This window comes from Microbulbifer maximicatervae (SeqCode) (assembly GCF_052467505.1).
Genome location: NZ_CP174313.1, coordinates 901,978 through 1,132,663, shown reverse-complemented (window position 1 = coordinate 1,132,663; position 230,686 = coordinate 901,978). Strand labels below are relative to the sequence as shown.

The window sequence follows — 230,686 nt, the reverse complement described above, 5'->3', positions numbered from 1 at the left end:
GTAACTCCCGGCTACACCGTCGGCATTTGGGTAGGCCGACCGGATGGCACTCCCCTACCCGGTTACTATGGCTCCATTAGCGCCACACCTCTGTTGAACGCAGTTATCGCCGCATTACCAGACAACAAACAACAGCACCTGAAAAAGCCCGACTTAGTAACTCAAGAGACTATTTGTTGGCCGCTTGGGGGCCAGAAGACGCTCACACAAACCAGCCACTGCCATCTGCAACACAACGCCTGGTTAATCCAAGGGCGCACACCCAGAACACTATCGCCGCATGGTGATCCCCTACGGGCAGCGCAAACGTTCAGTTTCTTTGCCAACCGACAGGGGCAGCAGGTGAAACCCAGCTGCATGGACTCTACTGCTGAAAAACAAAAGCTAGCCCTTTGGCCAAAAGAACTGGAATCCTGGCTACCCGCCAACCAAACCCGAGCTCAGCAAATTCCTCCGACGGCTCCCGAGTGTTACACCCCGACTGCAACAACAGGGACTCCACTAAAGATTATCGGGGCTGGAGATGGTAACCAGTATCGAGCTACCGGCAAAAATGCCCCACTTCCGCGTTTAACTCTGAGCGCGATTGGCGGACAGGGAAAGCGCTATTGGTTCCTGAATGGACAACCCCGGGGTGAAACCTTAGGAAATCAAAATCTGGAACTGCTCCCGAAAATTGGCAAACACCAAATTGCCGTGCTGGATACTAGTGGGAATGTGGATCGGATTGAGGTATTTGTGGGGACAGGATATTGATTACCTCTAACTTACCTAATCCAACATGAGCTGTTAGCGTTAACTGCACAGGTTGAATCATCAAGGGTCTACGCAAGCCCCATTTGAAGTATCAAACATATTGCCTACCCAAGTATTCAGGCAAGGTGCAGAGTTCAGGTCTTGCAGATCATAATCAAGGTTATTCTCCGCTAGATTCCCTACGATTGTGTTACCTGATTGACCTAAAGCAGGCATATCAATACCTGCTCCCCCGGGGCCATTATGTTCTATAAAATTTTGTGCAATTAAGTTGTCTGATGAATTAACTACTATGCCTGAGAATGAACTGGAATAAATATGGTTTAGCAAAACCACAGAGCCATTAGCTATGCCCTCCAAACGAATTCCTTCAGATTCATTTTGCCCGATTTCATTAGATGAGATCGTATTGTTACTGCCTATTACAACGACACCCACGTTCGCATTACTCATAATAACTGAATGAAGCAAGCTATTGTTGTCTCCAGGGATTACGAGCCCCAGGTTCATATTATCTGTAATATTCACACCGAAAATACTATGGAATTCCCCGAGTACAACCATACCCGCACCACAGTTAGTGATCACACCATCCTGTAAGGCTCCGCCTGTCACGCTTGCAGCTATACCCTCAATCCTGATGCCTACGCCACTTCCACCGCAACTTACTGAAAAGCCGTTCATATCCAGACTGCCTGGCCCTACTATTGTTACAGCAGGGTTTGTTGCACAGTTGAGATTCTGATCCAGCACCTCAGCCAAGGTGACTGTGTCGCCGCAATCGACAGCTTTAGTAGCAATGGGTGCAACTGCAATAATGGCAGTTAATAAAATGGCAATTCCATCGTTTAGCCACTGCCCTAGTATTTTCATATCCAAAATCCCCTCCCCTTTAAAGCCATAATTAGGCCATGTACTCAGATCTGTCTAAGCTTGGGCCAGGCTTCAAAAAGCACCATGAGAAATTATTCCTAATTGGCCAAAAAGAAAAAACTAATAATTAAATATACCAACAGTTAAACACCAAGGATCGCGATTTAATCTCAACGGGAAGTAGTCCAGCAGGGGCACACAATATATAACTTCAACAAATCAATATGTTTAGCTAGGTTAATCCAGCTAAACAATCATCGTAATTGCACTTATTTACATTAGTCATTGGCCAATTTTGAATTATTCGTATACTAATCCAGCCTATTAATCGTTTCCTAAAAAGCTATTTTCAAACAAGACCTCATTTATCGACAGCTGTCCACCACGCCCATTCGCAACTTTTGCCGCTTTTCCAATCACTATCATCATCCCGATCAAATAACCTTCGGGCAAATTGATTAGCTCAGCGACTCTCTCTGGGTCAAACCCAACCATTGCACCTGTGTCATATCCCATCGACTTTGCCGCTAACATCATGGTTTGTGCTGCCAATCCGCAGCTTCGAATAGCCTCGTCCCGCTGTAGTTGCTGCTTACCCTTGTAGAACTCAGTTAGCATTGGCACTAACACATCCCTAGCCTCTTTCGGCGCTTCGGCCCAGTACCGCTCCGGCCGGTCGCTCCAGGCATTAATATCTGCACAAAGTATGATCAACTCAGAAGCATCTTCTACTTGCTGTTGCCCCCAGGCTGCATCTTTAAGCTGGCTACGGAGGGAAATGTCAGTGATGCGCAGGAAACGCCAGTGCTGAATATTGTAAGAAGTCGGCGACAACATAGTCGCCTGGACCAGACGGGTGAAGTCCTCGGCAGGCATCTCTGCAGTGACATCGAAATGCTTAACCGAGCGGCGGGATTCAACAGCTTTAAACAATTCCATAAGTTTCTCTCTGACTATCGTTCGTTGATTGAATGTCGATGAGAAGAAGCTTATTGGGTTTCCCTATCGCTGATAATGGGGTTCGACGGAGACTTACTGTTGACGAAAGGTTAACAATTTACTGATCCCAGTAAGGTGTATCGCCGCCAAAGTACTCTATTGCAAAGTCTATAAAGGCGCGGACTTTGGCTGGCATAAACTGCCGCTCAGGGAAAACCGCGTAGATAGACTTGGCAGGCATCTGGTACTCCTCAAATAGAGGAATTAGCTTTCCAGCCTCAATGTCTGGTCCTGCCACGAAGGTGGGTAAGCGGCCTATCCCTACACCCTGAAGAAGAGCTTCCCTCAGTGCCTCGCTATTATTTACTTGATAGTTACCCTTCACTTCGATGGTATGTAAGTGATTGTCTTTGATAAAACCCCACTCTTTCACATCCCTGGAATAAGTAAAAATCAGGCAATTATGGGCACTCAACTGTTCCAGTTCTGTGGGCTCTCCAAATTCCTTCAAGTAGGCTGGTGACGCACAAAGTACACTTTTCAGGGGTGCAAGTTTGCGGGCAATCAGGCTGGTATCGGGAAGGTCACCTCCGCGAATAGCGATATCAAAGCCCTCCCCCACTAAATCGACAACTTTATCGTCCAGTACCATGTCGATACTAATCTCGGGGTAACGCTTCATAAATACGGGAATTAAGGGAGCCAGATGCAATCTACCAAAGGACATAGGAGCATTGATCCGCAAGCGCCCCCGAGGCTCCCCCTGTAGCTGCATAACTGCGTCTTGTGCATCTTTGGCCGATTTATAAGCAACGCGTGCGTGCTCATAAAAATGCTCCCCAGCCTCCGTCAGGCTCAACTTTCGCGTAGTTCTGTGCAAAAGCTTCACCCCAAGCTGCAGCTCCAACTGGGTAACCCGCTTGCTTACCGCTGATTTTGAGATGCCAAGTAACTTTGCCGCCGGGGAAAAGCCACCGGTTTCTGCCACAGTCACAAATATTGGAATCGCTGCAATTGTCTCCATAAGCGACTGTTTCCTTCTCCTCAACAGTGAGTGTCTATAATGCTGGATTATCAGTTTACCAGAAACGACTTACACTTATCTCTCGCTAATAGAGGGAAGAAGCATGAGTGAGCTTACCAGGGGCATAACCCCATCAACTACAAGCGCCAACACCTCGCTCTGGTGGGTTCACTGCCTGATGATACTTTGTACACTACTGGTTGCAGGATCATTTCCTATTGGGGAGTTAATCGCCGATTCACTCCCGGCGGATTCCATGATGTTGATTCGATTCTTAATTGCGGCGGGACTATTTGCACCCTTCATATTTTTAAAGCACGGGATTCAGCTTCCAGAACCCAAAAAACTGCTGGGATATGCTCTGCTCAGCATCCCACTAGTTATCTTTTTCTGGTGTATGTTTGAAGCACTCAAATACACCACCGCAGTGAATACCGGCGCTCTTTTTACAACCGTCCCGGCGATGACTGCCATCTTTACTTTGATCATCAATGGCGAGCGAAGCAGCACCCGCAAAGTTGTCGGCCTAACCCTTGGGACCCTGGGTGCAGCCTGGATTGTATTCAAGGGGAGTATCACAACAGCGATAACGCTAGACCTAAATAAAGGGGATTGGATATTCACCTTTGGTGCTATATCGCTCAGTTTATATAACCCACTTATCAAGAAGGTTCACTCAGGGGAGCCTACAGAGGTTATGACGTTCTGGGTTATTCTATTTGGCGCGCTCTGGTTACTATTGCTCTCTTTTCCAAACTTGAACCAGATAGAATGGCGAAATATACCCACCGAGACTTACGGCGGACTATTCTATTTAGCCTTATTCTCAACTTTAATTAGTTTTTTTCTGCTGCAATTCAGTACATTAAGGATCGGGGCAACTAAGGTTGCAGCATATAGTTTCTTGAATCCGATATTTGTACTAATAGTGACCATAGTATTGGAAATGGCAAACTTTAATATCAGCTTTATACCTGGAATAGTGTTGGTCTTTGCAGCCATGCTATTTATCCAGGCGGAAAAACCTAAGGAACAACATCTCTGAACAGCTTATAAGAGATAGAATCGTACTGCTATCAACAAGTGCAATATTTCTAGTCTACAGGCTTTTCTATCTCATAAATTGCATCAGAAATATCCTCCAACTTAGAGGACACTATTACCTGAGCATCATGTAAGCCCTGATTATAAAATCCGGCCCCCATCTCCTTTGCAAGGAAATCAATAAAGAACTCCGCTTCAAAACTGCCAATTTCCAGCTCAAATTCTTTAGACAAATAACCCCTAACCTTTTCGATTAGCTCTAATTTCCGTCTTTCTTCCAGCTCTATTGTAGACATTTTCTATTTTCCACCAATACACAGATTTAGAACAAACACCCAGGCTCGTAGAAGAATAACACAAATCTTGAGTCCCCTTAATGAAACCAAGTGAGCAGCATTTACACCGACACCAACCTTTATCAGTAAACCGAACGATGCTAGATTCAAGTCTTTTCGGGTCAACTAAAATCAAACAGGATCCAAATGAGACTCTTTAACTACCTACTTGCCCTTCTTATATTGGGCAGTAACTACGGTTGTTCAGAATCAGGCAGCGAAAGTTCAGTAACCTCATATAACAATGCTCGCGCCTCCAGTAAAGTAGTTGCAGATATCCGGTTCCCGGAAACTATTTCAGGGGGCAATCAAGGTGGGCGAAGTCAATATATTGCTTACGAACACTTCCTGACAACTGAGCTACCTGCTGAAGAGGTTGAACCTGTATTCCACAAGCTCCAATTACTCTGCCAACAAGAGATGGAGAAAGAATGCACTATATTGCATTCTAGTCTCAGTAATGATGAAAAGCCCTACGGAAGGATTCACTTTAGAACTCACCCCAGTAGGGTCGACAAAATTATTGATCTGGCATCAGAGCAAGGAGGAGTGATACAGCGAGAAACCAAAGCAGAAGATTTACAAGATGTCATTATCGACAACCAAAAGCGTCTTGAAATGTTACTCCAGTATCAGTTGAGGCTTGTAGAGCTGGAACAAAAATCTGCCAGTGACATCGATACTCTAATCAAGGTTGCTGAAAAGTTAGCATCGGTACAATCTGATATTGAGTATTCACAGGGGAAAAAAGCTAAACTGTTCAAGCGAACTCAGATGGATGTGGTTCAAATTGAGTTACACTCAAAATCCTACACTTCTTTCAGGGCTCCCATATCAGACTCCCTATCTCATTTTGGTGAAAACTTGTCTGACGGGTTATCTGAAGCAATCACTGCAATCGCATACCTTTTACCTTGGACTCTTATCGCCCTATTTTTATTTTATATGATTCGCATAATTTGGCGTAAAACCAGAGCCTAGCTACTTACATAACCTCAAGATACTTGTATGTCTTAACAAGGCTATAGAACTCGTAAGAAGCTTTGATACCACACGCGAGAGATAAAAAAGCCAGACCATTTAAAATGGTCCGGCTTTTTTATTATGGAGTAGCAATAACTACTCAGAAGTTGTAGTTGAAACGTACACCATAGTTAGCTGGGGTAGAGAATGGTCCAGACACCAGTGCATCGCTACCTTCCGCGTAGTACGGAATAACTTCATCGGTCAGGTTATAACCATAAGCTTCAACATTCCACTGATCGTCGGGGCTTACGTACTTAATGGAAGCATTAATCATCCAGAACGGATCACGGCTATCATCAAATGCAGAGGTATCACCAACCGGGAAGTCATGCTTGTCAACATTCCAGAAGGTCAGGTATGACTTATCTTCCCAGTGAACACTGATGAACGGAATAATTGCGCCACCGTGAGCCAGCTCAAAGGTATGGTCGTAGTTAATAGTGAAACTGTACTGAGGCGATACCGGCAGTTCGTTACCCTTCAGGTTACGGTAGAGCTCAGGGTTGCTGTCATCATGAGCCGCAGCCCAATCAGTAATCTCAAACAGTGATGGGTTGTTATAGTTCCAGCGGTTTACGAAATCGGACGTGATCTCTGTTCGCATCCAAGTTGCAAAACCACTGATATGGCCATTTGGATACGGAGCCCAGTCAAATTCAAACTCAAATCCTTTAATTTCTGAATGCGCAGCATTCTTGGTTCGATAAATTACCGCGGGTTCTGAAGTGATTTCCCCTGTAAGTTCGCCTGCATCATCAACCTCTCTCACCAAAAACGTATAGGCAACATCTGGAGCGGCCAGCTGCATATCTTTATATTTTGAGAAAAAGAATGTACCGGCAAGATTCAAGCGACCATCGAGGAAACTACCTTTGGCCCCAAACTCCCAGGTGTCAACCGTTTCTTCATCATAGTTGGTTTTAAAAGTTTGCTCTACAACACGATTGCCATCTGCATCGAGAATATCTTCGGCAGTCTCAGGGTCCTGCGCGTATTTGTAAACAACATCACCCAAGCCACCAGACTTAAACCCGGTTGCGAAATAAGCATAGAGCATTATATCGTCAGTCAGATCGTAATCGACCCCAAGACGATAATCGACATTTTCCCAATTATCATCGACATCATTGTAAGTATCGATGGAATAAATGGAGTCATCCGCAAAGTAGTCGGAGGGTAGCTCACTGAAGGTCGGATGGTTATAAGCAGGAAAACACCCGTATTCGCCAGTTATTTCAGTATCCAGTGACCAATCACGGCGGCAACTTAGGTTATTACCCCCCTCATCACTTTTTTCATCATAAGTATAGCGAGTGCCAAATGTGAGGTGCAGAGTGTCTGTGAGGCTATAAGTCGCCTGAGCAAATGCCCCAAGTGCATCAACATTTCTCTCCGGTTGACGCCAGAAAACGGAATTATCCAGTGATGCCAAGAAATAGCCATTCAGGTCGTTAGACTCATGAAAATAGAATAGACCTGTGATCCACTCAAGGGGGCCATCATCAGTAGATTGCAGCTGTAGCTCATGAGAGTATGAGACATTTTCTGCATCAGTGATGCTCATGCTCATATCCCAACTATTGCGACCAGCATCAGCATCAATCAAGTTACTGCGATTCTGTACCGCATAACCTGTATTATATACAAACGCCATGCTGTCACTAAAATCCCAACGGAAGTTGGAACGGAATGCATCCATAGTCAGGTCAAGCTTGCCGGGAACGTTTACTGCTACTGTGTACTCGTCAGCACCAGGACCATAATAAGTTTCACAAGTTGTTTCATCTGTCCGCTTCGCGGCCTTTTCACAGTCAATGGTATTAATACCACCGGCACTTTGATCCTGATAATGTTCGACAACGGTGTACCAGGAAATATCCTCTGTTGGCTCCCACAAGGCGCCAATACGAATCGCCTGTTGATCAACATTACCGTAGAAGTCTTCAGGGTCGGCTTTTACCAGAGAAACATCCTCAGATGTCCACCAGTTATTGCTTTGAATAAATGTACGCTCAGCATCATCAGCGAGAGGGGTTGCGCCTAGACTATCCGCGCTGAAATAACGATTGTCATATTGGTTAGCATCGTAGTAACCAGTAAGGTAGGAGTCCCGTGTTTCGCTCATGGCAGATACACGAAGAGCAAAGGTGTCGGAGACGGGTATGTTGATCACCCCTCTTACCATTTCTCGATCCCAGCTACCGTATTCTACGCCGACGTTGCCTTCAAATTCGTCGATTACTGGCTTCTTGGAGAGAACGTTTATGGCACCAACGGTAGAGTTGCGTCCATATAGGGTACCCTGAGGTCCGCGCATGGCTTCAACCCGCTCGGAGTCAAACATCATTGCCATTGCAGACTGGGGGCGCGCTGAGTAAATGCCGTCAAAGTGTAACCCTACCGCCGGATCACCCAATTCACTGGTGTTTGTAGAGCGAACACCACGCATGGAAATTACTGGGGAAGACTGGGAGGCATCGTAGCCGATATCCACATTGGGGATAGTGTTGCCCAGGTCCTTAATATTTTTAATACCCTGACGGTCCAGCTCTTCCTGTGTAAATGCACTGATTGCTACGGGGGTTTCCATCAGGTTGGTTTCGCGCTTGGTTGCGGTAACCGTTACTTCTTCCAGCGCCCAATCGTCATCCTGTTGGCTATCTTCCTGAGCCCAAGCCGACACTACCGCGACATTTGCCATTGCAATTGCAAAGGTAAGTGGTTTTTTAATTCTCATTGATGTCTCTCCAATCTGCTGCAAAAGGAAAGCCACATTTATTTTTTAATGAATGGCCATCCCATAGGGCCGTCGGCAGTACGGCGGCTAGGCTAAAATCTCAAAAAGAAGGGACGTAAGAAACTCAGATACGATAGAGCGGATCGCGACTAGGACAAAGAGGACTAGTTCACAATTTGTTGCCACTAGCTGCGACCAGCAAGTCAAGTAAGTACTGAAACCGTAGGATTCATACACCAGCTTTCTACGAATATTGGGGATTTTTTAGAGTCTATCTGCTTGCTCACCCAAAGCCTCGCATCCCAACAGCAGGCCTTAAATATACGTACGCTGAGCAATAAAGGCTATATCTAAACAGACCTAGATGTGACTATTAAGGCAAGCCCTGTCTCACAATGATAAAAACACAGCCTTTTTTCTCAGATAAAAACCTACCGGAAAACACAGGAAAACCGGAAAAAAAGTTATTGTCAGGATTACTGAGATTAATATTCGCCTATTAATTTAAATATATACGGAATATTAAATTTGATTGGAGTAAAAATGTAAAACCGATTCCTAATCATTTTTACAGTAGGAAATAAAAAGGGGCCAAAAGGCCCCCTGTAAAGAAATCACCAAAGTCCTAAAAGCTATTGCCAGGTATTCGCACCCAACCTTCCATTAGGATTCGGGCGCTGCGACTCATAATGGCCTTGGTAGCAGTCCACTGACCATCGACCTCTTTGGCTTGAGCACCCACACGTAAGGTACCCGATGGGTGACCGAAGCAAACAGAGTTGCGTTCCCCCCCGCCAGCTGCAAGGTTAACCAAAGTGCCCGGGATCGCCGCAGCGGTGCCAATAGCTACTGCTGCCGTGCCCATCATGGCGTGGTGCAACTTGCCCATAGATAAGGCGCGCACGAGGAGATCAACCTCGGAAGATGCCACTGCCTTGCCACTGGATGCAGTGTAATCCTGCGGTTTAGTGACAAAAGCAACCTTGGGGGTATGATGGCGATTGGCTGCTTCTTCAATGGTAGAAACTAATCCCATCTTTACCGCACCGTGAACGCGAATGCTCTCAAACATCGCCAGTGCTTTGCTGTCACCATTAATGGCATCCTGCAATTCAGTGCCGGTGTAGCCAATATCTTCTGCATTGACGAAAATTGTCGGAATGCCAGCATTGATCATGGTGGCCTTGAGCACACCTACATCGGGCACTTCCAGATCATCGATCAGGTTACCGGTAGGAAACATGGCACCCTCACCGTCGGCAGGGTCCATAAATTCCACCTCCACTTCAGCCGCCGGAAACGTCACTCCGTCCAGCTCAAAGTCCCCGGTTTCCTGAACTTCACCATTGGTCATAGGTACATGGGCAACAATGGTCTTACCAATATTGGCCTGCCAGATGCGCACGGTGCAGATGCCATTTTCTGGCACTCTGTCGGGCTCTACAAAACCGCTATTGATGGCAAAGGCACCCACGGCGGCGGTGAGATTGCCGCAGTTACCACTCCAATCAACAAACGGCTTATCGATGGAAACCTGACCAAACAGGTAGTTCACATCGTGATCGGCTTTATCGCTGGGCGATAAAATTACCGTTTTGCTGGTGCTTGAAGTAGCGCCACCCATACCATCGGTCTGCTTACCGTAGGGATCCGGGCTGCCAATCACGCGCAGCAGCAAGTTGTCACGGGCCTGCCCCGGCACTTGTGCAACTTCGGGCAGATCTTGCAAGCGGAAGAAAACGCCCTTGCTGGTTCCCCCGCGCATATAAGTCGCGGGGATTTTTACTTGAGGAGCAAACTTCATAACTCAGACCGTCGCTTCTGCTTCGAGGAAGTCTTTGGCAAAGCGCTGCAAAACACCCCCAGCCTCATAAATGGAAACTTCTTCTGCGGTATCCAAACGACAGGTAACAGGAGCCTCAATCGTCTCACCATTGGCACGGTGGATAAGCAAGGTCAGCGTGGCATGGGGAGTGCGCTCACCGATTACGTCGAAACTCTCGGTACCGTCGATACCCAGGGTTTCACGGGTAGTGCCCGGCTTAAACTCCAGCGGCAGTACACCCATACCGATCAGGTTGGTGCGGTGAATTCGCTCGAAGCCTTCGGCCACAATCGCTTCCACACCCGCAAGGCGCACACCTTTCGCAGCCCAGTCACGGGAGGAGCCCTGCCCATAATCGGCACCCGCAATGATAATCAGCGGCTGCTTGCGATCCATATAGGTCTCGATGGCTTCCCACATACGGGTAACCTGTCCTTCCGGCTCGACACGAGCCAGGGAGCCCTGACGGACCTCGCCGTTATCATCGCGCACCATTTCGTTGAGTAGCTTCGGATTGGCGAAAGTTGCACGCTGGGCAGTGAGGTGGTCGCCGCGGTGGGTCGCGTAGGAGTTAAAGTCCTCCTCCGGCAATCCCATTTTCGCCAGGTATTCACCGGCAGCACTGCTGGCCAGAATGGCATTGGACGGAGACAAGTGGTCGGTAGTGATATTGTCACCCAGCACCGCCAGAGGGCGCATGCCCTTCAAACTGCGCTCGCCTGCCAGGGCACCTTCCCAATAAGGTGGGCGGCGGATATAGGTGCTCATCGGGCGCCAGTCGTAGAGTGCGTGGCCCTGCTCTTCTGCGGCATCCCGCTCTTCAAACATGGGAATATACACATCGCGGAACTGCTGTGGCTTCACGCTCTGACGTACGATCGCATCGATCTCTTCATCGCTGGGCCAAATATCTTTCAGGGTAATCGGGTTGCCTTCCCCATCGTATCCCAGCGCATCTTTTTCGATATCGAACCGGATGGTGCCGGCAATAGCGTAGGCAACGACTAGCGGCGGTGAAGCCAGGAAAGCCTGCTTGGCATAGGGGTGGATACGACCGTCGAAGTTGCGGTTTCCGGACAGGACTGCAGTGGCATACAGATCGCGGTCGATCACTTCCTGCTGGATTTTCGGGTCCAGGGCACCGCTCATGCCGTTACAGGTGGTGCAGGCGAAAGCCACTACGCCGAAACCCATCTGCTCCAGATCCGGTAGCAGGTCGGCCTCTTCCAGATACATTTTTACCGTTTTGGAACCCGGTGCCAGGGATGACTTGACCCAGGGCTTACGGGTCAGGCCGAGCTTGTTCGCATTGCGGGCAATCAGGCCTGCGGCAATCATATTGCGCGGGTTGCTGGTATTGGTGCAGCTGGTAATCGCAGCAATAATCACAGCACCATCGGGCATCTCACCGGCTTTCTCTTCCCAGGCTTTAGCGATTCCACGATTAGCCAGTTCTGAGGCCGGCAGCAGCGCGTGGGGGTTGGAGGGGCCAGCAAGGTTGCGACCTACTGTATCCAGGTCAAACTTCAGTACGCGCTCGTATTCGGCATCCTTCAAGGTGTCAGACCAGAGGCCCGTCTCTTTGGCAAACTTCTCTACCAAAGCTACCTGCTCATCATCGCGGCCGGTGAGTTTGAGGTAGTCGATGGTTTGCTCATCGATAGAGAACATGGCCGCAGTAGCACCATACTCTGGAGTCATATTGGAAATAGTGGCGCGATCGCCCAGGGTCAGGTTGGAAGCCCCCTCACCGTAAAACTCCAGGTAGGCGCCGACCACGCGCTCGCGGCGCAGGAATTCAGTGAGAGCCAATACCAAGTCGGTACCAGTAATACCCGGCTGCAACTTTCCGGTGAGTTCCACTCCAACAATATGCGGCAGACGCATATAAGAGGCGCGGCCAAGCATCACGCTCTCAGCTTCCAGGCCGCCAACACCCACAGAAATCACACCCAGAGCGTCTACCATCGGCGTGTGGCTATCGGTACCGACACAGGTATCCGGGAAGGCCACGCCCTCGCGCACCTGCACCACCGGAGACATTTTCTCCAGATTGATCTGGTGCATGATGCCGTTACCGGGGGGAATCACATCGACGTTTTCAAATGCGGTTTTGGTCCAATTGATAAAGTGGAAGCGATCTTCGTTACGACGCTCCTCTACCGCACGATTTTTTTCAAAAGCATCCTTCTCAAATCCGGGGTGCTCTACCGCGAGGGAGTGATCCACAATCAACTGGGTGGGAACAACTGGATTTACCTTGGCGGGATCACCGCCTTTATCGGCAATGGCATCGCGCAGACCAGCCAGGTCTACCAGCGCGGTTTGGCCGAGGATGTCGTGGCACACCACTCGGGCTGGAAACCAAGGGAAGTCCAACTCGCGCTTGCGCTCAATAATCTGTTTCAGGGAGTCGGTCAGTTTTGCCGGCTCGCAGCGACGCACCAGGTTTTCCGCCAGAATACGTGAGGTATACGGCAGTTTGGCATAGGCTCCGGGCTGGATCGCGTCAACAGCGGCTCGGGTATCGAAATAATCGAGGTCTGTACCGGGCAGTGATTTGCGGTAATCAGTATTCATAGCAGGTAAATCAGTCGAATCTTTTTTTAAAATCGTGTCTCTTCTGAGGGTGGCTCCAGGCCACTCACCAAAGGCAACCTGGAGCCGGCACACCGGGTGTGCCTCATTTCAAAAGTGAAATGAAAATTAACCGCGCTCAGCGATTGGAGTTACTGTACGGGGCTCAACACCTACGTACTCTGCACTCGGGCGAATAATGCGGTTATCAGCGCGCTGCTCGAATACATGTGCAGCCCAGCCGGTAACCCGGGACATTACAAAAATCGGGGTAAACAATTTTGTGGGAATACCCATAAAGTGATACGCGGAAGCGTGGAAGAAGTCTGCATTACAGAACAATTTTTTCTCGCGCCACATCACTTCTTCACAGCGAACAGATACCGGGTACAGCACGGTATCACCAACATCTTCAGCCAACTTTTCAGACCAGCCTTTGATAATCTCATTGCGCGGGTCGGACTCGCGGTAAATGGCGTGGCCGAAACCCATAATCTTCTCTTTGCGCTCCAGCATGCCCAGCAGTTCTTTCTCTGCTTCGTCTGGATTGGCGAAACGCTCGATCAGTTCCATTGCCGCTTCGTTGGCACCACCATGCAGAGGACCACGCAGGGTGCCGATAGCACCGGTGATGCAGCTGAACAGATCGGACAAAGTGGAAGCACAAACGCGAGCGGTAAAAGTAGACGCGTTAAATTCGTGCTCTGCATACAGAATCAGGGAAACGTTCATGACCTGCTCGTGCAGTTCATTGGGTTTCTCATCGCGCAGCATATGCAGGAAGTGGCCGCCAATGCTGTCGTCATCGGTTTCAGTTTCGATGCGTACATTGTCGTGGGTGAAACGGTACCAATAGCAGATTATGGAGGGGAATGCGGCCAGCAGGCGATTGGCTTTATCCAACTGCTGGGCGAAGGATTCTTCACCTTCCAGGTTACCCAACATGGAACAACCGGTGCGCATTACATCCATTGGATGGGCATCAGCCGGAATGCGCTCAAGCACTTCTTTTAATGCCTGCGGCAGGCCACGCTTGGCTTTCAGCAGCGCCTTGTATTCCGCCAGCTCTCCCTCAGTGGGTAATTCCCCATAGAAAATCAGGTAGGCAACTTCTTCAAACTCACAGTGCTGGGCCAGATCTTTAATATCGTAACCGCGGTAAGTCAGGCCGGAACCGGATTTACCCACTGTGGAAAGTGCAGTTTTACCTGCTACCTGGCCGCGCAGACCAGCACCGCCCAATGCTTTCTCTACCATCTTCTTATTTCCCCTGTTGTATACACATTTGCTGTATTCATCCAATTGAAAGCGCAGCGCCCGGCTTTCGCACCGGGCAGCTTGGGAGCCTCTGAATAACTCCGTAATGCCTACTTATTGAAAAGTTCGTCCAGCTTCTGCTCAAACTCGTGATAATTCAGGTAATCGTACAGCTCCTCACGGGTCTGCATGGTGTCGACAACCGCTTGCTGATCGCCATTTTGCAGGATGCTGGTATAAACGTTTTCCGCCGCGCGGTTCATCGCACGGAACGCCGACAGTGGATACAGTACGATATCTGCGCCCGCTTCGCCCAAATCTTTGGCGTTATACAGCTTGGTTTTACCAAACTCGGTAATATTCGCCAAAATCGGCACATTTAGCGCGTCTTTAAAGGCACGATAGTGCTCCAGCTCAGTAACCGCTTCCGCGAAAATGCCGTCGGCGCCAGCCTCAATACAAGCCTGGGCGCGTTCAATAGCCGCATCGAGCCCTTCCTGCGCAAAGGCATCGGTGCGGGCCATTACAAAGAAATCATCATCGGTACGGGCATCTACTGCCGCTTTGATACGGTCGACCATCTCCTGCTTGGAAACAATCTCTTTATTCGGGCGATGGCCACAGCGCTTCTGAGCTACCTGATCTTCGATGTGTACCGCAGCGGCACCAGCGCGGATCATCTCTTTAATGGTGCGGGAAATGTTGAAAGCGCCGCCCCAACCAGTATCGACATCCACTAAAAGCGGCAACTCACTGGCAGCAGTTATACGGCGCACATCCTCCAGTACATTATCGAGACTGGTCATACCCAAGTCCGGCAGACCGTAGGAGGCGTTGGCAACACCGGCGCCAGACAGGTAAATCGCCTTGTGACCAATACGTTCGGCCATAATGGCGGAATAGGCGTTGATGGTACCAACCACTTGCAGCGGTTGATTCTCGGCGAGTGCAGCGCGGAAACGCGCGCCAGCAGAAGGCTTTTGGCTCATGCTCTACCTCAGTTTCTTTTCAATGTTTATTCTCGAGGCGCGGATATGCCGGCGCATTAACAGCTCCGCCAGCTCACCATCCCCGGCCTCAATGGCCTCAATAATATGGTTGTGCTCGCGGAAAGCCCGCTGGGCCCGGGGACTGGCCATCCCCAACTGGTAGCGATACATACGAACACGGTAATAAAGTCGATTGCACAGGGTATCGATCAGAAGATCATTCTTTGATGCCTGCACGATACGGAAATGAAAATCAAAATCCCCTTCCGGCTGGAAGTACGCCTTACCGGCCTGCAGCTCTTCCTGCTGCTCATGGTGATAGAGCATTTGGCGCAGCTCGACCAGGTCTTCCTCGGTGCGCTGTTCCGCTGCCAGACGGCAAGCCATACCCTCGAGGGCTTCGCGAACTTCATAGAGTTCCAGTAAGCCGCGCTCACTTAACTCTACAACCCGGGCTCCGACATTGACCTTACGTTCCAGCAGCCCCAAAGACTCCAGGCGCATCACTGCTTCGCGCAAACTCCCGCGACTGGCATTAAAGCGGCGCGCCAGTTCCGGCTCGCTAATTTTGCTGCCAGAGGCGATTTGCCCCTCCACAATTTCAGCGCGCAAAGTCAGAAATAAGCGTTCAGCAAGGCTTTGACGCTCCTCTGAAGCTGAACCGGCAGTACCAACTACAGTCATGCAAGACCTGGATTGTCGACAATCTTAATGGGGCATGACATTAAATCACCAGCATTCTCTCGTCAACTGCAGGCATCTACGATTAAACATTAAGGATTGTTGACAATAGGGCAAAATAGGTGACTTTCAACAGAGCAGTAGTCTTGCCATGTTTAAGTGGGCATAATAGCGCCCGCGCCAGATGAGCCTGTTCGACTAACGCGAGCGCTCTATGCTTTATTTGGGGCTTAGGGAAAATCCCACAGAAAGAATATCCAGGCCTCGGAACAGCGCTTGTTTTAGGCTGCCACCACCCAGGTTACAGACAGAGTTATGCCGAAGAGTATTATCAGGCGATGGCTGCCAAGCCCCGAAGAAGTTAGAGCCAACAACGGCCTCAAATTTCTGGGGACTCTTCTCCACGACCCCAACCTTTTTCATTTGAATCGACACTCAGTCTCGGTCGCATTTGCGGTTGGCGTATTTACCAGCTTCCTCCCCTTGCCAGGGCAAATGGTTATTGCCGCCCTGCTCGCACTTTGGCTGCGCTGCAATCTACCTTTGTCGATGATTCTTGTATGGATCAGCAACCCAATCACCATGCCGGCTATTTTCTTTAGCACTTACAAGCTCGGCGCCTGGGTTCTAGGGGCGCCACCGGTGGATTTCAGCATCGAACTGTCGTGGGAATGGTTGACTAGTGAAGTCGGGAAGATCTGGCTGCCACTATTTACCGGTTCTCTGATTGCCGGGGTATTCTTTGCGACAGTGGCCTATTTTGCCATGCGTGCCCTCTGGCGCTGGCATGTTGTGAAAAGATGGAAACTGCGAATCCAAAGGCGATCAGCGGTCAGTTAATTTTTCCCACTGTAATCCCTCTGCAGGCACCAACAGGCAAAAGCCCCTGAGGCGATTGCCAGCAATGCCTGCAGGTAATACTCGGTAAGAGCACCCAGCGCCAGAGCTGCAATAGCTCCAACAAATAAAGCCTTGCGGGCCACCTTAATTTTGGCTGTGGCCGCAGCCAACGCGGCCGCCCACACCACCATAAACGCTGAAAGTGCCACTCCCAGTGAAACAATCCAAATGGGCCAGATCTCCCACCCCTCTGCGTAGCAAACAGAACCACTACGCATATCAGGCGGACAAAAAACCCTTAGGTACCACCCATCCAGCATCAAGGTAAAACAGGCAGCCAGCACCCAAGCCAAAAATGCGGCGGGCACCGGTAGATATCTTCTAAAAATTGAGACCCTACCCAAAAACCCGGCCCGACTTACTCATTGCGCAAAGCTGCTGCCGGCTGAACCCGACTGGCCTTAAGCGCCGGATACAAAGTTGCCAGCAAGCTAAGCAGAAAGCCCGCCGCCACAACCAGTGCCACGTCTCCCCACACCAACTGGGACGGCAAATAATCCACGGGATAGACATCAGACTTTAGGAACTGGATGCCGAGCATTGATTCCAGCCCCGCTACCAATTTGGTCACCGTCAGCGAGCCCAACACCCCCAACGCACCACCAACTACAGCCCCCACAAGCCCGACCAGCGCCCCCTGACTCACAAAAGTCAGTAAAATCTGTCGGGTACTGGCACCCATAGTACGGAGGATGGCGATATCAGCATGCTTATCGATAACCACCATTACCAAAGTGGAAACCACATTAAAGGCGGCAATCGCAATAATCAGGAAAACCAGTAACCCCACCAGGTTGCGGGACATCTGAATAGCCTGGTAGAGGTTGCCGTGGGTTCGGCTCCAATCAGTGCCGTAGAAATTGCCCCGAGGCAGGTCTTGCAGAAGACGCCGCATAATCCAGTTGGCCTCGAGCATTTCATTGACCCGTAACTGGACCCCTGCCCCACCGCCACCTCCAGCCAGAGCCCTGGCCTGCTGCCAGGCAACCAGGGCGAGAGATTGGTCCAATACAGTGCCAGAGTGAAAAACCTGCGCCACTTTAAATCCAGCAACCCTGGCTGCCTTGCGTGCACCGGTGGCACTATCGTTATTTGGCACAATCAGAGAAAGGTAATCACCCGCCTCAACCCCCAACTTTTCAGCGAGCCCTTTACCCAGAACCACACCCGGTTCAGACGGGTCAAGCAAGGCATCGAAGGATGAGGATTCAAGGAAGTCCCCGATATTGGAGACTTCGGTAATTGTCTCCGGGTTGACCCCCTGCACCAACAGCGGCGTCACTTCAGCCCCACGCCTGGCAAGCGCATTGACCTGCCACACTTCTGCAGCAGAAAGAACCGCAGGGTCGGAAACCAACTGTTGGCGCAACTGGGCCCAATCCACATCAGGGCTCCCATTGTAAATAGTGACATGGGGCATGATTCCCAGGATTCGCTCGCGCAACTCCCGGTCAAAACCATTCATCACCGACATCACCACAATCATCAAGGCGACACCGAGGATCAAACCAATCATCGATAAACCGGAAATGAATGAGACCAAACCGGCCGAATCGTCATTTCTGCGCTGGGCACCGGCATAGCGAAGCCCAATATAGGCGGGAAGAGGCTTAAACATGATCACCCTGGTGCCAGTCAGCAGTCAGCCGACCATCGATCAGATGCAGACAGCGATCCAGGGCTGCCGCCAGATCCGGGTCATGGGTAACAATCACAAAGCTAATTCCCATCTCCTGATTCAAGCGATCCATCAATTTATGGATCTCTGCCGCCGTAGCCCGATCCAGATTGCCGGTGGGTTCATCCATCAAAACACAGGCAGGCCTTGTCACCAGTGCCCGGGCAATGGCCACCCGTTGCCGTTCACCGCCAGAAAGCTGTGATGGCTTGTGCCCCATGCGCTCACCCAGGCCTACCGCCGTGAGCATCGCCTCGGCCTCTATGCGGGCTTCGGCAACTGAACGCTTGCCGATCAGTAATGGCATGGCGACATTTTCCAGGGCGGAAAACTCGTTAAGCAAATGGTGAAACTGGTATACAAAACCGAGACTGCTATTTCTCAACCAGCCCCGCTCATTGGCGTTGAGTTCAGCGAGATTCTTACCCGCAACCCAGACCTCACCGGAGCTTGGGGTATCGAGGCCACCAAGCAAGTTGAGCAGTGTCGATTTACCAGAGCCGGAAGCGCCGACGATGGCCAATTTCTCACCCCGCTTTACCTCAAGCTCAACACCACTCAGAACCTCCAGGTCCCGACCTCCCTGGCGATAATGTTTGCGCAATTGCCGACAAGCCAAAACAGCACCATCCGGGGCCGGAGCTGGCTGCGCTTTTTCCGTATCTATTTCCACTCGACTGTTCATCAAATTATTCGCTGTCTCTCAACATCTATAAATCACACCAAAACAGGCCGACTTATATAAATTATTCGTAACGCAAAGCTTCCGCCGGCTCAATCTGTGCCGCTCGCCAGGCAGGAAATATCGTTGCCAGCAGGCTCATACAAATTGCCGCCGTTAACACCACCACTGCATCGCCGACACGGAATTCAGAAGGCAGGTAACTAACAAAGAAAACACGGGGATCAAATATCTTGGCGCCTACTACCGACTCAATCCAGCTCACCATTTCAGTCAGGTTCATCGCTATCACGATGCCTAAAACAGCACCGGCAAAAGCGCCGATAATGCCAATGGCACTGCCCTGAATCACAAATACCGCCATAATCTGACGGGAGGTCAGCCCCAATGTTCGCAACACTGCAATATCGGAGCGCTTATCCGCAACCATCAGTACTAATGCGGAGACAATATTGAATGCGGCCACGGCGACAATGATCATCAGCATCAACGTGACAACAGTCTTCTCCATTTTAACTGCCTGGAAAAGACTTCCCTGGGAATCCCCCCAATCTTCACCCTGAAAACCCTCGCCCAGCTCATTTGCATAGACAGAAACAAGCCCCAGTGCGTTGTCCATATCATCAAAGCGCAACTGCAATCCCTGGACCTTACCCGTCATCCGGGTCAAGCGTGCAGCATCTTCAATATTGATCAGCGCAACATTCTGATCCACCTGCGCACCCACAGAGAAAACACCGGCAACCGTGAAACGCTTTGTTCTGGGGAATATACCAGCAGGGGTCACGCTGACTTCTGGCAGGGTCAGTATTACCGAATCTCCGGGAATCACATTGAGCTGATGGGCAAGGATTCGCCCCAGAACCACCCCATAGCTGCGGGGCTCGAGCAAGTCCAGGTTACCCATCACCATATGCTCACCGACGGTAGACACCTTGCGCAGCGCTTGCGGTTCCACACCTTGGAACTGGGCACCGTGACTGCTGCCATGAGCACTCAAGAGGGCGTAGCCATTCACAAAAGGGCTGGTCGCTTCGACATGTGGCTGAGCTTCCAACTGCCGTGCAGGTGTCTCCCAGTCCACAAGGCCGCCTTCCCGCTCGACAAAGCCGTGAGGTACAACACTTAGTATTCGGGTTTTAAGCTCACGATCGAAGCCGTTCATAACAGAAGCGACAACAATCAACGCAAAAACTCCAAGGGCCATTCCCAGTAGAGAAAAGCCATTGATAAAGGAAATAAACTGCTGCCTGCGGCGGGCAGCCACGTAGCGCAGACCAATAAATAGGGGGACAGGTTTTAACATAGGGTCGATTTAAACGGAAAAACGTCAGGAAATCCAAAGATTTAGGCAAGTTTACCGAACGTTGTAAGTCTTGAGCTGGGCCTTCAGGCGTTTCAACGCCTCTTCATCCCACTCCTCTGGCTCTGTAAGGGCGAGCCATGCCAAGGTGTATCCCCACGGGGTATACCGATGGCCAAAAGATAACGGAGCCAGCCCTACGTTTAAGTCTGCCAGTAGCTGCAATCCGGTAACTAGAGGGTACCACTGGAGATCCGGCGATACATCAGGTCCTCTGGGATGCTTCAACCAATCGGGCCTTTCCAGCGCCCAGCGCACACTAAAGAAGACAATCGGGTCACTGGCGTGCTGCAGAAATGCAATCCTGAACTCACCCCAAGGCTCACGACCAATATAGCCTCCGTACTGATTACCAAAACGCACCACCTCTCCCCCTTTGAACTCTGGTAGCCAGGCGGGAGTGCCCGGATCTCGATTTCTGACAATCCGGTTCCACATGCCTACACCGAGGGGCGGCCCAGCCCAAAGGGCTCCATCAATTGGGTCATCGATAATGTCATAAAAGTCGAAGGAGTCTTCAGAAAGTTGAGCGCCAAGACTGAGGCCAAACAAGTAAACTCGGGGCCGCTCATCTTCAGGCAACTCAGCCCAATAATCATAAATGACCTTAAACAATGCTCGCGCCGACTCGAGCCCCTCAGAATCATCCGCCATCAGCGCTATCGGGCTGGATAGATAGGAGTACTGCGCCGCAACAGTGGCGGTATTACCTCGATACAAAAACTCTAAAGAATTTACAGCACCGGGATCAACCCAGCCGGCGCCGGTTGGAGTTGCCACTAATAAGATTTCACGCCTGAATGCACCAACCCGCTTTAATTCCTCCAGCGCCAACTGAGCGCTCTTCATGGGCGTCGAAGCACTATCAAGCCCAACGAAAACCCTGATGGGCTGTACTGCAGAACCAGCCACCTCTTTTATTTCTTCCTCTGTCGGCCCCAGCGTTAAGAACCGGCGCCCTTGATTGCCAATGTCATCCCACTTGATCAGCGAATTGGCGCCACCAGGAAGATTGGGGTCTGCCGGAGGGGGAATACTCTTCGCATAAGAATTATCTAGCCGCTGATAGGTCGATGAAATCACATGCAAACCTGCTTTCAACAGCACCCCATTAAAAACAGCCCAGTAAAGAAGCACAGCCGCCAACACACCCACAAGCATCGCCACTCGCTCGGGCACATGCTGCTCCACATAGCAGGCCACCAGGAGAACTATTCGCTGAAACCCTTTTCCCAGGCACCACAACACCAGGAACATGAGGAGAGATATTACAGCGATCGTAATAGGCTCTACGGTACCAACCTGCTCCATACCCATAAGGGCGCGGATAGAGTTCTGCCACTTCACTCCCTGCCAGAGAGAAACAAGAAAAAGAAGGAGACACACAGCCAATACACTTCGATCAAATAGACGTCTTTGCCATGTGGAAATCGGCAGATTGGGGATACCCAGGTATTTCCAAAGCCAGCACAGAAAAACCCCGAAAACATAGCCGACAAAGAATGCGACGCCGCCCAGTATTCCCTGCATTACATCACTGCGAGGAATAAGGGATGGCGTAAGGGAGAGCGCAAAGCAGATAGAACCAATAAGAAGGCCGAGAATTGAAAAGGTATTAACCAGCCTCATTCTTGTCCGCTCGACAAGCCAAGCATAATTAACAGCCTAGCATAGGCGCCGATACAGCCAGCCAAGCCGTCTTCTGTTAAATCGCATCAAAATTCGAAGTAGTAGCGCTGCAAGAATTTAGCCATCAACTCATGGCACCTAACATTCCAAAGAGGCGCATTTATTTCTATTCTTGGCGCGAAAACGTGAAGAATAACAGGAGCATTGGCGGAAATTCTGTTTTAATGGGACGGCTAATGGAACATCTACATCGGAGAACAAAAAATGTTCAGCAGACTCCGCAGCGGATTAAATTGTCTCGCTGGCTCAATGGCTCTACTTCTTACTTTTGGCGCCCAGGCGACAACCATTGAAGTACCCGTAGGCACCCAGGGTGGGGAAGCTCACCATTGAAGAAGTCCGTGGGCTTAAAAAACATGATGTGACCTCACGCCTGGGAGAACCCCTTGGTATTGAGGGGCCAATTGGCGAACCGGCTATCACGCGCTGGGAATACGGCGAGTTCTATGTTTTCTTTGAGCAGGACACCGTCCTACACACAGTGAAAAAACCCAGCGGCTGATCTAGCGCATCTTGGCAGGCACTCAACTGAAGCTGCCTGCCTTACCCAAAGTGAAGCACCCCACTCTAGCTGCAGCTGCAAGATAATTCAGCCCCGCCCTTTTGCTGATTCGGAAATTTAAGGTCACAGTAACCTGAAGCAACCACCTCCAACTGGAGTTACAAGCTGTGCGCTATATCACCATTCTGCTTTTTGTACTAACCACCATTGCCCAGGCTGAAGTCACCCTGGTGGAAGTGATTAAGTCCGAAAACAAAATGCACTTGCTCGATGGCGACAAGGTTATAAAGAGCTACCATGTAGCCTTCGGCGGGCACCCCCAAGGACACAAGCAGCAGGAAGGCGATGAAAAAACCCCCGAGGGACACTACACGCTGGACTATAAAAAAGAAAACTCCTCTTATTATCGGGCAATGCATATTTCCTATCCCAATGCCGAAGACCGCGCTCAAGCTGAGGCTCGAGGAGTCTCGCCAGGTGGCTTCATTATGGTCCATGGCCAGCGCAATCGACTCGGCTGGCTCGCTCCAATCACCCAACGTTTTAACTGGACTGATGGTTGTATTGCCCTTACCAATGACGAGATGGATGAGTTTATGGCACTCGTAAAAATCGGCACCCCCATTGCAATCCGCTGGTGAAACATCACCAAGATAGAGGCCATAACAGCTCTTCAAAGTCCTTAGGGAGATTTTGAAGAACTGCCCGATAGCCAAGGGACTGGATTTCCCCTCTACAACCAGTCAATATGCCCGCCGTAACTTCACCTTGGTGGGGTGGTCAACTTTTAGGCAAGCTGACAGAACACCACCTTCCGGACTAATGAGAAACCGATAGAAAATGACAGTAAAAGTCGAATCCGTAGATAGCCTATTGAAATCCAGCGGTCGCGAGGGCGAAGAAGTCCGCGTTCAAGGCTGGATCAGAACCCGCCGCGACTCCAAAGCCGGCCTCTCTTTCCTGGCCGTACATGACGGCAGCTGCTTTGATCCGATCCAGGTCGTTGCTGAGAATCACCTGCACAATTACCAGTCAGAAGTGCAGCGCCTGACTACCGGCTGCGCGGTAGATATCCTCGGTACCATCAAACCATCCGAAGGCAAGGGTCAGTCTATCGAACTGCTCGCCACCGAAGTCCAGGTTGTCGGCTGGGTGGAAGACCCGGATACCTATCCCATGTCCCCCAAGCGCCACACTATGGAGCACTTGCGCGAACACGCTCACCTGCGCCCGCGCACCAATGTCAGTGGTGCCGTAGCCCGCGTACGTAACTGTATCGCCCAAGCGATTCACCGTTTTTATCACGAGAACGGCTTCCTCTACGTGCACACCCCAATTCTCACCGCTTCTGACTGTGAAGGTGCTGGCGAGATGTTCCGGGTCAGTACCCTGGATATGGAGAACTTGCCGCGCACAGATAAGGGTGCGGTGGACTACAGCAAGGACTTCTTCGGCGAAGAGAGCTTCCTCACTGTATCCGGCCAGCTGAATGTTGAGAGCTACTGCCTGGCCATGTCCAAGGTGTACACCTTCGGCCCCACCTTCCGTGCAGAAAACTCCAATACCACTCGCCACCTGGCAGAGTTCTGGATGGTTGAGCCGGAAGTTGCCTTTGCAGACCTGGCAGATGTAGCCGATCTCTCCGAGCAAATGCTGAAGTATGTATCCAAGGCGGTACTGGAAGAGCGCGCCGATGATATGGCCTTCTTTGCTCAGCGCATCGACAAGGAGGCTATCAGCCGCCTGGAGAATATCATCGACAACGATTTCGCCCGCATCAACTACTCCGAAGCGATTGAAATCCTGGAAAGCTGCAAAGAGAAGTTCGAGTTCCCCGTATCCTGGGGTATTGATCTGGCCTCTGAGCATGAGCGTTACCTGGCAGAGAAGCACTTCAAAAAGCCAGTTATCGTGATGAACTATCCGAAGGACATTAAAGCCTTCTACATGCGCATGAACGACGATGGCAAAACCGTTGCCGCAATGGACGTTCTGGCACCGGGAATCGGCGAAATTATCGGCGGCGCCCAACGTGAAGAGCGTTTGGAGAAGCTCGATGAGCGTATGGATGAAATGAATGTACCCAAGGAACACCTGGACTGGTACCGCGACCTGCGCCGCTACGGTACAGTGCCTCATGCGGGCTTTGGCCTGGGCTTTGATCGCATCGTGTCCTACGTGACCGGCATGGGCAACATCCGCGATGTAATCCCCTTCCCGCGCACACCGAAGAACATCTCGTTCTAAATAAAAAGCCCCGCGTTGCGGGGCTTTTTATTTCACATACAAATCTTCAAGCGCTCAGCCCAGTTGCTGTAGCAATGATGTCATCGCTCGCCTTTTCACTGATCATATAGACCGGCACCACAATGAAAAAACCGGGGATTCGGGGGAACACCGAAGCATCCACCACCCTTAAATTATTGGTGCCGTGAACCCGGAATTTACTGTCGACAACTGCCATAGGATCACTGGCAGGCCCCATTTTATTGGAACAGGAAGCGTGATGCCCCCAAGCTTGGTTCTTAACAAAATCGCCAATTTGCTGATCTGATTGAACCTCATTACCGGGCAATAATTCCCTGGAGACCTGCTTGCTCACAATAGGGCCCGACATAATATCCCTGGAAATTTTTACCCCCTCAACAACTGCCTGAAGGTCTTCTCCCAGAGCATCATTACCCTCACCAAAATAGTGGAAGTTGATTTCCGGCGTATCCCTGGGATCAGCAGATTGCAGTGTCACACGTCCGGCGGTATTGTTCGTATGGCCTTTCAGTACAATCCAGGAGAAACGGTCTTTGTAGTCCCGCAACGCCTGGGAGTACCCGGGAAAGTATCCGTGGAAATCGGAGGGCACTCCGAAAATAAACAAGTCGGGATCTTCCAGCTCCGGTTTGGAACGTTTGACCAGAGACAATACTGGACCATTTCCACTGTAGGGCCCCTGATTGAACCAGCCATAGCGATAGCGATTTAAGCAAGGATCATTCCCCTCCCCCCAAGTGCAATCTTTAAGAAGGGCAAGATCCTCACTCATCTCACTAACGATTCCGACCTCGTAGCGATCCTGGAGGTTCTCTCCTACCCCAGGCAGATCTACCAGGGGCTCTATGCCGTGATCTCGGGAGCTCATGGGCGGGACCAATTCCCGACAACTTGAGAAGTTGCGGGCTATTGAAGGCCCCTCCAGACAAGATAACCTCGCGATTTGCCCGCACTTGCCTTAAGACTCCGGCAGTACCACTTTCGTCATGGTAAGGGTCTGCCTTATACAGGCTCGCCCCCTCTAAAAACTCCACTCCAACAGCAGTATTCCCCTCAAACAACACACGAGTTGCCAATGAATTTGTACGAATATGAAGCAAGTTTGGGTAAACTGACTGGGTATCCAAGAGGTATTCGCGCACACTGGTACGGCGGTTTCGACTATCTGCTGCCATAGGGGCGATAAAAGGCCCTTCCTGGCCACTGGCCACGTCCCAATGATTGATATCCAGGCGAAGATTGCCGCTGATAATTTTTTCCAAGGCCCCTTCGAGCCCATATTTGGCCAGCGCAGCCTGGGCAACTTTCAAGATCGCCGGGTCTTCCAGCAATAACGCGGGGTTGCCGCGATTCGTAGGCAGCCAACCATCAAAACCGTGGCGGGATGGGTTAGAGAAAATTGGGCGGGGCACATATTCACAACGCTCTAAACGCTCAAAATATCGCCGCATATTTGCGCTATCCCAGGAAATATCCCCTGTATCCCGTGCTATGCGGTCAAAATCATTGTTATGTGGATAGACCGTAATCAGTGCGTGGTGCGTGGTACAACCACCGATAGTACTCGCCCGTGGGTAGAGGATTCCCTTCCCGGAAACGTATTTTTCGTCCAGTTTCTGCTGATTGATATCTGCATAATGCTTAACAAAAAAGTCCCAGCTCAATTTGGGGTCTTCAGACGCGAAGGGGTGCCATGCTGGAATATTATGGGTGTCATCACTAGGATCGTCAGCACCAGCTTCCAGCACCAAAACAGAAAATCCCGCCTTTGCTAAATTTACCGCTAATGGCCCCCCACCCGCACCCGACCCAACAATCACGTAGTCATATTGATCATAGAAATTCCGATCCAACATTGAGAGAGCGGAAACCAATCCTGTTGAAGCCGCGCTGGCAGCAATACCCAGTTGCATCGCTCCTTTAGTAAAATTTCTACGGCTAATTTTTTTACTCGACACTTTTTTGTCAATCGAATCCTTCTCTTCCATAGTGCTTATCCATTTTTATAGGTTGTATCCGAGATAAGCATTATGCACGCCAGCTTTTGCAATTCTGTCTTACAGGGATTGCTTTAATCTAAAACTCGACCTACTTACCAGCGCCAGGATGTATCACATGCCTAAAAGATATATCGACGCAAGACTTCTTAAATGAAATTAAATAAACCTCTCCCACTCCACCTGGAGACCCCAGAAGAGAAGCACCTGTGAGGCATCAAATAAAAGGCAAACGAGTTATTAAGCTGGCCAAAACCAGAGGTCACGCTCCAAAATTCAATCAACCAGATAAACCTTCAAGCACCACCTCAAAAAGGAAATATAAATAAATTTGAATAACTGCAAGGCAGTTTATTATTTTAAGCATTACGCCAACGCTTAAAATAATAAATTACCCAGTCCAGCAAGTAACAAACTCAACTCACAATGGCGGTTTTCGTGAATTTTCTACACAATCAGTCGCTGGAATATTCTTAGCCCCCCCTATTGAGAGCTTAAAACATTGCCCAAAGTATCAATCTGTCTATATGATGCAATCATCGAATTTGATTGCGATTCTTGGAATAACAACTAGATTAATAAACACTAAAAAATAAAAGCGATCCGATTCAACCCAAAATCCTCAGGAGCATCGGACACAAGTTTTAGTTGATGACCGTGAGAAGGAGATCAGAATGTCTGGAAAAGAGCTCTATATCACCTACGAAGAACTTTTAAAACTCGAGAGTTTTAGAAAACCTAACTCAACACCAAGAAAACCACAAAACATTGATACCACCCACCTTGATGATATCGAAGTAATCATTGCCAACGGCAAAGGAATTCAAGCTCTCGATAGAGAAGCTATCAACAAACTACCACTAACAGGATGGGTTTGTAGATTTCCCGCCCACATTCACCCCCCAAAAGGGTTGAAACTCGTTCAAGTCAGCGAGCACCTATTGAATATTGCTCCGGCTAGAAATATGCAGTTGCAAAAATTTGAGGCTTTAGTCAAGGAACTCACTATCAGCGCCATCACAATATTCAAGAAGCAAGGTCGAGCCGTCTGATATATGACCCTGATCACGGCCGACTGCAAAACGGTATGCTATTGAGCTGCCGTTTTGCTATCTCTCCACTAAGTACTTACCCCCTAGCCTATTAATTTCTGAAATGCGATTAGCTTCCTGATGTAAGCTCGCATTTCCGGAGTATCAAATTTCCCCTGATAACGATCAGGATCGTTGACTGAGCGCCCCTTAATACCGGGACAGCCACCAAATCGTATTAGTGTGGAAAAAGCAGGCATTAACTGCAACTCCTCTACCGAAGCCTTGATTTCTAAATCCAAATGATCTGAGTACTCTTCAATATATCTGGAAACCGTCCCCATACCTGAAAGTGTTTGCGCACAAACCATATTCCCAACTGTCCCAAACTTGGGGAATCGATGAACTTCTTTAAAGTCCACCTTATCAAAGCTGGCCAATAGATTTTCCTTCAATACCAACTCGGCAAACTCCAGGTGCTCCCCCTTTTTGGGTTTCAAGCCTGTCACCTGGTAGTGGAGCGCCTCAAAGGGAACAAAAAGATTGCTCCACCCCTTTTCAATTTTTGAAATTGCATATTCCTTATAAGCAGCTTTTTCCTGATACTTATCGATAGTCTGAAAGATTGAAAGCGCCAGACCAACAACTGCCACCCCGGCTGCAACACCGCCTATCCTGGTTACCCTTTTCAGGCCAATTTGGGTTTCATCCCATGTCTTCCCATGAATTGCCAAAAGAGCCGCGATAGCTGTAAGTGCATGCCCTAAAATAGAAATAGTCAGATCCATAAGCTCCCCCAGAAAAAAATCAAATTTCAATATGCACTAAAAATAAAATCTTGGTATCACTATCTACCGATACCAGAAAATTTCAACACAGTAGATACACGCCACATTGCGAAAATCACCGCCAGGCTATCTATTTTCATTAATGGGCAGGAATAAATAGAAATATACACTTACTCAGAAAAGCTAATCAATAAGTTAAAATTACTATTTTTAGACTGGAACCTTATAAAAAAACCAAAACAAAACAATCGTACCCATTTGGATTTACCTCATCGCAAAGAATTAAATAGCAATATACGGAGCTTGTACTTTTCCCGTAGATTTAATTAGCAAGTAGGCAAAGCAATAAGGGGCAAAGGTTGACCCACAAGATAGCGGTTTACTAACCACACTATTTAAGGAACCTCTGAATAATTCCAAGCCAATATTGGTAATATTCACCTACCCATCAAGACTACGATGAATTATGCACCAAGTCACCTTTGCCGAAGCAGAATATAAGCTAAAGCGCCGTATAACTCGCCGAGAGAAGTTTCTTTCTCAAATGGAAGCCCTCATCCCATGGCAGCGACTAGAAGCTCAGATCACTCCTTGCTATCCACAAGGCAAACGTGGCCGACAGCCATATCCATTGAGTGTCATGCTCCGTATTCATTGCATGCAGCTATTTTATAATCTCAGTGATCCCGCTATGGAGGATGCACTGTATGAAATTGAATCCATGCGTAGTTTTGCTGGATTGACTTTGAGCGGCCCAATTCCCGATGAAACAACGATTCTTAACTTTCGCCACTTACTGGAGCTCAATCAGCTAGGTGCAGCTCTTTTTGATGAAATCAACAAGCATCTTGCTGAGAATGGCATGGTACTGCGTGAAGGTACGATTGTAGATGCCACTATTATCTCTGCGCCAACTTCAACCAAGAATAAAAAGAAAAAACGTGATCCAGAAATGCATCAAACAAAGAAAGGCAATCAGTGGCATTTTGGAATGAAAATGCATATCGGGGTTGATGATGTGCTCGGAGTAATACATAGCATAGATACAACAGCAGCGAATTCGCATGATGTCACAACTACAGAGCGAGTTCTCCACGGGGAGGAGAAAAGAATCTGGGGAGACTCTGGGTACATTGGTGCGGAGAAACGTGAAGAGTTGAAAGAGCGGGAGGCGGATTGGTATATAGCAATGAAGCCGAGCAAGCTAAAAACTCTTCCAGGGCGTGATGCACTTCGTAAAGCGGAAAAGATCAAGGCGCAGATAAGAGCGAAGGTCGAGCACCCCTTCCGCTACATCAAACGGGTATTTGGTTATGACAAGGTCCGCTATCGGGGACTGGTAAAAAATACTGAGAGGCTGTGCTTACTGGCAGGCTTTACCAACTTAATAATAGGGAGAAAATACTTGGCTGCCTAGGGGTGGTTCGCCTGAAATCCACCTATTGAGGGTTTCAGATGAAAAATTAGTGGACTATTACGCGCAAATTACGCGTTTGTGCGTAATAAAGTGAATTTTTCAAGCAGCTCAGCTTAATTCTGGAAAAATGCTTCGTTGATCAGAGGGTCCTTAAGTCAAATCTCCTGACTCCATACAATTAATAAATTTAAAGGCCTATTATAACAACCAACCCCCAACTACCTGCCAAACATCTCCGTTGCGGCCCAAAGGCTACTATTGGGAACCTTTTTAAAACTTGACCCTGAATAGCTAACGACTATAACTATTCACAAGGTTGTATAACTCGCAGCATCTACTGACCAACTGGTATCCATATGATACATCTATTTGTACACGCAAATGTTAAGGACTTCAACGAATGGCACAGAGCGCTAAAGGAGTTTATGCCTATAGTTGAGCAAATGGGTGCTACTGCCACATCCGTATACCGGGAAATTGATAATCACCATAATGTGACCGTGATCCATGAATTTCCTTCGAAGGAGCATGCCATTAAATTTGTCAATAGTAGTGAACTTGAAGAAGCCAAGAAGAAGGCTGGCGTGCTTGTGACTCCAAAAATTTGGTATACAGAAAAATTATAATTATTCCTTATTTTGGCATAGAAATTTATAAAGCTATCTTCACCCCCAATAGGCCTATCCATTCAAGGGGTGTATCTTGATCAATGGCTCTTCCTCTATAAATAAGCTGACTCTAGAGTATCCCTCCACTAACAGTACCCATATAACAATACTGATAACCCCTGCCTTTAAAGTAACTTCATATACTTGACTGGCACATGATCAACCAGCCACACATTATTAGCAGTGCGATAAAAATCAAAACTATCTCGATGCATGGATTTAGCCTCCACCCTTAACAGTACGGGCTTGCCATACCTGGCACCAACAGATCGAGCAACAGCCTCAGATTCTAACAAGTGAACATGATGCCTTTGCATTTTCTTCAGTCCTTGCGCGAGGATATCTTCAACAAAACGCTCTGCAGTGCCATGGAGAAGCGCACCTGGTGGTTCAAGGGGGCTTAAATGTAAATTAATATCTACAGAATGTCCCTGATTAGCTCTGATAGAAAGACCATCATCACTTATAGAAAACCGCTGCTTATCATTGGTTTCCACAACGACAGAAACCAAATCCCTGTTTAGCTCAAAGTCTACAGTTTTCTGAATCAACTCATCAACTGCCACCCATCCATTCTCATCCATAAACAAGCCGATGGCTTCAGGCTTATGCCTGAGCAGGTAGCTGAAGTATTTTGATATCCTACTCAGCTCTCTACTGAATTCAGTATCTCTGTTCAATTCTAATATTCCACAACTAAGAATATAACTCGAAATTTTATGATGGGGCATTCACCTTGGCGAAAATGTACTCATCAAAATAAATACCCCCTTTTTTTACTGAGCAGCTTAAAGTCCCTTCATGCTTATACCCCGCCTTCTGTAAAACCTTCATTGATCCGACATTTCCAGAAAAGACAGAGGCATAAAGCCTGACAATATTTTGTGAAGAAAAAATCTCACGAGTAAACTGAGTCAAAGCAATAGTAGCAATTCCTCTCCCCCAAAATTCTCGCGCAAACCAATATCCAACCTCACCGGAGTGAGAATGCTCAAACAGCTGCTCGCGCATACTTATAATCCCGCAAAAGGCCCCTCTGTACTCTATTGCCTTTACAATCCCTTCCTTCTTACAACCTTTATCAACCCACCAAGCAGCATCTTCCAATGTATAAGGGTGAGGAATTCTCGATGACAAATACTTAAGCACAGACTCATCATTTAAGTACTCAACCAGTAGTGCTTCATCATTCTTTTCAATGTTTCTTAATTCAATCATTCGTACAAACCATCAATTCCCTAACCTATTACTGACACCCTTTCAATGAAAATCAATGCTTTTGAAAGCTAGGGTTCTCAGCTATCAACTCTTCCTACCTACTCTCCAATCAGCACAATAGCTTTTTAGCTTCCTACGACTGCCTCACAATTATTACTACATCTCAAAAATTTCAGCCATTATCAATTATAATCGACCCTATTTGTACGGAATTCTATCAATATGTACCCTCAACAACTCAACTTGGCAGTATGGGCCTCACTAGCCCCTGCTGCGTTGGTGTCTGCCCAGGAAGTAACTCAAACGGTAGAAGAAGTTGAAGTTATTGGTAGAGCCCAACAATTTTATCTGGACTCTCATACACAAGTTGGAACTAAAACTGACGCAGACTTATTGAATATTGCAATGTCTGCTCAGGTACTAAATGAACAGCTTATTGAAGACCAGGCTGCCCGCGATATCACTGACTTGTACCGCTCCATCGCAGGAGTTAGTCAATTCAGCTATTCCGGTGTCACATTTCGGGGATTTCGAGACAATAAAAATATTTTTTACGATGGAGTCCGCGGCGATCCCTATTCGGGGTTTAGTGTTCCTCAAGTATCAAATGTAGCGCGCATCGAGGTACTAAAAGGGCCATCCTCCGCCCTCTATGGCGGCGGTGAGCCCGGAGGGATGATTAACTACACCTCCAGGAGGCCAACCTTCGATGAGCGCCGTGAATTAACAGTCACCTCCGGAAGCGAATCGCTAAAAGGAGCTTCTATCGAGCTAACAGGCGGTGTAATTGGAAATATCGCCTATCGTTTAGGAGGCTTCTATGAATCTCAAGATAGCTTTCGCAATAATGCGAACAGCGAGAACATTGAACTTGCCGGGGGACTACTATTTGACCTCTCAGCAGACACTCACCTGACGACCACCTTCGAGCACATAGAACAAAACCTAGGCGGTAACCGCTTGCGCGGCGTACCCGTTAATGATGACGGCAAATTCCTGGTAGATCCTTCCTACAACACCAACGAAAAATCTGATTATCAAAACCTAAAAGCCTTGGTTCTTCGAACTAAAGTCAAGCATAAGGTGACAGATAGCCTGAACCTTAACGCAACATTGCGTTACATGGAAAATGAAAGGGAGCAGGCTTATCACGAATCACGCGGTTGGGTAGACATCAATGGTGATGGAATGGCCAATGCTGAAGATGGAACCATCCGCCGTGAGTACCGCGATCAGTACCGGGCAAATGAAGAGCTGAGCCTTACTTTGGACTTTGTGTATGACACAGATATTTCAGGCATGAATCATCAGATTTTGCTTGGTGGTGACTATCATGATGTTGATACAAAATATGACTATTGGCGAGCGCGCCCTGGAGCAGACGGTGTTACAAACCTCAACATCTACGAACTCAACTACGGGATAACTGACCCGTCAACTTACAACCTTATCAATATGAATAAGGATGGTACGGCCAGCATCCGTACCAGCATTTATATCCAGGATACTGTGGAATTGACCAATCAGTGGTTCTGGATGATAGGTGCGCGACTTGATCAGTTCGACGAAACTGAAAAAGAAAGCGGCAATAGCTACAAAGATAATGATGCAAGCTACCGTACAGGCATCACTTATAAGCCCGTAGATACACTATCCCTCTATGCAAATTACTCCCAGAGCTTTAATCCGGTGAGCGCAGACGACTTTGAGGGCGGCGCTGAGGAGCTTGAACCCAGTACTGGCAGTCAAGTGGAGATTGGTGTGAAGAAGGAATGGCTGGATGGGCGTATCCTGACCACTCTAGCCTTCTATCAGATAAAAAAAGCAAATATGGCCCAAAGTAACCCCGCCTATATCAGTGCCGATGAGACCCCGAATGAAGCCGAAATTATCAACCTCGGGCAGGTTCAAAGTGGTGGAAGCGAGTTCACCTTAGTCGGTGACATAACTCAGAGACTCAGCATAACAGCTAATTATGCGTACAACGATACGTATATCGCTGAGGGTGACTCACGCAATGTGTCAGACTCAGGTCAGTTCGTAAATGCACCCAAGCACCAAGCAGGCTTGTGGGCCCGCTATGACCTCAGTATATGGGATTCAGCATTTGCTATTGGTGCCGACTATGTGAGCGATCAAATAAGCTTCGATGATCAAAAAATAAAGGCCTACACTGTACTCGATGCCAGCTGGGCAACTCGCTGGGATGATATTCAGCTGAGTATCAACGTAAAAAACCTTTTGAATAAAACGTATGCAGTGAGCGGTTTTAATGAGCGGCAAGGACATTTTCCCGGCCAACCACGAGAGCTAATCGCCCAGCTATCCTATGACTTTTAGCGACCCAGCAATTTATCGTCAGCGGATTTCCACTGGCGATACCATCTTGTTCTATACAGAAAGGAAGTTCTTTGGCGATACACTCATCAATATATCCCCGCAGACTTACCCACCTGTTCAGCCCTTCTTCTAAACTTAGATATTATGAAAACGACACTGATCCCCCAGATTGAATTTCTATTAGCAAATATTCAATCCGAGGTAGCACCTTCAATCAAGACGAGCACAGGCCGTATAAATTTCGATCGAACAATCTTTCCCTGACGCTATACAGGCAAAAACTACGATTAATCAAGTTGGTATTCAAGGTCGTAGTAATGAACTCCACCATCCATCTGAATAGACATTTTCCCAGAGAGTCCCACTAGTTCTCCAGTGCCAGAATCAGGCACAACTTCTAAAATAAGGAAGTCCTCTCCCTTCTTCATGGTCCCAAAGTGCTGTAAAACAAACGTGCCTCGCTTACCACCTAGAGTACCGGCAACTTGCTCTATAGCTACATACCCCGCAGATCCTTTTACGGGTGTCATTGCACTTAACATTTCTCCTCGACTTTCTCCTGAAAGATCACCGTAAAAGACTTTATTAATTGACATACGCCCCAAGCTGTTCCCTTCACTACCTTTCGCATACGGATCCATCGGCTTTACAGTAACCTCGAACTTTCCTGAAATTTTCATATTTGCTCCTTTGCGAATTTAGATTGAAGTAGTACGTGTCTGGCTTTACCAGTAACAACTTAGGCTCTAAGAGAGTCTAAAGTGCTACTTATCGGTTTTCCATTTTAATATACAAGACTGTATATTTATACACATAAGATGGCAAAGTAAGTGACTATGGACTGAGATATTTATGAAGGTGCGCAATTAACACTCAAAATTACTAATGTCCACCAAACTGTTAAGAGACTTAAGCGAGAAATATTGGAACCTACCGAAGCAGCATGGGCTTTTAGCACTTCTAATCTTCCCGAGAAGATAGTTCATTTTTATTTGGGGCCAGGTGGAAATACGCTTGTCAATTCCACAGAAGGAAATTAAAGAAATCGCTAAAGCGGGATTACAAAAGTTCAGTGAAGCAAAGCCGAAATGCCGATGCCCCCAAAACCATTTTGGAGGCTATGAGTTATTATTTTTTCTACACTAGTATTGGCAAAACGATAGATCGTAGATCTGTGGATTGATTAGCCCAAAACACTGACTACCTGACTTATTAGCACCATTATTAGGTGTAATAAGCTAGGCATATCCCAGGAAACTAGCTTCCCTTCGCATAAAACGATCAACTACTTGGCGCAGTTACCATAGACGCCGGTACTAATACGTCTTCGCCATCACTCTCTTCTTGAGGTTCAGTAAATCCAAAATCCTCCAGTATTCCGTAGAGCGCCGGTAGCACCAGAAGGATCAGAATAGTAGAACTGCTGATACCAAATACAATACTGGTAACAAGCGGCACCAACACCTGTGCCTGCAGACTGGTTTCAAATAACAGTGGCAACAGGCCTGCAACTGTGGTCAGCGAGGTAAGGAAGATGGCTCGGAAACGATCGCGGCTGGCTTGGCTCGCCGCGCTATGCACATCCATTCCTTCACGCACTCGCCGCTTCACAAACTCCACTAACAATATTGAGTCATTGACCACAATTCCGGCGAGAGAGACAAAACCCATCATGCTTGGCATAGACATATTCTGCCCCATGATCAGGTGCCCCCAGATAACACCAATCAGCGCCAAAGGAATAGCCACCAATACAATCAACGGCTCCACATAGCTGCGGAATTGCATGGATAGGAGAAGGTAGATACCAATGGCACCTATTAACAGGGCGCGACCAATGGACTTACCTGTAACCTCACTATTTTTCATTTCCCCTTGCATATCAACGCGCAATCCTGGGAACTCACGGGTAAGCTCAGACAGGAACTTCTCCTGGGTGTCACCTAGTACCTGTCCAGCATTCGCTTTCTCAGTGAAGACATCAGCAAACACACTCACTACCCGCTCGCCGTCAATACGTTGAATTCGCGCATACTCCCGATTCATTTCTATATCGGCAACGGCAATCAGCGGAACTCGTTGCTTGGTAGCTGGATGGATAATGACTAATTCATCGAAACGGCTCAGTGCACCGCGGGAATTTGCATCCATGCGAACCTGAATCTCGTAGGTTTCCCCCCGATATTGAATTTCATCTATCTCCATCCCCTGGTAAGCAGCTCGCAACTGATTGGCGACATTGCTGGCATCCAGGCCGGAGGCATAGGAGCCTTCACGCATTTTGACGGTGAGTTGTGGCTTGCCGGGACGCAAGTCATCCACCACATTCACTACGCCGTCGTATCCACGCAACCAATTCTGCAAGCGAATGGACGCTGCCTTTAGCTGATCCAACTCCAAACCGGCAAGTCGCAAGTGGATAGCACGACCGGCAGGGCCTAAGGCCGGTTCTTTGTAAAGAATAGCGATTGTCCCTGGTGTGTCGCCGGCGGCCTCACGCCAAGCATGGCGCAATTCATCCATGCTGGTATTGCGGCCTTCAGCGGCAAGCAGATCGACATTAATTGTGGCCACATGGGGCCCCGATTCAAAGGCATCTCCGTTAACACCAAAAGTGACACTCGTATGGTTTACCAAAGGTGCTCTTTCATTTTCAGAAAACTCTGAGGCAACTTGATCCAGCGTCTTCAACTGCTTATCGACTAATTTCTCCATATCGACCAAAGAAGTACCTTGAGGCATTAAGATCCGAGCTTGCAATAAATCGCCCTCCAAGGTGGGAAACCCCTGAAACTTGACGATCCCCGATGTCATCAAACTAATAGTGACCAGGAACAAGCCAAATACACCCCCGACAAAGGCATAGCGATATTTAACAGCCCAATCTGCTGCGCGCCCCATATTTTCTCGCCAACCATCAAAACGTTTGGCAAAAGCCTGCTTCCAGGCGGGGGTGCGACTTTTATGCTCAAGGGCATGACGCAAGTGTGCCGGCAAAATCAGGAAAGCCTCGATCAGACTAATGAGCAATACAGAAATCAATACAATGGGGAGCACCTTGAGGACCTGCCCCATATCCCCCTTAATAAAGACCAGTCCTCCAAACACCATTACCGTAGTTGCGAATGAAGACAGTACTCCACGAGCCACTCGCTTGGTGCCATTGATAACCGCTTCCAACGGCGACCTTCCCTCACGGTGTTCACTGGCAATACTCTCCGATAACACAATGGCGTCATCCATCAGGATACCAATGGCAATCAGCAGTCCTACCAGACTGATCATATTAATGGACACGCCCATGGCCGTGATCAGTGCAAACGAACCCAGGAATGAAACCGGCAAGCCCATGACCACCCAAAAGACGTAGCGGCCACTGAAAAACAGATAGAGAGCCAGCGCTACCAAAATCAGGCCCTGCCAGGCGTTAGCCATAATCATCTGCAAGCGATCCGCAACGATAGAGGCGCTGTCCTGGGTTAGCGTGAGTTTCATACCCTCAGGCAGATTTTCATTTTCACGGTCGACAAAGTCCCGTACGGCTTCAAGCACACGCAAGCTATCATCCACACTATTCTTCTCGACATTGAGAAGCGCTGCACGATGACCGTCAAAAGTAATTTTGTCTTCAGCCAGCTCAAAGTCATCGTAAATTTTTGCAATATCCCCAAGCCGAACTTCCGCTCCATCACCACCTTTAATCACCACCAGGTTTTCCAATTCTGCAACCGTGCGGCGCTCTTCGGTAAAACGCACCTGGTATTCTCGATCCGGCGTGGATACCTTGCCGGCGGGCATGTCGATCGCTTGCTGGTCAATAATATTGGCCAGGTCCATCACGCTGAGTCCGTACTGGCGCAAGTTATAATCTGAAACTTCAATCTGAAGCTGGTGGTCAGAAAAACCGGAAATGCGCACAATAGGAATAGCGGGATCGCGGAGTAATTCGCGGCGGTAGTGCTCCGCCAGCTGGTTTAATTGGGGCAAAGGAAGGTCAGCACTGATAGCAATACTAACCACCCCCTGAGTGCGGCCCAGTTCTTCGATCACCGGGCGCTCGCTTTCTGCAGGAAGCGAATCGATACTGTCTACTGCGGACTCCACATCAGCAACAAACTGGTCCATATCACCCGCTTCTTGCATCTTGAGGGTCATCAGGCCCAGATTATCTTTTGCCTCACACAATCGCTCATCAATAAAGCTGATTCCATCGGTGGCCTCCTCCAAGGGAAGACAAATACTATCTTCCACTTCGGCTGCCGCAGCGCCGGCATAAGGTACCGAAACCTGAACCTCAAACTTATCGATTTCCGGCATCGTTTCACGCTTCATGCTGGGCAGAACAAAAAGCCCGCTTAGCATCAGCGCAACCATCAATAAATTGGCCGCCGTTGGGTGACCGGCAAAATAACGTATCACTGCTGGGTACCTCTAGCACTCGCCGCAACGGATTGCTCATCACTGACGACGGAAACTGCCATTCCATTAATCGCAGGAATTACATCAGTCACAATAACCTGCTCACCGGGATTCAATCCCTCGCGGATCACAGTGGTGTCGCCTTGGTGGTAGTCAATCTGTACAGGGCGCACTCTTAGTTGACCATTTTGTACCAGATAAACCTTGCCTTCATGGAGGGCGCGGCGGGGTATAGCGAGTGCTGGTGCGGCGGGAGCCAATAACTCTACACGGGCATACATACCGCGAAATAGCGGTGGTTTTTCACCGGTCACCGCTTTGCCATAGGGGTCATCCACAGCTACAACAACGGAGAGTGTTCGACTGGTGCTATCCAGGGTTCCACCCAAGCGCACTACCCTCCCCTGCCACTCACTATTCCCCGGGCCACCCACCAGGGTGATCCGAGCTTCCAGCCCCAATAGCATCTTGGGTAGATCATCAGGAGTCGGATTGGAATCTATGTCAGGCCTTAAATTGCGCAAAAGTGGAGCCACATGAACCATAGGAAGCTCTGCTGCAATTTCTACTTGTGCAAGGCCGCTTGCATCAAATAAACGGGCATTGCCAGCAACATATTGGTTTTCTTCAACATGAACTTCGCCAATACGAGCATTAAATGGCAGGATCACCTGGGTGCGCTCCAGATTGTATTTACTGTCTCGTACCTGAGCTTCTGAGCGAGCTATCTGGGCTTCAATCACTTTGCGGCGGGTCGGGAAAAGGGAAAGCTGGCTGCTCTGGTTCTGCACTTCCTGGCGCAAGCGCAGCATATTTTGTTCTTCAGTATCTACGGTCGAGCGGGAGACGGTTCCCTTAGCAACTAACTTTTGTTTGCGAGCGAGTTCTTTCTCACCCAATTTGAGAGTGCGCTCGGCGATGCCCAAAGAGCGTTTACTATTAGCTTCTTCCACATCCAGCTCTTGCAAATTAGCGCGATTTGCAGCCAAGTCACTTTCAGCCTGCGCCAGGGCAAGCTGGTAGCTGGTATCATCGATCTTCAACACCAGTGTACCGGCAGAGATAATATTTCCCCGCTCCAATTCCGGAGCTGTATACACCACCCTACCACTGACTTCTGCATTGGCTTCCAGGAAAGTACTGGGTTTCACCTCACCATATGCAATGGCTTGAGCTCGCAGCGGTAACTCCTGCACTTTAATTGCGTCTACCACCGTTATAGGAGCCTCAATAGCATCGTGTTTAGGCTCACCTTTAGTGACGACCAATGCCATAGATATAAACACCCCCGCCGCTATCAAAGCTGGTAATGCCAGCCGGCGATTCATCAGCGCTTTCATATGAGTCTTAATTTCCATTGCCGACTTCCTCGCCTTTGGTCACAGATTTATTGGAAACGCCACGGAGTAAGAGTTGAACGGTATGGTTAATCCATCTCTCCCGGTTTTCCTCCCCCAGAGCAAAGCCAAACCCCTCCTTCAAGGGGTCGCCAGCGATGAAGGGAAAGGCAATCAGACTGATAAAAGAGACTGGCATCAGGTCAATATCCAGGTCCTCTCGCAACTGGCCGCTGGATTGGAGAATTCCCAGCAACCCGCGCAGCTTTGGCACCAGTTGTGAGGCTAACCTGTCAACAAAGAGTTCGCGCATTCGACCAGATTTGGAAGCCACTTCATCAGCAATCAGGCGCGGAATCCAGGGCTCCTTGATGTATAGGCGTATCATTCGACTCATTGCTTCTTTCAGCAACTCTAAAGAGGGCTCCCCTCCATCCAGCCCTGCACTGACGAACGCGGGGCCATACTGCATGACTTGGCTCCGAACCACCTCGATAATTAGCCCCTCCTTGCCGCCAAAGTGGTAACTGATCATCGCAGAATTCACCCCTGCTCCCTGAGCAATCTCCCGAATGGAAATATCACGGAAGGCCTTATTCCGAAGTAGAGAGTAGGCTGAGTGCATGAGCGCTTCGCGCACCTGGGATTCACGCTCAGGATCTTTTGGGCGCCCGCGGCCTCGAGTGGATGAATTATCAGTCACAGGCATTTATCCTTAATTAATCAGTTGATTAATTAAATAGGAAATACACCCATGCAACAACCCCGAAATCCGACCAACCAGTCAGGTTGTGCCGGGTTAATTTCTGATTCACAAGCTAAGCATCTCGGGACGCAATACGTGCCAATGATCAAGGGTTTGACGGGGCTAGCAAAATAGGTTGTAAAATTGACCTCCTGCAAGTGGCCACCTTTACTAAATTCAGCAGTACTTACCGGGAAAATTCCAACCACTTAGATTGGTACATTTTCAGGCCAAATATCCAAATTTCTATTTAAAGCGGCCTGAATGCGAAACCAGGAAAGCCATTCAGCTAGAGCAGAAGAAAAACGTCGCAATCTCATCCTCTTCCATATCCGAACGCCAATCCCAACAAGACTTTCTGTATAAATGATGAGTGATGAATAATTTTAAGCTTTAAATAAAGCATTACTACAACCAACACCCTCCTCAATGTTAGTATTAGGCCGTTTCAATATGAATATTCTACAGACCCTATCTATTTCAAGAATAATTTAACCTTCAAAGGGCATATAACTTATGGTCAAGTATTTGGCTCTCATCTCATTTTTTCTTATGGCTACTTTCGCAAAGGCTACAGACCTTAAGAGTTCTCCCCTGGTAATTGGCGACTCAATTAGTTTTCAGTCAAAGATATTAAAGGAAAAGCGCACCTTAAATGTCTACTTACCCGAGAGCTACCATCGTGAACCTGAAAGAAACTACCCCGTAATCTATCTTTTAGATGGCTCCTTATCCGAAGACTTTATCCATATAGCGGGAGTGCTCCAATTCGGCTCATTCTCATGGATTAATATGCTTCCAGAATCCATTCTTGTAGGCATAGAAAATATTGATAGAAAACGCGACTATACATTTCCATCCAAAATAGCTTTAGATCAAAAAGAATTTCCATCATCAGGCGGATCAAAGGAATTTATTGATTTTTTGGACAAAGAGGTTCAACCCATTATTGCGAGCAATTTCCGTACAAAAGAAAAGTCCACACTGATAGGTCAGTCTCTTGGAGGACTTGTAGCTACAGAAATTCTGTTAAAACATACGGACCTTTTCGACAACTATATTATTATCAGCCCAAGCTTATGGTGGAGTGGAGAATCTCTTCTGTCAAGCATCCCTAAAGACTGCTGTGAGGACAAACAGATCTATATTGGAGTTGGAAAAGAGGGGGAAGTGATGGAGCGCCTAGCGCGAACACTATACAACAAGCTAGATAACAAGAAAAACAACACAAAAATACACTTCGGCCACTTTGAACAACTAGACCATGGTGACACTCTGCATCTTGCTGTTTACGATGCGTTTGGAAAGCTGTTTTCAGACAAAGCCCCTAAAAACTAGAAACATTTTTCAACTTAAAATTGGTTGCTTTCGTTTCAGGAAATAGAATACAAAACCTACGGGAGCAACACACCACTTACCTCACCATCAATCAAGTACACAATTACCATAGCGTCAACCTCATTTCAGCGACGTTCTGAAAGAGAGGCGGTGTGACATTTACAGTAAACACCGCCAACACCCTACATTTTCTAAACCTACGTCAAAGCTGCACGACGGAAGTTGTACACAGCCACCTGAGACAGAATAAATAGTGTAAATGTCACTACCAAGCCAGTCAGCATTACTGGCTCGTAGCCCTCAACCAATACAGAAATAAGCCGCGAAGAACCATTAAATAGAAAGTACATCGAGGCAGGAAGTATTAACAACCACTCTTTGCGAAAGGCACCAATTGCCGTAATGATCGCTAAGCTAAGCGTGGGGGCACCGAGAGTACGTAGGTTAGTGAAACCGTAGTTAGTTGTGGCATCAAACCCTGCTGGACCATTAACAACTTCAGGGAAAAGCATGGTCACTAAGCCAGCCGAACCCAATATAAGTACAAATATACCGGAAAGAAATTGTGCGAAACGAATCATATTAAATATTCCATTTGGTTGATTAAATGAACAGAATGAGAACTCAAAGATCTCTAAGAAATTCCTTATCATCTCTGCGAGACCTCAACAGGCCCTTAGCTCGGATAACAGACCAAGGCAGTGCTACTAATTGACTGTATCAAGTTTCACTATTTTTGATTGCACAGGGGGCAGAGTGATTAGCCTTCAGGCTTCCAGCAAACATCAGCAAGTAATGAAAAGTGACTGATTCATAGTCTTCAGCGGTATCAGCTATAGTTCGCCCTAGGAGGGTTCTAATCAAACCACCAGGACGATAACTAATGCTCGTCGGGCTAAACGCAAAACCAACATCACCATTAGCACCAGCAATGAGCATGTATTCATTCTTTAGCCCCTCAGTAACAAGAGGGTTTAAATATAACGACATATCGTGAGAAAAGTACGCTGTTAAGACGAGGACTAGATTAAGCAGTAAGCCAACACTTTACTTGGAACATCCAGTCAAGGATTTGTACAAATCCGTCAAATCGCCTTTTTACGCATTTGGGAAGGGGCTACTTGATAGTGCTGCTTGAACACCCGGGAGAAGTAACTAAGCTCATCAAAACCACACTCCAAAGCAACTTCAGTCAGGCTAAGATCGCTATTGAGAATCAGCTGCTGTGCTTTCTCCATCCGTTTCGAGGTAATATATTTCGTGGCACTACTGCCATAGACTTGCTTAAATTTACGAGTAAATGTTGACTCGCTCATATGGCATAGAAAAGCTAAATCCGCCAGCTTCAGGGAGGAGTATAAGTGAGCTTGCACCACTTCCTGAAGTTTAGGCTGTTGCCTGATGAACAACTGCCCCAACATCTTCACAACTGTTCCACTGCTATCGAGCCTGGGGATAAGCTCTACTAATTCTCGAACCTTTAATATCACCAGTGGCTCACTGAATACTTCTGGCTGCTGGATATAGTCTATTATGCTACGCATATAATTGGAGAGCAGTACAGATTCCTGCAGGCGCTCAGCCGAGGGGGGCTGATTATTGGACTTATTATCCTCCTTAACAGCAGCCCTACTTTCGCCATTATTACCAAAGACATCAGGCATACCACTTGGGTAGAGTCGCTGTAATAGCTCTGACGTTAGCCGAAAACCGATGAAATTTATTTCATTGTTTATTCCATCTTCATGCCACTGATTAATAAAATTATCTGTCTTCATTAGCACAGTAGCACCTGGACTCAAGCTGAGGGTTTCATCACCACAAACCAGGGTTGAACAGCCACTGATAACGTAAACCAGTCTTGCCTCATCAACTAAACGGTCTTGATAACTTAACGGTGCCCTGAATTTACGCTGACCAATTACCATTTTCCCTTGTATTTTAAATACAACTGATTCTTCACTATCTGGCATAAATTATTATCTTTATCATGGACCTAGTCATTTGCAATAAAACATGAAGCATATCAACTTTTCAATCAGAGAAAACGACCAATCAGAAGTGATTGCCATAGCTTCTCTGACAGGGGGCCAAGTTAAATCCAGGGACTATAAAGAACATGCTCTACAAAGAATCTTCTAAACCTAAGAGACTCAAAAGCCTCAGAAAGGAATAAAACAACTTAAGGAGCCACTGAACAACTTCGTGATACCTCTGGCATGCAGAGCGGTACAGTCAAGGCGCTGCTTCGCAGGAATGTCTAGACCTCTCAAGAAGTTGTTACACCACCGCGTTAACTTCCACCTTATTCCCTACTGGATCAAAAAATACCAATTGCCGTACATTGCGTCCGGGCACATCCATTAGGTGATTGGAGACTCCCAATGCATCAAGACGCTGCTTAACCGGCTCAAGCGCATCTGTACGGAAAGCTATGTGATCCAGGTAGGGTTTCTCAGGCTGGTCACCACTCACCTCACCATCTATTAAATGCAAAATAGCCCTACCATTGCCATAGAGCCAAAATCCATTACGCTTGAAATTTGGCCTCTCACCCTCGGTCAGACCGAGAACCTGGGCATAGAAGTCCCGTACCCGCTTTAGGGTTTCCATAGGAGCAGTAATATTGACGTGGTCGAGTTCCATCTGTTTTCCCTAAGTTACAAGGCACATCCTTGTGCCTGATTATCAGCAAGTTATCTATCTATAACTTACACAATACTCTTGTTCCGCAACTCTTCTACTTGCTCGTCACTTTTACCAAGCAAATCTCGCAATACTTCCTCAGTGTGCTCACCCAATACTGGCGGCGCCTGGGTGTATTCGAGTGCGGACTCGGAGAAGATTACAGGGTTGCGCACGGTCTTCACCTTTCCAGCTTCCGGATGATCCTGCTCAACCACCATACCCCGAGCCTGTACTTGAGGATCAGCAAAAACCTCCTCCAATGTATTGATAGGCCCACAGGGAACATGAGCATCACTAAGGTGCTGGAGCCACCAAGCGGATTCGTGCTTACGAGTCGCAGCTTCAATCTGCGGCACCAATTCTTCACGGGCCATAACCCGCGCTGAATTAGTCCCGTAGGCAGGATTTTCTGCCAGTTCTTCTACACCTGCGATTCCGCAGAAGCGTTTAAACTGGTCATCATTACCCACTGCCAACATAAAATAGCCATCTTTTGAAGGGACTGCCTGGTAGGGGACTATATTGGGATGGCCGGTACCCTGTCGCTCAGGGCTTTTACCAGAGGTAAGGTAATTTTGGGCTTGGTTAGCCAACCATGAAACCTGGGTATCCAATAAGGCGAGGTCGATATGCTGGCCAACGCCCGTATGCTGCCGGTGAACAACAGCTGCCAATACAGAAGATACCGCGTACATCCCCGTCATCAGGTCCGCTACGGCCACCCCCACCTTTTGCGGGCCCGCACCCGGTTGCCCTTCCGGCACACCAGTAATACTCATCAGACCACCCATCCCCTGGATCATCGCATCATAGCCTGCTCGATTTTTGTACGGGCCAGTTTGCCCAAACCCTGTAATCGAGCAGTAGATAACACCAGGATTGATCGCCTTGATGGATTCATAATCCAGGCCGTACTTTTTCAGCCCATCTACTTTGTAGTTTTCAAGAAGAATATCGCATCGGGCTGCCATCTCCTTGATCAAGGCCTGGCCATCTTCAGTAGTGATATCTACGGTAACTGATTTTTTTCCGCGATTGGCACTTAGGTAGTAAGCGGCATCAGCAGTGTCATTTCCCTTCTCATCCTTTAGGTAGGGAGGACCCCAGTGGCGAGTGTCATCCCCTCGCTCCGGGCGCTCTACTTTAATAACCTCAGCCCCAAAATCAGCAAATACCTGCCCAGCCCAGGGTCCGGCGAGAATACGACTTAAATCGAGTACCTTTAAGTGTGCGAGTGGACCTGCCATAACTTCCTCATATCGCTTACTTGCGGGATAACCGCATATTTTTGCGGCAGCCTAACAGATAATTTGCGCCCGCGCTTTGATTGGCCGGGTTAGGTATTCGTCATATACTTTGCTGCGCAATATAAATAAGGAAGCTCCGCATGGCCGCTATAGAAGCTCAAAAATTTGAATCTTTTCGCGAATTTTACCCGTTCTATTTACAGGAACATAGCAACCTCACCTGTCGTCGGCTGCACTTCTTTGGTACCAGTCTGGTGTTCGCGACAATAATTGCGGCTGTAGTAACTTCCAATATGTTGTGGCTAGCAGTTACTCCTGTCGCGGGCTATGGGTTTGCATGGATCGGGCACTTTTTCTTTGAAAACAACCGCCCGGCAACCTTTAAGTATCCGTTCTACAGTTTTATCGGAGACTTTGTTATGTTTAAAGATATGCTGATCGGGCGAATCGAACGCTAAACAAACTATTTTTTAGTGGCCGACAAGCCGTATTTCCGCAATTTGTTGGCCACAGCGGTATGAGAAATACCCAGCTCCTTAGCCAGCTCCCTGGTTGAGGAGTGACCTTTGATAATGTCCGCCAACAACGCCCTCTCCAGCTGCTCCATCATTTCCTTATAGGTAAGTCCACGGCTCCAGTCCCGCCAGGGAAGTTCCGCCTTAACCATTAAATCCGGCACATCCGCACAACTGATCGACGCCGCCCCTCTAATCAAGCATTGACTGGATGCGGCCATTAAATAGTCCCTGAGGCCGTTGAAGTTATCCGGCCAGTCGTGGAGTTTGATCAACTCCATCACCTCGCGATCAAAATTGAGCTCACTTGCCTCTGGAGACTCCTGGCGCATTAAAGTACTGGCATAGCGCGGCAGAGCCGGTCGCATATTTCGCAACGGGGGCAAGGACATCGCTAACGACGAAAAGAGCTGTGCAAGTGGCGGCGCAATAGATTCCCTATCAATAGCGGTGGCCACCAATCTCAGCGATGCCGGCAAATTGCGGAGTTTTCTCAATAAATCAACTTGAGCTTCTGTTTTGAGAGTATGTATATCCTCAAGAATCAAAGTACCCGTTCGACGAAGATGTGAAGGCAGCTGCATAGTGCCGTCACGTGGGATAATTCGATAGCAATCAGCCCTTGAGGCCGACGGGGAGAGGTAATGCACCGCACAGGCAAACGTTGTCTTTCCTGTGCCCCGCTCACCCAGTATCAACAGAGGTGCACTGAGTTCAGATAAGTCCTGTAACTGGAGGCAACTCCTTCGACGCAAATCAAAATCCCACAACACCATCGGTCTTGGCAGCTCAGTGACAAACTCGCTGCTATCCCAAGGCTGTAAACGCAGTACCGCCCCAGCCAGTGAGTCAACCGCTCCGGGATTTCCCTCCAGAGTGATCGGGGACCAGTCCACACGAAAACTCTGCCCCCTTACCACCAGAGGCAGTCCGTAGCGAGGTACTGCAAAATCCCGCAGTAATTCTGCGACCTGCATAAGCGGCAGGAATCTCTGCAGCTGTAGACCTGGCACCTTGTCCAGGCTCACACCGAAAGCCCTTGCGGCTGCCAGATTCGCAGCGACCACCCTGCCCTCGCGATCCACACTAAGAACCGGGTCAGTCACATGACTCAGCAAAGTGTCCAACTCGAAATGACGTCGCTCCAGAGGCAATAGAGAGATCCTCCGCACCCGCTTAACTCCAGGAACCTGGTGCAGGGACTTCTCGATAGTCTGGTATTGAGTGGCAAGCATCCCGGGCGCTATCAGATAGACCTTATCTCCACTGTCACCCCCGAGCTCACCAGAGGTCACATTTATCCGATATTTTCCGAAAATTTGCATTATTTCGTGCAAAATGCCAACACGATTTGCACAAGTAATCTCTACCCGCACAGCGTCACCTGTAAAGAAATGTTTACAGAAAGTGTAATTTGAACTCCCCAGAAGGCGCAATAGCTCGCCGCTACCTCTCCCCACCAAGGGCACGCCTGGCTAAAAATAGAGGTCGAAACATAACAACAACAGGTTCAGCGGCAGGTGCTGGGCACTGGGAATCAGCGAGAGCTACCGAGCCGCAGGAGAGACATTCATGAAGAAAGAAGCAAAGAAGGCAAGCAAGTACGTTGCCCGTAAGCCCAATGAAGACGGCTTTATCGAGTATACCGACCTTGAACACCAAACTTGGCAGCGTCTGATTGAACGCCAACTGGATGTCTTACCTGGCCGCGCCTGCGATGAATATATGCACGGCCTGGAGCTGTTGGACCTACCGAAAGACCGTATCCCCCAGCTCGAGGAAATCTCCAGCGTGCTGCGCAGGGAAACTGGCTGGGAAGTCGCCCGGGTTCCCGCCCTTATCGGCTTCGAAACCTTTTTCGGTCTTCTAGCGGATCGCAAATTCCCAGTTGCTACCTTTATACGCACTCCCGAAGAGTTTGATTATCTGCAGGAACCGGACATCTTCCACGAAATTTTTGGCCACTGCGCCATGCTCACCAACCCAGCATTTGCAAACTTCACGCAAAAATACGGACAACTGGGCCTTAAAGCCTCGCCTAAAGAGCGCGCCTATTTAGCCCGCCTCTATTGGTTTACAGTGGAGTTCGGCCTGCTGAACACCGACGATGGTTTGCGCATTTACGGTGGCGGCATTCTGTCTTCCCCGAAAGAGACACTCTACGCACTGAGTCACCAACCAGAGCGCTACGATTTAGACGCGGTTACCGCACTGCGCACCCCATATCGCATCGATATTGTTCAACCCATTTACTATGTTCTCAACAGCTTGCAACAGCTGCAGGAACTGACAGAAATTGACCTGATGGCCAAGGTCCGCGAGGCCATTGAGCTGGGACTATTCGAACCCCGCTTCCCGCCCAAAGACGCAGCCTGATCTGCATTCAAGATTGGGCGGCCAACTTCCGCCCAATCTCACCTCTACTAAAAAGCTCCCCCAGAAGCGTTGCACATCTAGGGAAATTCCACTACCAGCACTCTCCCCCTGAGCCTATCGTATCTGCAGTAGGTGTGATGGTAGTTCGATGACTTTCATCCAATAGCCCCCACACCCACTCGCCCAAATACCGTTAGGGGTAGCCAGGGAGGCAATGTAATCAGCGCAAGGACACAAAACCCCTACCTTATAGGGAGCGCATAGCACTATGTCCTCACTTGACGCGATTGATAGAAAACTTCTTGCGATTCTGCAATCTGACGTCAGCCTTTCGATCGAGGAGCTGGCGGAGCGTGTGGGCCTGACAAAAACCCCATGCTGGCGCAGGGTGCAGAAACTGGAAAAGAGCGGCATCATTCGACGCAAAGTCGCCTTGCTTAATGCCGAGATTTTAGGACTTCCGGTCTCAGTGTTTGCCCAGGTTAAAACTGACCAGCACACACCGGAGTGGGCCGACAACTTTGCCGAACATATGGCACAGTTGCCAGAGGTTGTGGCTTGCTACCGTATGGCAGGCGACTACGATTACCTGTTGCGAGTGGTTGTAAGCGATATCACGGCCTACGACCGTTTTTACAAGGAGTTAATCCGGCATGTCGGCATCAGCGATATTGTCTCCAACTTTGCCTTGGAACAGATCAAAAGCACTACCGAGTTACCGATTCCATCCGGTGAGTAAAGTCTCAGCGCAACCACTTGGTAGGCACATAGCCCTTTCAGCTGTTCGCACATCTATGGATAATGGTTAAATCTCGCTCACACACAAGGATGGCCTGTGGCGGACAGCTCCCTTTTCCAATCATTTTTCTTGATCTTTAGTGGCGCAGCAATTGTTGCCTCACTGGCTCTTTTTGGACGACAACCACTTCTGGTCGCTTACATCGCTCTCGGTGTTTTACTCGGCCCATCCGGCTTTGCAGTAATCGACAACCTGCGACTTCTATCCGATATGTCCAGCGTTGGGATTATCTTCCTGCTCTTCCTGTTGGGGCTGGATATGCAGCCTCAAGCGCTGGTAGCTGTATTGCGCAAAGCTACATTTGTGGGGGTTGTAAGCTGTGCGATCTTCCTCGGCCTTGGCTTTGGCATAGGCTTGCTGTTTGGATTTACTACCGTTGAATCCTGGGTAATCGGCATGGCGCTGATGTTCTCTAGCACCATTATCGGTATCAAACTGCTTCCCACGACCGTACTTCACCACAAGCACTTGGGTGAACTTATGGTGGGACTTCTTCTTTTTCAGGACTTTGTGGCAATAGTCTGCCTAATGGTACTGCTGAGTGATAACACCGGTGACGAACAGATCTGGCAATTGGCTCTCTCCTTTGGATCGCTGCCACTGCTGATCCTTTTTGCCTGGCTAATAGTAAAATATATTTTATTACCACTTTTTACCCGCTTTGACCGCTTCCACGAATACGTATTCTTAATGGCACTTGGATGGTGCATGGGAATGGCAGAGCTGGCAGAAGTTGTTGGCCTTTCAAGAGAGATCGGCGCATTTATTGGTGGTATCACGCTGGCTGCCAGCCGGATTTCACAGTACATCGCCCTCAGCCTTAAACCTCTGCGAGACTTCTTCCTGATCCTGTTCTTTTTCAGCCTCGGAGCGCAATTCAAGCTGGCCATGCTGCCCGAAATTCTACTCCCTGCCCTGGTCACAGCCGCCGCAGTTCTGGTAATAAAACCCGTTGTATTTCACTTCCTACTTGGAAATCGCAGTGAGCACAAAGTGCTCTCGTGGGATATTGGATTTCGACTTGGGCAAATTAGTGAATTTTCCCTATTAATCGCCCTGCTCGCTTATACGCAAAACCTGATTGGCAGCGCAGCATCACATTTAATCCAGGCAACCGCGATCCTTACATTCCTGGTGTCGTCTTACATTGTGGTGATGAACTTTCCCAATCCCATTGCAATCAAGGATGAGTTGCGAAGAGACTAAACCTCTTAGTCTCTTCCTGTAGCAGGATTTAGCAGACCACTGCAATCGACTAACAATGGTGACAGCTTATTAAAGCTTAAACACCCTTTCAGCATTCTTATATAAGAAGAGCTCGGCAACCTCATTCCCCAACTCCAGAAGGTGCATTTCCTTTAAACACATCTCCGGTGTCAGCATGGGATAATTAGTCCCGAACATCACCTTATTCTTACCGTGAGACTTGATAAATGAAACCAACTCGCGGGGGTACCTTTTTGGCTTATAAGCAGAAGTATCTATGTAGACATTGGGAAACTTGGTCGCAAAAGCGATCATTTCATTGTGCCAAGGATACCCAATATGGCCGCAGACAATCTTTAGATCGGGAAAATCGAGAGCAATCCGCTCAATATGAGCAGGACGGCCAGAATCAGAGCTGCGCAACGGCCCGGTAAGACCCACTTGCAAACAAACTGGCACATCCAGCTCAACACAAGCGGCATATAGCGGATAATACAAAGGGTGAGTACAAGGCAACTCCCAGAGCCACTGCACAATACGCAACCCTTTAAAGTCATGCTCCAAAACATACTTGCGCAGGGTTTGCACAGCCTCTACTGGCTTTCGCAAGTCCACTGATGCCAGACCGCAAAACCTGTCAGGATGAGTTAAAGTAAGATCCAGTACTTCATCGTTGCTAATCAAGGCCCCGCTCGGTCCATGCCAAGCAGAAATCAATGCCTTGGACACATCTGCCATATCCATAGCTGACAGGGTCCACTCAAGGGGCACTTCTTTAAAATCCTGCCCCATCCAGCGCTTCAAAGTATCAAAGAAAGGTTCAGCAAGAAAACGCTCTGTAGGATGCTGGGCCCAAACATCAATCACTTTCATGTTAGCAACTCCCTGCTATTGCAATCCTTAACCGGGAAGGAGAAGCACTAATCCCTCCCTCTATTCCCTGGAAGCACAAGTATTACCAGTGAATAGCTGCTCCCTTTTAAAGAAATATTATTAACTACCTACTTGAGGGGCATCGCCACACTACTAAAGAAATCTCTTTCCTTAGAGAAGGAAAACGCTAAAGAGGTAACTTTGCCCATAACCCTATCACGATCAACCAAACCCCAATATCTCGAATCCAAGCTATCGTTGCGATGATCTCCCATGACAAAGTACTTACCTTCTGGGATCTCAATAGTCTTCCCAATGTATGGCAATTTCTTATTACCACTAAGCTTGAACTGATGCTCCCTGCCATCAATGACTTCCCTACCCAGGATGTCCGAACCCACCCCACTTTCCAGGCGATACTCAAGCTGAGCCCCATTAACAAACACATTCACCCCTTCAATACGTAAGCTATCACCAGGGACGCCTATTACACGCTTCACATATAGTTGATCAGTGTGAGGTGGCAAAAAGGTAATAACATCTCCCCTGGAAGGGTTCCCCCATTGAGCAACCTGCTTATTGAAGAAAAATAAAGTTGGCCCATAGCTCGTCTTATCTACCCACAAAAAGTCACCAGGATGAATAGTAGGCTCCATAGACCCACTTGGTACTGGAGACCAATCGGCATACGCTGACTTGAAAAAGTACATAAGAAATAGAAACAATATTGCACCGCGGTTGTTTCTTACCGCACCCTTAAAACTAAACCTGCTCATTCCCTAAACTCCTTTCCCAGGGCAACGCACCACTTAAAACTGATCACTCAGAAATAACAGAACCTCTGAAAACTAAAAAATCAGCCTTTAGCTTTCATTAGGTGGGACATTATCCTTATCAGAACGTTCGAAAAGGATTACTCTATTTGCAGCACATCCGTACTAAAAAAGGGAGCCATAAATATCAAAGGGCACTCGTATTACACGGCGTTTATAAACTCGGATAAAGCTCCAAAATCTTTTCCCTTAGCCAGCGATGAGCTGGATTTGTTGTCTGCGACTTATGCCAGGTGAGCTGAAGTACTACCTTTGGAAATGCCATTGGCAGTTTGAGCATACGTATGGGGAGCTCTTTATAATAGCTTGAAATCATCATTCTCGCTGGTACAACGCCAATTAAATCGGTTGTGCAAACCACATAGGGGAAAGACGAGAGGTGTGGGACTCGTAAACAAATATTGCGCTGTAACTTTCTAGGCCTGGCTAGCCTTTCCATTGGAGAGCCCATAGGGTTTCCTCTTAATAGGGATACTTGTGGCAGCGATTGGAATTTTTTTTCACTGATTGTCTCACCCACATTTTTATTATGTTTGCTGACAATAATCACAAGCTCTTCTTCTGCGATAGGCTGGTTAATATAGCTGGGGGAATTGACAGGTAGGTAGTCAATGATTAGGTCTACTTCCCCATTACTCACCATTCTGGCTGTCATTTCTGACTCATCGGGGAGTACAGTAAGCCCGATGCCGGGTGCAAATTCTCGCAGCCATTTGCAGAAGCCGGGGATCATCAGAGTTTCCACCACATCGGGCATAACGATGGAGAATTCCTGCTCTGCTTTGCGGTAATCAAAAGACGTTTGCTGGAAGCCTGAACGGACGGTGTTGAGTGCCTGGTGAATAGAGGGGTGCAGTACCAGTGCGCGTTCAGTGGGGCGCAATCCCCTAGCGGTCCGTATAAAAAGCTCATCTTCATAAGTAGCTCTCAACCGCTTGAGGGCAGCACTGACGGCCGGTTGGCTCATATGCAGTTTCACTGCGGCTCTGGTCAGGTTTCGTTCAATCATAAGTGCTTCAAAAACGGGAAGCAGATTTAAATCCAGTGATCTAAGATGCGTAGACATTATCAACCTGATGAATAATGCATTTAATAATTATTTATTAGACGATACATAATGTCCCTAATTATATTTATCGTCAACAGCATGAAAAACCGTAAATACTATAAAAAGTCAGGTGAAATATGTCGAACATGCATGATACGGCGGCTTTCAGAGAGCAATATAGAGCCTATGCCCATAGCCGCTATAGCGGCTGGCTCCATTTAGGGAGTATTCTACTGATCAGCCTAATCGGTGCTATTTACTGTATTTTTCAAATAAGTGAGCTGAGGGCGCATGAACTGCTAATAATTCCACTGGGAATTCTTGCTTACAACGCTGTAGAGTATGCCGCCCATCGCTGGTCTGGGCATAATAAGTTGAGATTTACCAAACTGTTTTACAAGAGGCATACTGGCGATCACCACAGTTTCTTTTCTGCACCATTGCTGTCTTTTGAATCAACTCGTGATTGGCGTATAGTGCTGTTTCCAATCTATCTAACAGCTGTTATCACTTTTTTTCTGGCTCCACTTTGTGGTTTTTTTCTATCCTGGGTGGCTTCAGGTAATATGGGATATATCACAGCGGCAACCATGATATTAAATCACCTGGCTTATGAGCTAATGCATATCGGTTATCACCAACCCAAGAGTCACTGGTTTCATAAAGTGCCTGTGTTTCGTGAGTTAGCCCACTTACACAGAATTCACCATCACCGTAAACTAATGAAAATTTATAATTTCAATTTAACTTTTCCGCTATTCGACCTTTTATTAGGCACTTTCTATTGGGAGCCTCAGGATTCCTTTGACGATTTTCGCGACTGATAGTTTGTAGATTACTTGTACCTTATTACGCACTAGGTTCTGCCTTTGATCTTGATCTTCTTCCTGTAATCTTGCCAGCGTTAACTCTCTGATAATTGGCACTGGCGCATTACCAAAACTTAGAAACTCCTCATGGAAGGCCATGAGATCAAAATTTTTCTAATTTTTCGTTTGATTTCCTCACACAGAGAGAGAATATCTGAGTAATTGGCAATATAGCTGGCTAGCTGTACCTGGCTCAAGGTGACCCGCTGCCACTTGTCTTCAGCTCACTTAAAGTAGAAGCAATTCATGGTAACCGCTTTCCCACAAGGTGCCCCATGAGAGAAACCGTATTTGAGTATATGGAGATAAACTACAATCGAAATCGCCTACACAGCGCCAATGGCTATCTCAACCCTAAGGCGCTTGAGAAACAACTAGCCGCTTAGTGGAGTGTCCGTAGTTGAAGGGGAGGATCAAAATGCTTCGATCATGCTACTACGAACACAATAAATAGAGGGGGTTTGGTGGTATACTCATAATTCTGCCCCCAAAATCATTGAAATTTTCGTGTGCAGACATAGTTTTGCAGGAAAGGTATTCAGCCGCAGGCTTGCTTTATGAGTAAGACATATCAATCGGGTGCTTTAACATCCAAAGGCTAACTTGTGCGACCAACCTAGTACGATAACAGCCTGCCCCTCAGAAACATAAAGTAGTCTAGGACCTATATGTAACGAATGAAATTTGCCTCCTCATGATCTCTAAGCGCCAACTCTAAACTTCCCAATCCATTACTAATGGCATAATCAATAGCAAGTATTGCCATTTAGCATATAAAGCCATTTAACTTTATGTAATTTATCTGCTAGCCAATCTTTCAGTACGTATTAGATAAGCCCGCCTATAGACCGCATAACCACCCCAAGCAGCACCTGTTGAAGCAATACAGAAAACCATATAAAAATCAGATAAGATTTGAAATCTTACAAGAAAGCCGACTGCAGCAAGCATACATAGAGCTACTAACGCAGCCCATTTCATTTTCCTAGTAATTACTGCATAACCTCTATAAACAGATGAATGATATAGCCCAAAAATTACAGAAACGGCAATACAAAAAACCAACCCCTCAACATCGAGATTGGGGCTAGCCAAAATCAGGAACGGAAAAAGGCACCCTGAAGCTGATATAATTTTGTCTCCTTGAAAGCCAGCCTCATCCCAAAAAATACTATAAATATGATTCGGATCTCCTTCTGACTCGGTTGACATCTTTACCCACAATGGAATCAAGAAAATGACTCCAAGCAGCCCCAAGATAAGAAGAACAAATAAAACCATCCCAAAAAAAATAGCAGTCATCACTTAATTCACTCACAACACCTCAACCACCCTTTACAGAGAAGTAGCACAATACGGCATAAACTATCAGGCTACAAATGTAAAGTGTATTGATCTTCAAGAGGGTTCTATGTGAAGCCTCCACTCAGGTGAAAAAATTGAGTAACTATAATCCTCTGAGTATTCACTAATATAGCTGTAACCTGGGCCACGCCCAGCTAGCTTGACCAGAAACCGCTGAAAGCTAGCAAGGATGCCAGCACTTCCGTACACCCTTAAAATATTCCGGCTATTCCAATCATCCATTGAAAAGTAATCGTTAGCTTTGTTCTGAAGAGCCGTGAAAAGCTCCTCTTTTGTCTCATCACAAATAATCTCGATTGATATTTCTGACTCAGATATCACTAGCACTGACTCATTTTCCCCAATGGCTTTTCCAACAGCATCAGCGAACAGCAAGTAATCTTCTGACTTCGCACTTAAGACAAGATCATCAATCAATCCATTTGACCGAAACATTTGCCTTACTTCTATCTTCACTATTTTTTACCTAACTCGCTAACATATCCAATACTTTCACTTCAATGTCAGTTTTTTCTGTTAAAGCTTAACGAATTACCACTTCAGCTGCCTAACTTTTATGCATCTTCAAAAACTCGTAGGGCCTTCTCACCCAGCCAAACTACGGTACCTACCATTAAGCAGCTCATGCCGCCACCCAGCACTGAGGTAACTAATGCGCTAACACCCTGCACCTGCTCACCGTTTGCAGTGACAGTTCCAAAGCCAAAAAAACCAAGAACTCCGAGAACCAACCATAATAACCCGATACTGCAACAGCATGCTAAAAAGCAACGTTTAAACGTAAATTGATTTCGGCTTTCCTCAATCGCTCCTTGCCGGGGAATTGATCCTGACAGCCCTGCAATCCTATTATTCAGCTCTTGGACTTCCATCTTTTTCTTAGAAAGTTCAGCTTTCAGATTACCATGCCTTTCTGGATATTTTCCCTGGTCCATTCCATCAATGGCTTCTTGTAACTCTTGAATAGTGTAATTTTCAATTTTTCTCATACTAAATACGGTAGCAACCATAACACTCTATATGAGGGTGGCCGGGGTTTTGGATATATTACAATCGACCCGGAAGATACCCTCTAAATCATAAACATTGCACATCGACTCTCCAAATAGCTCTTTACAGCATTTCCAGCCCCCTACTTAACAACACATACATTCCTTGAAAAAAACTGGAAGCATAAATCTAGCTTTAGGAAAAACAGGATGCTCACACGAACTACACATAAAACCGACCTCAGGCGCTTACAAAAAACCAACCGCCCCGACTATCTCAACGCAGCATCCCAAATTGATTTAAAGATCAGGCACTCAAGATGCAACTTTTCTTAGCGAATTCGCAACTAGTACATCGCTAAATCATACTGCAACAATAAATATCCGTACAAATCTACGAAATAGCTACTCTTAAATAAAACAATTAGAGTAATACCCAAAACTGGTAACAAAGGCACCAAAATGGCACTTAGTCGACTGAACGGTGCCACCTCTAAATATGCAAGACCACTGACTTTTGGGTTAACCCGAACGTCAACAATATCTCCTGGCCGGTATTTTTTGGTAAGGTAAGATTCATATTCCAAACTCGGAAACAGGTCCTAACCTCGCAAAACTGGCATTTCGGATTTATACTCTCTTCCTCTAAATTTATAATTGAAGGCAATTATTGCTTCAGTTACCTTTTTTCCATTGGAATCCAATTGATTCAGCAATCGGGAGTGAGTGATCTCTCCAACTACCACAGGCCAATTGCCGAATGTTTTGCGCATCCTCAGATATACAATCGTCTGGAAAAACCCAAATAAAATCATAACCGCAGGAATAAGTAATTGTATAGCTTTAAAGATCATTAATTTATGCTCCTAATATCGTGAGCAGCGGCGGTCTATTCTGGAAACTTTATGCGTGCCAATTGCATTGAATCTACAATGCAAAACATATATTTGACATCCTACAACAAGGCTCACAACCGATACATTATCAATCACGGCCCTCCCAAATTGGGATGCCGAATTACATTTGAGAAATTGTTGACTTTTGCGGAAGATAATCAACCACCAGCGATCAAACTCACGCTGCACCATTAGCCTGAGCACTCAAAATGCTCTACCCTGTTATAATCCGGACTTGTCTCTATCCTTCTTGCGAAGTTCTATTAACTCCTCCAATCTCATCAACTTCCTTTCATTCCTTTCCACGAAGTACTCTATTAACCTTAAATTATCTTTTTGCCACGCATCCATATGCAGCTGTGTTGCTTTCATCGTCACTTCATTTATACGATCTAGCTTTTTAAAAACTGGCCTTTGATTAATCTCCCTTAACTCCAGCAACTCTTCAAAAGTGAGCATTGAAACAATATTATTAACCAGTAATTCCTCAAGCTCCTTGGGGTCGAACTTAAATACATTGGAAGACACCAAATCCATGTACAACTGTTCTTCCATGGCAACAATTTCCGGCGACACTTCACTAACCCCATAGAGAGGCTCATATAACTTTATAAAGTCCTCTCTTTGTTCATCGAAGAGTTCTTTGAGGTCTGCAGATTCTTTTTTGGCGACATCATCGATAAATATTTCTCGAGCCAAATCTTCACTTGATTGAGAAAAACCTACCCCCGGTATACACAGGCAGAATAGAAATATATTCTTAATAACTTTATTCATTTGACATTTCACTTAAAACTTCGACCACGTACTTTTCAATAACCGCACCCACCGATAGAATTATATGGGCATCCAGATATCATCACGCCCTACATTTCATATCTGGTTAAGCCTCAGAAAATAGAGGCTTTAATAAATAGAAGATATTGACGATAGAGTCACAGGGTAGATAGATAACATCGGCTCGACACCTACCCACTTCCCCCACCTTAGAAAACCTGCAAACTTCATTGAAAATCAATGAGTTAGCCAATTTCAAAATAGTGCAAACCAATGAAGTTGGTTTTGGCTTTAGGTATCTTGAGCGGATTAGGCTAAAAACCTAGCTTGATGTCAACCTATAAAAATATGGAGATGTAGTCGATGCTGGCGTTTACAGCTGATGGCTGGTGAATTAATTGGAATATATTTTTATGAATTAGATATTTTATAAAAAAGCAATCTGGTTCCAGCAGCAGATTGTTTAGGAGGGAATACTTCACCTGATTTCAACGAGCAGATTTCTGCTCGTTGAAACATACATAAATACTCAAGTCTAATGATTCATTTTCCAGTTTCCAGTTTCCAGATTCAAAAAGAACGCCCCAAAATCCGCTTGGCGGCATCCATCGCAAAATCCTTATAGTCCGCCTCTACTTGCGCCATCTCCAATTCATACTTGAACTGTTCTTTACGCGGCAGTTCTTTCCAGTCTTTGAGAATTGGGATATGACTGGTTTTCTCTGCGATGGTGTAAAAGGCCACAAACTCTTCACGCACTTTATCTTCCACCTGAAGTGCATCCAAAAGAACGCGAATACGAATCGAAGCTTCGGTAAGCCCGACTCCATCATCCAATAGCGTGCGAGCAATAATCTGAATACTGTCATTTACTCTTTGTCGCTGATCCTCTGCAGCCTGCTCTAGCTCAGCTAGCTGCGCGGCCTGCTTCTTCTGTGCAATCGATAGTTTGCGCAGATAGTAGCCAGCTACAATCGCCAGGGAGAAGATAACTAAAGCCGCAACAATCAGCAGCCAAGTAGGAAACACAGTCATTAAATATACACCTTAAGTAACGCCAGCCCGATGCTGGCCGAAATAACAGAGAGCACTGTACTAAGACCAACAATATTGGCCGCCAATTGGCTATTACCGCCCATGGTATGAGCCATCACAAAGGCCGATATCGCACAAGGCGAGCCAGTGATCAGCATTAAATAGCCCAAATAGGTCGGACTCATACCCAGGGCCCAGCCAATCAGCACTGAGAGTATCGGTACCCCTAATAACTTGAGCACTGAGGAGGTCAGCGCTGTTGGCGAGCTACGCAGTAGCTGGCCTAGCTTCATACTCGCACCAATGCAAATCAGCCCCATTGGTAAACTTGCAGAGCCCAGTATTTTAACGGTATCAAGCACCATTTGTGGCACTTTGATATCCAGCACCCGGCACAAAATTGCCAGGAATACCCCGATGATTAATGGGTTCTTTGCCAACTCCTTCAGCAACAAGCCCAGGCTGAATTTCTTCTCTTCGTTGTAAAAAACAAAAAGTATTACGGCGAATACATTGAACTGAATTGTCAACGCTGCAACCAGCACTGCCGAGTGAGAAACGCCCGACTCACCAAACGCCTTCTCAACCCAGGCGAGCCCCACAATGGCAACGTTTCCACGAAATGCACCCTGGATAAACGCACTGCGATCCTTCACAGTAACGGGCCGAGCCATCAGCCAAGATATGGGGATTATCGCGAAGGTACCCAAAATTCCCGCTGTTAAAAGGGGGATCTCTTCTGAGGGTTTTGCATTCGATGAATAAATACTATCGAACAACAGTGCAGGCAGCATCACGTTGAAAACCAGCACCGTTGCGTCGTCGATAAAGGATTTATGCAACATGCCCTGCCTGGTAAGCAAGTATCCACCGATAATCATCAAAAAGATCGGGCCTGTAACTAGCAGAGCAAAGGAAATATTTTCCATAGGGAATTAGTCTTCCGCAGCAACTCCCTCTTCCTGAGGAAGCGCCATTTGTCCTGAATCCTCAGCCCTGTCACGGAGCTGGGCGGATATTTGTTTGCGGGTTTTAGCACCAAGCTTACGCAGACTATCAATACGCTTCACCGCATTACCACGCCCTGTCGCCAGTCGCTTGTAAGTCTGCTGGTAGGCGTCATCCGCTTGGCGCAAGCGGTCACCAAGAACGTCCAGTGACTCCAGCACCATAGCAAACTGATCGTGCAGTTTGCCGGCTTCGTCGGCGATTTTTTCCGCGTTCTTGTTTTGTTTCTCGTAGCGCCAGATATTCTCGACGGTACGCAGGGTCGCCATCAGGCTGGTGGGGCTCACCAGGACAATTTGCTTCTCATACGCGAAACGGAACAGGTCCGGGTCCGCTTGCATAGCCAACATATACGCAGCCTCAATGGGCACGAAAATAAAGACGAAATCCAGGGTGCGAACACCCTCCAACTGCTCGTAGGCCTTCTTGTTAAGGCCGGTGATATGGGCGCGCAGGGAATTCACATGCTGCTTCAGGGCCTGAGTGCGCTCCTCATCGGTTTCCGCCGAGCTGTAGCGCTCGTAATCCACCAGGGAGACCTTGGAATCGATAATCAGGTCTTTGTTTTCCGGCAGGCGCACAATCACATCTGGCTGGCGCCTGCGGCCATCACTCGTCAGCGTTACTTGCGTTTCGTACTCGCGACCCTTCTGCAAGCCGGATTCCTCCAGCAAACGCTCCAGCACCACTTCACCCCAGTTACCCTGAATCTTGCGGTCCCCTTTCAGGGCCGAAGTCAAGTTCAGGGCCTCATCACTGATGCGCTGGGTTTGCTCGCGCAACGCTTTAATCTGCCCCAGCAGGCTGTTGCGCTCAGCATTTTCGCGATCGTAAACATGCTCTACTCGTTTGCGGAAATCCCCCAGCTGACGCTCCAACGGATCGAGACTTTTGCGCAGGCTGTCTTCACTGCGGCGCACGAAGCTCTGCTGCTTCTCTTCAAAAATCCGGTTGGCCAGATTCTCGAACTGCTCACCCATGGCAATACGCATTTGCTCCATCAGCTTGCGCTGCTCCGCCAGGGCCGCCTCCCCTTTTTCTACCAACACTTGGCTTCTCGTGAGCTGTTGGAGCTTGTCCGCCAGCTCGGTACGCAGGGATTCCACCTCAACCCCAAGTTGGGATTCCCGCTCGCGGCTGCTATCGATACGCGCCTGGGCCACCTGCAAAGCGGCTTGGCTCTGCAGTAAAGCGCGGCGGCTACTGGCTCGCGCCAACCAAAACACCAAGCCCAACAGAAACAAGATGGCAACAGCCGCCATCACCGCATGATCGGCATTCAATTGCAGCGGGAACGCTGGCATAGAGTGGTACTCCCAGACCCGGAAAGAGAAGGATAAATCAGGATTTTGCCAGGGGCCTCGCCCACTGGCCTGCCCGGGAAATAGCCCAGGCGAAGGCGCCATTCTACCAGCTTGCCCCTGGAAAGTACCCCGCGCCAGCCCAGCCGATAACCTCAGCATCAAGGGATAGGTTTGCGCCCGAGAAGACCCAGCGGGAATTTTTACGGGGTTTTAGGTATTCTTGGAGGATTGGTTTCGATGTTGGTACTCCAGAACGCATGCACAAACACAGCGCCCACCCAGATAGCCCAGCCCCCAGCGCCCTGATCTTTGATTCCGGCGTGGGCGCCGTCAGCATTGCGCGGGAAATCCGCCGCCTGATGCCGGGCCTGACCTTGCACCTGGGTGTGGACAACGGCTTTTACCCCTACGGCAACAAAAGCGAAGAGGAATTGCGCCCCCGGATCGTCCAGCAGGCCCAGGCCATGATGGAACACTGCGGTGCCGATATTTTAGTAGTGGGCTGCAATACCGCCAGCACCCTGGCCTTGCCCCAGCTGCGCGAATCACTGAAGAAACCCGTAGTGGGCGTTGTGCCCGCGGTGAAACCCGCCGCTGCCGCCAGCCGTTCCCGCACTATTGCCCTGATTGCCACCGAGGGCACCGTCAATCGCCGCTACACCCGCGAGCTTATTGAGCAATTTGCCAACGGCAACCGGGTAATTAATGTGCCCGCACCGGAGTTGGTGCATCTGGCGGAAAGCAAACTGCGCGGCGAAGCCATCACCGCAGAGGATTTGGAGCCGGTCTTGCACCGCGTATTCCACACCGCCGGCGGCGATCAAGTGGATATTGCCGTATTGGCCTGCACTCACTTTCCCCTGCTGCGAGAAGAACTGGACCAGTTCGCCCCACGCTCAATCCAATGGCTGGATTCCGGCGAAGCCATCGCCCGGCGCGTACGCTGGTGGTTGGAAGAACTTGAGTTGATGCTGCCGGATGCTCCAAACACTGGCCGCCTGATCACCAGCACGGTTGACCTAACCGGCAATATAGAACGGGCCTTCAGCGAGTTCGCCCCGGTTGCCGAACCCCTCGCACCTAGCCCCTAACAACAAGCCATTAAAAGATGAGAACCGCGCAACAGAGTTGACAGCTCCGTCACAAACCGCGACCGTTCCCCGAATAACAAGCCCTTACCGGTACCCGAATTCATGCTGAAGCCGGCATTTCCCGCTCTCGAAATATTTGCGCAGCTGCCTCCCGGAGGACTGCTGCTCACCCCCAACAACCGTTTGCGCAACCGCTGCCAACAGGTGTTTGCCGCGCAGCAGTCGCCCGGTGCCTGCTGGATGCCGCCGCCGGTGGAATCCCTGCGCAGCTGGCTGGACAAACTCTGGTTCCAGCTGCAACAGCGCAACTGGCAGCCCGCCTTGCAACAGGTATTGAATCGCGAGCAACGGCAGTTACTCTGGCAGCGCGCCCTGGATGAATCCCTGGATCGGCAACTGCTCAACAGCCAGCAACTGTGCCGGGATGCCGATAGCGCCCTGGCGCAGCTGCTCCAATGGCAGCTGATTTCCGATCTCTCGCAAATAGATGAAGCGCTGACTCCGCTTTTGGAGCAGTTCGCACTCTCTATACGCAGCGACGAACTGCCGCTATGCGCCATGATCAAAGCCTTTGCCACTGAGCTTCAGGCCCACAGCGCCATCACGCCAGACCAGCGTGATCAACTGATCCTGCGCGCATTCCAAGAAGGCATTCTGGAACCCCTGCCGCAAATTGATACCGCCGGCTTTGCCCAGATTTCGCCTCTCGCCAATGCCCTGATTCACGCAGGTGCAACAGCCGTTAATGAAAGGCCGGGACTTACCCAGCAAAGTGAATTATCCGTAGCCGCCTGCGCCGATTTGGATGAAGAACTCTACCAGGCAGCCCTTTGGGCTGGGCAAAAGCTCGCCGAAAATCCCGGCCACAGCGTCGGCATAGTGGTGAATAATCTGGGCCAATGCCGCGCCCAGGTGGAAGCGGTATTTTCCCGCGTGCTCGAACCCCAATACCTGGACCCGCAGCAACCGCGCTACACACTGCCGTTTAACTTCTCCGCCGGTACGCCACTGGCGCAAACACCGGTCGGCAGCGCCGCCTTACAATTGCTATCGCTACTGCAAGACGAATGGGATTACCCTCAATTGCAAAATATCCTGTTCAGCCCCTTCTGGGGTGACGACAGTGAAACCTGGCTGCGCAGCGCCCTGTTCCGCCGTTTACAAAAACTGGAACTGCGCCGTATCGACGGCGCAACCCTGCGCTACTGGGCCGAACGCACCGCAGAAGTCCTCCACTTGGAATCACCACAACTGCCCCGCCAGCTGGAACAAATGGCCGAACGCGCCCGGCGCTGGCAGCGAGCGCCCGCTGAAATTTGGGCCGCGCGCTTTTCCGAAACACTTAGCGCATTAAATTGGCCCGGCAGCCGCAACCCGGACAGCCAGGAATACCAGCAGCTGATGCAATGGGAGTCCATCCTGGAAGAGTTCGCCGCACTCAGCGCCTGCGGTGGCAACCTTACCCTCACCCAGGCCCTGCAATTGCTGCGTCAGATTGCCAGCCGCACCCCCTTCCAAGCGGAAACCCGCGATGGCCCCCTGCAAATTCTCGGGGTACTGGAAGCCGGCGGCCTCGCCTTCGATCACCTGCGCCTCGTCGGCTTCGGCCAACAGCAATGGCCGCCGGCCCCAGCACCCAATCCGCTATTGCCAATTCAGTGGCAAAAACACTGGAAAATGCCCCGTGCCAGCGCCGAGCGGGAATTGGAACTGGCCCGAGAACTCACCGCCGACCTGCAGAATGCCAGCGGCGATATCGTCGTGAGTTACACCTGCGAAGAAGATGGTGTGCAGCAGGGCCTGAGCAGCTTGTTTGAAAGCCCGCAACAAGCCCAGCACTTTGCCGAAGGCGCCCTGCACAATCACTACAGCCAACTGGCGCAAGCCTGCCAACTGGAAAAAATCGAAGACAAAAAGCTACCGCCACTCACCCCCGCCGAATGCGAACGGGTGCGCGGCGGTGCCTCGGTGCTCAAGGCCCAAGCCCTGTCCCCGTTAAATGCGCAGTTGCTCTTCCGCCTCGGCGCCAGCAGTTTTACCCAACCGGATATCGGCCTCGGCCCCGCCGAGCGCGGCAATGTGGTGCACCAGGTACTGGCGGAATTCTGGCAACAGTGCGGCACCCTCGCACAACTGCAAACCATGGACGACGAGAAACGCCAAGCGCAAATCGAGCGCGCGGTGGAGCGCTCCCTCGGCAGTGTGCGCAAAAAATACAATCACCTGCCGATCGGATTTTGGGCCATGGAAAAGCAGCGCCTGGAGCGCCTGCTGCAACAATGGCTATCCGTCGAACTGGACAGGCCCAATTTCTCCGTAGAAAAAGTCGAATGGGAACAAGCCGTGGAAATCGGCGGGCTGCACTTTAACCTGCGCCTGGACCGATTGGACCAACTCGCCAGCGGCGAACAATTGGTGATCGATTACAAAACTGGCGTCCCCAGTATTCGCGACTGGCTTACCCAGCGTATCCGCGAACCCCAGCTGCCGCTCTACGCCCTATTCCAACCGGACGCCCACGCCATCGCCTTCGGCCAGGTGCGCAACGGCGACTGCAAATGGAATGGCTGCGGAGACCTGGAGCACCCCATCACCGGCATTAAAGCCGTGGGCGATACCGAAAAGGAATCCCCCTACGGCACCTGGAGCAATCTGGTGGAGCACTGGCGCTACAGCCTGGAATCCCTCGCCACCGAATATCGCAGTGGTGTAGCCACCCTCGCCTTTGATCGCCCCACCGATAACAACAGTGAACTCTGGCCCCTGAACCGCTGGCCGGAAAGGGAGCAAATAACCGAATGAACGAAGTTGTGACCACTCCCGCCCTGCGCCGCCCCATCGATGCCGACGCCCGCAGCCAAGCCCTGGATATCAGTCGCAGCTTTGCCGTGTCTGCCCCGGCGGGTTCCGGTAAAACCGGCCTGCTCACCCAGCGCGTATTAAAGTTGCTCGCCGCCTGCCAGCAACCGGAAGAAGTGCTGGCCATTACCTTCACCCGCAAAGCTGCCGGTGAAATGCGCGAGCGCCTGATCGACGCCCTGCACAGCGCCCGCGACCAAGCCCGGCCAGATAACCCCCACGATGCCATCACCTGGGATTTAGCCCGCGCCCTGCTGGAGCGGGATCGCGAGCTGGAATGGGAACTGCTGCAAACACCCCAGCGCCTGCGTATTCAAACCATTGACGGCCTCTGCCGCAGCCTCGCCAGCCAACTGCCAATCGAAAGCGGCCTGGGCGCACCGGGTGAACCCCTGGAGCGCACTCAAATCGCCTTTGAGCTAGCGGTGGTGAACCTGCTCAAACACCTCGATGGCGAAACCCCAGACGCAGACCTACAGCAGCTACTGCTCCACCTGGACAACGACCTAGGCCAGCTCAATAAACTGCTGCGTATTTTGCTGGATAAGCGCGAGCAATGGCTCGGCCCACTTTTGAGCGTCAACTTCGACGGCGCCCAGGATTATTTCCATTTTGTTATCGACGAACTGGTGGCAGAAAAGCTGCAAGACCTCACCACAGCCCTCGGCAGTTATGCCGGGGAACTGCTGGAGCTGGCCAGTTATGCAGGCAGCAACTTACAAAAGGAAAACCCCAGCCACGGCCTGTGCCTCTTCGCCGAACTGGACGATTTTCCCAGCACAGACAGCAGCGGCCTACCCGCCTGGCTCGCCCTCGGCAGCCTGCTCCTCACCACCACTGGTGATCTGCGCAAAGGCGGCGGCATCAATAAAAAACTCGGTTTTGGCCTGCCAGATAAAAAAGATCCCGAGCGCCCCATCGCCGAAGAATACAAACAGCGCATGAAAGACCTGCTGGCGGAACTGGCCGGCAACGAACCGCTGCTCTCCGCCCTGCGGGAAGTAGGCAAACTCCCCAGCGGACTGCAACAGAGCCAATGGCAACTGCTGCAAGGGCTGGCCCAGGTACTGCCCAAGTTAGTCGCCGAACTAAAACTGGTATTCCAACAGCTGGGCGCCACCGACTATACGGAAGTGGCCCAAGCCGCACTGATCGCCCTGGGCGATAGCGATAACCCCACAGACCTGGCCCTAAAACTGGACCTGCAAACCCAGCATATTCTGGTGGACGAGTTCCAGGACACCTCCCACACCCAGCTACAACTACTGGAAAAACTCACTGCCGGCTGGCAGCAGGGAGACGGCCGCACCCTATTTATTGTCGGCGACGGCATGCAGTCCTGTTACGCCTTCCGCAATGCCAACGTAGGTATTTTCCTGGATGCGCGCAAACGCGGTATCGGTGAAGTCCCCCTGGAAGCCCTCGATCTCCAGGTAAATTTCCGCTCCGAAAGCGCAGTGGTGAACTGGGTCAACGAGACTTTCCAAAGGGCCTTTCCGCAAGCGGACAATATCGGGCGCGGCGCCGTGCGCTATCTGGAATCCGAAGCTTTTAAAGGCAGCAAATGGGCCGAGCCCTCAGTCAATTTTTACGGCTGCATCGATGACGAAGACCGCAACCGCGAAGCCACTCAAGCGGTTGAACTGGTGCAGCAATTACAAGCGCAAGATCCGGAAAGCCGCATCGCCATTCTGGTACGCAAGAAAAAACATCTGCAAAAAATTCTGCCGGCCCTAAGTACTGCCAATATCTCCTTCCAGGCCCCAGAGCTGGCGCCACTCGCCAGTAAAATGGTGGTGTTGGATTTACTAAGCCTCACCCGCGCCCTGCTCGACTCCAGCGACCGAATCAGCTGGCTGGCCGTACTTCGCGCCCCCTGGTGCGGACTGCAACTGCCAGACCTTTACACCCTGGCCAACTGGGGCAATGGGGATATCACCGTAACCGATACCAGCGCGCGCCCATTATTAATGGCCTTGGAGGAAGTGGAAGATATCGCCCTGCTCAGCGATGAAGGGCGCACACGCCTGGCCCAAGTGGCTCCCAAACTGCTGCACGCCTGGCAACAGCGCGGCCGCAAACCCCTGCGCACCTGGATTGAAGGCCTCTGGCTGGAACTGGGCGGCCCCGCCACCGTTGCGCAAAAATCCGACCTGAATAATGTGCAGGATTTTCTGCAATTATTAGAAGCCTTCGATACCGGCGGAGCCATTACCGACTGGCAACAGTTCACCCTGGCCCTGGAACAGCTCTACGCCCGCCCCGCCCAGGATGCCAAAGTGCAGGTGATGACCATTCACAAATCCAAAGGGCTGGAGTTCGAACACGTACTGATCCCAGGCCTGGACCAAGGCGGCAAACCCGGCAGCGACCAACTGCTGCGCTGGAGCGAATGGCTCAACCGCGAAGGCGAAAGCCGCTTCCTGCTCGCCCCCAAAAATGCGCGCGGCGGCCGCGACCCGGTTTTCGAATACCTGAAGCACGACAACAGCGAGCGCGAACGCCTGGAAGGCACGCGCCTATTGTATGTAGGCTGCACCCGCGCCATCCGCTCGCTGCATCTTTTGGCCTGCATCAACCGGGATGAAAAAAAGGGCCACCTAAAAGCCCCCGGCAGCGCCGCCCTACTCGCAGGTATCTGGCCCAGTGTTTTGCACCACCAGGAAAGCGATTGGTGCCACTGGCTGGAAGCAGAAGAACCCCTGCTAAACCAGGACGAAGCCAGCAGAGATCACGACTACCTACTGCGCCTGCCCAACCAATGGCAACCCCAAGCCATGCCCCGGCAGGAATGGCTGGCCCAATACCGCATGCCAGACTACCAACCCAAAACCGAGGAAGAAGACAATATTCCCGAACTGGGCCAGGTAGCCCTGCGCTGGTTAAAACACGCCGGCACCGTAGCCCACGAAACCCTCGCCACCATTGCCGAGACCAATATCAGCGACTGGACACCCAGCAAACTGGAAGCCCAACGCCCCCTATGGCAACTGCGCCTGAAACAATTGGGGCTATCCGCCACCAACCTGGACCGCGCCGCCGAGAAAGTGGAAATCGCCGTACGCAACAGCCTCAGCTGCCCCACCGGCCGTTGGCTATTGGATGGCTCACTAAGGGAATCTGCCTGCGAGCTTGAACTCCACAGCGGTGGCCGGCAGTTACGACGCTCCATTGTGGACCGCACCTTTATCGACAACGAAGGCACCCGCTGGATTGTCGACTACAAAACGGCTGAGCCCAGTGGTGAGGAAAGCCAGGAAGAATTTATTGCGGCTCAACTGGAGCAGTACCGGAATCAGCTGGAGAATTACCGCAAGCTCTTTTATGCGCGGGGGGAGCGGAATATTCGGTGTGCACTGTATTTTCCGTTAATGCGGAGGTTGGTGGAGTTAGATTAGGATAAAAGGAACGTAGTGACGAGGTATTAATCTATTCGTAAAGAAGGCTTACACATTACTTATAGCCCATATAAACCATTGAGACATCCAATGAAACCTAGTGCTCTATGCACAATAAACGGTATACTGTGTGGGCTAATTTGCTACGATCTCTGCAACACAGCAACAGCCCAGTTTGCATATCTTCATTTATATAAAATGCCATGCTTATCCAATTAAAAATGGATAGCTACGCTCAGCTTAAAGACCCAAGTTGCTCACTTTCTCTTAAGAAGGGTATTACTGGCATTTATTTGCAGTTTCATTAACAGCTCCATGGTTAACTTCTCCTGCTCATCTTTATCACTAGATAAAAGAGCCGAGGCAGTTTCAATTACATCTGGGGTTTCAGCTAATCCCGCTTCCCAACCAACAGCCTCATAAGAAAACCTCAGTAAATTACACAACTCTATTGTATTTTGTCCTTTCTTTGTTTTGGGTGAATAAATACTTCCCATAAATATAGCTATATGATCGCTATAGTCATCAAAATGTGGGTGGACAATTAAAAAATCATCACTAGTTGTTGGGTATGTTTTTCTATTACTATTTACAAGCACATTATGATTACTTTTAGGCCCATTACAGTCCTTACACGCCACACAAAGATTTCTTGGAACAAACATAAACTGAGGGGATTTTTCTCTTGGAACTATATGCTCAGCATCCCAAACAGATGAGTGCTTAACAGGATATTTTTTATTACAATAAACACAAATGTACTTCTGTATTTTTTTATAAAATTCTTTTATTTCATTCTTTATCGAGGACACCTCTTCCCTTGCCCAATAATTTTGGTGATGCAATTCACTTGTATTTTCATATTCTTCTACTAGCTGCGCGCCATCATCTGAATAAACAACAGGGGATTGTATTATAGCCATCTAAGTCCTTTCCTTTACTGCCATTTCTAGACCATCAATTAAGCTGGCAATGGGATCAGCATCATCTACAAGCTCCCTTACTTTCAACAACTTAGAAACCCTATTGTAAATATCATCCAAGTCATCCAGGTCTTTCTTACCAATCTTGGATATGAGGCTCAAACACTCCCTTGCTAGAAATTCATTTGAAAACCCTGGTGCATCTAACATATATGCCAACTGGTAATCAGCAGATTTATTGTAATGCTCGCTAGCTGAAGCCAGTTCACCAGTTTCCATTTTGAGTATGAAACTATTCTCACCACGCATTTGGGATACTATTTGAGGCGAGTGAGTAGCTATAATAAAGTGGCAACCTTGATAGGTTGAAAAAGTCTTAAGCAAAAGATCAATGTACCTCTCTTGCCACTCCGGGTGCAGGCTAATTTCAGGCTCATCAATACAAATCAATGAATTATTTTCGATTTCAGCGGCCACCCCTAAAATTGTCGAAATAACACACTGCTCACCCGAGCTAGCCTCTCTAATTGAGAATTTTTTGCTATATTCATCCATCGGAGAAAGGATCACGTCTTCCAGTCGCATCAATCCTATTTGCCTTAATAAATAGGTACGCCTAAAAAGCTCTATAGAACCAGAATTGATGATTCCCGAATCAAAATTCATATCAAAAACAACATCTCTCTGCCTCCTAAACTCAGGTACACTACACTTTATAAAATCGATCGCATCCAAAACCTCATCTATAGAACTAACACGATCAATTTCTTCAATTATATTTTTAATTTTAAGCTCAAAATACTTTCTTTTTGGATCAACATAATCTTCTTCCAGAGAGGATTTCTCAATTTCGGAAACCAGTCTGTCAATAGAAATTTCAAATCTATAGGTGATAGTAATGGTAGATCTATACCCGAGAAAACTAAAAACATTCGACAACCTACCTTCTTTCCCTCTGTTATCAGTAATGTTTCTAAATAAAGATCCAGCCACCCTATCAAGGATGGTTGTTGGCCCAGCAGTTAAGGCTGGTCTAAAATTCTTTTCACCGAGGTAAAAATAACGACCGTCCACACCACCTTCACCACTCTGGTGCTTTCTGGGGGTTGGGAACTTATCGTGCTGACTAGATGATACCGCAATTATTTTTCTTGGAAGATCTGAGATCTCACTCGTAAATTCACTATGCCCCATACTTACACTTAGATTACAGCTTTTCATGTTACTTATTATATCTAAGTGGAAGCCATCTAAGGCTTTAATACGTTGATTTCTATAGCTTCGAACCTTATCAACTCTACCATCATAAAAACATGAATTGAGTGAACCGACTATGGCACTTAAGTAACGACTTTTCCCGACGCCATTTTTACCGACTATCACGGTTATGCAGTTTTCTTCACCTCCATTTAAGGAAGGTTTGGCAAGGGGAAGATGCCTACCTTCATAAATAGATTTGGTAATCCTAAAACCCAAAACTCACCCCCAATCAACTATTTCTTGGTCCGTTAAATATTTTTCGTTTCAAACCTAGAGAACCCCAAAAACATTCTAACTCTATTACACGAAGCTCACCTGTGAGCAATCCTGGACACCCACTAATTAAAAAGTATAACCCGCCAACCCTATCAACTAAAGCGTTAACCAACTTCAATTACGGGAGCAAAAGGGGCAACCAAGGAAATCAGCTTTCTAACACAGAGGCTCAGAGAAATATAGGCGCGTAAATTTTCTTATTGGAATATATTAAGTTTTATTAAGTGTCACAGCTGAGTAGAATTGATAGATATCAATCAGTATGGAGGGTTGCAATCAAGCAAATTTCTACGGTTGCTGCCCTCTAACAAAGATCTCCAAATTTCTGAAGAGTCCATACTTTCAATAAGAGAACCACAACGTGAATTAAGAGTAGAGAGAAGGCGCTGACCCAAGGTGCTGCAACACCAGGGGCCAGCTAACCAAATTGATAAGAGTCCTATCAAGATGGCTGTATGCATACTACGCTAGAAACCCGCTCGTCTTCAATAAAGTGGAGCACAATCAGCAGCTTGGAGCGCCCGCCCAAGCTCTGGGAGCCTAGCGCCCGCCTTTTCCTATTCTGCGCCCACCGCCCCCGCGCCCCACCCCACACTACTTCCAGGCATCACTTACCAAGCTTCCCCACCAAGGAATGCCCACCCACAGCTTGAGTATCGGTAGGAAGAAAACATGTTGATCCTAAAGCGCCGAACAGGCGAAAACCTAAGAATTGGAACCAATGTCTCAGTCACAGTTCTGGAAGTGAAGGGAAATCAAGTAAAGATTGGTATCCGCGCTCCTAAATCCCTTCCCGTTCATCGTGAAGAGATCTATGTACGTATCGAGAGAGAACAAAAAATAAGCAATGGAAGGCGTTGAGAGAAGGTTCTCCAGGGAAGGAGGCTACACCTCAATAAAGACGCTATTAATAGCTAGTTATCTTCGAGGTATAGGGCAGTGAACTTAAACAGCCCTCTTCACAACTACAAAAAGTCACCTCTCCACAGAAAGGTAAAAGTCAACACAAATTGGATCGAACAAGCAGTATAACTAGCTCGCAGAAAACTGAGGTCATTTTTCAACCTATTCTTCTTCATCACTACGATCTATTAGGTTTTCCGGTGAGCCCAAAGTGCTATCTTTTTCAAGCTCTTCCTTAATGTCTTCGGGAAGTGACTTGAACAACTCTTTTGCCCTCTCTTCGGCTTTCTTTTTTGCCTGTTCGTATCTTTCTTTATCGTTCATAAGTCTCTTACCAGATAATGTGGATTGCCTTTCTTTGAACCAACCAATTTAAACCCACCATGAGACATATAGTACTTAATGAGCTTGTCATTCATAGGCTCCATGATGCGAATTTTCTTTGCACCAATTAGATCCCCATAAATTTCATACGCCAATAGAGAAATACTGAACATTTCACCGGCGTATGGACAATTCTTAGGGGCTCTCTCTATAAAATCTAAACGCATTTCGGTGCCCTTGAATGCAGGGCGACCAAGGGACATTGAACATAGAGTATCTCCCAACCAAACTGACATATCGAATGACTTCGGGTAGAAAATCTTATAGCTCCGGGAAAATTCCCAATTCCATAAAACCTTTCGTTCAGCGGTATCCTTCCAAGCCTGGAAAGCATTTAAGATTTTGTGATCTATACCTTCAACATTTAGAACGCCCTTCAGGTTTCCGGGCAAACTTTCTTTTGCTATATCTCTGCTTGCGCTCGAAATACATCATACCGCTCTAACGTTTCCTTATGTGACGGTTGCATTTCTTCTCCTTGAATCTGCCTGTTGAGATCCGCCTTTAGCTGTCACTGAAGGCAGTATTTTCCCGGTTCATTGCGATCCGACCAATCATGGACGTTAATAAGTGAAAGCCCGATATGTATGGGTAATGATAACGCGAATGACCATTTGAGCCTAGCGCCCGCCTTTTCCTATTCTGCGCCCACCGCCCCCGCGCCCCACCCCACTCTTCCACCAAGTATCACTTACCAAGCTTCCCCACCAAGGAATGCCCACCCATTGCTTGAGTATCGGTAGGAGAAAACATGTTGATCCTAAAGCGCCGAACAGGCGAGAACCTAATAATTGGAATGGGTGTTTCGATCACAACACTAAAAGTGAAGGGAAATTAAGTAAAGACAGGTATCCCCCCCTATCCGCCGTGAAGAGATCTATGTACAACTCAATAACTAACAAAAAACAAGCAATGGAAGACATTAAGGGCAGATTCTCCAAGGAAGGAGGCGCTCGTACTTGCTCAATAGAAGTTTAAACTGATTCTTAAGTGGTATTTTGAACCGATTCCGCTAGCTCATACCTGTAATTATTGCTCCTGTATTGGCTAGCCATCCCATTTTCAGATTGCTAAACCCAAGGGCCAACTGAAGCAGCACAGCCTCAATTGACAGTTCATGCTCATCTATTAAATTTCTTTTTGCCGGACATAACTATGCCCACTTTGTGGAAAGTAGACAATCTCATTTGTTTTTTTATTAAAAGCGGCACAGTTTCTTGAACCGCAATAAAGGTACAATAGCTCCTTTTTCGCGCCGTTAATTTGCACTATCACTCTACTGTTTTTATCAGTCTTGATATTTTGCAAAATTTTTCTTGCCTCTTGCGCACCCTTCTTTTCAAAATGAGCCATCCCCATGATAAAAATAACTACCCCAATGAGGATGGACCATGAATTTTTATATTTTCTTTCATATTTTAAAACAAGAGGCCTATTCTTTTTGGTCGGCAATTTGATCTTTTTTTAAAATTAACTATATTCCTTGCGCTTGCAGTGTCTTTATTTACATATTCACTAAGGCAAATTTTGTACAATGAATAAAAAGTCACCAAGCCTGCCGCCACTAACGGAACATATAGTATGGTCCATATATTGAGAATCATTCCATGATATAGAATTTGATGAAAGTTTCTGTCCAGGATCTCTCCATCCAAATCTAAAAATTGAAAGAATCCGTGTGTAAACGCCGTGCTAGCCGAGTAAAGAAATGCTGTAATACAAGCTAAAATAACTGCACTATCTAGAAACTTAATAGTTCGCCTCCCTTAAATATATTGATTAACCTAAAACTTATTTACACCACTCCTCACTATAACTTTAAAAGCAACTCAATCAAAGTACCTAGATAGATTAATTAAATGCTTGTGGCTGGTGTATTTGTCCAGTCAAAATCCTGCCCTCTCCAAATTAGGCAAAAAATAGGGGCCGTACCTACCCACGGCTTGAATTCCAAAGGGAAGTAAATAGGTTGGCCATAAAGCACCGAACCGACGAAAGCTCATAAATTGGAAAAAATATCCTAGCTGCTGTACTGGAAATGGAAAGCAATCAAGAAAAGATAGGCATCCATGCCCCCAAATCTTGTAAGCGATCAAGCAACCTCATCTAAAAATCAGCCAACTTTTCTCTACTCTCCTGATTTTCAATAATCAGGAGTTCTCAATGAACCCCCAGAGAAAATCCGAATTTTGGAGGAGCATATCAGTGCCAGGAACAACAGCGATTTTCCCAGACAGTATATTGTCAACAACACGATCTGAAACCCAGAACCTATACTTATTGGCACAACAAGCAGAGCAAGCGACGACCCAAGTTGATCCCGGTGACTATAGCGGCTTTTCAGGCTTCTGTTGATTTGACCTTGCCCGATAGCATTCAGATGCAGCTGCCGGTCTCTGAGCTGGCACCTCCTGCGGGAGCAACATTGATGCTACGCCCAAAACAATCCGCTCATGGGTTCCTCAGGTACTGAACTCAGATTTCCGTTACTGAAATGTTCAGATCCAGGTGACTTGAAGTCAGCTGATTTGTTGGATCTCTCGGGTGGTATGCGGTAGGTACAACCGATATTGACCACGTTCTATCCTCTAGCTTACATACCGCAGTACCTAAATAACCCCTCTTTGACAAATCAGAGATTATTTGCTGATCTTCAGCTAAGCCTGAGTTTCGATAAAACTTATGAAGTCTTTCAGTAGCAATACTTGCTGATCGCATAGCAACTTCATCAGAGGCGCCTAAAGACTTGGCGAAAGAGGCCGATGTAACTGCTGCCCTAACTCCATTATCTCGCAAAACTTGGATTTCATTGGAACCAATGGAATAAAACTTTCCACCTTTTACTCTACAATAGCCACCTACATCATCAATTGGTTTTCTAATTGATTTAGTATTAACGAATGTAAAGTAAGCCCGATAATTAATTACACCTGGCGACTCTACTTGAGATTTCCACTCATCAAATAGTTGATATGAGCCAATTTCCTTTTCAACAAACTCCACTAAATTAGAAAATTGCTCTGCACGCTCGATAGTGATTGGAGGGTTGGATGTAATTGAGCAGGCAGCATTGCCCCCTGTAAATAATATTAAAATTATAATTTTGCCTATTTTCATGTTTCTTCCTTGTTTTTACAGTAATGGGGACATGCCAAATAGAAGTATAAATCGCCTCGACCATTGACTAAAGGGGATAGATAGGAAAAATGCTAGGCACCCAAAAAAATTTATATTCCTCAATGCAAATGTATTAAAGCAAGCAGCATCTAAGATTATCTTTTAGAAAATTTGTTGGGCATCCAACAAATAGTGTAGAGAGCTAGAGCTATAGGCCTCGGCTAGCTTAGTTAAAATCGTATTTAAAAAACGGAGTTAATTTTACAGGTTGTAGCGCCCGCCCTTTTCTATTCCGTGACCACCGCCTCTGTGCCGCACTCCATGCCGCCTCCAAACATTACTTACCAAGCTTCCCCACTAAGGAATACCCAGCCAAGACTTGATATATACATGTTGATCCTAAAGCGCCGAACAAGCGAGCACCTAAGAATTGGAGCGAGTGTCTCGATCACAGTACTGGAAGTGAAAGGAATTCAAGTAAAGATAGGTATCCATGCCCGGACTCCCTTGCCACTACAATGAAAAAATCTACGTGGATCTCAAAATAGAAAAAATTAAAAAATAGAGGGCTTTGAAAATAGATTCCTAATAGAAGGAGAATCTCCCATCCTAGCATCCAACTTTTGCTCATAGTAATCGCGCCCATAAGGACACAACAACTCCAAGATAGATACGTCGCTATTTTAAAGCTATCTTTACATGTGTCCCCCGCTCTTCTATAAATCAAGAATCGACTCTAACTGGGACGGTCAGCTGAGTTTATACATTGCTAGCGTTAATGCAATCTGCTTAGACTAACGTCTATCAGTTACCTCCCCCCTTTAATCGCCATAACCCAATGAACGAAAATAGACCATCAGAGGATTCATAATTTACTCAGGGGTGTACTCACTACTCTCACCCTGCTTCTCATCTTGCCTATTAGACTCTCCGGCAGCGCTCTGGAAAAAGGCCATTCAGACAATATAAAAACAGATTGGCGTCCCTTTCCTTCCATTAGATATTTAATGCCTTTCGTGTACGATCTTTCAGAGATTCCCCGAAATGAATGGCATTAACTGACTTGGCTTGTGGCCAGTAAGTAATTTCTATAGAGCTTTCCTTATCAGCGACCTTTTCGACCCTAAAATCAATTACTGTAATCACACCGTTATGCATACGAGTATCCCTCATGTGGTAATACATAGATGGCATAATATCGTAGTGATACTCAAAATTCTGCATCTTTGTACTTGCCAAGCTACCAAATTCTTGCTGGATTTCACTGGTTGATTGGTATTCAAATTCTCTTTTAATTTTCATGAACACCACGTCCACATTCACAGGCACGGTAAATGCGATTTTATGATTAGTAGGCTTATTGGCAGATGTATTCACCGCAGTTTTGTCGGTAGTGCTTGTCTGCTCCATCTGGGATTCCTGTGCAGCTTGTTGCTGGCGAGTATTTCCATCGTGATTGATGGGGTCGCCAGTAACCGGATTATTCCAGCAGGTAAGACATTTACCGTCTGATGAGTAGATATGCTGATTAGACGCACATCCGCTCACGATACAAACCAGGGCCAAAGAGAAAATAAGTGTTGGTAGCTTCATGAATGCTCCCCTAATGAGAGTGTTTATTTAAAAGTTACTATGAGATTCCAAGCTAGCAACCGAGTATACCGACTCCCTGTATTAACATCGAGCAAGGAGATACTTTGTACACGGAAGTCTTGGAAGGATCTGTTTAGTATTGGATTATCTCGCTCTCTGTATAGAAACCAAGAAAAAATGGCTGTGGGGTTGGTCCCTTTCTAACGCTAGTACCTAAATTAAACTTTCCTTTAGAAGAGACACTGTTGCGTTTAACATTGATCAGTCGTTTTCAACGAACCCTGTTCCAGTCTAACGTTCTTAGTGACCAAATCCTTTCTGATATCATGTTCAATTTCTACGATCCTCCCTGAATATAGATATTGATGGTTCTTTAGGTCGTTATTATGGAGCATAATACCCGGTGCGTCCGCCAGTAAATCATCATTTAAAAACCAATTTTAGAAAATCTTAAACTAAAGCACCGTGCAATATTGTTGTGGCCTAGTAAGCAAAATAACACAAAACTGTAAAAGCTTTGTGAATTCAACCACTTGTAGTGATTCCTCAAACTATAGGAACTTAGCGCCTATGCCATTCACACTTTACTCCGTTCTACCTGTAACTTCTGAAGCAGGGAATGCCCAGCCACAACCTTAAGTATTGGCACTAAAAAATTCTGATCTTAGAGCTTCCTAAAGGTGAGAGCATTAAAATCGGTACAAATGTCTCGGTTACATTACTGGACGTAACCGGCAACCATGTAAAGCGTGATATCTACAATACCCAAATCTCACCCCATTCATCGGGAGAAGATCTTCGTGTATTTTGATAGGAAAAGATGACTGGGGCCCTGCCACCATAGAGCCTATTAATCTTGAGAATCGCGGGGGCCCTTAATTAATAAAATGAGCCCCCTCAAGAGTTAAGCTAAGCGATGTTCAAACCGCACACCAGTAAGATGATTTTATTGAATAGACTTTTTAAGGATATCTGTACAAAAAGCACAGGTAAAAATATTAAAAGCTGATTTGAAAATAGCCTTTGTACCAACTTCCTCATGAGAAAAAACAATGCGCCAAGGAATACCCACCCACCACTTGAATATCATCAGGAAACAAATATATTGAGCCTAAAGCATCGAAACGGCGAGAGCCCAAGAGATAGAACAAATGTATCAAGTAACATACTGGGAGTGAACAGTAATCTCTATCAGCCCATAGTGGAAAGATCTATGTGCGCATCAAAAGAGAACAAAAAGTAGGCACTGAAAGTGCGGTGGGAGCAGATTCATAATGGAGGGAATCCCACCCAAATCTCCTCCCCTCTTTCATCATCATAGTGGCACCTTTGAGCGCACACTATTTCTATGATGAGAAATGTCACAGCCATACAGTTACTTCCAAATGTATTAGAAAACAGCTGCACACACTCTATAAGTGAAAATCGACACTAACTGGGGAGATCAACTGAGTTCAAGACATAGCTAGCATTGCTGCAATCTGTTCACACTAATTTTTATCAGTTACCTCTTCCCATTCATCTTCATAACCGGCTGAACGAAAATAGGCCATCAGCGTAATGATGATTTTCTCAAGGATATATTCACTACTCTCTCCTTGCTTTTCATCTTGCTTATTAGACTCACTGACAGTTCTCCAGAAAAACTCAGCGAAGTGAATAGCCTCTTCTTTGCTAGCCAAAGATCCTGAATTGATAATCTCAAGGCTTTTTTTATCATTGAGTAGCTCTGCATAATGCAAAAGAAACTCTCTCTCCTCGGGCAATTTATAATTAATCATCCTATCACCTTCGTACCATCTCTTATTACACTCATACGATCAGCAACCATCTGGAGCTTTTGGACTAGTTGAGAAACCGTCATTTTCCTCGTTATGGTTAGGAAGTAGTGTCTATTATCTTTCTGATCTTGCACAAATTTCAGATCAGGCGGCAAATCTGACTTCTCCAAAACCCAAAATACGTCGACATTTTTCACAGGGTTTTTAGATGCTTTAAGCTTATATATTGATTTGAGGTGCTGCCAGTTTGCCGAAAAGCTGAGTCCCATCTGATTATGAGGAATCACCCACTCGTGCTTCCTCTATAGAGATTTAACTTTGGTGTATCAAACTTTGGTTACCGTACTATCGCCATAAAGAGGCGCATAACGTTGATCGCCGACTGTAATACCCTAGTAAACTCATAGTAGTTCGCGTGAAAAATTAACTATATTTTTTCCGTATTTTTCAACTGCCTTTTCTTTAAGAGGCTTTAGTAGGAGCCTTACTTCAATAAGATCATTACCAACATCCGCGATCTCATCTTCATTATCCGATGTTTCGCAAATATTGGACATTTTTTGTTCCATTTCTATCAGCGCTTCCAGGATAATCTTAAGCTCTGATTCTACTAGGCTTAATTGAAAGTCATTCATACCACTCTACCTTCTTTCTTAAAAACTCTTGTGGCGCTAAGGGCCATTTCTTCGAGAAGTCCTTTAAATTTATCAACCGGCATATTCTGGGTGGGAGATATGCAATAGTGATGGGCCTTATCTTGAACCATCTTGAGGCCCATTGGTGGTTTAGTATTTGGTTGAAATCTCCAAACCCAACCCGTCATCGGGGATTCATTAATCCCTTCCCGATCAAAAACACTTATACCCTTGCCGTTAGCGATAATTACTCGAATGCCATTGACCTCCATTGTATCAACATCCTTTGGTCTAACATTTGATAACTTTGGGCTTGTTGAATTACCGAGCCTAAATAGCTCCTCTGGAACAATGAAGAATTCCTTTGGGAACATGATGATCTCCTTTTCAAGATACTGAATTAATCCTGGCCCCACACCGAACAAAAGTATAAACCGCTAAGGCTATTGGCTGAAGAGGATAATTATACAAAAATTTGGTATTTACGATCTCTTATTCGACAATATTAAGCTTTTTACCTCTAAGGGCAATTCTGGAAAGGTCAATTCTGGACACCCACCAAGTAGAATAGCGAGCAGAGCAACAGTAGCCGGATAAGAAAATTGGCATTGATGAAGAGGAGGGTCAAACAAAATAATAGGAGTTAGCTACTTAAAATACCATAGACACTATGGCGATAAGGTACATTTATCAGCTTGGATCGACTCCCCAAGTTCTGGGCGCCTAGCACCCGACTTTTCCTATTCTGCGCCCCGCGCCCCACCCCACTCTTCCATCAAGTATCACTTATCAAGTTTCCCCACCAAGGAATGCCCACCCACGGCTTGAGTATCACTAGGATACAAATATGTTGATCCTAAAGCGCCGAACAGGCGAGAACCTAAGAATTGGAACAAATGTCTCAATCACAGTACTGGAAGTGAAGGGAAATCAAGTAAAGATAGGCATCCACGCCCCCCAAATCCCCTCAGCCCATCGTAAAGGGATCTATGTGCGAATCGAAAGGTAGGCAATAGAAGGAATTCTCCAAGGAAGGAGACTCTACCCCAATAGGGCTCCAGAGAGGCGCTATTGATAGCTAGCGGGCGGTATGCTCATAGAATCCTTTTCACACCTACAAGCAATTACCTCTCTACAAAGCAGAAAAGACAGTACAAGTTAGAGTGAACAAGTAACCTAGCTACTCAGCAGAAGACTTTGATCGTTTTTCAACCTACTCCTCCTCATCAATACGATCTATTAGGTTTTCTGGTGAACCCAAGGTACTGTCTTTTTCAAGCTCTTTCTTGATATCTTCAGGAAGTGGCTTGAACAACTCTTTTGCTCTCCCTTCAGCATTCCTTTTTACTTTCTCGTACCTTGGTTGGCGCTTCATGAAATTTCTATCAACAAATTAAGGTTAATATAGTTAACGAATGAACCTGAGGCGGAGCTTATAAATCAAGCAAGCAATGCAACTAACGAGCGTGTGAAATATCGACTACCTGACAGTTTTCACGGTGTAGTTTCACAGTCGGCTGACCACCGCCACGTCCATACTTTGATTCTTCCTTCGGAATCACTAAATAGAAACTGCCATCAACAATCAACTTGTAGTCCCCAACTTTTGCGCTTTTGGCCGGAAACTTTGTAGCAATTTCGGAAACCCCTTTTTCAAGAGCTAGTTCATGTGAACACAAGCAGGCGCTTGCAATGTGGGAACAAACTGTCAATACCATGAAAACTATTATTTTTACATTAAAATTATAGAATACTTTAAACATAGCAAGTTACCTTGTATGTATGGCTACCCATTTAGTAATACAGCCTTCTTGTTGGAGCAAAACTAAAAGCGAGTCTATCAATATACACTCGTTAAGACTCATTGACAGATGCCATTTCCTCTAGTTTTCTTTTCGCAAACTTACCCCTTTCTGATACAGGGTGAGACTCATCTGAAGCAAACTTGTTAGCTAACTCCTTAGCAATAACTGCTTCAATTTTACCCACCTCTCGTATCAAAATCTCAGCTGAAACTCGTCTAACGATAGACGAGCGATCAGTAGATGATAATTTCAAAAAATCGAGTATAGGGAGCTTGATGTCTAGTTTTCGTTCACCTACGATGGGCCTTACTCTACCTTCACAATAGCGTATATCTGTCCATTCCCATTTCCGGCCCTCCATCCATACAATACGGCCTTCAAATAAACTACGATATGCCTTAGCTCTAACCGAAGGTTGAATAGCTAATCTCGCTATTTCCTCTAAATTCACATCAAGAATAGGTGTGCGCCCAAGCTGGGAAAAAAGTGATGGCATGGGCCCAGACGCAGACGAAATTAACTTACGCCGAAGCGACTCTGCTATATCTTTTTCACAAATGATTTGAAGAAGAATCTGCTTGTCTTCTTCCTTGATTCTACCCCATGAGTTCCAATTTGATAGTGCAATACATAGTGCTTCAACTACACATTTTGGATCAGTTAATTTTGCTATCTCAGGAAGCTTTTCTCTTGCAACCTCACGCACTTGAGGCACCCAATCATTCAGCCTACGAACGGCAAGCGAGAAAAAGAATGTATTTGGCGCTCCTCCCGAAAGAGCTCGTAGAGCTTTCTCTCTTTTGTAACCATCCCAACTTATTAGGTCAAGCCAAGTTGTCAGCTCCTTAGGTTTTGACCAAAGCTTCCACTTGGAAGGCGTGGATTCTCTTAGTGCTGAAGAGAACTCAGTGCGTATAAACCGTTCCCAGTAGTCAAAACTGGAAAGAGATAACTGACTCGTCACATCAACTAATGCAGACATATCAGCTACAACCTTGCTCCCCGAATTTATCGAGTTCGCAAAGTCCTTAACTGCTAAAATAACTTTCTCTTCCATCATCTTCAACTGTTGCACCTATTTCACTGCTTGATAACGCCCAAATCAGCGGAGTTTCAGTTCCGCTGTATTTTCTTATTACATGCCCTACGCCATCTCTCTTAGCAAGTGAATAGATGTATTTTTTGGCAACCCCATTGAGCTTGCCAAACCATCTATACGATTAGCCACCATGGTAATCTCTGACTCGGCCACCCCTATCGCTTCATACACAGCCTGATAATCAACCTCAATTTTTCTATCTGTGGCGGGGATGAATGGCTCGTCATCAATGCACTCAATTATTACTTTATCGCCCTTTCTAAACGCACGCGAACTTGGATGCCCCTCAATGGCTATGTAGAGATCGGATTCCGACCTCAATCGCACCCAGGACTCAAGATCAGCTATAGTCCCACAACATTGGGGAAATAATTTATTAACTCCATTTATGACTAGAGCAAAGCCGCCAAAGAAGGCGCAACAATCTTTGACTTCAAAATCTGATATATGCAGTTCAATTGCGCGCGCCAAATTGTTGTCATCAAGCTTACTTAATGAATGAAATTGATGATCAGCTGAATACCCGACCAAGTCTCGATATCCACTAACTGTAAGTAGCTCGTCTCTTGCAGTCGAGCTGCATTCTTTCCTAAGATCGTTAGCCTGATCTGATATTGGCAATTCTATTAATGCTTCTAATTTTACTTCCATATTTGTGCAATTCTGGGTACCCACTAAATTGAAAGTATAAACCGCAAGAGCTATCAGACTGAAGAGTAGACTCAAATAAAGCACCGTGGGACAGCTGGCTCTAGAGGCCTAGCTTCGCATATTCTTACTCTGGACCTACCACCTCCTCACCCACCCCATTCCTCTAAGGGCTTCACTTATCAAGCTTCTCTACCAAGGAATGCCTACACACAGCTTGAGAGCCAGCGCGAGGGGGGGAGCATTTTGACCATGAGCCAGTAAGCCGGCGAAAACCTAGAATCTGGTACGAATGTTTCTATTGAGTGTGATAAACCCGCAATAAGTTGCTTGTCCGAATGGCAAATATTATGCTTTTACAATCAATACCATCGAAATGGAATTCAAAAATAGGTAAAAAGAAGATACCTTTCAAACATCAGCTAAAAACTGTACAAGACATTACTGACCGCATATCCAGAATCTATTTAGAAGCACTGGAGTGAAAGGAGAGAGCATTCTTTAGAACTGTCATAGATCCGAATGAAGCTATTACATAAGGAAGGCTCACATGGTAGAGGCGGGATAAGTAAAGGGGTTAGGCATTGTGACGACAAATTCTCAAATTCAGATCCTATGTGGATTGAACCCCGTGACGAGCACGGTTTGTCTTTCTCTTCAACGGTTAAGCATGCTGTCTCAACAATGGGATTATTTTAAGAAAAAAGAACTAAAGTTAACTGGGACTATTGGATTATAGAAGACAGTCAGCATATCCCTTCCGGGATGAAATTTGTATAAGCCCCTGATAACCCTGCTCATTATTTACGGGCAGTGACAGAACGTATGCAAGTTGATGAACTCGTTTTCAAACTTTGACCTATATCCGATAGAATGGCCATCATGTCAGACCTGCAGCTGGAGGCTTATAAAAGTGCTTAAATTTAAAGAATCTGAGTCTGATGCTAAAAGCCTCGCTCTACATTACGCTAAAGAAATGAATGATGAACTTCTTGAAGGGTTTATAAATTCAAAAATACAAATTAATTCGAACGAAATGGCAACCTCATTGACAGAATCATTTTGGGAAATGACAGACTTAGCAACCAAAGATAATGAAGAGCAAAAAGTCATAGAGGGAATTACTGATATAGAGTTCTGGATGCATAAACTCTTTAACAAATTTTCTGGCTACATGCTTATTAATGGTTTTGAAGAAGTTTGGGAAAGTACATCAAGCAAGATACGTGCAAATTAAAACCTGGTATTGCCTTGCTCCAATTTAAGGGAGCATAGGCTTTCCCACACCCCCTTGGTCTGTCAGTATTTAGGAAGTAACTACTCTTGTACTTGGCGATTCCCATGTACTCTACTTTGTTTAGAGGCTAGAGTTTCCAACATGTTGACTACTTCCTTTGCATGAATTGTGCCCGAAAATGCATCCCCATGCCCCCTATCACCAGCATCAAATATCCCTCTAACTAAAACATATTTTCTATCATAACTCTCCAATTCAAGAGCAGAATCTTTGTCCTGGCCTATCGATCCCCCATATACTGTCTTTTCAGACTCATGAACCCAAATTGAATTTTCTGTTAATCGACCTTCTGCTAAACTTTTACTTAGAAATAAAGCTCTACTTTCATTACGAATACGTAAATATCCTCTAACTAGAATTTCCTCGCCGTTAAAGCTAGATGGATTACTAATTACCTGAATCATAGAAACATGCTTAACATGACTCGAACTACAACTAGTCAAAGTAACTAATCCAATACATACAATCATGAGTCTACGAAAATTCACTCTGAAACTTCCTTACTTAACTTAATCTTCAGCTCTAGCTTATTCGTCTGGTAGAGAAATACCAAAAGGTCCAATCTCATTCGGACACTTAAGTGCCCTCTCGTAAGGCCATCATACTTGAAAAAAATCTGGGTACCTAACAAATAGGGCGGCTCCCTAATCACTAAACCGGCGAAAGCCTATCAATTGGTGCGTATATCTCGAGTACAGTGCTAGAAGTGAAAGGAAATCAAGTACAGCTTAGATTCCATGCCCCCTGGTCCCCTCCCGTTCATCGCGAACAAGTCGATACTCGCATTTAAAATGGACAAAAAGTAGGCAGTGAGGAGAGTTTTCTATGGAAAGAGGCTCGAGCCAATCCTTCTTTATAGATATTTGGTCTGAACGAATACCTATCAGACTATGTGTTACTTTGAACTACACATCTACTTCCTTAGGAAAATCAGCCAAACCCAGCTTCTTAAAGGCTGAAGATAGATTCTCACGGCCCTTCTTCTTTAGAACCACTCGCGTCGAAACGAAGCGATTCATACCATGCATTATACCCACTTCTCCAGTACGCTTCTTCACCACCAACTGTTTAGTGACCTCACGTAGCGTAGAGATTTCTTCATCGGATAGATCTATACCTTAAATAACCTAAAAATTGGCACGAATACCTCAATTACATTGCTGAAAATGAGTGCCAACCAAGCAAAGATAGGTACCCACGCTCTCTAATGCCACTCACTTCATTGTGAGAAATCATTGTACACATCTAAAAAGAACAAAAAATATGCAGTGGAAAGCGCTAAGGACAGATTCTCAAAGGAAAGAGGCCCCAACAGAGCCCCAATCTCGGTAGAGGTTCCGCCTTATTAGGCAACGGTGTTTTACGCCGCGGTTATCCTACTAACTTATTTAAGTTGTTAGCCGCATATCTCCCTGCCCATAGTGAAGCGTAAAAATATAACCACAATAAGCTGGGTAGAACCATCCAAAAGTAAGCTTCAGCAACGCACAGAGCTACGATGACCGCAGTCATAACCAGCAAGAACAAGTAAAAATAATTAGACCCCTTAATTTTCTTGAATGAAATTATTCCGCCCACTTTGAATTTGCCATTCATGGCTAGTAAGTTAAGTAATGCCCAGCCAGACAATATAATTGCCAGGAAAGGGATACTCATAAGCGGTATTCCTATCGAGTCAGCCCACCAAGGATATGAACCACGATAAAATTCAAGGAAGATATCACCAATGCTCGCCCCTACGGTTAAAGTAGCCGCACAAAAACCAATTAGCGCTATTCTTCCTTTAGAAGATGGTGCATTAATTTGCTTTCCATTTCTGAAAAAAGTAAAAATAGCTATACCTAGTATAAGAAAAGTAAACCCGTAATCTTGAAACCGGTATTTTGGAGAAAGATACTCGTTTCGTAAATTATAAAACTGATTTGATGCATTTCTACCACCTAGTTCCTGCCAATCAAGTGCCATATACTTTCTGTGATACTCTTCCTCATTAGTATATGCAGGAATAGAACATGAGTAAGCAATACTCAATAACGACAAGATTATGATTCCAATAGATATTCGCTTCATAGTAAGTTACAATTAATGTATTCTTATCCAGCTACCGCGCACTTAGCGCGGCCAACGGGATCTCAATCTTAAATGCCTTAGCAAGTATTAGACACTCTCACACTTAAATTCTCTAAATTCAAACTTATTTGTTTCGAGATAAGTTTTTAAGCTGGAGATTGGTACACCGTGAGTAGGAAAATAGAATCCTTCCTCAAGTCTTACATATTTTGATTCTCGAATCTTAGGATACGTATCCTCTAGTGGAACAGCTAGCTCTCGATCTTTTTCCTGGTATTTTAATGGCCTTATCTGTTCACAAATAGAGCAAGGAAACCACCACAGGTCTTCCTTTTCGTACACTGGAATTGCAAGGTCGCCGTTAATAAGCTTGGCTAATGGCATACGGTGATATCTAGGTAATATATGTGAATTCGACTGGGAGCCAATAAGCATGATTTCAGGTTTGTGTGACCTGAAATCAAAGCTCTGTAGCCCAAAATGCCCTGTTGTTGCCACCTCAATTCTTTGCGGCAACTCTTCTCCATAGATTTGATCAATAACCACATAACTAATTACTTGTGGCGGAGGATCGAGGCATACAACATTCTCCTTCGTGCACTCTTCAAACGGCTGCAAGTATCTACCCTTTTAAGGAACAGCAACAATCACTGCTGGTGAAAGCTCTTCTTTTTCCGCTTCAGGATATTTCTGCATTTTGGAAGCACAACCCAAAAACGAGCATTCAATAACAATTAGCAGTATAAGAATTCTTTTCATGGGTTTACCTAGTGTCTTGCTCATCTGCCATCTAAATGACGCCGCTTTGTGTTTGCTTAGCGCACAGCACAAAGTGCGCGAAGTATTGCCGAATAAAGCAGTAATTTGTTAGGCAGAGCTGTTTTCATCAACCTCTTCCCAAACTGCTTTTGAATCCAAAAATAAATGCTTCTTTACTTTTAGCCTCTCAAAGCCAGTGTCAAGCAAGCTGACAGGAACGTACATAGCCTTATCATCGTTCTTCCCAGGTAAGGATGATCCACATTCTGAACAAAAACTTGTCTGCCAATCATGATTTGGCTTTATCCATGTTTTTATATAGTCTTGACCAGAAATCCACTCAAAATCTTCATTAGAAACCACCGTTACGGCTATTCCGCCCCCGCCTGTAGCTTTACGACAAATGGAGCAATGACATATATAGACTTCGTGTGGAATTATGTGGATTCTGAAATTTACTGATCCGCAATTACAGGAACCATTCGCTATTTCAGTCAATTGTATCTCCTATCCGCCTAACAATTAATTCAAAAGCAACATCTATATATCACGCTTCTCTATAATTCCAAAATAATTCCAAAGCTCGTCAACCTGATAATATAAAAAGTCATCAGCTGGAAGCTATTCTCTAAGCTTGGTAGCCTATTTCTATTCTGCGCTCACCACTCCAGCGCCCCACACCACTCTTCCAACAATCATTACTTACAAAGTTTCCCTACCAAGGAATACTCACCCAAGGCTTGAGTATCGGTAGGAAGAAAACATGTTGATCCTAAAGCGCAGAGCAGGCGAAAACCTAAGAATTGGAACGAATGTCTCGGTCACTGTGCTGGTAGTGAAAGTCAATTAAGTAAAGATAGGCATCCACGCCCCCAAATCCCTCCCCCCCTATCGTGAAGGGATCTATGCGCGTATCAAAAGAGAACAAAAAGTAAGCACTGAAAGGTGGTGGGAGCAGATTTACAATGGAGGGGCCCCCACCCAAACCTCCTCCCCTCTTTCATCATCATAGTGGCACCTTTGAGCGCAGACTATTTCTATGATGGGAAATGTCGCAATCCTATATTTATCTACACATGTATCAGAAAGTAACTCCCCACCCTCTATAAGTGAAAAACCAACACTAGCTGGGACGATCAACTGAGTTCAATAAATAGTGAGCGTTACTGCAATCTGTATACTCTAATTTTATCAGTTACCTTTTCCCATTCATCTTCATAACCGGATGAACGAAAATAGGCCATCAGTGTAAAGAGTAATCCTGGACACCAACCAATTAAAAAGTATAACCCCCAACCCTATCGACTAAAAAGTTAACCAGCACCAAATGATGCACTTTGTAATGCCTTGAACAATTGACCAGAAATTTTTGTCGGCTGTTCGGTATGGCGATTAACAAAGACATGCGTCATAGAGCCATGTGCACATGCATTTTCTTGATTTTCTTTAAAAATCGCGACACCATATTCCACCGAAGAATTGCCTATTCTATTAACCCTAAAAGCACCAAGTATTTTTTCAGGGTAAGAAATGCTGGCCAAATAATTACAATCAGATTTGACTATGTAACCAATGTTCTCACTGGTTTTAATATCTAATTCAGCCTTATTAATCAAAAAGCTGTTCACAATGGTGTCAAAATATGAGTAGTAAACTACATTATTTACATGCCCATACACATCATTATCCATCCATCTGGTAGTTAACTCTTCAAAATAAAAATAATCTGTACGTAACACAGCCTGCTTACTCACAAAGCCTCCTCATAAGCAGCCTGATAAATCAGGAGTGCATCATCATGAGATAGAGGTTTCGGATTATTGATTAGTAAGCGAGTTTGTAGCATTGCATCAGTGGCGAGCATCTCTAAATGATGCTCGCCAATATCAAATTGCTTTAAGGTCCGGGGTAATTTTAATCGTTCAATTAGCCGCTCAATAAAGACAATAAGATCAGAACACACTTTTTGATCTGATTGAGACGTATTTATGTGCTCACAAATATATGGCGCCAATTCACTATAGAGCTTGGCTGTATCACTCTGATTAAAGCGCATTACATGTGGCAATACTAACGAGTTACCTAATCCATGAGGTACATGAAAATGCCCCCCTAATGGGTAAGCTAGAGCATGTACAGCGGCAACTGGTGCATTGGCAAAAGCTTGACCTGCAAGGCAGGCACCCAATAACATATTTTGTCTTGCTTCTATGTCTTCGCCATGATGTGTGGCCTGTTCTATATTTCTTGATAGCAATAGCAACGCCTGCTTAGCTAGCATATCTGAATAGACATTTTTTTTATGCTTAGACGTATATGCCTCTATGGCATGCACCATGGCATCAATGCCAGTTGCAGCAGTCACATGAGCTGGTAACCCTAGAGTTAATTGTGCATCTAATAAGGCAACATCTGGTAATAATTGTTTAGAGACGATGCCATCCTTGGTGGTTTCTCCTGTTGTTAAAACCGCGATGGGTGTTACTTCTGAACCGGTGCCAGCAGTGGTAGGTATTAAAACCAAAGGTACGCGACCTCCTTGAACTCGTTCAAGCCCATATAGCTGTTCTAGAGATTGCTGAGAATCCATCATTACGGCAACAACTTTAGCGGTATCCATTGAACTGCCACCACCAAATCCAATTACACCATCAACATTATGCTGCTTTGCTAAGGCTACTGCCGACAATACGATCTGCTCTTTAGGATCAGCACTAACTCCATCATAGATAATGGTCGCAAATTTACTATGCAATTGCTCCTTCAGTTTCTCAACCAAGCCACAATTTACAATACCTTGATCAGTGACTACTAACAACTTAGTTATATTTATTTGGTCACATATCTCACTAATTTCATTTAACCCGCCAGGACTATTTATAATCGATTTTGTGGTATTAAATTCAAAACTTAACATAGGATTGTCACCGCCTTAATTATTATGTGTCACAGTTTCGTTTGGCAATAGTTCCATTTCAAATCCTAGGGAACTTCTGATTAGCTCAGAGTGAATTTGGTGCTAATCAGTTGTCAGTCAAGACTACGATAAATTAACCACCAAGTCACCAGTGTAGATACGTCGATTAAAGGGCTACTCAATAGTATTGCGAAATAAAGATGTAGTTGATACCGGTTGTATTATTGGGCTTACTGAATAGCCGGTTTGGCTGAATAGGCCCCATGCAAAGCCTTATAACGCAAACTCCCGACTGCAAGTCTACAGAGATGTATTCAAAATGTTCCGCAAGATGCCCATATTCTTTACTTTTGCTCCAGTAGCACCCCTTATAGTAACGGTCTTTCGTTAATTCTAGAAATATTACCCCAAGCAGAGATATGAGGTTAATAAGATTCTCTGACGTGTCTAGATTATTTGGCAGCAAAAACTCTCTCCAGCCCCTCATCCAGTGTGAGCGCACGCGTAAATTGCCACGAACCAGGGCAAGCAACGGAAGAGGGCCAGGGGATGAGCCCGTCCCGACCGCGACATAGCCATCTCTCTCGCAAATGGCCAGAAAAAACATTTTGCTACCCCGAGGGCCCCTGTAAGTAAACTCAAGAAAAGGAGTAAACCAGAATGATGAAAACAACAAATACCACAACAGTACATTTATGGGGAAAGGATGGAGCCTTGAAGGATGCTCTAGCCGGTTGAACGCAAAGCCAAAGACAACCATCTATCATCGAAACAAAGGCATGAATTACGACAGCAAGAATCCAATCCCATTATGACCACCTTTAAGTGCTGGCTGGATGAGCACTCTCCGCAAGTGCTACCCAAATTCCCGCTGGGTAAGGCACTAGCTCTATACCCATGTTTCGAGCGTAAGTGAGTGTAATTAGGTGTGGTTGAGTGTGATTTATTGCACTTTTTTAGTTTGTTAATGTGGCTGCCATTAATTCGAGTTAAGTATATTTTACCATGAAACATATGACTGTAAGAGTTGATGCGATCAACTACTTTAACGATCTAAAGGAATTGAGAGAGGAAGTGACACGGCGCAGAAAAGATATCCTAAAGGCTAAAGCAGAGGCTGCAGCAGAGGCTGAAGCACAGGCTAAAGTTGGACATTCTGCTGGAGTACAGGCTAAAGTTGTACTTTCTGACCCCAAAGACTTCCTTGTCGTCCAACTTGAGATGAATTGTGATGGAGCAGGAAAGAGAAAAGTAAATTTCTATTTAGATCCTTACGATCTTTACCTTGGAGGTTTTAGCTGTAAAGACCAAGGAGGAAATGCTTATTATTTAAACTACATAAAGTCTGGGATTTTTGCAGATAAAAGTTATGTATCTTTACGTATGGACGGAACTTACGATGATTGTGGAATTGTTAAGCAACCGCCTAAGGGACTGTACCATCCTGACAATTTAATTGGTCTATCTAGTTTTCATAGCTCCGTAGTCAGTCTTTCTCTGGTTGAGAACAAATTTGATGCTGGTAAAAATGACGAGATTTATCGTGCATTCGGCAAAGCAATAATCCTCATTAGTGAATCCATTAGGTTCCATTCGATTAGTGAGTTTTGCAATGAAATAATTGTGAATAATGCATACGGATCCCAAATAGATTATGAGACATTTCTTGATGTTGTGCAAAATTGGGAAAATAGCACGAAGGTTGGGAGTGCAGATGTAGCAATACCGTGGATGTGGAGGCTGGAAAAAAGCGAGGATTTAAAAATAATACTGCAACACTTAGAAAGTTTCGAGCGTCGTTAAATTAAATAGCCTCATAGGCTGATGTGTTTTTCCAAGCGCTCTGGGAAGTGGATCGTCAGCTGGGACAGCGTTAAATTCCAGTTTTGAATCGGATGCGTCCAGCGCTCAGAGGCTTTGAGTATACCGGCGTACAACAGTTTAAGTAAGCCGTTCTCGTTGCGGATCTGGTGGATGATGCAGTGCTGGATCTCGGTCTTGGGGTAGATACTCTCTATGGCCTCAGGGAAACCCAGCAGGCCATCAACACAAGCAATGAGGATATCTTTGACCCCACGGTTGTGGAGGTCGGTCAGAACACTCAGCCAGTGATGTGCGCCTTCCTGGTCAGACAGGTAGAGTCCCAGCAACTCCTTCTTACCTTCTATATTGAGGCCAAGAATCGTGTAAATGGCCTTGCTGGTATAACGACCATTTTCCTTGATCCTGTAATGGATAGCATCGAGCCAGACAATGGGGTAGACAGTCTCCAGGTGGCGCTCACGTTACAAAGAGCAGGGCATCTTTACCACTCTCATAAGAACTAGACACTGGAAGGTGTTGAGAACATACTCTTCAAGGAAGGAAACTCCAGCCGAGTCTTATCAATAGAAGATAAAACTGTATTAGACAGTAAGATACAGATATCGCACAAACACCTAAGTCAGTAACTGCATTGTTTACCGGCTGATGCATTGACCGATTATGCCTTTTAACCTAAAGGGATGAAGTCGATTGGGGTTTTAGACAACTCATTGTGTAAATCTTGATCGATTTTACCAATCTGATTTCTGCCATTCTACAATCTATTCGAATGGATATGGTATGAAATATTCTACCTAAAATCTTCATCGTCGATTAAACCATCATTTTGCATTTGGTTTGCAAATAGCTCAATGTGCTCTTTAATCTCGTCGAGTGCCATTTGCATCACTGGTCATTCTGTGGATTCACTTTTGCGTTAACCGCGAAAATTACTCAACCCGAAAAGAAATATATTGCCTTGCATCAGAGACTATACGAGTGAGTGTCTATCTAAGTAAAATTTCATACTGCACTGCGATCTAGTGATTGATAGAAGTGCATAAAGGCTCCTGAAGGACACGTCGCAAATTTTATAAGTTTGTATTTCGACGAAATTTCACCGTTTTCAAACAAGCGTTTTCCTTCGCCAACAACTACTGGAAAGGTCCAAAGTCTAAGTTCATCTACCAAGTTATGCTTAAGAAGTAACTGCACTAATTGCCAACTACCGTGAACCTGTAACAGGGGCCCATCTATTTCTTTAATTTTGGCGACCTCTACAGCTGTATTAGAGCCCTTTAGTTTGAATGAATTATTCCATGTTAGGTCATCAGCACCTGATGTCACCACGTATTTTTTTGCCAGATTTAATTTGTCTGCTACTGGATTATCAGGTTCGGCACTGGCAAAATTTGAGACAAACAAATTATATGTATTACGTTCTAATAGTAGGTCATACGGTTCCTTCATTGCCTCCTTTGAAACCTGTTCCATAACGTCATCCCAACAATCTTTTGCCCAACCTCCATGACGGAAGCCGCCGGAAAAATCTTCCTCGGGTATACTGGGTGCTTGCATTACACCGTCAAGAGTTTGAAATATCAATATGGCTAAATTTCTCATTGACTGATTCTCTCGAGGGGTAAAGCCTTTATGGCATCTTATGCAGGCTTACTCGTAGAAATACAAATCTTCAAACGTTGTATAAAACGCCGCTTAATAACAATCTCAAACAAGCAGGAACGTAATAAGCACCCACTAGACATAGCTCGAACTGTCTTGTATGCCTCTAGCCAGAGTGACTACAATCACATCTTTGGCACTTTTTCAATCTTTGTAAATCTGGGCCCATATAATCCCAAGGTTCGCCGCTACTTTCATATACGATCATCGTAGGGTTGAATTACTCCAAATCATGAAGACTTCCGGCATGGACAAATTCTAACCACGGCATACCACTGTTTTCTGCATAATTATGCGAACCGGAGCGAGGACAAAAACCCCTCCTTGCTGTATTTCTACTATCCGCCTGCTTCTCATGAAACGCAAGATCACCGTTTATGATTAAATTCCGCGAGGAACAGCAATATCTGAAATGTGTCCTGCGACACTAACTTTCTGGCAATCTGTACATTGGCCATGCCCCGCCATTACAGGCTCTTCGGAGCAATTATAACTAATAAAACGGTACAAACACTCTCCGGATATTTTGGGCATGAATTTCCACCATTGCTTATGAAATTAAAGTCACTAGTCTACCATTTCATTTTTTATGTATAAGTGTGCGTGTATGAGCCCTGACGATCAACTTATCCGTTCCGATTGCCCTATCTTGAATGGACTGGATGTATTTGGCGATAAATGGACGCTAGTTATTCTAAGAGACTTGCTATGTGGTAAAGAAACCTATAGCGAATGGAATACTTGCCATACATTAATAATAAATGGATTAGCAAAATAAACTGAATACCAATACCCGATGACACCCGCCACCCAAATTAGGTGATCATTTAATCAGAAGGCGAAATCACAAATTTCAAATATGATGCAGACGATATTTTAGTATTTAGACTGGAGAGTAGTCAGTCATGGCCCACTTTAAGTTAATTACCCCCTAAAACCTGTCGGTCGCTTAGATACGTTGATGCAGCGAAAACTTTCGTAGTATCTGTTTGATAGATGGTACATAACTGTAAGATTTTTTAGACCTTAGGCAAAGTATGGGCTACTTCATTCATTACTTTAAAGGTTGAATCATGCAGAAAACTATTACGATTATTGGCGCCACAGGTCATTTAGGTCGTCAGGTAGCACGAAAACTGGATCAAAAAGGTGTAAAGGTAACTGCGATCGTGAGGGACGTAATTAGCGCTCGCACTATCCTCCCGGAGGGTATCCAGCTTCTCGAAGCAGATGTCTCGGACAAAGAGAGCTTGGTCTCGGCACTGGTTGGTACCAAAACGCTTTATATTACCCTGAATACTACGTCACTTGACCCTAGCTTACCCTTTCACACTGAACGTGAAGGAGTGATTAATATCGTTGAGGCTGCAAAGATCAATGGTGTGCAACACATCATGCAGATTGCTGGTATTGATTATCTCCACCCAGAGTTTGCGGACAAGGGGCTTGAGTACAAGACCAATGTAATCCGTAAGCCAGGGATAGAGGCCATTAAAAGTTCGGGCATTGATTTCACCTTCTTCTTCTGCTCGTTCTTCCTGGACTCTTTCCCCACATTTATAGAGAACGGTCAATTTTCTATCATCGGCGATCATGTCCACCCTATCTACTACACCAATACAACAGACCTGGCAGAGATGATCGGTAATGCTATCGGTAATGAGATGGCCTACAACCAGAGTTTTTCAGTTCAGGGTACAGAAGGTATGTCTTTACCAGAGGCGGCCAGAACGTTCGTAGAGGCATATTCTCCGGGAACAGAAATTGCCGTTCACCCTATCGCAGCCATTGCAGAAATGGGACTGCCCGAAGAACAGGCAGTATTTATGGAACATATGCTGACTTACGTAGAACAGCTAAAGGAGCAACCAGTGAGTCAAAAAACTTGGCAGGTGTTAGGTAAGCCAGATACAACTATCACAGATTTTGCCCGAGGTCTGTCAAACGCTTCATAGCGACTGATCCTTGTTCAGTATTGCGTCCTCTGTGCTCAGCCGCTTCATCAAGTCAGTGGCTGCAGGACCCAGTGGACGCTTACTGGACCAGATAATATCTACACCGTGTGACAACTCTTTCTCCTGCTCAAATACTAGCGGGAGCTGTATCAGTTTTTTCGCCGCTATCCCTTTCGCAACCACGTGTAGTGGCAATACTGCCCAGCCCAAATTGGCGTTGACAAGGTCAAGTGCATCATCGACACGTGACACACTCCACACGTCGGGAGACACCAGCCAGCGAGTTTGGCTGGATATCTCAAACTCCTGCAATAAGATTTGACGGTATTGTTTCAGGTCTTCCCAGGTTACTTCAATAAGTTGTGCTATCGGGTGCTCAGCACAGGCGACGCCAGTGAGCTTCAGATGGCCCAGGGCTCTGAAATCACATCCAGTGGGCACATCTTCTTGCTGCGTGATAATCCCGAGTTGGGCCACATCCCGTTCGACCCAGGTCTGTACATCCTGAACACTTCCCGCTCTGAGCGTAATTTGAACATTTGGATATTTGGTCTGAAACTCTTGAAAGAGTCCACCCAGGTTTTTAATTCGCACATGCTGGGCAATAGCTAACGTCAACCGGGCCTCGACATCCAGAGACAACCCCTGTGCGATCGCCATCAAACGCTCGCGTTGCTCGATAAGATTCCGTGCGCGTTCCAGCAGTGACTCACCTGCGTCCGTCAATCGCGGGTATCGCTGACTTCGATCAAATAGATTGACTCCCAAGTCAACTTCCAGATTCGATACCAGTGAGCTGATTACCGACTGCGCCTTTCCACATTTACGTGCAGCCGCTGAGAACGAGCCAGCCTGCTCGGTTGCTACAAATGCTTCCAGTTGCTCAATAGAAACTGCCACGCGCCCAACCTATCTGTTCAAGGTATAGTATCTAACTTATCCCACCTAAAATAACTATATATCATTCAGGCATATTTTCTCAACCAGAGTGAGTATGGCTGATGACTAAATCATTGAAGAATCGTTTATTCCATGCGATTTCCTACGAGTTTTTTCTGCTGCTGACAGGTGGCTTACTGGTGGTGCCAGTGTTTGATCTGAAGGTACACCAATCGCTAGTACTTGCGGCTGGACTATCACTGTTTGCGCTGGTCTGGAATATGGTTTTCAATCACGCTTTTGACTGGTACTTATTGAATATACGTAAAAACCCGGAGAAGACATTTATCGTTAGAGCCATGCATGCGTTATTGTTTGAAGGGGGTATGTTGGTACTGACGTTGCCAGTAATCGCCTGGGGCTTTAATCTGACTATCCTAGAAGCATTTATGCTTGAGATAGTCATGGTGATATATACCTATGTATTCAACTATTGGTTCGATAAGCTGCATAGTTCGTTTCAAGTTACTGAACACAAACGTTAAAGGTCTTCTCCACTTTCTATTTTAGATGAAATGCAGGACCAGTTAAGATACACATCGCCGGAATCACCCGATGGGGGCAGAGATACATGCTTTTACTATGTGCTTAGCTCAATACCGATACATCTTAAATTTGTTAGCAGTTCTTTATATTGATCGGACTTGGAAGATAAGTATCGTAACTTACGATGCCTTTTAACTTCCCAATTACCAATGACAGAGTCAATTTTTGTACCGGATGCCGATGGTTCATCATCGAAACCAAACTCAAATCCGCAGCTACATATCTGAAAAGAGCCACTACCATCCTCTAAGTAAGCAGGAGCCCCCAACTCAAGGCTACCACATACAGGATAATGCCAACATCCATTAACTCTTTAACTCTTTAACTCTTTAACTCTTTAACTCTTTAACAAACTTTCTGATATACAACCGTGGACACCCATCAAGAAAAAGTATAATCCGCCAAACCTGTTGGGAAAAGGCTGAACTCTAGAAAGTACAGATTATACAGCCATAATAGTTAGAAGTTTCACGTGCAGGTTGTGGATATCTTGAATGAATTAGGCGGTTTATACTTTTCATTTAGTGAGTGTCCGCAATTCCCGCCTATTCAGTGATACTCCTTCCTATTTCAGACTTGAGTTAATAATTTCTTTTAACTGCTCACTATATGGGTGGACCCATTCATCTCTCGAAAACGCCCTCCACTCCTCATAACCATCAATAAAATCATTGGTTACCACTCTACTTTCATCCATCCTTGTCAGGCTATTTTCAAGACTAGACTCGGTTACAGCAACGGCAAGCCCCCCTGCATACGGGGCACTTAAAATTTTATGCTCTATAAAAACATAATAAATATTTTCATTGACTTCCACCTCTCCCAAACTCTTTAAAAAATATCCATATAAAATTTGTACCCGAGAATACTCTTCACCTGGGTTTGTCCTATATTCCCAAACCGTTTTTAGTTGAAATTTTGGTTTTTTTAACTTCACTATACTCTCCTCTGTAGTAGCCTAATACTTCCCCAAAAGCAATTCTGGATACCCACTAAGTAGAATAACTAGAAGAGCAGTAGTGGCCATAGAATAGAATTGGCACTGTAACCATGAAAATAGTTCAAATCCAACTAGTAACGTTAGTTCTCCAACTTAGGGAGGCTATCGCCCACACTTCCCTATTCTGCATCAATACGGCTGTTCTCCACCCTCAAAACATCATTTACCAAACCCCATCACTAAGGAATATCTAGCCACAGCTTGAGTGTGAGTATGAAACAAACAAGTGGACCACAAAGCACCAACCAACGAAAATCCATCATCAGTTGGCTCGAATCACCTGTCGTACTAGAAGTCAGAATCAATCACATAAAGTTAGGCATCTGCGCCCCAAATCCCTCCCCGTCCAAAGGGAAGAGACCTATGCCATGTCAAAATCGACCAAGAATTAGTCAATTGAACGTTAAGGGCAAGTTCCCCAAGAAAGGAGGCCCTACCCCCCCTCTGGTGAAATTAAACTTTGCTTGGTAACAAGATACGATTATCTGTACAAAAACTGCACAGTCTTGTCAGTCATGCATTAATGCTTACTCAGGCATTACTTTTGTATAAACCTGGAGCATCGATTGAACTAGGTTTGATGTTAATTCCTTTGATTAATAACCATAGCCCAAATGTGATTTCAAAAAACGCGCCTGGAAGCATGAAGTGTTTCAGTATTTGGGGCGGCTCGAGTAACAAAATATTTGAAAACCCATAAACCACCATCGACATATAAGTGAAAGCCCCCCAAAGAACCAACCACTTAGGCACGTAATTTGAAACGTAAAATAAGTACATGAAAATAGTCGCGCCTATGCCCATTATGATTAAAAGAACATCCCACATCGAACCACTCATATTCACAAATATACTCGCTAACGCATGTAGCTGCTCTTCTTGAAATGTATTCGAATATTCCTGGTTTCTTAAAACTACTATAACCGTCAATGTAATAATTGTTGCTACAAAGCCAAGAAGCCCTTCTCCAAACCTGAAAAGCAATGCCAAAAAAGCAATATTTTTATTGATTGTTTTTGTAACCAAGTACTGCGCCCAAGATGCCCAAATAACAGCGATAAACATAATTATATCTATAATCTGAGCGAACCTGAATCTCACCTCTGTCTCAGCAAAAGCCCCAAAATCATATATTCCTTTCTTGACAAGTAATGAATTGAGCATCCCTAAAACGATATAAATTAAGTATGCGGCACCTAAGGAACCTCTGAATAATTCCAAGCCAATATTGGTAATATTCACCTACCCATCAAGACTACGATGAATTATGCACCAAGTCACCTTTGCCGAAGCAGAATATAAGCTAAAGCGCCGTATAACTCGCCGAGAGAAGTTTCTTTCTCAAATGGAAGCCCTCATCCCATGGCAGCGACTAGAAGCTCAGATCACTCCTTGCTATCCACAAGGCAAACGTGGCCGACAGCCATATCCATTGAGTGTCATGCTCCGTATTCATTGCATGCAGCTATTTTATAATCTCAGTGATCCCGCTATGGAGGATGCACTGTATGAAATTGAATCCATGCGTAGTTTTGCTGGATTGACTTTGAGCGGCCCAATTCCCGATGAAACAACGATTCTTAACTTTCGCCACTTACTGGAGCTCAATCAGCTAGGTGCAGCTCTTTTTGATGAAATCAACAAGCATCTTGCTGAGAATGGCATGGTACTGCGTGAAGGCACGATTGTAGATGCCACTATTATCTCTGCGCCAACTTCAACCAAGAATAAAAAGAAAAAACGTGATCCAGAAATGCATCAAACAAAGAAAGGCAATCAGTGGCATTTTGGAATGAAAATGCATATCGGGGTTGATGATGTGCTCGGAGTAATACATAGCATAGATACAACAGCAGCGAATTCGCATGATGTCACAACTACAGAGCGAGTTCTCCACGGGGAGGAGAAAAGAATCTGGGGAGACTCTGGGTACATTGGTGCGGAGAAACGTGAAGAGTTGAAAGAGCGGGAGGCGGATTGGTATATAGCAATGAAGCCGAGCAAGCTAAAAACTCTTCCAGGGCGTGATGCACTTCGTAAAGCGGAAAAGATCAAGGCGCAGATAAGAGCGAAGGTCGAGCACCCCTTCCGCTACATCAAACGGGTATTTGGTTATGACAAGGTCCGCTATCGGGGACTGGTAAAAAATACTGAGAGGCTGTGCTTACTGGCAGGCTTTACCAACTTAATAATAGGGAGAAAATACTTGGCTGCCTAGGGGTGGTTCGCCTGAAATCCACCTATTGAGGGTTTCAGATGAAAAATTAGTGGACTATTACGCGCAAATTACGCGTTTGTGCGTAATAAAGTGAATTTTTCAAGCAGCTCAGCTTAATTCTGGAAAAATGCTTCGTTGATCAGAGGGTCCCTAAGTGCTTCGCATATAAGCTAAGTGATGATTGTGTATTATCCATCAGTAATTATCCTTTGGCTCTCGCATACGACGAAAGTCCTAATCTTTATTTCAGGTGCGAAGCAGGCGCCACCTGAATATAGTTGTTAGAGTTCTTGCTCCAGTGTGCCAATACTGCTTAAAAATGACGTTAGCTGAGTTGCGGAATCCTTTAATGACTCGGCTACGGCAGCGATCTCTGCCTTCTTTATGGTTTCATTGAAATTAGTATCACCGAGTTCTTTGCGGGCAGAGAACTCGTTACTTGACACAACCGTAAATGGCACTATACCTGACCGAACATCAAGTAAGACTACTTCCACTGAACAGTATGCCTTTGTTTCATTCGGATCAATAAACTTATACTTCTCAAAAGTACGGCAACTTGAACGGTAGGCTAATAGTAAATCAGCTTGGTAGCGTGCAGCAGCTTCTCGAAGATAAGGCACAGTACGTTGCTCTGGAACGAGCATACTTGGTAAGAATGAAGCATCGTAAACCCTTTCAGACTCTCTCAACTGCCCTACAAAGTCCCTAGCAATAGTTTCATTTAGTTGCGTAAAATCATTAGAGTAATGGCGCCAGTAGCTATCATTGGACAACTTGAGTATTGCAATTCTATTTTGTGCAGGAAGCTTTAACTCATAGTTGAGGATGCGGTCTATGTCTATATCCCCTAACGATTCACCAGTGGAGCCAAATAGAGGCTCATTATTCGCTTCATTACCCCCAGCCTTATAGTAATCGCTTGGTCGATGAGATGTAGCTACAGTAGCGCAACCTGTAACAAGTATCGCAATTATAACTATCAAGTACTTTGTCATTTGTAATCCTTAGGTGGCAATTATTAACTCTTAATAGTTAATTCAAGTACAGCATCTATATATCACGCTTCTCTAGAATTCCAAAGCTAGTCCAGTGAGATAAAATCAAGAGGAGCAAAGAATAGCCTTTAACTGGTACAAATGTTCAATACAAAATACAGATTGAGACATCCATAATCCTGAGACCGCCCTACTTTATATCTTATGATGACGCTCCACGAGTTATGGAAAGACTCGTCCTATCCAAGAAACAACGGTAGCTGCGCTTATATTCTGATGATAAAACCACCTAAAAGACGTCTTTTAGCACTTCAAATATGAATTCCTTTCCTATTCCGTAACCAAGAATCACCTACTAAACCACCCCATTAAGATTATCTCATATACCAGATTTGGAGGCTGCTATTCAGTAAACCCGATATCAGAAAAAAATAATAGAACTACAATCTATCGTTTTATAATTTTATTAAACACTTACAGAAAAGCTGCTCTTTTTCTCATCTCGTGACTGCCGTTAGATTTGGTTAAGTCAATTACGGCGAGCATATCTTCTCCATCATCATCCATTCCGACCTCAACAAAGCCGAAACTAGAATAAAAAACTTTTGCAACGGGATTATTAGGGTTATAACAAATTTCAATCTCTTGAAGTCCCGGGACGTCCCGAATTTCTCCTAAAGCAAGATCCAGAGCTATGCGACCAATACCTTTTTGTTGGTAATTTTGATCAATCATAAACCGCCAGATTGAGATTTTTTCTAAGCTTTCTTGTACCCACATTAGAAATCCAACGGCTTCATTGTCCAAGTAAATAGCACGAGTTTCATAGCCTTCGTTAAACATCGATTCAACTAGTGACCACATATTGCAGGCAATGTAATCTTCTTGATCCGATGCAACATCAAGATCACATACTGCTTCATAATTCTGTTTGGTAATCTGACGAAGTGATACTTCCATGGTCTAACCTTAAAGATCTAATAATCAATCGACAAGTAACACCTATATATCACACTTCTCTATATTTCCTAAGCTTATCAGCCTGATCGGAAAAAAAGAGACAAATGATAAAGAAGCTACCGCTAGGTGGCACTAATAATCAAAGTAAGATGTAAAGCAGCGTCTATTGAATTTTGATATTCATATCGTAGCGTAATCAACGAAACAGCTTTTACCCATATTTTTGAGGTATTTTAGTCCCCCCTCTAATCCACACCGGTAAACCCAGCTACTCCGTTTCCAAAAGCCGCCTTCCAAGCTTGTCTTTCAAAGATTCTGTACCCATAGATTGCATATCAGTAAAAAAATATGCTGACCTAAGAGATCCGAACTTACGAAATCTAAGAATTGGAATCAATCTGTCAATCAAAGTACTATTGGTGGATGGATGCCAATTAAAGATAGGCATCCACGCTTCACCACCGTCATCAAACGGATAGAACCTTACTGCACATATAAATGAAGTATTAAGGGAACAGCCTCACCAAAGGAGGCCTAGTGCAGCTTTTTCTTAAGAGGTTTAACTTTATGCGATAACAAGTAACAACGAGCTTCGATTATTTCGCTCTCGCACAGATCAGATCCGCCAAAGCCTCATCTGAATTTGCTTGCTGGAGAGTCACTCCCGCATGTATAAAGCTTCAATAGTACTTTCCCCCAAAGAGTTAGCCTTAACTATATAGCCAGTTAGTGCCCCTGATGCATCGCTTGGTAAATCTAGTTTCTTTGATAGCGCAAAAACGGTAAACTGATACCGATGCGCACCATGCCCTTTCGGTGGGCAAGCACCACCATAACCTCTTACTCCATAATCATTTACTATTTGTACACTACCTTGTGGAGTGCGATTTTTTTCTGAGTTTCCTGCGCCAGCTTCCAGTGAACTTATATTTTTGGGAATATTTACAATTTGCCAATGCCACCAACCACTGCCTGTTGGTGCATCAGGATCATATGCAAAAACAGCAAAAGCTTCTGTCCCCTTTGGGGCATTTGCCCAAGATAATTGGGGTGAAATATTATTACCAGTGCAACCGAACCCCTGGAACTCATGCTCTTTACTCATATACTTTCCAGTATCTATATCATTACTCGAGAGCAAAAATGATTCTGCAGAGGCTACGCCGGATATAAGCACTGTAAAGACGGCACATTTAATTTTACTAATTAGGCTAAACATATTTACTCCAAACATATTAAAAATGATTACTTATCATAGGAGCATTATGTTCAGAGTAATATATCAAAAACAGGCAAACTTTCGCCTCAAACGTTCACTCGTGTTTTTCTCAGCTCTATAGGAGTTATACCAAAAGATCTTTTAAACTTATCTGAAAATCTAGACTGGGATTTATAGCCACATCTTTCTGATATACGGCCTACTGGCTCAAAAGTCGTTTGAAGTAAGTGCAACCCCAATCCAAGCCTGATGTCATCTATAATGACTTTAATGCTCGTACCTTCGCTATTTAACTTTCTTCTTAATGTTGACTCACTCATTGACAATTTTGAAGCCAACATATCCACTCTTAAGTCCGCAGCTGGGTTTTCACTGATAATTTTATATAATTTTTGGCTTACACTTGCCAATTCAAAAACAGAAGCTACTTCCTGGTATCCCAAATAGAGTAATGTTTGTAATATTTCCTGTCTTCGAATATGCCATAGATCAAAAGGAACGGAAGAACTCCATTCCATAAACTGATGAAGGGCTAACTCTAAAGTAGAATCTATATTTCCCGTAAAATATTTTTCTTCTTTGTTTCTTACAGGCGTTAATCTATCGAAATCATTGTATTCAAACTCAATAAGCAATGCGAAGTATTCTGAATCACCTGGGATATTTCGCATATCAATTTTAGGGCTATTAGATAAAAATATAAACTCCCCTGTTGAGCAACTCTTTTGCCTGTCACCACCCAGCTCTTTGCATCCATCAAGCACACATATCAAGGTCGGATTAACAATAGGAACACTGAAAATATTTTGTTCTCTATATGAGGAATATACTGAAAAAGGTAAGTTCTTACTCTCCTTTAGTATCTGCTTTGCTAATTGCTTAAGTTCATGCATAAGTTGATTGAGCGCCTAATAGTAAATTCAAAAGCAGAGTTTATATAGCACGATTATCAACAATTACAAAATATGCCTGCCCAATCGCACACAATAAAATCGCCCGGATCACGACCATCAAAAACGCCTTAGTAGCGATTTCGAAATGGGACCTCCCTATTCTCCGCTTACTATCTTCCAGGTACACCTATTGCATACGTACCAAGCTTGCCTGTCAAAGCAAGATCAATTGTATGCTGGAGCAGCATCCGGTATCGAATACTTTGGTACAAAGCAGCGAACTAGTAAAAGCTGAAGAGTCGGCACAAATGTATCTGTCATAGAGCAGAAAGTGAATAGAAATCAAGTAATAGTATACAACCACGCCGCACAATTCCCTGCTGGTCCAAAGTGAAGATATCTTCGAATGTACCAAATGAGACCAAATAATAGCTAACACGAGGCATCTGTGAACAGATGTCATATATAAGGATGTAGTCGAGACCAGGCTAGAGACTAAGTATTGCTAGACACAACTGTCCAGGTACAGGATCCCCTTTCTATCAGTAGAAAAGATTAAATAGCTCACTCCAGCCTCAAAATCATATTTACAAGAGCAAATATTACCAGACGTAACTAGCTTCTTACCTGCGATTTTTCCCTTTATTGACTCTTCAAAATCGAACAAAGTGACTACTTCTAAAACATGTCCGCCCTTACCACTACCCTCAACGATTACTTCTTTTCCAATACTCTCAGCGCTACCTATAAAAATTATTCTGTGATCCTACCCACCAAAGACGGACACTCTCTTAAGCGATAAACTACGCAGCAGAGGTGCCCTATGACACGATCAAGTAAATCAACCAAAACCACTCGTAAAAAATACTCAGAGGAATATAGAAAAGATGCCCTAGCACTGGCGGTCAAGGTAGGGGTAAGCGTTGCCGCTAAACAGCTTGGGTTACATCCTTCCCAGATTTACGGATGGCGAAGCAAGGCTAAGTTACATCAGAGCCGAGGGGATGCCGAGAGAGAGCTGGCCACAGAGAATGCTCGCCTTAAGCGGCAGCTGGCTGAGCAGGCAGAGGAGCTGGCGATCTTAAAAAAGGCCGCAGCGTACTTTGCAAAGAGCCTGAAATGAGGTACGCCTTCATGCTAAAGCACAGGCATAAGTTCAGCATCAAAGCGATGGCTAAGGTATTGAGCGTATCTCGCAGTGGGTTTTACGATTGGGTGTCAAGATCGGCCGATCAATCCAAGCGCCAGCAGTACCAAATGGAGCTTGATGGTTTGGTACAGCAGCGCTTTATAGCCAGTAAAGAACGTAGTGGCGCCCCTCGCCTGACGAGGGAATTGGCCAGTGAGGGGAGTAAATATAATCAAAAAACAGTTGCTGCCAGCATGCGTCGACAGGGCCTACGGGCTAAAGCCGCCAAGAGATATAAAGCCACAACCTACTCAAAACATGGTCTGCCAGTGGCCCCAAATCTGCTCGAGCAGAACTTCAATACTGAAGCGCCGAATCAGAAATGGGTCGGGGATATTACCTACCTACGAACAGAAGAGGGTTGGTTATATCTGGCTGTAGTGATAGACCTATATAGTCGGCTGGTTATTGGTTGGGCGATGTCAGAAACGATGACAGCTACATTGGTCTGTGACGCCCTTCAAATGGCTTTATGGCGACGTAAGAAACCTACAAATGTTATCGTGCATACTGACAGGGGAAGCCAATATTGCTCTAAAGATTATCAATCTTTAATTACAGCTTATGATCTGCGGTGCAGCATGAGCGCCAAAGGTAACTGCTATGATAACGCCTGCGCAGAAACGTTCTTCCACTCACTTAAGGTAGAAGTAATCCATGGTAACCGCTTTCCTACAAGGTGCCTCATGCGGGAAACCGTATTTGAGTATATAGAAATAGACTACAATCGAAATCGCTTACACAGCGCCAATGGCTATCTCAGCCCTGAGGCGTTTGAGGAACAACTAGTCGCTTAGTGGTGTGTCCGTTGTTGGTGGGTAGGATCACTGCTTCTATCAACAACAAACTCTATTTCAGAAGTACCTCTTTCACGTGAAACTGTCTTGTCATGGAATGATGTCCAACAACTCGTAGAATAGGCATCAAGTGAAATTGCCAAAGCGAATAAAGCTAGTATATATTTTATGTATTATTACTTTAACCTTAAGTAAGCTGTATGACTGACGTTAGCAACAATAAACTAAAAGGATTACTCATAAAATTTACCACGTTTGAGAAATATATTTAAAGCATGCTTTGACTCAAATAGCAGATCACACCACTCTTGAGAGGACGGTTTCGAATCTGGCTGAACTCTCTCCCAGAATTTATTTACAGCTAATAAAGATTCAATTTCTTCTCTCACAAATACCTCTTTATCAAATTGAATTATTGAATTAGCATCAAACCAATCACTCCAGAACTCAAGGTTAGCGATTGCAACATCAAATCTAAATTCATCTGAGAAAAGTTCTAGAACCTCTATGATCCTATTCCTGACTCTTTTCTCTATACAATTCTTCTCTTCAGGTTTCATATTTGAGATATCTTATTCTCGCCTTATGCATAACGTCGCGCTAGACGACAGAAGCTAAGCCGACTTGAACTCCTTTTTATATTTTTGTACTCATTAAGTATTCTGGGTGACCAGTATGCTCATCTCTTTGTTCTTTTACTACTTTAAATTCTTGAGACAAGTAAAACTGATAGCTAGAAACGTTCTCTTTGTAAACAGAAAGTATCAGCCTATCTCTTTTTGACTTTGCATGGTTAAGGAGCTGTTTGCCTACTCCTCTTCCCTGTAGAGAGGGAGAAACAAATATAGCTGCAAGCGTATCGCCACTAAGTGAGTAAAAGCCTACTACTTTACTTTCCATCTCATAAACATATGTCTCCGATGTAGGAATGTAAACATCTCTCATATCACTTAACTGTGCCTCCCAGAAATCTGAAGGTATGAAATCATGAGCTTGAATAGAAGCTTGCAACCAAATATCCAATATAGTAGGCAGATCGTTACGGTTATATAACCTAATCATTTTGATAAATTCTCAGTAAATTCGATAATATTGCTTTTATTTCAACAACAATCTCAGTAAGGATAGTCGCATGAGTGAGTTTTATATTTAACAACGCTCTTTAAATAACCCTGCCATCTAGTGATTTGTAAAAATGCATAAAAGCCCCTGAGGGGCACTTCGCAAAATTGATGAGTTTGTATTTTGATGAAATTTCACCGCTTTCGAACAGTCGCTTTCCTTCTCCAACAACTACTGGAAACGTCCAAAGCCTAAGCTCATCTACCAAGTCATGCTTTAGAAGTGACTGCACCAACTGCCAACTTCCATGAACTTGTAGTAAAGGCCCATTCATTTTCTTAATTTTTGTTATCTCGACGACCGCATCTGCCCCCTTTAGCTTGAATGAATTATTCCATGTGAGATCATCATTACCTGATGTTACGACATACTTTTTTGCTTGATTAAGTTTGTCTGCAGTTGGATTTCCAGGTTTGGCATTTGAAAAACTTGTGGCAAATAAATTGTACGTATTACGCCCTAATAGCAGATCATAAGGTTCCGCCATGGCCTCCCTTCCGACTTGCTCCATAACTTCATCCCAATAATCCTTGGCCCAGCCTCCATGACTAAAGCCACCTGAAAAATCTTCCTCAGGCACACTCGGTGCTTGCATTACTCCGTCAAGTGTTTGAAATACTAATATGGCTAAATTTCTCATTGGTTGATTCTCGCGAAAGAGCCGAATAATTTGTGCCAAATAACGCTAAGATCAGCTATATAGGCGCAAATACACCGGAAGTGAATATAGCGCTGAATTATAAAGACCACTAACAACTAGAAAAAGAAACACGGCAGGCATTTACTATACATGAGTTCAATAGCGATATGAATCTCAAGCACAAATAGTAACGCAGCGATAGCTTATCTTATACAGCTAATATCTTAAGCCAGAGTACATTTATGCAGCACCTTGGTTTTGCTTGTTAGGCCAGTTCTTTGAAAGGAAGCGAAATACAAATACCGCACCTATAAAATTGATTATACTAGCAATCAAAATACCAATCTCATCATCTACGCTCTCAGAACAGTTCTCGAAGCAACCTCCATATGAAAATGCGAGCAAAGCAGAACAAGCGGCAATTGTGATACTTAAATATACACCAACCGAAAAACGGGCGAATTTAGAGAATTTTGACAATCCCTTCAGTCCTATCGGAGCAAAAAGCGTAGCTAACAGCAACGCTCCTAAAGACGGGAAATATATATACGAAATCATGTGGTCTAGAAATTCCTTATTCATGCAGTCCTCTTACAACTATTAACTAAAAAGCAGTATCTATATACCATGCCTACCTATAATTCTAAAGCTTCTCGTCCCTACAGTAAAAAGAGCGATAGATAAAGGAATCGTATTAAGTTGGCACCTATGTTTACCAACAAAAAAACTATTCCTCTCCAATTTTTACACATGCCCACTCTTTACTTTGAGAGTAAACAAGTAAGATACATATCTTTCTTAAGGAGCTAAAGCAGACCTCCCCTATGGATGTTGAAATTAAGTAAGAACAAGTTATGTGTACCACTCAGCCGTACTAACTTGGAAAGAGGCTGGAATTAAAAACCACAAAATGGAGAAATCCATATCAACCGACTGTTAACCAAGCTTCAGAAACACAAACCCTTATGATTTCCTACCTGAGGTTCGCACGATCTCATCGCTTCCATCAATCCAGTTCAGCATACCATTAATCGATAGGAACCATGAAAACTCCACTTCTATTTCTTCACTATAAATGACAGCACCCTCCCTAACAGCCCCCTAACCCAATGTATGGCATATAAAATAGAAAGTAAATATTATAAATGCAAGAGAAGCATCAACTACTTTTAGTTCTAACCGGCTCTCTTCCCAGGTAACTTTTTAACCAAAAAATTTAAAAGGAATTGAGTTTTATATTGTATTTTAAATACGACAACTGATGAGAAAATTGCTACCAAAATGGCACCTAGTATATCTAAAGGATAGTGAACACCAACAAAAACTCTGGATAAGCCACTAACAACACTCAACAGGCACAAAACAGCACCGATTACCCTAGTTGATTTGTTAAATAGAAGCACTATAGCTATCGAAAAAATAAACGTAGTATGGTCTGAAGGAAATGAAGAGTCCGGCGCATGTTCTACTAATTGCGTACCGAGATTATTCACAAATGGACGAGAATGATAATAAAAAACAGAAATAATATAGCTCATTAACATACCGAGCAACACAGGCAACCCGCAATTCAGGCTGGACCTTTTTCTTTCTATACTTGGATCAAACCATAGATAGAGCATCACGAGCATAAAAATATAAGGCATGACCTCTGCTGCAGCTATTAAAACAGTATCTAAAATTGCACTTTTTCCTGCAAATTGATTAATAAGAACAAAAGTTGTTTCGTTGAATTTTTCCATTTAACAACCTCTAAACTCCTTCAAAATCTTAATATTAAGCCTTTATCCAGGCGAAACAATGTGTACCCAGCATGGTACAAGCGGTAGTTTTTGGGCTGGAATTCATTAGTGTATGTAGCCAGCTGCTTTTATACTTGGAAGACATAGTACTGTAATAGACTTTAGTCTTTGTAGTGCTCTAGTTGCTCAATAGCTTCAATCCATCCCTTATCATAGTTCAGGAGTCGAGATACACCATAATTCCCCCAAACAGGAAGAATATAATTAACACTAATATTTTAAATTGGAAGCTCATTACTCATATCTATTTACCCTCAAGGTAGTAGTGTAGAGAATTTTCTACTTTTACTTATCAAGCGCTATTCTTTAACAATTTAGCACTGGAACATATGTACTTTCGCTGACTTTAAATTCGATTGGCGGGATTGTAACTTCTTCACCATTTACAAATAGAGGCGGCAGTTTTACCGTAAAATACTCCAGATTTTCAGGAGATATTACTACCTCAGGTCCCCAGAACCCATAAGACTCATCAGATGGTATTTGGTATGGCTGTTGAAAAAATGGCAGCTCAACTTGGGATTCACTACCATCAAGAAAAATGATAGTAGCTACAGCACTTGAGAATGAGATCTCGATATGTTGGGATTTGCGTTCGGCGATTAAGCTCTCTTTAGTCTTCTTTTCTTGCTCTGAGGGAAATAATGACCAAGTGCCATTTGGCTCAGGATGTCTATACAAGACAGGCCTTACATAGGCAATTAACTTTGTACCTTCTGGGTGGCGCTTTGTAGGTTGTTTGGCCAAGACTCTAAATATCAGCCAATCGTAATCAGGAAGACTGAACTCTAGAACTTTTTCAGCCCCATAACATGCCGGGTTTTCGGTGCTGTACCACCCTATTGGAGCACTCGGTTTCAAGTATGGTCCGGTACTACAACCAGCTAAAATAAAAGCAGCACAAGAAAGTAGATTTATTCGCTTAATACTCAAATACACTCCGATGTATAACAGTTAATCCATCAGAAGCTTATATATCATGCTTCTATCTAGTTTCATAGCTCATAAGTCGAACCACACAAAAAGTTCTGAGAATTAAAAGCTCATTGTAACTGATACGGTTGTTCAAATCAGACATTGGACAAGACCCGCTATAATTCTATCCTTTCCATTTTCTATATTTTTTAGAGATTCTAGTTAGGTAAACGAGCTAGTGAAATAGCTGCTATACATAATAAAGTATAGCCACCAATACTGCTTCCACTCTCCTCCCTCGGGTGATTAAGCACTTTATCCGCTGCCCCTTTCATACTATCTAATCTCGCGCCCACCTACTCCGCCCCAAAGAGCTAGTTTACCTACAAATTGGAACAAATCTCTCAGTCGCAGAACTGGAACTGAAAAGAAGCCATACGTTGTTTCTGGTGAATTTACTCGGAAAGCTATCTAATGAGCTGCGGCGAAAAAAGCTATGAAGTTATCGGAAGGGTTCGCTTCAAGTCTATTTGAAATGGATCTAACACCGATGGAGTTGTTTTTGAATAAAACACCTTGAGGTTTATGGTGTTGAATGTTAGCAAAATTCGCCGAGCGCTTGTGCTACTAAATGTCCATCTCAACCGGCGGTTCTGCTGACACAGGCCATACCAGTCCAGCTCTTGTTACTAGGAGCAATAATACAAAAGACATCTCCAATGCGAGAAATATACCAATAGGGTGATTAGGAACCCCGCGTATCATTAGGTAGAACAAATAGCTCGTAGTAAGCAAATTTACCGTGAGAGTAACGTTGAGGGCATAGCGACGTTCTTGCCAGAGTGGCTTACAGAGCAGGAGGTTCAACACCGCCGTGCCGGCGAGCATCACACCGGGTAACATCAACAACAAACGACGGAATAAACCGATACCATCGCTGGTTACCAACGGCCAGATGGCAACAAAGTGGCCCTGGGCTCCAAGGAAGAGAAACAGCCCCAGAACCACAGTGCCACAGGCGGCAAGGCGATAAAGTGCATTGCGTTGCAAAGCGGGCTTTGATCTAGAAGCCGACATCACGCTCCCCCACGGTGGCTAGGCCACATTCATAGGCGAATACGACTGCCTGCGCACGATCGCGCACCTCCAATTTTGACAGCAAACTGGAAACGTGGGTTTTCACGGTAGCAGGGCCAATAAATAGGGTCTCGGCAATCTCTGCATTACTCTTGCCTGCGGCGATGGCTTCCAGTACTTCACGTTCCCGGGTGGTTAGGCGCTCCAGCCGCTTTGCCAGGTTGCGCCCAGTTCCCAGTTTCTGTGCGAACTGGCTGATCAAGCGTTGGGTGATGCCCGGTGCAAGCATGGCACCGCCCTCTGCTACGGTGCGCACTGCCTGTACCAGCGCCTCTGGGGGAATATCCTTGAGCACAAAGCCACTGGCGCCAGCCCGCAGCGCACGAAACACGTATTCATCAGGATCGAACGTGGTCAAAATAATGACACGGCAAGTTGCATCACTAGCTTCCAGGATGCGCGCTGTGGATTCCAGCCCGTCCATCTCCGGCATACGGATATCCATTAAGATGATATCCGGCTGGTACACTCGCGCGGCTTCAATTGCCTCGACGCCGGTACCGGCCTCGGCGACCACCTCGATATCGGGCTGGTTATCCAGAATCAGGGCAAAACCGCGTCGCACCAAAGCCTGGTCGTCCACTACCATCACTCGCAACATTATGTTTTCACCATTCCTGTAGGTAGTTGTGCATATACCTCAAAACCGCCACCATCGACTACCCTCGCATACAGATAGCCACCGAGCAGTTCCGCACGCTCGCGCATTCCCGCGATGCCGTGCCCACCGCCTGGCTGACCATCAATAGCTATTTCCCTCATGGGCCGCTCGCCGAGAGTATTTCCATCATCGCGCACTCGAATTGTGAGAGTGCCGAGGTCTGCGCGCACACTCACTTGCACCCGAACTGCGGCACCGACGTGCTTGATGGCGTTTGTGAGGGATTCTTGAACAATACGATAGGCGGCGAGCGCGACACTGGTTGGCACTTTCTCCAGTGCGCCGTTGGCCTCGTAGTCAACCTGGGTTAACACCTGTCGGACCTTTTCAATCAGATCTGGCAAATCGCCGAGTTCTGGTTGCGGAGTGAGCGCAGTGTCGTTATTAGTCGGTCGCAGTACACCGAGTAAATGACGCATTTCTGCCATGGCCTGACGGCCAGCCGCCTCTACAGAAGCCATAGCCTCATTGGCAGCTTGCGGGTTATTGCGGCTGATAGCTCTGGCGGCACCGGCCTGCACAGTCATAAGACTCACTTGGTGCGCCACCACATCATGCATCTCACGGGCGATTCGAGTGCGCTCGGCTACAACTGCGCGCTCGGATTCGGCATTGCGCTCGCGCTCCAAATACTTGGCCCTCTCTTCCAACAAGCGCAGATATTCGCCGCGAAAGCGCAGCCGGCGGCCGATATACCACAGCGCCCATACCAGCATCACTGTTACTGTGCCTGCGGCAGTTGGCTGAACCGGAATACCTTGGTCAAGCGCCACAAAAACCAGCGTCGCGATAACGCCAAAAAAGCTAGCCCGGGTATTGGCCTCGTAACGACCGAGGCTATACAGCGAAATCGCCATAGCCACGATGCCATCTGCCGGCAAACCCAGCTCCAGCAATATTGTTGCGCCGAGAATAACGGCCTGTACCTGCCAAGGGTGGGTGCGACGCCACAACAGAGCGAAGGAGCCAACGAATGCACACTGGAAAGCAACAACATCCCACAGGCTCTGTATGGATAGTACTTCGGGGGAGCCGTTGCGCGACCACATCAAAAGCGTCAGCAAGAACATAAGCAACGCAATAAACAAGTCGGTCAGGTGCGGCCATCGCTCAAACGGCCCACGTAAGGGCCGCCACATAGGGAGCTTCGGCAGTTCCGTGCTGGTATTGGGCGGATTCGGCGCAGGCGTACTTAGGGACGAAGATTTCATTTCCGCATGCTAAACCAGGGGCAACCAGCTGTCATGGGACTTTCGGGGGAGACGGATACGGCAAACTCTCCACCTTTTGGGGGAGTTCGATTCCTGCCTGCGGCCGATGTGCGTAGGTCTGAAAAAGCAGAACATGCTCGGCAAGCACACTCAGACCCAATGCGGACCATAATCGCCTGGAGAACCCCATGAACGACGCTGTACTCAGCCAAACACTACCGCGACCATTCGACACCCGGCGGGCAGTTAACCTGTCGGTAAAAACCTGGTTCTGCATCGCGGCTATCGGCCATGCGATCTTCTTCGCCTATATCCTGGCCGTCTTCTACCCACCCATTGCCGAATCAGGAGTGCATGGCTTGAAAGGGCTGCACCTGCCGGCAGGCTTCCGCGAGGGAGATATTTTAGGCAACCTGGCTTCGGTGAGCCACGTGCTATTGGCCGCGATTGTCATTGGCGGTGGTCCACTTCAGCTAATCCCTTCTGTGCGGCGCCATGCCCCTAACTTCCACCGCTGGCTGGGACGCAGCTATCTGCTGACCGCTGTCATAGCCAGTATTGCGGGGCTCTACATGACCTGGACGCGGCACACCTTTGGCAACCTGGTGTCGCAGATCAGCATTACAATGGACGGCATACTGATTCTGTTATTTGCCTTTCTGGCAGTGCAGACTGCGATGGCCAGACGCATTGCTGAGCACCGCCGCTGGGCCTTGCGTCTTTTTATGGCAGCAAGTGCAGTGTGGTTTTTTCGTGTAGCCTTGATGGGCTGGGCAATGCTAACCGGCGGCTGGGGGATTGACTGGAAATCCTTTACCGGGCCTTTCCTATATGCACTGGGCTTCGGCCAATACCTGCTCCCACTGGCCATGCTGGAATGGTATTTTCACTGTCAAAAGCGTGGAGCCGCACAGGGTACCCAGATTGCGTTTGTCAGTACACTAGTGCCGCTGACCGTGTTTATGGCCATTGGTATTTTTGCTGCTACGATGGGAATGTGGCTGCCACGGATCTAAGGCTACCTGGGCTGGTTATCGTGAACTTCTTGTGCTGATTTGGCTTTAGAGGTTCACGACTTGGAAATCCCGCTCTGAGCGAAGAATTAGAAACTAGAGTACTAAATTAATTTTGGCACTATGCATTTGTGTGATCCGAGGAGTTACCTCGTACTGACAGCTCGGCACCCACCTTCCCCTATTCTACACCCTCAAGCTATTTTAGATGCCTGTTAGCCTGGCTCTCACTTCCATAAGTGCGAACCCTAAAAGATTAAGGCCTTTCCAATCGTTAGGATTTTCTGACGCAGAATGATCTTGGGCCAGACCAATGCCCCATATTCTATCTACTGGACTAGCCTCAACTAATACTCTGTTTTCTGTATTAAGCAAAAATTGCTTTAGCTCAGAATTTTGAGAAAACTTGGCAAGATTAGCATTTACCACAATCTCAAATCGTTTCTCATTCCATATTTCTTGCTGGAATCCAAGTACCCCGCGACCAATTGCCTTAGCCTCTCCAGGAGTGCCAGCAAGGAGAACTTTCTTGCACGCACTGTCGTCACCAAATAACTTCGCCTTATGGTACATCATGTAATGCTCTGCAGTGATAAATCTATTTCCATCTTCTACGAACTTTGACTCATACCACTGACTAAAACAGCTTTTTGATACTTGACTTCCTTTTTCCTGGTGCCCCCAGAAAAAGATATACTTCACCCTATTGCCTTGATTTACAAAATCAACAAGTTCATCTCTAGTTGTGATCTTCACATTTACTGCCATATGCTTAATGTAATACTGTTCTTAACTGTATTTTACTGAGCGCTCACAGAGTAAGCCAAAGTGTTGGAAATTTTTCATTAAATTATCTTAGACCCCAAGCGTTGAATCCTATAGGAATTTAAGGTTCTAAAAAAGTGTACCTCAAGGTCTAAGCTTATTTATGTTACCCCATTGAGCATTAATGACGACTCCACTAAGAGAGACCGTCATTAAGTTATTAAAAGCTAACGAGATTCTAATTGTTGTTGCTGAGCGCGCTCAACATAGTCTTGATATGCAGGAATTGAAACCGCAGCTAAGATTCCAATTACAGGTATTACTACAAAGAAGAGTATAAGCACTAAAACTAATGCAGAACCTCCATTTTTATGCCCATATTTATCTAACCACTTCTCGTCAGACGTGCATAAGAACACAATTCCTTCGATAAAGGAGATTAGTCCTGGAATTCCCGTCCAGCAGAATAGAAGATAGAACAATCCCCACCACTGCCCTAGGTAGAATCGATGAATACCAAAGCCACCTAAGAATATAGCCAGCAATCCTGCAGCCACTTTTCCTTTGCCGCCTACCTGCTGAGCCGCACCGCAACTTGGGCAAGAGGGTGCCGTTCTTGAAATCTGGGACCCGCAGTCTCTACAAAATACTAGGTTTCGTTCAAGCTCAGATGTGGGCTGTTCATAGATATTTCCGTCCACATTAATACTCCTTAATCTACTTCTAAAATATAACAGTTCTCTCACAAGCAGCGACTATATATCACGCTTCTCTATAATTCTAAAGGCTACCAAACTGTCCACCTCCGCACCTCCAGCTTATTCAGTCCACAAGAGCCAATTCCCAAGGCACTCTTCAAAGAATGAACACTCATATCCAGAGTTTCAGTGATAAACAACTAGGTTTCTCTTCCTAAAAGCGAATGGCAATCAAGTCAAGATAGGCATTCATGCCCTCAATTCTCACTCCTCCCGCAAAGGAAGGAGCTACACGGAATGAAAAGCGGGTAGTCGATTATCCAAAGCATCAAGCCGAATAGAGGGCCAAACTCTAAGGAAGCGCCACTACCCTTTTAGGTAGCAGCATATAAGTGTATTTACCGTACTCACCCCACCATCATTAGCATAACGTACAGTATGTCGCAGCCCCGTTGAAAGCCAAACAAGTGGCTAAAACGAGATTTATATACTGGTTAGATGGTCCTACCTGCATGATATAGGTCAATCGCCAACTTTCTTATCTCAGCTGACATTACAATCCCCTCTCGCCAATTAACTGGAATGTTGGAGTACCCATAAAAAGCACCCGCCATCTGCCCGCAAATAGCCGCAGTTGTATCCGCATCATTACCGAGATTTGCAGCCAAAAGGATACACTCGCGAAAACTATTTCCATGATAAAAGCACCAAGCAGCCGCAATCAAACTCTCTATCACATATCCACTGCCATTTATCTCCTTATAGCCAAGTGCGGAGAAATCCTTGTTGGTTAGTGATCGAAGTTCCTCGCAATAATCAGCTGGATCTAACCCATCAAAAACTTCATCTTTACTTCCCGCTCTAAAAGCTCGATAAATCAATAGTGAAAGCATCCGGCAAGAGCTTATGCAAAGATAAGACCCATGTGTTGTCCTTGAGCTTTCTCCAGCATATTTGATACAAAGCTCTTCGCTCTTACTGAAGAAAATAGGTATTGGTGCCAGCCTCATTAGCGATCCATTCCCAGATGACCGTATATCTATACTTCCAGAAAATGGGTCTCTAGTTTGAAGGTATTACTCTAAGGACTTGGATACTGTAATTCCGATATCAAAACATCGTCCGTTACTACTCATATACCCGTATTGATACCAATTACAGTAGCGATTCATTTGGTCTTCTGGATCAAAGTCGAGTTTGCTTAAGAGGCTATGAGCAAGGCAAAGAGCCATAGATGTGTCATCTGTCCATTCTCCACGTTGTAGCCTAAAAGGGCCGCCTCCAACCATATCTTTAATTGGCTCGAACGTACCTCGTACCTCAAACTCCAGCGTAGTACCTACAGCATCTCCGCAAGCTAACCCTACGAGAGATCCAATAATTCTGTCTTCCAACTTAAATATTACCTCAATCCTTGTTTGCCAACGCTGTGATAACTACAGCTATTCTGTCATCGTAACTGTGAGACGATAGCGAAGTCATGTACATCTAAGGACCCTCTGATCAACGAAGCATTTTTCCAGAATTAAGCTGAGCTGCTTGAAAAATTCACTTTATTACGCACAAACGCGTAATTTGCGCGTAATAGTCCACTAATTTTTCATCTGAAACCCTCAATAGGTGGATTTCAGGCGAACCACCCCTAGGCAGCCAAGTATTTTCTCCCTATTATTAAGTTGGTAAAGCCTGCCAGTAAGCACAGCCTCTCAGTATTTTTTACCAGTCCCCGATAGCGGACCTTGTCATAACCAAATACCCGTTTGATGTAGCGGAAGGGGTGCTCGACCTTCGCTCTTATCTGCGCCTTGATCTTTTCCGCTTTACGAAGTGCATCACGCCCTGGAAGAGTTTTTAGCTTGCTCGGCTTCATTGCTATATACCAATCCGCCTCCCGCTCTTTCAACTCTTCACGTTTCTCCGCACCAATGTACCCAGAGTCTCCCCAGATTCTTTTCTCCTCCCCGTGGAGAACTCGCTCTGTAGTTGTGACATCATGCGAATTCGCTGCTGTTGTATCTATGCTATGTATTACTCCGAGCACATCATCAACCCCGATATGCATTTTCATTCCAAAATGCCACTGATTGCCTTTCTTTGTTTGATGCATTTCTGGATCACGTTTTTTCTTTTTATTCTTGGTTGAAGTTGGCGCAGAGATAATAGTGGCATCTACAATCGTACCTTCACGCAGTACCATGCCATTCTCAGCAAGATGCTTGTTGATTTCATCAAAAAGAGCTGCACCTAGCTGATTGAGCTCCAGTAAGTGGCGAAAGTTAAGAATCGTTGTTTCATCGGGAATTGGGCCGCTCAAAGTCAATCCAGCAAAACTACGCATGGATTCAATTTCATACAGTGCATCCTCCATAGCGGGATCACTGAGATTATAAAATAGCTGCATGCAATGAATACGGAGCATGACACTCAATGGATATGGCTGTCGGCCACGTTTGCCTTGTGGATAGCAAGGAGTGATCTGAGCTTCTAGTCGCTGCCATGGGATGAGGGCTTCCATTTGAGAAAGAAACTTCTCTCGGCGAGTTATACGGCGCTTTAGCTTATATTCTGCTTCGGCAAAGGTGACTTGGTGCATAATTCATCGTAGTCTTGATGGGTAGGTGAATATTACCAATATTGGCTTGGAATTATTCAGAGGTTCCCTAATATGTTTTAGTTATCTGGATATCGTATCTTTTGTTTTAAATATCTCGCTAGCTCGTGGTAATTCAGCGTGAGCACGAACCCAAATGGTTCGTTTGGAATGAGGAATGAATTACTGTCATGTAAAGCATCGCTTTCATTATCTTTGCTTGTTAATAAAGGGATGTCTACTATACCGACTGTTATCGGTAAAACCTCAACCCCTCCAGAATTTACAAAAGTACAGTAACAATGACTGATTCAGCTATTCAATTAGATCTTACTCATATACAACACAGAAATATAAACAATATGTAACTATATGAAAAATAGAGGCCATCCAAGGTCAGGCGCAAAAAACACCCTACTGGAGCGTAAAGATGCTTACAAAATCCTCTCCTCTAATTAAAAAAATACTTGTCGGCAATCCCGGATGGGAGTGGTTACCTATTTTAATTACGCGAGTATCACTGGGATTATTTTTTTCAGTATCAGGATACAACAAGCTATTTATCCCTGAGAGGCATGCAGATCTTATAAACTTAATGAGTGAAATAGGAGTTCCCTTTCATGAATTTATGGCATTTTTTTTAGCTTCTGTGGAGTTCTTCGGAGGGTTACTTTTAATGGTAGGCCTACTGTCAACACTTGTCGCCGTCGTCCTGTCTTTTGTAATGATTGTTGCCATTACTACCGTTGAAATAGAAAGTGTCATCCCTAAAGATATTGGACCATTAGATTGGATGAGCTGGTTTCTTTATTTACCTCAAGTTTTATATATTATTTTATTCATATGGCTAATAATTACAGGCCCTGGAAAATTCAGTTTAGACACTCTAATCACAAGTAAATTAGGCATTAACAGGATCAAGTAAAAATGGAATGACACCTAAGAAAAGATACATTGCGTTGAGGTATTATCACTATATTTATACCTAATAGTAACATGCCAATAAAGCAGTAAATGCGCAATCTAATTCACCATACGGTGAGCTTATAGAACTTCATTGTTAGTAAAGTAGGTAAAGATTTTACTCCCATATACTCAGGATGAATTGCATAGACACACTCTATCCAGCAAGTTGCTAAAACAAAGATAATACCTACCAACGTCCCCATTCTAGATACAAAACTCCAATATCGTTATATACAATGAAATTCTCTTTTCCAGACAACTATTGGATTTGGTCTAAACTAACCCAGATCAGAGTTAGCTCCCCCTAACAACCAGATAGTAAAGGCGCAATTTGCTTTGGGAGAGGTAAACTCATTAAGGCTTACCATAGCGCTCAAGGGATATGAGATGGAAAATCAGCCCTCCGTAAAAAGTACTCGATTTTGGTTATGGATTTCAATTCTTATTTTTGCTGCCTCCAACGCGGTCGTTGCGAAAATCGGGGAGCTAGGTGCCAGCCACCCTATTAATGGAAACAACCCTATCTCTTTTTGCAACCTCTTGTTCGCTGGAAATCTCTTGGCGGGTATCACCCTTTTAATTATCTATAGAAAAGATTGGCGCCTCAGCATCTTAAAGCAGTATCCTTTCAAAGACTGGTTTTACATGTTCGTGCTTATTTTGATGTCTGGAGTTCTTGCCCCCGCCTTCTTCTTTATTGCTCTGATGCTCACAGAAGTGACCAATGTCGTTTTAATTGCAACTCTAGATGCTCCCTTGGGGCTTTTGTTCGCTTTTCTGATGTTCCGGGAGAGGCCTACCGTGTTCTCAATAGTGGGCGCCCTTGTGGTAACGGTTGGTGTTATTGCAATTTTTGCCCTACACCAACCCCCGATGGACGATCCAATGAGTATGAAAATGCTTAATCTTGGAAATCCAGCCATGAACCAATTTCTTCAAGACCTCCCCAAAGCTGGAGAAATTTTAACCGCTTTAGCTACACTCTTAGGGGTCATTGCGGTTCAGGCAAGCCGGAAACTGCTTGATCGCGTCCCTATTGGCGTGTTCTCAGTTTTTCGTATGCTTGCAGGGGTGATACTGTTTTCGATTATTGTCCTCTCTGTATTTGGCCCCCACCACTTTGACGACCTTTTCTCTCCTTTCCTCTGGGTATGGATGCTTGTATACGGAGCAATCATTATTGTCTTTGGGCAGATCACCTGGTTTAAAGGACTCCAAGGAGGAGCCAGCTCTGCTGATATCTCTATCGCGACAGCCATTACCCCCGTAGCCGGTACTTTCTTCGCCTTTCTTATCCTGCAAGAGGTTCCCAACTTCGCTCAAATCATTGGGGGTATCATTATTATGTCCGGAATAGGTATCTCATTACTCGGCCAATATCGCGAGCAAAAAGCCGTCGAAATGAAGTATGAAAAACCATGCTCTTTTAAAGGGGTATAGAGCTTAGTAGATGAAACAGATATTATAGTGGAGACATAGGTGACGATATAGGCTTTGCAAGGCTACGTAGTGGACCTTGCGAAAATTCAAAGCTCAAAACTATCGCCTATATTGAGAGAAATCTCTGCTCGCATGGAGGTATAGCTAAAAGACATTGGTGAAAAACTTCCCTTACTCGGAAGCTAACTTACCTGAGGTTGGATTTCTGAATTAGCCAACCCTGACTAAATGGCAAAAAGCCCGAGCTATAATTTAAGCCGGTAAATACTTACAAGTACCAATTCAAATCTGACCTTCCAATTACCACTGCTGTAGAAAACACACTGCCAATCAAAATCCGAATTAATATAAGCAAGGCTCACCCTCGGGTCAACCGTAGCCAACTATCTATTCATAGGCGAGTAGCAATGTGTTTTCCTAATAAACTAATTCTCAGGGAACCATAGCGATTTTATATTACTCTAGAACATCATACTTTCCAATTCCATCTATACCAACAATTACCGAGGTCACGCCCTGAAATATCTGGGGTAAAATTTTTTACCCTGCGGGCCATTGAGATCTGCATGACTATGCATGTCAACAAACCCAGGAGTAACATATAACCCCTCAGCATTAATGGTTAATTTAGCCTTGCTCCTAAGACTATCAGCGTTCCCTACAAAGACTATCTTGTCATCGACCATTCCTACATATTGCTTTATCCATGGATTACCTGAACCATCGATAACTTTTCCATCAAGAATCAAAATGTCCAAATAATCTATTTTATTGTTCTGTGCCAGAGTTACCGCACTGTAGAAAAGGAAAAGTAAAACAAGGCAATACTTAACCAATAAACTTTGTGTAAATTTCACAAACACTCCCCGTCAACTACATAACCAAAACCAAAAAACTTCACGATACGGCGAAATAGACAATTCAACACCTTTAATACTCTACACTTTCAAATACCGCTATTTTTAGCACAAATTTAAACATCAAATAATATTATACCTGCGATGAGGAAATTGAGAATCGACTTGACATTCATAATCATCCTTATCAATTTATCTTTATATGGCACATCACAAAAACACAGATTAACGGACTTAAAATTCACCGCATTCTAACCTTATCTGTTACAACCTTTGAGTTAAACACTACTTATCGCTTAAACAAGACTGGCTATCGATAGAATTTCATACGGATCTCGAATTTTCCTGGCATTGCAATACTAACGTTTAGTTAACCTTATAAATATTGACTTAACCAATGGCTTCCCAGCACTAGCAGCTTAATATCTAATTTTCCATTCTACATCTATTACCCTTTTGCCTTGCTCTACTCTTCTACCAAAGATCAATTACAAGAACCTCTACGCACTAAGCTTTTCCTTACCCAAAGTATCACTAGGAAATAGGCTACTGATTCGACTCGGAACAAGCTAGTGAGCTGGCACCACTGTTTCAGAGGCGGTCAAAATAGAAAATAATCGAATAGGAGCCATTTAGGACAAAAACTCCACTGCCTCGCCTCAGATTCTACCCTTATAGAAGCTGCCCATTATTAGACGAAAGCACACATCAATTTCCAGCTATCGCGCTTAACAGCACAACTGCCGCATTTTCTGGGAACGACCTTGCATTTTATTCACATTCTTGGAGTATCGCTAAATTGTGGTGTTTTACAGCTTACTAAGTTCCAAATAGGTTTGTAGGTCATTTTTCATGTATTCGAGTACTGAGTTATGTCGCACCATATTGAAGCCCTATTAAGTGAATGGCAGGCATCGCCTGAGGATGATTGGGTACTTGCCGTAATCACCAAAGTTCAGGGCTCAGCTTATCGTAAGGCGGGAGCGATGATGTTGTTTCACCCACTAGGTAAGAGTATTGGCCTAGTCAGTGGTGGTTGCTTAGAGGCCGATTTAAAACGATACGCTCAACGCGCTATTCAGTATGATACTTCGATTAAAGTGATTTACGATGCCAGTGATGAGTCGGATGCTAGCTATCAATTAGGATGTGGTGGCATTGTAGAACTAATTTTATTTCCCCTCACGTATAGAAACCAATATCTTCAGTTGCATTGCCTTTTAGAATATTTGAACTCGGGAAACTCCGCTTTCTACGAACTGGAGTTACCTATTCAAAATACCAATTCAAGAGATCTTGTTGCGAGAGTTATTGCCCCAGAAGCAATGGGCTACCAGATTGATAGCACTACCAAAGCTACGCTGTCACTGCAAAATGGAAAAGCAAATGCTCTGCATCCGAGATTAATTATTCCCTGCCTACCCCGCTTTCATATTGCTGTTTTTGGTGGCGGGTTAGATGCTCAGCCAGTTGTCAAAATTGCTCAAGAACTAGGCTGGCACATTACGGTGATTGATGAACGCGCAAGTTTTGCCCGTCATTACGATTTCCCTGGTGCAAGTATTCTAAAGAAACCCTATTCACAACTGACCACATCGCTGCTGAGTCAGTTTGATGCGGCGATTGTGATGCACCACAACTTGGACTTGGATGCGAAGGCGTTACAAGCCGTAAGCCTGACGAAGCTACACTATGTTGCACTGCTCGGCCCTCCACATAGACGTGATAAAGTTCTTGATAGAGCGGGGATAAAAGTAAGTGATTTCTATGGTGTCTTTTCCGCACCGGCAGGTTTAGCATTAGGTGGTGAGCTACCTGAGTCCATTGCTTTGAGCATCCTGGCTCAATGTCACGGAGTATTGCATCAAGCTAGATTGTTACCTCTAGACAAGGTCGCAACGTGAATAAATTTATCCGGGAGACAGCTAGACAACCTTCAAAACGGATACTGGTAGCATTGCTCGCTGCCGGAGAAAGTCGTAGATTTAATGGTATAAAATTACAAGCAACAGTAGATGTGATTGACTCAAATGGGAAGATTAAGAGTCAGCCTCTGCTGTTGCAAACGCTTGATAAACTAACCAGCCTAAACACAAAAACATCAACCGGGCTAAAAGTAGAGTTATTGGTAGTTCTGGGAGCGCATCAAGAGAAGCTGGATAATTTGTTGTCTTCCGATGTGAACCGGCGATTTAACCCTAACTGGAAAAGTGGTATTGCAAGCTCTATTAAAGAAGCAGTTATCGAAGCAGAGGCCCTTCAGGTGGATGGTTTACTAATTGCCTTGGCTGATCACATAGGCGTAACTTTGGATGATTATCAACAATTAATCACTGCGTGGCAATCATATGGGCAAACTTGCTGCGCCCAATATCAAAATAGTTTTGGCGTACCTGCAGTATTTAACTCCTCAGATTTTACTAATCTCGCATCTCTCACAGGCGATACGGGCGCAAAGCACTTATTGAAAAAGAAATCTAATCTTGATGCTTTATCAGTTGTTGAGATCGAGGGTGTCGCCATAGATATAGATCGTAGAGCTGACATAGAAAAATGGCAAAAAATGATTGTGGAGAATCTCAGTTAGGCTTATTTTCAGTTTTTAGTGAGAGTATCAATATAATTAATTACTTCCGTAAAACTAGCTGTGCGATACACAGATTTCTAAGTCAGAGCCAGTTAACGAAAAGAGGCGATTTCGCCACCGATACGCAATTACTAGCGGGATTATCAAGGAGCGGGTAATGTCTGATAAGAAGTTAACCTTAACCATCAACGACGAAAGTTACGCACTGGATGTTGCACCTGAGATGCCACTTTTGTGGGCAATCAGAGATTTGCTTGGATTAACAGGCACTAAATATGGCTGCGGTGCTGGATTGTGTGGAGCTTGCACAATCCACTTGGACGGAACGCCGACGCGCGCATGTTTAACGACGGTTTCGCAAGCAAAAGGCAAGAAAGTAACTACCATCGAGGGGCTGCAATTTGCTGAATTGAAGCAAGCATGGAGTGACAATAACGTTCCACAATGTGGCTATTGTCAGTCTGGCCAGCTTATGACTGCTGCTGCGCTATTGACCCAAAACCCATCACCAGGTGATGAAGAGATTAACTCTGCCATGGCTGGAAATATTTGCCGTTGTGGTACCTACACACGAATTCGAGCTGCTATTCAAGACACCGCTAAAAAGAGAACTTAATAATGAGTAGCTTTACAGCCGTAAAAAATTTCAGCCGCCGGGATGTACTTAAACTATTTGGAGCAACTGGCGGGGGCTTAGCTTTAGGTGCAAGTGGGATAAGCTGGAGTCCGATGGCCATAGCACAAGGAAAGGAGCCGAGGTTAAACCTGTTTGTTGCTGTTGGCGAAGACAATAAAGTCTATCTTACCTGTCATCGTTCAGAGATGGGCCAAGGTATTAGAACCGGGATACCTCAGATACTCGCTGATGAGCTTGAGGCTGATTGGCAACATGTCGTTGTGATTCAAGGGTTAGCCGATAAGCGCTATGGAAGCCAGAATACCGATGGGTCACGCAGTATTCGTAAGCATTATGACAAAATGCGACAAATGGGGGCAATAGCTCGGACCATGCTGGAACAAGCTGCAGCAGACTCATGGCAAGTGCCTGTCGGAGAAGTGGAAGCCAGGAATCATAAAGTCGTGCACGTAAAGTCGGGCAGAAGCTTTAGTTATGGAGAGCTAGCAGTTGCTGCTGCGAAACTTCCCATACCAGAATTGAACCGCGTGAAACTGAAGGAAAACAAGGACTTTAAACATATCGGCAAATCTCACAAGATTGTCGACATGGATAATATGCTATCTGGAAGAGCTAGATATGGCTACGACATTCAAATAGATGGCATGCTGTATGCCAGTATAAGCAGGCCCCCGGTTCTCGGTAGTGATGTAGAAAGTTTAGATGATACCCCGGCTCGCAAGGTTCCCGGGGTTTTGGATGTGATTCAATTACCTGTGCCCGAAGGACCACCTAAGTTTCAAGTTTTAGGTGGTGTAGCAGTTATTGCTACTAACACCTGGAGTGCCTTGCAAGGGCGTAAAGCATTAGAAACAACTTGGACTGCCAGTAAGAATGATAGCCACAGCAGCACAAGTTTCATGGAGTCGTTAATTCAGGGGGTCAAGGAGCCTGGTAAATTAGTTCGCCAACAAGGAGTTGAAAACACCGATTGGCCGGAGGACTCTACCCAGCAAGCCATATACACAGTGCCCTATTTGGCCCACGCACCGATGGAAGCTCCTGCTGCTGTAGCTTCAGTTACACCAAATGGCTGTGAAATCTGGGCATCAACACAAACACTGCAAAGTACGCAGCAAAATGTAGCAGCAAACCTCGGGCTCAATGACGAACAAGTGAAAGTTAATGTCACGCTATTAGGGGGCGGCTTTGGAAGGAAGTCAAAGCCTGACTTTAGTGTGGAAGCGGCACTATTGTCTAAAAAGCTTGGACGGCCGGTTAAAGTTAGCTGGAGCCGCGAGGACGATATCCAAAACGGCTACATGCACGCAATTAGTGCCCAATTTTATCAAGCAAAACTTGATAGCGATCAAATGCCAACGGCAATACTACAACGTACTGCCTTTCCATCTATTAGCACTACCTTTGCCGAGAACGTGGAGTACCCGTCCGCTGGAGAGCTGGACCTTGGCTTTGTCGACATTCCATTTACTGTGCCAAGTCATCGTTGTGAAGCGGTTAAAGCATTGGCGCATACCCGTATCGGCTGGATGCGCTCAGTGAGTAATATTCAGCACGCCTTTGGTATTGGTAGTTTCGTGGATGAACTGGCACACAATGCCAAAGTATCATGCCCAAAGATGTGGAAAGAAATGTTGGGCCAACCTAGGCATATCGACTTTTCCGGTCAACAGTTCAAATACGGAAACTACGGAGAGGATCTGTCACGTCACCCAGTCGATATTGGTCGCTACCATCAGGTGATTGATATTGTTGAAAGGAATATGGCTGAATTTGCACCTAACCAGCCAAATCAAGGCTGGGGCTTTGCCGTTCATCGAAGCTTTAATAGCTATGTAGCTATAGCTATTCTGGTGGAGGTGGAAAACACAAACCTCAAGGTACTGCAAGCAATTGCAGCTATTGATGCTGGACTTGTTGTTAACCCTGATAGAGTTGTCTCACAAACCGAAGGCGCGGTGATTTTTGGCTTAAGCTTGGCGATGATGGGAGAGGTAGCCTTTGAAGATGGGAAGGTTAAGCAGTCCAACTTCCATGATTACCCTGTACTTCGTATGGGGCAGTGCCCTGATATTTCGGTAACGGTAGTGAGTGCCAATTCTGCTCCAGCAGGCGTTGGTGAGCCTGGTGTGCCACCCGTAGCCCCTGCATTGACCAACGCGATATTTGCAGCAACAGGAACCAGAATTCGCAATCTGCCAGTAAACAAAAAACTTAATGTTTAAGTTATAATCACAATCGCAAAAGTAGAGCTTTATATCCCCCTACTCGTTCTTCATAAGGGGGATATATAAAAGAAAACAGCGTAGACAAAGACCCACAGAACTGACTGAACATAATGCAATTCCATTATTGACTCATCAAACTCGTTTCGATCTACAACTTAAAAATTAAATCGTTCGAAAGTTTCTTAATAAAAGCATGGATTGCTACGTAGCAACGGGAAACAGGGTGAAAATTTTTCACTTTTCTGACTTCCTCACATAGAAGTCTCATATTTTTTGAGCCATAGCCTTTACCTTGTAGGGCAACATCAAATAAAGACATATCTACAAAAACCTCGTTCGGCTTGCCATTATCATTACTGGGATAGTGTTGAATACTGCTCTTACTGGAAACTAAATTACTTTTTTGTTCTAACCGAATAAATTTTTGAGAAGCTTGTGGCTATATCAACTGCTTCGGGAGAACATGCAAGATGCCCCCAGCTATGGTGCTTAACGCCCGGCCTGTGTTTTATACACATTATTTAAGTCCATTTAAAACCTCTGCTGCTTCAACATAATGGAGCAACTTAGCATATCCTTGCCAAACAGTTTTAACCCCTGGCTCGCCATCGCCTTTACGCCCTAGAAATCCTCCTAGACCTGCCAGCATACGCGTTATATCTCTCATGCTTGGAGGTATATTCGGTGGGGAACTTTTATCTCGCATCATCCATACCATGCGCCATTCTTTTTCAGAGTAAGCACTCGTACATGGTTCATCAGGAAGACTTTTTGCTTGTGTAGTTATCGAATGTAGTCGCCATCCAATAATCATATAGATCGCAATACAGTTCAACATTCGCTGCTCTGTTCTAAAACGATTACTTTCTATCTGGCATCCGCCTTTTACCACCCGAAAATAGGTTTCAATTTCCCACCGGCTTCGATACCACTCAATGATGACTCTCGCCTGCTTATAGTCTTCAACTGGAAGATCAGTTAACAGCATCCACTCAATGCCTTTTTCACCCTCTGGTGGGTTTAATTCCTTAGCCAATACAGCATAGAGAGAAAGTGGTCGTTTAGATTTTCCTTTTCCAAGTAGCCGTATCTCAGTAGTGGATACGCTGACTTTGGCTTTTCTTCCAGGTTCCCCATTCCGTTTGGGAATGTCTACCGCGTATAGACCAATAGATTTCTGCTCGTTCATATGATCCCAAAGCAAAACCGTTTCTTCTCCATCGAGCTCTAAAGTGCGATTGGCCTTAGCTCGAACGATATAGCTCGCCCGCCGCTGTTCACTTTGCTCTTCAGCCAGCTGAAACCACTCATGAATATCACCCTCTCTATCAGCAATACTCACAATTGTGCTTTCAGGGCAGTGCTCTTGTATCTGACAAGCCGTTTCGTAATGGTCTAGCCAGCGTCGACTCTCCTTATCCTTTATCGACTTGGTATAGCGGGAATTAGAACTTGATTCCTTATCTCTCTGCCACATACTACCTTCAACAACACCCAAATTAACTCTGGATGGTGTTATCGCGATGGAGGTGTGCAAGAGTTGTTGGTTGGTCTCTTTACGCCTAAGAGTTCCCATCTCTTTACTTTCTAGGTCAGTGGCAAAATTTAGAAAGGTAGTATCTTGTGGGATAAGAACAACAGGCTGCGCTTTGATTCTCTCAAGAGTTGCCGATTTATGACCGCTCATAATAGAGTCAAAGTTGACTTTATCATTTTCTATAAAGCGATAAGCTGCAAACGTTTCTGCCCAAGTTTTGTTTGCACAAGGAATGCTATTGTTTGGGTCTGAACTTAAATTACTGAGAATATTAGACAAGCGCTTATTCAAGCGTGTATCACCCATAACCTGATTTTTTACTTCGTCCATGACCCAGTCCTGCATAATAATCCAGCCAAATCTGTAGTTCTTACTGGGCTAAACTGTAACTTATTGATTTACATAATAAAACTTAAAAAAACTTGTGTATAAAACTTAGCGCCCGGCTCACCGAGCAAATTTTTGATGACGGCTTTTGTGTGTGTTTTGCAAAAAGGTGACAGCGGAAATATGTCCGATGCAGCCGTTGGTTATATTTCTGCTTGCTCAGTACTAAAAGCCTCTTTACTACCAATAAATACAACGACAAGAAGAATGATATCTATAACTACACTTGATATAGAACTTGGGATTTGAGCAGCCATTAGCATACTACTATCAGCTTGGGAGTATATGATTGCCTGAACAATAGCCCATATAACTGATACACCAATTGCCACATAAAATATCCGAATGGAAAACTGCTTCGCCATTAGTAGAAGAATACCAGATAAAAGGTACAATGCAGCGACGACCAAAGAAATTAAACCTAGAACCGCCGCCCATGATTTATACCATTCAGGGTGTTCAAACTGTTCTTCAATGCCTTCGAACATTTGAGACATATCAGTTTTTTGCTTTTCTCCATCCTTTTTAATTTCCCAGCTCATTTCAGGTACACTCTTTCCATCTGGAGTTTTGCCTTCGCTGAAGCTCGTCATCATTTCTTTTTGCATTTCAATCATTGATGGTATCGCTATCTCTTGAACGCCTGCTAAGACACCTAGTATTCCGAAGATTATTGCCAATACACCAACCACTGTTGCCCAAGTAGGCCTTTTCATTTACTTCTCCGATCCTTGAAAAGATATAACGAAGCTGTAGAAAAACAGTTTTAGAAAAAGCTGTCACTCCTCAGGTTCCTCCAATCAAAATTCCGGTCTAAATTTAGCGATACCACTAAATTTCTTTCATTGTATTAAATTTTGGCGCCTTGAGGCCCCTAATTTATACTCAATCAGTGGATACTGCCATATCTCATCAACTTTTCTATGTTATGCACCAAGCAGAACATCTGCCATTGTCTCTGAACCTTACTTTTTCCTCGTAGCGAGAAGCGATTCAATCGCTTGTTGGTACCAGTGTTCCCGAACACTGGCTCGACAACAGACATTCGATGTCCATAAATGGACTTGCCTTCGATACTATCAACCCGCTTTTTCATCCAGTCAGTGGCTGTCCGTCCGTTTGTCCAAGTTAGGGATACTTGCCTTCCGTGTCCTTTTCGAGAGCTGGCAGAATCCGGGTTTCTCATACACTGATTTTTAATGCTGCATCCCCTGCAGTCAGTGAAGCGCCCTTCGAACAATAGCTTTTTCTTACCTTCACTAACAGGCTCTTCCTTTAATAAAAGCATAGATTTTCCTGCCGGACAGATACAGGTTTTCTTTTTCTTATTGAATGTAAATTCACTAGCAGGGAAAGTCTGCTGGACATTAGCCCTACCTTTTTGTTTATACTTGCAATACTTGGCTTTTTGCTTAGCAAAAGCTTTATCACGTGAACGGAATTTATTGTCAGGTATGTAGGCATTGATGCCGCTCTCTCGCAGGTAGCTGTAGTTAGCGTCGTTGGAGAACCCAGTATCAGCAGTAATGATGACCTGTTTGGCCAAGATGTCTTCATCTATTCCTATATGCTGATAATGGCAACTGATGCCTTCGAGAATAGGCTTCAATGTATGATGTTCTTGCCCCTCACCAAAGGCCTGTGCTTCAACACCTATCTGATGCTTCCTATCAACTGCGGCAACGCCGTTATAGCCCTGGATGGTTCCCTTGCTGGTAGTCATCTTGGCTGACTCATTGTCTGTGATATTACTTTTTACTTCTTTAGGGTTTTTACCTTGTCCCATCCTGGGGGAGTGATTCTTTAAGAACTGATCAATTTTATCAAAGTGTTTCTGAAGAGTATCCGCCGCTTTAGCTACCGCTTGTTTTCGCTCTTTTTCTTTAGGCTTCCTGCCATCAAGCCTCTTGTGCTCTTTGAGGCAATATTTGATCTTCTTGCGAATTTTTCCTGCTTCTGTTCTAGTTCTTTAAACGTTCCCGAATGTTCTTTGCTGGCATTGGATGGCATCTTGCATCCATCTATTGCAAAAAGTTCGTTGCCAATCAGCCCCTGCTGATCGCAGACCAGTAGCACTTGCTCAAACACCGACTCAATCACATCAGGATAACTGCTTACGAAACTCGCAATACTAGTAAAATGTGGAACGGTATCGCATGACAGTGCTTTGAAGAGGATATTGTTCTCACATTGCCATTGAATTTCACGGCTTGAGGTAATACCTTTTGAGTAAGCAAACAATATGATTTTCAGGAGGATAGCCGGATCATAAGCGGTTCGCCCGCCGCAATCATCTTGATATTTTTTATGGAATACAGAGAGGTCGATATGGTCATCAATCAGATGATGAAGTGTAAACTCAAAGGTTTCAGGTTGTAGTTGTTCTTCGAAATTGATGACGACCATTGCATCTTAGTTGTAATCGTAACGTTTGAAATTGGGCATATGGATAATCTCGGCATCAAGACCTCCATTTTAACAAAAAAGCTACCTTTTAAGAGTTTTTCTACAGTCTGAAGGCAAAAAGCAGCGGTTTATTCGCTGCCTTTGATTGTTATACATTACCACTTGACAGAAAGAGGGTCGCCATCTGAACACATATCTTTTTCGACTTTATTTGCATGTATTTTATTTTTTTCTCCATTAGTAATTTTGTATACAGAAACTTCACAGCGCTGTAAAGCTACGCCTACAAAGATATTACGCTTCCCTCCGATACGCTCATTAACAACTATATATTCCTCACCTTTTTCAGGGACAAACGAAACGAAGTCATAACATCGCTTAGCCCAACCACTATTGTACCAACTTACAATAGAGCCTGTGGCCAATTCCTGGCCTGGCTCTACATAAATACTTTTGCTTGCCCCTAATTCATCTACAGCAGAATATGTACTCCCCTCTTTGCATACCAAAGGAAAGCCTTTTAATGGAACTCCTTCATAGGACTCATATTTAATATCAGCACTAAATGTTATTTTCGCGCTACCCGTTTCATTACGATCTTCATGGGAAGGAAAAGCTGCTGCGTAACCAGACTCTGAGAACGGCCTGGTGGTGCAAGCGTATAATAAGAAAATAATAAAAAATATTGGTATTTTAAGTATTGATTTCATGTCTGGCACCTATAATGAGGGTGTAGAAAAACGCAGCCCTCTTTTTGTATTGTGCTTCTACGTAAAAAAATAGCCTACTTATCAGTGAAAGATAAACCAGAAATCACGTAGAACCATCATTTATGGTTGATATTCTATCATATTCGAGAGGGCAAATATATACATTAGTTTTTCAACAGCCTGAACGCCCAGCGCAGGAGCAGCCAGCGCGGAGCGCCTTTTGTGTTAATGTTTGAGCGCCAGCGAGTAACACAAAAGGTGCGTAGCGTTGGCTGTCGCTCTGCCGCTGCTTGTTAGCAGTTGGTCGTTACCTCATGAAAGAGCTGCTGCTCAAGAGTTAGGGGGGCCATGAAATCACGAACAAAGCTTTCCCTTAGCTCTATATTTGAGCTGACCCACCAATTTGAATCTGCAATGTGCTTCTTTAGCAATTGAGTTTCAATGCGGCTTTCATCTGCTAATTGCCACTCCAACCATTCTTTACGTTGTTTCTCATTGCAGTTTGCAAGCAATAAATCAAAAATTTTGAAAGCCAATCTACCCGTATAAGGACTACCCTGAGCTTCTTTCAAGCATGAATTTTTATCAAATTTTACGGCCATCATGCTTTTATGGAGAGCTAGAAGCTCCCAATAGTTATCAATTTCTAGTTTCATGACTAAGACTGCTAACGTCGTACTCTGGGGAAAACCTGAGCGTAGCGTAGGTTTGTCCCTAGCAGCACTTTGTTAGGAGCTCCACACATCACTGAGCCCTGAACATTGAATTGCAGCTTTTTTCTAGTGGATCAACATTATTCCTCACGAGCTCGATTTTTTCTCGCATATTTCTCTTATACTCTTCATGGCTTACCTCCCCCACTATATAAACCCACTTCTCCCAGTCTTCGTCTGAGACTGGCGATCTGTTAATCTCTTTCCAGAACATCTCATTGGCCCCAATCTCGTCTGAGGCTAAAAGTTCGAGAATATCTATTACATTTCCTTCCGTGAGAAATCTAAAAGCTGCGTCCACAATAAAATCAGCAGTCGGTGTTTCCTGGCGGAGCTCTTCATCATATAGCTTTTTAAAATTTTCAAATTCTTGACCCATCGAGACTCCTAACGCCCGCAACACCGGGCCGTTTGGAGCGCAGCGGAAAACGGGACCGCGTGCTTGCGTTTGTTATACGAAAACTGGTTGCTGGTTTGCATATCCCCATACCCTGTAACACCCATTTTCTATGGAGTATGGGATATTGTACTTTTTCAGAACAGTTGCTATAAAGCCACTGAAGTCAGTAATTCTATCACTCAAAAGATTGCCCCTTCGCTCTCTTTTGAATGGGTCAATATCCATCCACTCGATACAGTTAGATTGACCATAGCGAACCCATTCCCAATCAAGCAGCGAAAACCCAGGCATTGCCTCTAAGTCTCGTAGATATTTAAGCCTTACTTGAGGCTCGAAATCACTGTTACTTGTAATGGCATTAGCGAGTTCTCGCCACTTTGTTTTGTTCATATACGAAACAAGGCGCCGCTCTTCAATAAATTTTAGTGTTTCTTCGTTCATTGCCTACGTATAATGCCCCAAGCTGCGGCGCGAATCGTCCGACAGCCTTGGCTTGTTATGGGTTGGCCCACATATTTAAAATACTGTCTAGCGCTTTGATAACTTCCTCACGCTTGGCGCCTTTATTTATACCCTTAGGCAGTTTTGAATACCAAGGATGCCAATAATGTTCTAACTCGTGACCCTTTTCCCGAGTAGAAGGGTGTACAGATTTTGAAAAGTAATCCTTACACTCTAGCACTTGGTCAATGCTCGCAAACTGGAAAATGAAATTGCATACGTCTGCAAAGTAAACCCATTTTTCAATTAGATTATCTCTTGAAGCTTCAACTGGTACACCGCCTTCGTTTCGAGTGCTCATGTAGTCAATGTGCTTCTTGGGGTCTGCGATCTCTCTCCATACTTTGCTCATACTTTATGACCCATAACGCCCAGCGCAGGCGCAGCCAGCGCCGAGCGCATTTTGTGTTAATGTTTGAGCGCCAGCGAGTAACACAAAAGGTGCGTAACGTTGGCTGTCGCTCTGCCGCTGCTTGTTATGTCTGCGCACTAGGACTCTCCTTCAACCAGAACCTGACAACAGAATGTCGATAAAACAAAAATGCCAGAAAGACCGATGGAATGTATAGAACCGGCAATATATGTATAAAATGGTACCCCGCTGACCCACCCACAGGCAAATCAATTGCCATCAATACCAATACAAATGTAGTTGCTATTGATAAGTATGCACGCCGCTTCAAGAATTGCACAGCAGTTAGCCCTTTCTCGATAACTGCCGGACGATAAATGAGGGCCAACGGCAGCATCTCGAACAATATCTTGTAGAAGCCAAAAAAGAGAAAAAGAGTCAATATTCTTTTCATGCCCTCCGCTAATTGCCCCGTTAAAAAGATGTAGTCCCCTAGAACGGTTAAAAGCGAGAGCACAAAAGACTCAAAAAATAAAATTAAAATTAAAGAACCGAATATCTTCAATTTCTTCATAAGCTCACATAACGTTGCCAGCAAGGGCAGCCGAAGCGGAGCGTAGGCTGTCCAGCCCAGCCTTAAGCTGGGCGATCTTGCCTGGCCTGGTTAAATTTTATGTCCATTGAGGCCACCCCAGCGATTTAAGCCATATTAAAAAACTGATACAGCTCAGATATGGTAAACAATTGTACAGTCTGAATCGCTGCTTGCGATACCATAGAAATAAAATAGCCAAATACGTCGCGGTAAAACCGGCAACTACATGGAGAGCTAGCCTTGCAACGTCACGAGACTCGTTTGTATGGACAAAGCCCATCTCAATGACATACCAGTTTACCCACATAGCCGATAACCACGGTAAAAGTGAAATCACAATGAGAGAGTTATCAATACGACTCACTGGAGATTGCCCTTAGGAAATTTAACGCCAAGCTTTGGGGCGGGCTGCGCAGCAGGCCGTCCCAGCAGCCGAAGGCTGCGATAACAGCGCCTTGTTAAATGTTTTCATGGCAACTTAACCTCACTAAAGCGCATACGTTTTAAGTTACCTTGAGACATCAGCTTCCCCTGAGCCACTAGAGTCGAAACTCTTTGGGAGTAAAATACATCAGGAATACCTTCAATCTTTTGCTCTAGGTCACTCATTGCCATTGCAACAACCATGGCCACCTTTCGATAGTGCTTGCCAGCTGAGGATATTAAAGCGTGATCAATTTCCTCGATCTCTTTATCAGATAGCTTACCCACTAATTCTTCTTGCTCGGGGGTAAGATCAGGGTCAAATGGTATTTCTTCCATGCTCATTTCGGTTCTGTACATTTAACGCCCAGCGCAGGCGCAGCCAGCGCGGAGCACGTTTTGTGTTAATGTTTGAGCGCCAGCGAGTAACATAAAAGGTGCGTAGCGTTGGCTGTCGCTCTGCCGCTGCTTGTTAGGGCATTACCCTTTTGGTACGCACTGAATTTCATTATTACACTGCCCTAACCATGACCTAAACTTGATTATATTTGCGTAAGGATATTCCCCATTTGAGCTTGGTAGTTCTTTCACTGACCATATAGTGGACCCACACCATTGCTCATTGCGCCAGTAGCTTACAACAGCGTAGTCGCTAGAAATAAGCTCCTTAATGAATGAAACTGCATCGTCACCTTCCGGATCGATGAAGTCATAGAAATGTGCATGGTATGCATCAAAAGCTACCGTCACCTCGCCTCGAAACGTGTCAACACTCAACGGACACTCCTCACCGCCTGAAGGACTTGGAACTTTGACTGATAGTACCTCTTCCCCTTCATCCATTGCAGTGAAGCAAAATTTTTCCCAGTCGGGAAATTCCTGGATAAATTGAGCTTTAACTTTTCTTGAGAATTCATCCATAGCTTTGACGTGCCGTAGCCCTAACGCTTCAATAACCCGCAGATGGAACGCAGCGAAGCGAAGTGTAAGCTGTCGGGCGCCGAAGGCGCGTAGTTGATTGACTTGTTAACTCCTACCACGGCTCCCCCTTTACGGCACTTACCCTAGACCAGAGAGTTTCTGACATTGAGTTCTTCCACACACCGCCGAGTAGAAATTTAAATTTAGAATCTTTCCGAGCAAGTTGTTCTATTTGTTCAATATAGGATTCTCCATTCCGAGCTAAAAGATCCTCAAGTGGACCTGCCGCTAATATAGCGAGCACGCTTTCTGACAATTCTCGCCTATACGTTTTTAGGATAAAATCCCAAAGCTCTGAGTCACCGCCATCAGTAATAGCCAAGTCTATGAGATAGTCATCTGTCCAATGGTTCTCCGCTTCCTCTTCTTCCCAAGTTTCTTCTTGGTGCGAAATCCACTGATTAATAAAATTTTCGTCGATCATAGAGTTAACGCCCACAGCAGAGGCGACCGAAGCAAAGCGTAGGGCGTCCCGCGCAGGCCCGAAGGGCCGGAGCATTCTGCCTGTGTTTGTTATGTGAGCGTATTGGCACCCTACTGAACTCCTAACCACGCAATAAACGCAACAAAAATTATTATTAAAGACTGAAGTACCACGCCCACTTTGACTGAGATACGCAGAGCAACACCAGGAATCAATAGGCTTAGAGAGCCAAGCAATGATACTGAGGCGATTATCCTACCAATGCTATGTGGTTCTTGGTGGGTTGTCTCCAGAGTAGTATTCAGGAACAGCCATATAGAAATCAGCGCAAGCATGACACCTAGGCCAATTTCAACACTCGATATATGCCTCGTAACTTTTGAACTTTGCATCACAAGCTCACATAACGCTTAGATAACCTGCACTGCAGGCGGTAAAAAAAATGACCTGGCATTGAATTTAGGCCGAACTAAAGAGGCCCATTCCTGCAGTGTCTGGTTCATCGCCATGTTGTACATTCCCGCCGGCACTATCTTGCCGAGCCGCCCCCTTTATAAAGGAAATTCCTTTTTTCGCCTTAGACCACACTCTGCCAGTCAACTTTGTAGATTCATGGCACTGCCCACACTCTACCACCAGATCTTGGATTTGCAATCCAGCTGGGAGTCGTTGATCTTTCATTAAACCCACTTGACTACTACATAGATCGTGCTTTTTCTTATTACACCCAGCATATAATCCATAACTCCGTACCATGTGTTTTCCTATTGGAGGTATGTGCTGCAAGACACGTCTTAAGAACTCTTCAGGCTTTAACCTTAGTCGCTTGCGTCGCTGGTCACGGTGATCAAAATAACGAAATTCCAGCCCCTTATGATCCACGTTTAATATCTGCTTTGGCTTCAGCGGGCCACCTTTGATATATCGTGAAAAATACAGAAGCACTCCTTGTCCATGCTCATATCGATCCTGAATACGAACTGACCATTCTTTGCGATAGCAAGCTTTAAAGAGAATATCAAACTGGCCAATGGGCCAACTGGGAGGGATCTTGATTAACCCAGCACGATACTGCTCTAGTAACAGCGCTTGAAACTTTCCCCTATAAAGACTCTTAACCACTCGAACAGGTAATAAATACTCACCTGTTTCTTTCCACTTTTCCCTTAAGGTCAAACCACCAGCGGTTATCAAGCAGTGTATATGAGGGTGTAAAGTTAACTGTCTTCCCCAAGTATGCAGAGCCATAAGCATCCCGGGAGTTACTCCGTGATAGTCTTTACTCGCCATTAATTCAAACAGGGTTTCTTTGCTCGACAAAAAGAGTATATCTGCAAGCTTCTCTTCGTTGTATTGCCATAACGGCAGATACTCATGAGGTATAGTAAAGACCACATGAAAATGTTCTGTATCAAATAATTTACGACGCTGCTGATCAACCCACTGGAGCTGTTTTCTGCCTGAGCAGAGGGGGCAACTTCTATGCCTACAAGAATGATGCTGCTCAGTGACATGGTTGTGCTTACAACGATAATAACTGCTTCCCATCGATTTTGTACGGCATTCTTGTATCGAGGAGATAGCCTTTAAATTTTTTAGTGGCTGCGCAGTTTTAGATAAATAACCACTGTACGCAGAAAATATATTTTGCAATACCCGGTTATGCATTTTCTAAAATGCCTCTTATAATTTAAAAGTGGCACCACTCCCGCGCAGCGGGTTTGTACAACGCCAAGCTCACCCGCGGAGGCGCGATAGCGCCGGAGTCGGGTGCAGCGTCTTGTTAACCTTTTTTGTACATTTCCAGCAGCTCAATTGCAATGAATGCATCAGTTTTTCCAATACCAGGACAATGCTTGTTAATCGGAGGTGAATATTCTAACCACTCGTCAATATCAATTATTTCTCTGTTTTGTCGGTCAGTGATAACTGCAAATTTAAAAAAACTCTTATTGCTCGTTAGCCATGTACCGAACCATTCATTTCCAGCTTGCTCCGGTAGGCTGCTAACCTCAATCAATATCCCACAACTCGGCGATAGCCCCTTCTGTTCAAGCAAAGTGAGCAGCCATGGATACCTATCTTGAGACTGCACAAATGCATCAGCAGTCTCTTTCATCACTAAAAATGTCAACTCATTCTGCTGCTGGACATTTTTATTCTTTATTTTCTCGAGCTCTTGTTTTCTCATGGTAGAAGGTTAACAGTTAATTCAAAAGAAGCGTCTTTATATCACCCTTCTATATAATTCTACTCACTTCTTTCAAGATAACCTCAAAAACCCAATAATATCAAAAAGTTAAGAGCTTTGACATAATTCTCAACAGGTAGATATAAAGCAGGCGCTATATATCCACCTGCTTTTTCTGCTCTTTATAACATTATCAACCCTATAAAAATCAAAGAGATAGATCGTCACTTCCAGAAATAGGAGAAGCTTCTCTTGAATTCTGATATATAGAGCAAGCCTCAACTGTCTTAACCGCCTTTATTCCCGGGTAACTAACCGTGCGCTTAGTCTCAAATAGCTCTATCGCTCTTACCTGGCTTACGCTGCTCAATGACAGGCTCCGTCACCTATTCATCACCTGCTATCTTGCTTTAGGCAGCAAAGCTGAAGCTGGGGGAGGAAGTGGTTATGTCTGCCATGTGCCGTTTAGCCCTTTTGGCAGTAGTTTTTGTAGATCTGATGGGTCAGGGATTGCTGTTCCCGATCATCAATGAATTGGTTATGTCGACAAAATTCCAGTTCCTACCTACTGATACGCCACAATCAACTCGGCACTTGTACTATGGAGTTGTGATCAGCAGCTTCTTTCTGGCGTGGTTTATTGGGTCCGTATATATCGCCAAACTGTCTGACAGTATCGGACGCAAAACTGCCATGGTGCTGTGTCTGGTGGGGGCTATGGCCGGATACGCGATCACTGTTCTCTCTTTGCTAAGCAATAGCCTTTGGCTTCTTATTCTCGGACGAGTGATCAGCGGCTTTACTGCGGGAAACCAACCTATTGCTCAAGCAGCAATGATTGATGCCAGCCAAAGTGAGCTGGAAGCCTCCAAGAACCTAGGGTTATTGGTAGCCGGAATGAGTGCTGGGGCTGTAGCTGGGCCGATTATGGCAGGGGTCCTGGCAGACAGGGAGCTATTGGGGAGCATAGCCAGTATCCAACTGCCCTTCTACTTTGCTCTGGTACTTGTCGCTATTACTTTGTTTTTGATCCTAACCTTTTATCACGATACCCGCCAAGCCCCGATGCAGCTTAGGCTTCGCTTTCTGGATCTATTTACTCAGTTTATACATCTGAAGGATCGTCCTCGGGTTGTCCGACTTTGCCCTGCCTATCTCTGTTTCATGCTGGTGCATCTCAGCTTTTATATATTTATCACAAACTATTTAAGCAGTAGATTCCAGGCAGGCCTGCTAATAACCAGTATGGCCATGCTGACTATGGGTATTGCGGTGGCAATTTCCAGCCTCTTTATGGTCAAGCCTGTTTTGTCCCGCTGGGCTAAACCCCTGGTAGTTACAGTTTCCGCCTTAGTGATGGGAGCGAGCGCGTTAGTCTTCGTATTCAGCAGCCATATTTGGCTATGTTATCTCAGTGTGTTCTTCGCGTACCTTTGCTTTGGGCTCGCTTACCCCGCTCTCTTGAATATATTCGCCAATAGTGTCGATGAAACGGAACAGGGTTGGGTAATGGGAATAGCTACTGCGGGCTTCACGCTAGTAGCAAGCTTGATTTCGCTCGCGGGGGGCATGGCAATGGAAGTTGATATCCGTTTACCGTTTTACATTACAGCAGCTGCATCGATATTAGTATTTGTTTTAATCCGCTGGAGCTGGCGCAAACTCCCAGGCGCAGCAAAGTGAAAAACCAGGCAAATACGTAACTGACCTACTCTGCCAGTGGCACCAGACATGGGCCCATCAGGGTAAGCTGAAAGGCCCAAAACTTTAAACCTCGCCCCTCATTAGTTAATGAATCGCCCGCTCTCTAGCTAATCCACAGTCTACAGGGTTATTTACCTCCACACTTAAATCTAGAATACGGGCGATCCACCATATAAATGGCTCAACCTGACCGCTTAAGGTGCAGCTACCTGTACAAATATCATCAAGCAGCGACTGAACATCGTGAAGCCGCAAGGCCGTGACAGACCTCTGGTTTCTTAGCGTTACTGAGCAAAAAGGAACGTCGTTGACCGAGAGATCGCTCAAGGTTACTTTGCCGCCATCAATTAAAATTCTCACCGGCTCAAACTGTTCAGTAACACTCACAGACAAGCACAAGTTGGGCACAGGGCTGGATAGTCGATTGATATATTCCTGCAGGAAGTTAGAAAAGGTATTTGCCCACTCACCAATTTCAGCGAGGGCTTGCCCCAAATCCATAGCCTCCTCTTTTGTTTCCTGGGATTGAGCATCAACCTCTTTTTCAGCCTCAATAAGAGCTTCCACGGTCCTATCAACATCCTCCCTCGTGTGAGCTGCCGAGCAGATCAACCTCAGGCGGCCACGGCCGCTCTCAACTATCGGGTAAGTGACAGCCGAGGTTTGAATACCGCGCTGATAAAGCGCTTGGACTATCCCGTATAGTTTATCTTTATCTTTAAAATGGGGCGTGATAATAGGCCCATCACCTGTTCCCAAATCGTATCCGGCCTGCTCGAATTTCCGGCGCATATAGCGGGTCGTATCCCACAATCGATCACGCAGTCCATCGTCAGATTTAATCCGACGCAAGGCAGTCAATGCGGCTGCAATATCTGCAGGACTGATAGAAGCCTGAAAGATATATGCCCTGGCTGAGGACCTCAGCAAGTCAACGTACTCCTTACTCGCAGCAACCACACCCCCAAGGCTACCGAGCGACTTACTGAGTGTTGTCATAATAAAGTCAACTTGATCAGTAATACCTTGAGCCGCACAGATACCGGCACCACGCTCACCATAAAAACCGAATGAGTGTGCCTCATCAACTAAGGTCAAGGCGTTGTATTTCTTTGCTGCACGCACGATTTCAGCTACCGGTGCAGCACCTTCCCCCATACTGTAAACGCCCTCGAGAACCACTAGCGTTGTTCGGTAGGGAGATGCTTCAGATTCCAACACTGACTCCAGATCAGAGGCATTATTGTGTTGGAAAGTTCTAATTTTGGCACCACTAAGACGGGCACCGTCAACAATTGAGGCATGGCAAAGTTGGTCTATAACCACAACATCATCTTTACCTAATATTCCTGCCACCACCCCGACATTGGCCGTATAACCCGTTGGAAACAAGCAGGCTCCAGACTTGCCTACCAAATCAGCAAACTCCGTTTCAAACTGGAGGTGAAGATCCGTCAGGCCCGATGCCGCCGCTGAAGTGCCCATTCCTGTTCCGAAAAGCTGTACAGCGGATGAAGCCTGTTCGATAACTTCTTGATCTCTATTCAGGCCAAGGTAGAGATTGGTCGTCCAAATAATTGCATCCTGGGTATCATCGTTATAAACATCGGTAACAGTGCCGTGCGTCCCACTACCTGTACGTAAAACTTTACTGTAAGGATTCCTCTTCTGATTGTTTGCCATGGCTATCACCGCCTGCACCAACTTACTTTTGTCAGAAGCAGACCAGGATGACGCCTTTGCGGCCTGAAAAGTTGGATGGCTCAACTGGAGCTGGGACTGGAGGTTAGCCAACGCATCAATTTCAGATTTGGCAACCTCATTAGCTGACTCACTACTGCTCTTACCTTCCGTCAAATCAAGCATATAGCCAGCCAATAGCTTCGGTGTGGGATAATCGAAGATTGTTTGCGCAGATAGGGGGTGTCCAATGCAATGACTCAATCGGCTAGCCAATTCTAATGTTGTCAGCGAATCCAGGCCCTGCTTGTCGAAGGCTATCTCTGGGAGCACAACCTCCGGATCTGGGTGGTTCATGATGGAAGCCATCTCACCACGGATAATCGAAGTAAAAATTGCCTCGCTGTCTACTGATAAACCTGCGAAGTGCTCGCGCATTCCACGGCTTCGATTAATATCATCGTTTGCAGCCAAACTGCTTTCAGTTGGAACGACAAGCTCCGCTTCAAGGAGGGCTAATCGTTTACGATCCAGCTTATTGTTGGGTAGCAGGGGTAACTCTTGCAGGTGCTTGACAAACTGGGGGACCATATATTTAGGAAGGCGCTGTTCAAGAAACTCTTTTACTGCTACCTCGGTAATTGTCTTTTCGCTAGCAACAATATAAGCCACCAGGATCTTCTGCCCCGCCCCGCCATCTATAACGGTAGTAGCGGCAACATCAATACCCGGTATAGACTCAATTGCCGATTCTATTTCTTCAAGTTCAATACGATAGCCCCTAATCTTCACCTGGCAATCGGCGCGCCCCAAGTATTCTATTTCTCCACTTGCTGTCCATCGGCACAGGTCTCCCGTTTTATACAAGCGCTGGTCGGAAATTCGGGGGTTGGAGACAGGCTGTATAAAACGCTCCTCGGTCAGATGCTCATCATTTAAATAGCCTCGAGCTAGCTTATCACCAGACAAATACAACTCGCCCTCCTCGCCGGGAGCAACTGGCTGTAATCTCTCATCCAAAATATATGCGCGGGAACTTGAAACCGCCCTTCCGATCGTAATTTGGTCGCTATCGGGGCTAACTTCTGTATAAGTTGAGTAAACCGTGTCCTCTGTGGGGCCATAAACATTAACTATCCGCAGTTGTTCAGCCCCCGCGTATATTTGCTCGACCAGGGATTGCTTAAGTACTTCACCCCCAAAAATCAGGCAACGCACTCCCTGAGGTAATTTGTCTATCGAAAGTAAAGCCTGAATCGCAGATGGAACGGTGATACAAGTTCGCACTTGCTCTCGAAAGGGAAGTTTTGGCAGCTCCAAAATATTCTTCGACAATATAACTCGGCCGCCCAGAGAAAGAGTCCCGATAATTTCCATCACCGAGGGGTCAAAGCAAACTGAGATCGAAGCCAAAACGCCTTCTAGCTCTCCTTCGCTCAACAGCTCACTCATGGACTTACTGAGAGCGATAAGGCTTCGGTGTTCGATAGCAACCCCTTTCGGGCTTCCAGTAGAGCCGGATGTGTAGATTACATAGGCTAAATCACTCGTTTGCGGCCTGGTATGTTCCGGTAAAAACTCCGGTGCCTGCTCTCGTAACTCATCGATCCATACTAGTTCTTTCACGCCAAGGCACAAGTTTGCATTTTCGTCACAATCAACGATTGCTGCGGCAGCTCTGGAGTGCTCGAGCATATATCGTACCCGCTCTAGCGGATAAGTCGGGTCCAGTGGGACATAAGCACAACCTGCACGCATTACGCCAAGTAGAGCCGCGACCAGCTCCCAGGATCGACTCATACAGACTCCAACCAAGGAACCAGGCTCAACCCCTCGATTTACCAAATCAGCGGCAATCCCATCGACCCGTTTCATCAGGCGAGTGAAATTTATTTCTGTGTTGCCATCGATAATAACGACCTGATCAGGATTCTTTAGCTTTTGTCTTTCGATCAAATCGCAAACTGTATCTCCTGATGATAAAGCGCCCATTTCTCCCGATTCAAAATCTAAGGACTGGGCGTTATGTTTGTTTATTGAGCTGCACACTGAACATTACCTTTTATACTTATTAAAATCCGAAAACTAACTTTCAATTCATTTCTCTGTCTTTCAAATTTGGTCAAAATTTTCTGTTATTTGAACTACTTGAAAATCAGTTGCTAAATTGGAAGTATGCCGGGAAATAATTTCATAACATTGAACTGGAGCAGTATTTCAGCTAACGCAGTTCCAAGTCATAAAGGAAAATTAAATGAAGGTGGTATTCAGGGAGACAGGAACGTATTTTGGAAACTGATAGTTAAATATCAGTCATAAAATTAAATTTCTGAGGAAAATAGCCGATAAGAAGATACCGGCTACTAGTGAATTTATTTCTGTGCGATTGCACCGCTACGACCAAGGCGAGCGATGATATTTTTCAACCTTGCAAACAACTGGGGAATATCTTTACCCATCATTAAATAGAGACAGGGTACCAATAACAATGAGATCGCTGTGGCAGCGAGTATTCCATAGCCCAGCGAGATCGCCATCGGAATCATAAAGCGCGCCTGCACCGAACTTTCAAAAATCATCGGCATCAAGCCGCAGAAAGTCGTTACTGTAGTCAATACGATCGGGCGAAAACGCCGCGCTGCCGCCCCCTTGATCGCGCTTTCCAAATCGGCGCCATCATTTCGGAGACGATTGCTGTACTCAATCATTACCAGAGTATCGTTAATCACAACTCCAGCCAGTGCCACCATACCCAGCAGACTCACCATACTGAGTCCATACCCCATACCCAAGTGGCCAAGTAACGCACCAATCACACCAAAGGGTATCGCCACCATTACGATCAACGGCTGTACATAACTCTTTAAGGGAATTGCCAATAGCAAGTACAGCACCGCCATCGCAAGGGCAAAGGTCATCGCCAGGCTTGCCAGTCCCTCTCGCTCCTCCGCTTGGCGTCCCTCATAGGAAACACTTAGGCCGGGGAATTCGGCTTTCAATTGGGGGACCACACTTTCATTCAGCTCATTAATCACAAGCGTCGCTTGGTCACTGGGCTCCACATTGGCGGTAATTGTTGTAACCCTGCGGCCTGCCCGGCGATTAATCGTGGCATAGGCGCGCCCTTTATCAATTTTTACCAGATCAGGCAGGGGCATCCAAAGTCCATTGCTGGCCCGGATCATAATGCTATTCACATCATTGATATTGGCCCGCTCATCCTCAGGCAAACGCACCATGACCTTCACCTGATCCCGGCCGCGCTGTTGGCGCAGGGCCTCAGCCCCGTACAGCGCTGCCCTCAACTGGCGACCAATATCCTCCGCAGACATGCCCAGACTTTTGGCCGTTTCAGTCAGCGTAAGGTCCAACTGGGTTTTACCGAGGGAAATACCGGGATCGATATCACTGACATTGGGGAATTTCTCCAACTCATCCCCTAAACGTATCGCAGCTTGCTCCAAGGTATCCGTGTCGGTATGGCGAAGCTCCACCGTTAACGAGGAGCCAGCACCGGGACCGCCACGGTCAGAAGCTGTTGTCGCGCTAAGGGCACCGGCAATCGGCCCTACTTCCTGGCGCCAGGCGCGAATAAACTCACCGGTGGAAAAAGGACGCTCATCTGCGGGAACAAAGAAAGCGTCCACCATAATCGCGTCATCGCCCATCAAACCGCGAATCCCCAGGAAGACCTTTTCTTTATCGTATTGCTCGAGCACCTTATCGGCAGCAGCAATAATCTGCGAGCGCGCTTTTTCCAGCTGGGATTGAGCCGTTCCGGTGGGAAAGGTGACGGCAAATCGACCGGAGTCCCGCTCCACCCTGGGCATCAAGGTGAAACCCATGCGGCCGCTAGCCGCATAGCCGCCAACCACCAGCAGCGCCGCTACCGCCACGGCAATAGTGGTGTAGCGGTGCTTGATACATTTATCAAGGAAGGGCCTAAAGCGCTGCTGTACAAAACGATCCAATCCCCGCGCCAGCATTTTCTGCCGCGCGGCAAAGCGGCGCGCCCGGCGACTTTTATAGCCGCGACGGGAGTGGGCCAAGTGACCGGGCAAAATAAACAGCGCTTCCACCCAGGAAATAATAAATACCGAGCCCACCACAAAGGGAATCACACCAAAGATCTTGCCCATAAAGCCGGGTAAGGCCATCAGTGGAAGGAAAGCGACAATATTAGTCAGGATCGCAAATGTGAGCGGTACCGATACCTGGCGGGCACCGGCAACGGCAGCCTCCAGATTGCTGTAGCCTTTTTGTCGCCACTCGTGGATATTCTCACCGGCAATAATTGCATCATCCACCACTATTCCAAGGGCGATAATAAAGGCAAACATACTTACCATGCTGATGGAAATATCCAGCCCAGGCAGGAATAGCAATGCCCCCAGGAAGCTGGTAGGAATGCCCAGTGTTACCCAAAAAGCCAACCGCAATTCCAGAAAGGCTCCGAGCACAACAAATACTAATAAGAGCCCAATAAAACCGTTCTTCAGCAGCAGGGTCAGACGCGCTTTGAAAATTTCCGAGTCGTCATCTCGAACGGTCAGGGTCACCCCCGGAGGCAGGCTTGCCCTGACCTCATCAACGACTTCATGGGCAGCCTCACTGACACTCATTGGTGTCTGGTCGCCCACCCGGTAGATCTTGATGCTGATAGCTGGCTCGCCGTTAAACACCATATTGCGCGCTTCTTCCTCAAGCGCATCGCTGATATTGGCAACATCCTTTAAATAAACGGCACCGCCACCAATGCCTTGGGCAATAACAATATCGCCAAACTCACGAGCCCAATCACGGCGCTCGGTCACCCGAACCAATATCTCCCCCGCATCAGACTTAACACTGCCGCTGGGAATATCTACCGCTGCATTTTCTACGATGCTTGCCACTTGCAGCAAGGTAAGCCCATAGCGACGCAGGTCGTCGCGGCGAATCTCGATCGCCACTTCCAAGTCCCGCATACCCCGCGCTTCCAACTGTGTAATACCACTGTGCGCTTCGAGCTTATCGTAAACCTGCATCGCCAACGCGCGCAGGTTTTGCTCGGTAAGATCGCCATGTAATACCAGATCCAGCACATCCCGTTTGCGCTCGGCCAGACTGACCTGGGGCTGCTCAATATCTGTGGGGAAGGTGGTTACAGAATCGATAGCCTGCTGAATATTCTGGTACACCAGGGCAGCATCAGCATCGCCTTCCAGCTCCAGGGTTAAAGAGGCACTACCCTCATTGGCCCTCGCGGTCATCTCTTTGATGCCTACCAAGCCCTGCACCGCTTGCTCGGCAGCCACCAGTACACCGCGCTCGACCTCCTCAGGGCTGGCACCGGGATAGGAAATGGACACGCTCACAGTGTCCAGGCTGAACTCCGGGAAAACTTCCTTTTTAACGATGGTCGAAAAAATCAAACCACCGATCAGGAAAACCAGCATCAACAAATTGGCGGTTACATGGTTGCGCGCCATCCAGGCGATGGCGCCCGTGCGGGTATCGACCTTATCTTTGGATCTATCCTGCTTAGTCATCTGCGCCCCCAGCGTTGGGTCCACCGGGGCCGCGTCTTGGCGGCCGTTCCGCAGAGGCAGCAGCATCTATCGGCGGGCGCTGCTGGCGATTACTGTCTCCGGCAATTCGCACCGGCATACCCTCAGTAACGGTTACCAACCGGGTCGTCACTAAGGCTTCTCCACCGTTGAGCCCCTGCTCCAGGACTGCAAAGTCGCCGCTCATGTAGGCTACTTCTACCGGCAGAACCGTGGTGCGGTTCTTACGAACCACCCACACATTGTTGCCGTCTTGCAACGCGGTGAGGGGGATTCGCACACGCTCATCCTCACTTTGGGAAACGATCTCTACTTTCGCCAGATCGTTGAGAAGCAGCTGCGGCTGGGACGGATCCTGTACGGAAAGCGGGTCTTCCAGCTCTACCAACACACTGGCGAGACGACCCTGCTCTTCCAGTACCGGGATAACCCGGACAAACTCACCACGGCGGTAGACGCCCTGCGGCCACTGGCTGCCGTAAATTCGAACTTCAACATCACCGCGTCCAAGCCGGTGCAGTTGCGACGCGGGAACCTCAACGGCAATCTGGAAACGGTCAGCACTAGCGAGGCTGTAGAGAGTATCTCCCGGAGAGACGCGATCACCGACATCGGTATCACGCTCAACTACTAGGGCATCAAATGGGGCGCGAACCTCGGTAAGCCGAAGATCGCGTTTAGCCAAGGCCACATTTGCCTCTGCGGATTTTACTGCCGCCTCTGCTGCTGCTCTCTGAGGCTCGCGCAACACCAGGGCCTTATCCGTTCCAGACAGGGCTGTGCCGAGAAGCTCGTATTCCTCTTGAGCAACTTGCTGCTGTCCTTGCTCCTGCTGCAATTCAGCACGGCGTTCGGCGAGGGTGCTCTGGGCCGTCATCAGGGCCAACTGGTAGGGCTCCTGGTCAATACGCAACAGCACCTGCCCTTTTGGCATTACCGCACCTGGACCCGAATCATAATCGAGCCACTGCACCTGCCCCTGTACCTGGGGCTCCAACTCCGCTAACTCACGGGCACTCACTTTACCTAGCGCGCTCAAGGTCACAGGAAAACGACCCTGCTCAGCAACGGCTACATCGACTGTCGGCGGTGGCGATTTGCGCTCACCGCGACTGACCGACGGTTTTTCCCGCATCATCCAGTTGAAGGCCAGGAATGCCAGCACCACCAAAATTATGGGAATCAGCAGGCGCCAATTGAGTTTCTGCAACATCAGTTATTTCCCTCCAGGTACAACTCCAAATCCACTGGCTCGGGGGCTGGAAGATCCACCTGGGGGATCCCGCCGGAAAGCGCGCGGTAAAGTACTACTCGGTTTTCAATCAGTTCGCGCTCGGCAGACAAGATTTGTCGCGCCAAACTCTGTTGTTCACTCGTCGCGGTCAACACATTGAGGAAGTCGATGGTTCCCCGCGCATAGGCGCGGCTTTGGCGCAGAACCAAAAGGTCTGCGAGACGCTCACGCTCACGTAGATGGTTGAGTCTCTGCTCGATCAGGCTCTCTCGAATCAAGGCCTGCTCTACTTCAGACAAGGCTTCATTAACTGCACTGCGGTAGAGCGCCCAGCGCTCCTGCAGAACGGCGTCCTGTTGCTCCCGGGCTGATGCCAGGGCGCCACCATCAAAAATCACCCCCTCAATAGAGGCTGCGATGGCCAAAAGCCAGTTTTCAGTCACGTCACTAATTAAACTGGTGCCATTGCTGGCTACTGCAGACAAACTAAATACGGGCAGTCTATCGGCCCAGGCCTCATCGGCTACATGATAGCCCTGTAAAAGGTCTCGCTGCGCCTCAACGACATCCGGGCGGCGCAACAACAATTGCGATGGCACGCCGGTCTCTGGCAGGGCTGGTAGTGCCGGCAACCCGGCCTGTTTGTGAATAATGCTGCTAAGTTCCTCGACATTGATACCCAAGAGCACCGCTAACTGTACTTTAAGAGTTTCGGCATCCGCTTCCGCCTCATCCAGTTCCTGCTGTGACTGCTGGACCAGCTGCTGTTGCTGCAAAACATCGGCTGCACCTGAGACGCCGCGACCAAAGCGCAGTTCCAGAACCTTCAGGCTTTTGCGATTGATCTCCAGCTGTTGTTGCAGCAAATCCCGCTGCCCCCACTGCTCCCGCAACTCCAACCAGGTAGCTGCCACCTCGCTCGCCAGGGTCAGGGCTGCCGTCTGTAAATTCTGTTCCTGGGCCAGGTAAGCCGCCTCTGCTGCACTGGCACCGGCACGAACCCGCCCCCAAAGGTCCACTTCGTAGCTGGCGGCGATTCGGGTACTCCAACTATTGCCCTCCGCAGAGGGATCGGTGAACTCGCCGGAAGAGTAGCGCTGCTCAGTATTTTCAATGCTGGCAGTCAGTCTTGGCCAAAGGCCCGATCGCGCTCCCCGCGCGGTGGCTGCGGCCTGCTCCAATCGCCAATAGGTAGCCTGAATATCCGGATTATCTTTCAGTGCCAGCTGTACCAAATTGTCCAACTGCGGATCTTGCAAATCTCGCCACCAGCGCAAACTCGGTGCGGCAGTGCCCGATGCACGAAAAGATTCTGGTAACCCCAAATTTTCATCGGGCTGAATGGTCTCAATTGGCTGCGAACTACAGCTGACAAGCAGCGGAACACAAATTGCCAAAATACGGTAAAAGGACAAGGAATATCACCGAAATTAAACGTTTAATCGTAAAAAATAGAGATTTATTGCGTGCATTATCCGCCCCCCAAAATCGCTCGCAATGCGTTTTACTCTTGTTTACAAAGCATGCGTAAAATCAGGCAAAAAATTGCTGCCCGCAGGAGTGCCGAAAACCGACTACTTCGGTATGATGCGGCACACTAAACTGAATAGTCATCGGGGTTTGACGCGGAGCTTATCCAAAAAGTCTCCCCTCTGTACAAAGGTGCTCGGCCTTCTTCAGCCGGCCCCCTTGGACGCTCCGGTGGAATTAATAACGGAAGTAGAAGAGACAAACCATGAGTAAACATCAGCCACTCGCCCATTGGGACGATATTTTGCTGCTGGACCAACAGCTGACCGACGAAGAGCGCATGGTGCGCGACACGGCACGTGAGTACTGCCAAAGCAAACTGATGCCCAGAGTTCTCGAGGGTAACCGCCACGAAATCTTCGATCGTGAAATCATGAACGAGATGGGTGAATTGGGCCTGCTCGGTTCCACCATCGAAGGCTACGGCTGTGCCGGTCTCAACTACGTTTCCTATGGCCTGGTGGCGCGCGAAGTTGAACGCGTTGACTCCGGCTACCGGTCCGCCATGAGCGTTCAGTCCAGCCTGGTTATGCACCCGATTTACGCTTACGGCAGCGAAGAGCAGAAGCAGAAGTACCTGCCTAAGCTGGCATCCGGCGAATGGGTTGGCTGTTTCGGCCTGACCGAGCCCGATGCGGGTTCCGATCCCGGCGGCATGAAAACCCGCGCCAAGAAAGTCGATGGCGGCTACCGCATCAGCGGTTCCAAGATGTGGATCACCAACAGCCCAATCGCCGACGTTTTCGTTGTTTGGGCGAAAGATGACGACGATATTATTCGCGGCTTCGTGCTGGACAAGGGTATGGAAGGCCTCTCCGCACCGAAGATCGAAGGCAAGTTCTCACTGCGCGCCTCCATTACCGGCGAGATCGTGATGGACAATGTGTTCGTTCCGGAAGAAAACAAATTCCCGGAAATTGGCGGACTGCGCGGCCCCTTCGGCTGCCTGAACCGCGCTCGCTACGGTATCTCCTGGGGCGCCATGGGTGCCGGCGAGTTCTGCTGGCACGCCGCTCGCCAGTACGGCCTGGACCGCACCCAGTTTAACCGCCCTCTGGCTCAAACCCAGCTGTTCCAGAAGAAACTGGCTGACATGCAGACCGAAATTACCCTGGGCCTGCAAGCCTCCCTGCGCGTAGGTCGCATCATGGATGAGAACAAGCAGTTCGACCCCACCATGATTTCCCTGGTGAAGCGCAACAACTGTGGTAAGGCACTGGATATCGCCCGTATTGCTCGCGATATGCACGGCGGCAACGGCATCTCCGACGAATTCCACGTAATTCGCCACGTGATGAACCTGGAAGCTGTAAATACCTACGAAGGTACCCACGACGTACACGCATTGATCCTCGGCCGCGCCCAGACCGGCCTGCAAGCATTCGTGTAAAACACGTCTAGTTCGATGCTCACGGTATTTTCCGTGGGCATCGCCCTTATCCCATCACTTCTTATCTGCTTACTTCTACCTCGCCCCCAGGTTGGTAGCACAAAACCATTAAACTAAAGTTCGGAATAGTCACGCAAAAAGGCGGCGCATAGACTGTGGAGCAGTATTAAATTATTACCCGCACCAAGCAAAGCACTGCACCGAAAAAAAACGTTTGGATTTAAAGTAATAATAATTTGAGAGAAGACCAAAACTGACTGTGACCATTTACGCATCATCGAACCGCGAAATAAGTAAATACAGCCCTCAGCAATTATTAAACCCTCAATAACGGTATAAAAAGGAAGTTTTGGAAACCGCGGAAAGCCCAAACAGAGAGCCCAACAAGCTGAATAAAATTATTACCCCTCCCCTAACTTCCCTCCACATCAACAATCTCCTGCCCCGGATTTCGATCATTTAATTTCACTACACAAAGAGCAATACCCAGCAACACGACAAAAGTCGCTACCCACTCGACAAATGTAAGATATTCACCGAGGATAATTGATGAGCCGATTATTCCCACAATAGGAACCAGCAACCCAAATGGTGAAACGCAGGCAGAGGAATAGCGACGAATTAAATCACCCCATAAAATATAACCAACCAATGTCACCATGCACACTTGGTAAACAATTGAAAACCAACTGGCCGTATGCGCCTGAAAAAAGAAAACCCAGGGAGTATGGCTCTCATAAAATATCGACAAGACCAAAAGAGGTACCGGCGGCACCAATGAAGCCCAAACCATTAAGTGAAGTAAGTTAACTCCTGGCATCCTGCGGAATACGATATTCGCTATCGCCCAAGACAGCCCCGCCCCCATGATAAGGGTAAATCCCACTATCGTTGTCGACCCACCTTTATCGGCATAGTAGAAGAATACAGAGAACCCTACAGCCGCTATTACCAAACCCAAGCATTGCTGCATATTTATCTTGTCGCCAAACAGCATTGCGAATAGCAATAGGGTGAATGGCACCTGCGACTGCATAAGCAGTGACGCTACACCCGCTTGAATATCGGCCTTCATGGCGTAGTACATCAACCCCAGAGAGAGAAACTCTAAGAAGAAGCCGAGCGCAACAACATTGAGGATCGAGGTCTTGGGGAATGGACAAAAGAAAACCAGAGGAACAGCGACGAGGGTGAAGCGAACCGAAGCCAATAACATTGGCGGGAAGTCGGCCAGCGCCACCTTGGTTATCGGGTAATTCAGTCCAAAAATTGAGACTGCCAGCAAAGCTAACAGTATGCTTTTATACGGCATCTCTACAGCCAGTGAACAATGGACGTAACCAAAGGGTAGCAGCCTCTATTAGTCTTCTGCGCCTAATGGGCCCTTTGTCATTGTTTCAATAGCTCCCTGGTACCCATCTATTGCGGCGCCTCACACTTCTCACCAGTAGATCGCTGCTCAATTCCCTTTGCGTAGACAGAAGTGCTATTCTCCCCTGCCCGCCAATCTCTGGATGTAACGATGATATGGATGAGCTGCTGCACTGGTTTGAATTGATCGGTATCGCGGTCTTTGCCTTCAGCGGCGTACTCGCCGCCGGCCATAAACAGATGGATTTATTTGGTGCCGTGGTACTCGCCTGCGTCACTTCTATTGGCGGTGGCACCGCCCGGGACATTATTCTCAACGTCCCTGTATTCTGGCTTGAGCACACCTATTACCTGTGGATCGCCTCAATTACCGGTGTAGTAAGCTTTTACCTGATACGCTATCTAAAGGTCCCTATGCGCCTGCTAATGGTGGCAGATGCCATTGGACTCGCCGTTTTTGTGGTGCTCGGAACCCAGAAAGTACTCGAACTGGGCTATTCCGCGACCATCGCAATCGTGCTCGGCGTAATGACCGGTACTTTTGGCGGGGTGATTCGGGATGTGCTGTCCGGTGACATTCCACTTTTACTCCGGCGAGAGATCTATGCCACCGCTGCCCTTACCGGTACGGCCATACTCGTTGCCTTGGACAATGTAGGGTGGCTACCCCATGAGCTAGTGGTGGCTATTGCTGTATTTGTGACCCTAGCGATTCGCCTCGCGGCATTGCGCTGGAATATCTCCGCGCCAGTGGCACGCTTCGGCAAGCACTGACCGTTCAAAGGCCTGGAACCATAAACCACTACTTAATAGCAGTCACAGGAATAATCTAAGTGCAAAAAGCCCGATTGCGCATACTCCTCATTATTCTCATTTCCATGGTGATTGGAGCCTGTGAGCGCTCGACAAACTCTGCCCAAACCGGTCAATCCCAGCAAAAACAATACGCTCGCCTGGTAGCAAAGCCCTGCTGGTTCAAAACCGATGAAACCTGGCCTTTCACCCAGTGTTTCATGATGGAGGTGCCGGAGAATTATGCCCACCCGGAAAAGCGCAAAATCCGCTTTCCGGTCGTACGCTTCCGTGCCACAAACCCCGATCCCAAGAAAATCCCCCTACTCCATCTAGGCGCCGGAGGCCCCGGAGCCAGCATGGGGTTAGAGCCCGAGAACGCCAGCGATTGGTTGTGGCTTAACTATGCCGCCATGACAGTAGAAGACGGCCGGGATCTCTTTGTTATAGATCCCAGGGGCACCGGTATGGCCCAGCCACGCCTCACTTGCAGCGAGTTTATCGAAGATGCCGATACCGCCTTCCGGCGCAACCTGTCTCCGGAAGAAGAGGCCCGTGTTTTCTCTTTCAGTATGGAGCGCTGTTACAGTCGCCTGAGCAAAGGTGCCGACTTGGCCCAGTACAACAGTTCTGTGATCGCCAGGGATGTAGAAGAGCTGAGAAAAACCCTCAAACTTGATAAATTCGATCTCTACGGGGTGTCCTACTCCTCCCGCTACGCCCTGACTGTGGCCCGCGACTTCCCGGAATCAGTGCGCACCCTGGTGCTTAACAGTGCGGTCTTCCCCAATATTGTCTACACGCAGCAGCTCCCACAGGACTCCCTGGCAGCCTACGAGCGCGGCCTGAAGCATTGTATCGAAGACGAGAAATGTAACAGTCGCTATCCCAATTTACGCCGCAGGCTGGAAAACCTGATCCAGACCTTAGACGAAGAGCCGCGCACCATTCCGATCAAGCACCGCTACTCAAAACAAAGCTATCCCTTTGTGCTTACTGGACAGCGCTTGCTGAGAGTTCTATTCCAGGCCCTGTATAACGAAAACTTCTACAGTGAACTGCCCAAGATGATCGAGGGCCTGGAAAATGAGGGCGATGAAGGGCTACAGCCGGCCCAGGATGCCATCGCACACTTTATGGAGATCGTACTGGACCCCTACTTTGGGGATGCAGCCGGCGTTAGCCACTTCTGCTATGAAGAGGCTCCCTTTGTCGATTTTGATCAGGCCAGGGCCAACGCTGCAGACACCGGCATTCTCGGCGGGGCCGTACGATCAGATTTGAATTTGTTGCAGCTACAGTGTCGCATCTGGGCAATCCCCTCTGCTCCACTCACTGAGTCAGAAGCCATCTCCACCCCAGTTCCAGTGATAGTGTTACACGGCGGCCTGGATCCGGTACTAGCTGCAGATGATGTTGATATCGCACGCAAAGAGCTACCGAATCACCAATGGCTGCTATTTCCCAACCTGGCTCACGATATTATTTCCGCAAGCAACTGCGCGGAGCGGGCAGTAGCGCGCTTTCTCGACAACCCTGCCGAAGATCAAACCGAAACCACCATGACTTGCCGCAAAGCGGAGCTGGCAGACCAGATTTCCACCGAAGAAGAATCTGAGTCCCAGCAAGAAGCCGAACAACAGGCCGTTGAACCCCAAGCAGCTGAGGTCCCTGCCCCGGAAAGCGGCCAATAACCAAAAACAACAGCTGAAGTTACACGACAAAAGCGGTATCAAGGATTGAGGAAAGGCCGATGGAGAGCAACAACAACCCTGCCCTGATTGAAGTTGCGGATTTGGTAGAGCTCAAAAAGACCGGCGAACCCGTAATATTGGACTGCCGCTATAGCCTGGCGGATCACGATAGTGGTGAGCGGGACTATCGGGCTGGCCATATTCCCGATGCCCATTACGCCTGCCTGCACCGTGACCTCTCTGCCCCTGTGCAACGCTACGGCGGCCGCCACCCAATGCCGAGCGCTGCACAGTTCCAGGACTACGCTCGCAATCTGGGAGTCGATAGTGACACACAGGTAATCGTCTACGACGACACCCGCCTGGGTTTTGCCGCCCGTGCCTGGTTCCTGTTTTTCTTCTTTGGCCACAAGAAAATTGGCATTCTGAATGGCGGTCTAAAAGCCTGGCTCGATGCAGGGGAAACATTGGACACAAGCGAGCCCACTCGATCCAGGCAAGGAAACTTCAGTGCACAACCAAAAGAAAATCTCTTGGTTCATTACGAGACCATCAAACAAAACCTGGGTAAAGCACCCTGGCAGTTAGTAGACGCCCGGGACAGTCAGCGCTTTGAAGGAATTGAAGAGCCTATCGACCCGATTGCCGGACATATACCCACCGCCATCAACCAGCCCTGGCAAAACATTACTGACAAAAACAATGGCAAAGTGAAATCTATTCCCGAACTCAAAGAGCAATTCGGCAACTTGGCGGACGGCAAACCACTTCTCAATTACTGCGGCTCCGGAGTTACTGCCTGCGTTAATTTCTATGCACAATATTTAGCTGGTCGCCACGACTCACTACTCTATCCAGGGAGTTGGAGTGATTGGTGTTCGCATCAGTGAAGATAAAATAGGAGTCATGGAACTTAAATACAGCAGTGCGAGAAGGCTCATGCGAACTGTAGATATAAAATAAAGCTAATAAGCCAGTTACAATTTTTACTATTGCTTATATGCCCAGCGAATCCCCCATCTCCAAATCAGAACACTCCTGCATGGGCGGTAATTGGGCTATTTGATGCTTATTCAGTCGGGCACCAGAGAATTCGCAACGATTTTTACACATAAAGATTATAAAATTAGTTAAACCGATATCCACCAGCACCTCTTTACCGCATAACATGTTAGAGGAAGCCTCCTCATAACACCCCGCCGCTCTGCACTTTATAAGGTGTAAACATGGGTACGCCAACGATCTGAAAGACCTAGGGAACCAAATCCATTCGACAGAATCTTCCGCCGATAATATTCACGGAAGAAATTAAAAAAATCCTGCTTGTTATTAAAACAGTACTCTCCATGGTTAGGGTCAAAAAAAGTGCACTGTTGAGCCATCCCAGCGGGTCCAATATAGAGAGAAACAGCATGGGCCGCCGAAAAGTGCCCAAAGACTTTACCTGACACAGTAATTATTACGTAATGATCGTTTAATTGATCTAATGATGCTATTAAAAAATCGGTCATTGATAAAGGCTGAGCTCCAGGATTAACTATTTGAATACTCGAATCTTCTCCAAGCCCAGGTACTGGATATACTCCACGCTCTCTCAGCCACGCCCCTACATTATTCATATAAGAATTATCTTTATCATGTGCCCACCCCCACTGAGACTTGGCAACACTTCTTAATTCACGAATATTTAGAGAGCGAAGTCGAGTGAATGTAAATGGACCTGCTCCAACTTTCCACTTTTCATACAAGCCCAATTTGCTTGATAGAGATACCCCTTCAGAAGCCCTACAATGTATCCAATGTGCAGTTAAGGCTCCACAAATGCCAAACGTGCTAAATCCTGCATAGTGCACCCAAACTCTTAGCGAACTCTGGGAAAAACCCCAAATTTTTTGCCCTCGATGACGCTCGGCAATTGTACTAACACGCATACAAGCAACCTCCCAACAGACAATTAAAATCCAAAAATCATCTATTTTAATTCGAACAAAAACCTACAATAAATACTGATCCGCACCTAGCCAGAGGCTTTTACCTACAAGGACTGATAACTCTCTTAGAAAATGGGGTGCGCAGATTGACACACTCTTATATTTACGCCAACCCAACAACAATAAAATAGGTCAATCAATCCTTTACCCATTGACTCAAATGAACATTGCCAAATTGATCAACATCACCAATTTTGTACTTTTAATATCTCTTTATAACCAATTATGACAAGCAACTACTCACAGCCCAATACCCGCACAGGATCTAAGTAATTCCAATATCAGCAAAATTTACTTCTCTAACACTCCCTTTCCCAGACTTAACGCCCACTATATCCAGCGCACTGTTAAAACAGTAAAAGTTAAATATGCCAAACCTGAAATAATGAATTTGGTTATATGGAAAGAATTGCGCCTCCATGGCTTTAAACCACACTTACCCCTTACCGGACAATTTTCCACCCTCTCAACCTCCAACTTAAAGGGTAATTCATCCCTAAAAGCCAAAAGAATAGCTCTCTCTTTAGATCTATATTGTGTCGGCTCTATCAAGTAGCGCTTTAGATATTGGGCAAATTTTTTTAGGTTTTGGACTTTCTTTAGGGAAAGGAAAATACATGCAGATTGGGTTGTTTTGTATGGGGAAAGTAAGATGGCCAGAACTCCAACCATCTTAAGCAAACCCCAAAACTCTATACGAGATGAAATACTTCCTGCAACACTAAGCAGAACCAATTTATGAATAGAGCTAGCTTTTCCATATCCTATCGATCTGCCATGAATCGAATTTATGTTCCGCCCGATAATGCATATTACTGACCAAGTGAAAGAAGAAGTAAAAATCCTCTTTATCCTCAAACCAAAACTCCCCAAAGTTCGGATCAAAGAAACAAGCATCCTGCTTTTGCCCGCCAAATGACTGGGCACCAACCCAAGCAGCTACTGCATGAGCGCCCGGATTCTCGTCTCGACTAGAGCGCATTTCAATTAACGCATAGGCTCCATTAATCTGTTTAAGCCGCTGTCGCAAGGAATCCCTGTTTGATCTTCCGGTAGCTGAAGAAAGCACTCTCAACCGATTTAAAAGTAACCATGCCCTATGAGAAGCTTCCCAGTTGGCACTTTGCTGCCAGGCTTGCTGTTGTGCCGCTATTCGTTGGTATTTCCCCATATTGAAAGGGATAAATCTTCGCTGATCCCAAACGCCACCCAAGTGATTTACTAAAGAGTCGTCATAAGCATGATACTTAATCCAGTGTGAAACCAGCGACAAACAGATTCCACCGCCAGAAATCTGTCGGATATTCAACACAGGAAATGATTGGGAAAAATCCCAAGTACATACTCCACCCAACTGGCGCGCCATAGAGTAAACGCTGTACATAAAAGGTCCTACGAAAAAATTATTGTGACTCTGTACTTAAGGAGCCTCTGAATAACTACGCGGATAGAGTGAAATCTGTAACGGCCCCCTTATTAACCGTAACCATTTCTGCTCAAGGTGAAAGTGAGGCTCAAGGGTTCTTTTCTCCGACGCAGGAGTTGGAACTTTACGCGCCAACCCCACCGCCGACTTTATGATTTGGGCGCAAGTTTTTAGATTTTGGTCATATTTTAACGACAACCAAATACAGGGAAGCAAATTCAGAGAAGACAGGAAAAAGACAAAAAAGTGGAGGGGAATTAACTGTGCTAAGCGTCACAACAACAGGCAGCACTCACCGCGCCGCCTGCTTCTGCAATCTAACAACGTTTAGTCGTGCATTGGGTTGCGAAGAATTGGGCAAACAGCGTCTTCTTTCTTAGCCATATACCACTGGTGGTATTCATCGGCATAGTAGAACGGTTGGGCCATGCTGATCTCAGTGGTGATTGACCGCGATCTTTAGCATCCAGCGCCTCCTGCACAGCCGCCCTACTTGCTTCCGCCTCCTGTTTCTGGCCTTCATTCAGCCAGAAAACACAGGAACGGTACTGGGAGCCGATATCGTTACCCTGTCGCATCCCCTGGGTTGGGTCGTGGTGATCCCAGAAGATACGCAGGAGCTCTACATAGCCCACCTTTTTCGGATCAAAGATTACTTTTACCACCTCCGCATGCCCGGTACGACCGGTGCAGACCTCATCGTAGTTCGGGTTTTCAGTGGCGCCATCGGTGTAGCCTACGGCAGTGGCAAAGACAACATCCGTATCCCAGAACCCATGCTCTGCGCCAGAAGCACCCCATACCAAAAATGGCGACCTCCAGGTGCTCGGGGAGTGGCTCTTTAATGGTGTTGCCATTTACAAAGTGGGTCCCACTGGGTATTGGATAAATATTTTTAGATTTTAGGCGCTTTTAGACATAAAGTAATTAAAGTTAAGTTGAGGGGACCGGCCTCCAAGAGCCCCAGATAACCGAGGGAGCCTTTAAATAATCTCACAATATCTCTACGGATTGTGATTACATTTCACCAAAAATACGACAGGCACTTCAAGCACAAATACAGGCCAATTTTAGGCTTACCCGAAGGCAACAAGCTGCTCACTCTTTTGGGGGAGCACTTACTAGCCAGGCAGAAATAATCAGTACACTCTGGCAATATAAACTGCATGAAATACGATGCCAGAAAACTTAGTACTGAGAAGCAGCACCTCATACGTAAAATTGCTGTTCAGCGAGTATTTGATGGAGAATCTGCGGCGGAGGTTAGTCGTAGCTTAGGGCTGGGGAGCAGAACTATTTTCCCATGGTTAAGGACTGCTCGGGAGAAAGGTATTAAAGCGCTATCTCCAAAAATTAGACCTGGACGCGGTAGAAAGCTATCAGCTATTGAAGAAAAGGAAGTCAAGCGATGGATTATTGGTAGCGATCCAAGGCAATATGGCTTTGACTTCGGATTGTGGACACGTCAGATCGTATCGGATTTGATTTTTGAGAGATTCAAGGTTGAACTTAGCATTTCTGGTGTCGGCACACTGGGCCTGACGCCACAAAAGCCTCTACGAAGAGCTTACGATAGAGATGAGAAGACGGTGAATAAATGGGTAAAGGAAGTCTACCCAAAGATTAAATCTTATGCGAAAAAAACTGGGGCAGAAATATTTTGGCTGGACGAGGCTAATATCAGATCAGACGATCCACTCCAAAGGACATGGGGAGAAAAAAGAAAAACTCCAGTGGTAAAAACGAGTGGTCAAAGACAGTCAATCAATGCGATCTCAGCTTTATCGAACAGAGTTGGCTTCTGGTGTCATATTTATAGTGAAAAGTTCACGGCAGAAAAGTGCGTAGAATGCTTCAAAAATTTCCAGAGAAGTCCGAAAAGACCAGTGATTCTCATTGTTGATGGGCACCCAGTACACAAATCGAAAAAGGTATTGGAGTATATCGATTCACAGGATGGCAAGCTTGAAGTGGTGTTCTTACCGCCATATGCACCAGACCTAAATCCAGATGAGTTGGTCTGGAATCATATGAGAAATATAGGGACCTCAAAGAAGCCGCTGAAAAAAGGTGAGACACTACTGAGTCGTGCAAATGCAGATTTGCAGAGCATCAAGAAAAATAGAAAACTTGTAAATCATTTTTTCAAGAGTCGTCTGTATTCTTTGCTGCTGCCTAGGTAATAAGCTCGAAAATCCTGCCTGTCAGCACAAGCATTCAGTGCTTCTACTAACCTATGATATCGTGCCTTATTGTAGCTAAACTGGTCTTAATATAGCGAAAGGGTTGCTCCAGCTTGGTCCCAACCTGTACTTCTTTCCATTATACGAAATCAAATTTTCTCCGGAAGAGATTTTTAGCTTGCTCGGCTTCAACGTTATGTTACAGACCATATTTCGATCTTCCCACATTTCCACGCCGATGTAGTGCCAACGGCGTGTACGATTCCGGTCTCATCATCAACACCAATAATAAGTTTCATATCAAATACCATTGCCCACCCTTCTTGATCTTGTAGATCTCTGGATTATGAGCTTTTCTTATTTTTGGTAGAACTGCGCGCACTGATAGTTCACTGATAGTTGTTGCATCTACGATGCATCCTTTTTTCAGTAATACGCCATTTTCTATGATCTGCTTGTGAATAGCCGTGAAGAGTTGACGAGCAAATTATTGTGTCTCAAGCAAATAGCAAAACTTAAAGATGATTTTTTTATCCGGGATAGGCTTTGTCAGTGCCACCCCAGCAAAGCGACGCATGACTTCGATTGCATAGAGGACGCCACATGTACGAGCTAGAATTACTTACTTTTTCCCTGTTTTCTAGTAATTCAGGCTTAAACTAACAGTGGTTACATTCTTGCTTCGCTCACTGGGAGTAATTAGTCCACCGCTTGTGATAAGTACGTTTTTTCAAAGTTCCCACTGGAGACAAAATTGCGTCGACCGGGAAGCTTCGTCTGAGTTTTTAGTCAACTAGGTGCTTGGAACATTTGGAGTAAATTTGTACTATTCTATGCGAATAAGATAATCTCGCCACCCCTGAATTAATAGCTTGATTTTGTTCTGACGATGTATTGTGCTTTATTGTATTAACCTGCTGATTATTTATCCTGCCCCCAGCATACTATATCCACCTCTCTGAAGCTTCTGTAGACTTTCGATGCCTGAGTGTTTCACTCCTCACTTGTAGCTCATTCCTGGGCCTTTTTTACCTTTACGCGGCAATAGATATTCCCGATGACTCATTAGGGCCATCTATTCCCGAAATCTTTAGAAATCAACAAAATAATGACCAAAAACTAAAGATGAGATATGGGTGAAATCTAATAATACTTGAACCTTGTGAAACCTATAAGAGTTAATGAAAGTGACTATCCCGTTTTTTGAATCCATGGCTATAGCTATGCTTCTATTCACCCTTGCAGGCTGTAGTGGCGGAGGGGGTAATAATGGCGCTACTGGCGGTGAAGATACCACTATAGCGGGGTCGCCTGCGGAAGACCCACCTGCGGAAGACCCACCTGCTGAGGACCCACCTGCTGCCCCCGAAGCAGTTCAGGGTTTTACCCTGAGCTTCGAGGCAATCAAGGTTTTCCGTTTTAATTGGAGCGATGCGGAAGGGGCTACTCATTACCACCTGCTGGAAAATCCTGATGGAATTTCCGGTTTCACACGTTTAGTCGAGGATATTCCCAAGGGTAATGGGACCCTTGAGGTACAAGTCCCACTGCACGCCCGAACAAATGCGCTATATATACTGCAAGCTTGTAACAAGGTGGGAGAGCAAGATCTTTGCACTGATTCTACCTCCCTTAGCGTAAACGACACCTTGGTGGAGAGCATTGGCTACTTCAAGGCAAGTAATACAGGTATTAGGGACGTTTTCGGAGTGTCAATCGCCCTCAGCGCAGATGGCCACACCCTTGCAGTAGGCGCTACCTTAGAGGAAAGCGATGCGACCGGTATCAATGGCGACCAGGAGAACGATGATGGAGTCAACCCAGATGGAACTAGCCCAGCAGGTGCGGTCTATGTGTTTACACAGGTAGATAACGCCTGGGTACAGGAGGCCTATATCAAAGCCAGTAATAATAATGGAGGGGGTCTTTTCGGTGTTTTAGATCTGAGCGGGGATGGCAACACTTTAGCCGTTGGTGCATTCTATGAGAACAGTGGCACAACGGGTATCAATGGCGATCAAACCAATACTGACGCCCCTCAATCCGGCGCGGTCTATGTTTTTACACGTCTAGATGGTGCCTGGACACAAAATGCTTATATCAAAGCTAGCAATACATCCCCCTATGACTTATTTGGACGCTCTTTAAGCCTCAGTGATGACGGCCGTCTTCTAGCTGTAGGTGCGCCTTTTGAAGATAGCAGCACTACTGGCATCAATGGCGATCAAACAGATCCAACTGTTATACTTGGCATCCCTGACGAGAGTGGAACTTGGCAAATAGAGGATAACAATGAGAGTCAGGAAATCGGCAATACTGTGAATTCAGGAGCGGTATATGTTTTCTCCCATATAGATGACACCTGGGTGCAGGAGGCTTATATTAAGGCTAGCAATACCGGTCTTCTGGATGAATTCGGAATTTCCGTCAGCTTGAGTGGGGATGGTACAACTATGGCTGTTGGCGCGACCGGAGAGGATAGCAAAGCGGTGGGTATTAATGGCGAGCAAAGCAATGATGATGCCCTTTACTCGGGCGCTTGCTACGTATTCTCCCGTACGGATGGTAATTGGGCGCAACAGGCGTATATCAAAGCGAGCAACTCTGATTATGACGATGAGTTTGGCTTGTCAGTTGACCTAAGTGCTAATGGTAACATCTTGGCCGTTGGTGCTAATAATGAAGACAGCAATGCCATAGGCACTGATGGCGATCTAAGCAATAATGCAGCCAAAGACTCTGGTGCTGCCTATGTCTTTGCCCGTGCAGATGGCCAGTGGGCGCAGCAGGCCTATCTCAAGGCCAGCAACTCAGATGCCTCTGACAATTTTGGTGAATCAGTTAGCCTGACTGCCGACGGTCGAACTCTGGTAGTTGGAGCACCCAGAGAGGGCAGTATCGCTAAGGGTGTAGGGGGAGACCAAAACAATAACAATGCCGAAAATGCTGGCGCAGCTTATATGTTTGCTCTAGTTGATGGGACCTGGTTGCAGAAAACATATTTGAAAGCAGGCAATACTGATGCAAATGATGCTTTTGGCTTTTCCGTCAACCTCAGTGCAGATGGCGATACCCTGGCTATTGGGGCTCCCAATGAAAGCAGTAGCTCTACTGGTATTAATGGTGATCAGGATAATAACCAAGCTGAGGGATCCGGTGCGGTTTATATATACTGATAGAAGCCTGACGCCCAGTAAAATCCCCCATCTTATTTCTTGGATTGGGGGGGGGTAGTGGCGCTTGCGTAGGCAGTTCGGTTATAGGTCTGGTATCTTTCAAAGAAAATCGCATTCTAAGAATTTAGTAAGAACTTTGCTTTTAAGATCGGCCCTCAAATCAGCAACCACCCGCATAGCGGGTGGTATGGTGAAAGCCCCCAGAGGGGGCTATTTACAACCCCGCCAGTTGCATCTGCACTTGCCGGCGTTCTTCAACCTCTTGATGCTTGATGTACTCTCGAATCATCTGCTCATCAAGACCTACTGTGCTCACTCAGTAACCCTGAGCCCAAAAGTGTCTTCCTGTAAAATTTCTCTGCACATGCCTGTACTTCCGAAATATCTGGATCGCAGATTTCCCTTTCAGAAAACCAACCGTATTGGAAACACTTAACCTTGGAGGAATCATTAACAACATATGAATGTGATTCCTCATTGCGTACCCCTCGACCAACTCAATACCTTTTTGACGACATAAGTCTCGGAATATTGCTCCAATCTCATGTCTCAATGCTCCAAATAACGCATTCTTTCTATACTTGGGCACAAATGCCACATGGTACCTGCAATAATGTTTCACGTGAGCATGGCACTGCCAATCTAGCATATGGCCTCCTTAAAGAACTTGCCGGTTCATGGAGGCCATATTTTACTCTGCACGCCGGAACGGCGGAGCCTTGTCTAGTCTCACCGCCTGAGGCGGTGGTTTACCTATTTGTTAATTAGAATGCGTTGCAATTACTGCTAGTACATCAGTTAATGGTTGCTCTTCAGCATAAAATTCAAATGGTTCACTCCGTAGATCTTCAGCCAATACATAATTAACCGAAACAGCACAAAAATTAATTAGAAAAAATAACACTAAGGTGCAATATATTTATATAGCTGATTTTCCTTAATTTCGTTAGAGTTAATCTTTGGCAAAACACTTTCACACAATGAACAATGATAATTTGTAAATTCATAAAATTCTTCATAGGAGACGCTATTTTTGATAATGGTCTGAAAACCGAAATATTTTGCAACGTCAGCTATTATAGATTTTGCAAACCCAGGCCATACATAGCCCTTTCGCATAGCATTCGTTAGGAGCACCCCTCTATGGATAGTTCCAGATTAACACTAACTAGCAAATATTCATTTCGTAACTCATAAAATAAAACGCTAAATTTTGAATCAAAATTTAAACAGTAAGATTTATCAGGGCCATCTATGATCTCAGATATGAGAAAATCGAGGCATAATTTTGTTAGTTTGTCATTCAGCGGCATAATGATCCGAAGCACCGCCATAGTCATTTATTCGAACTTCAACAGCGAAAACATAAAAATTCTTTTAATTTTAACTTTTTTATGCAAAGGACAATTGTATAGCGATCTGAAGATATTTATTGATCATGCAATATACAGCTTGATTAACATCCAATCAGCAGTATTTTGCGCACCTCATAAACAAGGTGCACAAAAAGTTATACTTTTATACCGAGCTTATTATCAACACTGAGATTACCTGATAATGCTCCTGAACTTATTGAGTTATTTTTTGATGTAATCAATTCATACCAATACATAGCCGCCTGATACAGTTCATTAACCCTTTTTACTAATGAACCCACCTCAATATTTTCAAAATATTCTTTATCACAAAGTACTACCTTTTGTGACTCTGGATTGATTGATAGCGTTGCATACTCTGTTCCTATCCACAGGTAGTTTGCTTGAAGCATCAAGTTACAGAAATGCAACTCCTGACCTTGGGGTATGCCACATATATCTAGAGTTAAAACTACAAACTCTCGGCTGTTCTCTTCATGGTGATAGATATGCATATCAATATCATCCCAAGAAATACGACATGAATCTTCTACCGGCTCCATTAATGGTTGCTGTAAGTTAATTGATAAATCCTGGATCAGTCTTTGAAAATCTAAATTCACAGTGAGTACTCTTTATAAGATCTCTAAATAGTTAAACTTGTTTTTCATGAGCCCTCAGCCAACGAATAACATCAGCTACAGGTTCAACAAATTCATCGGTTATACTTTGATCAACGCCTATCTTAGAATATAGCGCCCTTGCTAAGGGTACATTTTCAATAATTGGGACATCATTCTTGCTTGCTAAAATTTTTATCTTCCAGGATAATATAAATTCACCTTTCATAGTTACATACGGAGGCCCCGTGCTTGTATAGATCAGCATACATTCTTATGATCTATGCCGGCTTCGTCAATTAAAGACCTGGCACCATACTCTAAAATACCTCCTTTGAATTCAAATGATGATAATACTGGCTCCTGCTCTCTATCAACTTTCTTCAATATTTTCGAATTACTAATCGAAGCACTTGCTGACTCCGAAAGTTGTGACCTCAATGAAAGAAGGGCTATTCCCTTCTTTGTTATATCTAAAGAAAAGTGTATCGAAAACCTCTTGAACTCTTCTAGAGTTCCAGCTTCAGTAAACTCATCCTTGTTAATTGCGCTCGCCAGCTCAGAAACCCTACTCACCTCCTTCACATTTAAAGAAGCTTTTGTCATTTTTTAATGTTCTAGCATCAATATCCTTTCGGGATAACTTTAGCTCTATTTTGGTTTAGATTCTTATATTTATGCAAAAATGATGAAAATTCTATAAGGCTATTATTTATTGCCTGAAGCATTGCCCCCCCTAAAGGGGCAGCTCAGCTTGACGTTGGATACTATCTATAGCCTTGGGATTTTAAACGATATGAGTGACAACAAGTGTCGGACCGTTATATGAGCTCATTTAACCCCCTTAAATATAACAAAATAAATTAATAGCTATACGTACAATTAATTATCGTGTGTTGCTGTCAAGCAACTCCTATCTTCCCAAAGATTACTAAAATTATTCATTATCGTTTCTCTCTCTTCTGGAGAAAGACTTCGAGGACTCAATCCGATATAGAGACATCCAGGCTCAGAAAATTCCACCCTGTATAACTCTAAATTATATCCCCGAACCGTATGCTCCATGTAATGCATCGAATCCCGACTCTTGGTTGCAATAACATCTACATCGCCCTCTTTAAGTATGTCTATACACTTACTTATAGATTTACAGTCAACAAATGCAAAAGCAAAAGCATTTGGATGTAAATTTATCAAACTTGGATCAACTCTCAAGGACGAGTCATCAGCAACATGGCTTATAGTTTTTATTTTCGAAAAAATATCCCTGTCAGAAATATTTGCTAGGTTATACCTTTCCTTGAGAGTAAAGCAATTAATAGATGCCTCACCAATCAACCTTCTTTCCCAACTTGTTGCACACCCCCCTGATCTGAGATAATCCATTGACTAATGACAACATCATAATTACCTAACGCTAGCTTTCTTTGAAGATCTCTAGCTGATAGTTTGTCAATTGAAAAAGGGGGAAATCCTTCTAAGCAATTATATTTTTAAAACAAAACATCTGACGCTTTACTTGATATTACGCTTTCAACTTGCACTCCAATACTTAGTGTCGAAATTATCTCTGCATCACTTGTCTTTTGTACAGCACTACCTATTATTATAGAACCAAATAGACATGATAAAAAATATCTCAGGTACATTTTTGTCGAGCCTCAGATGGAGATATTCCATATTTTGACTTATACAGCTGGGTAAAGTACGACTGACTAGAAAAACCGCTCTCTAGGGCAATATCCACCAGTCTTCTATTGGTAGTACGAATTTGGATATCTGCGTGTCGGAGCCGCTTTTCGTTAATCCAGGCTTTTGGTGAATTTTCTTTATAAACTTGTCCAAACATTTTTTTAAAAGATGTCAAGCTCATGCCTATTTGCTTCGCATATGTAGCCACAGACCAGTTCTTCGTAGTGTTAGATTCCATGAATCTTCTAAATTTTTCATGTGTAGGATTAACCCTATTTAGCAGTTCGTCAGCAAGAATTTCCCCATGTTCACTATTTAGTTTCAAGAGAAGCAATTCTTCCAGCTTAAGAGCATTTAACCCATCATTGTCTAATCGGCCTAGCAGCCTAAAGGAGTCCAAAGTTATTCTCGTTAGCTCACAGCTTGGAAAGATGATTGGGGAAGCATACTTCGGTAATGAGGACTCCACCATTTTAGCAGCCTGTTTCTTGAGAATAAGCGCATTGTCATACCTGTCATAGAACCTGGCTAACATTGCTTCACGAATACGAACGCAAATAGCTACAATATCCTGGGACTCACTTTTATTACTCAAATTAAAGTCTGTATCAGAACCAACAAGCCAAACCTGCCCAACTGATAACTCAAATTTGGACTGGTTATATGTAATACTTGCAGAACCGGCTACCATCAAGACTAAATTAATAACCGGTGCAAATATGAAGGCAGCAGATTTTCCTTGAGGAATTGAAATAGTAATCAATTCTATTAAATCACCACTATGGTGACTTTCAATAGTTATTTCCCGTTCTGAACAGCATACCTGCCCTTTACTCAAGGCAATATTCATACTTTCAACAACTCACTAAAATTATTTCTTTAAATATACCGCTCAAACTCAATATCTATACAATAGACTTTGATAGTGCCTTAATTGTTGTACTATTATGAGAGTGTAGATCATCAATCATAGATTGAAATGCACTATTTAGGTTGTCGACTAAGTTTATCTGCGCATTATTAGGAAAAGTTTCTGAGGAAAATTTACTTAGCGGGGTTTGGTAGTCCCCTACACCTCTCCAATCAGCAATACTTGCGTTATTTTTGTATGATTTTTTCCAGGGCATGGGATTGTAAGCAGGGTCCAGAGTATTCACTTTCCTTTGCTCAAAATAGAGTCTTTCATGTAGGTCATACATTACGACCATTTCAATTTCGCCTTTTAGTGAAAGCTGCTCTTGAAGCCAACCATCTACTGCATTTATCCTGCTTTTTAAATCTGTAAAAGCTTTTTGTTTATCCACTAAATGCTCAACAAGTAGCCCATTCATCTCAGAAACAATTTTCTCTGGTGCAACCTCAATTTCATTATGATAATATTTACCTGCATCATAGACCGAAAATACATCCGCGTTGATATCCGCCCTCATCTTATTTCGCAAAGCTACTCTTGCCGCACGAACCTCCTCACTTATTTGCTCGGGTGCTTGATCATCCTGAGTATAGAGCTTCGCAATTGCATCCATATCTTGTTCGAATGCACCATTCGCATCAAACAGAAGTAACTTGGACCCTTCTGATAGCACAGCAATCATAGCTGTAGGCGAACTTCGAGTTTGACCTAGAATCTCACCTTCTGTTGCTTCACGTACATTCCCATCACTGTCATAGCGAAATTTCGATGCTCCAAAAAGCCAAACATCCCCACCACTATCAGATAGGTTAGTTTCTTCACTTTTGGTCGCTTTCATACTATTCTGGGAGGCCATACTAATAACCCTTAGGCTCGCCCCCAATTGATTCCGGTCATACTGTCTCCTTTGAGCCTACACCAGTTTTGTATACATCTTGTGCGAAATCTATATGTTATCGAGTGACCCAGTAAGAATTTTCGGCTTTGCTAAATGCCCCGGGGAAAATTCTTGTTTCAGTACAATATTTAGTAGCCATGTTACGTAGTATCAGAATTCACGCTTTAGATTTTCCTGTTTTTTTTTTTGATTTTAGACTTTTTTCCCTGTTTCGTGGCACAGTGCTTCATCTAGCTTAGCCCCCTCAATCACTCCACTAATATGTGTGTCTGACTTCGCGTATTAAGTGTCCTGCAAGGCTTAAAGTTCATTCTGCTTCACATCTATCGCTCTAAATTTGATTTAACTCATGCTGAAGTAGTACATTTTTTTGAAGCGAGACTTTCCAGTTTATTGTTCTTCGCTGGACATCTCTCAAAGTTATTTATGCTGACCTATTTAAGCCTCATTCAACTTAATCCTATTAAACCCTGTATCCATTTGATCTAGCGTTTGAAGTATCGTTTGATCTATCAGTTGATTGTTCTGTGCCCTTCCATTTCCGTTTTCAGCCCCGACTCAGTCATCGACCTCACAAACATCCACACGCTATCGGTGATCAACAATTGGGGTCAGCTCTTTACGAGCTTCTGTCTGCTATACGGCCGATAGCTGAAAATTTTTATCACTCCTTGATTGCCCCGCCTCCCCGCCAAGTTATCAGTCTTGATGATGCGACTGATTTATACTCTACTTACTCAGCGTGGCATCAATACTGTTCATGTGTTTCCATTTGGCAGGTTCTACAAAGATAATCTTAGCTTCCTTAATCTGCGGATTTCTTTATGGTTTGTATTTAAAACTGTCACTCTCTATCATCAGTATCTCCTTATGGATACCACATCAGCTGCCAGCTCTTTGGATTTGCATCACCTAAGGTGATTCTGGATACATCGGTATGGTAAAGCGGGAATAGCTGAAAGAGACAATGGTGGGCTGGTACATAGCGTTTAGACCGAACAAGCTAAATCCCTTCCAGGTCAAATGTCACTTCGTAAAGTGGAAAAGAAAGAGATGCAGGTTAGGGTCACCCCTTCCGCTATATCAAGTGTCAGCTTGGCTACAATAATGCTCGATAACGCGGGTTGGTGAAAAATACTTGACACCTGTAATTACAGGTAGGCTTTACGATTTTATGGATAGGGAGAAAATATCTTGCTGCCTTGGGATATTGCGCCTGAAATCCGTACACAGAGGAATTCAGACAAAAACTTGGGAGATTTGTGCAAAAGTTAAAGCTATCTTCGTGAGAAGCCCAATTTTTATCCAGCCCAGGCTGGTCCGATAATAAGACCTCCTTAATCAGAAGTCTCTTCGAGAGTCTCTGAACAACTCCGCAATGTCTCTGCGGCCTTGAATATTGCAGGGTTAAGCGTAGATCGCCGTGAATGGCTGTACAGCTGTGGCCTTTAAGACCTGCCCTTCGGGGCTTGCGTAGCGATTCACACTCCGGCTGCGACTTATTGAAAGATCTAGCGATTCCTGCGAAGCCGCGCCTTGATTGTGAACCGCTCTGCATCCAGAGGTATCGTGAAGTTGTTCAGAGGCACCTAATTCTTGATGGCGGAAGCCTCCCACGAAAGTTGCCGTAAAATATTTTGCGGAATATTGGTTAATCAACGCTAGAATATTTTTTATTTAATCGATATATTTTTTACAAGCTTGAAATTGGCATCTACTGTAACCAGAGGTACTAAAAATGACCAGAACTAATAATTTCGTCGAAGAATTCTAAAGCAGGAAAATCTGCATTTAGTTACCATAACTCAAGTAAATGACTTATAGGATTTTCACTCTATGATAACTAGGTTCCACCTATATATACCTTTTGTATGGATATAGAGGGCCGTATATTGTTTTTTAATTTGTAAAATACCCGAGATCTTCATAGGATTAGCTTAGCAGGTCTTATAGTTAAGGTTTGAAATTACTACTTTATGTCTAAAATAACTCATGTAAACCAGATAATTAGCACAGGTAAAATAGATTCTAAGTACTCAGCTGACATTGCTGTCGACCAGTATCAGGGGGAGTTCTGCCATGTGCGTAAAGATATGCAAAGATTGATAGATATAAACTTTAATCGCTTACCTCTTTCCTCCCCCAATTTTATTACTGGGGGCGACGCGTCTATTGATGCAAGTACTTCTAAACGAGCACTAATTCGTTTTTTACAACAACTAAGTACAATAACAGGAGCGGCCAGCACTTTAAATATTGCAGAAAAACTCACTGAAGTTGTAAAAATTGTAGAGAATGTTGAAAATGATATTTTGCATAGCAAATCATAAGGGTAATTAGCACAACGGTCAATTTATTCAACCGTATATAGATTTACTACTTTTGATTACCCAAAAATCGCTGAACTGATTAATTTTATACCACCCTTAAAGAATCTAATAATTATGAACAGGATAAATTATGCTGTCCTTTAACTTTAGTCCACCTAAGATTTTCCATACAAGTAAACCATCCAAGAAATCTCTACAGTGCACACTAGAACCTAACACTGCATCAAGCTTTGAGAGACTTCGTAGATATACTTTTAAATCGTATATTATAGTTTTTGCTGATACCAGTGGAGTATATAGTGGTCAGCATATGGAAACCCCCTCAGAAATAACATCTTCTGCATCGATCGAAAAGCCACCCTCTCCGATACAAAAAAAATCAGCTTTACATAAGTGTGTAAATGATATTAAGAAGCGCGGAGCTTGGAACACCAAGCTTTCAGATATGCACCCATCTCTTTTGTCTCAATGTATAATAAGGCCTATCAATATAATTTCTCCTGGCTACAACCAGGTCTTGGCGATAGGTGAAGAGTTTTCTAGTTCGTCTGCAGTAAATTTATTCCTAGACAATAATCACTATCAACTAATTAACAATGCAGTCAAGAATCCATCAGATTTGATTGAGTTAGAAAAAGCAAAGCAGCTAGAATCAACTAATGCCCCAGAAGATGGAAATTGCTTATTTGCAGCAACAGCTAAATATTTAAATAACCTTCAGATTAATTATGCATCTCTTCGACAGAAACTTGGTGGCTGGGTAGCAGATAATCCTAACCACTCATTAGCTCAAGGTTTTGTCATTAATGAAATTATTTAGTCTGCATTGCTGCGTTGTGTTTCCAATCTGTCCAGGAAGGCTTGCCTCCCTCTTTGATCCGTCAACCTTATACTCGAAATGAAACTTTCTCATGCATTGAGATTTACAAATCTGCGCCTCCTTTGAGCTAAGTAGAGATGAATTCTTTCACTGCATTTACAAAAACCTTAGAAGCCGGTTCACGCCCAAGCAAAAGGTGGCCATCGCTATTCAAACCCACGAACTTGCAATTTGGGATGCTTGCTGCAATATCAATCCCTTGCTGTATTGGTATTCTTTGATCACCCAGCGAGTGGATAACCAGTGTCGGTACAGTAACCATTTTAAGTTTATCGCGAACATCTATACTACCAAAAACTGAAAGAAATCGGGCTGCATTATTCGCTGATGTTGTAAGTCGCTGAAACTCGTCGAACCAATCTAACTCATCAGCTTTCGCGCTAGGCATAAAGGTGGACGAAAAGATGTGCCTGTATGCAGGGTTGTCTTGCCCCCAACCTGACTCTGTAAGCGTTATTATAGCTTCACGCTCTTTAATGATCTTATCAGTTGCCCCAGTCCGCCAACCTGCTGCATACCCTCCAAAAAGAATCAGCTTATTAACGCGCTCCGGATAGCGTACTGCATATTCAATAGAAACAGCTGCCCCTTGAGAAATCCCGAGTAAGGCGAACTTATCAACACCACTTGCTTCCACAACCGTCTCTAAATCAGTTACAAATGATTCAAATGAAATGGTATCCACATTCCAATCGGATAGACCATTTCCACGCTCATCATAGCGTATAAACTGGTGTTCAGCGGATAAAGCTTGGAACAAAGGGCTCCAAATTGGGGATTCCCAATCATACTCTAAGTGGCTTAACCAGTTCGCAGCTTTTATGATTGGAGTTCCCCTACCGATAGATGCGTAGGCAATTCGAGCACCATCTGATGCTTTACAAAATTTAATTTTCTGGCTCTTAATTAATGTACGTTCTAATGACTGCTTCTTAAATCCTTTTTCATAAGTTATCGCAAAGTTATTCTTTGGTGTCCATGATATGCCAGCCCTTTTAAATCTTTCTAAAAGTTTTGGGCGAATACTATCAGCCTCCTCAATACGCCCTAACATTTCTAGCTTGTTTAGTAATTGAGTTGCTGCGTTAGGATTAAATGGCTCTAGCGTTTCCCAATCGCGCGCCCACTTTAATTGCTCTGGAGGCGGGCTGTTTTTATGGGATGACAAGCGCGATAAGGTTTGCCCTCGCAAGCGTCCCACCTCCTCCCTCTCTGCTACTAACCACTGCTGAAAAAGCTCCTGATCAGGCAAATCTATACCGTCTAGGAAAGTCTCCTTTAGCTCATCATGAATTGACAGAAGCTCACTGTAAGATAACTCAGGAGCTTTAAGCTTTGAAGCTAGCTCCCTCACATCAATATGAATATCTTCCGTATCCATGCGAACCCTTTCTCGATCTGCATTTAAGCGCGCATTGTGCGGGTCATTCACAATAGGCCTGATCTTACTAAGAGACCACCTTAGCGATGCCCTAGGATCATCTGGCAGATCCCAGAAGAGCTCACACAAACGATCACGACGGTGCGGCCTTGAAGCCAATAACAAGAACGCGAGGATTGCTCGGGTTTTTTTGGAGCGAGGTAAACTTATCGCTGAACCATCATGGTAGACAGCCAACTCGCCAAACATTTGAATTGATATATTCACAACAACCTATTTACCAATTCTTGTACAAAGTCCTAAGGAGTCCCAAATTACCCCAGATCATCTTTGGGCTGAAGTGTAAAGCGCAACTCGCCACATCTAGCCTTAGCCCTTAAGAAGCGTCTATACAATCGTAGCAGCCATCAAAAAGACATATTTAATCCAAAGTAATTTTTTGACCCATTGGTTCTACTCGAGTAGCTGACTACCCATAATACCTATGAAAATATCTAGTTAGTGGCTTTCCTATTAGCCTGATATAAATATTTTGTACCACGAACTTGAGGAGCTCGGATGCTCCTGCCTGACCAAGAGCAGTCATCGTATGCTAGTAATAGGTGGTACTAAAGTCACGTTAAAAAGGAAGAAACTATACATTGTCTATTTTTCGTGCATTATTAGGCTTAAAGTATTATAGAAAGTCGAATATCTTGATTTTTATCTCCCTCTTACTACTCCGCGTATCAGACATGATCGATGATGTCTCAAAGAAAAGTTCTCAGAGTATTACTTTTTTGGCATCACTTACTTGATTGTTGTTAGATACAAAGAAACATTAATCAGGGGGCTCTGGATACGCCTAGACTTCCCGTCGGACCTCAAAGAATACCGGTGATAGGCTAAGCTTTAAAGGAAATAGCTTTTTAGTCATTGCAAGTGTTATTACGCTGGCCCTACGGCATCCTATGATCAATTCATAATCCGCAACAAGGCCTCCAAAAAACCTAATATTTTTAGAAAGCTCTCCTCAGGCTGCACCCACTCTGAGAGGCACTTGCATCACCTGTCCCCTCCCAGAAAAGTGGCCCAAAGGCTAACCTAAAACTATCTATGCCCTACCAAGCCAACCCCAAATGTGACCAGTCGGTCAACAACCTCTCTATGTATCTTCAGCACCCAACATCTATATATGGCACTATCTACCTTGGCACTCGTGCCCAGGCCAATCATTGAAAAGAACCTATGGAGCTAGAGTACGACTGTAGCGACCAACTGTTTCCGGAAAATAAGTTAAGTTTTTCTTCCGCTTTTGCAGTCGTGCCCCCATCATTGCGTTGGTGGGGGCGCTCCCAGTTATAGTAAGTCATTAGATAATGACTGATATCTCGGCGCGGCGGACCTCCAGAATGACTTTATACTACCGTTTTATGCCATACATGATCTTCCAGTGCTGCGCATCCTAACTGATCGTGGTACCGAGTATTGTGGCAAATTGGAACAGCACGATTATCAGTTATATCTAAGGAGCCTCTGAATAACTCCGTAATGCCTCTGCGGGTTTTGAAAGCTGCAGATGTTAGGCGCAGCTCGCCGCGAATGGCCGTAGCCCTTTGCAAAAGCTGCAACGCAGCAGATGCGGCCTTCAAGACCCGCCCTTCGGGGCTTGCAGAGCGATTCACACTCCGCGTTGCGACTTCTTGAAAGGTCTAGACATTCCTGCGAAGCCGCGCCTTGATTGTGAACCGCTCCGCATGCCAGGGGTATCACGGAGTTATTCAGAGGCTCTCTAAGTGTGAACGAAATAGAACACACTAAGACAAAAGCCAGGCATCCACAAATAAATGGGATCTGTGAACGCTTCCATAAAACCATTTTACAAGCGTTCTACCAACCTTCATACGCCGCAAGATCTATGGATCAATAGAAGAGTTACAAAAGGATCTGGACGAAGGCTCACATATTACAATAATTGGAGAACCCATCAGGGTAAATAGCACCTCCTGAAAAACCGGTAACTGTCAGATCAAACCTGAGCTACTATAGTTGAAGGGTAGGATCACTCGGACCCTTTTAGCTACCCGCAACTTTCTAATAGCGCTAGAAGATACCAGTCTCCCAAGCCACCAATAATAGTCCAATCTTGAGAACCTTAAACACCGACACATCAAGTTAATCGAGAATAGCCCTACATGCTCCTGTATCAGTGCGTACTTTACTCTTAGTGGTTCGCAAAGTACGCAGCTGCCTTTTTAGACGCTCGCCCCCCTTACGCGCCTCCTGCAATTCCTTCGTGAGCCTGCGGACTACTGCACTTTCCTACTTGGAGTAGTCGATACCATTTAATCTATTAAGCTGCTTATCTGAGAGACGATTAAATTGACCGCGCCAGCTATAGATCTGCTGTGCACTGACACCCAGCTCGCGTGCCACAGAAGCCGTTGTCACTCCAGGCTTTTCCGCCCTTTTTACTGCCTCGATTCGGAATTCCTCTGTATACGCCTGAGTTCTTTTGTTTCCCATGATACAAGGCCGAAACCTAACTATACAGGGTGTCTACTTAACCTGGGTAAGTCTTATATCGAGCGCCGCTGAACTTGACCTACTAGCTATTAGTTAAAAAGTCCGATTGATTAAAAGCATTTAAAAAATATGGAAGCAACGAATAAAGTGTACCAATGGAAGGACTGTTTCTGAGCCTGGGATTTGAATGGATTCCTTCTCCAGGTTATACATTTATAAAATTAAAATCAGAACCTAATGGCTTACAGCAACTGTGAGCATTCCCACCGGCACAATGGGGATATCTCGCCTAGAGATGGAAAGTAAAATTAACATATTATCCGAAAATAGTTGCAATGCACATCATTTAATCCTTAGATATTAATGATCCTTGATTTTAGATAATAAGTGTGGCTGGGAAAGTAGGGTTCAGTTGGTAGAGTCAGCACCTCTCCCGACTAGAAGATGGGCACTGATGGGAGTGTTTTGAAGAATAACTACAGGGGTCGAATATCCTCAAGTAATTTACATCTGTGGACGATCTATTGAGACCGAAGAACACACAACGCCTGGCTACTAGGAAAGACACAGTATAAACAGCCTGCACACTAGATAACAACTAAAATATTTTTCAGAAAAACTTGGAAGGAATTATTTTGGATTAAAGATGTGAGTTTTCGAACCAGAAAGCCCTTATTCATGCAGAGAAATAAATACCGATCTCTGTGATCCAAAAGTCAGAAATAGAGAGAAAGAATGGTAATTGGTACATGCATACCCCCAAAGGGAAGTGACCTATCCATTCATGAAAAATGCAGACATAAATGATAACCACAAAGAAAATTAAAAATAAAATTAAGACCCCTAGAAGCACTATATTCACAAAAAAGGTTAGGGGGGGGCAACATTTCATCCATCGTCCGAACTCACACAGACAAAGTTGATGAACTTATACTAATGATCTGATCATTATTATTCACCCCAACACTCTACCTATGCCTTTATTCTTTTTCTAAAGTAGAAAGCATATCCATATCTCTTTGGTAAATACGAAAGTATTACCAGTCACAGACCGAAGACAATACGACCCCATGAAACTTTGAATATTAAGCAAACACTACCGCCACACATAAAGCACCCAAAGAAATAACAACTTGCTTTATAAAAGACCACCTTCGACCCCCCCCCATTAAACAAATACAATCGATTACATCCCAAAAAAAAAGACCAATATTGATAGAACCAGAAACCCAAAAATATATAGTTAAAACACCAATAAGAAACAACACCTAAAATAAAACATAATTACAATAATTACTGATTTTCATCCCCCACACGGGGACTTTCAGAGCAAGGAAAGGAAGGGGGTGGACATGTTTAATATATTTAAATTAGTCAAGGAGGGACAACCATATGAGATAACACTGATACTGGCCAATAGATTCAAAATTCCTCTAAGCAACTGTATTAAAATTAATGATTATGTTACCAAAAGATTACTTAATTTTGAAAAAAATACCTCAATCGCTAGCTTATTTAAGCTGCATTATAATGACACTAAGCACTCAAAGTTTCGCGAAGGATTCCGATGGAGATGGGCTCGAAGATCATGTTGAACAACTAATAGGGTTAAACCCCAATAATTCCGATTCTGATCAAGATGGCATTCTTGATCCAGATGAATTTTATGAATTTAGAGATTTTATTGAGGCCGATACTGGTCGCACAATTAACCGGGATCATTTTCTAGTTAACCCATCTATCGATAGCGACGAAGACCAAATTACAGATTTCACTGAAGTCTACGGGTATTATAATGATGGAAACTTATTGAGAGGGGCACAAAGAGCTGTTCCGTCAGATATATGGCTAGATATGAGAGATAACTCCTCACATAATGTCATTTTAAACGGCATAACTATTCGAACTACAAGGTGGGCAATTAAAGCACTCGAAGCTGCTGGAAAGGTCACTACACAACAATTATCAAATCTCGATACAGGAGGCGAGCAAGACTTCAGAGTTCTCATCGTTGATGGGATGTACGATATTATCCGCTCCCATGTTATCAGTAAATTAGATGGACTTGGTGTTGCCAACCCGGAAACACATCAGGTAATTACCGGGTCTCCCCGCGAAGATGGAACCATCGCATCCGTAATGGCGGCAATCATGATCAATAGTGATTCTTTTGGCCCCGCTAGAGAAATCTTCTTTACAGACCCTTTTAGATACAGCACAGATTTTGACCCTTATAGTGACCGAGAAGAGGCAATTGGTATTTTTGGAGCCTCCCAACCGGTCCATGGAGCATCACACCCACTAATTGGAGCAATGCCACAACTTGTAACAACACTCGAGGGCATAACCCTTTATGATATGACTACAATTGGTGAATCTAACGGCACCGAAGTCGGCGAGGAAATCGGTGAGTATCAGACAAAGGAAAATAGTCAAACCAAAGAAAAACTATGGTTTGTTACATTAAACTTTGAAGGCAATGCTGGTACCGATGGCCTAAGCATCGGAGTAAATACCGGTGGGGGTTACGGTCAAAGCACCGGATGGTCCTCTAGTGAGGCAATAGAGACGGGCTCAAGCACATTTGAGTCTTTAAGCAGTGAAACTTCTACTGAAGTTTCAAATAGCTGCTTTTCCTCAATGGCACTGACTTTAAAGGTAACAAATACTGGGTCAGACGCGGCCTCTCAAATATTTCCATTCTGGGATATATATTTTGGCGATCAATTATGGGGAACCGTTGACTATGAAGGCAATGGGTTCTCACTAGCTGCTGGTCAGAGTGAGAGACTAGTTGTACTTGGAAGGAGTGAAGAAGGATCATGCTTAAGTGTGGAGGAAACAGATTACTTAGCGAATGGTGGTGCAGTTGGATTAGCCACAAATATTGCAAGTGCAAAAGTGACTCTCTTCAACAATGCTACAGGTCAACTCAATAACAATGCGGACTGGTCAGCCCTTATTAACTCATTCAATTCTGATCTCGCACGTATAAGTGTAAAAGGCGTGTCTGCGAACGGTAGTGACTTCAATCACAATATCTGGGTTCATGCCTATGATGAAGGTAGTTTATTACCAGACATGTCGGTAACCATTAAGGAAGCATTTGATATAGCCTATACCCAGCTAGACTGCAAGAACAGTGGCTATACAGATGCAGCCTTATGTTATCGTACTTCAGAAGGTGATTTTATTATTGGCGGCGACAATGATCGCGCATCCAGTTTTGAGTTCACATTTACAGATAGCAATTTTAACGTAATTAATGACCCAAATTTTGTAGAGCAACTAACCTCAAAAAATAACAGCTCTAATTTTTGGGATATACGATTGCCACCCAAAACAACTGTAACCATTACTCAACAAATCCCACTGTATCCAATAGTGAAAAACTATGATATTTTCCAGCTATATGGTGACAATGGAATTACTAATAATATAGAAGTGCACGCAGTCATTAATGATCATTTGGGAATAAAGAGTGTCGAGATATGCGATGGCAATCAATGTAACCCATTAAAACCCAAACTAGAATCCGGGGAACGAAGTAATAACTACTTCAAGTCTGTAAATAATATTTCCGATCTAGGTAACTTAACCCTGAAAGTAGAAAATACTTTAGGGAACATCTCAGAAACACCAGTTAGCCCCACGGCTGTAAAATATAGCAAAGAAACACAAAGAAGAATCACTTTTGCAGAAAACTATGCAATTAGCCTTAGTCAGCACCTTAAATACTATGAGGAAGAGATTAGCAGTACCGATAAAGATTACTATATAAGAATGGGATTAATATCAGATATTGACACCTTGCGAGAAAAAGTAGACGGCATCAATAATGATGCATTTTATCTTTCATCCGTATGTGATAATAACCTGAATACAATAACCCAGTGTTTCGATTCAATAGATAAATTCGATAAAACTTATCTGTCAGAAGAGCAAGTTCTTTTCAACTTGAACAAAATGCCAATTCGAAACCGATTACTAATGCCACGCGGTCAAACCCCTTCTTTTTCAGGTGATGTAGATTGTGCGATTCCCTCAAACTCCATCATTGTGGGAATGAAGGCCAAATCAGTAATTAGAGCTCCTGGTACGGATGCCAACCTCAAAATAGGTATATTTTCACGAGAAATCCTACCTACATATAAACCACAAGAGCCATTCTTTATTTTCAACTCAACTGTTGAATCATGTGATAAGTATAGCGGTAATGGCAATATGCATTTTTATGATTTTAATTTTGTAGATGGTGACAACACTAAAGCATATGCTTTCACCAATTTTGGCCTTGATGTTGATAATGGTCAAGTAAATAAACTTTGCGTGGGAAGGCACAAGGTAGACCTATCAAAAAAGGGACCTCTCACATCCACTGGAAGTCATTATAGTTCAATCTGTGGTAATAGTGATAGCTGGAGTGGCATCGAACGTAGAACGTCATCTACCCCAACAACTACGAGAGGACTGCCGTACCACTTAACTGCTGAAGCAGTACGTGCCACCGCAAAAAGTGCATCTTTTTATCGGGTTCAAATGTCTGAAATTGTTTTTGCCCAGCCCTACACTAGCGGGTTAACCAATGGTTACAGGTATCGAATTAAAAATGTTGAAACGGGAAATTATTTAGACAAGAGATCAGGAGACAATGATATTGTCGATATATCGCCGCGCAATGATGATGATCTTTCACAAATATGGATACTCGATGCCGTCAACCCACTCGAGTTTCGAATAATTTCTGCTAGCCAGAATACAATCCTTACTCAACCTAACTCATTAACGGAGAAATTTTTTACTAGGGCTATTCCCAACAATGACCAAGAGCTTGAATCAAATTATTCTCAACACTTTAGGCTCGAGTCACTTAGCGGGGGAGCAAATACTATTAAGTCTGTCTATATGAACAACAAATATATGTCAGCTGCTGGGAATCTATCAAATGCTTCAACAAGCACTAAATGGCTTTTTGAACGGGTAACTGATTAAATATTCTTATACCTCATTAAGCGCTTATGAGTTCGTTAACAAGAGGTTTCATAAGCGCATCTTAAAAAGGTGCTAGCAGCAAACTGATCTGACGAATTTGAATTCCCGATATAGTAACTAGCAACAGTTCTCTTGAGGCAGGGGCTAGTGATACAACCAGCCAGCACTATGGTGATACTATTGATTTATTTTTAACTGTGTAACTAATTGCTTTCCAACACTCAACACCTAAGTGTCTCATGAGTAAAATAATGACTGAAAACACCCTTAGTTGACTCACCCAGATGCCTATCAACATAATAGGCGGTTTTGGCTGAGCGCACCCCCCCCTCTGTTCGAGGTTTTGACAACAACCACAGCGGTAATAACTCCACTCACCTTAAAGGGCAACATAGTAGAGTTGAAATAAGTGGTCTCTACTGTCAAACCGGATAATTTAAAAGTCAACTTGTTAATACAGGGCCAACCCATCTAACACAGATCGATAACCGGATTTTGGCTCAGTATGCACCCGCAATATCGTCAATACCCATGAGGAAACTGTGGATCTATATTTCTGCAGATTTTGCGCTATAGGGTACTAAGCTGCTTATGAAGTCGAGATAGGTCGGCACACACATCCTCTGGATTGGAAGTCCTCAGTTATCCATCTCAAAGAAATTGCGCTTCACGCTGCCCCAAAAAGCACTAAGCGTCAATATGGAAGGCCAGAGGGTCCCTCTGATCTTATATCTCAGAGGAACAGTGGATGTTAAATTCTGGTTGTTCGTGTAGTATTCATCGAGTTGAAGGTATTTTCCGTAGCGACTGCAGGAGAATATCTTACATCACGTTGATTCGCATCAAGTATAAACTGGGGTAGGATTCATCGACAGACTTCGAGGCGGTTGCCGCTGGTCTAAAAAATAGCTCCGGGAATAAGCCACTCTCTGCTGAGAATTGAGGCAGCAATTACCCACAGACTAGCAAGTCCAAGAGCAGTACACTAGCCAAACTTTTATATTCTGTTTGGAAATCCGTACGGGATTCATAAATTAACTCATACAACGAATATACTAAAGCGCCACAACAGCATGATCGGATAAACTAAAAACACATAAATTTCAACCACCTAATGAACCTTCAATGCAGGGAATATATCGAAAAGTCGATAATTTTATCCAAAACTGGAAGCCGATCTTATACCGACTTATAATCGAGCGTAGAAAGCAGCTTACCGACTTCCAGCAATATATTAGCATGATTGATTAAATCTAATCATCAATCTCTACTTTATATACATTTCGTACCTAATGATATACTTCATAGCAAACTAATATGTCTAACCTCAACAATCTGAGAACCCTCATATTCAGCATCAATACTTATACGATCTCCGTGCTTCACACTAAGGCCTTTTATTTTCTTCTTATCTAAGAAAAAATAGTTTCCAGAAACCTCATCTTTAATCAAAAAAAGATGCTCAACCTTACTAAAGCTTTTATCTTCTACAGTGACTTCCTCTAGCTTTCCGACTATAAAATCTTCAGCCGTGACACTCACCGACAAAAAAATTGAAATCGCCATCAGTAGTATTCTAAACATAATTTACACCAAAAAAGATCTGTATTTAAAAATTAATTACTATATTTTACAGTAAATTTTGCAAACTTTCTCATAGAGTCCACCGATTCAAATTTAATAGACAGGCCATTCCTGGAGTCTGTGAAAGACTCACCGACCTTTACAATCGCCACATCATTATATGCCCCACCATCAGCATAGCTGATAAATAACTCATCCTCAATTTGGTAGGGATTCATTATGGGGTGGGAAGCATGATAGTTAACATAATAATATTCTTTTCCATGACTATGACCTTCACCTCCTATTTTTACTTGCTGAGGAAGATTTTTTGAAAGCTCTCCGGGACCAAGATAAATTGACTGAATTTCTATTTCTTGTAATCCACCCAGATATGGTGTGACTACCTTTGTATACTCAGGGAATTGCTCATACCACCCTAAAAATTCACGCTGGCCACTCCCAAATAGGTTAGACCACCCTAAGCCCATTATTCCTCTTCCCCCATAATAACTTTCAAGATTTCCATCGTTATTCTCATCAAAATTTGCATGGCCTAGTCCAAAGTTATGACCCACCTCATGCTTAATAGTGGCTAAGGCTGCAACTGGCCCGCCCTCTAACCCTACAAACGACCAGTTCCCCCAAGTTGCGGCCACTCCAGCCGCACCAAATATAGATATCGGATAAAGATATACTCGATGGTCCCATTTTGTTAAATCCAGAGGTTCATTATTTTCATCTAATAAATTTTCTCTGGCCCATTCGTCAGCTTCATCTCGAAAGGTCATACCTTTATCTGTATATCGACCACCAAGGTGTTGTCTATCGAGTAACTCCTGGTAGCTGAGCATGTCGCCATTTATTTCATCGGGCACATTGTAGATTACACAATCAATTGATGAGTTTTCCTGGCCAGAGGTTCCATAGCAATAATTATCTAGAGAGCTATCATTAACACGATGCCGTACAAAATTATGCTGACCTAAAGAGTTATAATAATACACTCTATTCATTGAATTTGGGTTATTAAAAACACTATTAGCCAAATCAGATATACCGAGACTATCTAAGGATGAATTGCCATCGAACTCCATGTAAACAAATACAATACTACTTTCCTTTACCTTTATCGTATTAATAGAAAGCAATACTACCTGAGAAGTATTATCGCTTAATGACAGACTTATCGTTTCAGTAGCTGACTCTCCTGAGGCAATATTTTCAACTCCATCATTAAGGCGGTACTCCCAGTCACCATTCTTATCTACACTAAATTCACCATATTCACCATCAATGGTATCTTCAGTAAATGTTGGGGCATTTCCGTCGACATCAGTAATAGTTACTGTTCCAGATAAGTACTCTGTATCGCCAACGACTAATGTACCAATTGGAGACTCTACGTTAAATTCGTATGGATCATCAAAACCTACAATAGTAATCGTAATAGGTGTTGTTTCACTACTTGAGTCAATACCTATAACAAAATTATCTCTGACAACTTCCTCTCCCTTAATTGGATCTGATAGAGCCTCATCAAGTACATACACCCAACTCCCATCTATACTTACTTCAATCTCCCCATATGCTCCCTGAAAACTGCCTTGAGCGAATTGAAGGCCGCTATTTGTATCACTGATGAGCTTTCCAGATATTTTCTCTTCGATATTTTCTGAAATTCTACCGGTTCCACCTGTTATTTGATACGAACCTCCGCCTCCAGAGTTACTACCACCTCCTGAGTTATTGCCACCTCCTGAGTTATTGCCACTTCCTGAGTTATTGCCACCTCCTGAGTTATTGCCACCTCCTGAGTTATTGCCACCTCCTGCGCTATTGCCACTTCCAGCAGAACTTTCATCGGTAGCTTGGCCTGAGCTTCCCCCACCACCTCCACATGAGGCTATAAGAACAGACAACAAAATGCTAACGGCAATCTCTCGTATATTTTTCACATATTCTCCAAAGTACTATCTCTAGGATTGTTTGGCTTTGTCCTACATTATTTTCTATAAACATAAACCTATCAGTAAGTAAATACTGCGGGTGTCATAGAAATAAAAACTTCAGATAGAACAATTAACCATCTATATACAACCCTTATATTGCGTATACAACCACTCATTCGACGTATATTGATTAAATGCTTATACCTGATGTCAAATGGTGAAGGCGTCATTATTTTACATAACCCATTATTTTCATTATTTTTTGGTCTGATAATTTTAGGAATTGGTCTTTATTAACGGGTATTTGGTATTTTTTCTTACTTTTGTGAACTTTATTCAGTTATCGACACCCTCGCCGGAATCCAACACCTCCTCATATATTCGAACTTATTCGATTATATATTCCACAACCGCCACACAATAAGTTTATCGACTCATGTTATTTAACCAGGGAATACTCCAGCTTATTTACATTGGTCTACTTTTCCACATTTTTATTTACATAACCACCATCTAGACAATATGGAAAAATCTTTACACGATGATTAATTTTTATTCCAAGGAATAACTACGATTCTTTATTCCACAAGTGGATCACCATGTGGCCTGGCAAATAATTCATTTGACGGCCATCCTCTTTTACTCGCTCCTGATCTACTGTTCAAAAGATCCATTACAAATTGATCCTGCTCGGCCATCACCTTATTAAAACCGGCATCCTTTGGGAAATATTTTCGCTCCAAGCCGTTTGTATTCTCACTGATTCTTCTCTACCAAGATAAATATGGGTGAACAAAGTAAAATATCTACTTCTAAGCAATCTACAATTGTTTCTTGTTCAGCGAATTCGAGACTACTATCAAAGGTAATCGTTTTGATTTTATCTTCGAAACTTACCTTGCGACTAATCGCTGCTTCAGCCAGCAAGTCTGATTGTTTACATATCAATGTAACAATAACAGTAAATAGTGTCTTGCGTTCAGGCATAGTCAGTAATTAACCGCGTCGATCACACCTATCGTAGCACTTGCCATGGGACTTTGATGCAATCCTAAGGTGCTTGTATTAGCTTCATAATTTTCCGATCTAAATAAATTTGTTGGTAGATCATCTCACCGTGTAACGACAACCCCGTACACCTCTTCATATAGCTTACGACTTGCTGTGGTCTGAGTTAGGGCCTCTATTTGTTTCCACATGCCATCAGTCACCCTCTGTGCTTTATACACTTGCTAGCGTCTTAGCGCTGCAAGCTTATGTTCTTGTCCCGGGCGATATCCTAAGTATTACACTGCAGCTTTTAGTCGATCATTGCGAGATACCTCTCTAACGGTTTTGCTATTGTTTTCTAAGAATGCATGGATGTTCTAAAACTGTAAATCTGGCATCGTTCGATCTCGCTCCGTTGGTAGCAGCTCATCATTTTCTTTCACTTGATTGAGAGAGATTCCGGCTCTACCAACTGAGCCCACTCTTACCAATTACTCTTATTATCCGAAACCAACAATTTGTGTCATTGCAGGTATCAATTTAATTAAAGCAAAACAGTTTAATGGTTTCAAAACTTAGGGCGGGATCCTGTGGCGTACTGGGTATGCTTGATACGGCAGGTTCCTCTTTGTGATTACTAGAGTCAACACCAGAATGGATTGCGGGGGTATAGTGCTGGAGTCTCTTGGCTTTTAAATGTAGCTTATGAAGTGACCCACTAACCCCGGATACCATAATGACTTTATGCTTTCGGGCATTTTCATAGGTTGTAGAGTCCAAATGCGATAGGCCCGGATTTTGGTTGGCATTTCAGCGTATCGGGTGAACGCCTGGCGAGAACTCTTTATAGAAATATTAAAGGGGAGCTAGCGAAGGCAGACTCAAGGCCAGTCCACCACTTCAGCGACGCGGCTGTTGAGCGAAAAAATGAGGATGTGATTTTTTAGAGGTACCCTCGAGTATAAACAGCACGGCGGAGGGGATGTGCATATGGGATTGCTCCTATACCTTTCTGAAAACTGTAAGTATTAAGAATACCAGTAACCTGTTAATAATCATACAACTGTCTGTCGCATGCTAATCCCCCCCCGCTTTAATGTGAGGGGGTATTAGAGTCGCGAGCAAAAATAATTAGTAAGTATAGATCTCTATCGCTGAGGATCCATCCGGGTCTACTGGGTATTCATATGCGCTAACAGCCAGCGTTTGCCCATCGCCACTGAGGCTGATAGTCGTTCCGAAAGAGTCACCCTGCTCAGTATTGCTACTCTTGAGATAAGCCTGCTGCTGCCAGGTATTGGCCTGCCGTGCAAACATGTAAGCTGCACCAGAGCTTATAGCACCATTATTGTGTTGATCACCATTGATACCTTGGGCACTGCTGCCCTCAAAAATAGCGCCAACAGCCAGAGTTTGGCCATCGGCACTGAGACTGATAGGGAACCCGAAATGATCACCCTGTTCAGTATTGCTGCCCTTGAGATAGGCTTGCTGCTGCCAGATATTGGCCTCTCGAACAAACACGTAAGCTGCGCCAGAGCTTATAGCATCATTGCTGTGTTGATTACCATTGATACCTTGGGCGCTGCTGTCCTCAAGATCAGCACCGACAGCCAGAGTTTGGCCATCGGCACTGAGGCTGATAGCCATTCCGAAAAAGTCATCCTGTTCAGTATTGCTGCCCTTGATATAGGCTTGCTGCTGCCAGATATTGGCCTCTCGTACAAATACGTAAGCTGCCCCAGCAAATGGGGCATCATTGTTGTGTTGATCGCCATTGATACCCTGGGCGCTGCTGTTCTCAGAAACAGCACCAACAGCCAGGGTTTGGCCATCGGCACTGAGGCTGATAGAGCTCCCGAATTCATCACGCTCTTCAGTATTGCTGCCCTTAAGATAGGCTTGCTGCTGCCAGATATTGGCCTCTCGTACAAATACGTAAGCTGCCCCAGCAATTGGGGCATCATTGTTATGTTGATCGCCATTGATACCTTGGGCGCTGCTGCTCTCAGAAACAGCACCAACAGCCAGAGTTTGGCCATCGGCACTGAGACTGATAGAGCTCCCGAAAGCGTCACCCTCTTCAGTATTACTACCCTTGAGATAGGCTTGCTGTTGCCAGGTATTGGCTTCTCGTACAAACACGTAAGCCGCCCCAGCAATTGGGGCATCATTGTTGTGTTGATCGCCATTGATACCTTGGGCGCTGCTACCCTCAAAATGAGCACCAACAGCCAGAGTTTGACCATCGGCACTGAGACTGATAGAGCTCCCGAATTCGTCACCCTCTTCAGTATTATTGCCTTTGAGATTGGCATCCTGCACCCACACTCCCCCCTCTCTGATAAACAGGAAGACTGCATTTTCACTGTGATTAGCTACGGCCAGGGTGTGGCCATCACCACTGAGGCTGACAGAGAAGAGCTCTTCGGTATCATCGATCTTGAGGTAGCCAATGGCAGCGACCAATGCGTCGCTCACTGAGATAAGGTCTGAGTCACTGCACTGCTCCAATTCACCCTCCCCGTTACAAGCTTGTAGTAGGTACTGAGCATTTGCCCGCGCGTAGAGCGGCACTTCTAGCGTTATGGTTTCACTCCCCTGGGGAATATGCTCTGCGACAGGAGTAAACCCAGATAGCCCATCTGAGTTTTCCAGTAAATGGTAATGACTGGCGTTGCCGGTATCGGTCCAACTAAAGCGGAACAACTTAACGGGCTCAAAGCTTAGGGTGAAATCCTGTGGTGGATTAGGAATATCGGGTGTCTCTTCTACGGCAGGTGTCTCTTCTACGGCAGGTGTCTCTTCGTTGTTACTCTCGTTGCTACCGGACCCTCCACTGCTGCAAGCAGTAAGGAGGGAGAGGATAGTTATTATAAAGATGGCTTTAATGGACTGCGGGGGCATGGTGATAGGATCTCTACGCTTTTTAATACAACAGCTCAATTATTCATATCGCCCGTGCTGTTTCTTTAGGATTTGGGCATTTTTTATAGGTCACAGAGTCACAAAACTAATAAGAGGGCACTGAGCAGTGGGGTCTTAGGTTCAATGTACCTGTCAAGATGATGATCCGAGGAGTTGGGTGCACACAGGCGCAATTCCCAGTCCGGGTATTGCTTACGGAAAACCAGCAGAACAGGTACAGGGCAGCAATTGTGGCAATGAGAGTGGAGTAGTGAACCCAGGCTGATTCTGCCCCACCGGGTAGAAAGTGTTTTTCTTCAACGCTGCGACGGCGATATAAAATTAGCGCATAAAAAATGACTGTCGCAATCACAAAGATGCGGGACCAACGGGTTTATTGTTCGTCAGATCCCACCTGGGCCACAAGACAGCACACCGCTGAATCAGCATAATCACAGTAAACAGACAGTGCTGCTGATGCGGCATTTTGTCAAACGGCTGACTGACTGTTGGAAATATGGTAGTAAGCATCAGTTGGATTAGTTCAGACCAAATCTGAACTACTACAGTTTAGTCGTCAGTGGGATCGATAGTTATCTTCTTACAGAGTTTTTTCCATATTGCCTGCATGTTAATTACGCTAAAGAAGTTATGAAACAGTTTCTAGGGGAAAGGAGCATCTGCGATATTTCATCTACAGATGCCTACCCCCTTAATTATTAGAGTCAATATTAGCTAAAATGAAAATTTCAAAGCTTAGGTATCAGCTATTACCTTCTAAATTTATGCACCTGAAAAATTTAGCAGCATATCCCCTCTTGTCCGATAATGATCTTCGTTCGCACCCTTTCCTGTATGCAGCACCCTAATATCATCCAATATTTTTTTCTTGTGCTTCACCACCGAGCCTACTATAGAAATCTTTCACCTCATGTGCGCAGTTTTCACCAAGCTTCCCTTTGTCCAGTAAAACTGCATTGAAGTGTATCAGAGATTCCTTTTCTTTATAGCTCATTTCTCCGCACAACTTATCTGCCAATGCACCCAAGTTATTACTTCGAAGGTTTACCAACAGCTTCAACTGCCGATCAGGAAATAATTGTTTGAAAATATTATGTTGCTGTTCAGGTTTCAGCTGGGTAGATAAAATTGCAGCGAGCGCAAGGTTTTGCTTATGGATCATCACAGACATCAGTGCTACTGAGCCATCAAAAAGATATGATACGAGCCCAAAGAATAGATTGTTATCGGATTTAATCCTATGAATAAAGCATGTATAGTTCCGTCTCAGGTACTTTCCATCGGTTGCGTTTAGATATCCATCAAAAATTTGACTGTTGTTCAAATTTTGACAAAGCTTGTCCGCGAGCTTATCCATTCCTGGGTCCCGACAGCCTCCAAGTAACTTCATTTGCTGGCCTGGATCTAGCTGTTCAATCATGCCATTCTGTTGATCGGAACTCACATGTGTAAGTAATAAGGCTGCACGGTGAGGACTTTTGTAAATTAATGTGGACATAACCGTAGGTTTTATGTCCCCTAGGCTTAGTGACTTAGTCTTTATTTGATTCGGACGGACGGCTTTGGGGCGTGATCAGTTTGTTTTCTGCCACAGAATCTAGTAAAAATTCGGTCACAGAGATCGGTCCTGCGCACTTCGATTAATCTTTTTCGACATGTATTACGCTCAGCGGATCGCTTGCCTTGTGTGTTATTTTTATTCTGAGGCGCTCCACTTGTTGCTCTTGTGCTACCGACTGAATTTACACCCATTGTTTTCACTTCTTCTTATGATGCTAATAATTTCTATATTTTATCTTGAGGAACCTCTAAATGCTTTATTTTATGGGCTTTAGTTTTTAACTCCTTGGTTTCAGATAATAATCCACCATATCCTTACCCCCCAATAAGCATGATCGTTATTGTAAAATACGGGGCATTCGTCCAGATACATCTGAAGACCCCCAACAAATCCATAGATAATCACCAAATAATGAAAACAGGCAGAATTCCTATAAACTAGTTATACCATAACGCATATAGTTATTATTTTGTTTCAGATGTCCGCTTTTAAGTGCCCCCCATCTCATTCATGTTCAATATTGCTCATATTCATATCCCCCTAATTTACTTCGATACCTCGCTTCCTAGACAGTTAGGATGTGCATCAATAGAATATTAGTTATTGGATGCAATAGTAATACAGGGTCCTTCAGAAGTTCCTCCACAGTAATGTGGTATTTTGATTGAATACATCCGATCATGAGGCAACTGCGCATAACTATTAATTAGGTTTCCTTAGCAATCCGGCATAATGAAGTATCCTATGGGCCTAGATAGCCTGGGTGCTGGGTACCGATGTCATCACAAGCTTCGTCATGCTGCTTTCGCGCTAAAGCCTGGATTTGCAATTAAGGTAAGATGAGCCTCTCCTTTACCACCTTTGCCTCAAGCTAATCGAAATTTGAAGCTCCCCAGGTCAAGCAGCCACAACCAGGTGCACTGTTATGCCCTAGCCCCCATAATCGACTCAATGATATGAGCGCTAGTTTCTAAATCTTGGACATAAGTTGAAGACAGCCCAATAACGGGAAATAAACTTAGAGAATGCAGAAAAAAAGAAAATCGATGGGGGGGGGAGCTCTGCTCAGCACAAAACAGGCAGCATTCAACGCGCCGCCGGCTTCTGCAATCTAACAATTTTTAGTCGTACATTGGGTTGCGAAGAATAGGGCAAACCGCATCTTCACTCTTAGCCATATAATGGCTCTTTGATGGTATTGCCATTTACAAAGTCGGCCTCATTGGGTACTGGATAAATATTTTTAGGTTTTAGGCGCTTTTCGACATAGGGTAATTAAAGGTAAGTTAAGGGGACCGGCCTCCAAGAGCCCCTGATAACCGAGGGAACCTTTAAATAATCTCACAATATCTCTACGGATTGTGATTACATTTAGCGGACTTACAGCAGTGGCGACCCATTACACCTAAATTAATTTCTATCGGTAACGGCGGGCAAGTTGCCGGCCTCCTATCCCGACAGCTGGATCGACTATTGTGCACACCAGTGAACTCACCCTCAACAAGTCGCGATTAAATCAGATTTATTCTTGCCATTTCATTACCTGAAACTCAACACTACTTACTCAAAACTAAAAATTATTACCAAGCGCTTATCTTGTAAGCATTAACATTCCATTGACCCGAGTAAGCTTGCCAACGTGACAAATAAGCATGGCGATAAAAAGCATCAAAAAAATTAAGAAAATCATTTTTTGATGGGAAGCGGTATTCACCATAGTTTGGGTCAAAGAACAGAGCACCAACCTCAGTGGGAATACGCTCATCCGCGATCCAAACAGCTATTGCATGTCCAGCACGCCGTGAACTAATAGAAACATATCCATAGGTTTCTTGAAAGCGTCCAAATGCATTTACAAGACATCTATTAACCGGTGGAATGGGGTTCGCAGGTGGCTGCGGATTGCCCGGTACTATTGGTGCAAGGTTTTGTAGGGCTAAATCTGCCCAACTAGTGCAATACTCATTCGCCTTAGTAAGACCATTGTGAATTAACCAATTATCGATATTATCCCTCTGCCTACCTCCCCCCTTAGTCCAAAAATGAAAATCCTTTGCCACCTTGACTAATTCACCTGTATTAAGCGATCTATAAGTGGGATATCTTATTGGACCTAGAGTTATAGAGCATGGAGTTAATCCAAGCTTGTCTGGTAGGCTTTTATCATCTACCGCATGAGTCTTGATCCAGTGCGCACTGAGCGCGGCACATATTCCACGCGGACCATACTTGGCATAGTGCACCCAGCTCCGAGGTGAACTTTGCGAAAATCCCCAGGTTTTAACCCCTCTATGTGCTCTCGCAATTCTATTTACCCACATTATCTCTCCTTAAACCTGCTATCGTATTTCATTACTATGTCTCTGTGCCTAAGTACGCGGCTAAAGCGAAACTTGTAACCTGTTCCTATATTTAAGCCACCGCTACATCAAGTAATGAAGCGTTCCAAGGCACTCTCTACGCTAACCTAGAGATAAGACTTTACGCGCCGAGAGCGCAGATAACTTTAGATTGCAGGCTTAATTTTTTAGACTTTGGCCAAAACTTGTCTACATCCAAATGCAGGAAAACTAACTTGGTGAAGGTAGGTGGGAAAAAGAAAGTGACGGGAAAGTAACTGTGCCAAGCATCACAAAAACAGGCAGCAGTCACCGCGCCGCCTGCTTCTGCAATCTATCAATTCTTAGTCATGCATTGGGTTGCGAAGAATTGGGCAAACCGCGTCTTCATTCTTAGCCATATATTGCTGGTGGTACTCCTCGGCGTAGTAGAACGGTTGAGCCATGCTAATTTCGGTGGTGATTGACCCACGATCTTTGGCGTCCAACGCTTCTTGCACAGCCGCCCTGCTCGCTTCCGCCTCCTGTTTCTGGCCTTCGTTCAGACAGAAAACACAGGAACGGTACTGGGAGCCGATATCGTTACCCTGGCGCATACCCTGGGTTGGGTCATGGTGATCCCAAAAGACCCGCAGGAGTTCTGCGTAGCTCACCTTTTTGGGATCAAAGATTACTTTCACCACCTCTGCGTGCCCTGTACGGCCGGTGCAGACTTCATCGTAGTTCGGGTTTTCGGTGGCGCCATCAGTGTAGCCAACGGCAGTGGCAAACACACCATCCGTATCCCAGAACACATGCTCTGCGCCCCAGAAGCATCCCATACCAAAAATGGCGACTTCCAGGTGCTCAGGGAATGGCTCTTTAATGGTGTTGCCATTTACAAAGTGGGTACCACTGATCTCCATCGGCTGGGGCCGACCGGGCAGCACCTGGTCCGCATCGGGTATCTGAAATTTGTCGTATTGCATACTGTTTTCTCAAGTGCAGGTATTTTCTTTTGTCAGGATAGCTCTAAGGCGCTTATCCTCCCAGATCAAGTAATATTAATCCGCGAATCAAGTAGTTAAGAGGACTCTATGATACGCAGAACAAACATTGGCAGATCAACACTATAAGGAGTCGTCATTGGCGCGCTTAATCTTACTGATTTTAATCGCCATCGGTGCCTGGTATCTCTGGCAAAAAATCAAATCTAGCTCACCGCAGGAGCGGCGCAAGCAGATTTTTATGGCCTGTATCGCCGGCGTCGCCGCAATAGTGGTTGTGCTGGCTATCACCGGGCGCCTGCATTGGGTAGGAGCGGCGCTCGTGCTCATTCTTCCGGTGTTGGGCCGTTTGCTCGGTCAGCTCTCCCGTTATTTACCCTGGTTGATGCCACTGTTTGAAAAGTATTCAAACCGGCGCCCAAATCCAGGGGCCACTCAACATCCGCCGCCACACAACAGCGAGGGCCCGCCACTCTCGGAACACGAAGCGCGCCGTATCCTTGGCGTTGATGCCGATGCTGGCAGAGATGAAATCATTAGTGCACACCGCAAATTGATCCAAAAACTCCACCCAGATCGCGGCGGCAACGATTACCTGGCATCGCGTATCAACGCCGCCAAGGAGTTACTACTGAGCATTCTTGGTTAAACCTTACAAAGCAGGTGGATATACCTGGCCAACTGCCGATAGGGGTCCACCTGGGAGTATTCAAGCTCCTTTTCCACAATGGCCGACGCGGGCAACTTTTCCCGGATTGATGGCGTCATAAAATCGTGGAAACAGCGGATACCGCTGTGGCAAACCACAGAAAAGCCCGCTTCGGTCAACCAGTCTTCCACCCACTCCGGCAGGAGTGGATTCTGTGGAGTGAGGCTGCCAGGGTGGCCACCCCAGTTATCCCCTTCAATATTGCGGTCCAGCTGGCGAAAGCTGCCTCGCTGCAACAGACGGAACTCAAGGGCGCGCCGATTGTAGAAAGTGAGCGATAGGTGCCCACCGGGCTTCAACAGACTGCGCAGCTGCTGCAATGCCTGTTGCGGCTGCTCCAACCATTCCAACACAGCGTGGCAAATTACCAGGTCTGCTTCTTTTAACGCCTCTACATGCGGCAATTCTTGCAGGGGTTTATGCAGTAAGGTCATTTGCTTTTGCAAATGGCGCTGCCGAATTTCCGCATCTGCGAGTTCAAGCATCTGCGCAGAAATATCTGCGAGAAAAACCTCGTGCCCAGCCTCAGCCAGATCCATGGCAAAGTGGCCCTGGCCACCCCCAGCGTCAACGATTTTTAGAATGCGCTGCTCGCTCCCCAACAGCGGCGCCAGATCCCGGTTGAGCACTGCCAGGCGGATATCCCCTTTAAGGCCGCCATAGATACGGTTGCGAAAACGGTGAGCGAGATCGTCAAAGTTTCGATCTTTATGCAGGCTGTCACCCATCGGAGCCCTCACCTTGCAAAGCCTCATTGCATCGGCGGCGGTTCTCGGCGAATTTGCGCTGTAGCGCCTCTTCCATATCAACCCCCAGTACAGCTGCCAGTTTGCTCAAGTACATCTGAATATCCGCCAGTTCAGCGGCAACTTGCTCGGCCTTGTCGCCTACCATTAGATTCTGGATATCTTTATCGCTGCACCATTGAAAGTGTCGCCCTAACTCTGCAACTTCCACAGATAGCGCCATGGACAGGTTTTTTGGGGTATGCAGTGACTGCCAGCCGCGCATTTCAGCGACTTCATCAAAAGCCGCCAGGATTTCACGGTCTTTCATCGAATTTTTTCCTCTGCTGGCGCTCCAGCCCACCCTCCCGGGCAGCCAAAATTGAATTCAGTGCGCGGGACAGAAACTCTCGCCTGTATAAAACACAGACAACAAACAGATAGCCGGCAACAAACAGGATTGGATGGATAAACCAGCCCAGCACTGACATTGAGAAATAATAAGAGCGCAGACCGTAGTTGTAACTGTGGCCCGCGTGGTCGATCACCTTGGCAGTACTGATGGCAAATCGGCGTCGCTCTTCCTCAGATAGATCACCGGTTTCTGGCGGCGGTGCTGCCCCAATAAGTACATTGGCGAAGGAGTACTGGCGCAGTGACCAGGTAAAATTGAAAAAGGCGAAGATAAAAATCAGGATCAACAACATCACCTTGAGCTCAAACTGCTCAACGGTGGTGGGCTCCGCAAAAGGTAAACTGGTAAGTACTTCGATGGCAGCCTTGTTCGCCGTCAATGCCGTGACTAAACCCGCCAGGATAAGAATACTGGTGGAGGCAAAAAAACCAATGACCCGCTCCAGGTTACTGAGAATAGCGGTATCCGCCATGCGCATATCCCTATCGAGCATCCGCATCATCCATTCAACGCGGTACCACTGAAGCGATGAAGTAAGACACCAGGTTTCTTTGGCTTTTTTTCGCGCAAAAACGGTGTAACCCACCCATGTGATAAAAAAGCCAATGACACTGGCAATATCCAACCAGGACAACCTCTAATATCTCCGTGTTCGTCTACATTTATGCCGTAGCTTCGGCAAGCGAAGTCTTCGCCCTACTGGCATCCTTGTCAACACTGTCTTTCCGATGTGTGCAAGCGGTAGAATAGCGCCCTTTCGCCGGCAGCAGTGGCCGGCCAGAAAATTCATATAACTCCAGGGAGCTGTCTTTTGAGCAACTCACATCCTGCATTTGAACTGGTTACCAGCGCAGATATTGATTCTCTCGGCGTGCGCGTCGAGGAATACCGACACATTACGACCGGTGCCCAGCACCTGCACATCGCCGCAGACAACTCGGAAAATGTTTTCCTTGTCGCCCTGCGCACCGTACCCGAAGACTCCACCGGTGTCGCCCATATTCTTGAACACACCGCCCTGTGCGGCAGTGACAAGTACCCGGTGCGCGATCCTTTCTTTATGATGATCCGGCGTTCACTCAATACCTTTATGAACGCCTTCACCAGTTCAGATTGGACCGCCTACCCGTTTGCCAGCCAGAACCGAAAGGATTTTGACAACCTTCTCGACGTCTATCTGGATGCGGTATTTTTTGCGCGCCTGGACCCGCTGGACTTTGCCCAGGAAGGCCATCGCCTGGAATTTGCCGAAGCGGATAATGCGAGCAGCGAGCTCGTCTACAAAGGTGTCGTGTTCAATGAGATGAAAGGTGCCATGAGCTCCGTCACCTCGCAGCTGTGGCACACCCTGAGCAAATATCTGTTCCCCACCACCACCTATCACTACAACTCCGGTGGCGAACCTACTGATATTCCAAAGCTGAGTTACGAGCAGCTGGTTGCCTTCTACCGCAGCCACTACCACCCCAGCAACGCCACCTTTATGACTTTCGGTGATATTCCCGCAGCGGAACACCAGGCCGCGTTTGAAGAAAAAGCGCTGCACAAGTTCGAGAAACTCGACAAGACCATTTCCGTTGGGCGCGAAGACCGCTACCAGGCGCCGCTGAAAGTCGAAGAGCACTACCCGTTAAATGGCGAGCCTCTGAAGGCCAAGACCCATATCGTATTGAGCTGGCTACTGGGTGATGTCACCGATCTTGAAGAGGCCCTGACCGCACACCTGCTCGCCGGCGTACTGCTGGATAACAGCGCTTCACCGCTAATGAAGCTGCTGGAAACCACCGACCTGGGCACTTCCCCTTCGCCGCTGGTTGGCCTGGACGATTCCCAACGCGAACTAGTGTTTGTCTGCGGTATTGAAGGCAGCGAACGCGAAAGTGCCGACGAGCTTGAGCAACAGGTTCTCGACGTGCTGAGGGACGTGGCGGAAAACGGCATCCCCTACGAACAGGTAGAAGCCAGCTTGCACCAGCTGGAATTACAACAGCGGGAAATTGGTGGCGACGGCTACCCCTTCGGCTTGCAATTGATTCTCACCGCATTGACCGGCGCCACTCACCGTGGCGATGCCATCGGCCTGCTGAATATCGATGCCACCCTGGAGCGTCTGCGCGAGCAGATCAAAGATCCGAAGTTTATCGCCAATAAAGCCCGTGAACTTCTGCTGGAGAACCAGCATCGCGTACGTATGGTACTGAGCCCCGATGAGCAGTTGGCTGCGCGCCGCGAGCAGGCGGAGAAAGACCAGCTGGCGGAAATCAAAGCCGCTCTCAGCGACAAAGAAAAAGCACAGATTGTCGAAACCGCCAAAGCCCTGGCCGATCGACAAAACCGCGAGGACGACGCTTCTATCCTGCCCAAGGTCGGCGTGGAAGATATTCCCGCAGAGCTTCCGGATGTCGAAGGCGAAGCAATAGACTTGGGCCCACAGAAGTTGACCCGCTACAGCGCGGGCACCAACGGCCTGGTTTACCAGCAAATGGTCTGCGCGCTGCCGGAATTCACCGAAGCCGAAAAACAACTGCTGCCCTACTACTGCCAGGTACTGAGCGAAGTTGGCCTGGGTGAAAAAGACTACCTGGAAGTCCAGCAGTGGCAGACCAGCGTGGTGGGCGCCCTGCACGGTTTCACCAGCAGCCGCACTGCCATCGACAACCTGGATCACCTGTCCGGCCACTTTATCCTGTCCGGTAAAGCGCTGGCACGCAATCAGGGCGGCCTGACCGAACTGATGCAAGCCACTATGGAGCAGGTGCGTTTCGACGAGCACGCCCGCATCAAGGAACTGCTACTGCAAACCCTCGCCCGCCGCGAACAGGGTGTTGTCGGCAACGGCCACGCCCTCGCCATGGCTGCCGCCAGTGCCGGCTACAACCGCGCCGCCTGGGAGAGCCATGCCAGCGGTGGTCTGCTGGGATTGCGCAACCTGCGAGCCCTGGTTGCCGGACTGGAAAAAGAGGAAGGCCTGCAAGACCTTTCCACCCAATTCCAGGCTATCCACCAGAAAATCCTCGCAGCACCGCGCCAGTTCCTGCTGGTGGGTGAAGAAGAGAAAATTGGCGATTTCAGTCAGACACTGATGCCACTGACCTCGACTTCCAGCATCGCCGCAGCCAACCCCGCTGCACCTTTCGAACACAAACAAATCGAGGAACTCTGGGTTGCCAACAGCCAGGTGAACTTCTGTGCCAAGGCCTACGCCACTGTGCCTATGTCCCACCCGGATGCGGCACCGCTGTCGGTTTTGAGCGGCTTCCTGCGCAACGGCTTCCTGCATCGCACCATCCGCGAACAGGGCGGCGCCTACGGCGGCGGAGCCGGCCACGACAGCAATATCGGCGTATTCCGCTTCTACTCCTACCGCGATCCGCGTATGGGTGAAACCCTGGAGGACTTCGACGCATCCCTTAAGTGGTTGGCCGAAGAGAAGCACAAGGAAGAACAGGTTGAGGAAGCGATCCTCGGCGTCGTCGGCGGTCTGGATAAACCCGGCTCCCCCGCTGGTGAAGCCAAGAAGAACTTCCACTCGGGCCTTTACGGCCGCACCCACGAGACGCGCCAGCAATTCCGCAAACAGGTTACAGAAGTTACCCTGGAAGACCTGCAACGCGTCGGTGCCACCTATCTGGACCCGAGCAAGGCCAGTACCGCCATTGTTACCGGTCCCCAAGGTAGCGAAGCGGCAGCCAAACTCAACCTGAAGGAAGAGAAGCTCTAACTGGAGCTCGACGATTCCCCGGCAATTTGTCCGGGGAAGCTCTGCGGCGCCGGCCAAAAACCGGCGCCGATCTATCGCCGTTATCCTCTAGCGAAGTTCCAATGAGTAAACACGACAATATTTATGCAAACCCACTGGGCCAGGTAGCCGGCTTCGAGTTCGATCGCCAGGTGGTGCAAGTTTTTCCCGATATGATCAAGCGCTCCGTGCCCGGCTACACCACGATCGTAGCCATGATCGGCACCCTGGCAGAGCGCTACGCCCAAGCTGGAAGCCGCTGCTATGACCTGGGCAGCTCCCTGTGCGCGGCAACCCTGGCCATGCGCCATCGCATTCCCGCTGCCGACTGTGAAATCGTCGCCGTGGACAATTCGCAAGCCATGGTTGATCAGGCGCGCACAGTACTCGAAGCCGATAGCGGCGAGGTTCCCGTTCAACTTATCTGCGACAACCTGCAAAACGTTGCTATCGAAAATGCCTCGGTCGTCGTGCTCAACTTCACCCTGCAATTTATTCCGGTGGAAGAGCGCGAAGAAATCCTGCAGAAAATCCACGATGGTTTACGCCCCGGCGGCATTCTGATTATTTCCGAGAAAGTGGACTTCGCCGATAAAGCCCACAACGAGTTAATGATCGAACTGCATCACTCCTTTAAAGCCGCCAACGGTTACAGCGCGCTGGAAATCGCACAGAAGCGCTCTGCCCTGGAGAATGTATTAATTCCGGAAACCCTGGACACCCACCGCACACGACTGAAAAATGTCGGCTTTACCAGTGTCGATGTCTGGTTCCAGTGTTTTAATTTTGCCTCTTTAATCGCCATCAAAGGCGCGCCGGAAAAGTAAGTACCCCGTGATCGACTACACCCAACTCTATCAAGGCCTGCAACACGTTCCCGCCCTGCGCACCTGGCTGGCCCAGCTGCCAACACAGGTGGCTGAAAACCTGAGTCCTCATCGCTGGGGCGATCTGCCCGATTGGCGCGCAGCGGTGGAAGCCCTACCGGAAATCACGCCCTCCGCAATCGAACTCAACCGCAAGGTCAGCGCAGGCACTGCCGCCGATGCCAGCCCGGAACAACTCGAAGCCCTGGAGCGGGAACTGCGCAAATTACACCCCTGGCGCAAAGGCCCTTGGGAGTTATTTGGACTAAATATTGATACTGAGTGGCGCTCCGACTGGAAATGGGATCGGGTACTTCCGCACCTGGCACCACTGAAAAATCGACTGGTGCTCGATGTGGGCTGTGGCAATGGGTACCACTGCTGGCGATCCTACGGTGCCGGCGCGCGCCGGGTCATCGGTATTGATCCTTCCGCCAAATTTGTCGCGCAATTTTACGCGCTGAAAAAATACCTGGGCCAGGAAGCACCAGTGGATTTGTTGCCCCTGGGTATTGAAGCGCTCCCGGCAAACTTGCGCGCTTTCGATACCACTTTTTCCATGGGGGTGCTCTATCACCGCCGTTCACCCATGGATCACCTGCGCGAATTGCGCGAGACCCTCCGCCCCGGCGGCCAGCTTGTATTAGAGACATTGGTTATCGACGGCGGACTCGGCGATTGCCTGGTACCCGAAGACCGCTATGCAAAGATGCGCAATGTGTGGTTTTTCCCCAGCTGCGCCACCCTGGAGAGCTGGCTGCGCAAGTGCGGTTTCCGCAACCCCAGGACCGTGGATTTGAACACCACCAGCCTGGAGGAACAGCGGCGCACCGACTGGATGCACTTCGAATCCCTGGCAGATTTTCTCGACCCGGAATCGCCAGACAAAACCGTGGAAGGTCACCCCGCGCCCAAGAGAGCGGTTTTGGTCGCGGAAGCGCCGTAGCTTGTCTATACGCTTAAGGTCTGGGAACTCATAAATTCCGCAAAATTTGCTGCTAATAGAATTTTGTACGGAATGGGGAGCACCATCTTGATTGTTGCGACTCATAAGGCAAAGTGCGCCCCTAAATAGTGCAACTATATCCTTTAGGGAGGGCTGCTGCAGGATGCAGCCCGGCGCAGAGAATATTTATGAGTATTAGCGTTTTTGAGCTTTTCAAAATTGGGGTTGGCCCTTCCAGCTCCCACACGGTGGGCCCTATGGTCGCTGCCCGCCAATTCGTGCAGGATTTGCAAGACCGTGACCAGCTGCCCCACACAGACCGCGTACAAGTCCATTTATACGGCTCGCTGGCCCTGACCGGGGTTGGTCACGGTACCGATATGGCGGTACTGATGGGGCTTCTGGGTCAATCTCCAGACACCATTGATGTCGATTCAATCGATGAGAAAATGGCGCAAATCCAGAGCGAGCGCCGTCTACTATTAAATAGTGACCAGGATATCGAATTTATTCGCGAGCGCGATCTAGTTTTCCATATGGAGGAATTTCTTCCCCAGCACTCCAACGGAATGACCTGCCAGGCTTACGCTGGCGAAGAGCTGCTATTCGAGCGCAGCTACTTCTCCATCGGCGGCGGCTTTGTGCTCTCCGAAGAAGATTTCGCTCACAAAGAGGAAATCGCCACCCTTCTGCCCTATGACTTCAGCAATGCAGAACAGCTGATGAAGATCTGTGATCATCACGGTTGGACTATTGCCGAGCTGGCCATGGAAAACGAAAAAGCCTTCCGCAGCGAGCAGGAAGTCAAAGACCGTTTGTGGAATATCTGGAAAGTAATGGATGCCTCTATTGAGCGAGGCTGCCACCAGAACGGCATCTTGCCCGGCGGCCTCAATGTTCGCCGCCGCGCTGCCGAACTCTACCGGGAGTTGAGTAAACAGAGCCCGGAAGAGCGCAACCACGGCCTCGCCATCCTCGACTGGGTTAGTCTTTTTGCCCTCGCCGTCAATGAGGAAAATGCCGCGCGCGGGCGCATCGTCACCGCACCCACTAACGGTGCCGCCGGTGTGATTCCCGCCGTTATCGCCTACTACGTGGAATTTGTACACGACAGCAAAATTCACGGTGAATTGAAAGACCAGGTAGTGAAATTCCTGCTCACCGCTGGCGCTATCGGTATGCTGTTTAAAAAGAATGCCTCTATTTCTGCCGCTGAGGTGGGCTGCCAGGGAGAAATCGGCGTAGCCTGCTCCATGGCTTCTGCCGGCTTGGCCGCCGTAGAGGGCGGCACCAACCAGCAGATTGAAAACGCTGCTGAAATTGGTATGGAACACAACCTCGGCCTTACCTGCGATCCAATCGGCGGGTTGGTGCAGGTTCCCTGTATCGAGCGCAACACCATGGGTGCAGTAAAAGCCATTAACGGCGCACGCCTGGCCCTGCGCGGTGATGGCGCTCATATCGTACCGCTGGACAGCGTTATCGAGACGATGCGTCAAACCGGTATCGATATGCAGAGCAAATACAAAGAGACCTCTCTCGGCGGGCTCGCAGTAAACGCTGTGAACTGCTGATATTTTTCGGCAGGAGCACAAATCCGCTCCTGCCGCTTACTTAGGGAGCCTCTGAATAACTCCATAATGCCTCTGCGGGTCTTGAAGGCTGCAGATGTTAGGCGCAGCTCGCCGCGAATGGCCGTAGCCCTTGGCAAGAGCTGCAACGCAGCAGCTGTGGCCTTCAAGGCCCGCCCTTCGGGGCTTGCAGAGCGATTCACACTCCGCGTTGCGACTTCTTGAAAGGTCTAGACATTCCTGCGAAGCCGCGCCTTGATTGTGAACCGCTCTGCACGCCAGAGGTATCATGGAGTTATTCAGAGGCTCCTTAGCCCTAAAGATACCAAATTCTTTTTGTGGCATATCTCCAACGAACCCCCACCGGTCTTTAAAAATCACTGGTTAAATATCAACGAGCGATGAGCCCCAACACCCGCCATGGTTCCGGATGCAATCGCAAAGGTTCCGCTTTGCATCGGGTTGGATAAATCCCCAGCAGCAAAGACTCCCTTTACAGAAGTCTCTTTAAAGCCATCCACCTTCACAATCCGCCCGGTAAAAGACTCCTCCAGCTCCAACCCCAATTTATCGATAAACGGAGAGGTCAACTCCGCTTTGGGGCTCACGTAGAGCCCCTCCAGTGGCAACTTGCGGCCATCCGCCAAAACAACTTCACTTAAACTATCCCCCTCTCCCTCCAACTGCGTAATTGGGGCTTCTTCCAGCATCACTCCTCGAGCCAACAAGTGATCTAGTACCTCACCCTCAGGATTAAACCGCCCCTGGGTAAACAAAGTGGTAGCGCCCCAATCTGGAATCATCGCCGCCTGGTGGAAAGACAGCTCGCTGGTAGCCAGCACACCTAAAGGGCGATCACTCAGCTCATAACCGTGGCAATAGGGACAGTGAATCACGCTCCTACCCCAGCGCTCTTTCACACCAGGGATATCCGGTAGCTGGTCCGTAATGCCGGTTGCCAGAATTAGCCTCTTCGCTTTAAAGGTGGTACCTCCCTGTGCAGCAACAGCAAACCCCTCTTCATGAACATCCACAGTATCCGCAGTGTCTTCAACCACCTGGAAACTCGAGTAAGCCTGTAGCTGGGAAAGCGCCATGCTACGAATTTCCTCGGGCGTCTTACCATCCAGGCAAAATACTCCATGGGACGCTTTTGCAAAGCGGTTTCTAGGTCTTTTAGCATCCAGTACAACGACCTTGCGCCTGCCGCGAACGAGCTGCATCGCCGCAGACAGACCTGCAAAACTTCCACCGATAATCAATACATCCGTGTCCATAGCCACCCCTCCGATATCATGTAACTTTTATTGTTACACAAAAATTCAAAGCTGCACAACACACGTAACAGCAAAAGTTTCGTGATAAACTGCAGGATCAGAAATTTAGGTGAATTATGCGCAAAGACAGCCGATTATCCCGGGCACTTCATGTCCTTATCCATTTGAACATGACCGACAAGCCGGTTACTTCAGACAAGATGGCGGCTATGCTTCTCACCAACCCTGTGGTGGCTCGCAGAACTATGGCGTTATTGCGAGATCAGGGGTACGTGCGCTCCAGTAAAGGGCACAATGGGGGCTGGTCACTCGCGAAGCCCTTGGATGAAATTACACTTCTGGATATCCATAAAGCGCTGGGAGACAGCTCAGTTTTTACCATTGGCCTCACAGACGAACACACTAACTGCGTCATTGAGCACGCAGTAAATGCCGCCCTAAAGGATGCAATGGATGAGGCCGAGAGTATTTTACTCGCGCGATTTGGAGAGATCACTCTGGATCAGCTCGGTGGAGAATTTACACACATAGAGACTTCGGAATAATTCGCCTCGTCCTAGGGAACTCCAAATTTCAATTCTGAGCCTCCCTAATATCCAGGTCCATTTTGCGATTGCAAGGTGCACCCTATGCTTTAGCTTGGTACTCAGGGTGTATTCTCGCCATCAACAAAACGTCTATATAACGACCCGCCTTAAACCTGCCAAGCCGCTTGGTTCCCTCCACCTGAAAACCCGAGCCCTCATAAAGTGCTATTGCAGTACCATTATCAACATGAACTTCCAGCTCCAATCGTATTAGATTGAGCCAATTATCCGCCTGATTAAGCGCCTCTTCCATTAACATCCGGCCAACTCCCCGACCGTGAAATTCAGGATGTACCGCAATTGCCAGCACAGCACTATGTCTATCCCGGATTTTATTGATTAAGAACAGAGTGACATACCCAACGACCTTCGTATCCAACTCAGCGACCAAGGTATAATTATTCGGATCAGAAAAAAGATTAGCGACTTTATCAGAGCTTAGGAAAAGTAGTTGAGAGGTATTTTCATTTACTGAGGCAAAACTATGAATCTCGAACAAATCCTTATTATCGGATTCTTCTAGGTGTCTGATTTTTATATTCAACGGAACTCCTTAAGGGATATCGAAAACAATAGAAAGTATTTCTATTCTTCTCTTTACTCCATATACACCAGATACTAATTTATAACGCGAACTGATCAATCAACCCGAGTTAGCCGAGCATCATCCACTGTCATCTGCCAAATCCCATCCTCTTCATAAGGGGGATTGGAAACATGAAAATTTGCAGTCAAAAATAAAAATCCAACACTGAAATCATCTCCGTTGAACTCTTTTATCGGCCCCTCTATAGAAGTTGTAACGCTCCCTTCAACCCGTTCATACAAGACCCGGCCATCAGTTGTTATGATCAAACTTATTTGACTATCAATCCAAGTGCCAGCGTAATCTAACTTGTCTTCAGGAAGTGGTTTTGCACAACCGGCCAACATCAAAAAAATAAAAACCCAAAAGGTATTACGCACTATCAACCCTCTTCCCCCTTTAATATTTCGAGAATAACACCCTACCGTTTCCCTGCAAAATCCCAGATAACAGGCACGCAATACAGAGGCAACTCTTTAAACTGGAATACAACTAAAGGAAACACTCACCCCACAACCAATTAGTACGTAGTAATGAATTCAATATTTAAAAGAACCACGACAACCCATGTGTTTTGTCACTTCTGCTCCAGGCGGCACCTTCTATATAACTAGACTAGTCTAATCTCTAAGGTACTCAGAAAGGGGGGTGTATGACCAATTACAACAGCCTATTTAACCGTCACTTCGCAAGTTCAGAGCGGCTTAAAAATCGAGCAAAGCAGAGAGTCCCAAAATTTTCCTATGAATACTTAATAGAAGGCTGTATGGATGATATTGGTTTATGCCGAAATCGCCAGGCATTCGATTCTATAAAGTTCACCCCTCAATATATCCGACCAAACTCCACACCGAGCTTAAAGTGTGAACTTTTTGGGAAACTATACAGTGCTCCATTTGGCATAGCGCCCATTGGACTACAGGGGCTTATGTGGCCAAATGCGCCTGTAATACTTGCCAAAGCCTCATATGAGCACAAGATCCCATTCATCCTCAGCACTGTATCTTCTGAATCACTGGAGCGAATTTCTGAAGTCTCACAGGGAACAGCCTGGTACCAACTCTACAACCCAACAGACCCAGCTATTCTTTCTGACCTACTATCCCGACTAACCTCTGCCCAATACCAACATTTAGTCATTACCATTGATGTTCCTACCTTTGGCTTACGCCCCAGAGACTTCCACAACGGATTGGCAATGCCACCGAAATTGAATGTAAAAAATATCTGGCAAGCGATACTTAGGCCAAATTGGAGCCTATCCACATTGCGATACGGTCTCCCTAAATTTAAAAATCTAGAGCCTTACATTGATACCGATAACAAAAAACTTGAACTAACCGAGTTTATGAACACCACAACTATGGGCCCACTGGATTTTGGCAGTATAAAACGTATAAGAGATCTATGGCCCCATAAACTTATTATTAAAGGGATAATGAGTGAACCCGATCTTCAACAAGCGATTAAACTCGGGGCAGATGGAGTCATTTTATCCAATCACGGTGCACGGCAACTTGATTTAGGCGAAGCGACTCTCCCCTTACTGAGACGGTTTTCCAGCTATCAGGATAGGATTTCCTTGGCTATCGATAGTGGAATCAGATCCGGTGTGGATATCGCAAGTGCTTGTGGCCTAGGGGCAAACTTTTGCTTTCTGGGAAGATTTTTTATGTATAGCGTCTGTGCCCTTGGCAATGAAGGAGCTAATCATGCAATTTACCTACTTAAAGCTCAAATGATGCAGGTGATGCAACAAGTTGGGGCTAATACGCTTAAAGATCTTTGTGGAAAGGTAGAACTCTCCATAACTCCAAGACCTATATGATGGTGCATAACACTATTTATCCTAACGCTAATTTCAGGCTAACAAATTAGAGTTGAGCTATCGCAAGTTCACCTGTATGCAGAATAATAAAAGTTACAGCGAGCCGAAACAGAATTTCTAGTAACTTTTCATATTAAGTAGGCTGACCGTAAACCAACCTGAATAGCCATAAGATTACTTATCTACTTCTTACGTAAAAAGGCAATTAAACAGTACAAGATCTTCAAAAAACATCTCGCCCTCTATTACTTTCTAATTTTTACGATACTTAACCATACGATCCAAACTCCAACCAAGAAGAGAAGATTTTTCTTTCGCCAACAATGGCAGATCAGCCTCAATAAAACGCTTATATAATATTTGCACTCCCAGGATATGATTGAGCATCGCATCCAATTGAACCTTTTTTGATCGATGCAGAGTCGGTAACTTATACTCTTCAATTAAAGTATCTATTTCTGAGTATCGCAGCAATCCAGCTAAATTAACCTCCTTTGGGCTGAGAAATTTATCAATAACTCGTTGCACCCAATCCCAAGCTCCGGTAACGGTCTCTACCGAAGGAGCCATGAATGCAAATTTTTGCTTTTTATATAGAACATCCGGAAGAACTCCCTTCATCGCTTCGCGAAGAACATACTTTTCTGTAGTTCCTCTAATCCTGACCGATGGTGGGATTTGTATAGCAAACGCTGCCAGGTGATGATCGAGAAAGGCCGGACGGGTTTCAATGGAGTGCGCCATATCTACTCGATCACTTACCCAGCCCAATATCTGGGTCTCAAACATAGTTTTAATCCAAACATACTGAGCAACATCCAGCGGATGTCTATCTTCGAGTTGTGATAAATCTAGCGTATCAACAATTGCCTTCCCGGCATCATAACCAGATATTTCTTTACGCCACTCTTTGTTAAGCAATTTTTCTGTTTGATGATGACAGCTTAACCAAGATTGCAAGCATGTAGGGGTGAATCCTAAAGTCCGTTCCATCCCCTCTGATCGATAACTATCAATTGGCAGCATAGCTCCCTTAAATAAGCTATTGCTCCTTTCTAGATGTTGCTGCCAGGTTCTTCGTTTATTCAACTCAGCTTCAGATGTGCCATACAAGTAAAAATCTTTTTTAAATGCAGGATACCCAGAAAATAGCTCATCTGCCCCCTCCCCAGTAATTGCAACCTTGTAGCCATTAGACTTAACAGCTTTACTGAGCAAAAATTTAGCTACTGATAATGTATTGTAAAATGTCCTTTCGGTATGCCAGATGGTTTCTGAATAATTTTCATATATTTCTTCATCAGTTACTTTTACTATGAATTGGCTGACACCAATCTCACTCGCGGCTTCCTTTGCGATATGAGACTCATCGTAATCCGGATTTTCAAACGCTATCGTAAAGGCGGTGAGATCCTGCTGCGAAAGCGACTGCCCTACTCCAAGCAAGCTACCCGAATCAACACCACCTGAAAGATAATAGGTTACTGGGACATCAGCTTGAAGCCTCAAAGACACGGAGTCTATAATTTGTTCCCGCAAACCCTCAATATAATACTCATCAGACTTGTCACGAGCATACTCATCTGAAATCAAAAAATCGATGTCCCAATATTTATGTTGAGTAACAGCCAGTTCAGTGTTGTCTCGCTTAACTTTTGTAATGCACCCAGGTTCAACCTGGAAAACCCCTTCAAAAGCGGTTGTTCCAGGAATCGATACCTGAATAAGCTGGTGATACACTCCATGCGCTGTTAGTCTTCTTTGGACATCAGGGTGGGCAAACAAACTTTTAATTTCAGAACCAAATACTAAACCTTTTTTGATTCTTGCCCAATAAAGTGGCTTCACTCCAAACCGATCTCTAACCAAATAGAGGCAGTCCTCCATTTGATCGTAAACGGCAAATGCAAATTCTCCTCGAAGATGTTTAATAGCCCGAACAAGACCTAACTCCGCAATAAGATGCAAGATAATTTCGGAATCACTTTTACTTAAAAAATAAACTCCAGAGGCCCTCAGTCTGGCTCTTATTCGCTGATAATCATAGATTTCACCATTATGAACCAAATAGTAACGACCATCTTCTGATACATAAGGCTGAGAAGCGCGCGCATCACTCAGGTCATTGATCGATAAGCGCACATGACTCATCCCAAATCCTAGACTTGGAGGGTTTGTAAAACCTACACCATCCGGGCCACGGTGGAACTGAATAGCAGCCATATTTAGAAGGAGTTGACCATCGACAGGCATTGTACGCGCACTATGAAGAATCCCAGCTATTCCGCACATAGACGATACCTTTTATTGGGGTCATTTCGAAACTGGAGAGGCTAGGCAATATCTACGATCTCACTAGGGCGGCCACAAATAGCCACTGCCAAGGCCATTCTGACGTACACACCACCTTTTGCCTGTATAAAATACCAATTATGGGGCGTATCATCCAGGTTACTATCAAGCTCCCCCATTCGGGGTAAAGGATGCAGCACAATAGCTTGTTTTTTCAAAGGAGAATTATTATCTATAAAATATCCAGACCCAAAATCTCTATGCCCCGCTGTTTTTAGGGATATAGCATTCATATAGACCACATCGAGTCGGGGAAGAATATCTCCAATCTTATCCGTTAAACTTATTTTTAAACCTTTTTCCTGAAGCATTGATAATTGCGCTTGCCGAAACGGCTCTTGTTCCTCCTCATCACAAAGCACAAAAACCTCTGAGAAAAACTCAGGAAAACAGCTCATGAGTATCAAGAGGCTTCTCGCCGCTCGCATTCGAGCTGGCGCTCCAATTAAGCCAATGGAGAGTTTTCGACTTTTTCCTGACAGAATGGAAGGGTTCCACTTAAGAAGTACATATAGATCGATAAGGGATTGCGTGGGGTGCTCATCTATCCCGTTACCAGCATTGATGATTGGTATACTTAAATTATTAGACATAATTTTCACTGAATCTTCAGAAGAATCCCTCAAAACTACACAATCACCATAATTACTTACCATCTCTGCAACATCTCTTAAGCTCTCTCCGACACCAATACGTGTTGTCCCTTTATCTGTAATTGAAACAGTACTCCCTCCAAGTCGCAGCCAGGCGCTTTCAAAAGATAGCCTCGTCCTGGTGCTCGACTCAAAGAATGCGCTGATTAAGATTTTATTGTTTAAATGACATGAGAATTTTCTGTTATCCAGCTCACAGCGAGCAGCAAGTCTGAGTAACTGCAATATTCTACCTCTATTAAGCTGACTGCTCGATATAAGACTTTTACCAGTTAGGGACTCTAAGTATCTACCCTGCTCCGGGATAGCCTCTACCAGAGCTTTTGCCATCAAATTTGTATCTTTGTCGAACGGAGCGCTAGTCATCATAACCAAAACCTAAATAGAATTTGACGGGACAATTATCGCTTGAATAATCTGCGTGCAGATAAAGCACTTACAATACGGTTACTTAAATTCATACATCTAGTACCACCATCAAACTAAGAATCTTCAACCAATTTTATTGAACCTTGTTCCAATACGGTGTTCTTTCTAGCATTTCCTGCTGAATGTCTTCTGGAAGAAGTTGAAATGGTGGAATTCCCTGCTGTATCTGCCATCCACCTCCGAGCGATAGATACACCTGCACCAGGTTCGCTGCCACGGCACCTCGCGCTATCGCCAAAATATCCTGCTGCTGAACATCTGATATCAGCGTAGTTATCACAGTATCAAATTCCACTTGACCATTAGTATATTGAGACAGGGAAATATCGACAGATCGCTGGGAGGCCTGGGCAGCCACCTCATAGTGAACTAATTGCCTTTGAGATTTTATATAAGCGACAATAGCGTTCTCCACATCAGCTTGCGCTAACAGAACTATTTGCTGATAGTCAGACACTAACTGCTGGAAAATCGCATCCTGTAGCCTGACATTGCTCCGAAGTCTTCCGTAGTTAAAGAGATTCCAATCAAATTCAATAAAAAGATCCCAGGCACTACTGCTGCCATTAAGTTGGCCGCCATTGATATCGATAGCCCCTATCTCCCCACCGATACTAAAATTTGGATAGAGTTCCGCCCTCGCAACGCCTATTAACTCACCTTGAGCTGCCAGCCGTCGCTCTGCTGCACGAATATCGGGTCGCTGCCTTAATAGATCCTGGGGCATACCAACAGTAACGACTTTGGGAATCATAGGTATGGATGAGGGAAAAGAGACTATGTACCTCAAACTATTAGGAGGTATTCCCAGAAGGACTGCCAGGGCATTTTCAAACTGCTGTAAGCTTATCTCCAGTCCCGGCACGCTGGCTTCTGTGTTACTGAGCAAAGCCTGCGCTTGCTCCGCATCCAGTGCACTGACCTCTCCTGCACGAAATTTGACTCTCGCGATCCTTAAACCCTCACGTTGTACGCGAATGTTTTCCCTGGCAACTTCCAGTCTGCGTTTCGTTGTGCGAATATTGATATAGGTTTGCGCCACCTGGGCAATAATAGAAACCAGCACACCGTCATAGTCCGCTATGCTGGCTTCAAAATCTGCTGCGGCCGAATTAACCAGCCTTCTTAACTGCCCCCAGGTATCTAATTCCCAGGTTAAATTAAAGTTCGGGTAATATTCAGTCTGCAGATTGCCAGTGATCCCCGATCGAACATACTTTGAGCGATCAATAAGCCCCTCAAGCTGCTGTGTTTGGGGATACTGGTTACCTATTGCAATAGCTAGTTGTTGCTGGGCCTGGAGAGCCCTGAGAGCCGCAGAACGCAGCTCCAGGTTATTTTCAATCGCAAGTGAGACTAACTCGTCCAGCGTCACATCTGAAAATGCCCACTGCCACCACAGGGGGTTAACGGCTTCCAAGGTATCCAGTTTTGGGCTGGTTTGATAGATCCACTCACTTTCGACCTCTACCGGCGGGGGATGGTAATCTGGCCCCAGCATACAACTACTGCCGAAGATGAGCAGCAATGCCAACAGACACCCCTGTAGGCTCCGTATTAACCCTTTCCTGAAACTATTGGGATTGCACCGGTTCATCTTGCTCGGTGCCCGCAGAATTGCTCATTACTAGCACTGAGCTGGTAAATCCAACACGAAGCTTTACAGATTCGGGAACTTCTGTCAGATGAATCCTGACAGGAATACGCTGTGCAAGGCGAATCCAGTCAAATGTGGGATCTACCATTGGCAATAAGTCATTACCTGCAGTTCCATCTTTGCGAGCAATACCCCAGCCAATACTTTCAACATATCCTTCCAATTCTAGATGAGGATAAGCCATCAACTTCATAAACGCTTTATCCCCCGGAGCGATCCGACGAACAAAAGTTTCGCGAAAAAAACCATCAATGCGAAAAGTGCTTATATCAACTACAGAAAGTGCAGGTTGGTTGGCGACAGCCTGATCACCGTAACGAAAATCTATATTGGTAACATAACCAGTAACCGGAGCAACAACTGTTGTGTATTCGAGATTAAGCCGCGCCTGCTCCAGCAGCGCAAAAGCCGCACGAACGCCCGGGTTATCGGCTCCAAGCGCTCCCAATTGTGCTCTAACCTGCTCCAGCTCCGCTTGGGATTGCTCCAAAGCAGCCATAGATTCCACCAAGCTGGCTTCTGCACCCGCTCGATACTCAATTGTGGATTCATACTCAGCCTGAGCCGCTTGCAATGCCCTTACTGATGTCGCTCTCTGGGGTAGCAGTTCTCTCTGCCGATCATATTCAGCTTTGGTTCTTGCAATTTCCGCATCAAGCGCGCCGATATTACTTTTTGCCAGATCAATATTTGCTATTGACTCCCTAATCCTAGCCTCATAAGCGAGAACATTCTTGTTTTGCGCTCGGTATGTATCGAGAGCTTCCTCGTACTCTGCCTTGGCCTCTTCCAAGGCTGCTTCATATATTCTCGGATCAATCTGAAACAGTAGTTCCCCTGCTTTAATAAACTGATTATTCTTAATAGGCAACTCAACTACCTGTCCAGTTACCCTGGGAGTCACTTGAATAATGTCCGCCTGCACTTTTCCATCCCTGGTCCAGGGATTATTGAGATATCTCCAGAACTGGATAATAAGTAACAGCAGTGCTACAAGCACTATTGTTCCAGTAAAAATATATTTTCTATACCTAGCCACTACTATATTCCCAAGAATATCCTTCCTATGAAAATTGAATAAATTACACTGAGGGAGATAATAACAACCGGTGGATTGGCAAAATATCGGGATAAACGATACCGATCCAAGAGCCTAGCGGTTAACAAGGCCGCAACAACACCAAACAAAGCTATCACCAATATTGGTGATAGATAGAAACTGCCTATTGATATATCGTGCGGTACTCTTTCCATTTAAAACCCTACAGACATTAAAGACACCTTTCCTCACAGAAAGCCTTCCAATCCACAGTTTCTGAAACGCGACGAAACTCTACCAGATAGTTATTGATGCAGTGGGTAACACCCAAGAAATAAAGAAAGTTTGTTACACCCTCTCTGGATTTTTCACTACATTCCCTTAGCTCCATCAACTCACCGACATCAATATTTGCCCTTTCAAATATCCTCCCATAACCTCTTCGCAGGGATTCAATATCAACCTTTTGGTTGCCACCAGAAAAATAGATAAGTATTTTGCTTGCAAGCCGCCTCCATATGAATGCCTCGCGAAGTAATCTTTTAGGAGCCACAAAATTGATTTTCTTCTTATCTATCTTATATAACAGCTTAACCTGGTTGGATATCAACATAGCCAAACCTATAAGACTTTGCATCTGACTTCTGGTCATACCCCGCATTTTTTTATCAGAAATACCCTCCACCCAATAGAAAACTCTCTTTCTTGAAATCATAATAATATTCAGGTGGTACAATATATATAACCGGAAAAACAATGACTTTCTCTTCTTTTTCGGAATATCACCCTCCACCACCAGCCATGCGGCACTATTGAGAACCCTATCAATACTTCTCTTCAGGTTTATTTCTGGGTGGGCAGTGAAGGGAATATTTCTTGAAACAGCCAAAATACAAAAAATTATTGCCAACACAAATAGATAATTTGTGTAAACCACAAAACTATACTCTTGAGAGTTGTTGAAATTGAAAATGATCTGGGGAAAGATAAGGACCAAGGTTCGAATCATCGACTGGGGTCCAAAGACCTTATTTGAAGAAAAGCTTACTACAAACGTCCATACAAAGATCACGACAGCCAACGAATAAAATCCGTGCAATTTCGGCATTAAAAAGAAATATATAGGTGCCGACAATATGCACACTAAAATCGTAAAAACACAGGTTTCAAACAATTGAATTTTGGGGGTCATTGAGGCGAGAATACCTATTACTGTTATCAGTAATATAACCAGCAATCCACCAATCATGTCAGGGATAAAAAGATATGCCAGATAAGCAATCCACATTCCCATCTGAACACGGACAATATTAGTCAACCTGTCTGGGTCGGGCATCAAAGCTCCAAGCCACCCTATACCATCACTACTTACCTGTCTCGAATAGGAGTCACCCCGGGTTTGTATATCATTTACTGAATCAATCAGAGATCGGGTTTCTACCTCCAAGTCATTTAAGGATTTTCTAGTAACGGCTAAAGCAGCGGTTTCAAAGGTTGACAACCTCTTTACTTCTTCAATATTTCCTCGAACCACTCTCCCATTGGCACTATCTACAGGCATTTCCTCTGAAAGGGCAGTTTCCACTTGCGCGAGACGCCCCTCAATGTCGGGCATGTATTCGTCGACACCAATAAGGAATTTTGATATACCCAGATCACCAGAGAGGGCTAAGCTTTCTTCCAACTTCAAGAGGGATTGCGTGACGGCTGTCGCAGATTGACCAAAGTGACCCCACTGCTTTCGACATTCCCACACCTCATAACTATCTGAGCTCGCATCGCCAATGGCTGTTTGTAAGCGTGTATCAAGCTCTAAAAGAGCAACACGCTTTTTACGCCTAATCTTTATTTTCTCGCCACTTCTAACCCGAGAAAAACAATTATCCACAAATCGCCGATGTTCTCTCAATAAATCCAGAGATGCTCTTCTTAACTCACCACGACTACAGTTAGGCCAGATCAAAACGGCTACCAATCCGTAGACAATTATTCCTAGCAAGGACTCCTGAATACGTAAAACCCCAGCCTTGTAGGAGATAGAGAAGTCGCCACCAGTCACATCCCACAACAAAAAGATGACATACCCACTTGTAAGCCAAAAATACTGATAGTTTGATCTCTGCAAAAAATAAACGCAGATAGATACCCAGATAGATAGGGCGATCATAAACAACCAGCGATCCTGTGGAAATAATGCGACGATTAACCAGCCAGCCAGCAAGGCAAATAGCGTCCCTAAAATCCACAAAATGGCTCGATTAAGAGACTGCCCCAGATTCGCCTGACTGCAGACAATAACAGCAAATCCACCCCAAAAAGGCTTCTCCCAATTCAGGCCCAAGGCAATGGCATAAACGATCACTAAAGCTGTTGCTAGCTTAATCGACTCTTTAACATTACGAGACAACTGCAAAGCTTTCTCCGACCATTTCTACATACTATTAATTCGTCATTTTGATCTATGACACAGCAATATATATTCACCCCGAATATATACCGGATAACCAAAAGGAAGTATGGCATACCAAGAGCTAAAGAAATTCGCTATCGGCGAGCTTATCTAAACCAACCCCAGATCTAAGAATCAATCCAAATAATAATAAATATAAAAGCTGACAAACAATAAAAATAAACGCCTACCCCCCAAACATGCAGGTACATCTTTATAGACTTTTCCTTTCTGCAAGCCTAAAGATCAAGATTATGACTAACTGAGCCACACCCCAAATACACTACTTATAAATCTTTAAGGCATGAAGGGAACGAAGTATTTGCTGTATTGCCAGACCAAATATTGGTCCCAGAACTACAATCTGAAGCCTCGTTGTCATCTAAAAGGTCATCAAAACCACTGCTTGCTACTGTATTTCCACTAACTACATTGTCCATATTCTGAATGACATAGGGACCTCCAATCGCTATGCCCCAAATTTCATTATTCTGGACATTATTACTGGCAATAACACAAAAAGAAGCACCTACAGTCACACCATCAATTATTCTTGCTCCCAGGCTTATAGCAACAGCATTACCTTCTAAATAATTATTCCCAATATAAGAAAAGAAACCAAAGCCACCTATTCCATTTTCAAAAAAACCAGAGACACTATTTCCAATAGCAACATTAGCAACCCCTTCCAGCACAATACCCGATGCCTGAACATTAGTGGTGTTTGACAAGGTATTCTGTCGGATAAGGTTACTATCACTTTCTGCAAAAACGCCTGCGCCACTGGATTCCTCGACGGTTACACTGAATACTTTATGTAGGCCACTCCCCGCCAACTCCAATCCAGTTTCACAATTACTAACAACTCCACCCGTCACAACTCCTGAAGTTCCTAACATAAGTATCCCAACCCCATCGGTAGTGCATTCAATTGCGCCTTCACCAGACATTACAAGACTACCGTCAGGACCTTCAACCGTTATTGCTGGATCTTCGCTGCAAGAAAGCTCACCAGTAAGAGTCTGCGCGTCAGTAATAGTATCGCCACATTCAACATCCGCAATGCAGACTGAAGAAAAACATAGAGTTGACATCATCACCCCAGGAGCAAGGAGTGTTTTTGGAGAGAAGGACATTGATGGAACCTCAGCAAGTAGAATATAGCTTCACCAAAGTGTCGCCTCTTTACGATCAACCCACTATAGGAATCTTTTCTTAACTTCTAAAGATTTTTAAGGCAGGATGGAAATGATGTGTCAGCAGTATTGTTAGACCACACATTTAAGCCATCACTACAATCTGACTCTTCATTATCATCCAAAATATCATCATTACCACTTCCAGTTACAGTATTCCCTGTCACTAAATTATCCATGTTAGGATATGTATAGGGTGCGCCTATTCCAATTCCCGTACGTAGACTGCCTACCACTGTATTACTTTCAATTACGCAATACGAAGCACCTATACTCTCTCCATCAACTACTAATGCACCCAATATAATCCCCAACTCACTATTCTCTACATAATTATTTCCAATATATGAATAGAAACCAAAGCCAGCTATTCCATATTCTAAAAATCCGGACACATTATTACCAACGGCAACATTTCTCTCACCATCTAGCTCCAAACCAGATGCTATTACGTTAGTAGTGTTCGACATCGTGCTTTGACGAATTAGATTACCGTCACTTTGTGCAAAAATTGCTGCGCTAGAGGATTCTTCAACTGTTACACCAATCACTTTATGGGAACCATCTCCATCCAACAACAACCCTAAATCACAATTAGTGACAACCCCACCCATGACAACTCCAGATCTCCCCAGCATATGGATTCCTATGCCATTAGTAGTGCACTCAATAGAACCCTCACCTTCTATCACAAGGAAACCCTCCGGCCCCTCAATAATTAGCGCTGGATCATCACTGCAAGATAATGCGTCAGTGAGGACTTGAGAATTGGCAATAATATCTCCGCACTGGACAGCCAAACTATCGGTAGAATAAACACATGAAAACAGCATCACTAATCCAGTCGCGTAGATATCCTTTGGGTAATTAAACATGGATTGAGCCCTAGTAAGAATGTAAAAAAATATCACCTCAGTATCGCCTGTCCGTATTACCCTGCCATAGGAACATCATCTCAATCCATAGAAAATAACATGCCTGCACAGACCAATCCCCAACCACACATAAGAAGAATTCTTCCTTCTTCATCAACCCCTCTAAGGTGCACTGCTTATTTTGCCTTGGTCACCCAACCCAATAACGAATAACAAAGATGAAAAACTCTGCAAGTTAGAGTTCCATAATTTAACTTAAGAGCCAATAGAGAAGCTACAGGATTACCCGCAGCAAAGTGGGTTAACGCGGAACAATCAAGCTCGTGCCAATTAATTAATAATCCAATGACCCCCAAAATAAAAAAGGCCCCAAATGGGGCCTTCTCGAACTCAACTAGCTCAGCAATTATGCATTTAGAGCTTTAAACTCGCGTCTACGACGGTGCAGAACCGGCTCGGTATAACCATTTGGCTGGGCACAACCTTCGAATACCAGCTCACAAGCAGCCTGGAAGGCAACGCTCTTATCAAAGTTCGGTGCCATATCGTTATAATTAGAGTCGCCGGCATTCTGGCGATCTACCACAGCAGCCATACGCTCCATGGTTTCACGCACTTGCTTTTCGCTAACGATACCCTGCTTGAGCCAGTTGGCGATATGCTGAGAGGAAATTCTCAGGGTTGCACGGTCTTCCATCAGGCCTACATCATTGATATCCGGCACCTTGGAGCAACCCACGCCCTGCTCTACCCAGCGCACTACATAGCCGAGAATACCTTGGGCATTGTTGTCCAACTCAAGCTGGATATCTTTAGCATTCCAGTTGGCTTCAGCCGCTACCGGAACCGTTAAAATATCTTCCAGCTTAGCGTGATGGCGATGTTGAATCTCTTCCTGGCGGCGATTCACATCCACTTTGTGGTAGTGCAAGGCGTGCAAGGTAGCAGCCGTGGGCGACGGTACCCACGCCGTATTGGCACCGGCCATTGGGTGGGCCAACTTAGCGTGCATCATGGCTGACATCTGGTCTGGAATTGGCCACATGCCTTTACCAATTTGCGCTCTGCCCTTCAGGCCGCTGTTCAGGCCAACATCCACATTCCATTCTTCGTAGGCGTTAATCCATGTGGATTGCTTCATATCACCCTTGCGAATCATGGGGCCCGCAAGCATGGAAGTATGGATCTCGTCACCGGTGCGATCGAGGAAGCCAGTATTAATAAAGACTACACGCTCTTTCGCTTCGGCAATACAAGCTTTGAGGTTCACAGTGGTGCGACGCTCTTCGTCCATAATGCCCATTTTTACTGTGTAACGGGGCAGATCGAGCGCATCTTCGATTCGGTTAAACAGAGTATTGGCGAAAGCCACTTCCTCCGGGCCGTGCATCTTTGGTTTTACGATATAGATGCTGCCTTCACGGGAATTCTTGATCGGGCTCTCACCACGAAGGTCATGCAAAGCGATCAAACTGGTGATCATGCCGTCGAGAATCCCTTCAGGGATTTCCTGGCCATCGCCGAACAGCACTGCATCGTTGGTCATCAGGTGACCGACGTTGCGCACGAACATCAGGCTGCGCCCTGGTAAGGTAACCTGGTTGCCGTTCGGGGAGGTGTACTCACGATCTGCATTGAGCCTGCGCTCAAAGGACTTGCCGCCTTTGCTAATGGTTTCCTTCAGGTCGCCCTTCATCAGACCTAGCCAGTTGCGGTAAACCACTACCTTATCTTCAGCATCGACAGCGGCTACCGAATCCTCGCAATCCATAATGGTGGTCAGCGCGGATTCCATTAGCACATCTTTCACACCGGCATCATCGGTTTTGCCGATGGGGCTCTCGCGATCCACCTGGATCTCAAAGTGCAAACCGTGCTGCTTCAGCAGGATGCTGGAGGGCTCTTCACTGTCACCCAAATAACCAACAAACTGCTTGGCATCTTTTAAGGTGGCGATGTCGCCATTGGCCTGTACCACTTCCAGCAGTGAGCCATTGATGCGGTATTGCACCGCCTCAGCGTGACTACCACAGGTAAGCGGGGCCGACTGATCGAGGAAGTTGCGTGCATATTCGATCACTTTAGCGCCGCGAACCGGGTTGTATTCCGTACCTTTTTCCGCGCCACCCTCTTCACTGATTACATCTGTACCGTAGAGTGCGTCGTAAAGGCTGCCCCAGCGCGCGTTTGCCGCATTGAGCGCATAGCGTGCATTCATTACCGGCACAACCAGCTGAGGTCCCGCCAGGATGGCGATCTCTTCATCGACATTTTCGGTAGTTGCACTGAATTCAGCAGGCTCGTCGGCGAGGTAGCCGATCTCTCGCAGGAAGGTCTGGTAGCCTTCCAGATCGCGGAAACCCTCGGGGTTGTCCGTGTACCAGCGATCCAGGGTCTCCTGTAGTTCATCGCGTTTTTCCAGCAAGGCGCGATTTACCGGGGCCAGATCGTGGACAATAGATTCCAATTTGGCCCAGAAAGCTTCGACGCTAACTCCAGTTCCTGGAATCACTTCTTCGCAAACCAGGTTATATAGTTCTGGCGCGATTTGCAGATCGCCGATTTGGACTCGTTCCGTCATACCCAGGGCCTCTCATCAGATTGTTGGAATAGCGGCATTCTAAACAGCCATTTCCACATACCGCTAATTTATAGACACAATTCCCACTATTCATAGATCGAATTTTTATGAAGAAGTGGCTGATGTGCGATTGCTCGGACAAAACCACGCAGACACATCACCTTACTGCAATATCGTTACAAAGCGCGGCCAATATCGAGAATTAAACGGCGCAGCCAGCGGTGCGGGGCGCTCTGTTGCAACAGTGGGCTCCAAGCCATTTTTAACTCCAAGTTGGGAATATCCAGGGGCGGATCACGCCTCACTACTCGGGGGTTATCACTAGCCAATTGGGCCAGGCGAGTGGGCACCGTTACGATCAGATCGCTCTGTTCAGCCAGCAGCATAGCTACCTGGTAGTGACGGGTGAAAACGGAGATATCCCGCTTCTCTCCCAAACGACCTATGGCCTCATCTACCCAGCCCAAGCGCTGTACATCTTCCGGGTTAACCCCGACACCCACCCCCATACCGGTCTTGCTCACCCAGATATGCTGGGCTTCCAGGTAGCTCTGCAGATTGTAATCCCGGAGTATCGGGTTATCGGCGCGCATCACACAGGAGAAGCTATCGCGCCATACGGTGGCCTGGTGAAAGCTCTGCGGCATGCTGTCAAAGCGGTTGATCACCATATCCACTTTGCCTTGCTCTACATCCACAAAGCTCACATCACTGGGCGTCATGATATCCAGGCTGATACCCGGGGCGTCATCCCGAAGCTGCTTTAACAGCGGCGGTATCAGGGTGGACTCGGCGTAGTCACTGGCCATGATGCGGAAGGTGCGGCGGGTATTGGCGGGGTCAAAATCCCGATTTGGCTGGATAACCCGATCAATGGAGGAGAGTGCTTCGCGCACCATCGGCTGCAATTCCAAAGCCCTTTCCGTGGGCATCATGCCCTCACGGGTGCGCACCAGCAACGGATCGTCAAACAGTTCCCGCAGGCGCTTCAGGCCATTACTCATGGCCGGCTGGGACAGCCCCAGGTAATTGGCTGCACGGGTCACATTGCGTTCGCGCAGCAGCACATCGAGATAAACCAGCAGGTTCAGGTCAGCTCTTTCCAGTTGCATACATCTATTCGCCAAATCGATAGTGAAAATAAAATCAATAAATTAGGCAAATTATGCCACTCCTCCTAAGATACTCAACACCTAATCGCAGTCACCGTTTAAGGATTTACAGTCATGTCCACTTACACTCAAGACATCGACGCGGTAGCAAAGCTCCGTGAAAGCCATGGCAGCTCCTGGGACGCCATCGATCCCGAATCTGTTGCCCGTATGCGTGCCCAGAACAAATTCAAGCACGGCCTGGATATCGCCAAGTACACCGCTGATATCATGCGCGCCGACATGGAAAACTACGACAAGGACACGTCCAAGTACACCCAGTCACTGGGTTGCTGGCACGGCTTCATCGGTCAGCAGAAGATGATTTCTATTAAGAAGCACTTCGAAGGCAATACCGACCGCCGCTACCTGTACCTGTCCGGCTGGATGGTCGCCGCTCTGCGCAGCGAATTCGGTCCTCTGCCCGACCAGTCCATGCACGAAAAAACTTCCGTAGCCGCTCTGATCGAAGAGCTCTACACCTTCCTGCGTCAGGCTGATGCCCGCGAACTGAACGACCTGTTCCGCGAAGTGGACGCCGCTCGCGAAGCTGGCGATAAAGAAGCTGAGAAAGCTGCACAGGACAAGATCGACAACCACAAGACTCACATTGTACCGATCATCGCCGACATCGATGCAGGTTTCGGTAACGCCGAAGCAACTTACCTGCTGGCCAAGAAAATGATCGAAGCGGGTGCTTGCTGTATCCAAATCGAAAACCAGGTTTCTGACGAGAAGCAGTGTGGTCACCAGGACGGTAAAGTAACCGTTCCTCACGAAGACTTCCTGGCCAAGATCCGCGCAGTTCGCTACGCGTTCCTGGAACTAGGCGTAGACAACGGTGTTATCGTTGCCCGTACCGACTCCCTGGGCGCTGGCCTGACCAAGCAAATCGCTGTAACCAATAAGCCGGGTGACCTGGGTGACCAGTACAACTCCTTCCTGGATTGCGAAGAAATCGATGCTTCCGAGCTGGCCAACGGCGACGTAATCATCAACCGCGAAGGCAAGCTGCTGCGTCCTAAGCGTCTGGCTTCCAACCTGTTCCAGTTCCGCAAGGGCACTGGCGAAGCGCGCTGCATCCTGGACAGCATCACCTCTTTGCAGAACGGTGCAGACCTGATCTGGATCGAAACCGAGAAGCCTCACGTTCGCCAGATCGGCGGCATGATGGACGAAATCCGCAAAGTCGTTCCCGATGCGAAGCTGGTTTACAACAACAGCCCGTCCTTCAACTGGACCCTGAACTTCCGTCAGCAGGTATTCGATGCTTGGTCCGAAGAAGGTAAAGACGTATCCGCATACGACCGCGCCAACTTGATGAGCGCCGAGTACGACGACTCTGAGCTGTCTGCAGCGGCCGACGAGAAGATCCGTACCTTCCAGGCCGACGCGGCTCGCGAAGCTGGTATCTTCCACCACCTGATCACTCTGCCGACTTACCACACTGCGGCCCTGTCTACCGACAACCTGGCCAAAGAGTACTTCGGTGAGCAAGGTATGCTGGGCTATGTGAAAGGCGTACAGCGCAAAGAAATCCGCCAGAGCATCGCCTGCGTTAAGCACCAGAACATGGCTGGCTCCGACATTGGCGACGACCACAAAGAATACTTTGCTGGTGACGCTGCCCTGAAGGCTGGCGGTAAAGACAACACCATGAACCAGTTCGGTTAATCGACCGGTACGGTTTCAGTAAATTTGAGGCGGCACTTGCCGCCTCTTTTTTTGAACCTATTGGGTTCATCTCAAAGCACCGCAAGTTTGCCTATGCTTTGATCTCTGCAATTTTTATTACTTGGGCCGCTACTGCGGCCCTTTTTTATTCCGAAACTGAACTACCCCGGTTCTTTCCCTCGCAAAGACAACTCCTCGGCTAGCCTTAAAGCACCCTCGTTGAAATTCGCGCATCATGAGCGATCAAAATTTAATTCTGATATTCAATTGCGGCAGCTCGTCAGTGAAGTTTTCCGTGCTGGACCCAGATTCGGGTGCAGAACATCTTGCTGGTATCGCGGAAGCCCTTGGCACCCCCAAAGCCAAACTGAAGTGGCACTATCAAGGAACAGAAGACTCCCATCGGCTCGCGCTGGATAGCGACCACGCGGCGGTAATTAATGAGCTGGTAACACAGTTTGACCGAGCCTGGTCAGAGTTACAGGACGGGTTAAAAGCGATAGGTCACCGAGTCGTCCATGGCGGCGAGCATTTCTCCAGCTCCGTTCTGATCAATCAGAAGGTGATGGCCTGTATCGAAGAGTGCTGTGACTTAGCCCCCTTGCATAACCCCGCTGCTCTCAAGGGGATCTACGCCGCCCTCGATGCATTCCCCCAACTCCCCCAAGTCGCCGTCTTTGATACCGCCTTTCATCAGCAAATGCCGAAGTATGCGTATCTATACGGGCTCCCCTACCCACTGTACGAAGAGCACAAGATCCGCCGCTATGGCATGCATGGCAGTAGCTATCAGTACATTGGCGAGCGGTGCGCTGAACTACTGGGAAAACAGACGGCTGAACTCAATATTATTGCTGCTCACCTTGGTGGCGGCGCCTCTATTTGCGCCATCAAACAGGGGCGCAGTGTAGATACAAGCATGGGGCTTACACCTCTTGAAGGACTGGTAATGGGGAGTCGCTGCGGCGATCTGGACCCGGGAATACTCCTCTACTTACAGCAAGCGCTGGGATATACCCAAGCATCACTTGAGCAGCTGCTAAATAGAGAAAGCGGTATGCTGGGCATATCCACCCTGAGCAGTGATTGCCGCGCGCTGGAGCAAGCTGCAGAAAAAGATCATCAGGGAGCCAAACTCGCCCTGGAAATATTCTGTTACCGCCTGGCCAAATATATTGCTGCTTACACCATCCCCTTGGGTAGCGTCGATGCTTTGGTATTCACAGGCGGTATCGGGGAGAACTCCTCCGGGGTGCGAAGCCGGACCATCGAATGGCTCAAACCCTTAGGTTACCAGCTCAACCCCGAAGCCAATCAGAAAACCAAGTCGCAAGTGGAGGGCTTAATCTCTGCGCAGGAAACTCCCAACATCCTGGTAATCCCCACTAAGGAAGACTGGGTTATTGCCCGAGATACATCGCGCTTGGTGCAGTCTTAAACATGCTGCGACACAGCAACGCCAGAACCCTGATGCTGGTTCCCCTGGAAGCGGGAGCCGGCATCACCTCTGTAAGCCTGGGTTTAATTCGGGCGTTAGACCGAAAAAGTATTGAGCTTCAATTTTTTAAACCTGTTGCCGAGCCCCCACCCCCAGACGGCACTATAGAGCGCACCACTGAAATCTTGCGACAAACATCCAACCTAGCCATCCCCAGCTCACTGAGTGCCGAATATGCGGACTCGATGGTATCTACCGGAAAAATGGCGGATTTACTGGAAGAGATTCTCGCCCGCTTCAGACGAATCTCGGCGAAGGCTGAGGTTAACGTGATCGAAGGTGTACTACCCAGCCGCGACAATCCCGTGACTAACCAACTGAATTATCAAATTGCCAAAACCCTAGATGCGGAAGTGGTACTCGTCGCCTGTCCATCTCCCGGTGCCAGCGATTCAATCAAGCAACTTCGCGAGAGACTGGAATTTGCCGTTCGTCTTTATGGCGGCGAGGATGCAAAGCGCGTAGTGGGCTGCATCATCAATAAAGTGGGTCTGCCAGCGGAAATTATGGATACTCCCGGAGCTCATTTAATTGGACTGCATTCACAACTGGAATCTAGCAAAGAAAGCCCCCCTAGCCTGACCCCTGAGATACTTTCAAAGCAGATTCCACTGCGTATTGTCGGTTTTATTCCCTGGAATGCAGAACTGCTTTCCCCCCGTGCACTCGACCTGGCGCGGCACTTTAATGCAAAGGTACTCAATAAAGGGGAGCTGGAAACTCGCAGGTTGCATACCGTCACTTTCTGCTCCCGCTCACTGCCCAATATGTTGAGAAGATTTAAGCCCGGGGCCATGCTGGTAACTTCTGCCGATAGGCCCGATGTGGTTGTGGGCGCATGTTTAGCCGTGATGAATGGAGTCAAAATTGGATGCCTGCTATTAACCGGCGGCTACCATTTGGACAAAGCCATTTTGAAGCTGTGCACCCCGGCCATGGAAACAGGCCTACCCATTTTACTGGTGCCTTCCAATACCTGGCACACGGTGATGTCACTGCAGACTTTTAATTTGCGCACCCCATCAGATGACAGAAATCGCGTGGACCGGGTGCAGGAATTTTTCGCCAGTCGCCTGGATGAGGAGTGGGTGGAATCACTGAGCCAACAAAGTGAAATCCCCAAACGCCTTTCACCCCCGGCATTCCGCTACCACCTCACGGAACTGGCCCGGCGCCGCACTATGCGGATTGTCCTACCCGAAGGAACCGAACCCCGCACCATTCGCGCCGCCCAGCTCTGCCTGGAGAGAGAGATTGCACACCCGGTTTTACTGGGCGAAGAAAAAGATATTTTCAAAATTGCTGAGCAGCAGGGGTTAAAGCTCAATAAAAAGCTGGAAATTGTCGATCCCAAGGCGGTGAGGGCACACTATGTGGAGCCCATGGTTGCCCTGCGTAAAAACAAGGGACTTACTCAAGTAGTGGCACTTGAGCAGCTACAGGATAATGTGGTTCTCGGAACCATGATGTTGGCATTGGGTGAAGTGGATGGACTGGTGTCCGGAGCTATTCACACAACAGCCAATACCATTCGGCCCGCCCTGCAACTGATCAAAACCGCCCCGGATGAAGAGCTGGTTTCCTCGATATTTTTTATGCTGCTCCCTGAACAGGTACTGGTCTACGGAGATTGCGCGATCAATCCCGATCCCGATGCACAGCAACTCGCCGCTATAGCCATTCAATCAGCAGATTCCGCAGCGGCATTTGGTATAGAACCCCGAGTCGCAATGATCAGTTACTCCACCGGCACATCCGGCAGCGGCAGCGATGTCGATAAAGTCCGCGAGGCCACCCAGCTGGCCAAACAGAAGAGACCGCAGCTAATTATTGATGGCCCCCTTCAATACGATGCCGCCTTAATCCGCAATGTCGCTGCCCAAAAAGCCCCGCACAGTCCCGTGGCCGGCAGGGCCACAGTTTTTATCTTTCCCGACCTGAATACCGGCAACACTACCTACAAAGCCGTTCAACGCAGCGCTGACTTAGTGAGTATTGGGCCAATGTTGCAGGGATTGCGCAAGCCGGTTAACGACCTATCACGGGGCGCACTCGTGGATGATATTGTGTATACCATTGCCCTCACCGCCATCCAGGCCCAGGGCAAACTTCACTGATTTTATTTACTCACGGCGCAGGGGCCTTCGCTGGTCGATATACTCTTGTAACGCGGCCGCAACGGTATAGGCTTCCAGCCTGTGCTCATAGGTCTCTGTATGATCGTACCCCATTCGCTGTAAGCAGCGTTGGATATAGTCGGCACTTGAGGATTTATCGTGCCAGACCCGGCGGCCCTTAAAAATATTGGCCAACACTTTCCACCAGCTTTTATCAGCAGAGCGCAAGTGCTGTAGGGCCACCGCTAGCAGGGCTTCCTCATCAGAGAAATCAGTACCCAGTGGATAGTGAGGCAGTTCCGCCAGGCATTTTTCGTCATTGAATACACTGGCGAGATGTTCAGGTGTGTTGTTATTAAAACTCTCGGGAATCGAAAAGCTTTTTTCTATCTTCCCCGCGTGCTTGGCCTGCTCTAGCAATACAGCTTGAAAGCGGGTATCACAGATACTGAGCATAGCCACCATTACATCCCGGTCTGTTTTACCACGCAAATCGACTGCGCCATATTCCGTCACAACCACATCGCGCAAATGCCGGGGAATTGTCGTGTGAGGATATTCCCACACAATATTACTCTCGCAGATACCATCGCGCATTCGCACACTTGGGAGTGCAATAATGGATCGGGCCCCAGGCAAGTCCCAAGCCTGGGCGACAAAGTTATATTGCCCTCCCACCCCACTCACCACGTGATTATCCACCAAGGCATCCGAGACAACCGCTCCCCCAAGAGTCACCATCATGGCCGAATTTACAAAGCGCGCATGCTGTCGCTGCGCCAGCTTTAGGTCTCTTTGGGATTGGAGGTCATTGGTAAAACTGATGTCAATCATATCGAGACCTGCACCCTCCTTAGGATCCAGATCCCGCAACTCTCGATACATAAGTTCCGGCCCCAGATAGAAGCCGCCATGTAACCAGATCCCCCCAGCGATCTTTTTATTCAGGCAACTACCAATTAGACGGCGGCGCCCATGTTCACTGTGAAGATCACACTCCTCTTCTTCACCATCAGGAGTCAGCAACTTATGGCCCCGCCAACTGTAGCTGGGGTCCACAATGCCAAGCTGCTGTAAAAAATTTGTATCTGCCACGGTTAAAGGGCAACTGATACGGCCAGCATTCTTTAATGCCAGCAGCGTTTCTTCCTGCACAGTATCAGTAATCTGATCGCTATCGAGCAGATGTTGAATTGTCGCATCAGCGTAGACTTTGCGGGTCAGAACCCCCGCTCTGCGCAGATGGAGAAAACCGTGGGGCACCATTTCACTGGCCCCATAAAGGCCCCGCTTAAAGGTGCCAGTGCATAAAGGCAGTTCCTCTCGGTAGCGCTTAGCATCCTCTTCCACCAAGTCATCCAGAATCCGGCAAAAGAGGGGGTTTTCCTTATGCCTCAAGCGCAGTACATGGCAAACCGCATCTCCCAGGGCGCCGATACCTACTTGAAGGGTTCCTCCATCTTCAACCAGACTGGCGATATGGTAGGCGATGCTGTATTCGGTAAAGGTTACTGGCAGGGCCGGAGCCGCAAACAGCGGCGTATCAAAAGTTTCGCCTTTCAGCAAAAAGTCAAAAGCACTGGCCGGTAGCTCACTGCTTCCATGGATATAGGGCAGCTGTGTATTTACTTCACCCAATAAAAACAGGGGGTAGTCCTTGCGCTGAGCAGCCAGCTTTAGAACAGGCAGTGTCAGGTCTGGGTTGCAACTTAAACTGAACTTACCTCCACACTCTGAAGGCGCCACCATTTGCGCAATAACGTTAACCCCCCGACTGATCAGCTCACCGGGTACCTGGGTATAATTTGCACTCACGTAGTGTTGCTGCGCATAGTTGTTGCCAAGCAGCGAACCGGGCTCCATAAAGAATTCAATAACCTGGATATTACCTGGCAGGTGCCCTTTCCTCCTCGCGGGAACATAAGCAAGGTCTTGGTATTGACTGTAATGGGTATCCAGAAGTGGCTGGATAAAGCGCCGGGAAAT

General features: G+C 46.1%; 191 protein-coding genes and 13 pseudogenes (2 of these 204 running past the window's edge). 65 read left to right on the top strand and 139 right to left on the bottom strand.

What is annotated here, in order from left to right:
- A protein-coding gene (gene pbpC / locus ACJJIN_RS05160) for a penicillin-binding protein 1C (RefSeq protein ID WP_444897157.1) crosses the window boundary here: on the top strand, positions 1 to 756 show its 3' end. 1,611 nt of this gene lie to the left of the window's left edge; the window shows 756 of its 2,367 coding nt (coding positions 1,612-2,367); the start codon falls outside the window, past its left edge; the stop codon is at positions 754 to 756.
- Between the two features lie 60 nt (positions 757 to 816).
- Here the strand turns inward: pbpC and ACJJIN_RS05155 are convergent, their stop codons facing one another.
- The 3 genes from ACJJIN_RS05155 to ACJJIN_RS05145 form a co-directional block, all read right to left on the bottom strand.
- The gene (locus tag ACJJIN_RS05155; protein ID WP_444898230.1) at positions 817 to 1,629 is read right to left on the bottom strand and encodes a NosD domain-containing protein; all 813 of its coding nucleotides are present in this window, start codon (positions 1,627 to 1,629) and stop codon (positions 817 to 819) included.
- Between the two features lie 324 nt (positions 1,630 to 1,953).
- The gene (locus ACJJIN_RS05150) at positions 1,954 to 2,568 is read right to left on the bottom strand and encodes a nitroreductase family protein (RefSeq protein WP_444897156.1); all 615 of its coding nucleotides are present in this window, start codon (positions 2,566 to 2,568) and stop codon (positions 1,954 to 1,956) included.
- 118 nt (positions 2,569 to 2,686) lie between these two features.
- Positions 2,687 to 3,592, bottom strand: a complete 906-nt coding sequence (locus ACJJIN_RS05145; RefSeq protein WP_444897155.1) for a LysR family transcriptional regulator — start codon at positions 3,590 to 3,592, stop codon at positions 2,687 to 2,689.
- A gap of 103 nt (positions 3,593 to 3,695) precedes the next feature.
- Here ACJJIN_RS05145 and ACJJIN_RS05140 point away from each other — a divergent pair, with 103 nt between their 5' ends.
- The gene (locus tag ACJJIN_RS05140; protein WP_444897154.1) at positions 3,696 to 4,637 is read left to right on the top strand and encodes a DMT family transporter; all 942 of its coding nucleotides are present in this window, start codon (positions 3,696 to 3,698) and stop codon (positions 4,635 to 4,637) included.
- Positions 4,638 to 4,686: 49 nt separating this feature from the next.
- On the opposite strand, the gene ACJJIN_RS05135 is transcribed toward ACJJIN_RS05140, so the two are convergent.
- Complete coding sequence (locus ACJJIN_RS05135) at positions 4,687 to 4,932, bottom strand: DUF2164 domain-containing protein (RefSeq protein WP_413665644.1); 246 nt, start codon at positions 4,930 to 4,932, stop codon at positions 4,687 to 4,689.
- Positions 4,933 to 5,118: 186 nt separating this feature from the next.
- Between ACJJIN_RS05135 and ACJJIN_RS05130 the strand changes: the two genes are divergently transcribed.
- Entirely contained in the window at positions 5,119 to 5,952 is an 834-nt protein-coding gene (locus ACJJIN_RS05130) for a DUF4349 domain-containing protein (RefSeq protein WP_444897153.1), read from the top strand.
- Positions 5,953 to 6,094: 142 nt separating this feature from the next.
- Here ACJJIN_RS05130 and ACJJIN_RS05125 read toward each other — a convergent pair whose 3' ends face one another.
- From ACJJIN_RS05125 to ACJJIN_RS05100, 6 genes are all read right to left on the bottom strand, one after another.
- Positions 6,095 to 8,734, bottom strand: coding sequence for a TonB-dependent receptor (locus ACJJIN_RS05125; RefSeq protein WP_444897152.1), 2,640 nt, complete (start codon positions 8,732 to 8,734; stop codon positions 6,095 to 6,097).
- A 625-nt stretch (positions 8,735 to 9,359) separates the two neighbouring features.
- Complete coding sequence (gene prpF / locus ACJJIN_RS05120) at positions 9,360 to 10,538, bottom strand: 2-methylaconitate cis-trans isomerase PrpF (protein ID WP_444897151.1); 1,179 nt, start codon at positions 10,536 to 10,538, stop codon at positions 9,360 to 9,362.
- 3 nt (positions 10,539 to 10,541) lie between these two features.
- Positions 10,542 to 13,139: a Fe/S-dependent 2-methylisocitrate dehydratase AcnD gene (acnD, locus tag ACJJIN_RS05115; RefSeq protein ID WP_444897150.1), complete on the bottom strand. Its 2,598-nt coding sequence runs from the start codon at positions 13,137 to 13,139 to the stop codon at positions 10,542 to 10,544.
- Positions 13,140 to 13,265: 126 nt separating this feature from the next.
- A complete protein-coding gene (prpC, locus tag ACJJIN_RS05110; RefSeq protein WP_282932635.1) occupies positions 13,266 to 14,393 on the bottom strand; it encodes a bifunctional 2-methylcitrate synthase/citrate synthase in 1,128 nt (375 codons plus the stop codon).
- Between the two features lie 110 nt (positions 14,394 to 14,503).
- A complete protein-coding gene (gene prpB, locus ACJJIN_RS05105) occupies positions 14,504 to 15,382 on the bottom strand; it encodes a methylisocitrate lyase (protein ID WP_444897149.1) in 879 nt (292 codons plus the stop codon).
- Positions 15,383 to 15,385: 3 nt separating this feature from the next.
- Positions 15,386 to 16,066: a GntR family transcriptional regulator gene (locus ACJJIN_RS05100; RefSeq protein WP_282932633.1), complete on the bottom strand. Its 681-nt coding sequence runs from the start codon at positions 16,064 to 16,066 to the stop codon at positions 15,386 to 15,388.
- A gap of 312 nt (positions 16,067 to 16,378) precedes the next feature.
- Here ACJJIN_RS05100 and ACJJIN_RS05095 point away from each other — a divergent pair, with 312 nt between their 5' ends.
- Positions 16,379 to 16,903, top strand: coding sequence for a DUF2062 domain-containing protein (locus tag ACJJIN_RS05095; RefSeq protein WP_444897148.1), 525 nt, complete (start codon positions 16,379 to 16,381; stop codon positions 16,901 to 16,903).
- Here ACJJIN_RS05095 and ACJJIN_RS05090 read toward each other — a convergent pair.
- The 5 genes from ACJJIN_RS05090 to ACJJIN_RS05070 form a co-directional block, all read right to left on the bottom strand.
- Positions 16,900 to 17,271 (bottom strand): hypothetical protein, encoded by a 372-nt coding sequence (locus tag ACJJIN_RS05090; protein WP_444897147.1) that lies wholly within the window; start codon positions 17,269 to 17,271, stop codon positions 16,900 to 16,902. The genes ACJJIN_RS05095 and ACJJIN_RS05090 overlap by 4 nt on opposite strands.
- A 50-nt stretch (positions 17,272 to 17,321) precedes the next feature.
- Complete coding sequence (locus tag ACJJIN_RS05085; protein ID WP_444897146.1) at positions 17,322 to 18,581, bottom strand: lipoprotein-releasing ABC transporter permease subunit; 1,260 nt, start codon at positions 18,579 to 18,581, stop codon at positions 17,322 to 17,324.
- Entirely contained in the window at positions 18,574 to 19,326 is a 753-nt protein-coding gene (lolD, locus tag ACJJIN_RS05080) for a lipoprotein-releasing ABC transporter ATP-binding protein LolD (RefSeq protein ID WP_444897145.1), read from the bottom strand. The genes ACJJIN_RS05085 and lolD overlap by 8 nt, the downstream gene beginning before the upstream one ends.
- Before the next feature lie 61 nt (positions 19,327 to 19,387).
- Positions 19,388 to 20,629, bottom strand: a complete 1,242-nt coding sequence (locus ACJJIN_RS05075) for a lipoprotein-releasing ABC transporter permease subunit (protein ID WP_444897144.1) — start codon at positions 20,627 to 20,629, stop codon at positions 19,388 to 19,390.
- Between the two features lie 51 nt (positions 20,630 to 20,680).
- Entirely contained in the window at positions 20,681 to 22,315 is a 1,635-nt protein-coding gene (locus ACJJIN_RS05070; protein WP_444897143.1) for an alpha/beta hydrolase, read from the bottom strand.
- Positions 22,316 to 22,579: 264 nt separating this feature from the next.
- Here ACJJIN_RS05070 and ACJJIN_RS05065 point away from each other — a divergent pair, with 264 nt between their 5' ends.
- The 4 genes from ACJJIN_RS05065 to asnS all read left to right on the top strand — a co-directional run bounded on the left by ACJJIN_RS05065 (position 22,580) and on the right by asnS (position 25,124).
- On the top strand, positions 22,580 to 22,708 hold the full coding sequence (locus tag ACJJIN_RS05065) for a hypothetical protein (protein ID WP_444897142.1): 129 nt from the start codon (positions 22,580 to 22,582) through the stop codon (positions 22,706 to 22,708).
- Complete coding sequence (locus ACJJIN_RS05060) at positions 22,689 to 22,877, top strand: hypothetical protein (protein WP_444897141.1); 189 nt, start codon at positions 22,689 to 22,691, stop codon at positions 22,875 to 22,877. The genes ACJJIN_RS05065 and ACJJIN_RS05060 overlap by 20 nt, the downstream gene beginning before the upstream one ends.
- 167 nt (positions 22,878 to 23,044) lie before the next feature.
- Positions 23,045 to 23,518 (top strand): L,D-transpeptidase family protein, encoded by a 474-nt coding sequence (locus tag ACJJIN_RS05055; RefSeq protein ID WP_444897140.1) that lies wholly within the window; start codon positions 23,045 to 23,047, stop codon positions 23,516 to 23,518.
- Between the two features lie 199 nt (positions 23,519 to 23,717).
- A complete protein-coding gene (asnS, locus tag ACJJIN_RS05050; RefSeq protein ID WP_444897139.1) occupies positions 23,718 to 25,124 on the top strand; it encodes an asparagine--tRNA ligase in 1,407 nt (468 codons plus the stop codon).
- A 46-nt stretch (positions 25,125 to 25,170) separates the two neighbouring features.
- Here the strand turns inward: asnS and ACJJIN_RS05045 are convergent, their stop codons facing one another.
- The gene (locus ACJJIN_RS05045) at positions 25,171 to 26,013 is read right to left on the bottom strand and encodes a GMC family oxidoreductase (RefSeq protein ID WP_444897138.1); all 843 of its coding nucleotides are present in this window, start codon (positions 26,011 to 26,013) and stop codon (positions 25,171 to 25,173) included.
- Positions 25,922 to 27,133 carry a GMC family oxidoreductase gene (locus tag ACJJIN_RS05040; RefSeq protein WP_444897137.1) on the bottom strand — a complete coding sequence of 404 codons (1,212 nt, stop codon included), beginning with the start codon at positions 27,131 to 27,133 and terminating at the stop codon, positions 25,922 to 25,924. Before ACJJIN_RS05040 ends, ACJJIN_RS05045 begins: the two co-directional genes overlap by 92 nt.
- A 683-nt stretch (positions 27,134 to 27,816) precedes the next feature.
- Here ACJJIN_RS05040 and ACJJIN_RS05035 point away from each other — a divergent pair.
- Positions 27,817 to 28,194 (top strand): hypothetical protein, encoded by a 378-nt coding sequence (locus ACJJIN_RS05035; RefSeq protein WP_444897136.1) that lies wholly within the window; start codon positions 27,817 to 27,819, stop codon positions 28,192 to 28,194.
- Between the two features lie 83 nt (positions 28,195 to 28,277).
- On the opposite strand, the gene ACJJIN_RS05030 is transcribed toward ACJJIN_RS05035, so the two are convergent.
- A complete protein-coding gene (locus tag ACJJIN_RS05030) occupies positions 28,278 to 28,991 on the bottom strand; it encodes a hypothetical protein (protein WP_444897135.1) in 714 nt (237 codons plus the stop codon).
- A 436-nt stretch (positions 28,992 to 29,427) separates the two neighbouring features.
- Here ACJJIN_RS05030 and ACJJIN_RS05025 point away from each other — a divergent pair, with 436 nt between their 5' ends.
- Positions 29,428 to 30,378 (top strand): IS5 family transposase, encoded by a 951-nt coding sequence (locus ACJJIN_RS05025; RefSeq protein ID WP_444895065.1) that lies wholly within the window; start codon positions 29,428 to 29,430, stop codon positions 30,376 to 30,378.
- A gap of 356 nt (positions 30,379 to 30,734) precedes the next feature.
- Positions 30,735 to 31,004, top strand: coding sequence for a DUF1330 domain-containing protein (locus ACJJIN_RS05020; protein ID WP_444897134.1), 270 nt, complete (start codon positions 30,735 to 30,737; stop codon positions 31,002 to 31,004).
- Between the two features lie 167 nt (positions 31,005 to 31,171).
- Here ACJJIN_RS05020 and ACJJIN_RS05015 read toward each other — a convergent pair whose 3' ends face one another.
- Positions 31,172 to 31,726 (bottom strand): RNA 2'-phosphotransferase, encoded by a 555-nt coding sequence (locus tag ACJJIN_RS05015; protein ID WP_444897133.1) that lies wholly within the window; start codon positions 31,724 to 31,726, stop codon positions 31,172 to 31,174.
- A gap of 37 nt (positions 31,727 to 31,763) precedes the next feature.
- Entirely contained in the window at positions 31,764 to 32,264 is a 501-nt protein-coding gene (locus tag ACJJIN_RS05010) for a GNAT family N-acetyltransferase (protein ID WP_444897132.1), read from the bottom strand.
- A gap of 222 nt (positions 32,265 to 32,486) precedes the next feature.
- On the opposite strand from ACJJIN_RS05010, the gene ACJJIN_RS05005 reads away from it, so the two are divergent.
- Positions 32,487 to 34,604, top strand: a complete 2,118-nt coding sequence (locus tag ACJJIN_RS05005) for a TonB-dependent siderophore receptor (protein WP_444897131.1) — start codon at positions 32,487 to 32,489, stop codon at positions 34,602 to 34,604.
- Positions 34,605 to 34,891: 287 nt separating this feature from the next.
- Here ACJJIN_RS05005 and ACJJIN_RS05000 read toward each other — a convergent pair whose 3' ends face one another.
- The 4 genes from ACJJIN_RS05000 to ACJJIN_RS04985 all read right to left on the bottom strand — a co-directional run bounded on the left by ACJJIN_RS05000 (position 34,892) and on the right by ACJJIN_RS04985 (position 41,063).
- Positions 34,892 to 35,284, bottom strand: a complete 393-nt coding sequence (locus tag ACJJIN_RS05000) for a DUF3224 domain-containing protein (protein ID WP_444897130.1) — start codon at positions 35,282 to 35,284, stop codon at positions 34,892 to 34,894.
- A gap of 601 nt (positions 35,285 to 35,885) precedes the next feature.
- Positions 35,886 to 39,023, bottom strand: a complete 3,138-nt coding sequence (locus ACJJIN_RS04995; RefSeq protein WP_444897129.1) for an efflux RND transporter permease subunit — start codon at positions 39,021 to 39,023, stop codon at positions 35,886 to 35,888.
- Complete coding sequence (locus ACJJIN_RS04990; RefSeq protein ID WP_444897128.1) at positions 39,020 to 40,381, bottom strand: efflux RND transporter periplasmic adaptor subunit; 1,362 nt, start codon at positions 40,379 to 40,381, stop codon at positions 39,020 to 39,022. The genes ACJJIN_RS04995 and ACJJIN_RS04990 overlap by 4 nt, the downstream gene beginning before the upstream one ends.
- Positions 40,371 to 41,063 carry a TetR/AcrR family transcriptional regulator gene (locus ACJJIN_RS04985; protein WP_444897127.1) on the bottom strand — a complete coding sequence of 231 codons (693 nt, stop codon included), beginning with the start codon at positions 41,061 to 41,063 and terminating at the stop codon, positions 40,371 to 40,373. Before ACJJIN_RS04985 ends, ACJJIN_RS04990 begins: the two co-directional genes overlap by 11 nt.
- A 558-nt stretch (positions 41,064 to 41,621) precedes the next feature.
- Here ACJJIN_RS04985 and ACJJIN_RS04980 point away from each other — a divergent pair.
- Positions 41,622 to 42,443, top strand: coding sequence for an alpha/beta hydrolase (locus tag ACJJIN_RS04980; protein ID WP_444897126.1), 822 nt, complete (start codon positions 41,622 to 41,624; stop codon positions 42,441 to 42,443).
- A 197-nt stretch (positions 42,444 to 42,640) separates the two neighbouring features.
- On the opposite strand, the gene ACJJIN_RS04975 is transcribed toward ACJJIN_RS04980, so the two are convergent.
- The 4 genes from ACJJIN_RS04975 to ACJJIN_RS04960 all read right to left on the bottom strand — a co-directional run bounded on the left by ACJJIN_RS04975 (position 42,641) and on the right by ACJJIN_RS04960 (position 46,378).
- On the bottom strand, positions 42,641 to 43,024 hold the full coding sequence (locus ACJJIN_RS04975; protein ID WP_413665620.1) for a hypothetical protein: 384 nt from the start codon (positions 43,022 to 43,024) through the stop codon (positions 42,641 to 42,643).
- A gap of 504 nt (positions 43,025 to 43,528) precedes the next feature.
- The gene (locus ACJJIN_RS04970) at positions 43,529 to 44,416 is read right to left on the bottom strand and encodes an AraC family transcriptional regulator (RefSeq protein ID WP_444897125.1); all 888 of its coding nucleotides are present in this window, start codon (positions 44,414 to 44,416) and stop codon (positions 43,529 to 43,531) included.
- A 307-nt stretch (positions 44,417 to 44,723) separates the two neighbouring features.
- A complete protein-coding gene (locus ACJJIN_RS04965; RefSeq protein ID WP_413665618.1) occupies positions 44,724 to 45,089 on the bottom strand; it encodes a VOC family protein in 366 nt (121 codons plus the stop codon).
- Between the two features lie 65 nt (positions 45,090 to 45,154).
- Positions 45,155 to 46,378 (bottom strand): CaiB/BaiF CoA transferase family protein, encoded by a 1,224-nt coding sequence (locus ACJJIN_RS04960; RefSeq protein ID WP_444897124.1) that lies wholly within the window; start codon positions 46,376 to 46,378, stop codon positions 45,155 to 45,157.
- A gap of 140 nt (positions 46,379 to 46,518) precedes the next feature.
- On the opposite strand from ACJJIN_RS04960, the gene ACJJIN_RS04955 reads away from it, so the two are divergent.
- Complete coding sequence (locus ACJJIN_RS04955) at positions 46,519 to 46,836, top strand: Mpo1-like protein (protein ID WP_444897123.1); 318 nt, start codon at positions 46,519 to 46,521, stop codon at positions 46,834 to 46,836.
- 5 nt (positions 46,837 to 46,841) lie between these two features.
- Here ACJJIN_RS04955 and ACJJIN_RS04950 read toward each other — a convergent pair whose 3' ends face one another.
- Entirely contained in the window at positions 46,842 to 48,353 is a 1,512-nt protein-coding gene (locus tag ACJJIN_RS04950) for a TyrR/PhhR family helix-turn-helix DNA-binding protein (RefSeq protein ID WP_444897122.1), read from the bottom strand.
- Positions 48,354 to 48,465: 112 nt separating this feature from the next.
- Here ACJJIN_RS04950 and phhA point away from each other — a divergent pair, with 112 nt between their 5' ends.
- From phhA to ACJJIN_RS04935, 3 genes are all read left to right on the top strand, one after another.
- Complete coding sequence (gene phhA / locus ACJJIN_RS04945) at positions 48,466 to 49,269, top strand: phenylalanine 4-monooxygenase (protein ID WP_444897121.1); 804 nt, start codon at positions 48,466 to 48,468, stop codon at positions 49,267 to 49,269.
- A 268-nt stretch (positions 49,270 to 49,537) separates the two neighbouring features.
- The gene (locus ACJJIN_RS04940; RefSeq protein WP_108733441.1) at positions 49,538 to 50,008 is read left to right on the top strand and encodes an Lrp/AsnC family transcriptional regulator; all 471 of its coding nucleotides are present in this window, start codon (positions 49,538 to 49,540) and stop codon (positions 50,006 to 50,008) included.
- Between the two features lie 96 nt (positions 50,009 to 50,104).
- Entirely contained in the window at positions 50,105 to 51,274 is a 1,170-nt protein-coding gene (locus ACJJIN_RS04935; RefSeq protein ID WP_444897120.1) for a cation:proton antiporter domain-containing protein, read from the top strand.
- Positions 51,275 to 51,343: 69 nt separating this feature from the next.
- Here the strand turns inward: ACJJIN_RS04935 and ACJJIN_RS04930 are convergent, their stop codons facing one another.
- From ACJJIN_RS04930 to ACJJIN_RS04920, 3 genes are all read right to left on the bottom strand, one after another.
- Entirely contained in the window at positions 51,344 to 52,147 is an 804-nt protein-coding gene (locus ACJJIN_RS04930; RefSeq protein WP_444897119.1) for an amidohydrolase family protein, read from the bottom strand.
- A gap of 128 nt (positions 52,148 to 52,275) precedes the next feature.
- Positions 52,276 to 52,923 carry a signal peptidase I gene (gene lepB / locus ACJJIN_RS04925; RefSeq protein WP_444897118.1) on the bottom strand — a complete coding sequence of 216 codons (648 nt, stop codon included), beginning with the start codon at positions 52,921 to 52,923 and terminating at the stop codon, positions 52,276 to 52,278.
- A gap of 211 nt (positions 52,924 to 53,134) precedes the next feature.
- Positions 53,135 to 54,046, bottom strand: coding sequence for a LysR substrate-binding domain-containing protein (locus ACJJIN_RS04920; RefSeq protein ID WP_444897117.1), 912 nt, complete (start codon positions 54,044 to 54,046; stop codon positions 53,135 to 53,137).
- A 119-nt stretch (positions 54,047 to 54,165) separates the two neighbouring features.
- On the opposite strand from ACJJIN_RS04920, the gene ACJJIN_RS04915 reads away from it, so the two are divergent.
- Both ACJJIN_RS04915 and ACJJIN_RS04910 read left to right on the top strand, forming a co-directional pair.
- Complete coding sequence (locus ACJJIN_RS04915) at positions 54,166 to 54,852, top strand: sterol desaturase family protein (RefSeq protein WP_444897116.1); 687 nt, start codon at positions 54,166 to 54,168, stop codon at positions 54,850 to 54,852.
- A 320-nt stretch (positions 54,853 to 55,172) separates the two neighbouring features.
- A complete protein-coding gene (locus tag ACJJIN_RS04910) occupies positions 55,173 to 55,283 on the top strand; it encodes a hypothetical protein (protein WP_444897115.1) in 111 nt (36 codons plus the stop codon).
- 412 nt (positions 55,284 to 55,695) lie between these two features.
- Here ACJJIN_RS04910 and ACJJIN_RS04905 read toward each other — a convergent pair whose 3' ends face one another.
- The 8 genes from ACJJIN_RS04905 to ACJJIN_RS04870 form a co-directional block, all read right to left on the bottom strand.
- Positions 55,696 to 56,202 carry a hypothetical protein gene (locus ACJJIN_RS04905; RefSeq protein ID WP_444897114.1) on the bottom strand — a complete coding sequence of 169 codons (507 nt, stop codon included), beginning with the start codon at positions 56,200 to 56,202 and terminating at the stop codon, positions 55,696 to 55,698.
- Between the two features lie 93 nt (positions 56,203 to 56,295).
- Entirely contained in the window at positions 56,296 to 56,718 is a 423-nt protein-coding gene (locus ACJJIN_RS04900) for a hypothetical protein (protein WP_444897113.1), read from the bottom strand.
- 98 nt (positions 56,719 to 56,816) lie between these two features.
- Positions 56,817 to 57,272 carry a hypothetical protein gene (locus tag ACJJIN_RS04895; protein WP_444897112.1) on the bottom strand — a complete coding sequence of 152 codons (456 nt, stop codon included), beginning with the start codon at positions 57,270 to 57,272 and terminating at the stop codon, positions 56,817 to 56,819.
- A gap of 581 nt (positions 57,273 to 57,853) precedes the next feature.
- The gene (locus tag ACJJIN_RS04890; RefSeq protein WP_444897111.1) at positions 57,854 to 58,105 is read right to left on the bottom strand and encodes a hypothetical protein; all 252 of its coding nucleotides are present in this window, start codon (positions 58,103 to 58,105) and stop codon (positions 57,854 to 57,856) included.
- 264 nt (positions 58,106 to 58,369) lie between these two features.
- On the bottom strand, positions 58,370 to 58,924 hold the full coding sequence (locus ACJJIN_RS04885) for a hypothetical protein (protein ID WP_444897110.1): 555 nt from the start codon (positions 58,922 to 58,924) through the stop codon (positions 58,370 to 58,372).
- Positions 58,925 to 59,494: 570 nt separating this feature from the next.
- A complete protein-coding gene (locus tag ACJJIN_RS04880) occupies positions 59,495 to 59,959 on the bottom strand; it encodes a DUF2489 domain-containing protein (RefSeq protein ID WP_413665600.1) in 465 nt (154 codons plus the stop codon).
- The gene (locus ACJJIN_RS04875) at positions 59,959 to 60,888 is read right to left on the bottom strand and encodes an AEC family transporter (RefSeq protein WP_444897109.1); all 930 of its coding nucleotides are present in this window, start codon (positions 60,886 to 60,888) and stop codon (positions 59,959 to 59,961) included. The genes ACJJIN_RS04880 and ACJJIN_RS04875 overlap by 1 nt, the downstream gene beginning before the upstream one ends.
- Positions 60,889 to 60,894: 6 nt before the next feature.
- Positions 60,895 to 62,373, bottom strand: coding sequence for a DNA recombination protein RmuC (locus ACJJIN_RS04870; RefSeq protein WP_444897108.1), 1,479 nt, complete (start codon positions 62,371 to 62,373; stop codon positions 60,895 to 60,897).
- Between the two features lie 155 nt (positions 62,374 to 62,528).
- On the opposite strand from ACJJIN_RS04870, the gene murI reads away from it, so the two are divergent.
- The 3 genes from murI (at position 62,529) to ACJJIN_RS04855 (ending at position 69,619) form a co-directional block, all read left to right on the top strand.
- Positions 62,529 to 63,362 carry a glutamate racemase gene (murI, locus tag ACJJIN_RS04865; protein ID WP_444897107.1) on the top strand — a complete coding sequence of 278 codons (834 nt, stop codon included), beginning with the start codon at positions 62,529 to 62,531 and terminating at the stop codon, positions 63,360 to 63,362.
- Between the two features lie 102 nt (positions 63,363 to 63,464).
- Entirely contained in the window at positions 63,465 to 66,164 is a 2,700-nt protein-coding gene (locus ACJJIN_RS04860; protein WP_444897106.1) for a PD-(D/E)XK nuclease family protein, read from the top strand.
- The gene (locus tag ACJJIN_RS04855; protein WP_444897105.1) at positions 66,161 to 69,619 is read left to right on the top strand and encodes a UvrD-helicase domain-containing protein; all 3,459 of its coding nucleotides are present in this window, start codon (positions 66,161 to 66,163) and stop codon (positions 69,617 to 69,619) included. The genes ACJJIN_RS04860 and ACJJIN_RS04855 overlap by 4 nt, the downstream gene beginning before the upstream one ends.
- 257 nt (positions 69,620 to 69,876) lie before the next feature.
- Here ACJJIN_RS04855 and ACJJIN_RS04850 read toward each other — a convergent pair whose 3' ends face one another.
- Together ACJJIN_RS04850 and ACJJIN_RS04845 are read right to left on the bottom strand one after the other, a co-directional pair.
- Positions 69,877 to 70,542: an HNH endonuclease gene (locus ACJJIN_RS04850; protein ID WP_444897104.1), complete on the bottom strand. Its 666-nt coding sequence runs from the start codon at positions 70,540 to 70,542 to the stop codon at positions 69,877 to 69,879.
- Positions 70,543 to 72,018, bottom strand: a complete 1,476-nt coding sequence (locus tag ACJJIN_RS04845) for an AAA family ATPase (protein WP_444897103.1) — start codon at positions 72,016 to 72,018, stop codon at positions 70,543 to 70,545.
- A gap of 732 nt (positions 72,019 to 72,750) precedes the next feature.
- On the opposite strand from ACJJIN_RS04845, the gene csrA (ACJJIN_RS04840) reads away from it, so the two are divergent.
- Positions 72,751 to 72,939 (top strand): carbon storage regulator CsrA, encoded by a 189-nt coding sequence (gene csrA, locus ACJJIN_RS04840; RefSeq protein ID WP_444897102.1) that lies wholly within the window; start codon positions 72,751 to 72,753, stop codon positions 72,937 to 72,939.
- Between the two features lie 204 nt (positions 72,940 to 73,143).
- Here csrA (ACJJIN_RS04840) and ACJJIN_RS04835 read toward each other — a convergent pair whose 3' ends face one another.
- Positions 73,144 to 73,305: a hypothetical protein gene (locus ACJJIN_RS04835; protein WP_444897101.1), complete on the bottom strand. Its 162-nt coding sequence runs from the start codon at positions 73,303 to 73,305 to the stop codon at positions 73,144 to 73,146.
- Entirely contained in the window at positions 73,302 to 73,757 is a 456-nt protein-coding gene (locus tag ACJJIN_RS04830; RefSeq protein ID WP_444897100.1) for a hypothetical protein, read from the bottom strand. The genes ACJJIN_RS04835 and ACJJIN_RS04830 overlap by 4 nt, the downstream gene beginning before the upstream one ends.
- Before the next feature lie 359 nt (positions 73,758 to 74,116).
- Here ACJJIN_RS04830 and ACJJIN_RS04825 point away from each other — a divergent pair.
- Positions 74,117 to 74,200 (top strand): annotated as a pseudogene (locus ACJJIN_RS04825) (carbon storage regulator); the annotation flags it as partial.
- A 293-nt stretch (positions 74,201 to 74,493) separates the two neighbouring features.
- On the opposite strand, the gene ACJJIN_RS04820 reads toward ACJJIN_RS04825, so the two are convergent.
- Entirely contained in the window at positions 74,494 to 74,817 is a 324-nt protein-coding gene (locus tag ACJJIN_RS04820) for a hypothetical protein (protein WP_444897099.1), read from the bottom strand.
- Between the two features lie 769 nt (positions 74,818 to 75,586).
- On the opposite strand from ACJJIN_RS04820, the pseudogene tnpA (ACJJIN_RS04815) reads away from it, so the two are divergent.
- A pseudogene (gene tnpA, locus ACJJIN_RS04815) lies at positions 75,587 to 75,838 on the top strand (IS66 family insertion sequence element accessory protein TnpA); the annotation flags it as partial.
- A gap of 2 nt (positions 75,839 to 75,840) precedes the next feature.
- Here tnpA (ACJJIN_RS04815) and ACJJIN_RS04810 read toward each other — a convergent pair.
- Positions 75,841 to 76,482, bottom strand: a complete 642-nt coding sequence (locus ACJJIN_RS04810) for a hypothetical protein (RefSeq protein ID WP_444897098.1) — start codon at positions 76,480 to 76,482, stop codon at positions 75,841 to 75,843.
- Positions 76,483 to 76,803: 321 nt separating this feature from the next.
- Here ACJJIN_RS04810 and ACJJIN_RS04805 point away from each other — a divergent pair, with 321 nt between their 5' ends.
- Positions 76,804 to 77,004 carry a carbon storage regulator gene (locus tag ACJJIN_RS04805; protein WP_444897097.1) on the top strand — a complete coding sequence of 67 codons (201 nt, stop codon included), beginning with the start codon at positions 76,804 to 76,806 and terminating at the stop codon, positions 77,002 to 77,004.
- A 474-nt stretch (positions 77,005 to 77,478) separates the two neighbouring features.
- Here the strand turns inward: ACJJIN_RS04805 and ACJJIN_RS04800 are convergent, their stop codons facing one another.
- From ACJJIN_RS04800 to ACJJIN_RS04780, 4 genes are all read right to left on the bottom strand, one after another.
- Positions 77,479 to 78,075: a hypothetical protein gene (locus tag ACJJIN_RS04800; protein WP_444897096.1), complete on the bottom strand. Its 597-nt coding sequence runs from the start codon at positions 78,073 to 78,075 to the stop codon at positions 77,479 to 77,481.
- 1,490 nt (positions 78,076 to 79,565) lie between these two features.
- Positions 79,566 to 79,856 (bottom strand): hypothetical protein, encoded by a 291-nt coding sequence (locus ACJJIN_RS04790; protein ID WP_371840690.1) that lies wholly within the window; start codon positions 79,854 to 79,856, stop codon positions 79,566 to 79,568.
- A 401-nt stretch (positions 79,857 to 80,257) separates the two neighbouring features.
- A complete protein-coding gene (locus ACJJIN_RS04785; protein WP_282953304.1) occupies positions 80,258 to 80,491 on the bottom strand; it encodes a hypothetical protein in 234 nt (77 codons plus the stop codon).
- Positions 80,488 to 80,865 carry a Tse2 family ADP-ribosyltransferase toxin gene (locus tag ACJJIN_RS04780; RefSeq protein WP_444897095.1) on the bottom strand — a complete coding sequence of 126 codons (378 nt, stop codon included), beginning with the start codon at positions 80,863 to 80,865 and terminating at the stop codon, positions 80,488 to 80,490. Before ACJJIN_RS04780 ends, ACJJIN_RS04785 begins: the two co-directional genes overlap by 4 nt.
- Positions 80,866 to 81,338: 473 nt before the next feature.
- Here ACJJIN_RS04780 and csrA (ACJJIN_RS04775) point away from each other — a divergent pair, with 473 nt between their 5' ends.
- On the top strand, positions 81,339 to 81,500 hold the full coding sequence (gene csrA, locus ACJJIN_RS04775; RefSeq protein ID WP_444897094.1) for a carbon storage regulator CsrA: 162 nt from the start codon (positions 81,339 to 81,341) through the stop codon (positions 81,498 to 81,500).
- A 204-nt stretch (positions 81,501 to 81,704) separates the two neighbouring features.
- Here the strand turns inward: csrA (ACJJIN_RS04775) and ACJJIN_RS04770 are convergent, their stop codons facing one another.
- The 4 genes from ACJJIN_RS04770 to ACJJIN_RS04755 all read right to left on the bottom strand — a co-directional run bounded on the left by ACJJIN_RS04770 (position 81,705) and on the right by ACJJIN_RS04755 (position 84,046).
- Positions 81,705 to 81,866 carry a hypothetical protein gene (locus tag ACJJIN_RS04770; RefSeq protein ID WP_444897093.1) on the bottom strand — a complete coding sequence of 54 codons (162 nt, stop codon included), beginning with the start codon at positions 81,864 to 81,866 and terminating at the stop codon, positions 81,705 to 81,707.
- A gap of 82 nt (positions 81,867 to 81,948) precedes the next feature.
- Positions 81,949 to 82,254: a hypothetical protein gene (locus tag ACJJIN_RS04765; RefSeq protein ID WP_444897092.1), complete on the bottom strand. Its 306-nt coding sequence runs from the start codon at positions 82,252 to 82,254 to the stop codon at positions 81,949 to 81,951.
- Positions 82,255 to 82,345: 91 nt separating this feature from the next.
- Positions 82,346 to 83,371, bottom strand: a complete 1,026-nt coding sequence (locus ACJJIN_RS04760) for a hypothetical protein (protein WP_444897091.1) — start codon at positions 83,369 to 83,371, stop codon at positions 82,346 to 82,348.
- A gap of 69 nt (positions 83,372 to 83,440) precedes the next feature.
- Positions 83,441 to 84,046, bottom strand: a complete 606-nt coding sequence (locus ACJJIN_RS04755) for a hypothetical protein (RefSeq protein ID WP_444897090.1) — start codon at positions 84,044 to 84,046, stop codon at positions 83,441 to 83,443.
- 910 nt (positions 84,047 to 84,956) lie between these two features.
- On the opposite strand from ACJJIN_RS04755, the gene ACJJIN_RS04750 reads away from it, so the two are divergent.
- Positions 84,957 to 85,280, top strand: a complete 324-nt coding sequence (locus tag ACJJIN_RS04750) for a hypothetical protein (protein WP_444897089.1) — start codon at positions 84,957 to 84,959, stop codon at positions 85,278 to 85,280.
- A gap of 80 nt (positions 85,281 to 85,360) precedes the next feature.
- Here the strand turns inward: ACJJIN_RS04750 and ACJJIN_RS04745 are convergent, their stop codons facing one another.
- Positions 85,361 to 85,744, bottom strand: a complete 384-nt coding sequence (locus ACJJIN_RS04745; RefSeq protein ID WP_444897088.1) for a hypothetical protein — start codon at positions 85,742 to 85,744, stop codon at positions 85,361 to 85,363.
- A 266-nt stretch (positions 85,745 to 86,010) separates the two neighbouring features.
- On the opposite strand from ACJJIN_RS04745, the pseudogene ACJJIN_RS04740 reads away from it, so the two are divergent.
- Positions 86,011 to 86,130, top strand: a pseudogene (locus ACJJIN_RS04740) (carbon storage regulator); the annotation flags it as partial.
- Positions 86,131 to 86,711: 581 nt separating this feature from the next.
- On the opposite strand, the gene ACJJIN_RS04735 reads toward ACJJIN_RS04740, so the two are convergent.
- The 4 genes from ACJJIN_RS04735 to ACJJIN_RS04720 form a co-directional block, all read right to left on the bottom strand.
- Complete coding sequence (locus ACJJIN_RS04735) at positions 86,712 to 87,305, bottom strand: hypothetical protein (RefSeq protein WP_444897087.1); 594 nt, start codon at positions 87,303 to 87,305, stop codon at positions 86,712 to 86,714.
- Positions 87,306 to 87,497: 192 nt separating this feature from the next.
- A complete protein-coding gene (locus ACJJIN_RS04730) occupies positions 87,498 to 88,028 on the bottom strand; it encodes a hypothetical protein (protein ID WP_444897086.1) in 531 nt (176 codons plus the stop codon).
- Positions 88,029 to 88,040: 12 nt separating this feature from the next.
- A complete protein-coding gene (locus ACJJIN_RS04725) occupies positions 88,041 to 88,169 on the bottom strand; it encodes a hypothetical protein (protein WP_444897085.1) in 129 nt (42 codons plus the stop codon).
- 108 nt (positions 88,170 to 88,277) lie between these two features.
- On the bottom strand, positions 88,278 to 88,667 hold the full coding sequence (locus ACJJIN_RS04720; protein WP_444897084.1) for a GFA family protein: 390 nt from the start codon (positions 88,665 to 88,667) through the stop codon (positions 88,278 to 88,280).
- A gap of 265 nt (positions 88,668 to 88,932) precedes the next feature.
- On the opposite strand from ACJJIN_RS04720, the pseudogene ACJJIN_RS04715 reads away from it, so the two are divergent.
- Positions 88,933 to 89,103 (top strand): annotated as a pseudogene (locus ACJJIN_RS04715) (carbon storage regulator); the annotation flags it as partial.
- Between the two features lie 379 nt (positions 89,104 to 89,482).
- Here ACJJIN_RS04715 and ACJJIN_RS04710 read toward each other — a convergent pair.
- Both ACJJIN_RS04710 and ACJJIN_RS04705 read right to left on the bottom strand, forming a co-directional pair.
- The gene (locus ACJJIN_RS04710; RefSeq protein WP_444897083.1) at positions 89,483 to 89,923 is read right to left on the bottom strand and encodes an acyl-CoA thioesterase; all 441 of its coding nucleotides are present in this window, start codon (positions 89,921 to 89,923) and stop codon (positions 89,483 to 89,485) included.
- Positions 89,920 to 91,086, bottom strand: a complete 1,167-nt coding sequence (locus ACJJIN_RS04705; protein ID WP_444897082.1) for an iron-containing alcohol dehydrogenase — start codon at positions 91,084 to 91,086, stop codon at positions 89,920 to 89,922. Before ACJJIN_RS04705 ends, ACJJIN_RS04710 begins: the two co-directional genes overlap by 4 nt.
- Positions 91,087 to 91,831: 745 nt before the next feature.
- On the opposite strand from ACJJIN_RS04705, the pseudogene ACJJIN_RS04700 reads away from it, so the two are divergent.
- A pseudogene (locus tag ACJJIN_RS04700) lies at positions 91,832 to 92,002 on the top strand (IS66 family transposase); the annotation flags it as partial.
- Positions 92,003 to 92,091: 89 nt separating this feature from the next.
- Positions 92,092 to 92,889, top strand: coding sequence for a ribosome-inactivating family protein (locus tag ACJJIN_RS04695; protein WP_444897081.1), 798 nt, complete (start codon positions 92,092 to 92,094; stop codon positions 92,887 to 92,889).
- 11 nt (positions 92,890 to 92,900) lie between these two features.
- Here ACJJIN_RS04695 and ACJJIN_RS04690 read toward each other — a convergent pair.
- Together ACJJIN_RS04690 and ACJJIN_RS04685 are read right to left on the bottom strand one after the other, a co-directional pair.
- Positions 92,901 to 93,371 (bottom strand): annotated as a pseudogene (locus ACJJIN_RS04690) (transposase); the annotation flags it as partial.
- 541 nt (positions 93,372 to 93,912) lie between these two features.
- The gene (locus ACJJIN_RS04685; protein ID WP_444897080.1) at positions 93,913 to 94,512 is read right to left on the bottom strand and encodes a dihydrofolate reductase family protein; all 600 of its coding nucleotides are present in this window, start codon (positions 94,510 to 94,512) and stop codon (positions 93,913 to 93,915) included.
- A gap of 1,133 nt (positions 94,513 to 95,645) precedes the next feature.
- On the opposite strand from ACJJIN_RS04685, the gene ACJJIN_RS04680 reads away from it, so the two are divergent.
- The gene (locus ACJJIN_RS04680) at positions 95,646 to 96,527 is read left to right on the top strand and encodes an SDR family oxidoreductase (RefSeq protein ID WP_444897079.1); all 882 of its coding nucleotides are present in this window, start codon (positions 95,646 to 95,648) and stop codon (positions 96,525 to 96,527) included.
- Here the strand turns inward: ACJJIN_RS04680 and ACJJIN_RS04675 are convergent.
- Complete coding sequence (locus tag ACJJIN_RS04675) at positions 96,522 to 97,427, bottom strand: LysR family transcriptional regulator (protein ID WP_444897078.1); 906 nt, start codon at positions 97,425 to 97,427, stop codon at positions 96,522 to 96,524. The genes ACJJIN_RS04680 and ACJJIN_RS04675 overlap by 6 nt on opposite strands.
- A gap of 101 nt (positions 97,428 to 97,528) precedes the next feature.
- Here ACJJIN_RS04675 and ACJJIN_RS04670 point away from each other — a divergent pair, with 101 nt between their 5' ends.
- Positions 97,529 to 97,951 (top strand): PACE efflux transporter, encoded by a 423-nt coding sequence (locus ACJJIN_RS04670; RefSeq protein ID WP_444897077.1) that lies wholly within the window; start codon positions 97,529 to 97,531, stop codon positions 97,949 to 97,951.
- Positions 97,952 to 98,577: 626 nt separating this feature from the next.
- On the opposite strand, the gene ACJJIN_RS04665 is transcribed toward ACJJIN_RS04670, so the two are convergent.
- On the bottom strand, positions 98,578 to 98,949 hold the full coding sequence (locus ACJJIN_RS04665; RefSeq protein WP_444897076.1) for a hypothetical protein: 372 nt from the start codon (positions 98,947 to 98,949) through the stop codon (positions 98,578 to 98,580).
- Positions 98,950 to 99,543: 594 nt separating this feature from the next.
- Positions 99,544 to 100,254, bottom strand: a complete 711-nt coding sequence (locus ACJJIN_RS04660; protein ID WP_444897075.1) for a DUF4386 domain-containing protein — start codon at positions 100,252 to 100,254, stop codon at positions 99,544 to 99,546.
- 25 nt (positions 100,255 to 100,279) lie between these two features.
- Between ACJJIN_RS04660 and ACJJIN_RS04655 the strand changes: the two genes are divergently transcribed.
- On the top strand, positions 100,280 to 101,230 hold the full coding sequence (locus ACJJIN_RS04655) for an IS5 family transposase (RefSeq protein ID WP_444895065.1): 951 nt from the start codon (positions 100,280 to 100,282) through the stop codon (positions 101,228 to 101,230).
- 281 nt (positions 101,231 to 101,511) lie between these two features.
- Here the strand turns inward: ACJJIN_RS04655 and ACJJIN_RS04650 are convergent, their stop codons facing one another.
- The 4 genes from ACJJIN_RS04650 to ACJJIN_RS04635 all read right to left on the bottom strand — a co-directional run bounded on the left by ACJJIN_RS04650 (position 101,512) and on the right by ACJJIN_RS04635 (position 105,300).
- On the bottom strand, positions 101,512 to 102,228 hold the full coding sequence (locus ACJJIN_RS04650) for a hypothetical protein (RefSeq protein WP_444897074.1): 717 nt from the start codon (positions 102,226 to 102,228) through the stop codon (positions 101,512 to 101,514).
- A gap of 474 nt (positions 102,229 to 102,702) precedes the next feature.
- Positions 102,703 to 103,188 (bottom strand): GNAT family N-acetyltransferase, encoded by a 486-nt coding sequence (locus ACJJIN_RS04645; RefSeq protein WP_444897073.1) that lies wholly within the window; start codon positions 103,186 to 103,188, stop codon positions 102,703 to 102,705.
- Positions 103,189 to 103,846: 658 nt separating this feature from the next.
- Positions 103,847 to 104,407 carry a YbhB/YbcL family Raf kinase inhibitor-like protein gene (locus ACJJIN_RS04640; protein ID WP_413665567.1) on the bottom strand — a complete coding sequence of 187 codons (561 nt, stop codon included), beginning with the start codon at positions 104,405 to 104,407 and terminating at the stop codon, positions 103,847 to 103,849.
- A gap of 86 nt (positions 104,408 to 104,493) precedes the next feature.
- A complete protein-coding gene (locus ACJJIN_RS04635; RefSeq protein WP_444897072.1) occupies positions 104,494 to 105,300 on the bottom strand; it encodes an AraC family transcriptional regulator in 807 nt (268 codons plus the stop codon).
- An 823-nt stretch (positions 105,301 to 106,123) separates the two neighbouring features.
- On the opposite strand from ACJJIN_RS04635, the gene ACJJIN_RS04630 reads away from it, so the two are divergent.
- A protein-coding gene (locus ACJJIN_RS04630; RefSeq protein ID WP_444897071.1) for an IS3 family transposase occupies positions 106,124 to 107,286 on the top strand; the annotation gives its coding sequence in 2 pieces (ribosomal slippage) (positions 106,124 to 106,382 and positions 106,382 to 107,286; 1,164 coding nt in all).
- A 233-nt stretch (positions 107,287 to 107,519) separates the two neighbouring features.
- Here ACJJIN_RS04630 and ACJJIN_RS04625 read toward each other — a convergent pair.
- The 9 genes from ACJJIN_RS04625 to ACJJIN_RS04585 all read right to left on the bottom strand — a co-directional run bounded on the left by ACJJIN_RS04625 (position 107,520) and on the right by ACJJIN_RS04585 (position 114,774).
- Positions 107,520 to 107,846 (bottom strand): hypothetical protein, encoded by a 327-nt coding sequence (locus ACJJIN_RS04625; RefSeq protein ID WP_444897070.1) that lies wholly within the window; start codon positions 107,844 to 107,846, stop codon positions 107,520 to 107,522.
- A 76-nt stretch (positions 107,847 to 107,922) separates the two neighbouring features.
- On the bottom strand, positions 107,923 to 108,348 hold the full coding sequence (locus tag ACJJIN_RS04620) for an N-acetyltransferase (RefSeq protein WP_444897069.1): 426 nt from the start codon (positions 108,346 to 108,348) through the stop codon (positions 107,923 to 107,925).
- 100 nt (positions 108,349 to 108,448) lie between these two features.
- Complete coding sequence (locus ACJJIN_RS04615) at positions 108,449 to 109,048, bottom strand: dihydrofolate reductase family protein (protein WP_444897068.1); 600 nt, start codon at positions 109,046 to 109,048, stop codon at positions 108,449 to 108,451.
- 240 nt (positions 109,049 to 109,288) lie between these two features.
- A complete protein-coding gene (locus tag ACJJIN_RS04610; RefSeq protein ID WP_444897067.1) occupies positions 109,289 to 109,630 on the bottom strand; it encodes a hypothetical protein in 342 nt (113 codons plus the stop codon).
- A 593-nt stretch (positions 109,631 to 110,223) separates the two neighbouring features.
- Positions 110,224 to 110,790 carry an undecaprenyl-diphosphatase gene (locus ACJJIN_RS04605; protein WP_444897066.1) on the bottom strand — a complete coding sequence of 189 codons (567 nt, stop codon included), beginning with the start codon at positions 110,788 to 110,790 and terminating at the stop codon, positions 110,224 to 110,226.
- Between the two features lie 366 nt (positions 110,791 to 111,156).
- Positions 111,157 to 111,783: a hypothetical protein gene (locus tag ACJJIN_RS04600; protein WP_444897065.1), complete on the bottom strand. Its 627-nt coding sequence runs from the start codon at positions 111,781 to 111,783 to the stop codon at positions 111,157 to 111,159.
- A gap of 609 nt (positions 111,784 to 112,392) precedes the next feature.
- The gene (locus ACJJIN_RS04595; RefSeq protein WP_444897064.1) at positions 112,393 to 112,842 is read right to left on the bottom strand and encodes a hypothetical protein; all 450 of its coding nucleotides are present in this window, start codon (positions 112,840 to 112,842) and stop codon (positions 112,393 to 112,395) included.
- The gene (locus ACJJIN_RS04590; protein ID WP_444897063.1) at positions 112,829 to 113,503 is read right to left on the bottom strand and encodes a response regulator; all 675 of its coding nucleotides are present in this window, start codon (positions 113,501 to 113,503) and stop codon (positions 112,829 to 112,831) included. Before ACJJIN_RS04590 ends, ACJJIN_RS04595 begins: the two co-directional genes overlap by 14 nt.
- Positions 113,503 to 114,774: a sensor histidine kinase gene (locus ACJJIN_RS04585; protein ID WP_444897062.1), complete on the bottom strand. Its 1,272-nt coding sequence runs from the start codon at positions 114,772 to 114,774 to the stop codon at positions 113,503 to 113,505. Before ACJJIN_RS04585 ends, ACJJIN_RS04590 begins: the two co-directional genes overlap by 1 nt.
- A gap of 188 nt (positions 114,775 to 114,962) precedes the next feature.
- On the opposite strand from ACJJIN_RS04585, the gene ACJJIN_RS04580 reads away from it, so the two are divergent.
- Positions 114,963 to 115,790 carry a DUF2306 domain-containing protein gene (locus tag ACJJIN_RS04580; RefSeq protein ID WP_444897061.1) on the top strand — a complete coding sequence of 276 codons (828 nt, stop codon included), beginning with the start codon at positions 114,963 to 114,965 and terminating at the stop codon, positions 115,788 to 115,790.
- A 201-nt stretch (positions 115,791 to 115,991) separates the two neighbouring features.
- Here the strand turns inward: ACJJIN_RS04580 and ybiA are convergent, their stop codons facing one another.
- From ybiA to ACJJIN_RS04560, 4 genes and pseudogenes are all read right to left on the bottom strand, one after another.
- Positions 115,992 to 116,543, bottom strand: coding sequence for a riboflavin biosynthesis intermediates N-glycosidase (gene ybiA, locus ACJJIN_RS04575; protein WP_444897060.1), 552 nt, complete (start codon positions 116,541 to 116,543; stop codon positions 115,992 to 115,994).
- Positions 116,544 to 116,779: 236 nt separating this feature from the next.
- Positions 116,780 to 117,253 (bottom strand): NINE protein, encoded by a 474-nt coding sequence (locus tag ACJJIN_RS04570; RefSeq protein ID WP_444897059.1) that lies wholly within the window; start codon positions 117,251 to 117,253, stop codon positions 116,780 to 116,782.
- 491 nt (positions 117,254 to 117,744) lie between these two features.
- Positions 117,745 to 118,644, bottom strand: a pseudogene (locus ACJJIN_RS04565) (ADP-ribosylglycohydrolase family protein).
- Between the two features lie 248 nt (positions 118,645 to 118,892).
- Positions 118,893 to 119,843, bottom strand: coding sequence for an IS5 family transposase (locus tag ACJJIN_RS04560; RefSeq protein WP_444895065.1), 951 nt, complete (start codon positions 119,841 to 119,843; stop codon positions 118,893 to 118,895).
- A 427-nt stretch (positions 119,844 to 120,270) separates the two neighbouring features.
- On the opposite strand from ACJJIN_RS04560, the gene ACJJIN_RS04555 reads away from it, so the two are divergent.
- Together ACJJIN_RS04555 and ACJJIN_RS04550 are read left to right on the top strand one after the other, a co-directional pair.
- The gene (locus ACJJIN_RS04555; protein WP_444897058.1) at positions 120,271 to 120,765 is read left to right on the top strand and encodes a DoxX family protein; all 495 of its coding nucleotides are present in this window, start codon (positions 120,271 to 120,273) and stop codon (positions 120,763 to 120,765) included.
- Between the two features lie 428 nt (positions 120,766 to 121,193).
- Complete coding sequence (locus tag ACJJIN_RS04550) at positions 121,194 to 122,246, top strand: DMT family transporter (protein WP_444897057.1); 1,053 nt, start codon at positions 121,194 to 121,196, stop codon at positions 122,244 to 122,246.
- Between the two features lie 509 nt (positions 122,247 to 122,755).
- Here ACJJIN_RS04550 and ACJJIN_RS04545 read toward each other — a convergent pair.
- Positions 122,756 to 123,103 carry a hypothetical protein gene (locus tag ACJJIN_RS04545; protein WP_444897056.1) on the bottom strand — a complete coding sequence of 116 codons (348 nt, stop codon included), beginning with the start codon at positions 123,101 to 123,103 and terminating at the stop codon, positions 122,756 to 122,758.
- 872 nt (positions 123,104 to 123,975) lie between these two features.
- Between ACJJIN_RS04545 and ACJJIN_RS04540 the strand changes: the two genes are divergently transcribed.
- The 4 genes from ACJJIN_RS04540 (at position 123,976) to ACJJIN_RS04525 (ending at position 128,552) form a co-directional block, all read left to right on the top strand.
- Positions 123,976 to 125,007 (top strand): XdhC family protein, encoded by a 1,032-nt coding sequence (locus ACJJIN_RS04540; RefSeq protein ID WP_444897055.1) that lies wholly within the window; start codon positions 123,976 to 123,978, stop codon positions 125,005 to 125,007.
- Positions 125,004 to 125,690 carry a nucleotidyltransferase family protein gene (locus ACJJIN_RS04535; RefSeq protein WP_444897054.1) on the top strand — a complete coding sequence of 229 codons (687 nt, stop codon included), beginning with the start codon at positions 125,004 to 125,006 and terminating at the stop codon, positions 125,688 to 125,690. Before ACJJIN_RS04540 ends, ACJJIN_RS04535 begins: the two co-directional genes overlap by 4 nt.
- 157 nt (positions 125,691 to 125,847) lie before the next feature.
- Entirely contained in the window at positions 125,848 to 126,306 is a 459-nt protein-coding gene (locus ACJJIN_RS04530) for a (2Fe-2S)-binding protein (protein WP_444897053.1), read from the top strand.
- Positions 126,307 to 126,308: 2 nt separating this feature from the next.
- Complete coding sequence (locus ACJJIN_RS04525) at positions 126,309 to 128,552, top strand: xanthine dehydrogenase family protein molybdopterin-binding subunit (protein ID WP_444897052.1); 2,244 nt, start codon at positions 126,309 to 126,311, stop codon at positions 128,550 to 128,552.
- A 520-nt stretch (positions 128,553 to 129,072) separates the two neighbouring features.
- Here the strand turns inward: ACJJIN_RS04525 and ACJJIN_RS04520 are convergent.
- The 14 genes and pseudogenes from ACJJIN_RS04520 to ACJJIN_RS04455 form a co-directional block, all read right to left on the bottom strand.
- Positions 129,073 to 130,437: an IS4 family transposase gene (locus tag ACJJIN_RS04520; RefSeq protein ID WP_444896910.1), complete on the bottom strand. Its 1,365-nt coding sequence runs from the start codon at positions 130,435 to 130,437 to the stop codon at positions 129,073 to 129,075.
- A gap of 185 nt (positions 130,438 to 130,622) precedes the next feature.
- Positions 130,623 to 131,195 (bottom strand): hypothetical protein, encoded by a 573-nt coding sequence (locus ACJJIN_RS04515; protein WP_444897051.1) that lies wholly within the window; start codon positions 131,193 to 131,195, stop codon positions 130,623 to 130,625.
- Between the two features lie 173 nt (positions 131,196 to 131,368).
- Positions 131,369 to 132,885, bottom strand: a pseudogene (locus tag ACJJIN_RS04510) (transposase).
- 155 nt (positions 132,886 to 133,040) lie between these two features.
- Entirely contained in the window at positions 133,041 to 133,595 is a 555-nt protein-coding gene (locus tag ACJJIN_RS04505; RefSeq protein WP_444897050.1) for a hypothetical protein, read from the bottom strand.
- Positions 133,596 to 133,888: 293 nt separating this feature from the next.
- Positions 133,889 to 134,251, bottom strand: coding sequence for a hypothetical protein (locus ACJJIN_RS04500; RefSeq protein ID WP_444897049.1), 363 nt, complete (start codon positions 134,249 to 134,251; stop codon positions 133,889 to 133,891).
- A gap of 88 nt (positions 134,252 to 134,339) precedes the next feature.
- Complete coding sequence (locus ACJJIN_RS04495; protein WP_444897048.1) at positions 134,340 to 134,687, bottom strand: hypothetical protein; 348 nt, start codon at positions 134,685 to 134,687, stop codon at positions 134,340 to 134,342.
- Positions 134,688 to 134,759: 72 nt separating this feature from the next.
- Positions 134,760 to 135,149 carry a DUF6678 family protein gene (locus ACJJIN_RS04490; RefSeq protein ID WP_444897047.1) on the bottom strand — a complete coding sequence of 130 codons (390 nt, stop codon included), beginning with the start codon at positions 135,147 to 135,149 and terminating at the stop codon, positions 134,760 to 134,762.
- A gap of 55 nt (positions 135,150 to 135,204) precedes the next feature.
- Positions 135,205 to 135,561, bottom strand: coding sequence for a hypothetical protein (locus tag ACJJIN_RS04485; RefSeq protein ID WP_444897046.1), 357 nt, complete (start codon positions 135,559 to 135,561; stop codon positions 135,205 to 135,207).
- A gap of 124 nt (positions 135,562 to 135,685) precedes the next feature.
- Entirely contained in the window at positions 135,686 to 136,135 is a 450-nt protein-coding gene (locus ACJJIN_RS04480) for a hypothetical protein (RefSeq protein ID WP_444897045.1), read from the bottom strand.
- A gap of 489 nt (positions 136,136 to 136,624) precedes the next feature.
- On the bottom strand, positions 136,625 to 136,939 hold the full coding sequence (locus tag ACJJIN_RS04475) for a DUF3658 domain-containing protein (protein WP_444897044.1): 315 nt from the start codon (positions 136,937 to 136,939) through the stop codon (positions 136,625 to 136,627).
- A gap of 120 nt (positions 136,940 to 137,059) precedes the next feature.
- On the bottom strand, positions 137,060 to 137,500 hold the full coding sequence (locus ACJJIN_RS04470; protein WP_444897043.1) for a hypothetical protein: 441 nt from the start codon (positions 137,498 to 137,500) through the stop codon (positions 137,060 to 137,062).
- Between the two features lie 112 nt (positions 137,501 to 137,612).
- Positions 137,613 to 137,984, bottom strand: a complete 372-nt coding sequence (locus ACJJIN_RS04465; protein WP_444897042.1) for a DUF6869 domain-containing protein — start codon at positions 137,982 to 137,984, stop codon at positions 137,613 to 137,615.
- Between the two features lie 459 nt (positions 137,985 to 138,443).
- Positions 138,444 to 139,637 (bottom strand): IS91 family transposase, encoded by a 1,194-nt coding sequence (locus ACJJIN_RS04460; RefSeq protein WP_444896458.1) that lies wholly within the window; start codon positions 139,635 to 139,637, stop codon positions 138,444 to 138,446.
- A gap of 130 nt (positions 139,638 to 139,767) precedes the next feature.
- Positions 139,768 to 140,175 (bottom strand): hypothetical protein, encoded by a 408-nt coding sequence (locus ACJJIN_RS04455; RefSeq protein ID WP_444897041.1) that lies wholly within the window; start codon positions 140,173 to 140,175, stop codon positions 139,768 to 139,770.
- A 447-nt stretch (positions 140,176 to 140,622) separates the two neighbouring features.
- Here ACJJIN_RS04455 and ACJJIN_RS04450 point away from each other — a divergent pair, with 447 nt between their 5' ends.
- Entirely contained in the window at positions 140,623 to 141,858 is a 1,236-nt protein-coding gene (locus ACJJIN_RS04450; RefSeq protein ID WP_444897040.1) for an MFS transporter, read from the top strand.
- Positions 141,859 to 141,963: 105 nt separating this feature from the next.
- On the opposite strand, the pseudogene ACJJIN_RS04445 reads toward ACJJIN_RS04450, so the two are convergent.
- The 5 genes and pseudogenes from ACJJIN_RS04445 to ACJJIN_RS04425 form a co-directional block, all read right to left on the bottom strand.
- Positions 141,964 to 144,306 (bottom strand): annotated as a pseudogene (locus tag ACJJIN_RS04445) (aminotransferase class I/II-fold pyridoxal phosphate-dependent enzyme); the annotation flags it as partial.
- 24 nt (positions 144,307 to 144,330) lie between these two features.
- Positions 144,331 to 145,551: pseudogene (locus ACJJIN_RS04440) on the bottom strand (amino acid adenylation domain-containing protein); the annotation flags it as partial.
- Between the two features lie 380 nt (positions 145,552 to 145,931).
- Complete coding sequence (locus ACJJIN_RS04435) at positions 145,932 to 149,090, bottom strand: efflux RND transporter permease subunit (RefSeq protein WP_444897039.1); 3,159 nt, start codon at positions 149,088 to 149,090, stop codon at positions 145,932 to 145,934.
- Positions 149,083 to 150,321, bottom strand: a complete 1,239-nt coding sequence (locus ACJJIN_RS04430; RefSeq protein ID WP_444897038.1) for an efflux RND transporter periplasmic adaptor subunit — start codon at positions 150,319 to 150,321, stop codon at positions 149,083 to 149,085. Before ACJJIN_RS04430 ends, ACJJIN_RS04435 begins: the two co-directional genes overlap by 8 nt.
- Positions 150,321 to 151,757 (bottom strand): efflux transporter outer membrane subunit, encoded by a 1,437-nt coding sequence (locus tag ACJJIN_RS04425; protein ID WP_444897037.1) that lies wholly within the window; start codon positions 151,755 to 151,757, stop codon positions 150,321 to 150,323. Before ACJJIN_RS04425 ends, ACJJIN_RS04430 begins: the two co-directional genes overlap by 1 nt.
- Before the next feature lie 320 nt (positions 151,758 to 152,077).
- On the opposite strand from ACJJIN_RS04425, the gene ACJJIN_RS04420 reads away from it, so the two are divergent.
- A complete protein-coding gene (locus tag ACJJIN_RS04420) occupies positions 152,078 to 153,262 on the top strand; it encodes an acyl-CoA dehydrogenase (protein ID WP_282932536.1) in 1,185 nt (394 codons plus the stop codon).
- Between the two features lie 412 nt (positions 153,263 to 153,674).
- Here ACJJIN_RS04420 and ACJJIN_RS04415 read toward each other — a convergent pair whose 3' ends face one another.
- Entirely contained in the window at positions 153,675 to 154,574 is a 900-nt protein-coding gene (locus ACJJIN_RS04415; RefSeq protein ID WP_444897036.1) for an EamA family transporter, read from the bottom strand.
- A gap of 215 nt (positions 154,575 to 154,789) precedes the next feature.
- On the opposite strand from ACJJIN_RS04415, the gene ACJJIN_RS04410 reads away from it, so the two are divergent.
- Genes ACJJIN_RS04410 through ACJJIN_RS04400 form a run of 3 tightly spaced genes read left to right on the top strand, consistent with a single transcriptional unit; the run spans position 154,790 to position 158,009 of the window.
- Positions 154,790 to 155,407 carry a trimeric intracellular cation channel family protein gene (locus ACJJIN_RS04410; protein ID WP_413662328.1) on the top strand — a complete coding sequence of 206 codons (618 nt, stop codon included), beginning with the start codon at positions 154,790 to 154,792 and terminating at the stop codon, positions 155,405 to 155,407.
- 59 nt (positions 155,408 to 155,466) lie between these two features.
- Positions 155,467 to 157,119, top strand: a complete 1,653-nt coding sequence (locus tag ACJJIN_RS04405) for an alpha/beta fold hydrolase (RefSeq protein ID WP_444897035.1) — start codon at positions 155,467 to 155,469, stop codon at positions 157,117 to 157,119.
- A gap of 59 nt (positions 157,120 to 157,178) precedes the next feature.
- Complete coding sequence (locus ACJJIN_RS04400) at positions 157,179 to 158,009, top strand: sulfurtransferase (protein WP_444897034.1); 831 nt, start codon at positions 157,179 to 157,181, stop codon at positions 158,007 to 158,009.
- Positions 158,010 to 158,330: 321 nt separating this feature from the next.
- Here ACJJIN_RS04400 and ACJJIN_RS04395 read toward each other — a convergent pair whose 3' ends face one another.
- The 3 genes from ACJJIN_RS04395 to msrA (ACJJIN_RS04385) all read right to left on the bottom strand — a co-directional run bounded on the left by ACJJIN_RS04395 (position 158,331) and on the right by msrA (ACJJIN_RS04385) (position 161,393).
- Entirely contained in the window at positions 158,331 to 159,050 is a 720-nt protein-coding gene (locus tag ACJJIN_RS04395; protein WP_444897033.1) for a YopT-type cysteine protease domain-containing protein, read from the bottom strand.
- Positions 159,051 to 159,858: 808 nt separating this feature from the next.
- Entirely contained in the window at positions 159,859 to 160,494 is a 636-nt protein-coding gene (locus ACJJIN_RS04390; protein WP_444897032.1) for a YopT-type cysteine protease domain-containing protein, read from the bottom strand.
- A gap of 359 nt (positions 160,495 to 160,853) precedes the next feature.
- Complete coding sequence (gene msrA, locus ACJJIN_RS04385) at positions 160,854 to 161,393, bottom strand: peptide-methionine (S)-S-oxide reductase MsrA (protein WP_444897031.1); 540 nt, start codon at positions 161,391 to 161,393, stop codon at positions 160,854 to 160,856.
- A 309-nt stretch (positions 161,394 to 161,702) separates the two neighbouring features.
- Between msrA (ACJJIN_RS04385) and ACJJIN_RS04380 the strand changes: the two genes are divergently transcribed.
- Positions 161,703 to 162,719, top strand: a complete 1,017-nt coding sequence (locus ACJJIN_RS04380; protein WP_444897030.1) for an IS630 family transposase — start codon at positions 161,703 to 161,705, stop codon at positions 162,717 to 162,719.
- 1,181 nt (positions 162,720 to 163,900) lie between these two features.
- A complete protein-coding gene (locus tag ACJJIN_RS04375) occupies positions 163,901 to 165,895 on the top strand; it encodes an FG-GAP repeat protein (RefSeq protein WP_444897029.1) in 1,995 nt (664 codons plus the stop codon).
- A gap of 214 nt (positions 165,896 to 166,109) precedes the next feature.
- Here the strand turns inward: ACJJIN_RS04375 and tnpA (ACJJIN_RS04370) are convergent.
- The 6 genes and pseudogenes from tnpA (ACJJIN_RS04370) to ACJJIN_RS04345 all read right to left on the bottom strand — a co-directional run bounded on the left by tnpA (ACJJIN_RS04370) (position 166,110) and on the right by ACJJIN_RS04345 (position 171,313).
- Positions 166,110 to 166,544, bottom strand: a pseudogene (gene tnpA / locus ACJJIN_RS04370) (IS200/IS605 family transposase).
- 861 nt (positions 166,545 to 167,405) lie between these two features.
- Entirely contained in the window at positions 167,406 to 167,873 is a 468-nt protein-coding gene (locus tag ACJJIN_RS04365) for a type III secretion system chaperone (protein ID WP_444897028.1), read from the bottom strand.
- A 31-nt stretch (positions 167,874 to 167,904) separates the two neighbouring features.
- Positions 167,905 to 168,138: an EscU/YscU/HrcU family type III secretion system export apparatus switch protein gene (locus tag ACJJIN_RS04360; RefSeq protein WP_444897027.1), complete on the bottom strand. Its 234-nt coding sequence runs from the start codon at positions 168,136 to 168,138 to the stop codon at positions 167,905 to 167,907.
- Positions 168,132 to 168,476: a hypothetical protein gene (locus ACJJIN_RS04355; RefSeq protein ID WP_444897026.1), complete on the bottom strand. Its 345-nt coding sequence runs from the start codon at positions 168,474 to 168,476 to the stop codon at positions 168,132 to 168,134. Before ACJJIN_RS04355 ends, ACJJIN_RS04360 begins: the two co-directional genes overlap by 7 nt.
- 1,033 nt (positions 168,477 to 169,509) lie before the next feature.
- Complete coding sequence (locus ACJJIN_RS04350; RefSeq protein ID WP_444897025.1) at positions 169,510 to 170,412, bottom strand: helix-turn-helix transcriptional regulator; 903 nt, start codon at positions 170,410 to 170,412, stop codon at positions 169,510 to 169,512.
- A gap of 55 nt (positions 170,413 to 170,467) precedes the next feature.
- On the bottom strand, positions 170,468 to 171,313 hold the full coding sequence (locus ACJJIN_RS04345) for a hypothetical protein (RefSeq protein ID WP_444897024.1): 846 nt from the start codon (positions 171,311 to 171,313) through the stop codon (positions 170,468 to 170,470).
- Positions 171,314 to 173,454: 2,141 nt separating this feature from the next.
- Here ACJJIN_RS04345 and ACJJIN_RS04340 point away from each other — a divergent pair.
- Together ACJJIN_RS04340 and ACJJIN_RS04335 are read left to right on the top strand one after the other, a co-directional pair.
- A complete protein-coding gene (locus ACJJIN_RS04340; protein WP_444897023.1) occupies positions 173,455 to 173,703 on the top strand; it encodes a hypothetical protein in 249 nt (82 codons plus the stop codon).
- 310 nt (positions 173,704 to 174,013) lie between these two features.
- Positions 174,014 to 174,523 carry an OTU domain-containing protein gene (locus ACJJIN_RS04335; protein ID WP_444897022.1) on the top strand — a complete coding sequence of 170 codons (510 nt, stop codon included), beginning with the start codon at positions 174,014 to 174,016 and terminating at the stop codon, positions 174,521 to 174,523.
- 127 nt (positions 174,524 to 174,650) lie between these two features.
- On the opposite strand, the gene ACJJIN_RS04330 is transcribed toward ACJJIN_RS04335, so the two are convergent.
- Positions 174,651 to 175,964 (bottom strand): alpha/beta fold hydrolase, encoded by a 1,314-nt coding sequence (locus ACJJIN_RS04330; RefSeq protein ID WP_444897021.1) that lies wholly within the window; start codon positions 175,962 to 175,964, stop codon positions 174,651 to 174,653.
- Between the two features lie 1,375 nt (positions 175,965 to 177,339).
- Between ACJJIN_RS04330 and ACJJIN_RS04325 the strand changes: the two are divergent.
- Together ACJJIN_RS04325 and ACJJIN_RS04320 are read left to right on the top strand one after the other, a co-directional pair.
- Positions 177,340 to 177,471 (top strand): annotated as a pseudogene (locus ACJJIN_RS04325) (IS481 family transposase); the annotation flags it as partial.
- Positions 177,472 to 177,735: 264 nt separating this feature from the next.
- Positions 177,736 to 177,940, top strand: a pseudogene (locus ACJJIN_RS04320) (integrase core domain-containing protein); the annotation flags it as partial.
- Positions 177,941 to 178,265: 325 nt separating this feature from the next.
- Here ACJJIN_RS04320 and ACJJIN_RS04315 read toward each other — a convergent pair.
- Positions 178,266 to 178,469 carry a transposase gene (locus ACJJIN_RS04315; protein ID WP_444897020.1) on the bottom strand — a complete coding sequence of 68 codons (204 nt, stop codon included), beginning with the start codon at positions 178,467 to 178,469 and terminating at the stop codon, positions 178,266 to 178,268.
- 1,530 nt (positions 178,470 to 179,999) lie between these two features.
- Between ACJJIN_RS04315 and ACJJIN_RS04310 the strand changes: the two genes are divergently transcribed.
- A complete protein-coding gene (locus tag ACJJIN_RS04310; protein ID WP_444897019.1) occupies positions 180,000 to 183,461 on the top strand; it encodes a hypothetical protein in 3,462 nt (1,153 codons plus the stop codon).
- Between the two features lie 1,302 nt (positions 183,462 to 184,763).
- Here the strand turns inward: ACJJIN_RS04310 and ACJJIN_RS04305 are convergent.
- The 7 genes from ACJJIN_RS04305 to msrA (ACJJIN_RS04275) all read right to left on the bottom strand — a co-directional run bounded on the left by ACJJIN_RS04305 (position 184,764) and on the right by msrA (ACJJIN_RS04275) (position 195,762).
- Positions 184,764 to 185,045: a hypothetical protein gene (locus tag ACJJIN_RS04305; RefSeq protein ID WP_444897018.1), complete on the bottom strand. Its 282-nt coding sequence runs from the start codon at positions 185,043 to 185,045 to the stop codon at positions 184,764 to 184,766.
- 32 nt (positions 185,046 to 185,077) lie between these two features.
- Positions 185,078 to 186,982: a VCBS domain-containing protein gene (locus tag ACJJIN_RS04300; protein ID WP_444897017.1), complete on the bottom strand. Its 1,905-nt coding sequence runs from the start codon at positions 186,980 to 186,982 to the stop codon at positions 185,078 to 185,080.
- Positions 186,983 to 187,732: 750 nt separating this feature from the next.
- Positions 187,733 to 187,963, bottom strand: coding sequence for a hypothetical protein (locus ACJJIN_RS04295; protein WP_444897016.1), 231 nt, complete (start codon positions 187,961 to 187,963; stop codon positions 187,733 to 187,735).
- A 1,134-nt stretch (positions 187,964 to 189,097) separates the two neighbouring features.
- The gene (locus ACJJIN_RS04290; protein WP_444897015.1) at positions 189,098 to 190,873 is read right to left on the bottom strand and encodes an FG-GAP repeat protein; all 1,776 of its coding nucleotides are present in this window, start codon (positions 190,871 to 190,873) and stop codon (positions 189,098 to 189,100) included.
- An 871-nt stretch (positions 190,874 to 191,744) separates the two neighbouring features.
- On the bottom strand, positions 191,745 to 192,314 hold the full coding sequence (locus ACJJIN_RS04285; protein ID WP_444897014.1) for a hypothetical protein: 570 nt from the start codon (positions 192,312 to 192,314) through the stop codon (positions 191,745 to 191,747).
- 1,721 nt (positions 192,315 to 194,035) lie between these two features.
- Entirely contained in the window at positions 194,036 to 194,515 is a 480-nt protein-coding gene (locus tag ACJJIN_RS04280) for a YopT-type cysteine protease domain-containing protein (protein WP_444897013.1), read from the bottom strand.
- A gap of 623 nt (positions 194,516 to 195,138) precedes the next feature.
- The gene (gene msrA, locus ACJJIN_RS04275; protein ID WP_444897012.1) at positions 195,139 to 195,762 is read right to left on the bottom strand and encodes a peptide-methionine (S)-S-oxide reductase MsrA; all 624 of its coding nucleotides are present in this window, start codon (positions 195,760 to 195,762) and stop codon (positions 195,139 to 195,141) included.
- Positions 195,763 to 195,919: 157 nt separating this feature from the next.
- Here msrA (ACJJIN_RS04275) and ACJJIN_RS04270 point away from each other — a divergent pair, with 157 nt between their 5' ends.
- Positions 195,920 to 196,429: a DnaJ domain-containing protein gene (locus ACJJIN_RS04270; RefSeq protein ID WP_413662336.1), complete on the top strand. Its 510-nt coding sequence runs from the start codon at positions 195,920 to 195,922 to the stop codon at positions 196,427 to 196,429.
- Here ACJJIN_RS04270 and ACJJIN_RS04265 read toward each other — a convergent pair.
- From ACJJIN_RS04265 to ACJJIN_RS04255, 3 genes are read right to left on the bottom strand one after another with little or no spacing between them, the layout of a single operon-like run.
- Positions 196,426 to 197,217 (bottom strand): methyltransferase, encoded by a 792-nt coding sequence (locus ACJJIN_RS04265; protein WP_444897011.1) that lies wholly within the window; start codon positions 197,215 to 197,217, stop codon positions 196,426 to 196,428. The two genes, ACJJIN_RS04270 and ACJJIN_RS04265, sit on opposite strands and share 4 nt — an antisense overlap.
- On the bottom strand, positions 197,210 to 197,545 hold the full coding sequence (locus ACJJIN_RS04260; RefSeq protein ID WP_444897010.1) for a nucleotide pyrophosphohydrolase: 336 nt from the start codon (positions 197,543 to 197,545) through the stop codon (positions 197,210 to 197,212). The genes ACJJIN_RS04265 and ACJJIN_RS04260 overlap by 8 nt, the downstream gene beginning before the upstream one ends.
- Entirely contained in the window at positions 197,532 to 198,263 is a 732-nt protein-coding gene (locus tag ACJJIN_RS04255) for a DUF599 domain-containing protein (protein WP_108733516.1), read from the bottom strand. Before ACJJIN_RS04255 ends, ACJJIN_RS04260 begins: the two co-directional genes overlap by 14 nt.
- A 177-nt stretch (positions 198,264 to 198,440) precedes the next feature.
- On the opposite strand from ACJJIN_RS04255, the gene ACJJIN_RS04250 reads away from it, so the two are divergent.
- From ACJJIN_RS04250 to ACJJIN_RS04235, 4 genes are all read left to right on the top strand, one after another.
- Positions 198,441 to 201,350 carry an insulinase family protein gene (locus tag ACJJIN_RS04250; protein ID WP_444897009.1) on the top strand — a complete coding sequence of 970 codons (2,910 nt, stop codon included), beginning with the start codon at positions 198,441 to 198,443 and terminating at the stop codon, positions 201,348 to 201,350.
- A gap of 101 nt (positions 201,351 to 201,451) precedes the next feature.
- Complete coding sequence (cmoA, locus tag ACJJIN_RS04245) at positions 201,452 to 202,195, top strand: carboxy-S-adenosyl-L-methionine synthase CmoA (protein ID WP_108733518.1); 744 nt, start codon at positions 201,452 to 201,454, stop codon at positions 202,193 to 202,195.
- 7 nt (positions 202,196 to 202,202) lie between these two features.
- Complete coding sequence (cmoB, locus tag ACJJIN_RS04240; protein ID WP_444897008.1) at positions 202,203 to 203,180, top strand: tRNA 5-methoxyuridine(34)/uridine 5-oxyacetic acid(34) synthase CmoB; 978 nt, start codon at positions 202,203 to 202,205, stop codon at positions 203,178 to 203,180.
- Positions 203,181 to 203,368: 188 nt separating this feature from the next.
- Positions 203,369 to 204,754 (top strand): L-serine ammonia-lyase, encoded by a 1,386-nt coding sequence (locus ACJJIN_RS04235; protein ID WP_444897007.1) that lies wholly within the window; start codon positions 203,369 to 203,371, stop codon positions 204,752 to 204,754.
- 374 nt (positions 204,755 to 205,128) lie between these two features.
- Here ACJJIN_RS04235 and ACJJIN_RS04230 read toward each other — a convergent pair whose 3' ends face one another.
- Complete coding sequence (locus tag ACJJIN_RS04230; protein WP_444897006.1) at positions 205,129 to 206,028, bottom strand: NAD(P)/FAD-dependent oxidoreductase; 900 nt, start codon at positions 206,026 to 206,028, stop codon at positions 205,129 to 205,131.
- A 116-nt stretch (positions 206,029 to 206,144) separates the two neighbouring features.
- Here ACJJIN_RS04230 and ACJJIN_RS04225 point away from each other — a divergent pair, with 116 nt between their 5' ends.
- A complete protein-coding gene (locus ACJJIN_RS04225; RefSeq protein ID WP_444897005.1) occupies positions 206,145 to 206,573 on the top strand; it encodes an Rrf2 family transcriptional regulator in 429 nt (142 codons plus the stop codon).
- A gap of 82 nt (positions 206,574 to 206,655) precedes the next feature.
- On the opposite strand, the gene ACJJIN_RS04220 is transcribed toward ACJJIN_RS04225, so the two are convergent.
- On the bottom strand, positions 206,656 to 207,159 hold the full coding sequence (locus ACJJIN_RS04220) for a GNAT family N-acetyltransferase (RefSeq protein ID WP_444897004.1): 504 nt from the start codon (positions 207,157 to 207,159) through the stop codon (positions 206,656 to 206,658).
- Positions 207,160 to 207,254: 95 nt separating this feature from the next.
- On the bottom strand, positions 207,255 to 207,581 hold the full coding sequence (locus ACJJIN_RS04215) for a hypothetical protein (protein WP_444897003.1): 327 nt from the start codon (positions 207,579 to 207,581) through the stop codon (positions 207,255 to 207,257).
- A gap of 272 nt (positions 207,582 to 207,853) precedes the next feature.
- Here ACJJIN_RS04215 and ACJJIN_RS04210 point away from each other — a divergent pair, with 272 nt between their 5' ends.
- Positions 207,854 to 209,029: an alpha-hydroxy acid oxidase gene (locus ACJJIN_RS04210; RefSeq protein ID WP_444897002.1), complete on the top strand. Its 1,176-nt coding sequence runs from the start codon at positions 207,854 to 207,856 to the stop codon at positions 209,027 to 209,029.
- Between the two features lie 252 nt (positions 209,030 to 209,281).
- On the opposite strand, the gene asnB is transcribed toward ACJJIN_RS04210, so the two are convergent.
- The 10 genes from asnB to ACJJIN_RS04160 form a co-directional block, all read right to left on the bottom strand.
- On the bottom strand, positions 209,282 to 211,321 hold the full coding sequence (gene asnB / locus ACJJIN_RS04205) for an asparagine synthase (glutamine-hydrolyzing) (protein ID WP_444897001.1): 2,040 nt from the start codon (positions 211,319 to 211,321) through the stop codon (positions 209,282 to 209,284).
- A 41-nt stretch (positions 211,322 to 211,362) separates the two neighbouring features.
- Positions 211,363 to 212,403, bottom strand: coding sequence for an aspartate/ornithine carbamoyltransferase family protein (locus ACJJIN_RS04200; RefSeq protein ID WP_444897000.1), 1,041 nt, complete (start codon positions 212,401 to 212,403; stop codon positions 211,363 to 211,365).
- A 133-nt stretch (positions 212,404 to 212,536) separates the two neighbouring features.
- A complete protein-coding gene (locus ACJJIN_RS04195; RefSeq protein WP_444896999.1) occupies positions 212,537 to 213,997 on the bottom strand; it encodes an efflux transporter outer membrane subunit in 1,461 nt (486 codons plus the stop codon).
- Between the two features lie 40 nt (positions 213,998 to 214,037).
- A complete protein-coding gene (locus tag ACJJIN_RS04190; protein WP_444893662.1) occupies positions 214,038 to 215,120 on the bottom strand; it encodes an HlyD family secretion protein in 1,083 nt (360 codons plus the stop codon).
- A gap of 41 nt (positions 215,121 to 215,161) precedes the next feature.
- Positions 215,162 to 215,374, bottom strand: a complete 213-nt coding sequence (locus tag ACJJIN_RS04185; protein WP_353057030.1) for a DUF1656 domain-containing protein — start codon at positions 215,372 to 215,374, stop codon at positions 215,162 to 215,164.
- A 17-nt stretch (positions 215,375 to 215,391) separates the two neighbouring features.
- Positions 215,392 to 217,572, bottom strand: a complete 2,181-nt coding sequence (locus ACJJIN_RS04180) for an FUSC family protein (protein ID WP_444896998.1) — start codon at positions 217,570 to 217,572, stop codon at positions 215,392 to 215,394.
- Between the two features lie 323 nt (positions 217,573 to 217,895).
- Entirely contained in the window at positions 217,896 to 218,744 is an 849-nt protein-coding gene (locus ACJJIN_RS04175) for a NosD domain-containing protein (protein WP_444896997.1), read from the bottom strand.
- 86 nt (positions 218,745 to 218,830) lie between these two features.
- Positions 218,831 to 219,679: a right-handed parallel beta-helix repeat-containing protein gene (locus tag ACJJIN_RS04170; protein ID WP_444896996.1), complete on the bottom strand. Its 849-nt coding sequence runs from the start codon at positions 219,677 to 219,679 to the stop codon at positions 218,831 to 218,833.
- Positions 219,680 to 220,085: 406 nt separating this feature from the next.
- Complete coding sequence (locus ACJJIN_RS04165) at positions 220,086 to 222,260, bottom strand: malate synthase G (RefSeq protein WP_444896995.1); 2,175 nt, start codon at positions 222,258 to 222,260, stop codon at positions 220,086 to 220,088.
- Between the two features lie 176 nt (positions 222,261 to 222,436).
- Positions 222,437 to 223,372, bottom strand: a complete 936-nt coding sequence (locus tag ACJJIN_RS04160; protein WP_108733532.1) for a LysR family transcriptional regulator — start codon at positions 223,370 to 223,372, stop codon at positions 222,437 to 222,439.
- A 114-nt stretch (positions 223,373 to 223,486) separates the two neighbouring features.
- On the opposite strand from ACJJIN_RS04160, the gene ACJJIN_RS04155 reads away from it, so the two are divergent.
- From ACJJIN_RS04155 to pta, 3 genes are all read left to right on the top strand, one after another.
- A complete protein-coding gene (locus ACJJIN_RS04155) occupies positions 223,487 to 225,085 on the top strand; it encodes an isocitrate lyase (protein ID WP_282932507.1) in 1,599 nt (532 codons plus the stop codon).
- A gap of 235 nt (positions 225,086 to 225,320) precedes the next feature.
- Positions 225,321 to 226,523, top strand: coding sequence for an acetate kinase (locus ACJJIN_RS04150; RefSeq protein WP_444896994.1), 1,203 nt, complete (start codon positions 225,321 to 225,323; stop codon positions 226,521 to 226,523).
- A 2-nt stretch (positions 226,524 to 226,525) separates the two neighbouring features.
- Positions 226,526 to 228,700, top strand: coding sequence for a phosphate acetyltransferase (pta, locus tag ACJJIN_RS04145; RefSeq protein ID WP_444896993.1), 2,175 nt, complete (start codon positions 226,526 to 226,528; stop codon positions 228,698 to 228,700).
- 6 nt (positions 228,701 to 228,706) lie between these two features.
- Here pta and ACJJIN_RS04140 read toward each other — a convergent pair whose 3' ends face one another.
- Positions 228,707 to 230,686: the 3' portion of an acetyl-CoA hydrolase/transferase C-terminal domain-containing protein gene (locus tag ACJJIN_RS04140; RefSeq protein WP_444896992.1), read on the bottom strand. Its footprint extends 228 nt past the window's final position; 1,980 of the gene's 2,208 nt are visible here — the last part of the coding sequence; its start codon lies off the right edge, out of view; its stop codon occupies positions 228,707 to 228,709.

Coding starts and splice junctions, on each gene's coding strand:
- ACJJIN_RS04735 (WP_444897087.1), bottom strand. CDS start 87,305: ATGGCACTTGATTGGCAGGAACTAGGTGGTAGAAATGCATCAAATCAG.
- ACJJIN_RS04390 (WP_444897032.1), bottom strand. CDS start 160,494: ATGTACAGCGTTTACTCTATGGCGCGCCAGTTGGGTGGAGTATGTACT.
- ACJJIN_RS04295 (WP_444897016.1), bottom strand. CDS start 187,963: ATGCCTGAACGCAAGACACTATTTACTGTTATTGTTACATTGATATGT.
- ACJJIN_RS04615 (WP_444897068.1), bottom strand. CDS start 109,048: ATGAGAAATTTAGCCATATTAGTATTTCAAACACTTGACGGAGTAATG.
- lepB (WP_444897118.1), bottom strand. CDS start 52,923: ATGAGCAGGTTTAGTTTTAAGGGTGCGGTAAGAAACAACCGCGGTGCA.
- ACJJIN_RS04805 (WP_444897097.1), top strand. CDS start 76,804: ATGCCGCCTCCAAACATTACTTACCAAGCTTCCCCACTAAGGAATACC.
- ACJJIN_RS05025 (WP_444895065.1), top strand. CDS start 29,428: ATGCACCAAGTCACCTTTGCCGAAGCAGAATATAAGCTAAAGCGCCGT.
- ACJJIN_RS04955 (WP_444897123.1), top strand. CDS start 46,519: ATGGCCGCTATAGAAGCTCAAAAATTTGAATCTTTTCGCGAATTTTAC.
- ACJJIN_RS04505 (WP_444897050.1), bottom strand. CDS start 133,595: ATGAAATCAATACTTAAAATACCAATATTTTTTATTATTTTCTTATTA.
- ACJJIN_RS04655 (WP_444895065.1), top strand. CDS start 100,280: ATGCACCAAGTCACCTTTGCCGAAGCAGAATATAAGCTAAAGCGCCGT.
- ACJJIN_RS04350 (WP_444897025.1), bottom strand. CDS start 170,412: ATGAATATTGCCTTGAGTAAAGGGCAGGTATGCTGTTCAGAACGGGAA.
- ACJJIN_RS05005 (WP_444897131.1), top strand. CDS start 32,487: ATGTACCCTCAACAACTCAACTTGGCAGTATGGGCCTCACTAGCCCCT.
- ACJJIN_RS04225 (WP_444897005.1), top strand. CDS start 206,145: ATGCGCAAAGACAGCCGATTATCCCGGGCACTTCATGTCCTTATCCAT.
- ACJJIN_RS05130 (WP_444897153.1), top strand. CDS start 5,119: ATGAGACTCTTTAACTACCTACTTGCCCTTCTTATATTGGGCAGTAAC.
- ACJJIN_RS04290 (WP_444897015.1), bottom strand. CDS start 190,873: ATGCCCCCGCAGTCCATTAAAGCCATCTTTATAATAACTATCCTCTCC.
- prpF (WP_444897151.1), bottom strand. CDS start 10,538: ATGAAGTTTGCTCCTCAAGTAAAAATCCCCGCGACTTATATGCGCGGG.
- ACJJIN_RS04560 (WP_444895065.1), bottom strand. CDS start 119,843: ATGCACCAAGTCACCTTTGCCGAAGCAGAATATAAGCTAAAGCGCCGT.
- ACJJIN_RS04790 (WP_371840690.1), bottom strand. CDS start 79,856: ATGATTAATTATAAATTGCCCGAGGAGAGAGAGTTTCTTTTGCATTAT.
- ACJJIN_RS04680 (WP_444897079.1), top strand. CDS start 95,646: ATGCAGAAAACTATTACGATTATTGGCGCCACAGGTCATTTAGGTCGT.
- ACJJIN_RS04875 (WP_444897109.1), bottom strand. CDS start 60,888: ATGGAAAATATTTCCTTTGCTCTGCTAGTTACAGGCCCGATCTTTTTG.
- ACJJIN_RS04765 (WP_444897092.1), bottom strand. CDS start 82,254: ATGTTTAAAGTATTCTATAATTTTAATGTAAAAATAATAGTTTTCATG.
- ACJJIN_RS04380 (WP_444897030.1), top strand. CDS start 161,703: ATGAAATACGATGCCAGAAAACTTAGTACTGAGAAGCAGCACCTCATA.
- ACJJIN_RS04455 (WP_444897041.1), bottom strand. CDS start 140,175: ATGAGAAAACAAGAGCTCGAGAAAATAAAGAATAAAAATGTCCAGCAG.
- ACJJIN_RS04980 (WP_444897126.1), top strand. CDS start 41,622: ATGGTCAAGTATTTGGCTCTCATCTCATTTTTTCTTATGGCTACTTTC.
- ACJJIN_RS04200 (WP_444897000.1), bottom strand. CDS start 212,403: ATGATGACTAGCGCTCCGTTCGACAAAGATACAAATTTGATGGCAAAA.
- ACJJIN_RS04625 (WP_444897070.1), bottom strand. CDS start 107,846: ATGAAACCTGAAGAGAAGAATTGTATAGAGAAAAGAGTCAGGAATAGG.
- ACJJIN_RS04150 (WP_444896994.1), top strand. CDS start 225,321: ATGAGCGATCAAAATTTAATTCTGATATTCAATTGCGGCAGCTCGTCA.
- asnS (WP_444897139.1), top strand. CDS start 23,718: ATGACAGTAAAAGTCGAATCCGTAGATAGCCTATTGAAATCCAGCGGT.
- ACJJIN_RS04610 (WP_444897067.1), bottom strand. CDS start 109,630: ATGAATAAGGAATTTCTAGACCACATGATTTCGTATATATATTTCCCG.
- ACJJIN_RS04265 (WP_444897011.1), bottom strand. CDS start 197,217: ATGGGTGACAGCCTGCATAAAGATCGAAACTTTGACGATCTCGCTCAC.
- ACJJIN_RS04770 (WP_444897093.1), bottom strand. CDS start 81,866: ATGAAGCGCCAACCAAGGTACGAGAAAGTAAAAAGGAATGCTGAAGGG.
- ACJJIN_RS04465 (WP_444897042.1), bottom strand. CDS start 137,984: ATGATCGACGAAAATTTTATTAATCAGTGGATTTCGCACCAAGAAGAA.
- ACJJIN_RS04330 (WP_444897021.1), bottom strand. CDS start 175,964: ATGGATACGGAAGATATTCATATTGATGTGAGGGAGCTAGCTTCAAAG.
- ACJJIN_RS04490 (WP_444897047.1), bottom strand. CDS start 135,149: ATGAACGAAGAAACACTAAAATTTATTGAAGAGCGGCGCCTTGTTTCG.
- ACJJIN_RS04175 (WP_444896997.1), bottom strand. CDS start 218,744: ATGTCCTTCTCTCCAAAAACACTCCTTGCTCCTGGGGTGATGATGTCA.
- ACJJIN_RS04620 (WP_444897069.1), bottom strand. CDS start 108,348: ATGATTAGGTTATATAACCGTAACGATCTGCCTACTATATTGGATATT.
- ACJJIN_RS04305 (WP_444897018.1), bottom strand. CDS start 185,045: ATGTTTAGAATACTACTGATGGCGATTTCAATTTTTTTGTCGGTGAGT.
- ACJJIN_RS05125 (WP_444897152.1), bottom strand. CDS start 8,734: ATGAGAATTAAAAAACCACTTACCTTTGCAATTGCAATGGCAAATGTC.
- ACJJIN_RS04780 (WP_444897095.1), bottom strand. CDS start 80,865: ATGTTCCCAAAGGAATTCTTCATTGTTCCAGAGGAGCTATTTAGGCTC.
- ACJJIN_RS04235 (WP_444897007.1), top strand. CDS start 203,369: ATGAGTATTAGCGTTTTTGAGCTTTTCAAAATTGGGGTTGGCCCTTCC.
- csrA (WP_444897094.1), top strand. CDS start 81,339: ATGTTGATCCTAAAGCGCCGAACAGGCGAGAACCTAAGAATTGGAACA.
- ACJJIN_RS04785 (WP_282953304.1), bottom strand. CDS start 80,491: ATGAATGACTTTCAATTAAGCCTAGTAGAATCAGAGCTTAAGATTATC.
- ACJJIN_RS04155 (WP_282932507.1), top strand. CDS start 223,487: ATGTCCACTTACACTCAAGACATCGACGCGGTAGCAAAGCTCCGTGAA.
- ACJJIN_RS04230 (WP_444897006.1), bottom strand. CDS start 206,028: ATGGACACGGATGTATTGATTATCGGTGGAAGTTTTGCAGGTCTGTCT.
- ACJJIN_RS05040 (WP_444897137.1), bottom strand. CDS start 27,133: ATGGAAGAGAAGGATTCGATTGACAAAAAAGTGTCGAGTAAAAAAATT.
- ACJJIN_RS04850 (WP_444897104.1), bottom strand. CDS start 70,542: ATGGCTATAATACAATCCCCTGTTGTTTATTCAGATGATGGCGCGCAG.
- ACJJIN_RS04540 (WP_444897055.1), top strand. CDS start 123,976: ATGTCGCACCATATTGAAGCCCTATTAAGTGAATGGCAGGCATCGCCT.
- ACJJIN_RS04210 (WP_444897002.1), top strand. CDS start 207,854: ATGACCAATTACAACAGCCTATTTAACCGTCACTTCGCAAGTTCAGAG.
- ACJJIN_RS04400 (WP_444897034.1), top strand. CDS start 157,179: ATGGAGAGCAACAACAACCCTGCCCTGATTGAAGTTGCGGATTTGGTA.
- ACJJIN_RS05140 (WP_444897154.1), top strand. CDS start 3,696: ATGAGTGAGCTTACCAGGGGCATAACCCCATCAACTACAAGCGCCAAC.
- ACJJIN_RS04580 (WP_444897061.1), top strand. CDS start 114,963: ATGAACGACGCTGTACTCAGCCAAACACTACCGCGACCATTCGACACC.
- ACJJIN_RS04525 (WP_444897052.1), top strand. CDS start 126,309: ATGAGTAGCTTTACAGCCGTAAAAAATTTCAGCCGCCGGGATGTACTT.
- ACJJIN_RS04285 (WP_444897014.1), bottom strand. CDS start 192,314: ATGATTGAACAGCTAGATCCAGGCCAGCAAATGAAGTTACTTGGAGGC.
- ACJJIN_RS04755 (WP_444897090.1), bottom strand. CDS start 84,046: ATGGAAGTAAAATTAGAAGCATTAATAGAATTGCCAATATCAGATCAG.
- asnB (WP_444897001.1), bottom strand. CDS start 211,321: ATGTGCGGAATAGCTGGGATTCTTCATAGTGCGCGTACAATGCCTGTC.
- acnD (WP_444897150.1), bottom strand. CDS start 13,139: ATGAATACTGATTACCGCAAATCACTGCCCGGTACAGACCTCGATTAT.
- ACJJIN_RS04555 (WP_444897058.1), top strand. CDS start 120,271: ATGCTTACAAAATCCTCTCCTCTAATTAAAAAAATACTTGTCGGCAAT.
- ACJJIN_RS05075 (WP_444897144.1), bottom strand. CDS start 20,629: ATGTTAAAACCTGTCCCCCTATTTATTGGTCTGCGCTACGTGGCTGCC.
- ACJJIN_RS04260 (WP_444897010.1), bottom strand. CDS start 197,545: ATGAAAGACCGTGAAATCCTGGCGGCTTTTGATGAAGTCGCTGAAATG.
- ACJJIN_RS04170 (WP_444896996.1), bottom strand. CDS start 219,679: ATGTTTAATTACCCAAAGGATATCTACGCGACTGGATTAGTGATGCTG.
- ACJJIN_RS04605 (WP_444897066.1), bottom strand. CDS start 110,790: ATGGAAAAATTCAACGAAACAACTTTTGTTCTTATTAATCAATTTGCA.
- ACJJIN_RS04695 (WP_444897081.1), top strand. CDS start 92,092: ATGAAACATATGACTGTAAGAGTTGATGCGATCAACTACTTTAACGAT.
- ACJJIN_RS04165 (WP_444896995.1), bottom strand. CDS start 222,260: ATGACGGAACGAGTCCAAATCGGCGATCTGCAAATCGCGCCAGAACTA.
- ACJJIN_RS05020 (WP_444897134.1), top strand. CDS start 30,735: ATGATACATCTATTTGTACACGCAAATGTTAAGGACTTCAACGAATGG.
- prpC (WP_282932635.1), bottom strand. CDS start 14,393: ATGGTAGAGAAAGCATTGGGCGGTGCTGGTCTGCGCGGCCAGGTAGCA.
- ACJJIN_RS04930 (WP_444897119.1), bottom strand. CDS start 52,147: ATGAAAGTGATTGATGTTTGGGCCCAGCATCCTACAGAGCGTTTTCTT.
- msrA (WP_444897012.1), bottom strand. CDS start 195,762: ATGCAATACGACAAATTTCAGATACCCGATGCGGACCAGGTGCTGCCC.
- ACJJIN_RS05045 (WP_444897138.1), bottom strand. CDS start 26,013: ATGAGCTCCCGAGATCACGGCATAGAGCCCCTGGTAGATCTGCCTGGG.
- ACJJIN_RS05100 (WP_282932633.1), bottom strand. CDS start 16,066: ATGACTGTAGTTGGTACTGCCGGTTCAGCTTCAGAGGAGCGTCAAAGC.
- murI (WP_444897107.1), top strand. CDS start 62,529: ATGCACAAACACAGCGCCCACCCAGATAGCCCAGCCCCCAGCGCCCTG.
- ACJJIN_RS04550 (WP_444897057.1), top strand. CDS start 121,194: ATGGAAAATCAGCCCTCCGTAAAAAGTACTCGATTTTGGTTATGGATT.
- ACJJIN_RS05070 (WP_444897143.1), bottom strand. CDS start 22,315: ATGAGGCTGGTTAATACCTTTTCAATTCTCGGCCTTCTTATTGGTTCT.
- csrA (WP_444897102.1), top strand. CDS start 72,751: ATGTTGATCCTAAAGCGCCGAACAGGCGAAAACCTAAGAATTGGAACC.
- ACJJIN_RS04920 (WP_444897117.1), bottom strand. CDS start 54,046: ATGTCTACGCATCTTAGATCACTGGATTTAAATCTGCTTCCCGTTTTT.
- ACJJIN_RS04685 (WP_444897080.1), bottom strand. CDS start 94,512: ATGAGAAATTTAGCCATATTGATATTTCAAACTCTTGACGGTGTAATG.
- ACJJIN_RS04880 (WP_413665600.1), bottom strand. CDS start 59,959: ATGACTGTGTTTCCTACTTGGCTGCTGATTGTTGCGGCTTTAGTTATC.
- ACJJIN_RS04495 (WP_444897048.1), bottom strand. CDS start 134,687: ATGGGTCAAGAATTTGAAAATTTTAAAAAGCTATATGATGAAGAGCTC.
- ACJJIN_RS04725 (WP_444897085.1), bottom strand. CDS start 88,169: ATGAAAAGAATTCTTATACTGCTAATTGTTATTGAATGCTCGTTTTTG.
- ACJJIN_RS04910 (WP_444897115.1), top strand. CDS start 55,173: ATGAGAGAAACCGTATTTGAGTATATGGAGATAAACTACAATCGAAAT.
- ACJJIN_RS04355 (WP_444897026.1), bottom strand. CDS start 168,476: ATGACAAAAGCTTCTTTAAATGTGAAGGAGGTGAGTAGGGTTTCTGAG.
- ACJJIN_RS04480 (WP_444897045.1), bottom strand. CDS start 136,135: ATGAAGAAATTGAAGATATTCGGTTCTTTAATTTTAATTTTATTTTTT.
- ACJJIN_RS04870 (WP_444897108.1), bottom strand. CDS start 62,373: ATGGCGCCTTCGCCTGGGCTATTTCCCGGGCAGGCCAGTGGGCGAGGC.
- ACJJIN_RS04470 (WP_444897043.1), bottom strand. CDS start 137,500: ATGGATGAATTCTCAAGAAAAGTTAAAGCTCAATTTATCCAGGAATTT.
- ACJJIN_RS04430 (WP_444897038.1), bottom strand. CDS start 150,321: ATGTTGCAGAAACTCAATTGGCGCCTGCTGATTCCCATAATTTTGGTG.
- ACJJIN_RS04335 (WP_444897022.1), top strand. CDS start 174,014: ATGGAAACCCCCTCAGAAATAACATCTTCTGCATCGATCGAAAAGCCA.
- ACJJIN_RS04650 (WP_444897074.1), bottom strand. CDS start 102,228: ATGACAAAGTACTTGATAGTTATAATTGCGATACTTGTTACAGGTTGC.
- ACJJIN_RS04395 (WP_444897033.1), bottom strand. CDS start 159,050: ATGCGTGTTAGTACAATTGCCGAGCGTCATCGAGGGCAAAAAATTTGG.
- ACJJIN_RS04345 (WP_444897024.1), bottom strand. CDS start 171,313: ATGAAAGCGACCAAAAGTGAAGAAACTAACCTATCTGATAGTGGTGGG.
- ACJJIN_RS04885 (WP_444897110.1), bottom strand. CDS start 58,924: ATGAATAAAGTTATTAAGAATATATTTCTATTCTGCCTGTGTATACCG.
- phhA (WP_444897121.1), top strand. CDS start 48,466: ATGAAGAAAGAAGCAAAGAAGGCAAGCAAGTACGTTGCCCGTAAGCCC.
- ACJJIN_RS04855 (WP_444897105.1), top strand. CDS start 66,161: ATGAACGAAGTTGTGACCACTCCCGCCCTGCGCCGCCCCATCGATGCC.
- msrA (WP_444897031.1), bottom strand. CDS start 161,393: ATGGCAACACCATTAAAGAGCCACTCCCCGAGCACCTGGAGGTCGCCA.
- ACJJIN_RS04315 (WP_444897020.1), bottom strand. CDS start 178,469: ATGGGAAACAAAAGAACTCAGGCGTATACAGAGGAATTCCGAATCGAG.
- ACJJIN_RS04940 (WP_108733441.1), top strand. CDS start 49,538: ATGTCCTCACTTGACGCGATTGATAGAAAACTTCTTGCGATTCTGCAA.
- ACJJIN_RS04420 (WP_282932536.1), top strand. CDS start 152,078: ATGAGTAAACATCAGCCACTCGCCCATTGGGACGATATTTTGCTGCTG.
- ACJJIN_RS05035 (WP_444897136.1), top strand. CDS start 27,817: ATGTCTGGAAAAGAGCTCTATATCACCTACGAAGAACTTTTAAAACTC.
- ACJJIN_RS05155 (WP_444898230.1), bottom strand. CDS start 1,629: ATGAAAATACTAGGGCAGTGGCTAAACGATGGAATTGCCATTTTATTA.
- ACJJIN_RS04530 (WP_444897053.1), top strand. CDS start 125,848: ATGTCTGATAAGAAGTTAACCTTAACCATCAACGACGAAAGTTACGCA.
- ACJJIN_RS04475 (WP_444897044.1), bottom strand. CDS start 136,939: ATGTACAGAACCGAAATGAGCATGGAAGAAATACCATTTGACCCTGAT.
- cmoA (WP_108733518.1), top strand. CDS start 201,452: ATGAGTAAACACGACAATATTTATGCAAACCCACTGGGCCAGGTAGCC.
- ACJJIN_RS04970 (WP_444897125.1), bottom strand. CDS start 44,416: ATGCCAGATAGTGAAGAATCAGTTGTATTTAAAATACAAGGGAAAATG.
- ACJJIN_RS04500 (WP_444897049.1), bottom strand. CDS start 134,251: ATGAAACTAGAAATTGATAACTATTGGGAGCTTCTAGCTCTCCATAAA.
- ACJJIN_RS04635 (WP_444897072.1), bottom strand. CDS start 105,300: ATGCATGAACTTAAGCAATTAGCAAAGCAGATACTAAAGGAGAGTAAG.
- ACJJIN_RS04860 (WP_444897106.1), top strand. CDS start 63,465: ATGCTGAAGCCGGCATTTCCCGCTCTCGAAATATTTGCGCAGCTGCCT.
- ACJJIN_RS04645 (WP_444897073.1), bottom strand. CDS start 103,188: ATGGAAGTATCACTTCGTCAGATTACCAAACAGAATTATGAAGCAGTA.
- ACJJIN_RS04745 (WP_444897088.1), bottom strand. CDS start 85,744: ATGATTCAGGTAATTAGTAATCCATCTAGCTTTAACGGCGAGGAAATT.
- ACJJIN_RS04410 (WP_413662328.1), top strand. CDS start 154,790: ATGGATGAGCTGCTGCACTGGTTTGAATTGATCGGTATCGCGGTCTTT.
- ACJJIN_RS04890 (WP_444897111.1), bottom strand. CDS start 58,105: ATGATCTTTAAAGCTATACAATTACTTATTCCTGCGGTTATGATTTTA.
- ACJJIN_RS04895 (WP_444897112.1), bottom strand. CDS start 57,272: ATGGTTGCTACCGTATTTAGTATGAGAAAAATTGAAAATTACACTATT.
- ACJJIN_RS05145 (WP_444897155.1), bottom strand. CDS start 3,592: ATGGAGACAATTGCAGCGATTCCAATATTTGTGACTGTGGCAGAAACC.
- ACJJIN_RS04800 (WP_444897096.1), bottom strand. CDS start 78,075: ATGAAGCTACCAACACTTATTTTCTCTTTGGCCCTGGTTTGTATCGTG.
- ACJJIN_RS05095 (WP_444897148.1), top strand. CDS start 16,379: ATGCCGAAGAGTATTATCAGGCGATGGCTGCCAAGCCCCGAAGAAGTT.
- ACJJIN_RS04360 (WP_444897027.1), bottom strand. CDS start 168,138: ATGCTGATCTATACAAGCACGGGGCCTCCGTATGTAACTATGAAAGGT.
- ACJJIN_RS05135 (WP_413665644.1), bottom strand. CDS start 4,932: ATGTCTACAATAGAGCTGGAAGAAAGACGGAAATTAGAGCTAATCGAA.
- ACJJIN_RS04915 (WP_444897116.1), top strand. CDS start 54,166: ATGTCGAACATGCATGATACGGCGGCTTTCAGAGAGCAATATAGAGCC.
- ACJJIN_RS05010 (WP_444897132.1), bottom strand. CDS start 32,264: ATGATTGAATTAAGAAACATTGAAAAGAATGATGAAGCACTACTGGTT.
- ACJJIN_RS04310 (WP_444897019.1), top strand. CDS start 180,000: ATGACACTAAGCACTCAAAGTTTCGCGAAGGATTCCGATGGAGATGGG.
- ACJJIN_RS04965 (WP_413665618.1), bottom strand. CDS start 45,089: ATGGAACTCGACCACGTCAATATTACTGCTCCTATGGAAACCCTAAAG.
- ACJJIN_RS04185 (WP_353057030.1), bottom strand. CDS start 215,374: ATGGAAAGAGTACCGCACGATATATCAATAGGCAGTTTCTATCTATCA.
- ACJJIN_RS04375 (WP_444897029.1), top strand. CDS start 163,901: ATGAAAGTGACTATCCCGTTTTTTGAATCCATGGCTATAGCTATGCTT.
- ACJJIN_RS04640 (WP_413665567.1), bottom strand. CDS start 104,407: ATGTTTAGCCTAATTAGTAAAATTAAATGTGCCGTCTTTACAGTGCTT.
- ACJJIN_RS04960 (WP_444897124.1), bottom strand. CDS start 46,378: ATGGCAGGTCCACTCGCACACTTAAAGGTACTCGATTTAAGTCGTATT.
- pta (WP_444896993.1), top strand. CDS start 226,526: ATGCTGCGACACAGCAACGCCAGAACCCTGATGCTGGTTCCCCTGGAA.
- ACJJIN_RS04705 (WP_444897082.1), bottom strand. CDS start 91,086: ATGTTAAGTTTTGAATTTAATACCACAAAATCGATTATAAATAGTCCT.
- ACJJIN_RS04810 (WP_444897098.1), bottom strand. CDS start 76,482: ATGAAAATAGGCAAAATTATAATTTTAATATTATTTACAGGGGGCAAT.
- ACJJIN_RS04435 (WP_444897039.1), bottom strand. CDS start 149,090: ATGACTAAGCAGGATAGATCCAAAGATAAGGTCGATACCCGCACGGGC.
- ACJJIN_RS04670 (WP_444897077.1), top strand. CDS start 97,529: ATGACTAAATCATTGAAGAATCGTTTATTCCATGCGATTTCCTACGAG.
- ACJJIN_RS04160 (WP_108733532.1), bottom strand. CDS start 223,372: ATGCAACTGGAAAGAGCTGACCTGAACCTGCTGGTTTATCTCGATGTG.
- ACJJIN_RS04515 (WP_444897051.1), bottom strand. CDS start 131,195: ATGAAAAGGCCTACTTGGGCAACAGTGGTTGGTGTATTGGCAATAATC.
- ACJJIN_RS04990 (WP_444897128.1), bottom strand. CDS start 40,381: ATGGAAATTAAGACTCATATGAAAGCGCTGATGAATCGCCGGCTGGCA.
- lolD (WP_444897145.1), bottom strand. CDS start 19,326: ATGAACAGTCGAGTGGAAATAGATACGGAAAAAGCGCAGCCAGCTCCG.
- ACJJIN_RS05085 (WP_444897146.1), bottom strand. CDS start 18,581: ATGTTTAAGCCTCTTCCCGCCTATATTGGGCTTCGCTATGCCGGTGCC.
- ACJJIN_RS04450 (WP_444897040.1), top strand. CDS start 140,623: ATGTCTGCCATGTGCCGTTTAGCCCTTTTGGCAGTAGTTTTTGTAGAT.
- ACJJIN_RS04585 (WP_444897062.1), bottom strand. CDS start 114,774: ATGAAATCTTCGTCCCTAAGTACGCCTGCGCCGAATCCGCCCAATACC.
- ACJJIN_RS04595 (WP_444897064.1), bottom strand. CDS start 112,842: ATGTCGGCTTCTAGATCAAAGCCCGCTTTGCAACGCAATGCACTTTAT.
- ACJJIN_RS04590 (WP_444897063.1), bottom strand. CDS start 113,503: ATGTTGCGAGTGATGGTAGTGGACGACCAGGCTTTGGTGCGACGCGGT.
- ACJJIN_RS05150 (WP_444897156.1), bottom strand. CDS start 2,568: ATGGAATTGTTTAAAGCTGTTGAATCCCGCCGCTCGGTTAAGCATTTC.
- ACJJIN_RS04485 (WP_444897046.1), bottom strand. CDS start 135,561: ATGAGCAAAGTATGGAGAGAGATCGCAGACCCCAAGAAGCACATTGAC.
- ACJJIN_RS04835 (WP_444897101.1), bottom strand. CDS start 73,305: ATGAACGATAAAGAAAGATACGAACAGGCAAAAAAGAAAGCCGAAGAG.
- ACJJIN_RS04975 (WP_413665620.1), bottom strand. CDS start 43,024: ATGATTCGTTTCGCACAATTTCTTTCCGGTATATTTGTACTTATATTG.
- prpB (WP_444897149.1), bottom strand. CDS start 15,382: ATGAGCCAAAAGCCTTCTGCTGGCGCGCGTTTCCGCGCTGCACTCGCC.
- ACJJIN_RS04520 (WP_444896910.1), bottom strand. CDS start 130,437: ATGCAGGACTGGGTCATGGACGAAGTAAAAAATCAGGTTATGGGTGAT.
- ACJJIN_RS05065 (WP_444897142.1), top strand. CDS start 22,580: ATGTTCAGCAGACTCCGCAGCGGATTAAATTGTCTCGCTGGCTCAATG.
- ACJJIN_RS04415 (WP_444897036.1), bottom strand. CDS start 154,574: ATGCCGTATAAAAGCATACTGTTAGCTTTGCTGGCAGTCTCAATTTTT.
- ACJJIN_RS05000 (WP_444897130.1), bottom strand. CDS start 35,284: ATGAAAATTTCAGGAAAGTTCGAGGTTACTGTAAAGCCGATGGATCCG.